The 217,770-nt window shown below is 59.4% G+C and carries 213 protein-coding genes and 1 pseudogene (1 of these 214 only partly in view); 96 read left to right on the forward strand and 118 right to left on the reverse strand.

Annotation, left to right across the window (positions count from 1 at the left end; genetic code table 11):
- Window positions 1-4: the 5' end (the start) of an invasion associated locus B family protein gene (locus I9182_RS11955; RefSeq protein WP_209505046.1), read on the reverse strand. 533 nt of this gene lie to the left of the window's left edge; the window shows 4 of its 537 coding nt (coding positions 1-4); its start codon is at window positions 2-4; the stop codon falls past the left edge of the window.
- Window positions 5-183: 179 nt separating this feature from the next.
- Between I9182_RS11955 and I9182_RS11960 the strand changes: the two genes are divergently transcribed.
- On the forward strand, window positions 184-1,182 hold the full coding sequence (locus I9182_RS11960; RefSeq protein ID WP_209505047.1) for an asparaginase: 999 nt from the start codon (window positions 184-186) through the stop codon (window positions 1,180-1,182).
- 5 nt (window positions 1,183-1,187) lie between these two features.
- Here the strand turns inward: I9182_RS11960 and I9182_RS11965 are convergent, their stop codons facing one another.
- The 11 genes from I9182_RS11965 to I9182_RS12015 form a co-directional block, all read right to left on the reverse strand.
- Entirely contained in the window at window positions 1,188-1,508 is a 321-nt protein-coding gene (locus I9182_RS11965) for a YciI family protein (RefSeq protein ID WP_209505048.1), read from the reverse strand.
- A 22-nt stretch (window positions 1,509-1,530) separates the two neighbouring features.
- A complete protein-coding gene (locus I9182_RS11970; RefSeq protein WP_209598392.1) occupies window positions 1,531-1,959 on the reverse strand; it encodes an SRPBCC domain-containing protein in 429 nt (142 codons plus the stop codon).
- Window positions 1,947-2,276 carry a metalloregulator ArsR/SmtB family transcription factor gene (locus tag I9182_RS11975; protein WP_209505050.1) on the reverse strand — a complete coding sequence of 110 codons (330 nt, stop codon included), beginning with the start codon at window positions 2,274-2,276 and terminating at the stop codon, window positions 1,947-1,949. Before I9182_RS11975 ends, I9182_RS11970 begins: the two co-directional genes overlap by 13 nt.
- Window positions 2,277-2,317: 41 nt before the next feature.
- A complete protein-coding gene (gene serB / locus I9182_RS11980; protein ID WP_209505051.1) occupies window positions 2,318-3,196 on the reverse strand; it encodes a phosphoserine phosphatase SerB in 879 nt (292 codons plus the stop codon).
- 35 nt (window positions 3,197-3,231) lie between these two features.
- Window positions 3,232-3,960 (reverse strand): metallophosphoesterase family protein, encoded by a 729-nt coding sequence (locus I9182_RS11985; protein ID WP_209598393.1) that lies wholly within the window; start codon window positions 3,958-3,960, stop codon window positions 3,232-3,234.
- Between the two features lie 121 nt (window positions 3,961-4,081).
- On the reverse strand, window positions 4,082-5,677 hold the full coding sequence (serA, locus tag I9182_RS11990; RefSeq protein ID WP_209598394.1) for a phosphoglycerate dehydrogenase: 1,596 nt from the start codon (window positions 5,675-5,677) through the stop codon (window positions 4,082-4,084).
- Window positions 5,678-5,773: 96 nt separating this feature from the next.
- Window positions 5,774-6,928: a phosphoserine transaminase gene (locus I9182_RS11995; RefSeq protein ID WP_209598395.1), complete on the reverse strand. Its 1,155-nt coding sequence runs from the start codon at window positions 6,926-6,928 to the stop codon at window positions 5,774-5,776.
- A gap of 196 nt (window positions 6,929-7,124) precedes the next feature.
- Window positions 7,125-9,980 carry an aminomethyl-transferring glycine dehydrogenase gene (gcvP, locus tag I9182_RS12000; protein ID WP_209598396.1) on the reverse strand — a complete coding sequence of 952 codons (2,856 nt, stop codon included), beginning with the start codon at window positions 9,978-9,980 and terminating at the stop codon, window positions 7,125-7,127.
- A gap of 114 nt (window positions 9,981-10,094) precedes the next feature.
- A complete protein-coding gene (gene gcvH, locus I9182_RS12005; protein WP_209505056.1) occupies window positions 10,095-10,460 on the reverse strand; it encodes a glycine cleavage system protein GcvH in 366 nt (121 codons plus the stop codon).
- A gap of 17 nt (window positions 10,461-10,477) precedes the next feature.
- Entirely contained in the window at window positions 10,478-11,572 is a 1,095-nt protein-coding gene (gcvT, locus tag I9182_RS12010; RefSeq protein WP_209598397.1) for a glycine cleavage system aminomethyltransferase GcvT, read from the reverse strand.
- 288 nt (window positions 11,573-11,860) lie between these two features.
- Window positions 11,861-13,057: a Zn-dependent hydrolase gene (locus I9182_RS12015; protein WP_209598398.1), complete on the reverse strand. Its 1,197-nt coding sequence runs from the start codon at window positions 13,055-13,057 to the stop codon at window positions 11,861-11,863.
- 139 nt (window positions 13,058-13,196) lie between these two features.
- On the opposite strand from I9182_RS12015, the gene I9182_RS12020 reads away from it, so the two are divergent.
- The 4 genes from I9182_RS12020 to I9182_RS12035 are packed head-to-tail and all read left to right on the forward strand — an operon-like array spanning window position 13,197 to window position 16,699.
- Window positions 13,197-13,847, forward strand: a complete 651-nt coding sequence (locus I9182_RS12020; protein ID WP_209598399.1) for a histidine phosphatase family protein — start codon at window positions 13,197-13,199, stop codon at window positions 13,845-13,847.
- A 21-nt stretch (window positions 13,848-13,868) separates the two neighbouring features.
- Complete coding sequence (locus I9182_RS12025; RefSeq protein ID WP_209598400.1) at window positions 13,869-14,483, forward strand: glutathione S-transferase family protein; 615 nt, start codon at window positions 13,869-13,871, stop codon at window positions 14,481-14,483.
- A 14-nt stretch (window positions 14,484-14,497) separates the two neighbouring features.
- Complete coding sequence (locus I9182_RS12030; RefSeq protein WP_209598533.1) at window positions 14,498-15,553, forward strand: saccharopine dehydrogenase; 1,056 nt, start codon at window positions 14,498-14,500, stop codon at window positions 15,551-15,553.
- Window positions 15,554-15,556: 3 nt separating this feature from the next.
- A complete protein-coding gene (locus I9182_RS12035) occupies window positions 15,557-16,699 on the forward strand; it encodes a saccharopine dehydrogenase family protein (protein WP_209598401.1) in 1,143 nt (380 codons plus the stop codon).
- 94 nt (window positions 16,700-16,793) lie between these two features.
- Here I9182_RS12035 and I9182_RS12040 read toward each other — a convergent pair whose 3' ends face one another.
- From I9182_RS12040 to I9182_RS12055, 4 genes are all read right to left on the reverse strand, one after another.
- Window positions 16,794-16,997 carry a DUF1127 domain-containing protein gene (locus tag I9182_RS12040; protein ID WP_209505063.1) on the reverse strand — a complete coding sequence of 68 codons (204 nt, stop codon included), beginning with the start codon at window positions 16,995-16,997 and terminating at the stop codon, window positions 16,794-16,796.
- Window positions 16,998-17,034: 37 nt separating this feature from the next.
- The gene (locus I9182_RS12045; protein ID WP_209598402.1) at window positions 17,035-17,262 is read right to left on the reverse strand and encodes a DUF1127 domain-containing protein; all 228 of its coding nucleotides are present in this window, start codon (window positions 17,260-17,262) and stop codon (window positions 17,035-17,037) included.
- Between the two features lie 246 nt (window positions 17,263-17,508).
- Window positions 17,509-17,826: a DUF3775 domain-containing protein gene (locus I9182_RS12050; protein WP_209505065.1), complete on the reverse strand. Its 318-nt coding sequence runs from the start codon at window positions 17,824-17,826 to the stop codon at window positions 17,509-17,511.
- 86 nt (window positions 17,827-17,912) lie between these two features.
- Window positions 17,913-18,686, reverse strand: coding sequence for a DUF1365 domain-containing protein (locus tag I9182_RS12055; protein ID WP_209505066.1), 774 nt, complete (start codon window positions 18,684-18,686; stop codon window positions 17,913-17,915).
- 146 nt (window positions 18,687-18,832) lie between these two features.
- Here I9182_RS12055 and I9182_RS12060 point away from each other — a divergent pair, with 146 nt between their 5' ends.
- Together I9182_RS12060 and I9182_RS12065 are read left to right on the forward strand one after the other, a co-directional pair.
- Window positions 18,833-19,489 carry a sigma-70 family RNA polymerase sigma factor gene (locus I9182_RS12060; RefSeq protein WP_209598534.1) on the forward strand — a complete coding sequence of 219 codons (657 nt, stop codon included), beginning with the start codon at window positions 18,833-18,835 and terminating at the stop codon, window positions 19,487-19,489.
- A 10-nt stretch (window positions 19,490-19,499) separates the two neighbouring features.
- Window positions 19,500-20,150: a ChrR family anti-sigma-E factor gene (locus tag I9182_RS12065; protein ID WP_209598403.1), complete on the forward strand. Its 651-nt coding sequence runs from the start codon at window positions 19,500-19,502 to the stop codon at window positions 20,148-20,150.
- Window positions 20,151-20,213: 63 nt separating this feature from the next.
- Here I9182_RS12065 and rmuC read toward each other — a convergent pair whose 3' ends face one another.
- The 6 genes from rmuC to I9182_RS12095 all read right to left on the reverse strand — a co-directional run bounded on the left by rmuC (window position 20,214) and on the right by I9182_RS12095 (window position 27,515).
- Window positions 20,214-21,443 carry a DNA recombination protein RmuC gene (gene rmuC / locus I9182_RS12070; RefSeq protein WP_209505068.1) on the reverse strand — a complete coding sequence of 410 codons (1,230 nt, stop codon included), beginning with the start codon at window positions 21,441-21,443 and terminating at the stop codon, window positions 20,214-20,216.
- A 52-nt stretch (window positions 21,444-21,495) separates the two neighbouring features.
- Window positions 21,496-23,358 carry a DNA mismatch repair endonuclease MutL gene (mutL, locus tag I9182_RS12075; protein WP_209598404.1) on the reverse strand — a complete coding sequence of 621 codons (1,863 nt, stop codon included), beginning with the start codon at window positions 23,356-23,358 and terminating at the stop codon, window positions 21,496-21,498.
- A 261-nt stretch (window positions 23,359-23,619) separates the two neighbouring features.
- Window positions 23,620-24,549, reverse strand: coding sequence for a metal ABC transporter permease (locus I9182_RS12080; protein ID WP_209598405.1), 930 nt, complete (start codon window positions 24,547-24,549; stop codon window positions 23,620-23,622).
- Window positions 24,546-25,751 carry a metal ABC transporter permease gene (locus tag I9182_RS12085; protein ID WP_209505071.1) on the reverse strand — a complete coding sequence of 402 codons (1,206 nt, stop codon included), beginning with the start codon at window positions 25,749-25,751 and terminating at the stop codon, window positions 24,546-24,548. The genes I9182_RS12080 and I9182_RS12085 overlap by 4 nt, the downstream gene beginning before the upstream one ends.
- 3 nt (window positions 25,752-25,754) lie before the next feature.
- On the reverse strand, window positions 25,755-26,558 hold the full coding sequence (locus I9182_RS12090) for a metal ABC transporter ATP-binding protein (RefSeq protein WP_209505072.1): 804 nt from the start codon (window positions 26,556-26,558) through the stop codon (window positions 25,755-25,757).
- A 3-nt stretch (window positions 26,559-26,561) separates the two neighbouring features.
- Window positions 26,562-27,515, reverse strand: a complete 954-nt coding sequence (locus I9182_RS12095) for a zinc ABC transporter substrate-binding protein (RefSeq protein ID WP_209598406.1) — start codon at window positions 27,513-27,515, stop codon at window positions 26,562-26,564.
- A 198-nt stretch (window positions 27,516-27,713) separates the two neighbouring features.
- On the opposite strand from I9182_RS12095, the gene deoC reads away from it, so the two are divergent.
- From deoC to I9182_RS12110, 3 genes are all read left to right on the forward strand, one after another.
- A complete protein-coding gene (gene deoC / locus I9182_RS12100) occupies window positions 27,714-28,712 on the forward strand; it encodes a deoxyribose-phosphate aldolase (RefSeq protein WP_209598407.1) in 999 nt (332 codons plus the stop codon).
- A 47-nt stretch (window positions 28,713-28,759) separates the two neighbouring features.
- On the forward strand, window positions 28,760-31,093 hold the full coding sequence (locus tag I9182_RS12105; protein ID WP_209598408.1) for an aldehyde dehydrogenase family protein: 2,334 nt from the start codon (window positions 28,760-28,762) through the stop codon (window positions 31,091-31,093).
- A gap of 225 nt (window positions 31,094-31,318) precedes the next feature.
- The gene (locus I9182_RS12110) at window positions 31,319-32,128 is read left to right on the forward strand and encodes an SDR family oxidoreductase (protein ID WP_209598409.1); all 810 of its coding nucleotides are present in this window, start codon (window positions 31,319-31,321) and stop codon (window positions 32,126-32,128) included.
- Window positions 32,129-32,150: 22 nt separating this feature from the next.
- Here the strand turns inward: I9182_RS12110 and I9182_RS12115 are convergent, their stop codons facing one another.
- From I9182_RS12115 to I9182_RS12145, 7 genes are all read right to left on the reverse strand, one after another.
- Window positions 32,151-33,461: a pitrilysin family protein gene (locus tag I9182_RS12115; RefSeq protein WP_209598410.1), complete on the reverse strand. Its 1,311-nt coding sequence runs from the start codon at window positions 33,459-33,461 to the stop codon at window positions 32,151-32,153.
- The gene (locus I9182_RS12120; protein ID WP_209505078.1) at window positions 33,458-34,798 is read right to left on the reverse strand and encodes a pitrilysin family protein; all 1,341 of its coding nucleotides are present in this window, start codon (window positions 34,796-34,798) and stop codon (window positions 33,458-33,460) included. The genes I9182_RS12115 and I9182_RS12120 overlap by 4 nt, the downstream gene beginning before the upstream one ends.
- A gap of 81 nt (window positions 34,799-34,879) precedes the next feature.
- Complete coding sequence (locus I9182_RS12125; protein ID WP_209598411.1) at window positions 34,880-35,395, reverse strand: DUF3035 domain-containing protein; 516 nt, start codon at window positions 35,393-35,395, stop codon at window positions 34,880-34,882.
- 50 nt (window positions 35,396-35,445) lie between these two features.
- Window positions 35,446-35,922, reverse strand: a complete 477-nt coding sequence (lspA, locus tag I9182_RS12130; protein ID WP_209505080.1) for a signal peptidase II — start codon at window positions 35,920-35,922, stop codon at window positions 35,446-35,448.
- Window positions 35,922-37,511, reverse strand: a complete 1,590-nt coding sequence (gene purH, locus I9182_RS12135; protein WP_209598412.1) for a bifunctional phosphoribosylaminoimidazolecarboxamide formyltransferase/IMP cyclohydrolase — start codon at window positions 37,509-37,511, stop codon at window positions 35,922-35,924. Before purH ends, lspA begins: the two co-directional genes overlap by 1 nt.
- 22 nt (window positions 37,512-37,533) lie before the next feature.
- Window positions 37,534-39,273 carry a heparinase II/III family protein gene (locus I9182_RS12140; RefSeq protein WP_209598413.1) on the reverse strand — a complete coding sequence of 580 codons (1,740 nt, stop codon included), beginning with the start codon at window positions 39,271-39,273 and terminating at the stop codon, window positions 37,534-37,536.
- An 89-nt stretch (window positions 39,274-39,362) separates the two neighbouring features.
- A complete protein-coding gene (locus I9182_RS12145) occupies window positions 39,363-40,622 on the reverse strand; it encodes a transcription antitermination factor NusB (RefSeq protein WP_209598414.1) in 1,260 nt (419 codons plus the stop codon).
- An 88-nt stretch (window positions 40,623-40,710) separates the two neighbouring features.
- Between I9182_RS12145 and I9182_RS12150 the strand changes: the two genes are divergently transcribed.
- Complete coding sequence (locus tag I9182_RS12150) at window positions 40,711-40,893, forward strand: DUF1674 domain-containing protein (protein WP_209505084.1); 183 nt, start codon at window positions 40,711-40,713, stop codon at window positions 40,891-40,893.
- 4 nt (window positions 40,894-40,897) lie between these two features.
- Here the strand turns inward: I9182_RS12150 and I9182_RS12155 are convergent, their stop codons facing one another.
- Window positions 40,898-41,752, reverse strand: coding sequence for a LysR family transcriptional regulator (locus I9182_RS12155; RefSeq protein WP_209505085.1), 855 nt, complete (start codon window positions 41,750-41,752; stop codon window positions 40,898-40,900).
- Between the two features lie 99 nt (window positions 41,753-41,851).
- Between I9182_RS12155 and I9182_RS12160 the strand changes: the two genes are divergently transcribed.
- Genes I9182_RS12160 through I9182_RS12170 form a run of 3 tightly spaced genes read left to right on the forward strand, consistent with a single transcriptional unit; the run spans window position 41,852 to window position 44,240 of the window.
- A complete protein-coding gene (locus tag I9182_RS12160; RefSeq protein WP_209598415.1) occupies window positions 41,852-42,988 on the forward strand; it encodes a TauD/TfdA family dioxygenase in 1,137 nt (378 codons plus the stop codon).
- Window positions 42,985-43,575 (forward strand): HD domain-containing protein, encoded by a 591-nt coding sequence (locus I9182_RS12165; protein ID WP_209505087.1) that lies wholly within the window; start codon window positions 42,985-42,987, stop codon window positions 43,573-43,575. Before I9182_RS12160 ends, I9182_RS12165 begins: the two co-directional genes overlap by 4 nt.
- Window positions 43,572-44,240: an ureidoglycolate lyase gene (locus I9182_RS12170; RefSeq protein ID WP_209505088.1), complete on the forward strand. Its 669-nt coding sequence runs from the start codon at window positions 43,572-43,574 to the stop codon at window positions 44,238-44,240. Before I9182_RS12165 ends, I9182_RS12170 begins: the two co-directional genes overlap by 4 nt.
- A gap of 560 nt (window positions 44,241-44,800) precedes the next feature.
- Here I9182_RS12170 and dapB read toward each other — a convergent pair.
- The gene (gene dapB / locus I9182_RS12175) at window positions 44,801-45,610 is read right to left on the reverse strand and encodes a 4-hydroxy-tetrahydrodipicolinate reductase (RefSeq protein WP_209505089.1); all 810 of its coding nucleotides are present in this window, start codon (window positions 45,608-45,610) and stop codon (window positions 44,801-44,803) included.
- 92 nt (window positions 45,611-45,702) lie between these two features.
- Here dapB and rbfA point away from each other — a divergent pair, with 92 nt between their 5' ends.
- From rbfA to I9182_RS12210, 7 genes are all read left to right on the forward strand, one after another.
- Window positions 45,703-46,098 (forward strand): 30S ribosome-binding factor RbfA, encoded by a 396-nt coding sequence (gene rbfA, locus I9182_RS12180; RefSeq protein WP_209505090.1) that lies wholly within the window; start codon window positions 45,703-45,705, stop codon window positions 46,096-46,098.
- Window positions 46,095-46,838, forward strand: coding sequence for a phosphodiester glycosidase family protein (locus I9182_RS12185; RefSeq protein ID WP_209598416.1), 744 nt, complete (start codon window positions 46,095-46,097; stop codon window positions 46,836-46,838). Before rbfA ends, I9182_RS12185 begins: the two co-directional genes overlap by 4 nt.
- A 54-nt stretch (window positions 46,839-46,892) precedes the next feature.
- Window positions 46,893-47,798, forward strand: a complete 906-nt coding sequence (gene truB, locus I9182_RS12190) for a tRNA pseudouridine(55) synthase TruB (RefSeq protein WP_209598535.1) — start codon at window positions 46,893-46,895, stop codon at window positions 47,796-47,798.
- Between the two features lie 21 nt (window positions 47,799-47,819).
- A complete protein-coding gene (locus tag I9182_RS12195) occupies window positions 47,820-48,323 on the forward strand; it encodes a DUF1643 domain-containing protein (RefSeq protein ID WP_209598417.1) in 504 nt (167 codons plus the stop codon).
- A 95-nt stretch (window positions 48,324-48,418) separates the two neighbouring features.
- Window positions 48,419-49,453 (forward strand): calcium-binding protein, encoded by a 1,035-nt coding sequence (locus I9182_RS20550; protein ID WP_209598418.1) that lies wholly within the window; start codon window positions 48,419-48,421, stop codon window positions 49,451-49,453.
- Window positions 49,454-49,597: 144 nt separating this feature from the next.
- Complete coding sequence (gene rpsO / locus I9182_RS12205) at window positions 49,598-49,867, forward strand: 30S ribosomal protein S15 (RefSeq protein WP_170329634.1); 270 nt, start codon at window positions 49,598-49,600, stop codon at window positions 49,865-49,867.
- A 198-nt stretch (window positions 49,868-50,065) separates the two neighbouring features.
- Window positions 50,066-51,241, forward strand: coding sequence for a peptidase S41 (locus tag I9182_RS12210; protein WP_209598419.1), 1,176 nt, complete (start codon window positions 50,066-50,068; stop codon window positions 51,239-51,241).
- Between the two features lie 70 nt (window positions 51,242-51,311).
- Here I9182_RS12210 and I9182_RS12215 read toward each other — a convergent pair whose 3' ends face one another.
- Window positions 51,312-52,211 carry a hypothetical protein gene (locus I9182_RS12215; RefSeq protein ID WP_209598420.1) on the reverse strand — a complete coding sequence of 300 codons (900 nt, stop codon included), beginning with the start codon at window positions 52,209-52,211 and terminating at the stop codon, window positions 51,312-51,314.
- A gap of 161 nt (window positions 52,212-52,372) precedes the next feature.
- Entirely contained in the window at window positions 52,373-54,085 is a 1,713-nt protein-coding gene (locus I9182_RS12220) for an adenylate/guanylate cyclase domain-containing protein (RefSeq protein WP_209598421.1), read from the reverse strand.
- Between the two features lie 331 nt (window positions 54,086-54,416).
- On the opposite strand from I9182_RS12220, the gene pnp reads away from it, so the two are divergent.
- A complete protein-coding gene (gene pnp / locus I9182_RS12225; RefSeq protein WP_209598422.1) occupies window positions 54,417-56,567 on the forward strand; it encodes a polyribonucleotide nucleotidyltransferase in 2,151 nt (716 codons plus the stop codon).
- 177 nt (window positions 56,568-56,744) lie between these two features.
- Window positions 56,745-57,749: a Hint domain-containing protein gene (locus I9182_RS20615; protein WP_209598423.1), complete on the forward strand. Its 1,005-nt coding sequence runs from the start codon at window positions 56,745-56,747 to the stop codon at window positions 57,747-57,749.
- 12 nt (window positions 57,750-57,761) lie between these two features.
- Here the strand turns inward: I9182_RS20615 and I9182_RS12235 are convergent, their stop codons facing one another.
- Window positions 57,762-58,397, reverse strand: a complete 636-nt coding sequence (locus I9182_RS12235; protein WP_209598424.1) for a DUF1326 domain-containing protein — start codon at window positions 58,395-58,397, stop codon at window positions 57,762-57,764.
- A gap of 267 nt (window positions 58,398-58,664) precedes the next feature.
- Between I9182_RS12235 and I9182_RS12240 the strand changes: the two genes are divergently transcribed.
- Window positions 58,665-59,354 carry an outer membrane beta-barrel protein gene (locus tag I9182_RS12240; RefSeq protein ID WP_209598425.1) on the forward strand — a complete coding sequence of 230 codons (690 nt, stop codon included), beginning with the start codon at window positions 58,665-58,667 and terminating at the stop codon, window positions 59,352-59,354.
- 130 nt (window positions 59,355-59,484) lie between these two features.
- On the opposite strand, the gene I9182_RS12245 is transcribed toward I9182_RS12240, so the two are convergent.
- Window positions 59,485-60,135 carry a peroxiredoxin gene (locus I9182_RS12245; protein WP_209598426.1) on the reverse strand — a complete coding sequence of 217 codons (651 nt, stop codon included), beginning with the start codon at window positions 60,133-60,135 and terminating at the stop codon, window positions 59,485-59,487.
- A gap of 214 nt (window positions 60,136-60,349) precedes the next feature.
- On the opposite strand from I9182_RS12245, the gene I9182_RS12250 reads away from it, so the two are divergent.
- On the forward strand, window positions 60,350-61,789 hold the full coding sequence (locus I9182_RS12250) for an aldehyde dehydrogenase family protein (protein WP_209505102.1): 1,440 nt from the start codon (window positions 60,350-60,352) through the stop codon (window positions 61,787-61,789).
- A gap of 61 nt (window positions 61,790-61,850) precedes the next feature.
- On the opposite strand, the gene I9182_RS12255 is transcribed toward I9182_RS12250, so the two are convergent.
- Together I9182_RS12255 and I9182_RS12260 are read right to left on the reverse strand one after the other, a co-directional pair.
- The gene (locus tag I9182_RS12255; protein ID WP_209598427.1) at window positions 61,851-62,285 is read right to left on the reverse strand and encodes a glyoxalase superfamily protein; all 435 of its coding nucleotides are present in this window, start codon (window positions 62,283-62,285) and stop codon (window positions 61,851-61,853) included.
- A 178-nt stretch (window positions 62,286-62,463) separates the two neighbouring features.
- Window positions 62,464-63,315: a bifunctional helix-turn-helix domain-containing protein/methylated-DNA--[protein]-cysteine S-methyltransferase gene (locus I9182_RS12260; RefSeq protein WP_209598428.1), complete on the reverse strand. Its 852-nt coding sequence runs from the start codon at window positions 63,313-63,315 to the stop codon at window positions 62,464-62,466.
- A 117-nt stretch (window positions 63,316-63,432) separates the two neighbouring features.
- Between I9182_RS12260 and nth the strand changes: the two genes are divergently transcribed.
- On the forward strand, window positions 63,433-64,077 hold the full coding sequence (gene nth, locus I9182_RS12265) for an endonuclease III (protein WP_209598429.1): 645 nt from the start codon (window positions 63,433-63,435) through the stop codon (window positions 64,075-64,077).
- Window positions 64,074-65,063, forward strand: coding sequence for an adenosine kinase (locus I9182_RS12270; RefSeq protein WP_209505106.1), 990 nt, complete (start codon window positions 64,074-64,076; stop codon window positions 65,061-65,063). Before nth ends, I9182_RS12270 begins: the two co-directional genes overlap by 4 nt.
- 535 nt (window positions 65,064-65,598) lie before the next feature.
- Here the strand turns inward: I9182_RS12270 and I9182_RS12275 are convergent.
- Window positions 65,599-66,090 (reverse strand): RNA pyrophosphohydrolase, encoded by a 492-nt coding sequence (locus I9182_RS12275; protein WP_209598430.1) that lies wholly within the window; start codon window positions 66,088-66,090, stop codon window positions 65,599-65,601.
- A gap of 137 nt (window positions 66,091-66,227) precedes the next feature.
- Here I9182_RS12275 and I9182_RS12280 point away from each other — a divergent pair, with 137 nt between their 5' ends.
- Window positions 66,228-68,255 (forward strand): NADPH-dependent 2,4-dienoyl-CoA reductase, encoded by a 2,028-nt coding sequence (locus I9182_RS12280; protein ID WP_209598431.1) that lies wholly within the window; start codon window positions 66,228-66,230, stop codon window positions 68,253-68,255.
- A gap of 20 nt (window positions 68,256-68,275) precedes the next feature.
- Here the strand turns inward: I9182_RS12280 and I9182_RS12285 are convergent, their stop codons facing one another.
- Entirely contained in the window at window positions 68,276-68,884 is a 609-nt protein-coding gene (locus I9182_RS12285; RefSeq protein WP_209598432.1) for a LysE family translocator, read from the reverse strand.
- A gap of 423 nt (window positions 68,885-69,307) precedes the next feature.
- Between I9182_RS12285 and I9182_RS12290 the strand changes: the two genes are divergently transcribed.
- On the forward strand, window positions 69,308-70,213 hold the full coding sequence (locus I9182_RS12290; protein WP_209505110.1) for a LysR family transcriptional regulator: 906 nt from the start codon (window positions 69,308-69,310) through the stop codon (window positions 70,211-70,213).
- A 52-nt stretch (window positions 70,214-70,265) separates the two neighbouring features.
- Here the strand turns inward: I9182_RS12290 and I9182_RS12295 are convergent, their stop codons facing one another.
- Window positions 70,266-71,183: a hydrogen peroxide-inducible genes activator gene (locus I9182_RS12295; RefSeq protein WP_209598433.1), complete on the reverse strand. Its 918-nt coding sequence runs from the start codon at window positions 71,181-71,183 to the stop codon at window positions 70,266-70,268.
- A gap of 98 nt (window positions 71,184-71,281) precedes the next feature.
- On the opposite strand from I9182_RS12295, the gene I9182_RS12300 reads away from it, so the two are divergent.
- A complete protein-coding gene (locus I9182_RS12300) occupies window positions 71,282-72,244 on the forward strand; it encodes a sodium-dependent bicarbonate transport family permease (RefSeq protein WP_209598434.1) in 963 nt (320 codons plus the stop codon).
- Here the strand turns inward: I9182_RS12300 and I9182_RS12305 are convergent.
- Genes I9182_RS12305 through I9182_RS12320 form a run of 4 tightly spaced genes read right to left on the reverse strand, consistent with a single transcriptional unit; the run spans window position 72,237 to window position 75,153 of the window.
- Complete coding sequence (locus tag I9182_RS12305; protein WP_209505113.1) at window positions 72,237-73,139, reverse strand: OmpA family protein; 903 nt, start codon at window positions 73,137-73,139, stop codon at window positions 72,237-72,239. The genes I9182_RS12300 and I9182_RS12305 overlap by 8 nt on opposite strands.
- Window positions 73,136-73,708: a peroxidase-related enzyme gene (locus I9182_RS12310; RefSeq protein WP_209598435.1), complete on the reverse strand. Its 573-nt coding sequence runs from the start codon at window positions 73,706-73,708 to the stop codon at window positions 73,136-73,138. The genes I9182_RS12305 and I9182_RS12310 overlap by 4 nt, the downstream gene beginning before the upstream one ends.
- Window positions 73,709-73,723: 15 nt before the next feature.
- The gene (locus tag I9182_RS12315; RefSeq protein ID WP_209598436.1) at window positions 73,724-74,434 is read right to left on the reverse strand and encodes a GNAT family N-acetyltransferase; all 711 of its coding nucleotides are present in this window, start codon (window positions 74,432-74,434) and stop codon (window positions 73,724-73,726) included.
- Window positions 74,431-75,153 (reverse strand): molybdopterin-binding protein, encoded by a 723-nt coding sequence (locus I9182_RS12320; protein ID WP_209598437.1) that lies wholly within the window; start codon window positions 75,151-75,153, stop codon window positions 74,431-74,433. The genes I9182_RS12315 and I9182_RS12320 overlap by 4 nt, the downstream gene beginning before the upstream one ends.
- A gap of 50 nt (window positions 75,154-75,203) precedes the next feature.
- On the opposite strand from I9182_RS12320, the gene sfsA reads away from it, so the two are divergent.
- Window positions 75,204-75,935 (forward strand): DNA/RNA nuclease SfsA, encoded by a 732-nt coding sequence (sfsA, locus tag I9182_RS12325; RefSeq protein ID WP_209598438.1) that lies wholly within the window; start codon window positions 75,204-75,206, stop codon window positions 75,933-75,935.
- Window positions 75,936-75,990: 55 nt separating this feature from the next.
- On the opposite strand, the gene I9182_RS12330 is transcribed toward sfsA, so the two are convergent.
- The gene (locus I9182_RS12330) at window positions 75,991-76,908 is read right to left on the reverse strand and encodes a homocysteine S-methyltransferase family protein (RefSeq protein ID WP_209598439.1); all 918 of its coding nucleotides are present in this window, start codon (window positions 76,906-76,908) and stop codon (window positions 75,991-75,993) included.
- A 275-nt stretch (window positions 76,909-77,183) separates the two neighbouring features.
- Here I9182_RS12330 and map point away from each other — a divergent pair, with 275 nt between their 5' ends.
- The gene (gene map / locus I9182_RS12335; protein WP_209598440.1) at window positions 77,184-77,996 is read left to right on the forward strand and encodes a type I methionyl aminopeptidase; all 813 of its coding nucleotides are present in this window, start codon (window positions 77,184-77,186) and stop codon (window positions 77,994-77,996) included.
- On the opposite strand, the gene I9182_RS12340 is transcribed toward map, so the two are convergent.
- The 4 genes from I9182_RS12340 to I9182_RS12355 are packed head-to-tail and all read right to left on the reverse strand — an operon-like array spanning window position 77,984 to window position 80,585.
- Complete coding sequence (locus I9182_RS12340; RefSeq protein WP_209505120.1) at window positions 77,984-78,163, reverse strand: hypothetical protein; 180 nt, start codon at window positions 78,161-78,163, stop codon at window positions 77,984-77,986. The two genes, map and I9182_RS12340, sit on opposite strands and share 13 nt — an antisense overlap.
- Before the next feature lie 25 nt (window positions 78,164-78,188).
- Entirely contained in the window at window positions 78,189-78,824 is a 636-nt protein-coding gene (locus I9182_RS12345) for an HAD family phosphatase (RefSeq protein WP_209598441.1), read from the reverse strand.
- A complete protein-coding gene (rsmD, locus tag I9182_RS12350) occupies window positions 78,817-79,377 on the reverse strand; it encodes a 16S rRNA (guanine(966)-N(2))-methyltransferase RsmD (RefSeq protein ID WP_209505122.1) in 561 nt (186 codons plus the stop codon). Before rsmD ends, I9182_RS12345 begins: the two co-directional genes overlap by 8 nt.
- Window positions 79,374-80,585: an FAD-dependent oxidoreductase gene (locus tag I9182_RS12355; RefSeq protein ID WP_209598442.1), complete on the reverse strand. Its 1,212-nt coding sequence runs from the start codon at window positions 80,583-80,585 to the stop codon at window positions 79,374-79,376. The genes rsmD and I9182_RS12355 overlap by 4 nt, the downstream gene beginning before the upstream one ends.
- A 99-nt stretch (window positions 80,586-80,684) precedes the next feature.
- Between I9182_RS12355 and I9182_RS12360 the strand changes: the two genes are divergently transcribed.
- From I9182_RS12360 to I9182_RS12375, 4 genes are all read left to right on the forward strand, one after another.
- Window positions 80,685-81,170: a peroxiredoxin gene (locus I9182_RS12360; protein ID WP_209598443.1), complete on the forward strand. Its 486-nt coding sequence runs from the start codon at window positions 80,685-80,687 to the stop codon at window positions 81,168-81,170.
- Window positions 81,171-81,273: 103 nt separating this feature from the next.
- Complete coding sequence (locus tag I9182_RS12365; protein WP_209598444.1) at window positions 81,274-81,519, forward strand: glycine zipper 2TM domain-containing protein; 246 nt, start codon at window positions 81,274-81,276, stop codon at window positions 81,517-81,519.
- A gap of 10 nt (window positions 81,520-81,529) precedes the next feature.
- Entirely contained in the window at window positions 81,530-81,877 is a 348-nt protein-coding gene (locus I9182_RS12370) for an EF-hand domain-containing protein (RefSeq protein ID WP_209598445.1), read from the forward strand.
- Window positions 81,878-81,892: 15 nt separating this feature from the next.
- The gene (locus I9182_RS12375) at window positions 81,893-82,204 is read left to right on the forward strand and encodes a hypothetical protein (RefSeq protein ID WP_209598446.1); all 312 of its coding nucleotides are present in this window, start codon (window positions 81,893-81,895) and stop codon (window positions 82,202-82,204) included.
- Here I9182_RS12375 and I9182_RS12380 read toward each other — a convergent pair.
- The 4 genes from I9182_RS12380 to I9182_RS12395 are packed head-to-tail and all read right to left on the reverse strand — an operon-like array spanning window position 82,201 to window position 84,943.
- Window positions 82,201-82,494, reverse strand: a complete 294-nt coding sequence (locus tag I9182_RS12380) for a 4a-hydroxytetrahydrobiopterin dehydratase (RefSeq protein ID WP_209505128.1) — start codon at window positions 82,492-82,494, stop codon at window positions 82,201-82,203. The two genes, I9182_RS12375 and I9182_RS12380, sit on opposite strands and share 4 nt — an antisense overlap.
- Complete coding sequence (locus tag I9182_RS12385) at window positions 82,491-83,678, reverse strand: GNAT family N-acetyltransferase (RefSeq protein WP_209598447.1); 1,188 nt, start codon at window positions 83,676-83,678, stop codon at window positions 82,491-82,493. The genes I9182_RS12380 and I9182_RS12385 overlap by 4 nt, the downstream gene beginning before the upstream one ends.
- Window positions 83,679-83,723: 45 nt before the next feature.
- Complete coding sequence (locus tag I9182_RS12390) at window positions 83,724-84,491, reverse strand: glycerophosphodiester phosphodiesterase family protein (RefSeq protein ID WP_209598448.1); 768 nt, start codon at window positions 84,489-84,491, stop codon at window positions 83,724-83,726.
- Window positions 84,488-84,943: a RidA family protein gene (locus tag I9182_RS12395; RefSeq protein ID WP_209505131.1), complete on the reverse strand. Its 456-nt coding sequence runs from the start codon at window positions 84,941-84,943 to the stop codon at window positions 84,488-84,490. The genes I9182_RS12390 and I9182_RS12395 overlap by 4 nt, the downstream gene beginning before the upstream one ends.
- A gap of 350 nt (window positions 84,944-85,293) precedes the next feature.
- Here I9182_RS12395 and I9182_RS12400 point away from each other — a divergent pair, with 350 nt between their 5' ends.
- On the forward strand, window positions 85,294-86,064 hold the full coding sequence (locus I9182_RS12400) for a VacJ family lipoprotein (protein ID WP_245222636.1): 771 nt from the start codon (window positions 85,294-85,296) through the stop codon (window positions 86,062-86,064).
- On the forward strand, window positions 86,054-86,653 hold the full coding sequence (locus I9182_RS12405; protein WP_209598450.1) for an ABC transporter substrate-binding protein: 600 nt from the start codon (window positions 86,054-86,056) through the stop codon (window positions 86,651-86,653). Before I9182_RS12400 ends, I9182_RS12405 begins: the two co-directional genes overlap by 11 nt.
- Window positions 86,654-86,755: 102 nt before the next feature.
- Here the strand turns inward: I9182_RS12405 and fliP are convergent, their stop codons facing one another.
- The 4 genes from fliP to fliF are packed head-to-tail and all read right to left on the reverse strand — an operon-like array spanning window position 86,756 to window position 89,946.
- Window positions 86,756-87,487, reverse strand: coding sequence for a flagellar type III secretion system pore protein FliP (gene fliP / locus I9182_RS12410; protein ID WP_209598451.1), 732 nt, complete (start codon window positions 87,485-87,487; stop codon window positions 86,756-86,758).
- On the reverse strand, window positions 87,487-87,774 hold the full coding sequence (locus I9182_RS12415; RefSeq protein ID WP_209598452.1) for a FliM/FliN family flagellar motor C-terminal domain-containing protein: 288 nt from the start codon (window positions 87,772-87,774) through the stop codon (window positions 87,487-87,489). Before I9182_RS12415 ends, fliP begins: the two co-directional genes overlap by 1 nt.
- Complete coding sequence (locus I9182_RS12420) at window positions 87,767-88,363, reverse strand: ABC transporter ATP-binding protein (RefSeq protein WP_209598453.1); 597 nt, start codon at window positions 88,361-88,363, stop codon at window positions 87,767-87,769. The genes I9182_RS12415 and I9182_RS12420 overlap by 8 nt, the downstream gene beginning before the upstream one ends.
- Window positions 88,363-89,946, reverse strand: coding sequence for a flagellar basal-body MS-ring/collar protein FliF (gene fliF / locus I9182_RS12425; protein WP_209598454.1), 1,584 nt, complete (start codon window positions 89,944-89,946; stop codon window positions 88,363-88,365). Before fliF ends, I9182_RS12420 begins: the two co-directional genes overlap by 1 nt.
- A 118-nt stretch (window positions 89,947-90,064) precedes the next feature.
- On the opposite strand from fliF, the gene I9182_RS12430 reads away from it, so the two are divergent.
- Genes I9182_RS12430 through I9182_RS12450 form a run of 5 tightly spaced genes read left to right on the forward strand, consistent with a single transcriptional unit; the run spans window position 90,065 to window position 94,696 of the window.
- The gene (locus tag I9182_RS12430; RefSeq protein WP_209598455.1) at window positions 90,065-90,562 is read left to right on the forward strand and encodes a flagellar basal body-associated FliL family protein; all 498 of its coding nucleotides are present in this window, start codon (window positions 90,065-90,067) and stop codon (window positions 90,560-90,562) included.
- 9 nt (window positions 90,563-90,571) lie between these two features.
- Entirely contained in the window at window positions 90,572-91,054 is a 483-nt protein-coding gene (locus I9182_RS12435; protein ID WP_209598456.1) for a DUF6468 domain-containing protein, read from the forward strand.
- Window positions 91,051-91,635, forward strand: a complete 585-nt coding sequence (locus I9182_RS12440; RefSeq protein WP_209598457.1) for a hypothetical protein — start codon at window positions 91,051-91,053, stop codon at window positions 91,633-91,635. Before I9182_RS12435 ends, I9182_RS12440 begins: the two co-directional genes overlap by 4 nt.
- Before the next feature lie 47 nt (window positions 91,636-91,682).
- The gene (gene motA / locus I9182_RS12445) at window positions 91,683-92,552 is read left to right on the forward strand and encodes a flagellar motor stator protein MotA (RefSeq protein ID WP_209505140.1); all 870 of its coding nucleotides are present in this window, start codon (window positions 91,683-91,685) and stop codon (window positions 92,550-92,552) included.
- Complete coding sequence (locus I9182_RS12450; RefSeq protein ID WP_209598458.1) at window positions 92,549-94,696, forward strand: hypothetical protein; 2,148 nt, start codon at window positions 92,549-92,551, stop codon at window positions 94,694-94,696. Before motA ends, I9182_RS12450 begins: the two co-directional genes overlap by 4 nt.
- 58 nt (window positions 94,697-94,754) lie before the next feature.
- On the opposite strand, the gene I9182_RS12455 is transcribed toward I9182_RS12450, so the two are convergent.
- Both I9182_RS12455 and betB read right to left on the reverse strand, forming a co-directional pair.
- Window positions 94,755-96,122 (reverse strand): MmgE/PrpD family protein, encoded by a 1,368-nt coding sequence (locus I9182_RS12455; RefSeq protein ID WP_209598459.1) that lies wholly within the window; start codon window positions 96,120-96,122, stop codon window positions 94,755-94,757.
- A gap of 119 nt (window positions 96,123-96,241) precedes the next feature.
- Window positions 96,242-97,696 (reverse strand): betaine-aldehyde dehydrogenase, encoded by a 1,455-nt coding sequence (betB, locus tag I9182_RS12460; RefSeq protein WP_209598460.1) that lies wholly within the window; start codon window positions 97,694-97,696, stop codon window positions 96,242-96,244.
- 187 nt (window positions 97,697-97,883) lie between these two features.
- Here betB and I9182_RS12465 point away from each other — a divergent pair, with 187 nt between their 5' ends.
- Window positions 97,884-98,213, forward strand: coding sequence for a hypothetical protein (locus I9182_RS12465; protein ID WP_209505144.1), 330 nt, complete (start codon window positions 97,884-97,886; stop codon window positions 98,211-98,213).
- 3 nt (window positions 98,214-98,216) lie between these two features.
- Here the strand turns inward: I9182_RS12465 and I9182_RS12470 are convergent, their stop codons facing one another.
- Both I9182_RS12470 and I9182_RS12475 read right to left on the reverse strand, forming a co-directional pair.
- Entirely contained in the window at window positions 98,217-98,729 is a 513-nt protein-coding gene (locus I9182_RS12470) for a potassium channel family protein (RefSeq protein WP_209598461.1), read from the reverse strand.
- A 65-nt stretch (window positions 98,730-98,794) separates the two neighbouring features.
- Window positions 98,795-99,700 carry a rhodanese-related sulfurtransferase gene (locus tag I9182_RS12475; protein ID WP_209598462.1) on the reverse strand — a complete coding sequence of 302 codons (906 nt, stop codon included), beginning with the start codon at window positions 99,698-99,700 and terminating at the stop codon, window positions 98,795-98,797.
- Window positions 99,701-99,797: 97 nt separating this feature from the next.
- Here I9182_RS12475 and pncA point away from each other — a divergent pair, with 97 nt between their 5' ends.
- Window positions 99,798-100,391, forward strand: a complete 594-nt coding sequence (pncA, locus tag I9182_RS12480; RefSeq protein ID WP_209598463.1) for a bifunctional nicotinamidase/pyrazinamidase — start codon at window positions 99,798-99,800, stop codon at window positions 100,389-100,391.
- Here the strand turns inward: pncA and I9182_RS12485 are convergent.
- Window positions 100,388-100,921, reverse strand: a complete 534-nt coding sequence (locus I9182_RS12485) for a hypothetical protein (protein ID WP_209598464.1) — start codon at window positions 100,919-100,921, stop codon at window positions 100,388-100,390. The genes pncA and I9182_RS12485 overlap by 4 nt on opposite strands.
- A 164-nt stretch (window positions 100,922-101,085) precedes the next feature.
- On the opposite strand from I9182_RS12485, the gene pncB reads away from it, so the two are divergent.
- Complete coding sequence (pncB, locus tag I9182_RS12490) at window positions 101,086-102,378, forward strand: nicotinate phosphoribosyltransferase (protein ID WP_209598465.1); 1,293 nt, start codon at window positions 101,086-101,088, stop codon at window positions 102,376-102,378.
- 87 nt (window positions 102,379-102,465) lie between these two features.
- On the forward strand, window positions 102,466-103,626 hold the full coding sequence (locus I9182_RS12495; RefSeq protein WP_209598466.1) for a hypothetical protein: 1,161 nt from the start codon (window positions 102,466-102,468) through the stop codon (window positions 103,624-103,626).
- Window positions 103,627-103,642: 16 nt separating this feature from the next.
- On the opposite strand, the gene I9182_RS12500 is transcribed toward I9182_RS12495, so the two are convergent.
- Genes I9182_RS12500 through I9182_RS12515 form a run of 4 tightly spaced genes read right to left on the reverse strand, consistent with a single transcriptional unit; the run spans window position 103,643 to window position 108,481 of the window.
- The gene (locus I9182_RS12500; protein ID WP_209598467.1) at window positions 103,643-105,094 is read right to left on the reverse strand and encodes an aldehyde dehydrogenase family protein; all 1,452 of its coding nucleotides are present in this window, start codon (window positions 105,092-105,094) and stop codon (window positions 103,643-103,645) included.
- A 32-nt stretch (window positions 105,095-105,126) separates the two neighbouring features.
- Entirely contained in the window at window positions 105,127-106,725 is a 1,599-nt protein-coding gene (locus tag I9182_RS12505; RefSeq protein WP_209505152.1) for a dipeptide ABC transporter ATP-binding protein, read from the reverse strand.
- Entirely contained in the window at window positions 106,722-107,537 is an 816-nt protein-coding gene (locus I9182_RS12510; protein ID WP_209505153.1) for an ABC transporter permease, read from the reverse strand. The genes I9182_RS12505 and I9182_RS12510 overlap by 4 nt, the downstream gene beginning before the upstream one ends.
- Entirely contained in the window at window positions 107,534-108,481 is a 948-nt protein-coding gene (locus tag I9182_RS12515; RefSeq protein WP_209598468.1) for an ABC transporter permease, read from the reverse strand. Before I9182_RS12515 ends, I9182_RS12510 begins: the two co-directional genes overlap by 4 nt.
- A 250-nt stretch (window positions 108,482-108,731) precedes the next feature.
- Here I9182_RS12515 and I9182_RS12520 point away from each other — a divergent pair, with 250 nt between their 5' ends.
- Window positions 108,732-109,736: a helix-turn-helix domain-containing protein gene (locus I9182_RS12520; RefSeq protein WP_209505155.1), complete on the forward strand. Its 1,005-nt coding sequence runs from the start codon at window positions 108,732-108,734 to the stop codon at window positions 109,734-109,736.
- An 8-nt stretch (window positions 109,737-109,744) separates the two neighbouring features.
- Here I9182_RS12520 and I9182_RS12525 read toward each other — a convergent pair whose 3' ends face one another.
- The 6 genes from I9182_RS12525 to I9182_RS12550 form a co-directional block, all read right to left on the reverse strand.
- Window positions 109,745-110,305 carry a sarcosine oxidase subunit gamma gene (locus I9182_RS12525; RefSeq protein WP_209598469.1) on the reverse strand — a complete coding sequence of 187 codons (561 nt, stop codon included), beginning with the start codon at window positions 110,303-110,305 and terminating at the stop codon, window positions 109,745-109,747.
- On the reverse strand, window positions 110,298-113,243 hold the full coding sequence (locus tag I9182_RS12530) for a sarcosine oxidase subunit alpha family protein (RefSeq protein ID WP_209598470.1): 2,946 nt from the start codon (window positions 113,241-113,243) through the stop codon (window positions 110,298-110,300). The genes I9182_RS12525 and I9182_RS12530 overlap by 8 nt, the downstream gene beginning before the upstream one ends.
- The gene (locus I9182_RS12535) at window positions 113,240-113,527 is read right to left on the reverse strand and encodes a sarcosine oxidase subunit delta (protein WP_209505158.1); all 288 of its coding nucleotides are present in this window, start codon (window positions 113,525-113,527) and stop codon (window positions 113,240-113,242) included. The genes I9182_RS12530 and I9182_RS12535 overlap by 4 nt, the downstream gene beginning before the upstream one ends.
- 13 nt (window positions 113,528-113,540) lie before the next feature.
- Window positions 113,541-114,791 carry a sarcosine oxidase subunit beta family protein gene (locus I9182_RS12540; RefSeq protein WP_209598471.1) on the reverse strand — a complete coding sequence of 417 codons (1,251 nt, stop codon included), beginning with the start codon at window positions 114,789-114,791 and terminating at the stop codon, window positions 113,541-113,543.
- Between the two features lie 246 nt (window positions 114,792-115,037).
- Entirely contained in the window at window positions 115,038-116,099 is a 1,062-nt protein-coding gene (locus I9182_RS12545) for a hypothetical protein (RefSeq protein WP_209598472.1), read from the reverse strand.
- Between the two features lie 65 nt (window positions 116,100-116,164).
- A complete protein-coding gene (locus I9182_RS12550) occupies window positions 116,165-117,652 on the reverse strand; it encodes an ABC transporter substrate-binding protein (RefSeq protein ID WP_209598473.1) in 1,488 nt (495 codons plus the stop codon).
- Between the two features lie 167 nt (window positions 117,653-117,819).
- Between I9182_RS12550 and panB the strand changes: the two genes are divergently transcribed.
- The 3 genes from panB (at window position 117,820) to glpK (ending at window position 121,054) form a co-directional block, all read left to right on the forward strand.
- The gene (gene panB / locus I9182_RS12555) at window positions 117,820-118,659 is read left to right on the forward strand and encodes a 3-methyl-2-oxobutanoate hydroxymethyltransferase (RefSeq protein ID WP_209598474.1); all 840 of its coding nucleotides are present in this window, start codon (window positions 117,820-117,822) and stop codon (window positions 118,657-118,659) included.
- A complete protein-coding gene (gene panC / locus I9182_RS12560; protein WP_209598475.1) occupies window positions 118,656-119,507 on the forward strand; it encodes a pantoate--beta-alanine ligase in 852 nt (283 codons plus the stop codon). The genes panB and panC overlap by 4 nt, the downstream gene beginning before the upstream one ends.
- 68 nt (window positions 119,508-119,575) lie before the next feature.
- Window positions 119,576-121,054, forward strand: coding sequence for a glycerol kinase GlpK (gene glpK / locus I9182_RS12565; RefSeq protein ID WP_209505164.1), 1,479 nt, complete (start codon window positions 119,576-119,578; stop codon window positions 121,052-121,054).
- On the opposite strand, the gene smpB is transcribed toward glpK, so the two are convergent.
- The 6 genes from smpB to arfB all read right to left on the reverse strand — a co-directional run bounded on the left by smpB (window position 121,051) and on the right by arfB (window position 125,181).
- Complete coding sequence (smpB, locus tag I9182_RS12570; protein ID WP_209505165.1) at window positions 121,051-121,527, reverse strand: SsrA-binding protein SmpB; 477 nt, start codon at window positions 121,525-121,527, stop codon at window positions 121,051-121,053. The two genes, glpK and smpB, sit on opposite strands and share 4 nt — an antisense overlap.
- A 58-nt stretch (window positions 121,528-121,585) precedes the next feature.
- On the reverse strand, window positions 121,586-122,128 hold the full coding sequence (gene idi, locus I9182_RS12575; protein ID WP_209505166.1) for an isopentenyl-diphosphate Delta-isomerase: 543 nt from the start codon (window positions 122,126-122,128) through the stop codon (window positions 121,586-121,588).
- A gap of 200 nt (window positions 122,129-122,328) precedes the next feature.
- Complete coding sequence (locus tag I9182_RS12580; protein ID WP_209598476.1) at window positions 122,329-122,742, reverse strand: c-type cytochrome; 414 nt, start codon at window positions 122,740-122,742, stop codon at window positions 122,329-122,331.
- 113 nt (window positions 122,743-122,855) lie between these two features.
- On the reverse strand, window positions 122,856-123,872 hold the full coding sequence (locus I9182_RS12585) for a P1 family peptidase (protein ID WP_209598536.1): 1,017 nt from the start codon (window positions 123,870-123,872) through the stop codon (window positions 122,856-122,858).
- Window positions 123,873-123,954: 82 nt separating this feature from the next.
- A complete protein-coding gene (locus tag I9182_RS12590; protein ID WP_209505169.1) occupies window positions 123,955-124,701 on the reverse strand; it encodes an SDR family oxidoreductase in 747 nt (248 codons plus the stop codon).
- 60 nt (window positions 124,702-124,761) lie between these two features.
- A complete protein-coding gene (gene arfB, locus I9182_RS12595; protein ID WP_209505170.1) occupies window positions 124,762-125,181 on the reverse strand; it encodes an alternative ribosome rescue aminoacyl-tRNA hydrolase ArfB in 420 nt (139 codons plus the stop codon).
- Window positions 125,182-125,556: 375 nt separating this feature from the next.
- Here arfB and I9182_RS12600 point away from each other — a divergent pair, with 375 nt between their 5' ends.
- Entirely contained in the window at window positions 125,557-125,928 is a 372-nt protein-coding gene (locus tag I9182_RS12600; protein WP_209505171.1) for a DUF4440 domain-containing protein, read from the forward strand.
- A 40-nt stretch (window positions 125,929-125,968) separates the two neighbouring features.
- Here I9182_RS12600 and I9182_RS12605 read toward each other — a convergent pair whose 3' ends face one another.
- Window positions 125,969-126,418: a CBS domain-containing protein gene (locus I9182_RS12605; protein WP_209505172.1), complete on the reverse strand. Its 450-nt coding sequence runs from the start codon at window positions 126,416-126,418 to the stop codon at window positions 125,969-125,971.
- A gap of 56 nt (window positions 126,419-126,474) precedes the next feature.
- Entirely contained in the window at window positions 126,475-127,839 is a 1,365-nt protein-coding gene (gene mgtE, locus I9182_RS12610) for a magnesium transporter (protein WP_209505173.1), read from the reverse strand.
- Between the two features lie 96 nt (window positions 127,840-127,935).
- On the opposite strand from mgtE, the gene I9182_RS12615 reads away from it, so the two are divergent.
- The 4 genes from I9182_RS12615 to I9182_RS12630 are packed head-to-tail and all read left to right on the forward strand — an operon-like array spanning window position 127,936 to window position 130,662.
- Window positions 127,936-128,214, forward strand: coding sequence for a hypothetical protein (locus I9182_RS12615; protein ID WP_209598477.1), 279 nt, complete (start codon window positions 127,936-127,938; stop codon window positions 128,212-128,214).
- Between the two features lie 5 nt (window positions 128,215-128,219).
- Entirely contained in the window at window positions 128,220-128,717 is a 498-nt protein-coding gene (locus tag I9182_RS12620) for a RimK/LysX family protein (protein ID WP_209505175.1), read from the forward strand.
- Window positions 128,717-129,622 (forward strand): 30S ribosomal protein S6--L-glutamate ligase, encoded by a 906-nt coding sequence (gene rimK / locus I9182_RS12625; RefSeq protein WP_209505176.1) that lies wholly within the window; start codon window positions 128,717-128,719, stop codon window positions 129,620-129,622. Before I9182_RS12620 ends, rimK begins: the two co-directional genes overlap by 1 nt.
- Before the next feature lie 5 nt (window positions 129,623-129,627).
- Entirely contained in the window at window positions 129,628-130,662 is a 1,035-nt protein-coding gene (locus tag I9182_RS12630) for a succinylglutamate desuccinylase/aspartoacylase family protein (RefSeq protein ID WP_209505177.1), read from the forward strand.
- Between the two features lie 48 nt (window positions 130,663-130,710).
- Here I9182_RS12630 and I9182_RS12635 read toward each other — a convergent pair whose 3' ends face one another.
- Together I9182_RS12635 and I9182_RS12640 are read right to left on the reverse strand one after the other, a co-directional pair.
- The gene (locus I9182_RS12635; protein WP_209598478.1) at window positions 130,711-131,076 is read right to left on the reverse strand and encodes an SPW repeat protein; all 366 of its coding nucleotides are present in this window, start codon (window positions 131,074-131,076) and stop codon (window positions 130,711-130,713) included.
- Between the two features lie 18 nt (window positions 131,077-131,094).
- Window positions 131,095-131,343 (reverse strand): hypothetical protein, encoded by a 249-nt coding sequence (locus I9182_RS12640; protein ID WP_209598479.1) that lies wholly within the window; start codon window positions 131,341-131,343, stop codon window positions 131,095-131,097.
- A 256-nt stretch (window positions 131,344-131,599) separates the two neighbouring features.
- Between I9182_RS12640 and I9182_RS12645 the strand changes: the two genes are divergently transcribed.
- Window positions 131,600-132,466, forward strand: a complete 867-nt coding sequence (locus I9182_RS12645) for a LysR family transcriptional regulator (protein ID WP_209505180.1) — start codon at window positions 131,600-131,602, stop codon at window positions 132,464-132,466.
- A 337-nt stretch (window positions 132,467-132,803) separates the two neighbouring features.
- Here the strand turns inward: I9182_RS12645 and I9182_RS12650 are convergent, their stop codons facing one another.
- The 4 genes from I9182_RS12650 to I9182_RS12665 form a co-directional block, all read right to left on the reverse strand.
- Window positions 132,804-133,448: a queuosine precursor transporter gene (locus tag I9182_RS12650; protein ID WP_209598480.1), complete on the reverse strand. Its 645-nt coding sequence runs from the start codon at window positions 133,446-133,448 to the stop codon at window positions 132,804-132,806.
- A 91-nt stretch (window positions 133,449-133,539) separates the two neighbouring features.
- A complete protein-coding gene (locus tag I9182_RS12655; RefSeq protein ID WP_209598481.1) occupies window positions 133,540-134,424 on the reverse strand; it encodes an esterase-like activity of phytase family protein in 885 nt (294 codons plus the stop codon).
- Window positions 134,397-135,260 carry a penicillin-insensitive murein endopeptidase gene (gene mepA, locus I9182_RS12660; protein WP_209598482.1) on the reverse strand — a complete coding sequence of 288 codons (864 nt, stop codon included), beginning with the start codon at window positions 135,258-135,260 and terminating at the stop codon, window positions 134,397-134,399. The genes I9182_RS12655 and mepA overlap by 28 nt, the downstream gene beginning before the upstream one ends.
- On the reverse strand, window positions 135,257-136,624 hold the full coding sequence (locus I9182_RS12665) for an MFS transporter (protein ID WP_209598483.1): 1,368 nt from the start codon (window positions 136,622-136,624) through the stop codon (window positions 135,257-135,259). Before I9182_RS12665 ends, mepA begins: the two co-directional genes overlap by 4 nt.
- A 129-nt stretch (window positions 136,625-136,753) precedes the next feature.
- Between I9182_RS12665 and I9182_RS12670 the strand changes: the two genes are divergently transcribed.
- From I9182_RS12670 to yaaA, 3 genes are all read left to right on the forward strand, one after another.
- A complete protein-coding gene (locus I9182_RS12670) occupies window positions 136,754-137,041 on the forward strand; it encodes a YggT family protein (protein ID WP_170382138.1) in 288 nt (95 codons plus the stop codon).
- 78 nt (window positions 137,042-137,119) lie between these two features.
- Entirely contained in the window at window positions 137,120-139,159 is a 2,040-nt protein-coding gene (recQ, locus tag I9182_RS12675) for a DNA helicase RecQ (RefSeq protein WP_209598484.1), read from the forward strand.
- A gap of 33 nt (window positions 139,160-139,192) precedes the next feature.
- Window positions 139,193-139,963 carry a peroxide stress protein YaaA gene (gene yaaA, locus I9182_RS12680; protein ID WP_209598485.1) on the forward strand — a complete coding sequence of 257 codons (771 nt, stop codon included), beginning with the start codon at window positions 139,193-139,195 and terminating at the stop codon, window positions 139,961-139,963.
- Window positions 139,964-140,010: 47 nt separating this feature from the next.
- Here the strand turns inward: yaaA and I9182_RS12685 are convergent.
- Window positions 140,011-142,269 (reverse strand): annotated as a pseudogene (locus I9182_RS12685) (response regulator).
- Window positions 142,270-142,384: 115 nt separating this feature from the next.
- Between I9182_RS12685 and I9182_RS12690 the strand changes: the two are divergent.
- Together I9182_RS12690 and pbpC are read left to right on the forward strand one after the other, a co-directional pair.
- Entirely contained in the window at window positions 142,385-147,811 is a 5,427-nt protein-coding gene (locus I9182_RS12690; RefSeq protein WP_209598486.1) for an alpha-2-macroglobulin family protein, read from the forward strand.
- Window positions 147,812-147,847: 36 nt separating this feature from the next.
- The gene (gene pbpC, locus I9182_RS12695) at window positions 147,848-149,905 is read left to right on the forward strand and encodes a penicillin-binding protein 1C (RefSeq protein WP_209598487.1); all 2,058 of its coding nucleotides are present in this window, start codon (window positions 147,848-147,850) and stop codon (window positions 149,903-149,905) included.
- A gap of 20 nt (window positions 149,906-149,925) precedes the next feature.
- Here pbpC and I9182_RS12700 read toward each other — a convergent pair whose 3' ends face one another.
- From I9182_RS12700 to I9182_RS12715, 4 genes are read right to left on the reverse strand one after another with little or no spacing between them, the layout of a single operon-like run.
- Window positions 149,926-151,968: a hypothetical protein gene (locus I9182_RS12700; RefSeq protein WP_209598488.1), complete on the reverse strand. Its 2,043-nt coding sequence runs from the start codon at window positions 151,966-151,968 to the stop codon at window positions 149,926-149,928.
- On the reverse strand, window positions 151,965-154,727 hold the full coding sequence (locus I9182_RS12705; protein WP_209598489.1) for a DUF4159 domain-containing protein: 2,763 nt from the start codon (window positions 154,725-154,727) through the stop codon (window positions 151,965-151,967). Before I9182_RS12705 ends, I9182_RS12700 begins: the two co-directional genes overlap by 4 nt.
- A complete protein-coding gene (locus I9182_RS12710) occupies window positions 154,724-155,599 on the reverse strand; it encodes a DUF58 domain-containing protein (protein WP_209598490.1) in 876 nt (291 codons plus the stop codon). The genes I9182_RS12705 and I9182_RS12710 overlap by 4 nt, the downstream gene beginning before the upstream one ends.
- Window positions 155,596-156,603, reverse strand: a complete 1,008-nt coding sequence (locus I9182_RS12715) for a MoxR family ATPase (RefSeq protein ID WP_209598491.1) — start codon at window positions 156,601-156,603, stop codon at window positions 155,596-155,598. Before I9182_RS12715 ends, I9182_RS12710 begins: the two co-directional genes overlap by 4 nt.
- Window positions 156,604-156,655: 52 nt before the next feature.
- Between I9182_RS12715 and I9182_RS12720 the strand changes: the two genes are divergently transcribed.
- Window positions 156,656-157,243, forward strand: coding sequence for a DUF1285 domain-containing protein (locus I9182_RS12720; RefSeq protein ID WP_245222618.1), 588 nt, complete (start codon window positions 156,656-156,658; stop codon window positions 157,241-157,243).
- Here the strand turns inward: I9182_RS12720 and I9182_RS12725 are convergent.
- Window positions 157,226-158,080, reverse strand: a complete 855-nt coding sequence (locus tag I9182_RS12725; protein ID WP_245222620.1) for a DMT family transporter — start codon at window positions 158,078-158,080, stop codon at window positions 157,226-157,228. The two genes, I9182_RS12720 and I9182_RS12725, sit on opposite strands and share 18 nt — an antisense overlap.
- A 268-nt stretch (window positions 158,081-158,348) precedes the next feature.
- Here I9182_RS12725 and I9182_RS12730 point away from each other — a divergent pair, with 268 nt between their 5' ends.
- Together I9182_RS12730 and I9182_RS12735 are read left to right on the forward strand one after the other, a co-directional pair.
- A complete protein-coding gene (locus I9182_RS12730; protein ID WP_209598493.1) occupies window positions 158,349-159,113 on the forward strand; it encodes a TIM barrel protein in 765 nt (254 codons plus the stop codon).
- Between the two features lie 53 nt (window positions 159,114-159,166).
- Window positions 159,167-159,397: a DUF2798 domain-containing protein gene (locus tag I9182_RS12735; protein ID WP_209505197.1), complete on the forward strand. Its 231-nt coding sequence runs from the start codon at window positions 159,167-159,169 to the stop codon at window positions 159,395-159,397.
- Window positions 159,398-159,440: 43 nt separating this feature from the next.
- On the opposite strand, the gene polA is transcribed toward I9182_RS12735, so the two are convergent.
- From polA to I9182_RS12750, 3 genes are all read right to left on the reverse strand, one after another.
- Window positions 159,441-162,233 carry a DNA polymerase I gene (gene polA / locus I9182_RS12740; protein WP_209598494.1) on the reverse strand — a complete coding sequence of 931 codons (2,793 nt, stop codon included), beginning with the start codon at window positions 162,231-162,233 and terminating at the stop codon, window positions 159,441-159,443.
- A 70-nt stretch (window positions 162,234-162,303) separates the two neighbouring features.
- Window positions 162,304-162,774, reverse strand: coding sequence for a hypothetical protein (locus I9182_RS12745; RefSeq protein ID WP_209598495.1), 471 nt, complete (start codon window positions 162,772-162,774; stop codon window positions 162,304-162,306).
- 83 nt (window positions 162,775-162,857) lie between these two features.
- A complete protein-coding gene (locus I9182_RS12750; RefSeq protein WP_209598538.1) occupies window positions 162,858-163,034 on the reverse strand; it encodes a zinc-finger domain-containing protein in 177 nt (58 codons plus the stop codon).
- Between the two features lie 87 nt (window positions 163,035-163,121).
- Here I9182_RS12750 and I9182_RS12755 point away from each other — a divergent pair, with 87 nt between their 5' ends.
- Window positions 163,122-164,114 carry an ABC transporter ATP-binding protein gene (locus I9182_RS12755; RefSeq protein WP_209598539.1) on the forward strand — a complete coding sequence of 331 codons (993 nt, stop codon included), beginning with the start codon at window positions 163,122-163,124 and terminating at the stop codon, window positions 164,112-164,114.
- Here I9182_RS12755 and I9182_RS12760 read toward each other — a convergent pair.
- Window positions 164,111-164,575 (reverse strand): DUF1203 domain-containing protein, encoded by a 465-nt coding sequence (locus I9182_RS12760; RefSeq protein WP_209598496.1) that lies wholly within the window; start codon window positions 164,573-164,575, stop codon window positions 164,111-164,113. The genes I9182_RS12755 and I9182_RS12760 overlap by 4 nt on opposite strands.
- Window positions 164,576-164,685: 110 nt before the next feature.
- Between I9182_RS12760 and I9182_RS12765 the strand changes: the two genes are divergently transcribed.
- From I9182_RS12765 to I9182_RS12775, 3 genes are all read left to right on the forward strand, one after another.
- Entirely contained in the window at window positions 164,686-167,604 is a 2,919-nt protein-coding gene (locus I9182_RS12765; protein WP_209598497.1) for an error-prone DNA polymerase, read from the forward strand.
- Window positions 167,605-167,652: 48 nt separating this feature from the next.
- Window positions 167,653-168,066 (forward strand): group III truncated hemoglobin, encoded by a 414-nt coding sequence (locus I9182_RS12770; RefSeq protein WP_209505202.1) that lies wholly within the window; start codon window positions 167,653-167,655, stop codon window positions 168,064-168,066.
- A gap of 152 nt (window positions 168,067-168,218) precedes the next feature.
- The gene (locus tag I9182_RS12775; protein ID WP_209505203.1) at window positions 168,219-169,157 is read left to right on the forward strand and encodes a DMT family transporter; all 939 of its coding nucleotides are present in this window, start codon (window positions 168,219-168,221) and stop codon (window positions 169,155-169,157) included.
- 57 nt (window positions 169,158-169,214) lie between these two features.
- Here the strand turns inward: I9182_RS12775 and I9182_RS12780 are convergent, their stop codons facing one another.
- A complete protein-coding gene (locus I9182_RS12780) occupies window positions 169,215-170,327 on the reverse strand; it encodes an S-(hydroxymethyl)glutathione dehydrogenase/class III alcohol dehydrogenase (RefSeq protein ID WP_209505204.1) in 1,113 nt (370 codons plus the stop codon).
- 130 nt (window positions 170,328-170,457) lie between these two features.
- Between I9182_RS12780 and I9182_RS12785 the strand changes: the two genes are divergently transcribed.
- Window positions 170,458-170,748: an I78 family peptidase inhibitor gene (locus tag I9182_RS12785; RefSeq protein ID WP_209505205.1), complete on the forward strand. Its 291-nt coding sequence runs from the start codon at window positions 170,458-170,460 to the stop codon at window positions 170,746-170,748.
- A 66-nt stretch (window positions 170,749-170,814) separates the two neighbouring features.
- Window positions 170,815-172,467 (forward strand): DUF6504 family protein, encoded by a 1,653-nt coding sequence (locus I9182_RS12790; protein WP_209505206.1) that lies wholly within the window; start codon window positions 170,815-170,817, stop codon window positions 172,465-172,467.
- A 3-nt stretch (window positions 172,468-172,470) separates the two neighbouring features.
- Here I9182_RS12790 and I9182_RS12795 read toward each other — a convergent pair whose 3' ends face one another.
- A complete protein-coding gene (locus I9182_RS12795) occupies window positions 172,471-173,196 on the reverse strand; it encodes an SDR family NAD(P)-dependent oxidoreductase (protein WP_209598498.1) in 726 nt (241 codons plus the stop codon).
- Between the two features lie 152 nt (window positions 173,197-173,348).
- Here I9182_RS12795 and I9182_RS12800 point away from each other — a divergent pair, with 152 nt between their 5' ends.
- From I9182_RS12800 to I9182_RS12820, 5 genes are read left to right on the forward strand one after another with little or no spacing between them, the layout of a single operon-like run.
- Window positions 173,349-174,680 (forward strand): FAD-dependent oxidoreductase, encoded by a 1,332-nt coding sequence (locus I9182_RS12800; protein WP_209598499.1) that lies wholly within the window; start codon window positions 173,349-173,351, stop codon window positions 174,678-174,680.
- A 4-nt stretch (window positions 174,681-174,684) separates the two neighbouring features.
- Window positions 174,685-175,179 carry a hypothetical protein gene (locus tag I9182_RS12805; protein ID WP_245220513.1) on the forward strand — a complete coding sequence of 165 codons (495 nt, stop codon included), beginning with the start codon at window positions 174,685-174,687 and terminating at the stop codon, window positions 175,177-175,179.
- Window positions 175,179-176,402 carry an MFS transporter gene (locus I9182_RS12810; protein ID WP_209598500.1) on the forward strand — a complete coding sequence of 408 codons (1,224 nt, stop codon included), beginning with the start codon at window positions 175,179-175,181 and terminating at the stop codon, window positions 176,400-176,402. The genes I9182_RS12805 and I9182_RS12810 overlap by 1 nt, the downstream gene beginning before the upstream one ends.
- Window positions 176,399-177,016: a DUF3833 domain-containing protein gene (locus I9182_RS12815; protein ID WP_209598501.1), complete on the forward strand. Its 618-nt coding sequence runs from the start codon at window positions 176,399-176,401 to the stop codon at window positions 177,014-177,016. The genes I9182_RS12810 and I9182_RS12815 overlap by 4 nt, the downstream gene beginning before the upstream one ends.
- Window positions 177,013-177,555, forward strand: coding sequence for a DUF3833 domain-containing protein (locus I9182_RS12820; RefSeq protein ID WP_209598502.1), 543 nt, complete (start codon window positions 177,013-177,015; stop codon window positions 177,553-177,555). Before I9182_RS12815 ends, I9182_RS12820 begins: the two co-directional genes overlap by 4 nt.
- A gap of 30 nt (window positions 177,556-177,585) precedes the next feature.
- Here the strand turns inward: I9182_RS12820 and I9182_RS12825 are convergent, their stop codons facing one another.
- The 12 genes from I9182_RS12825 to I9182_RS12880 all read right to left on the reverse strand — a co-directional run bounded on the left by I9182_RS12825 (window position 177,586) and on the right by I9182_RS12880 (window position 190,169).
- Entirely contained in the window at window positions 177,586-177,810 is a 225-nt protein-coding gene (locus I9182_RS12825) for a hypothetical protein (protein ID WP_209505213.1), read from the reverse strand.
- 262 nt (window positions 177,811-178,072) lie between these two features.
- Window positions 178,073-178,525 carry a carbon monoxide dehydrogenase subunit G gene (locus I9182_RS12830; protein WP_209505214.1) on the reverse strand — a complete coding sequence of 151 codons (453 nt, stop codon included), beginning with the start codon at window positions 178,523-178,525 and terminating at the stop codon, window positions 178,073-178,075.
- Between the two features lie 99 nt (window positions 178,526-178,624).
- Window positions 178,625-179,437, reverse strand: a complete 813-nt coding sequence (locus tag I9182_RS12835) for an XdhC family protein (RefSeq protein WP_209505215.1) — start codon at window positions 179,435-179,437, stop codon at window positions 178,625-178,627.
- Between the two features lie 13 nt (window positions 179,438-179,450).
- On the reverse strand, window positions 179,451-180,593 hold the full coding sequence (locus I9182_RS12840; RefSeq protein WP_245222623.1) for a VWA domain-containing protein: 1,143 nt from the start codon (window positions 180,591-180,593) through the stop codon (window positions 179,451-179,453).
- Window positions 180,594-180,640: 47 nt separating this feature from the next.
- Entirely contained in the window at window positions 180,641-181,507 is an 867-nt protein-coding gene (locus I9182_RS12845) for a MoxR family ATPase (RefSeq protein WP_245222625.1), read from the reverse strand.
- Window positions 181,508-181,612: 105 nt separating this feature from the next.
- Window positions 181,613-184,030, reverse strand: a complete 2,418-nt coding sequence (locus I9182_RS12850) for an aerobic carbon-monoxide dehydrogenase large subunit (RefSeq protein ID WP_209598505.1) — start codon at window positions 184,028-184,030, stop codon at window positions 181,613-181,615.
- Window positions 184,027-184,521 (reverse strand): (2Fe-2S)-binding protein, encoded by a 495-nt coding sequence (locus I9182_RS12855; protein ID WP_209598506.1) that lies wholly within the window; start codon window positions 184,519-184,521, stop codon window positions 184,027-184,029. The genes I9182_RS12850 and I9182_RS12855 overlap by 4 nt, the downstream gene beginning before the upstream one ends.
- A gap of 14 nt (window positions 184,522-184,535) precedes the next feature.
- Window positions 184,536-185,369, reverse strand: a complete 834-nt coding sequence (locus tag I9182_RS12860; RefSeq protein ID WP_209505219.1) for a xanthine dehydrogenase family protein subunit M — start codon at window positions 185,367-185,369, stop codon at window positions 184,536-184,538.
- 139 nt (window positions 185,370-185,508) lie between these two features.
- Window positions 185,509-186,597 (reverse strand): MHYT domain-containing protein, encoded by a 1,089-nt coding sequence (locus I9182_RS12865; protein WP_209598507.1) that lies wholly within the window; start codon window positions 186,595-186,597, stop codon window positions 185,509-185,511.
- A gap of 85 nt (window positions 186,598-186,682) precedes the next feature.
- Window positions 186,683-188,176, reverse strand: coding sequence for a heme biosynthesis HemY N-terminal domain-containing protein (locus I9182_RS12870; RefSeq protein ID WP_209505221.1), 1,494 nt, complete (start codon window positions 188,174-188,176; stop codon window positions 186,683-186,685).
- Window positions 188,177-188,186: 10 nt separating this feature from the next.
- On the reverse strand, window positions 188,187-189,401 hold the full coding sequence (locus I9182_RS12875) for a hypothetical protein (RefSeq protein ID WP_209598508.1): 1,215 nt from the start codon (window positions 189,399-189,401) through the stop codon (window positions 188,187-188,189).
- A 54-nt stretch (window positions 189,402-189,455) separates the two neighbouring features.
- Window positions 189,456-190,169: a uroporphyrinogen-III synthase gene (locus tag I9182_RS12880; RefSeq protein WP_209598509.1), complete on the reverse strand. Its 714-nt coding sequence runs from the start codon at window positions 190,167-190,169 to the stop codon at window positions 189,456-189,458.
- 98 nt (window positions 190,170-190,267) lie between these two features.
- On the opposite strand from I9182_RS12880, the gene tsaD reads away from it, so the two are divergent.
- The 5 genes from tsaD to I9182_RS12905 all read left to right on the forward strand — a co-directional run bounded on the left by tsaD (window position 190,268) and on the right by I9182_RS12905 (window position 194,473).
- The gene (gene tsaD / locus I9182_RS12885; RefSeq protein WP_209598540.1) at window positions 190,268-191,365 is read left to right on the forward strand and encodes a tRNA (adenosine(37)-N6)-threonylcarbamoyltransferase complex transferase subunit TsaD; all 1,098 of its coding nucleotides are present in this window, start codon (window positions 190,268-190,270) and stop codon (window positions 191,363-191,365) included.
- A complete protein-coding gene (locus I9182_RS12890; protein ID WP_209598510.1) occupies window positions 191,362-192,324 on the forward strand; it encodes an NAD(P)H-dependent glycerol-3-phosphate dehydrogenase in 963 nt (320 codons plus the stop codon). The genes tsaD and I9182_RS12890 overlap by 4 nt, the downstream gene beginning before the upstream one ends.
- Window position 192,325: 1 nt before the next feature.
- Window positions 192,326-192,595, forward strand: a complete 270-nt coding sequence (locus tag I9182_RS12895) for a YciI family protein (protein WP_209598511.1) — start codon at window positions 192,326-192,328, stop codon at window positions 192,593-192,595.
- Complete coding sequence (locus I9182_RS12900; RefSeq protein WP_209598512.1) at window positions 192,595-193,017, forward strand: EVE domain-containing protein; 423 nt, start codon at window positions 192,595-192,597, stop codon at window positions 193,015-193,017. The genes I9182_RS12895 and I9182_RS12900 overlap by 1 nt, the downstream gene beginning before the upstream one ends.
- 160 nt (window positions 193,018-193,177) lie before the next feature.
- On the forward strand, window positions 193,178-194,473 hold the full coding sequence (locus I9182_RS12905) for a hypothetical protein (RefSeq protein ID WP_209598513.1): 1,296 nt from the start codon (window positions 193,178-193,180) through the stop codon (window positions 194,471-194,473).
- A 219-nt stretch (window positions 194,474-194,692) separates the two neighbouring features.
- On the opposite strand, the gene I9182_RS12910 is transcribed toward I9182_RS12905, so the two are convergent.
- The 4 genes from I9182_RS12910 to I9182_RS12925 form a co-directional block, all read right to left on the reverse strand.
- The gene (locus tag I9182_RS12910) at window positions 194,693-195,034 is read right to left on the reverse strand and encodes a DUF2853 family protein (protein ID WP_209505229.1); all 342 of its coding nucleotides are present in this window, start codon (window positions 195,032-195,034) and stop codon (window positions 194,693-194,695) included.
- A 137-nt stretch (window positions 195,035-195,171) separates the two neighbouring features.
- Window positions 195,172-195,921 (reverse strand): extensin family protein, encoded by a 750-nt coding sequence (locus I9182_RS12915; RefSeq protein ID WP_209598514.1) that lies wholly within the window; start codon window positions 195,919-195,921, stop codon window positions 195,172-195,174.
- Between the two features lie 13 nt (window positions 195,922-195,934).
- The gene (gene ahcY, locus I9182_RS12920; protein WP_209505231.1) at window positions 195,935-197,323 is read right to left on the reverse strand and encodes an adenosylhomocysteinase; all 1,389 of its coding nucleotides are present in this window, start codon (window positions 197,321-197,323) and stop codon (window positions 195,935-195,937) included.
- Window positions 197,324-197,425: 102 nt separating this feature from the next.
- Window positions 197,426-197,740, reverse strand: a complete 315-nt coding sequence (locus tag I9182_RS12925; protein WP_209598515.1) for a hypothetical protein — start codon at window positions 197,738-197,740, stop codon at window positions 197,426-197,428.
- Between the two features lie 206 nt (window positions 197,741-197,946).
- Between I9182_RS12925 and I9182_RS12930 the strand changes: the two genes are divergently transcribed.
- The 3 genes from I9182_RS12930 (at window position 197,947) to I9182_RS12940 (ending at window position 199,526) form a co-directional block, all read left to right on the forward strand.
- Window positions 197,947-198,540 carry an HD family hydrolase gene (locus I9182_RS12930; RefSeq protein WP_209505233.1) on the forward strand — a complete coding sequence of 198 codons (594 nt, stop codon included), beginning with the start codon at window positions 197,947-197,949 and terminating at the stop codon, window positions 198,538-198,540.
- A 125-nt stretch (window positions 198,541-198,665) separates the two neighbouring features.
- Complete coding sequence (locus I9182_RS12935; RefSeq protein WP_209505234.1) at window positions 198,666-199,256, forward strand: Crp/Fnr family transcriptional regulator; 591 nt, start codon at window positions 198,666-198,668, stop codon at window positions 199,254-199,256.
- A gap of 75 nt (window positions 199,257-199,331) precedes the next feature.
- The gene (locus I9182_RS12940; protein WP_209505286.1) at window positions 199,332-199,526 is read left to right on the forward strand and encodes a DUF2892 domain-containing protein; all 195 of its coding nucleotides are present in this window, start codon (window positions 199,332-199,334) and stop codon (window positions 199,524-199,526) included.
- 212 nt (window positions 199,527-199,738) lie between these two features.
- Here I9182_RS12940 and I9182_RS12945 read toward each other — a convergent pair whose 3' ends face one another.
- Window positions 199,739-200,293 (reverse strand): ActR/PrrA/RegA family redox response regulator transcription factor, encoded by a 555-nt coding sequence (locus tag I9182_RS12945; RefSeq protein ID WP_050604676.1) that lies wholly within the window; start codon window positions 200,291-200,293, stop codon window positions 199,739-199,741.
- Window positions 200,294-200,374: 81 nt separating this feature from the next.
- The gene (locus I9182_RS12950) at window positions 200,375-201,001 is read right to left on the reverse strand and encodes an SCO family protein (RefSeq protein WP_209598516.1); all 627 of its coding nucleotides are present in this window, start codon (window positions 200,999-201,001) and stop codon (window positions 200,375-200,377) included.
- A gap of 90 nt (window positions 201,002-201,091) precedes the next feature.
- On the opposite strand from I9182_RS12950, the gene I9182_RS12955 reads away from it, so the two are divergent.
- From I9182_RS12955 to I9182_RS13000, 10 genes are all read left to right on the forward strand, one after another.
- Complete coding sequence (locus tag I9182_RS12955) at window positions 201,092-202,489, forward strand: sensor histidine kinase RegB (RefSeq protein WP_209505236.1); 1,398 nt, start codon at window positions 201,092-201,094, stop codon at window positions 202,487-202,489.
- A gap of 66 nt (window positions 202,490-202,555) precedes the next feature.
- Window positions 202,556-204,061, forward strand: a complete 1,506-nt coding sequence (locus I9182_RS12960; protein WP_209598517.1) for a PAS-domain containing protein — start codon at window positions 202,556-202,558, stop codon at window positions 204,059-204,061.
- Window positions 204,062-204,103: 42 nt separating this feature from the next.
- A complete protein-coding gene (gene tsaE / locus I9182_RS12965; RefSeq protein ID WP_209598518.1) occupies window positions 204,104-204,577 on the forward strand; it encodes a tRNA (adenosine(37)-N6)-threonylcarbamoyltransferase complex ATPase subunit type 1 TsaE in 474 nt (157 codons plus the stop codon).
- Complete coding sequence (locus I9182_RS12970; RefSeq protein WP_209505243.1) at window positions 204,574-205,578, forward strand: phosphotransferase; 1,005 nt, start codon at window positions 204,574-204,576, stop codon at window positions 205,576-205,578. Before tsaE ends, I9182_RS12970 begins: the two co-directional genes overlap by 4 nt.
- Window positions 205,575-206,261, forward strand: a complete 687-nt coding sequence (locus tag I9182_RS12975) for a nucleotidyltransferase family protein (protein ID WP_209505244.1) — start codon at window positions 205,575-205,577, stop codon at window positions 206,259-206,261. The genes I9182_RS12970 and I9182_RS12975 overlap by 4 nt, the downstream gene beginning before the upstream one ends.
- On the forward strand, window positions 206,254-209,178 hold the full coding sequence (addB, locus tag I9182_RS12980) for a double-strand break repair protein AddB (protein ID WP_209598519.1): 2,925 nt from the start codon (window positions 206,254-206,256) through the stop codon (window positions 209,176-209,178). The genes I9182_RS12975 and addB overlap by 8 nt, the downstream gene beginning before the upstream one ends.
- Complete coding sequence (gene addA / locus I9182_RS12985) at window positions 209,175-212,534, forward strand: double-strand break repair helicase AddA (protein WP_209598520.1); 3,360 nt, start codon at window positions 209,175-209,177, stop codon at window positions 212,532-212,534. The genes addB and addA overlap by 4 nt, the downstream gene beginning before the upstream one ends.
- Before the next feature lie 60 nt (window positions 212,535-212,594).
- Entirely contained in the window at window positions 212,595-212,915 is a 321-nt protein-coding gene (gene trxA / locus I9182_RS12990) for a thioredoxin (protein WP_209505247.1), read from the forward strand.
- 73 nt (window positions 212,916-212,988) lie between these two features.
- Window positions 212,989-213,339, forward strand: a complete 351-nt coding sequence (locus tag I9182_RS12995; protein ID WP_209598521.1) for a Lin0512 family protein — start codon at window positions 212,989-212,991, stop codon at window positions 213,337-213,339.
- The gene (locus tag I9182_RS13000; protein WP_209598522.1) at window positions 213,336-213,698 is read left to right on the forward strand and encodes a Lin0512 family protein; all 363 of its coding nucleotides are present in this window, start codon (window positions 213,336-213,338) and stop codon (window positions 213,696-213,698) included. The genes I9182_RS12995 and I9182_RS13000 overlap by 4 nt, the downstream gene beginning before the upstream one ends.
- Window positions 213,699-213,760: 62 nt before the next feature.
- Here I9182_RS13000 and I9182_RS13005 read toward each other — a convergent pair whose 3' ends face one another.
- The gene (locus tag I9182_RS13005; RefSeq protein ID WP_209598523.1) at window positions 213,761-213,955 is read right to left on the reverse strand and encodes a DUF1127 domain-containing protein; all 195 of its coding nucleotides are present in this window, start codon (window positions 213,953-213,955) and stop codon (window positions 213,761-213,763) included.
- 197 nt (window positions 213,956-214,152) lie between these two features.
- Here I9182_RS13005 and hslV point away from each other — a divergent pair, with 197 nt between their 5' ends.
- The gene (gene hslV / locus I9182_RS13010) at window positions 214,153-214,710 is read left to right on the forward strand and encodes an ATP-dependent protease subunit HslV (protein ID WP_209598524.1); all 558 of its coding nucleotides are present in this window, start codon (window positions 214,153-214,155) and stop codon (window positions 214,708-214,710) included.
- Here hslV and I9182_RS13015 read toward each other — a convergent pair.
- The gene (locus tag I9182_RS13015; RefSeq protein WP_209598525.1) at window positions 214,702-215,943 is read right to left on the reverse strand and encodes an MFS transporter; all 1,242 of its coding nucleotides are present in this window, start codon (window positions 215,941-215,943) and stop codon (window positions 214,702-214,704) included. The genes hslV and I9182_RS13015 overlap by 9 nt on opposite strands.
- Window positions 215,944-216,134: 191 nt before the next feature.
- Between I9182_RS13015 and hslU the strand changes: the two genes are divergently transcribed.
- Entirely contained in the window at window positions 216,135-217,442 is a 1,308-nt protein-coding gene (gene hslU / locus I9182_RS13020; RefSeq protein ID WP_209598526.1) for an ATP-dependent protease ATPase subunit HslU, read from the forward strand.
- The last annotated feature ends 328 nt before the right edge of the window (window positions 217,443-217,770 follow it).

Below are 217,770 nucleotides of genomic sequence, written 5' to 3' on the forward strand. Positions count from 1 at the left end.
CCATTTGTCCAGCCTCCTAGCTCGACCGATACCTCAAATCCATCGGACATGGCTGCGAACCCTTCCGGCCCGTCTATTCCGTTGCGCATTCCGATGATTGCCGACATACACACACTAACGCAGGTTTCGCCACAGGCGAAAGGGCGATTGGCAGATTTTTGCGCATAAATTTCGGAGGTCCTAATGACGCAGCCCGTAGCAATGACAGAACTGTGGCGCGGCAACTTGCTGGAAAGCCTGCATCTGGGCCACGCGGTCATCTGCGACGACACCGGCCAGATCGTGCGCAGCTGGGGCGACCCGCAGGCGGTTATCTATCCGCGCTCATCCGCCAAGATGATTCAGGCGCTTCCGCTGGTCACGTCGGGAGCCGCGGCAAAATACGGATTGAACAGCGAACATCTTGCGCTGGCCTGCGCGTCACACAACGGGGCCGCGATCCATACCGACCGCGTGACGGCGTGGCTTGATCATCTGGGGTTGAGCGAGCACGACTTGCGCTGCGGGCCACAGGAGCCCGCAGACACCGCAGCGCGGGATCGGCTGATCCTGGCGGATGACACCCCGTGCCAGATCCACAACAATTGTTCCGGCAAGCATTGTGGTTTCCTGACACTGGGTCAGCATATGGGCGCAGGGCCGGAATATCTGGAAATCGATCACCCGGTGCAGCAGGCCTGCCTGTCTGCCATCGAAGAAACGTCAGGCGAAACCAGCCCCGGTTATGGTATTGACGGCTGTTCCGCCCCGAATTTCGCCGTATCCCTGTCCGGGCTGGCCCGGTCGATGGCGTGGTTCGCCAGCGCCTCGGATCGGTCCGACCGTTCCAGCGAGGCAGCGGTTCAGTTGGTGGCGGCCATGGTGAAACACCCGGAACTGGTCGCCGGTGAGACCCGTGCCTGCACCGAACTGATGCGCGCCATGAACGGACGCGCCGCCATCAAGACCGGGGCCGAGGCGGTGTTTGTAGCCATCATCCCGGAAAAACGCATGGGCGTTGCGCTCAAGATCACCGATGGCACCACACGGGCCAGCGAATGCGCCATCGCCGCTATTCTGGTGAGCCTTGGTGTGCTGGAGGCCGATCACCCGGCCACCCGCAAATTCATGAACGCCACGCAATACAGCCGCCGGGGGCTGGAATGCGGCGTGATCAAACCTGCGCCGGGTTTCCCCGGCTAAGGCCCCTACATCTCGATCTCGTGCACCTCGGCCACTTCAACCGAGCCCGAGCCGTTGACAACCATCGGACAGCCCTTGGCCATCTCGGTCGCGGCGTCGATGCTGTCGGCCTTGATAACGGTAAAGCCCGAGGCCGGGTTTGCACCACCATTGTCGACAACCCCGCTGCTGCTGACCGTATAGGATTGTCCGACCGGGTTGCCGGGGATCTCTAACGCTTCGGCCATACCCTGAAACCATGCGCCCCAAGCGGCCATGGTCGCCTCGATCTCGGCGGGGTCGGTCGGGGTGTGTCCCCCGTGATAGACAAACAAATATTGGGGCATATCGCTCCTCCCTGATGAAACCTTATTTGCACTTCGCTTCGAGTTTGCGCAACGAAGACGTCCAGCCCTGATTGTGGTTCGCGGCTGCTTCGGCATCGGCCAGTTCGCGGTGGTCCAAAACCAGACGTGACCCTGTGCCTGTCGCTTTGACTGTGAAGGTGACGTGGCTTTCGGCCCCGCGCTGATCCTGATCGTCATGCCAGCCCCAGGTAAACCCCACCGAGTTTGGCGGGTCGACATGCGTGACGTGGCCCGAGACCTTGTATTGCTGGCCCTCGCTGTTTTCCATGACCGAATACCACGGGCCGGTGCGCGAGAAATCCAGATTGTGATCAGGCACGTGCATCCCTTCGGGCCCCCACCATTGCAACAACCGGCTGCCGTCGCTGATCCATGCGAACAGGTCTTGTGGGCTGACGGGGAAGTCCCGTTCCAGTTTCAGGTCGGCCATGAATTCTCCCTTTCGATGATATCACTGAGGCGATCGAGGCTGCTCTCCCAGAATTGCCGTTTGGAGATGGTCCAGTCGGCAATCATCCGCAGCCCGTCGGACCGGATGGAGTACATCCGTTGTGTGCCCCGCACACGCTGCTGAACCAACCCTGCCTCGCGCAGCACCTTGAGGTGTCGCGAGATCGCAGCGCCGGATATTCCACGCCCTTCGATCAGGTCACCAGCGGGCAGTTCGCCCTGCTCCATCAACTGCTCGACAATCGAGAACCGGGTGGCATCAGACAAAGCGGAAAAGGTGGTCAGAAGCGTGCTCATGACCTCTATTTAACACAAATGTTAAATAATGGAAAGCCCTGTCAGGATTCGGCAAAATCCGCGCGACTGTACCCTTGCAGGTAAAGCAGTGCCGTCAGGTCGCCGTGATTCACCCGCACGTCGCATTTTGCGGCCACCGACGGCTTGGCATGAAGCGCAACCCCGGTTCCGGCCCGCCCCAGCATGCCCAGATCATTGGCCCCGTCGCCCACGGCGATCACGTCACTTTCGGACAGGCCAAGGCGTGTCGAGATCTGTTCAAGCGCTTCGATCTTGGCCTGACGTCCCAGAATAGGACGCGCCACATCGCCCGTCAGTTTGCCATCTGAGGCCAGCAGAGTGTTGGCGCGGTTTTCATCGAACCCCAGCAGTTCTGCCACCCGCGCGGTGAAGGCGGTAAAGCCACCGGACACCAGTGCAGCATAGGCACCGTTGGCCCGCATCGTTGCCAGCAACACCTGTCCGCCGGGCATCAGGGTGATCCGTTCGCGCAGGACTTTGCCAATGACGCTTTCATCCAGATCCTTCAGCAGACCAACCCGTTCGATCAGAGCACCCTCGAAATCCAGCTCTCCGTTCATGGCGCGGGCTGTGATGTCCTTGACCCTTTCGCCGACGCCAGCCTCATCCGCCAGTTCGTCAATGCATTCCTGCTGGATCATGGTGCTGTCCATATCGGCCAGCAGCATCTTTTTGCGCCGCCCAGCCGCAGGCTGTACAATCAGGTCCACGCCCATGCCTTGCAAGTCTGCCCAAACGTCCCAGCGATTGGCGGGCATGTCGCGCAGGTCAAACTCGACCGCCTCGTCCGGGCTGAGCCACAGGACATCCCCACCGCCCCACGCGTTGCGCAGCGATTCTGGCAAGGCGCGGTCCAGTGAGGGTGCAGCCGGGTTGGTCAGCAAAGTGGCGACGTACATATTCCAATCTCCAGTGTCATACCCATGCGGAACGGTCAGGGCGTCAATGGTGTTCGACCTTGTTCGGTCAGTTCCCAGCAATTCTGTCCCTCGAATACGGCGACGCCCGTCGGGCGTCCGTACCCGGCCCCCGTGTCCAGATTGATCCGGTTGCCATAATGCGTCGCCTGATCCACAGGCGTGTGTCCATGAACGATCAGTTTGGGATACGGGCCTTGGTAGTCGTGGAAGTCCTGTCTGATCCAGATCAGATCACTTGCCTGCTGTTCATTCAGCGGCACACCCGGACGGATACCCGCATGAACAAAGGCAATCTCGGGCGTCTGATGCATCGCCACCAGATCGCGCAGAAAGGTCAGGTGCGATTTCGGCACGGCTGCCTGTGCCATCCGGTGCAGGTTTTCAAGGCGTATCTGACCTTCGAATTCCACCCCATAGCTGCGCAGGGTTTCGACCCCGCCCAACCTGTCATGCAGCCAGTGGTATCCCACCAACAAATGCGGATCGTGGCGCGGCGTGTCCTCCATGAACCAGGCAAACATGCGATCGTGATTGCCCAGCAGAGTGATCCAGTTCCGACCCGCATCACGCCCGGCAATCAGGCGTTCGATCAGCCCGCGACTGTCAGGGCCGCGGTCAACGTAGTCACCCAGAAACACGATCTGAGCATCGGGGCCGCCGTCGCTTTGGATCAGGGACAGCGCGCGCTCCAGCTCAGCCACCTGCCCGTGCAGATCACCAATAACATAGATTGGCTGCGTCATAGACGGCCTCCGGCGGTAAAGTTCAGCTTGCTTGTGCCTCAGATCATGGTTTGAGAGAACAAAGGACCCGGATATTCGCATAACCGGGTCCTGAACTGTTCCTCAAACTCAACAGCCCCGATCAGGCGACGTCGAATTCCAGTGGCTTGATCTGTGTGAACAGGCCTGTTTCGGCAAGCTTCGCCCGCGCTTCGGCCGGGACCGGTTCGTCGACATAGAGCAATGCAATCGCTTCGCCTCCGGCCTCAGCGCGGCCGAGGGTAAAGTTGGCGATATTGACGTTGCTCTCACCCATGGTCTGACCCAGCGTGCCGATGATGCCTGGCACGTCTTCGTTGGTGGTGTACAGCATATGAGCGCCGACCTCGGCATCGATGTTGATGCCCTTGATCTGGATAAAGCGCGGCTTGCCATCGCTGAACACGGTGCCGGCGATCGACCGTTCACGCTTGTCCGTTACGACTGTGACCTTGATATAGCCATCAAAAACACCCGACTTGTCCTGATTGGTGGTCGAGATTTTGATCCCGCGTTCTTTCGCGACCACAGGGGCCGAGACCATGTTCACCTCGGGGTTGAACTTTTTCATGATCCCCGCGACCACGGCACAATTCAGCGCAGCCAGATTCATTTCAGCGGCCACACCGTCATAGAGAATGTTGATCGCCTTGACCGGCTCGTCCGTCATCTGGCCGATGAAGCTGCCCAGATGACCTGCCAGCTTGATCCACGGCCCCATCAGCTTGGCTTCTTCCGCAGTCACGCTGGGCATGTTCAGCGCGTTCTCGACCGCGCCTGTCAGCAGGTAGTTCGAAATCTGTTCAGCCACCTGCAAGGCTACGTTCTCCTGCGCCTCGGTCGTCGCCGCACCCAGATGGGGCGTGCAGACCACGTTGGGCAGGTTGAACAATGCGTTGTCCTTGGCGGGTTCCTCGCTGAACACGTCAAAGGCCGCTCCGGCAACATGGCCGGATTGCAGCATCTCGGCCAGAGCCACTTCATCCACCAAACCGCCACGGGCACAGTTGATGATCCGTACACCCTTTTTGGTTTTGGCCAGATTTTCGCGGCTCAGGATGTTGCGGGTTTGATCCGTCAGCGGCACATGCAGGGTGATGAAATCGGCGCGTGCCAGCAGTTCGTCCAGTTCGACCTTTTCGACACCCATCTTGGAGGCTTTCTCTTCGCCCAGATAAGGATCATAAGCGATGACTTTCATCTTCAGGCCCAAAGCACGTTCGCACACGATGCCACCAATGTTACCGGCACCGATCACGCCCAGTGTCTTGTTGGTCAGCTCGATCCCCATGAACTTGGACTTTTCCCACTTGCCCGCATGGGTCGAGGTGCTGGCCTCGGGGATCTGCCGCGCCACGGCGAACATCATCGCGATGGCGTGTTCGGCGGTGGTGATCATGTTGCCGAAGGGCGTGTTCATCACGATCACACCTTTTTTCGAGGCCGCCTCTTTGTCGACATTGTCGGTGCCGATCCCGGCGCGGCCGATGACCTTCAGCCTGTCGGCTTTTTCCAGCAGGGTCGGTGTGACCTTGGTGGCCGAACGGATGGCAAGACCATCATATTGACCGATCACCTCGGCCAGCTTGTCTTTGTCCTTGCCCAGATCGGGCATGAAATCCACGTCGATGCCACGGTCGCGGAAAATTTGCACTGCGGTTTCGCTGAGCTTGTCGGATACCAGTACTTTGGGAGCCATTTTGCTTGGTCCTTTGAATTCTTCAGGGGGTGGCGGGCTGACGCCCGCCCTATATCGGTGATGGGGTAGGCCGGGCTTCAGCCCGGCACATAAAACTCAGGCAGCCTGCGCCTGCGCTTTGATCTCGGTCGCAAAGGCCCAGGCCAGCCAGGGCAGCATCGCCTCGATGTCCGAGGTTTCAACCGTACCGCCGCACCAGATGCGCAGACCTGCTGGCGCGTCGCGATAGGCGCCGATATCCAGCGCGATATTCTCGATCTCAAGCCGCTTGGCGACTGCCTTGGCAAAGGCTGCACCGTCCTGAATACGGGCATCGGTGAACTTCAGGCAGACGGATGTGTTCGAACGCGTCGCCTCATCCTCGGCCAGATTGGCAATCCAGCCATTCTGGTCGCAGAACGCGTGTACCGCACCCGCATTGGCATCCGCCCGCGCAATCAGCCCCTGCAATCCGCCCACCGAGCGCGCCCAGTCCAGCGCAAACAGATAATCCTCAACCGCCAGCATTGACGGTGTGTTGATCGTTGCCCCGGTAAAGATGCCTTCGATCAGCTTGCCGCCCTTGGTCAGGCGGAAAATCTTGGGCAGCGGCCATGCGGGGATATAGCTTTCCAGCCGTTCAACAGCACGCGGGCTGAGGATCAGCATCCCGTGGGCTGCTTCGCCGCCCAGCACTTTCTGCCAGCTGAAGGTCGTTACATCCAGCTTGTCCCAGGGCAGATCCATCGCAAAGGCCGCCGAGGTTGCATCACAGATCGTCAGGCCCTGGCGATCATCCGCAATCCAGTCGCCATTGGGCACCCGAACACCCGAGGTGGTGCCGTTCCACGTAAAGACCACGTCATTTGCGAAATCGACCGAGGCCAGATCAACGATCTGCCCGTAATCCGCGGTTTTCACCTCGGCGTCGATTTTCAACTGCTTGACCACATCGGTCACCCAGCCGGACCCAAAGCTTTCCCAGGCCAGCATCTCGACCTTGCGCGCACCCAGCAAAGACCACAGCGCCATTTCAACCGCGCCAGTGTCCGAGGCGGGAACGATGCCAACGCGGTAATCCGCCGGAATGCCCAGAATCTCGCGCGTGCCTTCGATGGCCGCCTTCAGCTTGTCCTTGCCGACAGCGGCGCGGTGCGACCGGCCCAATGCGGCATCGGCCAGTTTTGTCAGGTCAAATGTGGGGGGTTTGGCACAGGGGCCCGAAGAAAAGCGCGGATTGGCCGGCCGCGTCGCCGGTTGTTCGATCGTCATGTGTATTACCCTTCCAGATACACGCCCCTCGTTGGGGAGGGGTGTCCCACGGACAGACCTAGGGGGCCTTCGCACCTGCAGCAAGCGGAAAAGACGCTTTACCGGGTAAAAACGACATCTGAAACGGGCACAAATCAGAACACGCGTTTCCGATTGGCGAAAAACCCCGCCGATGTTTCGGCGGGGTTTGTCTGTGTTACTCTGCGGCGTCTTCGTATGCGTCCATTGGTGGGCATGTGCAGACGAGGTTTCGGTCGCCGTATGCGTTGTCGACGCGGTTGACGGGGGACCAGTATTTGTCGACGCCCATGGATCCCGGCGGGAAGCAGGCCTGTTCGCGGGTGTAGGGGCGGTCCCAGTCGCCGACCAGATCGCGCACTGTGTGGGGGGCGTTTTTCAGCGGGTTGTTTTCCGCGTCGATCTTGCCGTCGATGATGTCCTGCGCTTCCGAGCGGATCGAGAGCATGGCGTCGCAGAAGCGGTCGAGCTCGTCCTTGGGTTCGGATTCGGTGGGCTCGACCATCAGGGTTCCGGCCACCGGCCAGCTCATCGTGGGGGCGTGGAAGCCTGAATCGACCAGGCGCTTGGCCACATCGTCGACGGTGACATGCGCCGCCTCGTCCAGCGGCCTTGTGTCGAGGATGCATTCATGTGCCACCCGACCCGTTTCCGAGGTGTAGAGGATCGGATAGGCGTCCTTCAGCCGCGCCGCGATGTAGTTGGCGTTCAGGATCGCCACTTTCGTGGCCTGCGTCAGCCCCGCGCCGCCCATCAGCAGCACATAGGCCCATGAGACGGGAAGGATCGAGGGCGAGCCGAAGGGCGCCGCCGAGACCGGGCCCACGGCGGTGCCGTATTCCGGGTGGCCCGGCAGATGCTCGGCCAGATGCGCCTTGACGCCGATCGGACCCATGCCGGGGCCGCCACCGCCATGCGGGATGCAGAAGGTCTTGTGCAGGTTCAGGTGGCTGACATCGCCGCCAATGTCACCCGGACGTGCCAGCCCGACCATGGCGTTCATGTTGGCGCCGTCGATATAGACCTGACCGCCGTGATCATGGGTGATCTGGCAGACCTCCTGCACGGTGGTCTCGAACACGCCATGGGTCGAGGGGTAGGTGATCATGCAGGCGGCCAGATGGTCCGAATGCTTTTCCGCCTTTTCGCGGAAATCATTCAGATCGATATTGCCCTTGTCATCCGATTTCACCGGCACAACCTGCCAGCCCACCATCTGCGCCGAGGCCGGGTTGGTACCATGGGCCGAGGTCGGGATCAGGCAGACATTGCGCTGCCCTTCGCCGCGGGCGAAGTGATAGTTGCGGATGGTCAGAAGACCCGCATATTCGCCCTGCGCGCCCGAGTTGGGCTGCTGGGAGATCGCGTCATAGCCGGTGATCTGGCACAGCTTGTCGTTCAGATCCGCAATCATCTCGTGATAGCCCCGCGCCTGATCTTCGGGCACGAAGGGATGCAGGTTGCCGAACTCGGGCCAGGTGACCGGGATCATCTCGATCGTGGCGTTCAGCTTCATGGTGCACGAGCCCAGAGGGATCATCGCCCGGTCCAGCGCCAGGTCGCGGTCGGCCAGACGGCGCATATAGCGGGTGATCTCGGCCTCGGCCCGGTTCTTGTGGAAGATCGGGTGGGTCAGGTAAGCGCTTTCGCGCAGCGCGTAATCCGGCAGGCGGTATTGCTTGTTCGAGCTGTCATCCTTGCGGTCAATGCCAAAGGCACCCCAGACCGCCTCGATGGTCTCGGGGCGGGTCTGTTCGTCCAGGCTGATGCCCACGCGGGTCTCGCCGACCTTGCGCAGGTTGACGCCGCGGGCCACGGCGGCCTCCATCACCACGTTCTGCAGGTGGCCGACCTCGACCGTGATGGTGTCGAAGAACACTTCGGGTTCAACCGCAAAGCCCGCCTCTTCCAGACCGGCGGCCAGACGCGAGGTCTTGCGGTGCACCGATTGCGCGATTGCCTTGATGCCGTCGGGACCGTGATAGACCGCATACATCGAGGCAATGACGGCCAGCAGCGCCTGCGCGGTGCAGACGTTCGAGTTCGCCTTTTCACGGCGGATGTGCTGCTCGCGGGTTTGCAGCGCCAGGCGGTAGGCCTTGTTGCCGCGGCTGTCGATGCTGACCCCGATGATCCGGCCCGGCATCGAGCGCTTCAGCTTGTCGGTGGTCGCCATATACGCGGCGTGCGGGCCGCCATAGCCCATCGGCACGCCAAAGCGCTGGGTCGAGCCGATGGCGATATCCGCGCCCATCTCGCCGGGGGATTTCAGCAGCGCCAGCGACAGGATGTCGGCGGCGACCACAGCGATGGCGTTATGTTCATGCAGCGCCGCGATCTCGTTCGTGAAGTCGCGTACATGGCCATGGGTGCCCGGATACTGGAAGATCGCGCCAAAGACGGCACCTGCATCCAGCTGATCGGGATCGCCCACCTGCACGTCGATGCCCAAGGGTTCGGCGCGGGTTTTGATGACCGCGATGGTCTGCGGATGACAGTTGCGATCCACAAAGAAGGCCGCGTTATTGGCTTTGGACCGGCCGCCGCGCTTGGCCATTGCCATGGCTTCTGCCGCAGCCGTGGCTTCGTCCAGCAGGGACGCGTTGGCCACATCGAGCCCGGTCAGGTCGCTGACCATGGTCTGGAAGTTCAGCAGCGCCTCGAGCCGGCCCTGGCTGATCTCGGGCTGATAGGGTGTGTAGGCCGTGTACCAGGCCGGGTTTTCCAGGATGTTGCGCAGGATCGGCGCCGGGGTGGTGGTGCCGTAATAGCCCTGACCGATCAGCGAGGTCAGAACCTTGTTCTTGCCCGCCACCTGTTTCATGTGGAAAAGCGCATCGCGTTCCGTCATCGCCGGGCCCCAGTCCAGCGGTTCCTTCTGCCGGATCGCGGGCGGGACGGTAGCGTCGATCAGCTGGTCCAGCGTCTTGAAGCCGATCACCTGCAGCATGTCGCGCATCTCGGTCGGGCTGGGCCCGATGTGGCGGCGATTGGCGAAGTCATAGGCTTCGTAGTCGGTCAGTTTGAAGGCCATTGCAGCGCTCCTCAAGGATAGGTCAGGTCCGGCGGAGACGGCAGGAGCCTCCGGCGGGAGTATTTGGAAAAAGATGAAGCGGGGAGCCCCGGTCTCTGGGGCTCCGGGCCGGATTTATCCGATAAAGGCCTTGTAGCCGGCTTCGTCCATCAGATCTTCCAGCTGCGCGGCGTCGGCGATCTTGATCTTGTAGATCCAGGCCTCGCCCTCGGGGTCGTCGTTCAGCGCACCGGGGTTGTCGGCCAGCGCCTCGTTCACTTCCGTAATCTCGCCATCGACCGGTGCATAAAGCTCGGAGGCCGCCTTGACGGATTCGATCACGCCGATCTCGCCATCCTTCTCGAACTCGTCGCCCACCTCCTGCTGCTCGACAAAGACCACCTCACCCAGCTGCTCGGCCGCGTGTTTGGTGATGCCCAGCGTGGCCGTGTCGCCGTCGACCGCCAGCCATTCATGCTCTTCGGAATAATAGGTTGCCATGTCTCTCTCTCCTGACTTCAACGCTTGTAATTCTGTGTGACGAAGGGCAGCGCCACGATCTGTGCCGGTTGCGCCTTGCCCCGGATGATCAGGTTGACCTTCTCGCCCGGCTCGCCATGGCCCGCGGACACATAGCCCATCGCAACCGGGCCGCCGACCGTGGGGCCAAAGCTGCCCGAGGTGATCTGACCGATGGTATTGCCCTCAAGGCATTGCACCTCGACCCCCTGACGCGCGGGGGCGCGGCCGTCGGGCTTGATGCCCACCAGCTTGCGCGCAGGCCCCTCGGCCAGTTCGCGCTGCACACGTTCCGCTCCCGGGAACCCACCTTCTTCCTTGCGACGCTTCTGGATCGCCCAGCCGAGGCTGGCCTCGACCGGCGAGGTGCTCTGGTCGATGTCATTGCCGTACAGGCACAGCCCGGCTTCAAGCCGCAGGCTGTCGCGCGCGCCCAGACCCGCCGGTTCGCAATCCTCATGCGCAAGGAACGCCCGGGTGATCTCGATCGCCTTGTCTTCGGGGATCGAGATCTCGTACCCGTCCTCGCCCGTGTAGCCCAGCCGCGAGATGCGGCATTCGACACCCAGGATGTCGGCAATCGTGGTTTCCATGAACTTGAGGTCGCGCGCCGCGGGGCAGAGCGCGCCCACCACGTCCTCGGCCTTGGGGCCTTGCACCGCAACCAGCGCGCGGTCGAAGATCTCGGTCACCTCAACCCCGTCCAGATTGTCGCGCATATGCGGAATGTCCTGATGGCGCAGCGCCGCGTTCACCACCACAAAGTAATGATCCCCCGCGTTCGACACGATCAGGTCATCCATGATCCCGCCTTCGGCATTGGTGAAGAACCCGTACCGCGCCTTGCCTTCCTTCAGCGTCGCATAAGCCTGCGGACACAGTGCTTCCAGCTTCTCGCCCACATTCTCGCCCCGCAATATCACCTGACCCATATGCGACACATCAAACAACGCCGCCTTCTCGCGGCACTGCTTATGCTCGCCCATGATCCCCAGCGGATACTGAACTGGCATCTCCCACCCGGCAAAATCAACCATCTTGCCGCCCAACTCAACGTGAAGCCCATACAACGGCGTGCGTCTAATCTCGGTCATCTTGGATACCTTTTCGTATCTATCGGTTTCGAACGCATTCCCGTCAGTCTGCCCCACGCTATCAATTTTGCAACGATTCCGGTCAACTTGCGAACCAGAGTACCGTCTGTTGGACAAGCCTGTATACGGGTGCATGCATCCTTTGCGTTCCTATAGGAAACTTTTTTCCCTTAGGCAACATTCGTCTTTTGGCTTTTGCAAAGGTTTGCCGATCACAGTTTCGAGCGCGACGATAACACCAGACCAACCAACCGCAATGGCCTGTAAAAACAGTATTTTGCCCGCACCTTATCGCGCCTGCCCGTCAAGTGACTGCACTGCGAGATCCAGCACCCTCAGCCCGGCCACAAGATCGCTTTCGGTGGTATCTTCGGCAAAATCGTGGCTGACACCGTTGATCGAGGGCACAAACAGCATCGCAACAGGCATAAGGCGCGACACGTTTGTGGCATCGTGCAGAGCGCCCGACGGCATCCTGCGCCATCTGCCGGGTGCCACCTGTTCGGCCCCATGTTCCAGCGCCGCGCGCAGGGACTGATCCATCGTGACGGGTTCCAACCCAAGCAAAGGGCCGTAGGTCAGTACCATGCCCTGTTCGCTGGCTATTTCCTGCGCCGTTGTACGGATGATCTCCTCCATCCGCGACAGCCGATCCGGATCGCCATCGCGCCACTGCATCGAGAACCGCGCCCGACCCGGCACGATGGACGACGCATTGGGGTGAAGATCAACCCGCCCGATGGTCCAGACGGTTTGCGGTGTCACCACGTTGCGAAACCGTTCGTTGAGGCGCGTATTGAACAGTGACAACGCCTGAAACGCATCGCGGCGCAAATGCATCGGCGTGGTGCCCGCGTGATTCTGCTGCCCTTCGAAAGTGACCGACATGTCCCGGATGCCGACGATATCGGTGACGACACCGATCTGCTCGTTCGCAGCGTCCAGAGAAGGGCCCTGTTCGATATGCATCTCGACAAAGCCGCTGAACCGCGCGGGATCGACAAAACCCTGCGACAGGTCCGCCATGGAAGATCGGGCCTCGCCAAAGCTGACGCCAGAACCGTCGGTCAACACGTCGGCCTTGTCCAGCGGCAGACCGCCGGACCAGACCGCCGAGCCCGTGGTCACACCGAACCGGCCTTCTTCGTCCTGAAAACTGACGACCGAGATCGGCTGGTCGCTGGACCGCGCGATTTCCAGCGCGGCAATCACGCCGAGCGCACCGTCCAGCCAGCCGCCTTCGGGCTGGCTGTCAGAATGCGACCCCATGAGCAGAGAGCGGCCAGGCGCCAGCCCGAACAGGTTGCCGACCGGGTCGAAATGCGGTGTCAGACCCGCATCGGCCATACGGTCCGCCAGCCATTGGCGCGCCGCAATATCCGCTTTTGAATAGGCCGGGCGGAAAACTCCTTTGCCCACACCCGAGGCACCGAATTCACGCAGCTTGTGCAGATCCTCCAGAAAACGCGTGTGATCGACGGCCATGAATCCCTCCGGGCGCAGTTGGTCAGGGCGACCATAGCCAGAAACCGGACAGCTGCGAATGTTTTTCCGGCGAGATCAAGAAACCCCTCTGGTCCCGGCAAGGAACCTGCCCTAAGACTTCGGCGCAAGAGGGAGCGACATGTCACATATCACATTGGTGCGCCACGGGCAGGCAAACACGACAGCGCGCGACGAAGCAAGCTATGACAAGCTGAGCGATCTGGGCCATCAACAGGCCCGCTGGCTGGGCGCGCATCTGCGTGACACCCGCAGCCACTATACACGCGTCTATTGTGGCACCCTGACCCGCCACACCGAGACGGTCGCCAGCATGGGATTGACCGATTCTGTCTGCGACGCACGGCTGAACGAGATTGAGTATTTCACCCTTGCACAGTTGTTCGAAGAACAGCACGGCGTCGAAATCCCGACCGACCGCGAGGGATTTGTCGAACACTTGCCCAAAACCTTCGCGGCCTGGGCCAGTGGAAAGATCGAGAACGCTCCGGAAACCTTCGAGGCGTTTGAAGCCCGCGTCCGCGATGCGCTGCACGAGATCGGGACCGAGGGCGGACCGGCCATCGTCGTGACCTCGGGCGGGTTGATCTCGATGGTGGTGCGGCAGGCGATGGGGTTGGACATCCCGTCGATGGCGCGGGTGGCCCTTGCCATCATGAACACGTCGATGCATCGTCTGCACCCGATTGGCGCGCAGCTGAGCCCGGTCCTGTTCAATGCGGTGCCGCATCTGGAAGCACCTGACCGGCAGTTTGCGCAGACCCACCTGTAGGAAGCAGATTGGAGATCCCAGATGCAGCTTTATTATGCACCCCGAACCATCTCGGTCGCTGTTGTGATTGCTCTGGAAGAGGCCGAGCTGGACTATGAAGCGATCAAGCTGGACTTTGCCGATGGGGAACAGACAAAACCGGCCTACAAGCAGATCAATCCCAAGGGGCGCGTTCCGGCGCTGGTGGTCGATGGCGGCATCCTGACCGAGACCGGCGCGTTGCTGGAATATATTGCGGCCAAGGCACCCGAGGCCGAATTGGTGCCAGCTGATCCGGTCATGGCCGCCCGCATGCGTGAGGTGATGTTCTATCTGGCCTCGACCATGCATGTGAACCACGCCCACAAGCTGCGCGGGCATCGCTGGGCCGACAAGAAATCCAGCTGGAAAGACATGACGGACAAGGTCGCGCAGACGATGACCGCATCTTGCGACTATATCTCGTCAAACGGGTTGCGCGGGCCGTTTGTTCTGGGGGACACGTTCTCTCTGGCCGATGCCTATCTTTATGTGGTTTGCAGCTGGCTTGAAGGTGACGGCGTCGATGTCTCGGCCTTCCCCAAAATTCTCGCCTTCCGCAAGGCGATGGAGGCACGGCCTTCGGTGCAGGCGGTGCGCGCTGCCGGGATGCTCTGACAAAAGGAATTATGATGACACATCTCTGGGTCAGGGCGGAACAGCGCCCGAACGAAGAACGGGTTGGGCTGACACCGGAAGGGGCCGCGGTGCTGATCGCGGCCGGCATCCGCGTGACGGTTGAGGAAAGCCATGTCCGCGCCATTTCGATTGATGGCTACAAGGACGCCGGCTGCGCAATCGCGGCTGAGAATTCGTGGCCCGAAGCCCCGCTGGATGCGATCATCTTTGGCCTCAAGGAACTGCCCGAAGATGGCACCCCCCTGCCCCATCGCCACATCATGTTCGGCCACGCCTATAAGGGCCAGCATTCGGGTCGCGCGCTGCTGGAGCGGTTCAAGGCCGGGGGCGGTACGCTTTATGATCTGGAATACCTGGTGGGTGAGGATGGCCGCCGGGTTGCCGCCTTTGGCTATTGGGCTGGGTATGCAGGCGCTGCTGTAACGCTCAAGACATGGGCGGCGCAACAACGGGGCGAGGAATGCCCGCCGGTAGGGGTGTATGCAGGCAAAGACGTTCTGAACGCAGAATTGCTGGCCGAGTTGGACGCCACCGGAGCCCCACGCCCCCGCGCCATCGTCATCGGCGCTTTGGGCCGCGTGGGTACGGGGGCCGCAGACCTGTGCGACGCGATGGGCGTCGACGTCACCAAATGGGACATGGCGGAAACCGCCAGCGGCGGGCCGTTTCCCGAAATTCTGGACCACGACCTGTTCCTGAACTGCATTTTCGCGCGCCCCGGAACCCCGGTCTTTGTTCCGCGCGAGGCGTTGACTGCCCCGCGCAACCTGACCGCCATCGGCGATGTCGCCTGCGACCCGGACAGTGATTACAACCCGGTGCCGGTCTATGACCGTGCAACCACATGGGACGCGCCTGCTTTGCGCGTGGCAACCGATCCGGTGATGGACGTGATGGCCATCGATAACCTGCCGTCGATGCTGCCGGTCGAAAGTTCGGAAGATTATGCGGCACAGCTTCTGCCGTCGCTTCTGACCCTGACCGATCTGGACAACGGCGTCTGGGGTCGGGCAGAAGCGACTTACAAAACACATATCGAAGGGATCTGAGCGATGACGATTCACTGGTGTGGCACCGGCCTGTCGGCCATCCCCGGCCTGCGCCGTCTGATCGAAGGTGGCCACAAGGTCACCGTCTGGAACCGGACGATCGAAAAAGCCAAGGCCGAGGTTGGGGACCTGACCGACGATATTCGCGCCTTCGACATCGACGCACTGGGTGATGTGCTTGAGAAGGGCGACGTGATCGTGTCCATGCTGCCGGGCGACTGGCACGTACCACTGGCGGAACTGGCGATCTCGAAACAGGCCAATTTCGTGTCGTCGTCTTACATTGCGCCCGAAATGCGCGCACTGGACGACAAGGCGCGCGAAGCCGGTGTAGCACTGGTCAACGAAGTTGGTCTGGACCCGGGCATCGACCACCTGATGGCGCATGCGCTGGTCGATGACTATCGCGCCTCGGACGCGTTCGATCCGCAAAACCACCTGAGTTTCATTTCCTATTGCGGTGGCATACCCAAAATCCCGAATCCGTTCCGCTATAAGTTCAGCTGGTCGCCGTTGGGTGTGCTCAAGGCGCTTCGGTCGCCATCGAAGTCGATCCGCGACTATGCCCCGCTGGACGTTGCCCGCCCGTGGGATGCGATCAGCAGCTATATCGCGCCACTGTCAACGCCGGAAAGTTTCGAAGTCTATCCCAACCGCGACTCGATCCCGTTCAAGGCGCAGTACCAGTTCGAGGATCACTGGCCCGTCAGGGAATTCGTCCGTGGCACCCTGCGCCTGAACGGTTGGGCGGATGCGTGGTCGGACGTGTTCCGTGAAATCGAAACCCTGTCGGGCCCGGAAGGGGATGCGCGTCTGAAAGAGATGTCCGACCAGTTCTGGGACGAAAACGCCTATGACGAGGGTGAGCCCGACCGCGTGGTGCTGTGTGTTGGACTGAAGGCCGAGAAAGTCGGCGTCGAAGTCTGGCACAAGACCTATGTCATGGACGCCTGGGGCGACGAGCGCGGCACAGCAATGGCGCGTCTGGTATCGATCCCGGTTTCACTTGCCGTCGAGGCCATTATGAACCGCGCCATCCCGGCAGGCGTTCACGCAGCCCCAAGCGACCCAAAACTGGTACAAGGCTGGATGGCCGAGATCGACCGGCTGGCCCAGCACTTGCAGATCGTGGATCATACGGCCTGATCGCACCAAAAAAGCCACTCCAGAGTTTCTGGAATGGCTTTTATTGTTCTTCTTCAGGCATGATAAACTCGTCTGGAATTCCCTGAAGAGAACTTCAGATATAACGTTCGATGGTGTCTTCGACATCGCTGCGGTTGATGCCAAGCTCGGCCAGTTGATGGTCTGTCAGACCGTTCAGATGCTGGGCGGCGCGCACGATATCCGGGCTGATGGCACGAAGGCGCATGGCGCGGTCAAACAGCAACAAGGCGCTGGCGGCCGGGGCCGGTTGATTGGTCGAGGGGATAAAGTCAAACATACTGATTACCTCACGCTAGGATTTCGAAACTTTCGGGTCACTGCTGATACGGTGCGTTGTGATACACGCTGTGATAAGCGCGCCGACGGATCTGCTCGCGGGGAATGCCGATATCCGTCAGCTGAATATCGTTGAGTTTTTCCAGCTGCCGTACAGTTTTTGAGAAGATTTGACGTCGGAAATGTTCGACTTTTGCCTCGGCATATTTGGCAAACAGGCCCTCCAAGAGGCCCTTATGAGTGTCAATTGTTTGTGCATCAGTCATTGCTGGTTCCTCCGAAATTTGAATTGCTTGGGTGTGATAGCTTCAAATAAGGGAGGCCACCGTTAAGGTCGCCAGTCGGAAACATTAAGGTTTCTTGAGGTTGCGCGCGCAGGTGTTCACGGCCGGTCTGCCCCGCCTGTTCCCCATTTTTTGGGGTGTCCCCATAGTGGAAAGCGAATTGGCCTCGGTATCCGACGCTGGCGACCAACGCACAGGTCTGTTTTTGGGGTGAGGCCGTCGAGCGGCCTACATCAGATCGTTTTCCACGTCTTCCGCAGATATTCCCAATGCGTCCAAACCATTCTCAAGGTGGTCAGACATGTGCGGTGTTCCGATCAGGTAGTCTGCACATGGGGTCGATGCCTCGGACTTGGCGGTGGCGATGGCCTCGGCCAGATCTTCCGCAAAAAAGCTCTCGCGCCCGATCCACATGATGGCAACCAGTTCGGCCTGCTCGTCTTCGCTCATGCGGTCGATGAACGCCCGCAATTCGCCCTCGGCCCGGTTCAGCTCGCGGCCCATCATGGCGACCTGGGCGACTTTTCTTGCCGAGATTTCCAACATCTCTTCGACTCCTCGTGTTCGCGGTTGTTACGCCATCACAACCACTGGCAGGCGCCTGCGTCTTTGATCTTGAACAAACAGGCTGGTCACTGCCCCACACGCGATACTGGATGATCAGGCACAGGTTCCTTGCGAAACGGACGGAAGGCAGCTTTTTTCAGCCACAACCTGAAGGCCTGCCATAAGATCAGCGCAAAAGTGCGCCGCGAACCGAATGGGCGACGCAGAAAAGACCAAAGGATCACCCGGCTGGTCAATGGCTGGCGCGGTCCGGTCAGTGTCGCGATCAACCCGCCACCCGCGCGCGTGTAGTCGATCCACACACCAACCCGATCCGGGCTGTAGTCGAAGCGGAACGTATAGCTGCCTTCAATCTTCTGGAAGGGCGAGACATGCATCACCTTTTCGGCCGCCAATCGGTCGGTTGGTTCGATGGTTGAAAAATCCGGCTTATGGCACAGATAACTGTGGCGCGTTCCAAAGGTGTTCGTCACCTCGGCCACCACGGCGTAAAGCTGATCATCGCGGTCAAAGCAAAACCAAAAACTGACGGGATTAAAAACGTGGCCCAGCACCCTTGGCTGGGTCAGCAGCATGACCTGCGCGGGTTGCGGAATGTCCATCTCGGCAAATCGCGCGCGCAGCCAGGCGGCACCATGGCCTTGACCTGGCTCTCCTCCGTGATCGCGGGTTCGCCAGTTGGTGACATTTGTCCGGTCCATTGAAAACAGAAAAGGCGTGGTTAACCGGGCTTCGGGATCAAACAGGATGTAATCGACAGAATACCGGAAGGCGTTGTCGATTGCCCCCTTGCGGCCGTGATAGGTGTGGCCTGCAACATGATCTATCGTTTTTGCCATCCGATGCCTTCTGGTCCTTGCATAACCGCCAGAGCAGTCGCGATTTCTTTTTTGCCGCTGGTGTTCATATTACGAGACTTGGCCGGGAGCGGATCAAAATGTTCCGATAAAGTGATCCGGCTTGGGACATGCGCCGTAATATGGTTATGTTTACCGAGACCAATACAGCGACCTTGGACGGACCAGCGGTTGAAACACCCGCCCCTCAACCTTGGCGCGTCCACAAACGCATCAAGGGTAGGCGGGTGAACGAAATCAACAGCAAGCGCGAGACCAGGGCCGAATGGGTGGACCACGTCAGACGCATCCGGGATGCGCAGGATCAGGCGGCATTTGCCGAGCTGTTCCAGCACTTCGCGCCACGTATCAAGGCGTTCCTGATGAAGTCAGGGGCTGATGCCACCATGGCAGAAGAATGCGCGCAAGAAGTGATGGCGACCTTGTGGCACAAGGCCCACCTGTTCGACCCGACGCGTGCCACCGTAGCCACATGGGTGTTCACCATCGCTCGAAACAAGCGCATTGACGTGCTGCGCAAGCAACGCCGCCCTGAACCCGAAGATCTGGGTTGGGGTCCCGAGGCTGAGCCCGATCAGGATGACGTCATCGCGCTGCAACAGGAAACCGCGCAACTGCGCACCGCCTTGAAGGCGTTGCCGGATGCACAGCGGGACCTGATCGAGAAGGCATATTTCGGCGACCTGAGTCACCGGGAAATCGCATCGCAGACCGGGTTGCCGCTGGGAACGATCAAATCACGCATACGGCTGGCGCTGGACCGCTTGCGCCACGCGATGAACTGAGATGAGTAAGATGAGCAAGTTGATCAAACATCACCTGACGGATGACCTGCTGATGGCCTATGCCGCAGGCGGTCTGCCCGAAGCCTTCGATCTGATGGTCGCCACGCATCTGTCCTTGTGCGACCACTGCCGCGCGCGCGCTGAAAGTTATGACGCCGTTGGCGGACAAGTTCTGGACGAGCAGAGTGAGGGTGCCAGCATGAGTGAAACTTCCCTGGCGGCCACGATGGCTTTGATCACCCAAGGTGCTCCGGCGCCCAAGCCCGTTCGCCCGGGATGTGCAGTTCTGCCAGCCCCGTTGCAGGATTACGTGGGCGGGACAGTCAAGGACATCCGCTGGCGGTCGATTGGCATGGGTGTCAAACAGGCGATCCTGCCGACCACCAAAGACGCCACCGCCCGCTTGCTGTTCATTCCGGCCGGTGCTGCCGTGCCGGATCACGGCCACAACGGCATGGAGCTGACAATGGTTCTGCAAGGGGCTTTCTCGGACGAGGTTGACCATTTTGCCCGTGGCGATGTTGAAATCGCCGACGAGGATCTGGAACACACACCTGTCGCGGATATCTCGGAAGACTGCATATGCCTGGCGGTTACGGATGCGCCGCTGAAGTTCAACAAGCTGATGCCGCGCCTGTTTCAACCCTTCCTGCGTATCTAAACGCTTGCTGGCGCAGGCCCATCAGAACCGGCCCGGCGCCGGTTCACTTTTTCAACAGGATGTTCAGCCTTCGTGACGTGCCAGTGGCACAACCTCTGTTTCAGTATCGGGCGCGATTTCTTCGAAGTCGAAATTATCCAGCCGCTGCGCCCGGCGGCCGGCCTTTTCGGCACTGATCTTGATTTCCGAGATATCCTTGGCCGCCTGCCCGAAGTGACGGTCGAGGTTTGAAACACGGTCGCCCAGACGGTCCACGTCCTTGTGCAGCAATCCCAGTTCTTTGCGGATCGCACCGGCCTGTTCACGCATGCGCGCATCTTTCAGGATCGCCCGCATCGTGTTCAGCGTGGCCATACAGGTGGTGGGCGAGACGATCCAGACCCTTGCGGCAAACCCTTCGCGCACCACATCGGGCAGGCGGGCGTGTAGCTCGGCATAGATCGCTTCGGACGGGACGAACATCAGGGCACCGTCAGCGGTTTCCCCGTCGAGGATGTATTTCTCGGAAATCGCCTTGATATGCACTTTCACGGCAGCACCAAAAGCCCGCAGGCATCTTTCAACATCCGCCTTGGTCTGCGCGGCGGCAAGTGCCTCGAAATCCTCAAGCGGGAATTTCGCGTCAATCACGATCGGGCCGGGCGGGTTCGGCAGATGCACCAGGCAATCCGCGCGCCTGCCGTTCGACAAGGTGGCTTGCAGTGAATAGCTGTCCGCGGGCAGCGCCTTGGACACGATATCGTTCAGCTGAATCTCACCAAACATCCCGCGCCGCTGCTTGTTCGACAGGATATCCTGAAGGCTGAGAACATCGCCCGACAGTTTCGTGATATTGTCCTGCGCCTTGTCGATGGCGGCCAGACGTTCCTGCAGCTGCGTCAGTGATGTCGCCGTCTGTTTTGACGAACCGTGCAGGGTTTCCTTCATCCGTTCCTGCATCTCGGCCAGCGCGCGGGCCGATTTCATCGCGTTATCCGCCAGCCGGTCATTCATCTGCTGCTGAACCGAGGACAAGCGTGCCTCGACCGTCTGGATTACCTGCACCTGCGCGTTGGCCTGCGTGTCCGAGACATGCTGCAAGCCGCCGCGCAACTGTTCCTGCCCCTGCCCCAGCTGCTGCACATGCTGACCCAGAAGCGCCATCTGCCGCGCCAGCGGTTCCGCCATCCGGGCCGAGCGATTGGCGGCGCGCAACGACAGGAACAGCAGCAGCAGGATCAGCGCAACTGTTCCGCCCACGATAAGAACAACCGGGTCATCCAATGCATATTCTGTTCCTGCAATCTTGATCATGTCGCCTCGGATGTTCTTGTTTTATTCTTACTAACCTGCAGTGGCCAATGGATCAACTGCGCCCGAACAGGCGTTCGATGTCGCTTAGCTTCAGTTCCACATATGTGGGTCGCCCGTGATTGCACTGGCCGGAATGCGGCGTCGCCTCCATCTCGCGCAGTAGGGCGTTCATTTCCTCGGCCCGCATCCGACGACCGGACCGGACCGAGCCGTGGCAGGCAACCCGACTGAGGATCGCCTCGATCCTTGCCTGCACCATCTGGCTTTCGCCCTGATCGGCCAGTTCGTCGAGGATATCAAGGATCATCGCGCGCGCATCGACCTCGCCCAGAATGGCCGGGGTTTCGCGCACGGCAATGGCGCCTCCGCCAAAGGGTTCGATGGTCAGCCCCAAACGGGACAGATCATCACAGACAGCCATCAGGCGGGCGCAGTCACCTTCGGACAACTCAACAATCTCGGGGATCAAAAGCGCCTGTGCCGCGACTCCCGTCTCGGCCATTTGTGTTTTCAGCTTCTCATAGACCAGCCGTTCATGCGCGGCGTGCTGATCAACGATCACCATTCCATCGGCAGTCTGGGCGATGATGTAGTTTTCATGCACCTGCCCGCGCGCAGCACCCAGCGGAAGATTCTGCGCATCGGGCTCCTGACCCTGCGAAGCGGGTGCAACCGGGATCGGATCGACAATGCTGCCGCTGTAATCACGCGCAAGTTCCGCAAAACCCGGAGCCTGCGCGCGGTACGCGGCCTGGCGCGCTGCGGGCGACGGGCGATCCATCTGATAGACCCGCGCTGGTGCGGACTGCGCGGGTTCCGGTCGCATCGCACCCAGGGTCGCATTGGCCACGGTCGAGGACGCGCGATGCCCGGCCTCGGCCAATGCGTGGCGCAGGCTGGACACGATAAGCCCGCGCGCAACGCCCGGATCGCGGAACCGGACCTCGGACTTGGCAGGGTGAACGTTCACGTCAACCAATGTCGGGTCGCAGTCGATGAACAATGCCGCCGCCGGGTGACGGTCCCGGCTGAGGAAATCGAAATAGGCCGCCCGTAAAGCGCCGGTCAGCATCTTGTCGCGCACGGGACGCCCGTTGACAAAAAGGTACTGCGCCACCGCTGCGCCACGGGAATAGGTCGGCAGGGCCGCGTAACCAAAAAGCCTGAGGCCGTCGCGCGTGGCATCGATCCGCAGCGCATTCTCGGCAAACTCGCGCCCGATCACACGGGCAAGACGGGCGTGCAGGGCGTCAAACAGGTCGCCATTCTCGCGATCCGCGCGGAAGATCACGCGGCCTTCGCCACCGCCCGAGACATCGCGCAGGGTAAATGTGATGGATGGTTCGGCCATCGCCAGCCGTTTCACCATGTCCGTGATCGCCTGCGCCTCGGCCCGGTCGGTGCGCATGAATTTCAGCCGGGCGGGGGTGGCGAAGAACAGATCGCGCAGCTCGACCACCGTGCCCGCGCGCAGGGCTGCAGGCTTGACCGAACCCGTCTTGCCACCTGCAACATGGATCTGCGCCGCGTCCGCACCGGGCACGCGACTGGTTATGGTCAGGCGTCCGACAGCCCCCAACGAGGGCAAGGCTTCGCCTCGAAACCCGAAGGTGTGGATATTCAGCAGGTCCGATCCGTCGATCTTTGATGTGGCGTGGCGCGACAGGGCAAGCGGCAAATCTTGGGCCGGGATACCGCAGCCATCGTCGGTCACGCGGATCAGTGTCTTTCCCCCGTCGGCGATTTCGACGGCTACACGCGCGGCCCCGGCATCAAGTGCATTCTCGACCAGTTCCTTGACCGCCGAGGCCGGGCGTTCCACCACTTCACCCGCCGCAATACGGTTGATGGCAGCATCGTCAAGCTGTCTGATCACGGGGCGATTTTCGCTGATATTGGGGTTTGTTTGCGCCATACCCCTAGACCTAGCACAACCGCGCACGATTCTGCCACCGGTTTGAGCATGTCTTCTGATCGGAAAGGGGCGCCCGGATGGCCGTGAATGAATCCCCATTCCGTACCATCCGGGCCTACCAGAGTGAGTGGTGTGTTCAGCTAATCAATGGGCAGCCTCTAGCACGAGACTTCCCAAAAATCTGCTTAAGATTAACCTTAACGGCATCTGGGCAGAGTTTGGCCGATGACGCATGGGCATCTGCGGCAGGAAAATGCCGTCTCAGGCTGATGTCTGAACACCAACTCGTGTGCGGCATGGGCCAAACATGGCCGCCAGTGCCAGGATCAGCCCGGACATCGTTGCGATCATCCCCGCCGCACTGACCGCATCCGCTGCACCCAGCCACAGGGGTCCGTAGCCTGCCAGCACATACCCTGTCACGGCAGAGGTTATAGCGATCACGACACTCCAGCCAATCTGCGCCTCAAGCCGGTTGGTCAGCATCCGCGCGGCTGCCGGAGGGCAGATAAACATCGCGATCACGATGATCGAGCCTACCGCGTCAAAAGCGGCAACCGCCGCGATGGCCGCAGTGATGACGAGCGCCATACCCAGAAGTCCCGTGCGAATACCAATCGTGCGGGCGAAACCTTCGTCAAAGGTGGATATTTTCAGCGGCCGCCAGAACAGCCATGTAAACAGCGTCACTCCCACCAGTGTCAGCGCTATACGGGGCAGTTCCGGGGGCAATCCGGCAAGGGCCTGAGCGTCCAGCAACGAGGACCACCCGGTCGCGTCCAGCCAGATCAGGCTTTCGAGATTGCCGTAAAGCGCGTGTTCCACATCCAGATGCACGGTTGACGTATCCGTCTGCTCAAGCAGCAGAACGCCTGCCGCGAACATGGTGGTAAAGACCACGCCCATGGCGGCCCCGGGTTCGATCTGCCCCAGCCGGCGAATGGCCTCGATCAGGACAACAGCCAGAACCGCGGCCCCTGCCGCACCCAACATCATCGGCCAGGTGGATATGGCACCTGTCAGCAGAAACGCAACAACGATACCCGGCAGCACCACATGGCTGATCGCATCGCCGATCAGCGCCTGTTTTCGCAACACAAGAAAGTTGCCGGGCAAGGCACAGGCGATGGCCGCACATGTTCCGATCAGCAGCGGCGTCAGAGACAGCGGGACGAATTCTTCACCACTCATGCCGGTATCCCCTGCGGCCCGCCAATCTGGCGGTCGATCTCATCAATCTGGTCCCGTGTCAGAACGGTCTCGATATCACGCAACCCGTCATAGAGCGCAGCCGTCGCCTCGTGCGCCTGATCGGCGCGCACGATTTCCCATCGCTTTTCATCCCGCAGGGCCTTGGCCGCGCGGGCCTTACCGGTGTCCGTCGCGACGCCATCCGCCCGGACCAGCCCGGCACGCCGCAGCAAACGCAGGGTCAGGGGTTCATAGATCTTCTGCCCTTGTGCCAGCGCCAGAAGCCCCTGACGAATATGCACCCGGCGCTGAAACCGCAGATGCCGCAGCACCGCCGCCAGAACGCCGCGCATCGGGGCGAAGAAGAGGGAGGCGAGGAAAAAGGCAAAGCTGACCAGCACGATAATCGGGCCGGTTGGAAGATTGGGCGCAGATGCGGATATGGCAGCGCCGATATATCCGGCCAGACCACCGGCCAACCCGGCCAACAGAACAACGCGTTCCGAGCGGTCAGACCAAAACCGGGCGGTCACTGCCGGAATGATCAGCAAAGCCACGATCAGGATCAGGCCGACGATTTTCAGGCCGACCACGGTCACGGCCATGACCAGCCCCATCATGGCCAGGTCGATACGATGCACTGGCAACCCGCGCGCCGCTGCGTATTCGGGGTCGAATGCGACAAGGGTCATCGGACGGCGGATGATCAGCACCAGAGCCAAGGTCAAGGCGCCACCAAGTGCGATGATTACCGCATCGGCCCACAGCATTCCGGCGGTCGAACCCAACAGGAAACCTTCCAGCCCGGCCTGACGGCCAACCCCCATGGTTTGGATGACCGTCAGCAGCACGATCCCAAAACCGAAGAACACGGACAGGACCGCACCGATCGCGGCGTCCTCGGCCAGTCGGGTGCGCCGTGTCAGCCAGTTCATGCACAACAGACCAACCCAGGCTGAAATGGCGGACCCCACCAACAGGCCCGGCAGGTTGCGCCCGTCCCCACCCAGCGCGACCAGCACCATGAAAGCGATACAGACGCCCGGCAGGGTTGCATGGCTGATTGCGTCGCTGACAAGGGCGCGCTTGCGCAGAAACAGGAAGGTCCCTGTCACGCCCGCCGACACGCCCAGCAATGTCGCACCGATGGCAACCAGCGTGGCGTTATAGCCAAGCTGAAGGGTCAGAGCATCCCAAAGCATGAACTATCCCAGCGCGCGTGAAATCTGATCGATCTGGGCCGTTGCCAACCTGCCACCATAGGCCGATTGCAGCGTTTCCGCCGTGAAGGCCTCGGCCACCGGCCCCTCGGCCACCTTGCGGGTATTGATCAGGAAAACGTGGTCGAAATAGTCGGTCACGGTGGCCAGATCGTGATGCACGACAACAACTGTCTTACCGGCCTCTTTCAGGGATTTCAGCACCGCGATGATGGCTTTTTCGGTAGCAGCGTCGACACCGGCAAACGGCTCGTCCAGCAGGTACAGATCAGCATCCTGAGCCAGAGCACGCGCCAGAAACACACGCTGTTGCTGGCCACCGGACAGCTGGCCAATCTGGCGATCCGCGAAATCGCGCATTCCCACACGGTTCAGGCAATCCATCGCACGGGCCTTGTGGCGCGCGCGCAAGCGGCCCAACAGGCCCAGTTCACGCGACAGACCCATCAGAACCACGTCGATCACCCGTGTCGGGAAATCCCAGTCCACACTGGCACGCTGGGGAACATAGGCGACACGCGCGCGCTGCGAATTCAGCGGCTGACCAAATACGGTCACCTGCCCCGACAATGGCGTAACGATGCCCAGCGCCGCCTTGAGCAGCGTTGATTTTCCAGCACCGTTCGGCCCGATAATGGCGGTCATCGCGCCGGGCGTTACTGTCATATCAACCGAAAAGACCGCTGGCTTCTGCCCGTAGGAAACCGTCAGGCCCCGCACAGCCAGAGGGCTGTCATCCAGATTATGTTCCTGGACCGTCACACCTTCGTTGCTGATCAGCCCCAGCATCACTCAGAACCCCGCTGACAGTTTGCCGTCCATGCCGCGATCGGGAACTTCTCCGCCCAATGCGCCTGCGATGACGGTGATATTGTGATCCAGCATCCCGATGTAAGTGCCTTCGTAGGTGCCATCCTCGCCCATGGCGTCCGAGAACAACTCGCCCCCGACCTTCACCTCGTGCCCTTTGGCGGCGGCCCCTTCGATCAGCGCGCGGATCGACCGGTCAGAAACCGAGCTTTCGACGAAGACCGCCGTGATCCGGCGATCAACCAACAGGTCAACCAGCTCTCCGATCCGGTTCAGGCCCGCCTCGGATTGGGTCGAGATGCCCTGAATGCCCAGAACCTCGAACCCGAAACTTTTACCGAAATAGCCAAAGGCGTCGTGGGCGGTGACCAGAACCTTGTTGTGATCCGGTACTGAAGACAAGCTTTCCTCGGCATAGGCCGTCAGACGGTCTATGTCCGCCAGATGGGCTTGTGCATTGGCGGCAAAAACCTCGGCTGCTTCGGGGCGGGCTTCGGTCAGGGCGCGCTGCACTTCAACAACAACCTCGCGCCACAGCGCGGGTGTCATCCAGACATGCGGATCATACTTGTCGACATAATCATCATGCGCACGCAGCATGGACTTATCTACGCCCTCTGCAACCGCAATGACGGACCGTTTCCGCTCGAGATCATGAAAGAAGTCTTCCATTTGCGCTTCGAGATACAGGCCGTGCCACAGAACCAGATCTGCCCGAGTCATCGCCACGATATCGCTGCGCGTCTGGCGATAGGCATGGGGATCAACGCCGGGGCCCATAAGCCCTCTGACCTCAACCAGATCACCGCCGACCTGACGCGCCGCATCTGCAATCATGCCCGTCGTGGCGACCACTTTCAGCGGTGCCCCGGCAAAAGCCATAGCTGGCACCGAAAGGGCCAGAGCCAATAGTGCAAGGCAATGCCGACGAATCATTTCCAACCTCGATTTGGATACGTGTTGGATTAAATATGAGAACCATTCGCAACTAAGTCAACGCTAATGAGAATTATTCGCAAGAAAGCCTCAATTATTTGTCCAAATGGTCAAAAATATTCGGTCATTGCGCCGGAACACCTTCCATTCCCGGGCCACCCGTGCGATTTTGTCGCAAACCTCCCAAAGGACGTAACCATGGATACGCAGAGCTCAGAAAGCCCCGTGCGCACCGCGCATCTGCCGCAAGTGACCGAACCCCGGAACCCCGGAATGGAACTGGATCTGAACTGGGTGCGCGCCATTCAGGCCAATACTTCCGCGATTGAACGGCGTGCGGCCACATTGCCGGGCCGCCGTTCGGTCAAGAAGGAATATCAGGCTGCGTGGCTGCTGAAAGCCATCACGATGATCGACCTGACCACGCTGTCGGGCGACGATACTGTGGGCCGTGTGCGCCGCCTGTGTGCAAAGGCCCGTCAGCCGGTTGCACCTTCGGTCCTTCAGGCGCTGGACATGCCACCGATCACGACCGGGGCGGTTTGCGTCTACCACGATATGATCGAAACCGCCGTGGACGCCCTGAAAGGCACTGGCATTCCAGTCGCTGCCGTGTCCACCGGCTTTCCCGCCGGACTGTCCCCGTTCCATCTGCGCGTGGCCGAGATCGAGGAAAGCGTGAAGGCCGGGGCCGAGGAAATCGACATCGTAATCTCGCGCCGTCACGTGCTGTCGGGGGACTGGCAGGCCCTTTATGATGAGATGAAGGCGTTCCGCGTGGCTTGTGGCGATGCCCATGTCAAAGCCATTCTTGCGACCGGAGAATTGGGTAGCCTGCGCAATGTCGCGCGCGCCTCGCTGGTGTGCATGATGGCCGGGGCGGATTTCATCAAGACCTCGACCGGCAAGGAAAGCGTCAACGCCACCCTGCCCGTGTCGCTGGTGATGATCCGCGCGATCCGCGATTACTATGACCGCACCGGATATCGGGTCGGCTACAAGCCTGCAGGTGGTATTTCGAAAGCCAAGGACGCGCTGGTTTATCTGTCGCTGATCAAGGACGAGCTGGGCGACCGCTGGCTGGAACCCGATCTGTTCCGCTTTGGTGCGTCGTCGTTGCTGGGCGATATCGAGCGGCAGTTGGAACACTATGTCACCGGGGCTTACTCGGCTGGTTACAGACACTCGATGGGCTGAGCCCGCGGATATGTCTGGACAGTGAGTATTTGGGAAAAGATGAAGTCATGACAGTCAAAGAGATTTTTGAGACCATGGAATATGGCCCCGCCCCCGAAAGCGCCGCCGAGGCACTGGCCTGGCTGGTCGATCAGGGCGACAAGTTCGGACACTATATCGATGGTGCTTTCACCAAGCCGGGCAAAGGGTTTGACAGCCGCAACCCTGCGACCGGGGAGGTTCTGGCCAAGCTGACGCAGGCCAAGCAGGCCGACGTGGACGCCGCGGTTGCCGCCGCGCGCAAGGCTCAGCCGAAATGGGGGAAACTGGGCGGCACGGGCCGTGCGCGGTATCTCTATTCGATTGCGCGCCTGCTGCAAAAGCATTCGCGTTTGTTTGCGGTGCTGGAAAGCCTCGACAACGGCAAACCGATCCGGGAATCGCGTGACATCGATATTCCGCTGGCGCAGCGGCATTTCTATTATCACGCCGGCATGGCGCAACTGATGGGAAGCGAGCTGCCCGACACCGAAGCGCTGGGTGTGTGCGGCCAGATCATCCCGTGGAACTTCCCCCTGCTGATGTTGGCGTGGAAGATCGCGCCTGCGCTGGCAATGGGAAATACGGTGGTTCTGAAACCCGCTGAATATACCTCGCTGACGGCGCTGTTATTTGCCGATATCTGCACACAGGCCGGTCTGCCGAAAGGTGTCGTCAACATCGTCACCGGAGACGGTGCCGTGGGCGAGATGATCGTGGCCTCGGACGTGGACAAGATTGCCTTTACCGGCTCGACTGTTGTGGGCCGCCGCATCCGTGAGGCCACTGCCGGATCTGGCAAGGAACTGACATTGGAGTTGGGCGGCAAATCCGCGTACATCGTGTTTGATGACGCCGATATCGACTCGGCCATCGAAGGGCTGGTGGATGCGATCTGGTTCAATCAGGGTCAGGTCTGCTGTGCAGGCTCGCGCCTTCTGGTGCAGGAAGGCATCGCCGACCGTTTCCATGACAAGCTGCGCGCCCGGATGGACATGCTGCGTGTCGGCAATCCGCTGGACAAATGTATCGACGTGGGCGCAGTTGTGGACCCGGTTCAGTTGCAGACCATCAAAGGAATGGTCGAAAGCAACACAGCGGGCCATGTGCACCAAGCCGCCTGTGATCTTCCCGCAAACGGCTGCTACTACCCGCCGACACTGATCTCGGGGCTCGAGACCTCGGACCCGTTGATGCAGGAGGAAATCTTCGGCCCGGTGCTGGTGTCTTCGACCTTCCGCACACCGGAAGAGGCCGTCGAGCTGGCGAACAACACCAGGTATGGTCTGGCGGCAACCGTCTGGACCGAGAATGTGAACCTTGCGCTGGATATCGCGCCCAAGCTGGTTGCGGGCGTGGTCTGGGTGAATGCCACCAATCTGTTTGACGCCGCTGCCGGGTTCGGTGGGGTCCGCGAAAGCGGCTTTGGCCGCGAAGGCGGCTGGGAAGGGCTGACCGCCTATACCAGACCCAAGGGTAAGGCCAAGCCGCTGGCAAAGGTCGAGGCAGCCATGGGCGAAGGGGGCCCGGTCGACCCGATTGACCGCACCGCCAAGATGTATGTCGGCGGCAAGCAGGCGCGGCCCGATGGTGGTTATTCGAAACCGGTCTGGGGCAAGTCCGGCCTGCTGGGCCATGTAGGTCTTGCCAACCGCAAGGACGTGCGCAACGCGGTCGAGGCTGCGGCAGGTGCAAAAGGCTGGTCCAGGACCACCGGCCATCTGCGAGCTCAGATCCTGTATTACATCGGCGAAAACCTATCGGCCCGCGCCGGTGAATTCGCGGCGCGGATCGACGCCATGACCGGCAGGAAAGACGGCGCGAAAGAAGTTGAGGCCTCGATTCAGCGCCTGTTCACTGCCGCCGCCTGGGCCGACAAGTATGACGGTCAGGTCCATGGTGTTCCGATCCGGGGCGTTGCCATCGCCATGAAGGAACCCGTTGGCGTGATTGGCGCGCTTTGCGCGGATGAGGCACCGCTGCTGGGTCTGGTGTCGGCCATGGCACCTGCGATTGCGATGGGCAATCGGACGGTTCTGGTGGCTTCCGAGCCCTACCCGCTGGCGGCGACGGATTTCTACCAGATCCTTGAGACTTCGGACGTGCCCGCTGGCGTGGTCAACATCCTGACGGGCAGCCATGCGGAACTGGCCAAACCCCTGGCCTCGCATCTGAACGTCGACGCGGTCTGGTCGTTTTCGTCCACCGACCTGTCGAAAGAGATCGAGGTCGTTTCAGCCGGGAACCTGAAACGGACCTGGGTCAATAACGCGACGGCATTTGACTGGAGCATGGACCATTCCCGCCGCTTCCTTCAGGCTGCAACAGAAGTGAAAAACATCTGGGTGCCCTACGGCGAGTAGGGCTCCCTGCCAAGGGAGCGTTTACTTTGGTACTACCGACTGAGAAAACCAATCGGACTTCTATCGCTCGTTTGGTGATTTTTTCTTTGGTCGGCGCATTTGCGTGCTTGGTATTCTTACTCGCAAATCGCGAAACTCTTGTGCTTCCGATGATTGAGGAGATGCGCAACGAACTCAGTCAAGAGAATGGCGCTCACCCAGTAGATCAAAGATAAAGGGCGTTACATGGATTTTTCAGGACAAACCGTCATCGTGATTGGCGGAACCAGCGGTATCAATCGCGGCATTGCCGAGGCTTTTGCAGCCTCGGGTGCCAAACTGGCCGTGGCCAGCCGGTCGCAGGAAAAGGTCGATGACACCATCGCCGCGCTGAAGGCCGCAGGCGCACAGGATGCGATTGGGGCTGCGTTTGATGTGCGCGATGCAGACGCCGTGGCGGCGGGACTGAAGCAGTTCCATGACGCCTTCGGGGATTTCGATGTGCTGGTTTCGGGTGCGGCGGGCAACTTCCCGGCGCTGGCGTCCGAAATGTCGGTCAACGCCTTCAAGACCGTGATCGATATCGACCTGATGGGCACGATCCACGTGGTGAAGGGGGCGTATCCGTTCCTCAAACGCCCCGGTGCCAGCATCATCAATATCTCGGCCCCGCAATCTTATCTGCCTTATGAGGGTCAAGCCCATGTCTGCGCCGCCAAGGCGGGGGTGGATCAGATCACCCGCACGCTGTCGATGGAATGGGGCGTCGAAGGGATCAGGGTGAACTCGGTTGTGCCGGGGTTCATCGAAGGCACCGAGGGTGCGAAACGCCTTGCGCCCACCAAAAACGCCCACGAAGAACTGCGCCGCGACGTGCCGTTGGGCCGCTGGGGCCAGCCGCAGGACGTGGCCAATGCCTGCCTGTTCCTCAGCTCGGATCTGGCCAGTTATATCAGCGGCACGGTTCTGGCCGTGGACGGGGCACTCTATCAGCGCGGATCGGGCAAGTTCGGGCAGATGATGGGCGACATGCTGCGTGGCATGAAAAAGGGGTGAGCCGCAACTCACCCCTTGCAGTTCAGTTGGTTGTTTCCAGACCAACCGGCTTTCCAACAACAGTGAAATGCAGGCCGTCCGGATCCAACAGTTCGGATGCAACGCGGTTCACGTCTTCCAGTGTGACCGCGTTTACCTTGTCATTGCGGGTGGCGATATAGTCGATGGGCAATCCTTCCATCTGCATCCCCACCATGATCCCGGCAATCTGCCCGTTGCCGTCAAAGCGCAACGGATAAGCGCCGGTCAGGTAGGTCTTGGCATCGTCCAGTTCCTTCTGCGTCACCCCTTCGGCGGCGGCGCGCGCCCATTCGTTGCGAATAACCTCTATCGCCTCGGCAATGCGGTCATTGGCCGATGACACCGACCCCAGGTAAACCGAGGCCAGATCCTTGGGCACAAGATAGGTTCCAACCCCATAGGTCAGGCCCCGCTTTTCGCGCACCTCTTGCATCAGACGGCTTTCGAACCCGCCACCGCCCAGGATGTGGTTCAGGATATAGGCGGCAAAGAAATCAGGATCGTCCCGATCTATTCCGGCATGGCCAAACAGCGCGACGGATTGCGGGGTGTCAAACTCGACAACACTGATCCCGCCGGGGATGGTCACGTTGGCCTTGCCCGGGATGGGCTTGCCCGTTTCCGGCAGGTCGGCGAGCAATTTGTCAAGCAATGCGCCCAGTTCCTCGGCCGTGATATCGCCGACAGCCCCCACATAAAGACGATCCTTGGCAAAAACGCTTTCATACGCCGTTACCACGTCATCCCGTGTCAAGGCCGAGACGCTTTCGATCGTGCCCTTGCCTTCGGAACCATAAGGGTGATCGCCATAGGCCATCTGGGCAAAGTTGCGGCCTGCAATCTCGTTCGGGTCGGTCTGATCTGATCGCAGCCCGGACAGGATTTGCGCGCGCACACGGTCAACCGCGTCCTGATCAAAGCGTGGTTCGTGAATCGTCTCACGCAGCAGGTCGGCAACCTCATCCCGGTTTTCGGTCAAAAATCGTGCGGAAATCGAAACCGTGTCGTCACCGGCGTTATAGCGGAACGATGCGGCCAGAGCCTCAAGCTCGCGCGCATAGGTTCGCGCGTCCATTTCACCGGAACCTTCCTCGATCAGCCCACTCATCAGATAGACCGCGCCGCGCCTGTCCGGGTCGTCCAGCGACGTACCGCCACGGAAGCGCAGCTCAAGCGCGGTGAAAGGGATCGAGTGATCCTCGACCAGCCATGCGGTGATCCCGCCGGGCGAGGTCACTTCTTCAATCTCGATCTCGGCCAAAGCGGGCAGAGCAACCAGACAGGCAATCAGCGTTGCGAGAAACCGTTTCATTGCGTCACCTCATCATCGCGCATCAGCCAGCCGGTGACCGACGCCTCGGGTTGCAGAACGTCACGGGCGGCGGCGATGATTTCGTCGCCGGTCACAGCCTGAAGAATATCAGGCCATGCCTGCACGTCCTGTATTGTCAGGCCGCTGGTCAGGGCGCGCCCATAGCGGTTGCCAATCCCGTCCACATTGTCGCGCGCATAGGTCTGCGCGGCCCGCAACTGCATCTTGATGCGGTTCAGATTGTCCTCGTCGACACCTTCGGCAATGAAATCGGCCACGGCCTGATCCATGGCATCTTCGGCCTCTTGCAGGGAAACCCCTTCGGCGGGAACCACCAACAGGTCGAATGTTGTATCATCCAGTGACACGTCACGATAGAACGCCCCGGTATAAACAGCCATTTTCTGATCGAATTGCAGCTTTTCGTTCAGATACGAGGTCGTGCTGCCCCCCAGAAGCTCCGCCAACAGAAATAGGGCTGCCGCCTTTTCCTGATCGCCCGGATCGCGTTCCGGCGCCAGATAACTGCGCTGAACATAGGGTTGCGCCACGCGAGGGTCCTTGAATGTCAGACGGCGTTCGGAGTTTTGCGGGGGTTCTTGCGACCGGATCCGTTCCGGCAATTCCGCATTGGCCGGAATCACACCGTAATACTGATCGGCCAGAGTGCGGACCTCGGCAGGATCAACGTCTCCGGTGACAACCAGAATGGCGTTATTGGGCGCATAGTGGGTCTGGTAGAAAGACAGTGCGTCTTCCAGTTCCAGTTCTTCCATCTCGTGCTTCCAGCCGATGATCGGCACGCCATAACGGTGATTGAGGTATTGTGCCGCGCTCATCTGTTCGCCGAACAGGGCCCGCGGGTTGTTCTCGGTGCGCTGGTTGCGTTCCTCAAGGATCACATCGCGCTCGGTCACGATGTCCTCTTCGCTCAGGCGAATGTTCCGCATCCTGTCCGATTCCATACGCATCATCAGCTCAAGCCGGTCGGCGGCGACGCGCTGGAAATAGGCAGTGTAATCATACGAAGTGAATGCGTTGTCGTTACCACCATTGGCCGCAACGGTGGCCGAGAATTCACCCGGCGCCAAAGTATCTGTGCCCTTGAACAGCAGGTGTTCCAGAAAATGCGCGACACCCGACGATCCGATCGGCTCATCCGCAGATCCGGCGCGGTACCAGACCATGTGCTGCACGACAGGCGCGCGGTGATCTTCGACCACGACGACATCCATGCCGTTGTCCAAAGTAAATGTGGTGACCGCTTCTTTCCCACCCTCGGCAAAAGCCGGTGTGGTGGCGATCAGGGCAGCCGACAAGGCAAGGGCCCGAACCATGGGGCATCCTCCGTTTCGTTTCTGTCATTCAAACTACGGTGGTGCGGCCCGGGTTCAAGCCCGATGACGGAAAGTTAAGAATTATTCATTCGGGGGCGAGGTCGGGGTCTCGACCCCGGCCCGGCGGGCGGCTTCGGTTTCCGAATACGGATCGATCGACTGGCGTTCGTAGACCTGATTATAGCGGTCGACAGGGAACAGGCGCAGACCGGTCCAGCGGCCCCGGCGTTTGCGGAATGCGGCATCCTCGGTTTCGACCACCTGCCGCGTATCGGGTGACACGCCATAACGGCTGGACGCCGTCACAAGCGCCGCATCCGACGACGGCACACCAGCGTTGGGGTTCAGGGCGGCGGCATTACCACCCAGCGCGACCACCAAATCGGCTTTGGGGGTCGGGTCTGTCAGATTCGTACCACCCGGCGTGGGTGCCGGCAGAAACGCGTAATCCTGAGGCTGGGTCAGCGGCTTGACCGGCAATACCGAAAATTCATCCGGACCCTGTCCCGGAGGCGCCAGATCCCGCAGTCCGGGATTCGAACATGCCGCGACCGCAGCGGCAACTGTCAGAACAAATATGGCGCGCGGCATCCGCATTGGTGTCTCCAGCCTGTTTCTGGCGCTTTTATCGCATATCATTCCGCGCGTCACGAGGGCTTTTTGCCGTCAAACAAAACCAGCCCCAGCGCTCCGGCGAATATGAACACATCCGCCAAGTTGAACACAAACGGGTTGTTGATGCCACAGCAGGACATGTTCAGGAAATCCAGAACAAACCCATAAAGGAGCCGGTCGACCACATTCGCAAGCGCTCCGCCGATCAGCAGACCGCCACAGAGCAACATGAATTTCGAACGCATCGAACGACCAAGCCAAACAAGAACGCCGATGCAGATCGCCACGGACACACCGATCAAAAACCAGCGCGCGGCCTCAGAGTCGCCCTGAAACAGGCCGAAATTGATGCCCCGATTCTCGCCGTATTTGAACACCAGCAGCGGCGGCAGAACATCGATACCGTCGGGCCGTTCAGCCACGCGCAGGACGTGAACGACCAGATACTTGCTAATCTGGTCGATCGCGAAGGCGGCCAAGGCCGCCCAGAGAAGCAGGCGTGACCGCATCAGTGACGGAAATGACGCATACCGGTGAAGACCATCGCCAGACCGGCCTCATCGGCTGCGGCGATCACTTCATCGTCGCGCATGGACCCGCCCGGCTGAATGACGCAGGTCGCGCCCGCTTCGGCGGCTTCCATCAACCCGTCGGGGAAGGGGAAAAACGCATCCGATGCCACGGCAGAACCGATGGTCAGCGGCTGCGGCAAGCCCAGTGCTTCAGCCATACGTTCGGCTTTCTTGGCCGCGATCAGAGCCGAATCCACACGGCTCATCTGCCCCGCGCCAACACCCACGGTTGCGCCATCCTTGACGTAGACGATGGCGTTGGATTTGACGTGCTTGGCCACTTTCCACGCGAACAACAGGTCATGCATCTGCGCGTCGGTCGGGGCTTTCTTGGTCACGACCTTGAGGTCGTCCATGCCGACAAAGCCGTTATCCTTGTCCTGCACCAACAGCCCGCCGGCCACCTGACGGACGGTTTTGCCACCTTCGGTTACATCCGGCAGCGCCTCGGTCGTAAGCAGGCGCAGGTTTTTCTTGGCGGCAAAAATCGCCTTGGCCTCGTCCGAGGCACCGGGGGCGATTACAACCTCGGTGAAGATGCCCGTAATCTCTTGCGCTGTTTCTTCATCCAGCGGCTGGTTCAGCGCAACAATGCCACCAAAAGCCGAGGTGCGGTCGCAGTCAAATGCCGCCTTGTACGCCTCAAGAAGGGTTGAACCTGTGGCTACACCGCAAGGGTTGGCGTGTTTGATGATGGCGCAAGCCGCGCCTTTCGCCGGATCAAACTCGGCCACCAGCTCAAAGGCCGCGTCCGTGTCGTTGATGTTGTTATAGCTCAGTTCCTTGCCCTGATGCTGTACGGCGGTGGCGACGCCGGGGCGGTTGGTGCCGTCCGTGTAGAACGCTGCCTGCTGGTGGCTGTTTTCACCATACCGCAGGGTCTGCTTCAACTCGCCAGCAAATGCGCGGCGCGTTGGGGCGTCCAGTTGCAGCGCATCGGCCATCCAGTTCGACACGGCGGCGTCATAGGCCGCTGTTCGGGCATAGGCCTTTTGCGCCAGCCACTGGCGGAAGCCATAGGATGTCTTGCCATAGTTTTCTTCCAGCTGATCCAGCAAGGAGGAATAATCCTCGACATCCACCACCACGTTCACAAAGGTATGGTTTTTTGAGGCCGCGCGGATCATCGCCGGGCCGCCGATGTCGATATTCTCGATACATTCGTCATAGCGCGCGCCCTTGGCGACGGTTGCCTCGAAGGGGTAGAGGTTTACGACCAGCAGGTCGATGGCGCCGATGCCATGTTCCTCCATCGCCGCAACATGGGTGTCATTGTCACGCAGCGCCAGCAACCCGCCATGCACCATCGGGTGCAGCGTTTTGACCCGGCCATCCATCATCTCGGGGAAGCCGGTGATTTCGCTGACATCGCGAACCTCAAGCCCTGCATCGCGCAGCGCCTTGGCTGTGCCGCCGGTCGACAACAGTTCGATCCCGCGCTCGGACAGCGCCTTGCCCAGCTCGATCAGCCCGGTCTTGTCGGAAACGGAAAGCAACGCGCGGCGCACGGGGTGAAGGTCAGTCATGGGTCCAAAGGTCCTTTTGGCGTCAGTCAAACTTGGGCTCGTCCCGGTGCGTATCGCGCACGGCATAGGCTGTATCCTGCGCCTTGCTCAGCGTCCACCGGATGCGCGTCGCATACTCCATTGCGCGGCCAGATAGAACGATCTGTTTTGTCGCGCGTGGCTTTAAACGGCCTTTTTCAAGATAAACACTTGGTTCAACAGATAATTTTCCCACGCCGTCATGGCGGAAAACCCAGATCTCGCCGCTTTTGAGCGCCATCGACACTGCCGCACCGCCCAGATCCAGCGCCGCGTCAACGTCAGGATGCAGATGAAAACGGATGTCATAGCCAACGCCCTTGAGGCCCGAGGCGTCCATCGCCCTGTCGAACTGACGCTTGGCCTTGTCGGTTGCGGTCAGCAGAATATCCTCGACCGTCAGCTCACGCCCGTCAAAGCGCAATTCGAATGTGCGCGCGTGGGTCAGCCCGAAGACTTTGACATATCCGTCATGCCCAGCCATGAAACGGATGCCTTCGAACGCATCTTCAAAATCGACCGGAACGTCCCGCGGCGCATCGACCAGCGCCTGACTTTCGCGGCCCGGCAACGGGTTGGCCAACCGCGCGCTCGAGAACCCGTCCAGACAGAGGGTTGAGTGAGATGGGGTCGCACGCCCGGCACTGCGCCAATCCAGCCCGAAACTGGCCCCTGATCCACAATTCACGATCAAAGGGCGACGCCCCGAGGTCAGCTCGAACGCCAGCGTGGATGCGTGCGCGTTGAATGAGGCCGCTCCGGACGGCGGCGCGCTGGCATCCACGATCACCGTGGTGCGTGCTGCGGACAGGCGGGCATAGCCCATTGGCAGTTCGGTCGCCGCCTTGTGCTTGACGCCGCTTTGCGCAAGCGCCTGTTCCAGCCGCCCTTCGACCCCGCGCCCACCGCCGTGAAACCGCGCCAGCGCGCCATCCGCATGGCGCAGACTGCGCAAGGTCGGTGCGATCCGCTTGATCGCCTTGGCCTGCGCGACAGGTGTACCGCGTCCAAGATCGCTGAGCGCCGCCGACGTCCAGCTGAGCAGCATGAACACTTCAAGCAGCTCTTCCGGGTTGCGTGTCGGAATGCCGCCCTGCGCATCCACCTGCCGGTCACATTCACCAGCCAAAGCCCGCAGGGCCGGATCGGCCATCTGCTCCAACCCCTCCAGCGCCAACCCGGCTTGCACAAGACCGGCCAGCGCCTCGAAACGCGGCAACCCGGGTGTCGCGGCCTGCCAGCGCTTGGACAGGAACCATGTTTGCTGCGCCAAAGACCGAAAGAACAGTTTGCTTTGCTTCTCATCTGCCCCGCGCAGCAGAAAGAGTGCATGGTTGATCCAGCGCATCACCCGCCGCCCGGTCAGGTCAGGCGCCCAGCCCGGGCCCTGCCCGCGGCCATGCGCCTCGATCCAGCCCCAGACCCAGCGCTGCGCTTTTTCCCGTGCGCGCATATCACCGACAGCGGCCAGATCATCCAGCCATGCAAAACCATGGCGTTCCTCATCAAAGCCGGCGCTGGGGGCAACAACATCCCACAACGCGGTATCGTCTGCCTCGACCAGATACCCGGCGAACAAGAGATTCCCCGCAACCAGCTGCCGCCCGCGCGCAAACGAACCAACGGTGCGCGGCTGAGGCTGCGCAACAAACCCCGTGGCGGCCTTTTGCCGTTGACTGAGACGCGCGTAGAAACGGTTTTGAAACCGCATCCACCGACTGGCCATGGTGTCCGAATTTGACATGCGCGTGTTACTCTGCCCCTTGCGCTCTGCTGGCGCTTGAGACCCAACGATAGACCGCGCCGATCGTCAAGTCATCGAAAAGCGTGCGCTCAGGCGGATTTGTTCAGGCAGGCGATATAGAACCCGTCCATACCTCCGCGATCGGGCCAGTAGTCGGGCCGCAGACGCAGACCGCCTTCCTCGGTGATCCAGTTGTCTTCGATGCCGGAGAGCTTCAGTGCCTCGCGATCCGTGCTCATGTCCTGATACATGCCCAGCGCGTCTTCGATCTGAACCTCGCCCTCATCCGGCAAGAGCGAACAGGTGCAATAGACCAGCCGCCCGCCGGGTTTCAGCAGCGTCCACGCATGGGCCAACATCTGCGCCTGCAATTCGATCAATCCGCCAAATTCCGAGCCATCCTTGGCAAACGGCAAGTCAGGATGCCTGCGGATCGTACCCGTGGCCGAGCAGGGCGCGTCCAGCAAAATTGCGTCGTACTGACCCTGATGGTCCAGCGCGTCACCCACGATGACCTCTGCCAGCAACCCGGTCCGGGCGAGGTTTTCGCGCACGCGTTCGGTGCGCGCCGCGGATACATCCAGCGCCGTCACATCGGCCCCTGCCGCAGCAAGTTGCATGGTTTTACCGCCCGGAGCCGCGCAAAGGTCCAACACCTTCTCGCCCGCCTTCGGTGCCAGAACACGCACCGGCAGCGCGGCTGCCGCGTCCTGCACCCACCAACCCCCATCCTTGTATCCCGGCAAGGCCGAGACCTGACCCGCATCCTGAATGCGCACAGACCCGGTGGGCAGTTTTTCGCCCGGAGGGCCTTCTGCCCCCGGCTTCAGGGTAAGGTCCAGTGGTGCGCCCGCGAAATGCGCCTGTTCCATTCCGGCAACCGCTTCGGCACCCCACGCCGCGATCAGGGGGTCCCGCAGCCACTCCGGCAGGCGCGGGACACGCATTTTCGGCCATGCCTCGGGACCCTCGGACGCCACCTTGCGCAAAACGGCATTCACCAGCCCTTTCAGACGCCCGTGCTTGCGCGAGCGGCTGATGATTTCAACCATGGAGTTCACCACCCCATGCGCAGCTTCCCCGTTGCACAGCTCGACCGCGCCCAACCTCAGCGCGTTGTGTACGGTCAGGGCGGGCGTTCGGTTCAGGTGGTTGTCCAGCAGACGGTCGGCCCGTTCCAGCCCACGCAGGGTTTCGGATGCCAACCGCTGGGCACGCGCGCGATCCTCTGGACCCAACCGATCCAAAGCACCCGCGGCCAGGCATTCAGACAACAGGCGGCCTTCGCCCAGAACCTGATCCAATAGATAGATTGCGCTGCGCCGTGCTGCTGTCGCGCTGTTTGTCATGGTACTGCCTTCATGTGACCTGTGCCCGCATTGCCATTGGCGGACGCGGGCGTATATCAAGGCTATGCACGGAAAGGAACCCGATGTCATGAGTGACGACCGCAAAGACCTGCCCCCCGCCGCCCAACGCGCGCTGGCCGAAGCGGAAGAACGCCGCCAAAAAGCCCAGGCCGAGGCCAGGGAAATGCCCAAGGAACTGGGAGGGCGCGATGGGCTGGACCCCGCCCGTTACGGCGATTGGGAAAAGAAAGGCATCGCCATCGATTTCTAGGCCCTCAGCCGCGCAGGGCCTTCAGAAAATCATCGATCAGGGCGCGCTGTTTTCTGGACTGCACCCGATCTTCGGGCCATGTCAGCCAATAACCGTCCTTGGTTTGCAGCTCTGGCAGCTCTAACCTGCGCAACCGGCCATCCCTTAGATCACCGGACGCCAGCGGAACCGAGCCCAGCACGATCCCCATCCCGCGCCTTGCCGCCGAAACGGCATGTTCCATCGAATCGAAACTGACATGTGATAGCGCGACGTCGCCATGCCCGCATTTCCGGACCCACTCGCGCCAGCCCGGACGCTCGCCGCGCAGATCGATCAGGGGGGCACCCCATTCAACGCCCGGTGCGGCCATCGGCACCAGCACCTCGCGCGCGATCAATGCCGCGTCGCGCCCGGCCCACACGCCGCGACCATAGCGGATTTGCAGCCAGGTGCGTTCCTCGTCCAGCGACGACCGGCGCGCAACCGAGTCGGTCATCACCCGCACCTCGGGGCGCAGGTCCCTGAACACAGGCAGGGCTGGTACAACGAGGGCGTGAATGTTTGACGACAACCCGGCGACCCTGAGTTCGCGTGGTGATTTTCCAAACAGATCTTCGGTGTTGCGTTCCAACGCCAGCAGGCTGTCCTGCACAAGCGGCAGATAGCTTTCTCCTTCGACCGTCAGCGACACGCCGCGCGCCTCGCGCACAAACAGGGACCGGCCCAGCCACGCCTCAAGATTGCCGATCCTTTGGCTGACAGCGGCCTGCGTCAACCCGAACTCTTTCGCAGCGGCCGAGAACCCGCCCAGACGCCCGGCGGCTTCGAACACGCGCAACCAATCCAACGGCGGTAATCCGGTCTTGTTTTTAGCCATTAGTTTTTCCAAGCCTCAGACGAAATAAGGATTAATTGTCGTAATGCCACGAACGGCGTATCAGCTCAACCAAAGCTCGCGCCGAACAGGAGACCCCCAATGCTGCGCACCGCCACCCACGACACCTCGATTGTTACAGTCGCGTTTGACACCGGGGCCAAGGCCCGTTTCCACGCCATCTGGCTGCGCGACAACGCGCTGGACGCTGATACCCGCGCGCCAGGCAATGGTCAGCGCCTGATCACCATCGGCGATATTCCCACCGACATCTCGGTCAGTTCAGCCGAGGTGGTCGCAGGTGACCTGCAAGTCACGTTCCAGCCTGAGAGCAAAATCGTTACCTTCCCGGCGGACTGGTTGGCCGAAAACAGCTACGACCGCGACCATGACATTGCCCTGGGTCGCATCGCCCCCGGCATCACGACCTGGGAGAGTGGTATCGGCGCGCCCAGCGGGGATTGGAACGAGGTCCATGCCAGCCCAGCGGTCAAGCGCAATTGGCTGGCCGCTGTGGCCGAGTTCGGCTTTGCCAAGCTGACCGGCGGCCCGACCGAGCCTGAATCGCTGCTGAAGGTCGCTGACCTGTTCGGCTATGTCCGCGAAACCAATTACGGCCCCTATTTCGAGGTGCGGACCGAGGTGAACCCGACAAACCTTGCCTATACCGGGCTTGGCCTTCAGGCGCATACCGACAACCCCTATCGCGACCCGGTGCCGACCTTGCAAATCCTCTATTGTCTGGAAAACTCGGCTGAAGGCGGGGAGTCCATCGTTGTTGACGGCTTCCGCGCCATCGAAAAACTGCGTGACGCAAACCCCGAAGGCTTTGCCCTGCTGGCCGGATATCCGGCGCGGTTCGAGTACAAGGGCTCGGACGGGGTCTGCCTGCGGTCGCGCCGCCCGATGATCGAGTTGTCGCCGGATGGTGAGTTGATCGGCATCCGCTTCAACAACCGCTCTTCCGCCCCCTTTGTGGATGTGCCGTTTGACAAGATGGAGGCTTATTACGCCGCCTATCGACAATTGGGGGATATCATCGACGATCCGGCGATGGGCGTTTCCTTCAAACTGGAACCGGGGGAAAGCTTTATCGTCGACAACACCCGCGTCCTGCACGCGCGGCTTGGCTATTCCGGGGCCGGGTCGCGCTGGTTGCAGGGATGTTACGCCGACAAGGACGGGTTGCTGTCCACACTGGCGGCGATGGAGATGGCGCAGCCGGAGGCGGCAGAATGAAACCTGATTTCTCGACCCTGAACCGGGACAATATCGTTGCTTTCATCGGGAGCATTTTCGAACGCCGCGGCGGTGAAGAGTATCTGGGTGAGCCTGTCACCATGGCCCAGCACATGCTGCAAGGCGCAACCATTGCCGAGCAGAACGGGATGCCCGAGGAAATCATCGTGGGCGCCTTGCTGCACGACATCGGCCATTTCACATCCGAGTTCGGCACCTACCACCCGGATGACACCGAAGACCGTCATCATGAGGACGCGGGCGCCGAGGTACTGGAGCAGTTCTTCCCCTCGGTCATCACCGATTGCTGCCGCTATCACGTGGCAGCCAAGCGGTATCTGTGTGCTACCAAACCCGAGTATTTCAATCGCCTGTCCGCGGCGTCGGTTCACACGTTGGAACTGCAAGGTGGTCCGATGAGCGCCGAAGAAGTTGCCGCGTTCGAAGCCAACCCGAACCTGAAGGAGATCATTCAGGTCCGCTATCTGGATGAGGCCGGCAAACGCGCGGATATGGAAACCCCGGATTTTGCACATTTTGCGCCGATGGTGCAGCGTATGGTCGACAAACACATGGAGGCCGCATGAACGCCCCGGAATACATCTTTGAAGCTAGCACCAAACCCTCGTTGCCCTGGCACGAGGTTCCCCTGATCCGCGCAACGGACGCCTCGGTCAAAGGTTACGGGTGTCTGGTCGATGATCCCGAAGGGTTCGAGATCGAGATCACCCGCTGGCCACAGCAGGGCTGGCGGCCGATTGACGAAGGCACCGGCGATGAAGGCGGCTGGGTCGAAGGCACCTTTCGCGGTGAGTGGAAGGGTGACGTGCTTTATGGCGAGAACGAAGCGGTCAATGGCCACTATGTCCTCGGCTGGTCCACCGATCCGCAGCAGGCACAGACAAGCCGCCAAACAGCGCCCCGCGATCAGGTGCTGCTGTGGCACATGAACTATCACCCGGATGGCGGGCAGATGTTCTGGCCGCTCGACAGCAAACCCTTCATCATTCCTGCCGCGTTGCCCGGCGACAACCTGACACCAGAAAAGGTGGTGGCGTTCTGGTGCGACGGTTCGCGCGGGCTGTATATCCATCCCGGTATCTGGCACGAGGGGATATTTCCGATAGAAGACAACCAGCGGTTCCTCGACCGGCAGGGTGCAGTGCACGCACGGGTCAGCGCTGATATCGGTCAGGAATTTGGCGTCTACCTCGCCTGCCCGCTGCGCGCCGACAAGATCAGGGACCTCTGAAGACCTTTTTCAGGTTTTCCTAACCTTTGCGCTAAACTTCTGCGATACTCTCCCTATAGTTGCATGGAGTCTATCGCAGATGGCATTGAACAGGTGAAAACAGGTGCAGTTGAGAACCGCCCGGACAGGCTGCGTTTCGTTGACCCACGATAATTTCTATAGGAACCGGATTAGAGACAGATTTGTTGACAGTTTTATTTTTCACTCTCGGTTTCTTCGTCATTGCGAACTTTTCGGTCCTCGCCGCGATGATATTCCTTACGTCGGTATTCCCGGTCTTCAACTTCAAAGATGAATTTGTTGAATTCTGGATAAGGACAAGAGGCACCCCTCCATCACGAAGAAGACTGCTGCTGAATGCCTATGGGGCGGGAAACTACTTTTTTATGACTGAAAAATGCTACGATCTAAATGTTCCCAATGGGATACGGATCGTTCCGAATGCCAACTTTTTTCTTACATATATACTAGGTTTCGCATCGATTATTACGGCGGTGCTTTTCTGGGTTTGGGCGTTCTTCGTATATGCGCTGGTGCGCGCTTACTTCTAATCGCAGCGTTTACAACCCCAACACATCCACCATGTCATACTGACCCGGTGCCTTGCCCTGCCCCCAAAGGGCCGCTTTCAGCGCGCCGCGGGCAAAGATGGCGCGGTCCGTGGCCAGATGGCGCAGGACGATGCGTTCTCCGGGGGCGGCGAACAGGACATCATGTTCCCCCACGATGTCGCCGCCGCGAATGGCGTGGAAGCCAATGTCACCACGCTTGCGCGCGCCAGTGATGCCATCGCGGCCCCGGTCGGACACGTCCGACAACTCAACGCCGCGCCCTTCGGCTGCGGCCTCGCCCAGCATCAGCGCCGTGCCCGAAGGTGCATCGACCTTGTGATGGTGGTGACCTTCGATGATCTCGATATCGAAATCCTCATCCAATGCGGCTGCGACCTTTTTGGTCAATTGCACCAGAAGGTTGACGCCAAGGCTCATGTTTCCGGCCCGTACGATCACCGCATGGCGGGACGCGGGTTCCAGTGCCGCGATCTGTTCGTCGGACATGCCGGTGGTGCCGATCACATGCACACAGCGCGCCTGCGCCGCCAGCGCAGCGAATTCCAGTGTCGCCTCGGGCGCGGTGAAGTCGATCACTGCCTGCGCCTGCGCAAAGGCCTCCAGCGGATCGTCGGTGACGGTGACGCCCAGTGCCTGCCCGCCCATGGCCTCGCCCACATCCTGACCGATCCAGTCATGGTCCTTGCGTTCGACCACGCCGACCAGACGGGCCTGATCGCTGTCCGTCACGGTCTTGATCAGCATCTGCCCCATACGGCCCGAAGCCCCTGTGATGACGATCCCCGGAATATGGGTCATTGCGCTGGTCCTTTTCGTTAAGTCGGCTCAAAGCCTCCTACCCGGTTCGCGCCCGCTTGGCAAAGCCCTGCTTTGCGCTTAGATCGGGGTTTATGGCAAAGAACAAATTCCACGATGGCCCCGGCCCGTCCCAACGGCAGCTGCGTGTCGGCGAACTGATCCGCCGCACCCTGTCCGAAGTTCTGGCGCGCGGAGATGTCCACGACCCCGACCTGAATCGCATGTCGATCACCGTGGGTGAGGTGCGCACCTCGCCCGATCTGAAGATCGCCACTGCCTATGTGCTGCCCCTCGGCGGCAGAGGGCAGGAGGACGTGATCGAGCTGCTGGCCCGCAACAAGGGTGAGCTGCGGCGTATGGTCGGCAAGAAAGTCGGCCTGAAGTTCGCGCCCGATCTGCGCTTTCGGCTGGATGACACATTTGACCGTCTGGACGATACCCGCCGCATGTTCGAACAGGACGCGGTGCGCCGCGATCTGGACGAGTGATCCGCACGCTTGTCACATTGGCGACGCTTCTTTGGGCCGCGCAGGCAGGCGCGGTCACTTGTGAAAAGCTGACCCACGAGGACAAACGTTATACGGTTTGCAACGTTAATGCCGCCAATGAAGATCTGCGGCTGTTTCTGAACAGCGAAGACGGTCAGGTATTGGGGCATTTTTCGTCGGTCAACGAAGTGCTGGCCCCGGAAGGCGAACGGCTGGCCTTTGCGATGAACGCGGGCATGTATCACGACGACCGTTCACCCGTTGGCCATTATGTCGAGGACGGCCAGGAGCAGATGCGTGTGATCACCAACCCCGGCCCCGGCAACTTCGGTTTGCTGCCCAATGGCGTGTTCTGCATTCGCAAGGGCCGGGCGGATGTGTTTGAAACGCTTGATTACGTGGATCAGGCGCCCACCTGCCGCTTTGCCACCCAATCCGGTCCCATGCTGGTGATCGACGGAGAACTGCACCCGCGCTTCCTGCCTGATTCGACCTCGCTTTATGTTCGAAATGGGGTCGGCACCAGTTCCGATGGTACACGGGCGGTGTTTGCGATCTCGGAAGATTACGTCACCTTCCACGAGTTTGGACGTTTGTTCCGCGATGTGCTTGGCACGCCAAACGCGCTGTTTTTCGACGGCAATATCTCGCGGATGTATGAGCGTGCCAGCAACCGCTCGGATTTGGGATTCTCGCTGGGGCCGATTGTCGGTGTGGTCGAAGAAACGCCCGCAAATTGACAGCGGCAGAGTGATCCGCTAACTCGCGCGCCTCAGCAAGATTCAAGGTGCATGATGGGACGCAAACGCAAGGGCCGCGACATTTCCGGTTGGCTGGTGGTGGACAAGCCTGCGGGCATGACCTCGACCGCCGTGGTCAACAAGGTGCGTTGGGCTATGGATGCCAAAAAGGCGGGCCATGCGGGCACGCTGGATCCCGAGGCGACCGGCGTTCTGGCAATTGCCTTGGGCGAGGCAACCAAGACCGTTCCCTATATCACCGATGCCTTGAAAGCCTATACCTTTACCGTGCGACTGGGGCAGGCCACCAACACGGACGATGCCGAGGGCGAAGTGATCGCGCAAAGCGATGCGCGCGCCTCGGATGACGATATCAAACAGGCGCTGACCCCGTTTCTGGGCGATATAATGCAGGTGCCGCCCAAATTCTCGGCGGTGAAGATCGACGGCCAACGCGCCTATAAACTGGCCCGTGATGGGGAGGATGTGGAGCTGAACGCTCGCCCCCTCTGGGTCGAGGAACTGATCCTTGTCGACCGCCCCGACGAAGATCACGTGGTGCTGGAGATGACCTGCGGCAAAGGCGGCTATGTGCGGTCTATCGCCCGCGATCTGGGCGAGGCGCTGGGGTGCCACGGCCACGTCAAGGAACTGCGCCGCATCTGGTCCGGCCCGTTCGAGGCCGAGGACGGGTTGAGCATCGAGCAGATTGACGAGATGGCGAAAACAACCGCCCTGGACGAGTATCTGCACCCGCTGGAAACCGGCCTGTCCGACCTACCCGAACTGAAATGCACACCCGAAGGCGCCACCCGCCTTCGCAATGGCAATCCGGGCATGGTGCTGGCTGGGGACGTGGAATACGGCGACGAGGCCTGGGCATCGTTCGACGGCAAGGCCGTGGCCGTAGGCATCTATAAATCTGGTGAATTGCACCCCAGCCGGGTGTTCGTCGACTGAGAGTCGTGTTAGGCGAAGGGCATGATCACCCGTTCCCACACCAAGGGCGACGCGCCCTCGACCGCCATATATTCCGATTGCGAGAAATACCGCTATAGCCTGACCCGCATCTGGGACCCTGAAGGGCGCAAGGCATTATTTGTGATGCTGAACCCGTCAACCGCGACCGAGGTGCAGAACGATCCGACGGTGGAACGCTGTGAACGGCGCGCACGCGCGTTGGGGTTCGGGGCGTTTCAGGTCACGAACATCTTTGCGTGGCGCGACACCGACCCGCGCAAGATGCGGGCTGCCGCCGATCCGGTCGGGCCCGAGAATGACGCGGCCATTCTGGACGGCGTGCAATGGGCCGATCAGGTCATCGCGGCCTGGGGCACGCATGGCGCGCATCTGGAGCGTGGCCCTGCGGTGGAAACCCTGTTGCGCGGCACCGGCCAATCGCTGTTCCATCTGGGCCTGACCAAGGACGGCCACCCCAAACATCCGCTTTATATCGCCTATACTCAGCAGCCAGAACTCTGGTGACAAAGGATTAACCATTTCAAAGGTTTACCTTTGACCCGGTGACGGCCGACATGGGATATTCCACCCTCGGAACATCATGCTTTCGGAGGGGTTCCATGTTTCTGGCCGGATTGCTTGGACTGGCCGCCATCGGCGGCGCTGCTTACGCGATGAGCGATTTTCTGATCGAAGAGGACGACACGCCGGATGAAAACCCGGAAGGTGAACCTTCGGCCGAGGTTGGTACCGGTGAATTTCTGGTCATCGGCGAGGGTGTCGAAGACCCGGAAAACGCTAACACCGAACCCTCGCCGGACAGTAGCGAGGCGCCCTTCACCGGAACTGTGATCTCGGAATTTGAAGGCGATCTCGTGATTGCCGGTGGCGATGGTTCGGACGTGATTACCGGGCAGGACGGTGTCGATCAGATCAACGGCTACGGCGGGGACGACACGATAAACGGTGCCAAGGGCAACGACGTTCTGCACGGGGGCGACGGCGCAGATCAGATATCGGGCGGGCAGGGAAATGACATCCTGCACGGTGAGGCGGATGACGACCTCTTGTTCGGAGATGACGGGGATGATGCCCTTTACGGTCACTTTGGGGACGACACACTGGATGGCGGTGCGGGTGAGGACGAACTGTTTGGCGGTCAGGGCGACGACAGGCTGGACGGCGGCGCAGGGGATGATGCGTTGCAGGGCGGGTTCGGGGATGATGTTCTGAACGGGGGCGAAGGTGAGGATACCGTTTTTGGCGGGGATGGAGACGACTTTGTTTTCGGGATCGAAGAGGGTGCCGCCGAAAGGGATTTCCTGAACGGCGGTGCGGGTGACGATACCATTCTGGCAGGCGGCAAAGACGTGGTGACGGGCGGAGACGGGGCCGATGACATCGTGCTGAACCCAGGTGATGATCAGGTGACCGTAATGGGATTTCAACCCGGCGAAGACAAGCTGCTGGTGACGTGGGAGGATGAGACCGACCCGGCAATCGAGGTTGAGGCCGACGCCGAAAACGCCAACCTGACAAGGGTTTTCATAGATGGCCAGGAAGTTGCGCAGGTATATGGTGCCGAAGGAATGACAGCGGCTGACATTCAGCTGATCACCGAAGCGCAGTTGGCACAATACGGGCAGATGGTCTGAGCCCGCAGAAACCCTTTGCCATTTGGGTCAAATGCGCTTATACGCGCCCATCCGCATCGGAATCGGTGCGGTTTTCTCCATGGGCCTGTGCTGGACGACATCCCGGCCTGCGCCATCAACTCTAACCTTTCAAAGGAGACCCCGATGTCGATCACTGCCGCTGAAAAAGCACGCGTCATGCAAGAATTCGCAACCAAAGAAGGCGACACCGGTTCGCCAGAAGTCCAGGTTGCTATCCTGACCTCGCGCATCAACACCCTGACCGAGCACTTCAAGACCCACAAGAAAGACAACCACGGTCGTCGTGGTCTGCTGAAAATGGTTGCTCAGCGCCGTAAGCTGCTGGACTACCTGAAGGGCAAGGAAGAGGCGCGTTACCAGGACCTGATCAAAAAGCTGGGCATCCGCCGCTAAACGTATTTGTTACGTTTTGTACCGGTTCTGAACCCCGGATTGTAAGATTTGTACGCTCGCCCAATTGGCGGGCGTTTTTCTTATGTGGACGAATGTCAAGTATACCGACCGACCAACGCTGCGGGTGCTAAACTCATTCTCTGTTGGCAGGGTGCGCCCAATCTGGACATTGACGAACGGCCATGCGCATCGTGAGACATGTCGCTCACGGAAGGCCTAAACCAAATTTTAGAAACTGTCTTGCCGACCGATCCCAGCTTTCAGCAGATCGAATATGCGGTGATAGACAATTGCATTAGTGAAACCCGGCGATACGCCTTGGAGGGCTCCACCGAAGCCTTCCTGATGTCCGCGATGCGTCTATTGGCACTTCCCGACAATGGGCACACACGGCTGATCCCGAACGATGCGATCACCGTGCTTCCGCTGAGGTTCGTGAGCGTAGGGCGTTCTGTGCAACTCGTCGGCGCGTTTCCAGAGATAACTGCACCGCGAGGAGAACTGATTGCGGTCAACGGCACAGCTTTGAGCCAGATTGAAGCCAAGGCGGAACAGTTTCTTGCGGGAACGTGCCAAAGGAAGCGAGTCATCGGACCTATTCTTTTGGCTTGGCCGTACGCCTTGGCACGTTTGGGTATTTCGTCAAACGGCGGAACGACCGAGTATCGTGTTCAGGACGAAAATGGGCAGATAACCAATCTGAAAGTGGCGATTGGAAACACCGTTCCTGGATCCATGCTCTACCCGAGAAACGAGCACGGCAAGGATGATCCAACTTGGGTGCCCAAGACTTTTGTGGAGATAAAGGATTGGCAAGATCTTGGGCTATCAATAGCGTTACCGAGCTTTTTTGCTCCGAACGAAACAACGCTGCACAAAGCCGTCTCAGCCGCAGTGGAACACGTGCGCGCCTGTCCGAACAGAACGCTTTTGATTGACGTTCGCGGAAACACCGGCGGCGATTTTCTTCTGACGATGCCTTTGATAGACGCGATCTCGCAAAGCGCAAGTAAGCAGGTTGTTGTACTTGTCGATAAATTCACGTTTTCAGCGGCGATAGTGTTTGTGGCCATCCTCAAACATCGTTTGGGAAACAGGCTCAAACTCATCGGGGAAGAAATGGGTGACGGGTTGATGTTCTTTGCCGAGGGCGGGTTGCTCGAGTTGCCGACCAGCGGAGCGGTTGTTCGATACTCATCAGCTTTTCACGATTGGAAGAATGGAACGACTGACAAAACCACGCCGCCTGAAATCGCGCGGAAGATCGTTCCCGTAGGGGCACTGAAATTGGATTTGGAATGGGTCGCAAATTGTGCAGATGAGGATGCGGACGGCACGTTCTATCAACGAATTCTCAGCAGCGTGAGCACTTAGACAAACGGCCGAGACGGCATCGCGGCTCCCATCCGCGACGCCGCTCGGCATGGCTTTTGCTGTCTTCGGGTCAGATCGCCTGCCACTTTTTGTAGGTATCGACCGCCAAGGCGGTGTCGATCACGAACATCGCAACTGCGGTTACCATCGCCAGCATCGACACCCAGAACGACCCGCTTGCCGAGGCGACGGCCAATGTCATGCCGCCGACGCAGGTGGCAATCGCGGCGGCTTTTTCAAGGCCGCTCATGTCGGTCAGAACGATGCCGGCAAGTTTGGTGAACCCGACGGACGCCTTGGCGACGCCCAGCATGGCCTTCATCATGGCCAAATCGCTGCCCGCCGTTCCGGCCTTGGCGATTGCACCGGCATGGCGGCTGATCGGGCCGCTGCATTTGACGGCAATCCCGGCCCCGGCCCGCGTGACCGTCTTGGTTCCGAGCGCCTGATAAACCCCCAGCGCGGCCATGGCCATCGTGATGATATCGGCAAACGCTTTGGCGGCGGCCCCGATAAAGGTGTTCAGCGCGGCTTTCTTGCGCTTTTTCCTGCTGGTGCCCAGCGGTGCCCCCAAAAGCGGCGTGTCCCCCTGCATCAGGATCAGGCTGTCCGCGGTTTCCTGCACCGAGAACGGCGCGGCATCGACGGGAACCGTAGCGGCTTCGGCCTCGGGTATCGGGTCGGGGGACAGGAACCGCGCCTTGATCTGCGCCTGTTGGTCGGCCGGAAGCGCGCGGATATCGGCCCCTTCGTCTGAGGCATAAAGCTCTTCCCATGCGCTTTCCATGATCGCGGCCACGTCCGCCGCGCTTAGTTCGGTGGCCGGGGCTGTCATCAGTGGCATCTTGGGGCCTGCATCAAGGTCGATGTCCTCGACCGCGTCCTCGGGGAGCTTGTCAAGCATCTCGATAAATGACTCGTCGAACACATCAGGGTTGAATGAAATGCCAGAGGCGGAATGGAGCTTCATGGGTAAACCTACTTTCATTAACTTTGACACAATAAGCCTGCACAATAGACGAGTTTTGAAATCTCTCTGTGGTGAACATCACACTTGAACAACCGGTCGCCGCCAACCGGGGGGCGCGGCGTTTCGTGGCCGCAGCAGAACGCGTGTCTGTAGATCAGCCGTTATTCGGGAAGACCGGCCTTTTTCCACCCTTCGCGCCAGCTTTCGGAACAGGTGGGAACGGTAAAGATTGGCAAACTGGTCTGATCCGAGGAAGCGGTGATATCGGGGCGCAACGCTTGCAGGTCGCTTATCGCCGCCTGCGCCGCTGCGGCATCAGACATCTGACCCAAGGCGGCAATAAGCATCAGGTGGCTCATGACAAATCCTGACCGAACGGCCAGAGCGTCACGCGCTGCGGCGGCGGCCTCGTCATACCGGCGCAGTTGAAAAAGCGCACTTGCCCGGGCGATATGCGCCGCATGGCGCATCGGGTCTTTCGGGCTGAGTTCAATGGCATGTGTTGCGTGTTCCAATGCCTCGTCCGACCGGTTCAGCATGCACAGGTTGATGGAGGCGAGCATGTGAACACTTGCAGCATTGGGGTTTTCGGCCAGTGCCTGTTTGAACGCCGCCCGCGCGCGCGGCAGATCGCGGGCCAGCATCGAGATTGAATGCGCCGCATAAGCCATGGCAATACCGTCGGCGCGGTCGCTCATGAGAACGCGTTCTGCGGCGCTGATGGCGGCCCTGGGCCCTTCGCCGATGGGATCGAGCCCCTGCACAAGCCGCTGAATGTGCAGCCAGGCCAGCAACCCTGCGGCAGCGGCGTAATCCGGGTCGCGGTCCAGCGCCAGCGTTGTCAGCCGGATGGCTTCGCGATTGGCGTCATCTGTCAGCAGATGAAAATGCGACTGCGCCTGAAGATAGAGTTCATAGGCTTCGAGGTTTTCGGTCGGCTTGGCGCGGGACCGGTTCGTTTCGGCGTGGCGCAGCGAAGGCTCGATCGCCGTGACGACCTCTTGCGTGACCTTGTCCTGAAGCTCGAAGATATCGTCCAGCACCCCGTCAAAGCGATCGGCCCACAGGTGGCTGCCATTTTCCGCATCGATCAACTGCCCGGTGATCCGGACACGCTGTCCCGCGCGGCGGACGGATCCTTCCAGCACATACCGAACCCCGAGCGTCAGGCCGACCTGGCGGATATCCGTCGTTTTTCCCTTGAAGATGAAAGACGAGTTTCGGGCCACGACCATCAGCCAGCGAAAGCGCGACAGTTCCGTGATGATGTCCTCGGTTATACCGTCGGCAAAGAACTCTTGCTCGGGGTCGCCGGACATGTTGTCGAAGGGCAGGACGGCGATCCCCGGGCGTGTGTCGGCGGGTGTTGCAAGATTGGCGGTTGAGCCCTTTGGCCAACACCAGACACCAACGCGGCGCGTGATGTTCTTTAGCTCGGCCTGCCCGCCGCCGCCGAACAGGCCCGCATCGCCCCGGTCAAGGCTGTGATGTGCCGTGTCCGAGATCAGGATCTGGTCGGGTTTGGCCAAAGCCTCGAGCCGGGCAGCGACATTGATGCCATCACCGAAGATGTCTTCGCCTTCCGCAATGACCTCGCCCGTGTGAATACCGATGCGCAGCCGCAGCCCTTCGGGCTTGTCGCTGGATTGCAGGGCAATCGCAAAATCCGACGCGTCGGACGTTGACTGGAATTCGGCGATCCAGCCATCCCCCATGCTTTTGATCAATATGCCATTGTGGGATTCCAGCAGGGCAGTGAGCGTGTCGTCACGGAACGATTTCAGCGCTGCAAGTGTACCCTGCCGGTCCTGATCCATAAGCGCCGAGTACCCGACAACGTCAGCCGCCAGAACCGTCGTAAGCCGTCTTTTCATTTGCACCCCCCGATGAAAGTGAGGTTAGCGCAGTGATCCGGTTCTGTCAGGCCATTTCCCGGACGGGGGCAATGGCACGCAGCACGCCATCATGCGGCCCCTGTGCCTTGCGACGCGCTGCGAGAGGTCAGAGCCTGCCTCAGCATGATCCGGCCAGCTTTTTCGGTTTCGCTTTCCTTCCAACGCATTCTCATGTATGCGCGCGGTATCTGAGACGTTGTGCCCTGACCCCGGCACTCGAACGGAAGATAAATGGGGTCGGCGGCAATGGGGCCGCCATGCAAAACCGGAGACCCGCAGGGGCGGGAGTGCTCCGTTCTAGGATACGCATATGTTTGATGTAACGAAGAAATCGATGCAGTGGGGCGAGGAAACGCTGACACTGGAAACCGGCAAGGTTGCCCGTCAGGCCGACGGCACCGTGATTGCCACGCTGGGCGAAACCAGCGTCATGGCCAACGTGACCTTTGCCAAGCAACAAAAGCCCGGTCAGGACTTTTTCCCGCTGACCGTACATTACCAAGAGAAATATTATGCTGCCGGTAAGGTTCCGGGTGGCTTCTTCAAGCGCGAGGCGCGCCCGACCGAGAAAGAGACACTGACCGCGCGTCTGATCGACCGTCCGATCCGCCCGCTGTTCGTTGACGGTTTCAAAAATGAAGTTCTGGTGATGTGCACCGTGCTGAGCCACGATCTGGTCAATGATCCCGACATCGTTGCAATGATCGCCGCCTCGGCTGCGCTGACCATTTCCGGCGCGCCGTTCATGGGCCCGATCGCCGGTGCCCGCGTTGGTTTCGTGGATGGCGAATACGTCCTGAACCCGACCGTGGATGACATGCAGGACCTGCGCCTGAACCCTGAACAGCGTCTGGATCTGGTTGTTGCCGGTACCAAAGACGCCGTGATGATGGTGGAATCGGAAGCCTACGAGCTGTCCGAGGCCGAAATGCTGGGTGCCGTGACCTTTGCGCATGAGCAGATCCAGCCGGTCATCGACCTGATCATTTCGCTGGCCGAAGACGCCGCGAAAGAGCCGTTCGAATTCGTCGCACCCGATTACTCGGAGCTTTACGCCGCCGTTTCGGCTGCCGGTGAAGAGCAGATGCGCGCCGCTTTCGCGATCACCGACAAGCAGGAGCGCACTGCCGCTGTTGCCGCTGCCCGTGAAGCGATCAAGGAAGCGCTGACCGAGGAACAGCTGGAAGACGCCAACCTTGGCTCGGCGATGAAAAAGCTGGAAGCCGGTATTCTGCGCGGTGACGTCGTCAAGGGCGGCAAGCGCATCGACGGTCGTTCGACCACCGATGTGCGTGCTATCGAAGCCGAAACCTCGTTGCTGCCGCGCACACACGGCTCTGCCCTGTTCACCCGCGGTGAAACTCAGGCGCTGGCCGTGACCACGCTGGGCACCGGCGACGATGAGCAGTTCATCGATGCGCTGCACGGCAACTTCAAATCGAACTTCCTGCTGCATTACAACTTCCCTCCGTACTCGGTGGGTGAAGTGGGCCGCGTGGGTTCGCCCGGCCGTCGCGAAATCGGTCACGGTAAGCTGGCATGGCGCGCACTTCAGGCGGTTCTGCCTGCGCCGACCGACTTCCCCTATACTATCCGCGTGGTGTCCGAGATCACCGAATCCAACGGCTCCAGCTCGATGGCGTCTGTCTGCGGCGGTTCGCTTTCGATGATGGATGCGGGTGTTCCGCTGAAAGCCCCGGTTGCCGGTGTGGCCATGGGTCTGATCCTGGAAGATGACGGGTCTTACGCAGTTCTGACCGACATTCTGGGTGACGAAGACCACCTGGGCGATATGGACTTCAAGGTTGCGGGTACTGCAAACGGCATCACCTCGCTTCAGATGGACATCAAGGTCGCGGGCATCACGCCTCAGATCATGGAAACCGCCCTGGCACAGGCCAAGGACGGCCGGATGCACATCCTGGGCGAGATGGGCAAAGCCCTGTCCGAGACCAACGAGTTCTCGGTCCACGCGCCGCGCATCGAGACCATGAACATCCCGACCGACAAGATCCGTGAAGTGATCGGTTCGGGCGGCAAGGTCATCCGCGAGATCGTCGAGGTTTCGGGTGCCAAGGTCGACATCAACGACGATGGCGTCATCAAGATCGCATCGCCCGATGGGGAATCGATCAAGAAGGCCTATGACATGATCTGGTCGATCGTGGCCGAGCCGGAAGAAGGTCAGGTCTATACCGGCAAGGTGGTCAAGATTGTCGATTTCGGTGCCTTCGTGAACTTCTTTGGCAAGCGCGACGGTCTGGTCCACGTGTCCCAGATCGAAAACCGCCGCCTGAACCATCCGTCGGATGTTCTGAAGGAAGGTCAGGAAGTGAAGGTCAAGCTGCTGGGCTTTGACGATCGCGGCAAGGTTCGCCTGTCGATGAAAGTGGTCGATCAGGAAACCGGCGAAGAGATCGTTCCCGAGAAGAAAGAAAAGAAAGAGGAAAGCGCAGAGTAATCTGCCCACCCTCTGATTGAATGTGAAAGGCCCCGGTTTCGACCGGGGCCTTTTTTTGTCGGCGCGGTCAGGAGTGTCGGGCGTCCGGTGGCTTGGTAAATCAATTATTAACACTTCATGCGTGTATTTACTCAACCATAAGGATGATCATGTTGCATTCAGGGATGCTTTTCGACCGTGGCCTCGATAACCGTTTTCGAAATCAGCGCAGACCCCTACAGCAATATCAGCGTCGATATCACTGCCGCTTATTCCGTTGATATCACCGACAATGACGCCCTGTTGCAGGATCCCGACCCTGACAGCGCGCAGCTTGACCTGTCGGCCCTGCCCGGTTTTTCCGGGACAAGCCAGAATTTCAGCACCTTCGAAAGCTATTCGGGAACGGTAAACGGGGCGCCTGTCACCTTCATTCTGGTACAGTTCTCGAACCCGCGCTACATCATCGTTACCTCGGGTCAGGCGCAGCTGAACGATACGATCACGGGGACCAGCTTTGGCGGGACGGCAGCGCCAAGCACCTATCAGACTTTGCCGTCTTTCGTGTGTTTTACCACCGGGTCCCTGATCCGGACGCCCACCGGGCTGCGCCGGGTCGAAACCCTGAACCCCGGCGACCCGGTTCTTACAGCCAAGGGCCATATCCGCCCGGTGCGCTGGATCGGCAGGCGTCGCTTGTCAGCGCAGGAGTTGCAACAGGACCCTCATCTTTGCCCTGTCCGGATCATGGCGGGGTGTTTCGGGCCGAACAGCCCAAACCGTGATCTGGTCGTCTCACCACAGCACCGGATCGCCGTCACCTCGGCGATGATGGAGCTGATGCATTGCGAGACCGCGATGCTGGCCCCGGCCAAGGGGTTGATCAACGGGCGGACAATCGTTCAGGAGCTGCCCGCGCAAGGGGTCGAGTATGTCCATATCCTCTTTGACCGGCATGAACTGGTAAACGTCGAAGGCATCTGGTCCGAATCCTTCTATCCCGGTGACACGACACTGGGCGCGATGGCACCTGCCACACGGCGCGAGCTGTTCACCCTGTTCCCGGATCTGGCCTGCGGTGCCGATGGCTATGGATCAACCGCGTTGCCGGTGCTGAAACCCTTCGAGGTTCGGGTGCTGAGGGCGGATCTGACGTTGCCCTGCTGGACGCCCGTCCTGAACGCACCTGCGCGCGCCGCCTGACAGGGGGGCCGATCAGTGGGCAACACCACCGGGCCCGTGTTTCAGAAAGTGCCACTGGCCATAGCTGTCCTTCAGGTCCAGCTTGATCGCGGCGTCAGAGCGGGTCGAGGCGCTGCCAATCTCGGCAATGGAAAACTCGATCCCGCCGGGAATATCGATGCGCACCCGATGCGCGCCGCCGCCATGCGGGGCCTGAATCGGCTGTCCGGTGGATTTCAGAACATCACCAACGGTAACGCTGGCCGTGCGCTCTTCTAGGTCCATCTCGAATTCGATCGGCAGGTAGAGCGTGTCATGAACCGTCTCGCACATTGCCCTGAACACGTACCAATGCGTCGCCATCTCTTCGGTTTCTTCACCGTGAAAGACCTTTTCCAGCGCATCACGCTGTGCCGGGGTTGCTGCGGGATCGACGATCACCTGCATCTCGCCGCCGCCTTCAAAGATCGGCCCCGGCCAGGCATAGATCAGCGCGGCTTTGGTCCCGCTGAGGTCGGTGTCACCGAAATGCCCTTTGGTCACCTCCAGCACTTCGAACCCCCGGCAATCGCCATGGGTCGGCAACTCTTCGAACTGGCAGGGGCAAGAATAGCCGCAGTTGCAGTTCCCGAAACTCTCTCCTTCAACATACCAATCTGTAAAAGCCATAGTCTTCTCCCGCCAAGTACAGTCCGAAAGCCCGAGGTGATTGGTCGTATGCCTGAGTTTGCCCCCCCGCGCACCCTATCACAAATTGCCCGGAACCAGAACCTGAGGGCCATGAGACGGCAGATGAACGGTCCTGCCCAGCCCCGGATCTATTCATTCACGCGCGTCCAAAAACCTGTGAAACGAAGTGATAGCCCCGCGCCTTTCCTTTCCGTCAAGCCCGCCCACATCGAGGCCAAGCAGAGTTTTGGAGCAACGGAGACAATCATGTTCAAGCGCATTTTACTTACCTCAACGGCCCTCGCCGCCAGCGCGACGGCGCTTGCCGCGCAAAGCCTGGGCGACGGCACCTATGTTCAGGGCTTTGTCGGGTACAGCCAGTTGCAGGACAGCGATTTCGCAGGCACGATCGGCGGCGCGCCGCAGTCGGTCGACACGGAGTTCGACGCAGGGTTCGGTCTGGGCGTGGCCATCGGCAAGGAGATCCCGCAATGGTCCAATGACAGGTTCGGAACACGGGTTGAGCTGGAGCTGTCTTACCGCGACAGCGACGTGGATGGTGTGAACTTCTCGGGCAACGGGCCGGGGGCCGAGGGCAATATCTCGGGCGATGTCACGCAGACCTCATTGTTTGCCAATGTGCTGTTCGATTTCAAACAGGCGGGTGCGCTGACGCCCTATGCCGGGTTTGGTCTGGGGGCCACCTATTCGGATCTGGATTTTGCCTATGGGCCCGGTGTGGCGCTGGATGACAGCGACACCGCCTTTGCCGCGCAGCTGATCGCCGGTGTGGCTTACGAGATCAACCCGTCAACCGCCTTTACCGTCGATGCCCGCTATGCCCGCGCCTTTGACGTCTCGTCGCGGCGGCTGGCCCCGAACGGCGCGTTGACCGGCATCGTCGAAGACGATCTGGATACGTTCAGTGTCAATTTCGGGCTTCGGTACAAGTTCTGAGGTCTAGGGGCAGGTTTCCCGCCGGTCACCCTGCCCCCGCCTGCTTCATCTGGCCCCAAATATCCTCGGGGGGGGATCGTGCCGGCAGGCGCGATGGGGGGCAGACAGCCCCCCTGACCCGGTAACCGCCTTAGGACGGCGCTTTGGTCTTGCGCAGATAGGGAAAGATCGTCTCGAACGCGCCGAATTTGGCCTTGGCGTCTTCGTTCGACACTGAGGGCGGGATGATCACGTCTTCACCCGGCACCCAGTTGGCAGGTGTTGCGACACCTTTTGACGACATCTGCAACCCGTCCAGCGCGCGCAGGATTTCGGCAAAGTTGCGGCCCACGGTCATCGGGTAGGTCATCGACAGTTTCAGCTGCTTGTCCGGGCCGATGATAAAGACCGACCGCACGGTGGCGCTGTCAGCCGGGGTGCGACCATCAGGCAGGTAGGCTTCGGCAGGCAGCATGTCGAAGGCTTTCGACACCGCCAGACCCTCATCAGCGATGATCGGGAACCCGGGATTGGCCTTACCGTATTCCTCGATATCCTTCTTCCACTTCTTGTGGTCTTCGACACCGTCAACCGAAACGCCGATCACCTTGGTGTTGCGCGCGGCCCATTCGTCGTTCAGCTGCGCAACGGCCGAGAATTCGGTGGTGCAGACAGGTGTGAAATCCTTGGGGTGCGAGAACAGAATGGCCCAGCTGTCGCCAATCCAGTCGTGAAACTGAACGGTGCCCTGATCTGTTTCTGCGGTGAAGTTCGGGACCGTATCGTTGATGCGCAAACCCATGGCTACTTCCTTTCCTGTTGAAAATCCGAGTCGATTGCCTGAAACCTAATCACTTTGTGCAAAGGTTAAACCTTTCATCGTGGTCGCGGCCAAGGAATTCGCCGGTTTCACCGGAAAAATAATTTGATCAAATCACCTATTGCCCCCTGTTCGCTTGGGTGACAGAGTGTCGGCGAACAGCCGGATTCTAGCTGGACCGACAGGAGGGCTCAGGATGATCGAAAAGCGGAATTTCTATATCAATGGTCAATGGGTCGCGCCGTCGCAACCCAATGATTTCGAGGTCATCAACCCCTCGACCGAGGAGCCGTGCGCGGTGATCTCACTGGGTGGGCAGGCCGACACGGATGCGGCAGTTGCCGCCGCCAAGGCCGCCCTGCCGGGCTGGATGGCAACGCCGGTAGAGGCCCGCATCGCGCTGGTCGAGAAGCTGATCGACATCTACCAGACCCGCGCGGAAGATCTGGCGCAGGCCATGTCGCTGGAAATGGGCGCGCCGATTGACATGTCGCGCAGCCAGCAGGTTGGTGCAGGCACATGGCATTTGCAGAACTTCATCCGCGCGGCCAAGGCGTTTCAGTTTGAACGCCCTCTGGGGGATCACGCCCCGAATGACCGGATCATCTATGAGGCGGTTGGCGTGGCCGCATTGATCACGCCCTGGAACTGGCCGATGAACCAGGTCACGCTCAAGGTCGGTGCAGCGGCGATTGCGGGCTGCACGATGGTTCTGAAACCCTCCGAGCAAAGCCCGCTGAACGCGATGATCTTTGCCGAGATGATGGACGAGGCAGGGTTCCCGCCCGGTGTCTTCAATCTGGTAAACGGCGATGGCGCGGGCGTCGGCTCGCAGCTGTCGGGTCATCCCGACGTGGATATGGTCAGCTTTACCGGCTCGACCCGTGCGGGTACGGCGATTTCGAAGAACGCGGCGGAAACGCTCAAGAAAGTGCATCTGGAACTGGGCGGCAAAGGCGCCAATGTGGTCTTTGCCGATGCCGATGAAAAGGCTGTCAAACGCGGCGTGCTGCATATGATGAACAACACCGGCCAGAGCTGTAACGCGCCGAGCCGGATGCTGGTGCAGCGCCCGATCTATGATCAGGCCGTTGAGATCGCCGCCGAGGTCGCCAGCAAGGTCACAGTGGGCAGCGCCGCAGAAGAGGGCCGTCATATCGGACCCGTCGTGAATGAGGTTCAGTGGACCAAGATTCAGGACCTGATCCAGAAAGGTATCGACGAAGGGGCACGTCTGGTCGCGGGCGGCACCGGACGCCCCGAGGGGCTGAACAAGGGCTATTATGTCCGCCCCACGGTCTTTGCCGATGCCAACAACCAGATGACCATCGCGCGCGAGGAAATCTTTGGCCCCGTCCTGACCATGATCCCCTTCGACACCGAGGAAGAGGCTGTCGAGATCGCCAATGATACGCCGTATGGTCTGACCAATTATGTGCAGACGCAGGACAAGGCGCGCGCCAACCGCATGGCGCGGGTTCTGCGGTCGGGCATGGTCGAGATGAACGGCCAGTCGCGCAGCGCGGGCTCTCCGTTTGGTGGGATGAAGCAATCCGGCAACGGGCGCGAAGGTGGCGTTTGGGGGCTGGAGGACTTTCTGGAAGTCAAATCCGTCGGCGGCTGGGCGGCTGAATAATACACCCGGCGCAATGCGAGATGAGAGGGCGGGGCAACACGGTTGCCTCGCCCATGTTATGTCAGACAGGCCGCACCACTAGCTGGGGTTCCCCGTCGGACGTATGGCGACGGGAACGACCGTCCCAACCAATCTCTCCGGTCACGCGTTGGCGATAGGCCGAGAAACTGTCGAACCGGACCACATCGACGGGCGTGTCGAACTGCAGGGTCACCCGGCGGTGCGCACCGTCCCCCAGCATGGTCAGACCACGAATTTCCGCCGTGAACGGCTGGCCCAGGTAGCGACCTTCGACCCGGTCCCCCACACGCAAACGCATCCGGTTGCCCGCCACCGCGTGCAATGTGTTCCAGTCGCGCATCCCATGTTGATGCGCCACCAGTTCCAGGGCCTGACCGTGCGACAGCTGAACGCCGGTGTCGCGCAGTTTTCGTCGCAGGCGTTTGGCCTGCTCTTTCAGCTCCTCCAGCGGAGCGATGTCTTGTGACAGTGTCATGTTTTGCCTCGTTTCCTTGAACGGGCGCGAGTTTAGGACGGGGTTCGCATTACCATCCGCGCGCCGGGAAAGGGCAACAGATGTTTTTTTCAACCGGGTTTCACCAAAGCCAATGGCCGCGAACGGCAGGGGACCCGAACCTGCCGTGCTTTTTGGCAGCGGTCGGGCCTGCTGTCAATCAGGCGTCGGCCTGTGCCGCCTCATAGGCCAGCATGGCCCGTTTGACCGGCAGACCCCAGTGATAGCCGCCCAACCCCCCGGATTTGCGCAGGGCGCGGTGACACGGGATCAGCCAGCTGACCGGGTTGCGCCCGACCGCCGTGCCCACGGCGCGCACGGCCTGTGGCGAACCCACGCGCAGCGCGATTTCGGAATAGGTCGTCACCTGCCCCGACGGGATGTGCATTAGTGCTTCCCACACTTTGATCTGCAAGGGCGAGCCGATCAGGTAGAGCGGTGTCGGCTCTGACCGGTCGCTGGCCGTGCCGAATGCGCTGAGAACCCAGGGTCGCATGCGCATCGGATCTTCGACATAATCCGCGTTGGGCCAGCGCGAGACCATATCCTCCATCGCCGCCTTCTCTCCGGTTTCAGCCCCGAAGGCGATACCGCAGATGCCCTTGTCGGTGCCCATGACCAGCGCGGGGCCAAAGGGGCATTCGAACCAGCCCCAGTAGATCGTCAGATCCGCGCCCCTGCGGGCATATTCGCCGGGGCTCATGGACTCCCATTTCAGGAACAGATCATGCAGGCGGCCACTGCCGGACAGGCCTACGTTATGGGCGGTTTCAAGCGTGGTGAACCGTTCGCGCAGCAGCGCCTTGGCATGGCCCAGCGTCAGGTATTGCTGATACCGTTTTGGCGACACTCCGGTCCACCGCGAGAACAGGCGCTGGAAATGGGCCGGGCTCATATCCATCTGGCGGGCCAACTCATCAAGGCTCAGGCCCTCGCCGCCCTGATCGATCAGCTCGATTGCCCGGCGCATGACGTTGTAGTGGTATCCGCTTTCGGGGGTCTGGACGTTCATGGTTGCACCTCGTTGTCTGGCACAAACCATAGCGCGCGCGACACGCTGCCGCGACCCGGAACTTGCGCATTGGCTTTGGGCTTGTGTCGCGGCCCCTCGGGCGGCATTAAGGCCCGGATGGCAAAGCAACTCGACTATCATACGATCCGCGAGATCTTTACGCGCTTTCAGGAAGCCGACCCCGAACCCAAGGGTGAGCTTGAGCATGTGAATGTCTACACGCTGGTCGTGGCCGTGGCGCTGTCGGCGCAGGCAACCGATGCGGGGGTCAACAAGGCCACGCGCGACTTGTTCAAGATCGCGGATACGCCGCAAAAGATGCTGGATCTGGGCGAAGAGGGCCTGATCGAGCATATCAAGACCATCGGCCTGTTCCGCCAGAAGGCCAAGAACGTCATCAAGCTGAGCCGTATTCTGGTCGAAGACTATGGCGGTGAAGTTCCCAATTCCCGTGCAGCGCTGCAATCGCTGCCGGGTGTCGGGCGCAAGACCGCCAACGTTGTGCTGAACATGTGGTGGCGGCAGCCGGCGCAGGCTGTGGACACGCATATCTTTCGCGTCGGCAACCGCACCGGCATCTGCCCCGGCAAGGACGTGGACGCGGTCGAGCGCGCCATCGAAGACAATATCCCCGCCGATTTCCAACTCCATGCGCATCACTGGCTGATCCTGCATGGCCGGTACCATTGCAAGGCGCGCAAGCCGCAATGCCCGACCTGCATCATCCGTGATCTCTGTCAATTCGAGGACAAGACATTATGAAAACCTACCAGCTGACCGGTATCGGAAACGCCGTTGTGGACGTGATCTCGCAGGCCGATGACAGTTTCCTGGAACTGATGGGCATTGAAAAAGGTATCATGCAACTGATCGAGCAGGAGCGCGGCGAGCTTCTGTATGCCTCGATGGAGCGCCGGGTGCAGACGCCGGGCGGGTCCGTTGCCAACACGATTGCGGGCGCAGGTGCGCTGGGGTTGGATGCCGCCTTTATCGGGCGGGTGCATGACGACGCGCTGGGCCGGTTCTATGCGGATGCGATGAACGAAGATGGCGTCGATTTCGTGAACCCGCCGGTTCCGGGCGGGGAATTGCCGACCTCGCGCTCGATGATCTTTGTCTCGCCCGATGGCGAGCGGTCGATGAACACCTATCTGGGCATCTCTTCGGAACTGTCGTCGCATGACGTGCCCGATGAGGTCGCCGGAAGCAGCCAGATCATGTTCCTTGAGGGCTATCTGTTTGACAAGGAAAAGGGAAAGGCCGCGTTTCTTGAGGCCGCGCGCGCCTGCCACAAGGGCGGCGGCAAGACCGGGATCGCCATTTCCGACCCGTTCTGCGTGGAACGGCACCGGGTCGATTTCCTGCTGCTGATCGAGAATGAGCTGGAATTCGTCATCGGCAACGAGGCCGAGATCAAATCGCTGTTTGAAACCGACGATCTGGAAGAGGCGCTGATCAAGACCGCCGAGATTTGCCCGCTGGTGGTTTGCACGCGCTCGGGTGATGGCGTGACCGTCCTGAACGGAGGCGCGCGCATCGACGTGCCGGTCAAGAAGATCGTCCCCGTAGACGCAACCGGCGCAGGCGACCAGTTCGCCGCGGGATTCCTGTACGGAATGGCCACCGGGCGCGATTACGAGACCTGCGCCAGGATCGGCAACGTCTGCGCCCGCGAGGTCATCAGCCATATCGGCCCAAGACCCGAGGCGGATATGATCGAACTTCTGAGGAACGAAGGGCTGGTTTGAGTCCGAAGTTACCGGAGAAAATTCTGCACCCTCCGTTCGCTTGACATGCGTCCGTCATCTGGCAAGTTAAATAGTATTATTGTGGAGGGTAATTCTTTGAGAAAACTTCTTGCAGGAATAGCAACAGCAATCTTGACTACAGTGACCCCGACCTTCGCTCAGGATATTACAGCTGGTTCCCGAATTACTGTGACTTCAGACTGGCACTCACAGAACGGTGGGCCATACAGTCCAAATATCGTGTCTTGCAAATCGAACAGCGGCTTGTGCCTTCGAGACACCAATACTTCTCCTGCAAACAATCCTATGACAAAAACTAAGAGTGGCTTGCAGGTCGTCTTCAAGGATTTTGGGGTTGTCTATTTGTTCAGACCAGGTGGAAAGGGCACTTTTCACGATATGTCCGGCAAGCAGACTGGAAAATTCAAGTGGACACAGTGACGACTTGACTACTGGATGGTTCGCTCCATTGCGCAACTTTGATGAATGCCAGCTGAGTCCGCCTAGCGGATCAATCTGAAAAACATCCACGCGATCAGAATTCGCTTAGATAATCGGAAAAAGCCTCAACCACGTGCTGATACACATCGCGCTTGAAGGGTACGATTTCGGCGACCAGCCGGTCGGGCTTCTGCCATTTCCAGCGGGTGAACTCCGGGTGGTCGGTTTCGATGTTGATCTGATCGTCGGCGCCTGTGAAGCGCAGCAGGAACCATTTCTGTTCCTGCCCACGATAGCGGCCTTTCCAGATGTGGGGCACGATGTCATGGGGCAGGTCATAGGGCAGCCAGCCCTCGGTTTCGGCGATGACTTCGACCAGATCAGCCGTGACCCCGGTTTCTTCCCACAGCTCGCGCAGGGCTGCGTCGCGGGGATCTTCGCCCTTGTCCACACCGCCCTGCGGCATTTGCCAGGCGTCCGCGTGGCGGTCGTTGCGCTGGCCCACGAAGATCTTGCCCTCGGCATTCATCAGCATCAGCCCGACGCAGGGGCGATAGGGCAGTTTGGCGATTTCTTCGGGGGTCATGCGCGGCCTCATCGGGTTGTTCCGCCCACCTCTAGCAATCACCGGCGCCACAGCAAAGAGGGTGACGTGGGGTTTCGCGTGACAAAGTTGACGCGAACGTCAATCTAGCGGGCAAATTCAGGAGGGAGAGTTCCGCCATGACTGCGTACCCGAATATGCTGGCCCCGCTGGATCTGGGCTTTACCACGTTGAAAAACCGCGTGTTGATGGGCTCGATGCATACGGGCCTTGAGGAGACCAGCGACTGGAACCGGGTGGCCGAGTTCTATGCCGACCGGGCGCGGGGCGGCGTGGCGCTGATGGTGACGGGCGGGATTGGTCCGAACCTTGAAGGCTCGGTCCTGCCGGGGGCTTCGATGATGGTGAGCGACAAGGACGTGGCGCACCATTCCATCGTGACGCAGCGCGTACATGAAGCGGGCGGCAAGATCGCAATGCAGATCCTGCATGCGGGGCGCTATGCCTATGGGCCGAAATGCGTGGCCCCCAGCCCGGTGAAATCGCCGATCTCTCCGTTCCCGCCCACTGAGCTGGATGAAGAGGGCATCGAGAAGCAGATCAGCGATATCGTCAACGCCGCCGTACTGGCGCAAAAGGCTGGCTATGACGGGGTCGAGATTATGGGGTCGGAGGGGTACTTCCTGAACCAGTTCCTTGTGACCCATACCAACAAGCGCACCGACCGCTGGGGCGGGTCTTATGAGAACCGGATGCGTCTGCCGATCGAAGTTGTACGCCGCACGCGCGAGGCGGTGGGCACCGATTTCATCATCATCTACCGGCTGTCGATGATCGATCTGGTACCCAACGGATCGACCCATGACGAGGTGGTGCAACTGGCGCAGGAGATCGAAAAGGCCGGGGCCACGATCATCAATACCGGGATCGGCTGGCACGAGGCGCGGATTCCCACGATTGCCACCAGCGTGCCGCGCGCGGCCTTTGCCTGGGTGACCAAGAAGCTGATGGGCAAGGTGGGGATACCGGTGATCACCTCGAACCGGATCAACACGCCCGAGGTGGCCGAAGAGGTTCTGTCGACCGGTTGCGCCGACATGGTCTCGCTGGCCCGTCCGATGCTGGCGGATGCGGATTTCGTGGCCAAGGCGATTGCGGGTGAGGCCGCAAAGATCGCACCTTGCATTGCCTGCAATCAGGCCTGTCTGGATCACACGTTCAGCGGCAAGCTGACCTCGTGCCTCGTGAACCCGCGCGCCTGTCATGAGACGGAGCTGGTGATTGAACCGGCTAAAACGCGCAAATCCATTGCCATTGTGGGGGCAGGCCCTGCCGGACTGTCGACCGCAATGATCGCGGCCCAGCGCGGCCACGATGTTACCCTGTTCGACCGCGCTGATGAGGTCGGCGGGCAGCTGAACATGGCCAAGCAGGTGCCGGGGAAAGAAGAATTCTGGGGACTGGTCGACTGGTACCGCACCATGATGGATGATCTGGGCGTGAAAGTGGAACTGAACCGCGAGGTAGGCGCAGATGACCTGACCGGCTTTGACGAGGTGGTCATCGCCACCGGTGTCAGCCCGCGTGATCCGCAGATACCGGGGCAGGATCGGGACAACGTGCTGAGTTACATCGACGTGCTGCGCGGCAAGGCCGAGGTTGGCAAGTCTGCTGCCGTGATCGGGGCCGGTGGCATCGGCTTTGATGTGTCCGAGTTCCTGCTGGAAGAGGGTCACAGCCCCACGACCGACCTGCCGCTGTGGATGAAGGAATGGGGCGTGACGGACCCGGCTGAACACCGTGCAGGGTTGGCGCCCGAGGGGCCGCAACCCAGCGCCCCCGCACGTCAGGTCACCCTGTTGCAGCGCAAGAAACAGGCGCATGGCAAGGGTTTGGGCAAAACCACTGGCTGGATTCACCGGGCAACGCTGAAGATGAAGAACGTCAATTTCGTGGGCGGCGTGAATTATGAGCGCATCGACGATGACGGTCTGCATGTCAGCTTTGGCGAGGAGCGCGCGGACCCGACGGTGATCGCGGCCGACACTATCGTGCTGTGTGCCGGTCAGGTGTCCGAACGGTCACTGGCAGACGCGCTGATCGAGCGGGGCATCACCCCCCATGTGATCGGGGGTGCGGATGTCGCCGCCGAGCTGGATGCCAAGCGCGCGATCAATCAGGGCACGCGGCTGGCGGCGAAGTTCTGATCGCCCCGGTTTAGCGTTTCCTAGTCGGACAGCGCGAGTTTTGCACCCAGTGCGCCAAAGGCCGTTGCAAAACTCCGCCTGATCCACGTCATCACCGTTGGACGGCGGATCATATAGTCGCGGGCCAGTGCGGCGCAGCCCCCGTATCCGACGAAGACAACAAAGGTCATGGCCATAAAGGCCAGGGCCAGCTGGATCAGCGCACCCCCTGCGTTCGCCGTGTCGGCTGGCAGGAACTGCGGCAGAAACGCCAGAAAGAACAGCGACAACTTGGGGTTCAGCACGTTGATGAGCGTTCCGGTGATGGCAATCTTAAAACTGCTTTTCGCGGTCTTGTCGGCGGTGACATCCAAGGCGCCGCCACTCCTGAGGATGCCCCACGCCATGTAGAAAAGGTAAATGACACCAAGGCATTTCACGAGCTGAAACGCCACGGCACTGGTGTGCAGCAATGCGGCAAGCCCGACGATACTGGCCACGGCAGCGGGAACGATTCCCACTGTGCATCCGACCGCGGCGGCAACGCTGGCCCGGAAACCGCGGCCCAGGCCAACGGCCAGTGTGTAGATGACACCGGTGCCTGGCAGCAGCACGACGATCATGGATGTGATGAAGAATTCCAGTGACATTCAAACCCCCTGCCAATGCCCGCAGGGTCGCGAACATCCGCGAAGATGTAAATAGCGATCGGTCCGGGAACACGGATGCGGCCCGGTGTCGCCGCTGGGCGGGGTAGTGAAACTTGGCTTTGAAAAGGGTTTTCGGGGTACCGTGCCCCCGGCCAAAACACCGGGACAGGCCGACGACGATGAAAACGGATTTCCTGACCCCCTCTGCCGTCACAAAAATGCCATTCTAAGATGAACAGAAACGTATGATTGCGTGGAAAACGCAGTATCGCAGGCGTCGGGGCCGGTTTGGAAACCACTGTTTCTGCGTTTCTCATACGCAAACGATCCGATTCAAATCCCTGATATTATCCCATGTATGCCCCGATTCCGCCCAGATTCAGAGCGATAGTCGGGTTGGAAATCAAGATCTGGGGAACGAGAATGGACCGACTGACCGAAATGGAAGCCTTCGCCAATGTGGTGGACCAGGGTGGCTTCACCGATGCGGCCAAGAAGATGGGCATCTCCAAATCGGCCGTGTCCAAACACGTCTCGAGCCTCGAAGCGCGTCTGGGAGCCCGGCTGCTGAACCGCACCACGCGCCGGGTGTCGCCGACGGAAATAGGCCTGGCCTATTATGACCGCGCGCGTCGCGTTCTGAATGATGCGGGTGAAGCGGATTCGCTGGTCACATCGATGCAATCGGCCCCGTCCGGACTGCTGCGCATCAGTGTTGCCACGGATTTCGGCGTCAATCACCTGTCGCCTGTCCTGTCCGATTTCCTGGCCGTCTACCCCGACATCACCGTGAACATGGTTCTGAACAACCGCTATGTCGAACTGATTTCCGAAGGATTTGATGTGGCCGTGCGCATCGGTGAGCTGGAAGACAGCACGTTGCGCGCCCGCAAGCTGACCGAAACGGTCAAACGCATGGTCGCCGCGCCCAGCTATATCGAACGGTTCGGGCGCCCGCAGAAGATCGACGATCTGAACGAACACAAGTTGCTGCACTATTCCAGCCAGTCGTCAGGCAATGTCTGGAAACTGACCGCACCGTCTGGCGAGAAGCGTCAGGTGCGCACCGCGGGTTGGCTGAGCGTGAATGACGGCCAGTCGCTGCTGAACGCGGCCATCTCGGGGCTGGGGATCGCGTATCTGCCCAGCTACCTTTATGCCGAAGCGTTGAAATCGGGGCGGGTTGTCGATGCCATGCCGTCCCTGCCGGACGAGGTACAGGGCATTTACGCCGTTTATCCGCCCGGCCGCTTCACACAACCCAAAGTACGGGCCTTCATCGATTTTCTGGTCGATGCATTCGAAGACAAAAGCCCGATGGATTGGTAGTTTCTCCCTGAAGACCAACCTCTGGCCCGCATGTCAAAGTGCGGGCCTTTTTTTATGAACCGATCACCGTCAGGCCGATGGATCGCGCGGAAGAGCGTAGGCTTTCCATCAATACGTTCTGGCCCGGCGGCGGCGTTTCGGCATTGCGCGCCAGCAATGCGATATCGCGATTGGCATTGGGAATGGACAGCGGGCGCAGCCGTACTTCGTCGCGGTAAATGCCCTGTCTGCGGGCAAACAGATCCGGCAGTACCGCAACCCCAACCCCCGAGGCCGCCATCAGGACAATGGAATCAAGCGTTGTGCCTTCATATTCATCCGAAACCACGCCACCGCATTCGGCTGCCAGCGCATAGACGATGCGCGACAGGCGGTGGCTTTGGTCAAGGGTCAGGAACAGCCGGTTCTGCAAGTCGGCCGCTCTGACGCCCTGTGGGTCTTGTGCCAGAACGTCGTCAACGGCCACCGCAACCCAGAGGGGTTCGTTGAACAAGCGGTGCTGAACGGTATTGGGGTGATCCTCGGGCGTTGACAGGATCAGGTCAAACCGACCGGATTTCAGGCCCTGTTCCAGATCGCGGGTGTTTTCCTCGCGCACGACAATGCGTAATCCGGGGCGCAGGCGGTGCACCTCTTTGATGGCTTGCGGCAACAGGTACGGCCCGATCGAAGGCAAAACGCCCAGTCGCAACCTACCGCCAACCGGCATATCGTTGGTCATGGCGTGGCGCAGGTCCTTGACCTCGGCAAGGATCTTTTGCGCGCGCGAGATGAACTCTTCCCCCTTTGTGGTCACCTGAATTCCACCGCGGTTGCGGTCAAAGATCCGAATGCCAAGCTCTTGTTCTACGGTTGCAATTTGCGCCGACAGGCTGGGTTGGCTGACATTCAGCACCTCGGCGGCCAAACTGAACCGCCCGAGGCGGCTGACCGTGACGATGTATTCCAATTGGCGCAGGGTTGGACGCATTTCATAGCCTAAAACTATATTAAACTTATAAAGATAGTATTTGGCGAAATCAATTTTGCAAGGCACCTAGCCCTGAAACGAGGGATCAGGAGACAAGTATGCCCGGAGTGATCGAGACGCTGTCCAGCAACCTGCTGGTGCCCACCATATTGTTTTTTGCCCTAGGGCTTCTGGCCGCTTTTGTACGCAGCGATTTGTCTATCCCGGCGGGCGCGGCCAAGTTCATGTCGCTTTACCTGCTGCTGGCCATCGGGTTCAAAGGCGGTGCCAGCCTTGCCGCGCATGGCATCCACCTGCAACTGTTCCTGACCCTGCTGGGCGGCGTGGCCCTGTCCTTTACCATCCCCTTCGTGGCCTTCGCCCTGCTGAGGGTTATGACACGGCTGGATGCGTTGAACGCAGCTGCGGTCGCAGGGCATTACGGCTCGATTTCGATTGTCACCTTTGTCACCGCCACCAGCCTGCTGGATCTGGTGGGATTGACCCATGACGGGTTCATGGTGGCGGTTGCGGCAGCGATGGAGGTGCCGGCCATTCTGTCGGCGCTGTGGCTGGCGCACAAGACCGGCGGCAATGGCGTCAGGGATGACAAGCTGTGGCGTGATCTGCTGGCCAATGGATCGATTGTGCTGCTGACCGGGGCGTTCCTGATCGGGGCCATTACCGGGGGTGAAGGCATGCAGATGATCGCGCCTTTCATCGTCACGCCTTTCACAGGAATCCTGTGTCTGTTTCTGCTGGATATGGGGCTTTCGGCTGGGCGCAGCCTGATCAGCAATCGCGACAAACTGTCGGTTGGCCTGTTCGCCTTTGGCGTATTGATGCCCCTGATCGGCGCGCTGATGGCCTGGGCCGTCGGTGCGGTGATCGGATTGCCGCAAGGCAGCCTGTTCCTGTTCATGGTGCTGTCAGCCTCGGCGTCTTATATCGCGGTTCCGGCCGCCATGAAAATTGCACTGCCGAAGGCCGAGGCCGGGATTTATCTGACCCTGTCGCTGGGTGTGTCGTTTCCGTTCAACATCACGGTCGGATTGCCGCTGTACCTGTGGTGGGTCAGTTGACGAGCAAGACCGCCTCGACCCGGCGGTTCAGCTCGCGCCCTTCGGGAGTTGCGTTCGAGGTGAGCGGGGACAGATAGCCGACGCCCTGCGCCTCGATCCGGTCGGCAGCCACACCATGCGCATCAATCAGACGGGTGCGGACCGACTCGGCCCGGCTTTTGCTGACCGCGATATTGGCCTGCAACGCGCCGGTGTCATCGGTATGCCCCACCAGCGCCAGGCGCATCTTGGGGTTTTCGGCCAGATACCCGGCCAGCAGGGTCAGAGAGGCGTATGTCCCCTCGTCCAACGCAACCTCACCGGTTGGAAAATGCAGATCGTCCAGTATCACGTGACCCGATGTTGCCAGCGCCTCAAGCAGCCCGCCCGACCCTTCGACTGCCTGTTCGATTACGACCGGAACAGGGTCCGGTGCATTCTGGGGTGTGACGCGGATCATCTGGACATACCCGTCCGGGGGGTTGCGACTGACCAACAGGCTGAGGGCAACAGGCCCCTTGGTGGCCGACAGGAACCGGTAATCCTGAATGGCGACATACATGTCCGGGGTCGGCACGACCTCGGTGCCAAAGCGGAAATCGAACCCGCCACAGGCGCGGGCATCACATTCGAACAGAATCTTGTAGCCCTGCGCCTCGATCTGGTCGCGCAGCGGGGTCAAAAGCTGGAGGGTTGTGCTTGAGCCCGCCTGAAGCCGCCACGTGTAGCGTTCAACCCGGCCTTCGAGGGTGTCAGCAGGCACCGCACCATTCGCGAAAGGCCCCGTTGGCAGGTCATAGCTGTCCAGCGGCGAGGTGCGGTCGCTGATTTGGCGGGCGCTGGCTGGAAGGGTCAGGTCCTGCGCCAGAACCGGCCCAGCCAGCAGCGTGGCAATGAGGGCGGCTGATCGGATCATCGAAACTGCGCGTGATACTCGGGGTTGGGCACCATTGCCGTGGCACTGGCTACCCGGTTGGACATGTTGAAGAACCCGGCGACATTGGCAATGTCCCAGATATCGCGGTCGGTAAAGCCTGCATCGCGCAGCTTCTGGCGGTCGGGTTCTTCGATCTCGGCGCTGGCGGTGGTCATTTTGGCGGCAAAGTCCAGCATCACGCGCTGCCGGGGCTCGATCGGGGCAACGCGGTAGTTCATCACCAGCATCTCACCCAGTTGCGGGTTGCCCGAAAGCTGCCGGACCGCCGCACCATGCGCGACCAGACAGTAGAAGCACTTGTTGATCGACGACACGACTACGGCAATCATCTCGCGCTCCAGCTTGGACAGGCCGCTGTTGGCCAGCATCAGATCATTATACATCGCCGTGAACGTGTTCAGCTTGTCGATATCGAAGGCGTTTGCCTTAAGCACATTCGGCACCATGCCCAGCTTTTCGACACAGATATCAAAATACTTCTGCGTTTCCGGCGGCAGCGGATCGACCATGGGCAGGTTCAGCGCGGTGGGCATGTCTTTCTGTGTCATGGCGACCCCTTTTGTTCAGACAAGGTGACGGTAATGGTATTCACTGGCGATCTCCATCCCGAGGGCGCGATAGAGACCATTGGCACCTTCATTGGCCTTGGTGCAGATCACACTGAAGGTTTGAGCGCCGTTGTCACCTGCCCAAATCGCCGCGGCGCGCATGGTCCACTGACCCAGCCCCTGACGGCGGTGCGCGGGCAGGATTTCAAGCGCATGCAGCATCGCGACATCGCCATGCATCGCCACGAAGGCTGCGCCGCTGGGTTGGTCGTTGTGGCGCAGCAGCAGACCGGTTTTGGGACCCTTCGCGCGCTCCATCACCGCCAGACGTTCGGGCCCGATCCCACCAGCCGCCCAGATTTCGCGCATGATTTCAAGCGGCTCCCAGACCGAAAACACCATGACCGGAGGGATCGGCTGATCGGTGAGGTGAGAGACGGGGCACGTATAGATGTTGACCGGATCAAGGATGTCATATCCCCGTTGCGCCAGCTTTGCATCCAGCGCTTCATCCCCCGGGCGCAGGCAGAAGATGGATTTCTGCCCCATGGCCTGCATCGCGGCCTCGGCCGCGTCGATATCGGCATCGCTGGCCGGGGCCAGTGCATTGGCCGCAGAAACACGCGAGCCACCTCCCTGCCCTTCGCGCAGTTGAAACGGCCCCAGCCTGCGATACCGCGCGGCAGGCCATGTGCCGTCGACGATGTCCGCCCAATCGCCGCTCAAAGCGCAAGCTCTTTCGCCAGACGGGTCATGGCCGCGTCAATCCGGCTGCCATCGGTGCCGCGCACCACCACGTTGGCCCCAAAGGCCCCATTGATCTGAAACGGATAGCAGCCGATGGACAGATCGCTGAAATCCTCGGCCAGCGCAGACAGGTTGGCGGCGATATCGCCTTCGCCCCGGTCCACGCGCAGGGTTTGCGACAGCAGGGGGCTGCCACCGGTCAGTGTGGGCAGGACGCTGGCGACCATGGCCTGAAACACCAGCGGCACCCCGGCCATCACATGCACGTTCTTCAGGGTGAAACCCGGCGCGGTCGAGACCGGATTGTCGATCAACGTCGCGCCATCCGGGATACGTGCCATGCGCAGGCGGGCGGCGTTCAGTTCCAGCCCGGATTTGTCGTAATGCGCCTGCAACAGCGCGCGCGCGTCGTCGCGAATGTCAATCGGGGTATCGAAGGCGCGCGCAATGCAATCGGCGGTGATATCGTCATGAGTCGGGCCGATGCCGCCGCTGGTAAAGACGGTGTCGTGGCTGTCAGACAGCGCTTTGACCGCCGCTTCTATGGCGGGGGCGTCATCGCTGACGATGCGAACCTCTTTCAGATCGATGCCGTGTTTTGCCAGCTCCTGCGCCAGATAATGCATGTTTGCATCGCGGGTGCGGCCCGACAGGATTTCATCCCCGATCACCAGCATTGCTGCGGTTGGATTGGCCATGGCGCGGACTCCTCTTGATCGTCTTCAGGGGCAGGTATAGGCCGTGAGACATGCGTTTTGAAACCCCTCTTGTCCCCGCCCGCCTGATCCGTCGCTACAAACGCTTTCTGGCCGATTGCCGTTTGGAAGACGGGCACGAGGTGACCGCCCATTGCGCCAATCCGGGGTCGATGATGGGGCTGGCCGAACCGGGTCAGATGATCTGGCTGGAGCCCAATGACGACCCAAAGAAAAAGCTGAAATTCGGCTGGCGGCTGGTGGATCACGAAAACGGGCATTTCACCGGGGTTGACACATCCGTCCCGAACCGGGCATTGCGGGCGGCGCTTGCGGCGCGCGAGATCCCCGAGCTGGCCGCCTATGACACTGTCCGGCCCGAGGTGAAATACGGGCAAAACAGCCGTATCGATTTCCTGCTGAGCGGCCCCGGCCTGCCAGATGCCTATATCGAGGTCAAAAGCGTGACGCTGTCCCGCCAGCCCGGTCTGGCCGAGTTCCCCGACAGCGTCACCGCGCGCGGCACCAAACATCTGGGCGAGCTGGCACAGATGGCGGCGCAGGGGCACCGGGCGATCATGCTGTACCTGGTGCAACGCACCGATTGCGACCGGTTCGCGCTGGCCGCGGATATCGACCCGGCCTATGCGGCGGCGTTTGAGGTCGCGCAGGCGCAAGGGGTAGAGCGGATGATTTGCGGGACGCGGATTGCGCCGGATGGGGTTTGGATTGACGTCAGTACCTTTCCAGTAATCAACCAGCATGACCCTGGCCTGCTGACGTAGCCCAAAATGCGCGCGATTGACTAAGGAGCACTGATTGAGACTGTTTGGCGCGCGTCTAAGACGCAGCAACCGCTTGTGCCATGAGTTTCAAATGCCTCATATCTGTACCGCAGCACCCTCCTATCACTGAAATTGACGGGTTGTTATGCACGACGTCCGCAATCTCTTGCCCAAGCACATGGGGGTCACCTTCGTCTAATTCCTCGGCCTCATCCAGTTCCGCATGAGAGCAACTTGATGCGTTTGCGACAACGCCTCTTAGTCTTGGATGGCGATTTAGCGCATCGGAAAAGTGGGTCGGATGGGCACAATTGACCATGAAGAACTGCGCAGCCGCATCCGTGGCGACATCGATTTGATCCAGCGCGTCTACAAGCTTTGTTCCATCAGCCAGACACCCGTCGGTTTCAACAACCAATGACATCACTATCGGTAGTCCAAAATCCTGCGCAGCCAGAATGCAGCCCGCTGCTTCGCTAGGTCTGTTGAACGTATAAGCTGTCACCAAGTCGACGCTGGTTTGTTTCAAAACGGCAAGCTGCGCACTGTGATACTGATGGGCATCATCGATCGACATGGCCGGAACGTCCGCATAGGGATCGTGGCGTGGGCCGACGCAAGCAGAAACCAAAACGTCATCTCGACCAGCGCTCTGACGCACGTCTTCCATTAACGCGACAGCATCCCGGTTTATTTCATCCAGTTGTTCGGCATCGTAACCCAGAGGAGCAGCCCGATCAGCATTGGCCATCCAAGTCGGTGCATCAAGTATACAACCCACTTCCATCTCGCCCGCCAACTGAACAAGCGCGTGCATCTGACCTGCCAGGACAGAACGGGTTTCTGGGTTCTCTAGCAATGGAAATGAGGCAAATCCCGGCAAATCTATGCCGTGGTTAAAGATCAGATCCGTGCCAGTTCCGGCAAAAACCAAATACTTTTTGTCTGTCTCGTGCGGGAGCTGTCGTGGCACTTCAGTGCGCTCCTTTAATTGTTGGAGTTCATCGCGACAATAACAGGGCAGAGGCTGTCTGTGAAATTTGCTGTGTAAACTGAACAAACACCAAACCGTTATGCGTCAACGCAATGGTCGATGGGTCAAACCGGATTTGAAACCTAACTGCAGTTCAAGTTCTTGAACTCTCGTGGTTCTGCCCCATGTGCCGCCTGATACACTGCGCCCTCTGGTACTTTCTGCACAAGCAGCGTAAAAGAAGTGCCGCGCGTAACAATTGGAGCTTTGCGTCGATGAAAGAGCATCGTGGCCGCCTGACCAAGGACGGTATCCGCATCTATGAACAGGGTGATTTTGCCGGGATGCACGCGGCGGGCGCTCTGGCGGCGCGGATCCTGGATGATATCGCCGCGCATGTCTTTCCCGGTCAGACCACGGGTGCGCTTGACGGGCTGATCACGCAGATGGTCGAGGATGCGGGCGCGACCTCGGCCACGATCGGCTATAAGGGGTATGAGCACGCCAGCTGCATCAGTGTGAACCATGTGGTCTGCCACGGTATTCCCGGTGACAAGAAGCTGAAGGATGGCGATATCCTGAACATCGATGTGACCGTCATCGTGGATGGCTGGTTCGGTGACACCTCGCGCATGTACGTGGCGGGCAAGCTGCCGCGCAAGGCCGAGCGTCTGATCCAGGTAACCCATGACGCGCTGTTCAAGGGCATCGAGATGGTCAAACCGGGCAACACGTTCGGCGATATCGGTCATGCCATTCAGGCCTATGTCGAAGCGCATCGGATGAGTGTTGTTCGCGACTTTTGCGGGCACGGTCTGGGCCGCGTGTTCCACGCGCCGCCGAATGTACTGCACTATGGCCGCCCCGGCACAGGCGCGGTTCTTGAGGAAGGCATGTTCTTTACCATTGAACCGATGGTCAATCTGGGCCGTCCCGAAACCAAGACACTGGCCGATGACTGGACCGCTGTGACCCGCGACAAGTCGCTGTCGGCACAGTTCGAGCATTCGGTGGGCGTAACGGCGAATGGGGTCGATATCTTTACCCTGTCACCGGGCGGCAAGTTTCACCCGACCTATTCGTCCTGATCGGCGGCCTGTTCGCGCAGGAGCTTCAGCAGCATCGTCTCAGCCCCCCAAGGGGTAACCGCATCGTGGATGAACACCGGCGCGCGCAGGGGTTTGGGGTCAGGTTTCGTCGTGACCTCGGCGTCGCGGGAGACTGTCCAGACAAAGGGTGTCAGAGCATGGTCCATGGCTGCACCCTAGCACAGTTGGGGGTCAGAGTCCCAACAGCGGGTGCGCCTGTGACATATCCGTGATCACCTCGGCCCCAAGATCGGCCAGCCTGTCACCACCGCCATGCGGCGCGTAGGCCAGACAGCGCATATTGGCCCGGATTGCGGCCGTAACGCCATTGTGGCTGTCCTCGATAACCACAGGGGCCTGTGCGCCGAAATTCTCGGCCGCCAGTTGGAACATCTTTGGATCAGGCTTGCCGGTGCCAAGCACATGGGCCGAGAACATCACATCTTTGAACCGGTCCCAAAGCCCGTTCTGGCCCAGCGTGATCTGCATCTTGTCCGGACTGCCGTTTGAGGCCACGCAATAGGGGATGCCCCGCTGATCCAGCGCCGCAAGCAGGTCCGCGACACCAGATACCAAAGGCACACCGGCGCGCAGGCGGTCGTAGGTTTCGGCATAGACCTGATCAATCCAGTCTTCGGGCAGATCAGCGCCCATTCCACGCGCCTTGTCGCGCACCCCGACCATTGTTCCGCCCACAAACAGGGACATGCATTCGGGCAAGGTCAGGTGCAGGCCATAGCCCGCTAGATTGTCCGCCAGCACCTGGTTCGAGATCACCTCGCTGTCGACCAGAACGCCATCGCAATCGAAAATGACCAGATCATGCACTTTGATCACCGTTCCGCATCAATGAGATATACGTGTCGCCATATTTGCGGCTGTCGTGCACCGTGAACCCGGCCGGAGCCTGCATCCGTGAGTTTTCTTCCCAAACCAGCAGCGCATCATCCGCGATCCAGCCATTGGCCAGCGCGTCAATGGCTTTCTGTCCCATGGCCTTGCCATAGGGCGGATCCAGAAAGATCAGATCGTAGGGCGCGCCCGGGTTTTCGCCCAACCGGGTTGCATCGCGGCGGATCAGGTCGGTGCGCCCGGCACTGCGGGTCAGGTCGATATTCTTGCGGATCAAACCCTGCGCCACGCGCCCGTCATCGACGAAGGTGACATGCGCCGCGCCGCGTGACAGCGCTTCGAGCCCGAGTGCCCCGGTGCCAGCAAACAGGTCCAGCACGCGCAGGCCGTCGAAATCGATCTGATGGGCCAGCACGTTGAACAGGCTTTCGCGCACCCGGTCGGTGGTCGGGCGCAGATGTGCGCCCGCATCGCCCTTGCCGACGGGGGTCAGGGCGCGACCGCGGAACTCTCCGGCGATGATCCTCATGCCTTGAGCAGCGGTTTAAGGTCTGCGTCCGGGTCAGCCACGACAGCCGGGTCGGCCGTTTTTCCCATCTCGATCAGGCGTTTGCCGACCATATAGGCGCGCGGATCGTTCATCGCGTCGACCGCAATCAGCTTGTCGCCGTTGTAATACCAGAAGGATACGGTCTGCCCTTCGCCCTGCCGCGTCACCACGCGGTCATAGCCGGTGTTCAGGCCCGCGATCTGAAGCTTGACGTCATATTGATCCGACCAGAACCACGGGGTTGCCACATAGTCCTTGGCCGCGCCCAGCATGTTCTGGGCCACGATCTCGGCCTGATCAATGGCGTTGGGGACGCTTTCCAGACGGATACGCCCTTCGCCATGCGGAAAAGAGGCGCAATCGCCAGCCGCCCAGATCGACGGGTCGGACGTGCGGCCATGGGCGTCGGTCCTGATGCCGTTGTCCAGGTCCAGTCCCGCCATCTCGGCCAGTTGGGTTGCGGGTGCAATGCCGACGCCTACCACAACAAAATCAACGTCCAGCTTTGTGCCGTCGGTCAGAACCGCGCCGGTGACCTTGCCGTTTTCGCCGATCAAATGATCCAGTCCCACGCCTTCGCGGATGTCAGCACCGTATGCACTGTGCAACGCGCGGAAATAATCGCTGGTCTCGGGCGCTGCGACCCGTTGCAGGATACGGTCGGCCATTTCGACCAGAGTGACCTTGACACCGCGCTTGGCGCAGACGGCAGCAGCTTCGAGACCGATATACCCGCCGCCCACGATCAGCGCGCGAGCGCCTTCGGTCACTTTGGGCTCCATCTCGTCGATATGGGCCAGATCACGCACCACATGCACACCGTCCAGATCGCCACCAATCGCGGCAGGCAGGCGGCGCGGGTCCGATCCGGTGGTCAGCGCCAGTTCGTCGTAAGAGATAACCTCATCCCCCAGCGTGACCGTTTTGGCCTTGGGGTCGATACCGGTGACGCGCTGACCCAGACGCAGGGTGATGTTGTTTTCCGTATAAAAACTTTCAGGCCGCAGGAACAGACGCTCAAGCTCCATCTCGCCCAGCAGATAGGCTTTGGACAGGGGCGGGCGCTGATAAGGCAGATGCGGCTCGGCCCCGATCAGAGTGATTTCACCCGCAAACCCGTCCTTGCGCAGACGGGCCACCAAAGACGCGCCTGCCTGCCCCGCGCCGATCACGACAATATGGCTCATGCTTTGCCTACCCCGCAGTTTTCAAGTGGTCACCGTGTTCAGACCACCTATATTGCGGCTAAGCCCAATTCTGCAAATCCAAACGACAGGAGCTGAATAATGATTTCAACAGGAGATACCCTGCCCGAAGCAACGCTGATCCAGATGGGTGCGAACGGGCCGGAAGAGGTGCGGATTTCAGACAAGACCAAAGGCCGCAAGGTGGTGATCTTTGCCGTGCCGGGGGCCTATACCGGCACCTGCACGACCGCCCATGTGCCCAGTTTCATCCGCACAAAGAAACAGTTTGACGCCAAGGGCGTGGACGAGATCCTGTGCCTTTCGGTCAATGATCCGTTTGTGATGCAGGCGTGGGGGCAATCCACGGGCGCGACCGAGGCGGGACTGACCATGGTATCGGACGCGGCGGCAGAGTTCACCAAGGCCATCGGCATGGATTTCGATGCGCCGCCAGTGGGGCTTTTCGCGCGGTCCAAGCGATATGCAATGCTGGTCGAGGATGGCAAGGTCACGGTGCTGAATATGGAAGAAAACCCCGGTGCCTGCGAAATTTCCGCCGGAGAAGGCCTGCTGGATGTGATCTGATTTTGATCGGCCCCGGTCCGACCGGGGCCTTTCGCCGCCAATTTAACTTGAAGCACCGCCCCAGAGCGCGAATACTTGGCCTATTCATACGGGGAGTTTTTTCATGAAACTTAACGCGTTCTACCTATTACTGTCCGGCGCAGCCCTTTTGGCGGCCTGTGGACCGGCCCCAACCCCGCAACAGCAAGCTGCACGCCAGCACGAAATTGCCTGTCTGGGCGGAACGTTGGGCGGGGCGCTGATCGGGGGCGCAATCGGCAACCAGTTTGGTGGCGGATCGGGCAAGACGATCCTGACCGCAGCGGGCGCTGCCGCTGGCGGCATCGAAGGTCAGAGATTCGCGTGCTGAGGAGGTCGATATGAAACAGTTAAGCCTGGTGGTATTCATGGTGGCTTTGGCCGGTTCGGGTCACGCCGAAAGCGTGGCTGAACTGCACGAAAACGAGTTGAAGGCCATCGACGCCAACAATGACGGGTTCCTGTCCAAAGACGAGTTCGATGCTTTCTCGGATTATGCCTTTCAGGCAATGGACGAAGACAGGAACGGTACTCTGGGTCAGGCCGAGGCCAAGCCGTTCATGGACATCAAACTGTTCCGCAACGCTGACCGAAACGGCGACAACGTAATCTCAAGACCTGAATTTGACACTCAGATGGGCGCGGATTTCCAGTCCGCCGATCAGGATGGGAATGGTCAGCTTGATTAATGGCAGGAGCATGAGATGAACAAATGGCTTGGGGTGACAGCGCTGGGGCTGGTTGCGGCCTGTGACGTGCCGCAGGCCCCGTTGGTGACAGGCCCGGACGGGCAGGCCCGCATTCAGATCAACCTGTCTGGCCTGACCTGTTATGAAAACAAGTGTCTGGATATCAACCCGGCCGCGCGCAGCGTGCGCCAGATCGGAAACAAGACCACGGGCATTCCAAGGGCGATTGACGTCAGCGACGGCACTGTCACGCCTGCCGAGTTCCGGCAGATGGGCACTGCCGCATCGCTGGCAGGCGGTGAAGGGTCAGGCCGCAACGATCGCTAGCACAGACTGTCCATCTTGCGGGCCAGCTTGGCATCCAGCGACGACAGGCCGCCCACGTCATGGGTGGACAAGACAACCTCGACCGTGCGGTAGACATTGAACCATTCGGGGTGATGGTTCCACTTCTCGGCCCAGATTGCCACCTGTGTCATCCAGCCGAAGGCATGGACAAAATTGTCGAAAATGAAGGTCTTGGTGATCGCATCGCGGCCTTCAACCATGGTCCAACCGTTTTTGAACAGCGGATCCAGCAGCGGGCCACGGGTTTCGGTCGACAAGAGTTCGGTCATTGCTGTTCCTCCGGGTTCGATTTCCTGAACGGGCCGTAATCCGTCAGAATCTCGATCTCTTCTTCCACTGCGTGGCCTTCGGCGTCCAGATATTTCTTGACCGCATCAGCAAAACCCGGATCGCCGACCCAATGCAAGCTATGCGTGCGTGTTGGCAGGTACCCTCGCGCCAGCTTGTGTTCGCCCTGTGCGCCTGCCTCGACCCGGGCCAGACCTTGGGCAATGGCAAAGTCGATTGCCCTATAATAGCACAGTTCGAAATGCAGGCAGGGATGATGTTCGATGCAGCCCCAATAGCGCCCAAAAAGGGTTTCTCGGCCGATGAAGTTCAACGCACCCGCAATGGGAAAGCCATTCCGTTCGGCCAGCACAAGGGCCATGTCTTCTGCCATCGTGTCCTGTGCAATATCAAAGAACTGCCGCGTCAGATAGGGTGAGCCCCATTTGCGCGATCCGGTGTCCTGGTAGAACCGCCAGAACGCGTCCCAGTGTTCGGGGCGCAGCTGGTCACCGGTCAGAGTGCGGATCTCACCGCCAAAACCACAGGCCTGCGCGCGTTCTTTCCGGATAGTCTTGCGCTTGCGCGACGACAGCGCGCTCAGGAAGTCGTCGAAATCTGAATAGTTATCGTTCAGCCAGTGAAACTGCTGCGATCGGCGCAGCATCAGGCCCATTTGCTCACCGGCCAGGGCTTCGTCTTCGGTACAGAAGGTCACGTGAAGGGACGAGACCCGGTTGTCAGCCGCAAGCTGCACCGCCCCCTGAACCAGCGCCGACATGCCGATCTGTTCATAGCCCGGACGCACCAGAAACCGCCGCCCGGTTGCCGGGGTGAACGGCACCGCGATTTGCAGTTTGGGGTAATACCGCCCGCCCGCGCTTTCATAGGCATGGGCCCAGCTGTGATCAAAGATGTATTCGCCCTGGCTGTGCGATTTGGCGTACATCGGGGCCACCGCGATCAGCATCCCGTCAAGATAGGCGGTCAGGTATTGCGGCTGCCAGCCGGTGCCACGCCCGACCGAGCCGCTGTCCTCCAGCGCCAGCAAAAAGCGATGTGTGGTAAAGGGATCAAGCGGCCGCCCGCCATCGGCAGCTTCGGGGCAGGCGCAGGCATCCCACTCTGCCGCTGAAATCTGCGACAGAGCGCCCAGTACCTGAACCTCGATCTGTGCTTGATCCATATGTCCTCCGCGCCTGTCCTTTATCTGTGACCGCACGGAGGGGGTTCAAGTCGAATGCGCGGCCAAATAGCCTTCGAAGGTCACATTGTCGGCAACCTTGCGGGCTTGTGCCTCTTGTTCGGGCGACCGGATTGTCCAGCACAGGATCGGCACGCCCCGCGCCTTGAGTTCCGCCACGCGGGGGCGCGACAGGTCCGCGGCTTCGTGGCTGATGAAACTGGCGCCGACACGGTCGAAATCCGGGATATCGCGCAGGTGATCGCAGACGCTTTGCGGCAAAAGCTCGACACTGGGTTCATAGGCGCAGGTCGTGATCCCGCGCGGCAGATGCGGGGCGAGCCGTGCCAGTTCAGCGACCGAGTTGGGATTAAAGGACATCAGAGCCACCGGGCCTTTGTAACCCTGCAACGCACGCACGGTGTCGCGTTCAAGCGCGCCCACATTCGTGCCCATCGCCCCGTCCTGATCCTTTAATTCGATCAGCAACGGCACCCGGCCCGCGACAATGTCCAGCACATCATCCAGTGTCGGAATGCCGTCATCCCCATGCAGAAGCGGCGTGCCAGAGGCGGCAAGTGCCGTGACCTGCTGAATGGGTCCCGACTGCCCGGTCAGGCGGGTCATGTCGTAATCGTGAAAGACCATTGCCTGGTCATCCGATGTCAGCTGAAGATCGATCTCGATCCCGTAGCCAGCCTCAATCGCGGCACGAATGGCCGCCCGGCTGTTTTCCGGGCGGTTCTTGGTAATGTCATGCAGCGCCCGATGCGCAATCGGGGCCTGCAAAAACACATCTGGTAAGGGCGGCGTCATTCGATTTCGAAAATGCCTTCGATCTCGACCGCGACACCCAGCGGAAGCGACGCCGCGCTGACGGCGGAACGCGAGTGGCGACCGGCATCGCCCAGCGCCTCGACCAGAAAATCTGACGCGCCGTTGATTACCTGGGGCTGTGCCGTGAAATCAGCGGTCGAGTTCACGAATCCGGTCAGTTTGATCACGCGGACCAGCTTTTCGATATCTCCGCCGCAGGCCGCCTTGACCTGTGCCAGCAGGTTGATCGCGCAGACACGCGCCGCCGCAGCCCCGGCTTCGACGTCCAAGTCATCGCCCAGTTTACCGGTGATCAGCTTATCAGTCTTCGAGATCTGGCCGGATACATACAGGATATTGCCGACACGCACGAAAGGCACATAGTTAGCCGCAGGCGCGGGTGCTTCTTCCAGCGTTACACCGAGGCTTTCCAGTTTGGCAGCGATGCTCATTGCGAGGGTCCTTCCCTAAATTCAACTCTGCGGGACGCTAACCGGGAAGCACGGATTGGGAAAGACGGAAACCGGCAAATTTCGGCCTTCCTGCGATCTGAGCGTATCTTTACTGAAAATTCACTGTTGATCGACGGTCACTTTACCCCACCGTGATGAACAGGTTACACGCAAGGTGTTTCATTTAAGACCTGAAACGACTATGTGACTGCAACTTGTGCCGCTCCGGCACGTGGATTTTGGTGGATTATTGATTGAATGTCCGGCAGGCGCATATGCCGGGCCATTTAGGAGAGACAAAGATCGTGTCGAGCAGATTTCGCCTGAAACACCTTGTTTTACTGTCGGTCATGACCCTTGTGTCCGCCTGTGCAACCACGCCACCCGAGGGTGCCTCGCGCAGTGACGTGTTTGATCCGTATGAAAATGCGAACCGGGGAATTCACAAGTTCAATCTGGGTGTTGACCGGTTTCTGTTCCGGCCGGCCTCGAAAGGCTATGTCAAAATCGTTCCTGACCCGATGGTCACCAGTTTCAGCACTTTTGCCGAAAACATCTCGCTGCCCGGTCAGGCTGTTGACTACCTGCTTCAGGGCAACCCGAAACAGATGGGCAACGCCCTGCTGCGCTTTGTGATCAATATGACCGTCGGTGGCTTTGGCCTGTCTTCGCCCGCTGATGAGCTGAACCTGCCACCGGTGGACACGGATTTCGGTGAGACCCTGCATGTCTGGGGGGTTGGCGAAGGCGCTTATATCGAGCTGCCATTCTATGGCCCGTCAACCCAAAGGGATGCGATTGGGGTTGTGGTCAACCTGTTCTCGAACCCGATCAATTTCAGCCCGACCCGCCCCGCCGACAACCTTGGCGTCTACGCCGAGATCGTACGGCGCATGGGGGATCGGGGCCGGTTCTCGGATACTGTCGATTCCATTCTTTACGAAAGTGCCGACAGCTATGCGCAGGCTCGCCTGATCTATCTGCAAAACCGCCGCTTCGAACTGGCAAGAGATGACGAAGACGCCTATCTGGACTTGTATTCTGACCCCTATGCCGAAACCGGAACGGACCCGGTGAGGGACCCCTATCTTGACCCCTATGAGGACCCCTATGCTGAATAACGCGTTGAACCGTCGTCATTTTATCGCAGCCGGGCTAGCGCTGGCAGTGCTGCCCGCACCGGCCTTTGCCCAGACCGAGGCCGCCGCCAAGGCGCTTGTGACCAGCGTGGTTTCCGACATCAACCGGGTGATCGAGTCGGGTAAATCCGAAAAAGCGATGCTGCGCGATTTCGAAAAGATCTTCGCGCAGTATGCCGACGTGCCGATCATGGCGCGCTATGCGCTGGGTGCGGACGCCCGCACAGCCAGCCCGGCCCAGCTGAAACAGTTCACCGCTGCCTTTCAGGGCTATATCTCGCGCAAATACGGCCGCCGCTTTCGCGAATTCATCGGCGGTGAAGTCGATGTGCGCAATGCCCGCAAGATCAAGGCCGGGTTCGAGGTTCGCACAATGGTCAAGCTGCGCGGATCAGCCCCATTCGATGTGACGTTCCTTGTTTCCGACAAATCCGGCCGCGACAAGTTCTACAACATGTTCATCGAAGGCGTGAATCTGTTGCTGACCGAACGCACCGAGATTGGCGCTATGCTCGATGCCCGCAAAGGCAACCTGAATCAGCTGATCACGGACCTGAAAAAGACGGGTTAAGCCGGTTCCGGCGCAAGTGAGCGCCGGAAAACGCGTTTTCTGTGCAATTCTGAAGGGCCAGGCTTGTCTGGCCCTTTTTCGTGAGGGTCCCCTTGGGCAAATCTAGGGCATGTAGCTGCGCACCAGCGCGCCTGCGACCAAAGCCCACCCGTCAGCGATCACGAAAAACGCCAGCTTGAACGGCAGAGACACGATGGCAGGTGGCACCATCATCATGCCCATCGACATCAATACCGCCGCAACAACAAGATCGATGATCAGAAAGGGCAGGAAGATCAGGAACCCGATCTGAAAGGCACGCGCGATCTCGGACAGCATGAAAGAGGGCATCAACACCGATAAGGGGGCCTGGGCAGACAGTTCGATCGCGTCACCGCCGGGGCGCAGGGCCGCCATTGCGTAAAACGTATCGGAATCCAGCCGGTTGGCCATGAAGACGCGAAACGGCTCTAACGCGCGTTCCAGCGCGGGCTCAACCGCCATGGTTTCTTCCATCATCGGGCGTATGCCCGCGGTCCAGGCCTCGGTGAACACCGGGTCCATGATGAAATAGGTCAGAAACAGCGCAAGACTGACCAAAAGCATATTCGGCGGTGATTGCTGCAGGCCAACGCCCTGCCGCAGGATCGACAGCACGGTGATCAGAAACGGGAAACAGGTGATCATGATCGCCAGACCCGAAGCAACGCTGAGCACCGTGATCAACAGGATCAACTGGATGGTGCGGGCCGAGATCGAACCGCCTTCGCCCAGCGACAGGGTCACATCCTGAGCTGCCGCCATTGACGGCAAGGTCACCACCACAGCCAGACCCAGCCAGATCACATAGCGCATCAGCCGATTCCGTTTTGCAGATCTGCAATCTCGGTCAGGCGCACGGCCAGTTGCCCCGCCTGATCGCCATCCATCTCCTCAAGCACCCCGCGTGCCACCAGCTGATCCCCGACATACAGGTCGACCGGGTCCTCGATCCGCTTGTCCAGGGTCAGCACCGCGTTCTCACCCATGTTCAGCAAATCCCGGATCAACGGGCGGGCGCGGCCAACCGAAACGGTCACTTCAATCGGAACCGTTTCGAAAGGATTGGGTTTTTCGGTTTTCGGGAACTGGGTGTCATTCATTGGACAAAGCCTTTCTTGCCTCAAAGACGTATGCGTCAAATGCCTGTGCAATGGTGGACAGCAGGGCCGCGCAATCAATCTCGCGCCGGCTTGTGCCGACCTGCAATCGCGCCTGTCCAGGCGCCAGGCCAGGGTCTTCGATGACTCGCGGTGCGGAGTGCAGGGTCTGCGGCAGCAGGGATTGCACGGCTTGCGCGCACCCTTCCGGCACCATAATTTGCATCGGTTGTTCGATTTCGACGCGCGCCATCTCGCAAAGTTGTTCGACGATCCGGGCGGCCAGCCCGCGTTCGACCATGTCAGGCAATACGGTCTGAACCAGGCTTTCGAACATCGGTTCCAGAGACAATGTCATCCGGGTAAGCGCCTCGTGACAGGTGAAGGACATATCCTCGAGCGATCCCGCCAGTTCGGCCGAAACACGGTCGCGGTTCTGTTCCTGCGCCTGCGCGGCATCCTCCCAACCGGCATCGTACCCGCTTTCGAACGCGGCAAGGCGTTGTTCTTCCAGCGTTTCCTCGTCCAGATACAGAACGGCTCCGGCGTTGGTCCGGGTGGTGAAATCCTCAAGCAGATGAGCGATGGACATCACACGCGCTCCTCACCTTCTTCAAGCCAGCTGCGAAGGATCTCGACCGTTTCTTCCTGCTTGTCGCCAATCATTGCGCGCAACCGATCAACCGGATCCCCGGTGGCACTGACCCCAAGCGCGGGAACGGTCCCTTGTTGGGGCAGCGGCGTGAACTCTGCCGATCCATCCGCTGCAATTTCACCGGTCAGGGCCGACGGGGCTGGTGCCCCTCCCTCCGCGGCTGGCAAAAGCGCCGGGACCATTGCGGGTTTCATCAGGATTGGACGGATCACGAACAACGCCAGCACCAGCGACACCAGCGCCAGCGCTGCCATCTGGATCAGTGACATGGCGTCCAGATGGATGTTTTGCCAAATCGAAGAGGAAACCAGCGTGCCTTGCGGCGCGACCGTCGGTAAATCCAGTGATTTCAGCGTGATGACGTCCCCACGCGCGGCGTCAAATCCCACAGCCGAGGCCACCAGCTCCTCAAGTGCGTCGAGTTCCGTCTGTGGCAGCGGCGTGAAGGATTCAGCGCCCGCGGCATCCACCGCCCGCGTTCCGTTAACCAGAACGGCAACCGTCAGGCGTTTGATCGCACCGGGGGCGGTGTGCACCTCCAGCTCGGTTTCGGAAACCTCGTAATTCACCCGCTCGCGTGTCTGGGTCCCGGTCGAATTCGATTCCTCCCCCCCCGCGCCATCGCCGTCGGGCAGGTTTGAGGCCACCGTGACATCAGCTGACTGATTGCGCACGCTGTCGGAGCGTTCCTCGACATCTGTGCTGATCGCCACTCTGCTTTTGGGGTCAAAGCGCCGCTGACGCAGGGATTCTGTCCTGGTTTCGGTATCGACGCTGACCTCGACAACCGCATTCCCCGTACCGACACGCGCTTCGACCAGACGCAGAACCCGTTCCCGCAGCTGCCGCGCCTTGTCATCTGCCGTGTCAGCGGCCACGGCGGTGTCCTGCCCGCCAATCACGGACCCGTTCGAATCGATCACAGTCACGCTTTCAGGCGACAGACCACTAACGGCCGAGGCGACAAGAAACCGGATGGCCTTGGCCTGATCACCGGTGATATCGCCCCCCGAGGGCACCAGATAAACCGAAGCCGTCGGTGCGACGCTGCGCTGAAACGGATTGGCAGAGCCATTGGCGATATGAACGCGGGCCTGGCTGACATGCGGGCTGCCCACGATCGTGCGCGCCAGTTCCCCCTCTTTCGCGCGCCAGTAGGCGGCATCAAACATCTGGGATGTGGTGCCGAAGCCGTTCAGCGAATCCAGTAATTCATAGCCCTTGTTGCCATTGGCCGGCAGACCTTCGCTGGCCAAAGTCATCCGCAACTCGTCCCGCTGTGCGCCAGAGACGTAAATTGATCCGCCCCGAATCTCGTAGGTCACGCCACGCTGATCCAGCGCGCGCACGATATCCCCGGCGGCACCGCTTTCCAGACCCGCGTAAAGCAAGGTCATCGACGGCGCTGTCGCAAGGCGCGACATCCCGAGGATCCCCAGAAACACCAGCACAACCGCACCGGCAACGACGATTTGTTTACGCCTGTCCAAACTTGCCCAGACAGTTCCGATCTGCTGCACGCTCACCTCCGACTCGCCGACATTCTGCCCGGCGCGTCCTCTGTTTGGACGATTGCCCTTAACAATCGGTTAGTCCCTGCAAGGTTATGACAGGGCAGATCACAGGAATGAGGACGTCATGACCGACGCAACGGCTGAACAGGCGGAAACCCCGGAAAAGAAGGGGAAAAAAGGAATGATCGTCGGTGTGATTCTAGCCATCGCCGGTGCCGCCGGTGGGTATTTCCTGACCTCGTCCGGGCTGCTGCCGCTGGGAAACAAGGCCGAGACAGCGGAAAGCCATGACGTGGACAAGGATGAACCGGCCAAGGCATTGGCGGATGTTGCCTTTATCGATTTGCCGCCGGTGATCGTTTCGGTGAATTCCGGCGGCGCGCGGCATCTGAAGTTTCACGCACAGCTTGAGGTTAACGCCCCGTACATGACTGACGTGGAAAAAATGCGACCGCGAATCATGGATGTCCTGAACGGGTATCTGCGGGCCGTCGAATTGAAGGATCTTGAGGATTCACTGGCGTTGATGCGCATCCGGGGCCACCTGCTGCGCCGCATCGAGATTGTCGTTGGCGAAGGTCGCGTGAGCGACGTGCTGGTGATGGAATTTGTTCTGAACTAGGAGGCGAAATTGGAGCTGATTGCGGATATTTTGCTGGTCGCCGGCGCTATGGGTGCGGGTCTGTATTGTTTTGTGCTGTCGCGCCGTCTCAGACGTTTTGCCGATCTTGAAAAGGGCGTAGGCGGCGCGGTGGCGGTGCTGTCGACCCAGGCGGAAGAGCTGCGGAGATCACTAGATGATGCGCGCAATGCCTCTGATCAGTCGGGCGATCAGCTTAGGGCGCTGACGGGGCGTGCCGAAACGGTGGCACAGCGGCTGGAACTCATGATGGCGTCAATGCATGACGTTGTGCCTGAAAAAGACACTGATCCCCAACCCGAGGCAGAGGTTTCCGCGACAAACACCACCGCCGAAGTGCCGGAGGACGAGAAGCACGAAGACAAACCAAAGCCGCAGGCCAACGAAGCTGCTGCGCCCGAAGAACAGACACGCGTACCTGAGGGGCTGATGTTCTTCCGGCATGACCGCAAGCAAGGCGAGGCGCAGGCATGAGCCGTCCGCGGATCAACACTCCCAACGCACGGCCCCGCGGAGGTGTACTTGCCGTGATCTCATTGCTGATGATCGGCTCGGCTGCCATCCGCATCGGGCTGGAAGCCGGACCCGCCTTTGCCAAACCTGCGAAACCTGAAGCGGAACACGATGAACCCGCCCCGTCCGACACCCGTGACATGCAGGTTCTGCTGACCGAGCTTCTGCGCCGGGAAGAACGTGTCAAACAAAAGGAAGACATGCTGCGCGAGCGGGAAAACGCTCTGAAAATCGCGGGTCAGGCTATCGAGATGCGCATGGCCGCGCTTGAGGAGGCCGAGGAGTCGTTGCGCACCACTCTGGCGCTGGCGGACAGGGCGGCGGAACACGACCTGACGCGCCTGACCGATGTCTATCAGAACATGAAGCCGAAGGATGCGGCCGCGCTGTTCGAAACCATGGACCCAACCTTTGCCGCCGGGTTTCTGTCACGCATGTCACCGGATGCGGCAGCCGGGGTTCTGGCGGGGCTCAGCCCCGAAGCGGCCTATACGATCAGCGTTGTCATGGCGGGCCGAAACGCCTCGGCCCCGCAGGAATAGCCGCCAGTTTTTGCCGCGGTTGCAACACACATAGCCGGAGATCTCAGATGATTGGAATTGTTGGAATTGTCGTCATTTTCGTGATGGTCTTCGGCGGCTATCTGGCCGCTGGCGGCAAGATGACCATCATTCTGAAATCGCTTCCGTTTGAAATGATGATGATCGGTGGTGCCGCGGTTGGTGCCTTTTTGATCAGCAACGACATCGGTGGCGTGAAACACACGATCAAGGACATGGGGAAGGTCTTTAAAGGCCCGAAATGGAAGCCCGAGGATTACCGCGACCTGTTGTGTCTGCTGTTTTCCCTCATCCGCATTGCCCGCGCCAATCCGGTAGAGGTGGAACAGCATATCGAAGACCCCGGCAGTTCTGACCTGTTTTCGTCCTACCCCAGAATTCAAGCCGACAAGGAAGCGGTTGATCTGATTTGCGACACGATGCGATCGGCAGCAATGAATTACGACGATCCGCATCAGGTCGAAGAGGTTCTGGAAAAGCGGATGGAGGCGAATTTCCACCACGCCCTGCATTCGAGCCACGCCTTGCAAACCGTGGCCGATGGCCTGCCCGCGCTTGGAATTGTCGCCGCCGTTCTGGGGGTAATCAAGACAATGGGGTCCATTGATCAGCCACCGGAAGTTCTGGGCAAACTGATCGGCGGTGCCCTTGTGGGTACTTTTCTGGGTGTCTTTCTGGCCTACGGTCTGGTTGGTCCCTTTGCGGCCAAGCTGAAATCCGTGGTCGAGGAAGACAACCACTTCTATCAGCTGATCAAGGAAGTTCTGGTTGCAAACCTGCACAATCACAATGCCGCCATGTGCATTGAGGTCGGACGCCAGAACACACCAACGCATAACCGCCCCGGTTTCTCCGAGCTTGAGGATGCGTTGAAAGAGCTTAAACGGGCCGCAGCATGAGGCAAATCGGGATACTGGTTGCAGCATTGATCACGCTTGCAACGGCCGCAACCTCTGAAGAGGTGACTGTGCGGTCCGGTGAACATGAGGGCTACACCCGGCTGGTTTTCTCCGTTCCACCGGATACGGGCTGGGTTCTGAGCCAACGCAAGAACGGCGCCAAGCTGGCAATTGACCTGAAGGGTGTCACATTTCGGACGGGTTCGGTGTTCGGGCGGTTGACATCAGATCGGCTGGCCGCGCTGTCGCAGACGCAACCCGGTGGTGCACTTGAGCTGGAATTCGGGTGCGACTGCACGGCGTCGGCGTTCCTGTTTCGAAGCTCGATGATCGTTCTGGACATTGCGCCAGCAATAGCCCTGCCGCCCTTGCTTGCGGAAATCCCTCCGCCGACCCGAAAAAATCCGGCAGCGCCGAAACCTGCCCCCCCGGAACACAAGCTTCTTTCCCAGCTGGACCTTCCGCTTTTGACCGGGAAGACACAAGGGATCAGGGATCAGTTGTCGACCCGTCTGGTGCAAGGGGCGGATCGTGAGCTGCTGGACCTGAATCTTGCACCTGTCGGACCGCGCCGTTCTGCCTCGTCCGAGGCCGTGACGCTGTTACCCGGATTGACGTCGAACATCCGCGTGACCTCGGTTCTGGATGATCTGCAGGACATTCTGAACTCTGGTTTGCAGCAGATCGACAACAACCCGGTTTGTATCTCGACGGCTGAACTGGGGTTCACGACATGGCCCGGGACGCGCCCGTTTCCAGAGCAGGTGTCCGCCTTGCGCACCGCCCTGTACAAAGAGTTCGACCGTCTTGACGCGGAAAGTGCGCTGAAACTGGCAAAGCTCTATGCCTATCACGGCTTTGGGGCCGAGGCGCTGAAGGTTTTGCAGTTATTGAACACCCCACCGGATGAGATTGGCCGTGTTGAAGGGATTGCACGGCTGGTGGATGAGCGGCCAGCACAGGAGCCAAATCCGTTCAGGGGTCAGCAACGGTGCAACAGCGACGTCGCACTTTGGGCCGTGCTGTCCGAAGGTCAACTGGCACCTGACGCACCTCTTGAAGCCATCGAACACAGCTTTGCAAAGCTGCCTGAGCATCTTCGCCGCCACCTTGGCGCGCGGCTTTCGGACATCCTGACAAACGCGCAGGAACTGGAGGCCGCGCGCAGGATCATGCGTTCGGTCGACCGGGTTGAACAGAATCCGTCCCCGAACGCCACGCTGGCCCGGGCTGGCGTCGCCGAAGCTGAAGGCGACAGCGCCCTTGAAGAGGCGCTGCTGACCAAGGTTACGACCTCGGCCGGGGCCAAGAGTGAAGCGCCGGTGGCTTTGGCGCGGCTGGTGGAAAAGCGGTGGTTCGACCGCAAGACCGTGTCCTCCAAGGAACTTGAACTGGCCGCGTCTTACGCGATCGAATTCCGGCGATCCGATCTGGGCCCGATGATGAACCGCACCTATGCGATTGCTCTGGGTCTGAGCCAGGATTTCGACAGCGCAATCGATGTGATCCAATCTTTGCCAGACGGCCCGGACAGCAACAGCGCCATCAATCGCCACCTGCAATTGCTGGCGGAGCGATCAGACGACCTTACCTTTTTGCGTCAGGTTACGCTGGTGCAGCAGTCGGGTCACATGGCGGCGCTATCCACGGATACCGCGATTGCACTGGCCGAACGCCTGTCCGTGCTTGGCTTTGCCGACCGGGCCGTTGCGCTGACAAACAGGCCTGAAGATCAGGCCCGGCGGTCAGAGCGTGCCCGTCTGCGCGCCCGCGCGGCGTTGCTGTCGGACCGCCCGCAACAGGCCATGCTTGAGCTGGCCAATGATACCTCGGACGAGGCGCTCGTCCTGCGGGCGCAGGCGTTGGACAAGGTGCAGAACTATGCTGCGGTGGCCGAACTCACGCAGAGCCGCGGGCAACAGGACGAGGCGAACCGATACTTATGGCTAGCCGGGTTGCCGGGGGAAAGATCTGGGCCCTCTGACGGAAAATACGCAATCCTCAACCAAACTGCGGAGGCCCTTTTGGCCCCGCCGGTTCGCGTGTCAGGCAAGCCGCTGGCGGATGCGGGAAGCCTGCTGGAGGACAGTCAGGCAACGCGTCAGAGGATCGTCGAAATGCTGAACACGGTCAGGGGGGAGTAAGGTTTCCCAGCCGACCAGACCAGTTGCACGGATCGATGCAGGCGGGACGGGGCGCGGTTCACGGTTCTGGCGGATCAAAAATCAGCGGTGTCAGGTCTGCATACCGCGCGCTTTTGTCCGGCCAGCCAAGTATCACTTGACGGATGCGGTCGGCACGATCCTGTCCAAGCACGGGGGCCGCAAACTGCGTATACTTGGCGATGACATCGTCCCGCGTCATGGGGGCCTCGGGGCCGCCACGGGCATGTATGTCCCCGGATTTCAGAACGCGGCCATCCGTTGTCCTGATCGTGACGTCTGCCCAGCGCCCTTCGGGAAACCGGACGCTGTGGTGTTCGCTTTCCGCGACCGTGATACGGGACATCAGATTGGCGACCGCAGGATCAGACAGGCCAGACCCTGAGATATGTTCAACGCCGATGCGCCCGTAAACAGCCTGAACTGCCACGGCAAATGGCAGGGAATACTGCGCTTGCGAGGTTGTTTCGGGCAGCCCCGCAAAAAGGCAGGCCGCCTGATGAAAGCTGTTGATATGCAACGCTTCGATCTGCGCGCTTGTCAGGTCATGCGCGATCATGACAGCGCGCACACCATCAATCGCGGCATGGGCCCAGCGACAGATCGGATAGGGTTTCACGTATTGATGTTCGACCTGCCAAAAGGTGCCCAGATCATTCCAGTAGGGTGTGACCTCTTCCGCCTCGATGGTGATGGCGGGCGCACCGGTAAAGCCGCGTTCGGCCAGAACAGCGGCGGAAAGCCCTACCATCGCGCCCCAGCCCGACCCGTCATGCAGCATTGTCGGGTTGGCAATCTCGCGCATCATCTGACTGCGTGGACCGTGATATTCGGCGATCCCCATCGCCTGCCGCATCTGGTCGGCAGATAATCCGCGCAGGCGCGCCGCCATCGCAACCACGCCCAGCGCGTTCCAAGCACCGGAAGTGTGGTAGTCGCTGACACTTGCGTGCAGCGACAGGCCCGCGCGCCCGGCCACCTCGTACCCGGCAACGACCGCCGCCAAAGCCTCGGGTCCGGTCAGATTCGGGCAATGTTCGGCCAGTGCGGCCAGCGCTGGCAACACGACCACCCCGATATGGCCCTTGGTGGGGTTATATCCGTCGTGACCGTCCAGATTGTCGGTTTGCGTGGCGGCAGCGTAAGCGGCACCCGCCATGCTGACGGTGCGGCCATCGAACAACATCCGTGCGCCATATGAAGGATCGGTACTGGCATAAAGCAACGCCGCCGTGTCCCGCGCGATCACGCCTGCCTGCATCGGGCCGGATGCGATCAGGACCCCCATCGTGTCGAGCATCATCAGCGCCGCAGCCTCTAGTGCGCTTTCAGGCATGTCCGAGGCCGCGCGGGTCAGCGTGAAATCGGCAACCCTGGAAAATGTATTTGTCTGCGGGTTATGCGCCATGAGAGCTCTCCTGTCGGGCGGGGCCGGTACAGGAAAGTCAGCCACAGGTAAGGGCGGGCTTGTACTCTGTTCCCGACGCCAAATGTCGGGAACAGAGGAAAACGAACGAAGAAGCGACCCTAGTAAGGGGCTTCGACGTCATTCATGGAAACGTAGACCGTTTTCATTTCCGAAAAATGGTTGATCGCCAGCTTCGAATTCTCGCGTCCGACACCCGACATTTTCGATCCGCCGAACGGGGCTTCGACCGGGGCAAGGTTATAGGTGTTGATATAACAGGTTCCCGCCTCGAATCCGGCCACAACACGGTGCGCGCGGGTCAGGTCATTGGTGAAGACGCCTGCGGCCAGACCAAATTCGGTGTCATTGGCACGGGCCATGACCTCGGATTCCGTGTCGAAATCCAGCACCGACATGACGGGGCCAAAGATTTCCTCGCGCGCGATGGTCATGTCATCGGTCACATCAGCAAAAACGGTTGGCTGCATGTAGAAACCGCCGCCTTCGATCCGGTTGCCGCCAAAGACCAGCCTTGCGCCCTCGGCCCTGGCTTTGTCGACGTAGCTCAGCGCGATGTTCAACTGGTTTTCGCTGACCATCGGACCAAAGCTGACGTCCTCGTCCATCGGATCGCCGATTTTGGCGTTGGCCAGACGTTCGGACAGGCGTTTCAGGAAGGCATCCTTGATCCCTTTTTGCACAAAGACGCGGGTACCGTTGGAACAGACCTGGCCCGATGAATAGAAGTTGCCAAGGATCGCGCCGGACACCGCGTTTTCGATGTCGGCATCGTCAAAGACGATCATCGGAGATTTGCCGCCCAGTTCCATGGTCACGTGCTTCATACCGTCAGCTGCCGCGGCATAAACCTTGCGGCCTGTCGGCACCGATCCGGTCAGCGAGACCTTGGCCACACGCGGATCAGTGACCAGCGCGGCCCCTACGTCGCCATAGCCCTGAATCACGTTGTAGACACCTTTGGGTGCGCCGGCCTCGGCCAGAATCTCGGCCACTTTCAAAGCCGAAAGGGGCGTCGTTTCCGAGGGCTTGAAAACCATCGTGTTGCCGCAGGCCAGCGCCGGGGCACCTTTCCAGCAGGCAATCTGCGTGGGATAGTTCCACGCCCCGATGCCGACGCAAACGCCCAGCGCCTGACGGATGGTGTAGACGAAATCGCCACCGCCCAGCGGAATATGCTCGCCGGTCAGAGAGGCGGCCAACCCGCCGAAATACTCCAGCGCGTCCGCACCCGATGTGGCGTCTGCCACCGTAGTTTCCTGAATCGGTTTGCCGGTGTCATGGGTTTCCAGAACCGACAGGTCATAATTGCGGTCGCGCATGATGTCGGCCGCGCGGCGCAGAATGCGGCCGCGTTCCGTTCCAGTCAGTGCGGCCCAGGCTGCCTGAGCCGTTTTCGCGCTGTTCAGAGCCTTTTCCACAATCGCCGGTGTCGCCGAATGCAGGCGGGCAATCACCTCGCCGGTAGCGGGGTAGATCACGTCAATGGCCGCGCCATCGGTATCCTCGACATAGGCGCCGTCGATGAAATGGCTGGCCTTGGGCTGAAACTTCATACCGTGTCCTTTTCGCTCGACCCCGTCCGGACGGGACATATGGTCGTTTGGAATCGGCCCTAAAGGTTATTGACTGGCCAGTCAATAAAATCATCCGAGCGGCAAGATAACGCCTGCCATCGCTCACAGACCTTGAAATTTTTGGTTAATGTTCTATGTATGTTCCACATAGTCAGAGGACAAACCGATGACCCAGCACATGCGCCACGTGGCACTGAACGGGCCAAACAACGACTACCATCTGCTTCCGGTAACAGACCGGCAGATGCGATATGCACGCGCCATTGCCGAGAAATCAGCGCTTGAGATTCCGGTCGAGGCGCAGCGCGACAGGCGGTTATTGTCCGACTGGATTTCCGCCCACGAACCGCGCGACACCTCGCAGTTCGACAATTACCCGACGGGCAAGCAGGTGGCGTTCGCCGAACGGATCTCACGCAGCAAGCGCCGCCCGATCCCGTCCGAGTGTTTTCGGGACAAGAAAATGATGTCCCGCTGGATCGATCACAACAGATAACCCTTATTTAGGGTCTTCTGGTGCGTGATTGCGGGTATAAAGCGCAACCGCAGCCGCAACAAACATACCCAGCAGAATGTAACCGGTCACAGCCTCGGACACGGCAAGCCCGCGGCACAGGCCGGTCGGGGACATGTCGCCATATCCGACTGTGGTGAAGGTGACATATGAAAAATACAGGACATCCCCCGGACCCTGCGCCCCGACCACACAATTATCGTTGTACCCAAAAGCTCCGTAAACGGCGGCAAACAGGAACGGGACGACCTGGATGAATGACACGCCCATCAGGAACAAAAGCCGTCGCGGCGATTTCACCTGCGTCATGTAGTACCAGGATTGCGACACCAGCCAGATCAGCAGGCCAATCGACGCGAATGTTCCGATCATGTCACCCGCAGCGGTTTCGTTAAGACGCGATAGCCCGAACCAGGCAAGAAAACTTGTCAGAACCAGCCCCAATGCAGCAATCAGGGTCGATTTCCATTCTTCCAGAGTTTTGGGTTTGCGGTGCATGAACGCCCTCTCAGCCTAGTCTGACGGTGATCATCCGACCTAAAGCAAGGGCCTGCAACCCGCTTTCAGTCCTGCCGCAAATGCGACTCGCCCCGCTTGCGCGCAAGCACTATTTGCTTTTGCCGTTCACGAAAGCGCATCTTGTCGGCCTCGGATGTCTCGTCGATGCATTGGTGACAGGACACGCCATGTTCATATTCGGGGCGTTTCATATCTTCGGGCAGGATCGGGCGACGGCAGCCATGGCACAGCTTGTGCGGTCCTTCAACAAGGCCGTGCCCTACCGAGACACGATTGTCGAACACAAAGCAGTCACCCTGCCACGAGCTGTCTTCGGATGGCATCTCTTCAAGATAGCGCAGGATGCCGCCTTTGAGGTGATAGACATCCTCGACCCCCTGTCCTAGCAGGTAATTGGTGGACTTCTCGCACCGGATACCGCCGGTGCAGAACATGGCAACGCGTTTGTTGTGAAAGCGGTCCTTGTTCGCCTCCCACCAGGCCGGAAATTCGCGGAAACTGGCTGTTTCAGGGTCTATTGCGCCTTCAAACGTGCCGATCGCCACTTCGTAGTCATTGCGGGTGTCGATCACCACGACATCATCCGAACGGATCAGATCGTTCCAGTCCTGCGGATCGACATAGTTGCCGACACGGGCGCGCGGATCGACATCGGGCTGACCCATGGTCACGATCTCTTTCTTCAGCCGTACTTTCATCTTGCCGAAAGGCGGATGGTCTGAGGACGCCTCTTTCCACTCCAGGTCCGAGCAACCGGGCAGAGCCCGGATATGCGCAAGAACCGCATCGATCCCGGCGCGTGGGCCTGCGATGGTGCCATTGATGCCTTCCTGCGCCAGCAACAGCGTTCCCGTGACGGACTGCGCGCGACACAGATCAAGCAACGGTTCGCGCAGCGCGACGGGGTCCGGGAATCGGGTAAAGTGATAGAGGGCAGCGATCATGTACATATGCGCGATCTACCCCCGCAAACCCGGAGTCGCAAGGGATTGCATTGACGCCCCGCCCCCGGCCCCCTACCGATAAGGCAGTTATACGGAGGCCGCCATGACCCATGCCCTGCTTGTCATCGATGTCCAGAACGACTTTTGCCCCGGCGGTGCCTTGGCAGTGGCCGGAGGAGATGAAATCGTCGCGCCGATCAATGCCATGATGGAGGAGTTTGACGCCGTGATCCTGACGCAGGACTGGCATCCGGCGGGGCATTCTTCCTTTGCCAGCTCGCACAATGGCAAAAGCCCGTTCGAGTTGATCGACATGCCTTATGGCCCGCAGGTGCTGTGGCCGGACCATTGCGTTCAGGACTCAAAGGGTGCTGCGTTTCACCCAGAACTGCGCACCGATGGTGATTTGATCCTGCGCAAGGGGTTCCGCAGTGGCATCGACAGTTACTCTGCGTTTTTCGAAAATGACCATCAGACGCCAACAGGCCTGAAAGGCTATCTTGAGACCCGAGGTATCACCCGTTTGACACTGGTTGGATTGGCGACCGATTTCTGCGTTCACTATTCGGCTGTAGACGCTGCCCGGTTGGGATTCGATGTCACAGTCCGTATGGATGCCTGCCGCGCGATTGACATGGACGGATCACTGGCTGCCGCCGAGCAGGCCATGCGCGATGCCGGTGTTACGCTGGCCTAAGGTGTCGCCCCGGCAGCAGCCAGCAGTTTGATCGTCACAAACAAAACAACGGCCAGCCCAAACGCCAACCCGATACGCCCCGAAATAGAACGCCGACGTGCCGAAACGGGCTGCTGTGGCGGTGGCGGCGGTTTGCGCACCTGACGCGTACGCACGATCCCGGCCATGGGCTGCGCCATCCGTATGTAATGCAGAAAGTCCCACAGGTTGAACTCACCGCAATACTCCCCCTGAACGCCGCGCGATTTTATGTTCTCAAACAGAGAACGCAGAATCCTGACCCGGTCCACCTGATCTTCGGCCGGAAACACACCGGGCACGATGCCGCTGTTCCGCGACTCGAGGCTGAACCCCGCATCCAGGAAAATCTTGCGGATTTTCGGCGATGTTCCCCGTAGCGCATCGGCTGTTCTGATGTCGCGAAACACCGCACACACCTGGCGTTCCACATCAGAGTCTGACCCCAGCTTTTCCGGGTCAATTTCGTTCAGTGCTACATTAACAATATCAAAATCGTACTCGAGACCCATTCACAAACTCAGTTTCGTCTTTCCATCCCCTTCTCTCACTAACCGGCGAAAACAATGCACAATATGCCCGTATTGTGACGTCATGCTGGCATTGTCACCAAATCAGCGACTCTTGCCATTCCCGTTGTCGATTGATCTAACTACGGAAATCGCAGGAGTTCCCCATGGTCGACATCGCGACCCGTGTCTACAATCACAAATGGAAGATTGACCCGATTGTCCGGTCTTTAATCGACACAGACTTCTACAAACTGCTGATGTGCCAGTCAGTGTTTCGAAACAAGCCCCAAACAAACGTGGTGTTTTCCCTGATCAACCGGTCGAATCACGTGCCTTTGGCCCGTTTGATCGACGAAGGCGAGCTGCGGGAACAGCTGGATCATATCCGCACGCTTAGTCTCAGCCGAGGGGAAAGCACCTGGCTGCGGGGCAACATGTTCTATGGAAAACGCCAGATGTTCCGTTCCGATTTCATGGAATGGTTCGAGAATATGCGCCTGCCGCCCTACCACCTTGAACGCAAAGGCGATCAGTATGAGCTGACCTTTGAAGGCAAATGGCACGAGGTCATGTTGTGGGAAATTCCGGCGCTGGCGGTGCTGATGGAACTGCGCTCGCGTGCGGTGCTGAACGACATGCGCCGGTTTGCGCTACAGGTGCTATATGCCCGCGCGATGACCCGCGTGTGGGAAAAGATCGAAAAGCTGAGCACGATCAACGGTCTGGGGATCGCTGATTTCGGCACACGACGACGGCATTCCTTCCTGTGGCAGGACTGGTGTGTGCAGGCGATGATCGAAGGGCTGGGCCCCGCGTTTACCGGAACCTCGAACTGTCTGATCGCGATGCGGCGTGAGGTTGAGGCCATCGGCACCAACGCGCATGAGCTGCCGATGGTCTATTCCGCGTTGGCGGATACAGATGAAGCGCTGGCGCAGGCCCCATATGACGTTCTCAGCGACTGGCATGACGAACATGACGGCAACCTGCGCATCATCTTGCCCGATACTTACGGTACCAAGGGGTTTCTGGACAACGCACCCGACTGGCTAGCGGGCTGGACCGGTATTCGCATCGACAGCGGTGATCCGGCTGCTGCGGCCGAGGTGGCCATCGACTGGTGGAACGCACGCGGTGAAGACCCGACCCAGAAACGGATCATTTTCTCGGACGGGTTGGACGTGGACAAAATCCAGGAATTGCATGCGCAGTTTGCTGACCGCACCAAAGTATCCTTTGGCTGGGGTACCTTGCTGACCAACGATTTCCGCGGTCTGGTTCCAAATGACGCGCTGGCGCCGTTCTCATTGGTCTGCAAAGCCGTATCCGCCAATGGACGCCCGACGGTAAAGCTGTCGGACAACCCGGAAAAGGCGATGGGCCCGAAGGACCAGATCGAACGCTACAAGCGGGTGTTTGATGTCGGAACGCAAAAGGCGATCGAAGTGATCGTCTGAACCACGGCGGCGCATTCATCATTTGTCAGCAACTCACCTGATGTTAGTTTGGGTAGCATTCCCATTGAGCATTAAGGTTGAGATGCAATGATTTTTGAACCAAAGAACTTCTACGATACCGGCGGATCCCGGGATGAGCTTTCACTTTTTTCCTACGCTGCATACCTGATATCCCGCGCGCAGTTTCTGCGAGCCGAAGGCGATGACAGCGACCTTTTCCTGTTGGGCCGCGGTTTGGAAGAAACCGACGATGCTGTTTTGTCCAAACAGCTTGTCATGCTCGGATTCCGACCAATTGACGACCGCCAAATGTCCGCCCGCGAATACATGCGTTTCTTTGATGACCCCGGAGACCTACGGCCCGTTGACCTGCTTACTTCGCCAGAGCCTGAGGGGTATTACCAACATTTGTTCGAGGCGATCCGAGCAGCAGAAGAACAGCCGAACGCCGAACACATCGGCGCTGCTTTGAAGATTGGACTGGCGGCCCCTGATTCAATTGTTGCTCTTGCTGCGCTGAGTTCGTGCCTCAAACTGTATTCGCCAGAATCCTTTTCACCACGCCTTTGGCTTGGTGTGTTTACGGCACGTTGGGCGCAATTGGATCCGCTCTCGCAAGATTTGCTTGCTGTATTGTCGTCCGCTCTGATTTCCGACCCGTCGATTTCGAGTGTTCCACCGGTGCCGGCGCAACAAACAACCGGTGTCCCGGGGTTGCTTCTTGTTCATGGCACTCACTTCGAAGTCAATCCTGACCCCACATGGTACTATCCCCATGTCGGAGATCTGCACAATTACATCAAGCCGCATCGTAACGACATCTATTCAGGGCAGAACTACTATGAATGGGAGGGCAGATGGTCTGATCGCGGTCGCCATATTGCTGCCAAACACTTGAAAAACTGGATAGATCTCGAGGTTTATCACGGCTGTGATGTGGTTGCCCACAGCCACGGCTGCAATGTCGTCATGAAAGCGGCCGAGATGGGGGCACATTTCAACAAAGTTGTTTTCTTAAGCTGCCCGGTACACTGGCATAAGTACAACCTGAATTCTGGCCGGATCAATGTGCCGTATTCTGTTCGGGTCTGGTTTGACTTCGTGATCCTGGCAGACGGCGGGAAACAAAAGTTCCCCGCCAGTGCCAACGTTGCCGACGAGGTGGTCGGAGGTTGGTTCAGTGGGCATTCTGCCACGCGAACATCGCAGATTTGGGGCAATCACGCGTTGGAAACAAAGCTGATCTGACTTGCCTGGGTAAGTGCTATCCGTGAAACGCGGCAACTGTCTTCAACTGTGAAAAGCCGTACAAAGCTTCGAACCCTTTTTCGCGGCCGTGGCCGGATTTTCCTACCCCACCAAACGGCAGTTCAACACCGCCGCCTGCACCGTAGTTATTGATGAAAACCTGACCTGAGTGCAGCGTTTTCGCCAACCGCATCTGCCGCGCACCGTCGCGTGTCCAGACACTGGCGACCAGGCCATAGTCGGTGCTATTGGCTATAGTTAGAGCCTGTTCTTCGGTGTCGAACGGGATCAGAACCTGAACGGGACCGAAGATTTCATCGCGGGCGAGCGGGTGATCCGGTGGCACGTCCGCGAACAAGGTGGGCCGGACATAAGCCCCGGTTTCCGGCGCATCCTTTGCGATCGTCCCTTCCGCCGCAATGATCAGATCGGCGCCTTTGTCCAGAAAGCTGTTTACGATCTGCTTTTGCCGGTCCGAGATCAGCGGTCCGACGCGAAGATCCTGCATCGCGGGTCCAACGCTGAGCTGTTCATAGGCCTCGGCCATGCGGGATTTGACCTGATCATAGACACCGCGCTGTACCAGAATGCGGGAGGAGGCCGAGCAGGTCTGCCCCGCGTTCTGAATGCCCGCATTCACCAGAAACGGCAGGGCGGCATCCAGATCGGCATCGTCAAACACCAACTGCGGGGATTTTCCGCCCAGTTCCAGCGTCACCGGCACAACGTTTCGCCCTGCGGCCTGCTGAACCAATGCACCCGTGGCCACCGAACCAGTGAACGAAATATGGTTGACCCCCGGATGCCCTGACAGAGCCGCACCCGCCTCGGCCCCCAGACCGGGCACAACATTCAGTGCACCTGCCGGCAGCCCGGCCTGTTGCGCAAGATGGGCAAAGGCCAGCGCGGTCAGACAGGCCTCTTCCGCCGGTTTCAGAACGCAGGCGTTGCGCATGGCCAGCGCGGCCCCGACCGAGCGCCCGATAATCTGCATCGGATAATTCCACGGCACGATGTGGCCTGTCACCCCATGCGGTTCGCGCAGTGTATAGACGGTGTAGCCATCGAGATAGGGAATGGTCTCACCCATCACCTTGTCCGCTGCACCCCCGTAGAACTCACAATAGCGCGCCAGCGCGATGGCATCGGCGCGGGCCTGTGTCAGCGGTTTGCCGACATCCATCGCCTCAAGCCGCGCCAGATCGTCCACGCGCTCCAGCACCAGCTGGCCCAGCCGGGTCAGGATGCGCCCACGCTCCAAGGCCGTCTTGCGCCCCCAGTCGCCCTTTAACGCAGTTCTGGCGGCGGCGACCGCCGCGTCAATATCCGCGCCCGAGCCGCGCGGGATCCGGCAAATCTCGGTTCCGTCTGACGGGTTGGTCAAAGGCAATGAGTCGCCCGATGCCGCAGGCGTCCAGTTTCCACCGATCAGGCACAGGGTGGGATCAAACCAGAGTGGTTGGGTCATTTTGGCCTCCATTCAGGCTCTAATAAGTAGTTTTACGCCGATAGCTTCCCGATTTCAGGCAGTTGGGGCGCGGCGGCGATCAGGGTTTGCGTGTAGGAATGCTGCGGGTCCGAGAATACCTGTTCAGTCCTGCCTTGTTCGACAATTCGCCCAGACTGCATCACCAGAACATGATCGGTGATGGTGCGAACCACACTCAGGTCGTGGCTGATGAACAGGTAAGTCAGATCATAAGCCTCGCAGAGTTCGGCAAGCAGATCGAGGATTTGGGCGCGCACCGATACGTCGAGGGCTGAGACCGCCTCATCAAACAGGATCAGTTCCGGCTGAATGATCAGAGCGCGGGCAATGGCAATCCGCTGGCGTTGCCCGCCCGAAAACTCGTGAATGTATTTGCCCGCATCATCAGGGCCGAGGCCCACTGCCGTCAGCATCTCTGCGATCCGGTCCTGGCGTTCGGAACCCTTTGGTGGCGTTTCCAACAGGTGAAAAGGTTCAGTGATCAGGCGCGCGACACGGTGGCGGGGATTGAAGCTGCCATAGGGATCCTGAAACACGACCTGCATCTTGCGACGCACCGCAAGGTTGGGCCTGTGGCCGGTGAAAACCGGCTGACCATCCAGCATAATCTGACCGGATTGGATATCTTCCAACCCTAGAATAGCCCGTGTTAGGGTCGATTTTCCACAACCTGACTCGCCCACCAGCCCCAAACGCTCCCCTCGGTTGAGGGTAAAGCTGACACCATCTACCGCGCGGTGGTGGCCCGGCGCGTCCAGCAGACCTTTGCGGGGAAGGCGGTAATCCCGGACGACCTGCGAAACCTCCAGAAGCGGGCGTTGCTGTGTAGGTTCAGGCAGAGTGACCTGATGACCCGAAGCTTCGAACAACATGCGGGTATAAGGGTGCTGCATATCTCGAAACAGGTTTCGCGTCGCGCCACTTTCGACGACCTCGCCGTGACGCATGACGACAATCTGATCGGCCATGTCCGAGACCACAGCCAGATCATGGGTGATCATCAGCAGGCCCATATCATATTCGCGAACCAGCCCTTTCAGCAGATCAAGGATCTGCGCCTGCGTGGTGACATCCAGCGCCGTGGTCGGCTCATCCGCGATCAAAAGCCTGGGACGCAATGCGATGGCCATTGCGATGACGACACGCTGACGCTGCCCGCCCGACAGCTCATGCGGATAGCGCGACAGAGGAAACCTGTCGGGCGGCAGTCCAACCCGCGTCAGCACCTCGGCAGCGCGGGTCCGGGCCTGAGCAGGAGGCATCGCCTTGTGGATCAGGATGGTCTCCATCACCTGATCGCCGATGGTTTTCACCGGGTTGAGCGCCGTCATCGGTTCCTGAAATACCATCCCGATGGACGCGCCACGCAAGGCGCACATCTCGGCCTCGGATTGGGTCAGCAGGTTTGCGCCGTCCAGTCGGATTGCGCCTTCTGCCGTTGCCCCGTTTGGCAGAAGCTGCATCACAGCCAGCGCCGTCATGGACTTGCCCGACCCGCTTTCACCTGTCACCGCCACGATTTGGCCCGGGTCGATGGACAGGTTCACCCGTTTCAGGATCGGCACCCCGTGGATCGACAGGGACAGGTTTCCGACTTGCAGCAACATCATGCCCGCGCCACCCTGATCCTTGGGTCCAGCCAGTCGCGCAGACCGTCACCAAGCAGGTTCAAACCCAGCACGGTGACAATGATGGCAAGGCCCGGAATCAGAGCCAAATGCGGGGCAAAACTGACCATTGTCTGCGCGTCTGCCAGCATCCGGCCCCAACTGGGCGTCGGCGGCTGTGCGCCCAGACCGACATAGGACAGGCCCGCCTCGGCCAGAATACCCAGTGAAAACTGGATGGTGCCCTGAACGATCAGCAGGTTGGCGACATTGGGCAGGATGTGTTCGGCTGATATCCGTGCGGCACCTTTGCCCGACACACGTGCGGCAAGGATGAACTCGCGCTCCCACAGCGACAATGCGGCCCCGCGGGTGATGCGGGCAAAGACGGGGATGTTGAAAATACCGATCGCAATGATCGCGTTGATGGCCCCGGCACCAAACACTGCCGTGATCAGAATGGCGATGACCAGTGAGGGAAAGGCAAAGACCAGATCGTTGCCACGCATGATCACCTCATCCAGCCACGACCCTTTGCGTGCAGCGGCTGTCAGGCCAAGGGGTACGCCCAGCGCCATGCCGATCCCCACGGCCACCAGCGCGACCGCAATCGAAGTGCGCGCTCCGACCATGATCATCGAGAACATGTCCCGACCGAAGTGATCCGTCCCGAACCAGTGCAGTGCATCGGGCGCCTGAAGCTTGTTGGGGATATCCAGCGCGGCATTGTCGTAGGGTGTCCAGACAAACGAGATCAGCGCCGCCAGCACCACCAGCGACGACAGCGCGGCGCCAAGGATCAGGTTGCGGCTCATGACCTGCTCCTTAGCCTTGGGTCAACGGCTGCGTAGGCCAGATCCACCAGAAAATTCACGGTAATGACGGCAAAGACCAGCAGCATCACCACCGATTCAACCACTATCAGATCGCGGGCCGAAATGGCCTGAAACACCAACCGCCCGAGGCCGGGCAGGTAAAACACCTGTTCGATGATGATCGACCCGGCCAGCAGGAAGGAAAACTGCAAGCCGATGATCGTCAGCACCGGGATCAGCGCGTTCCGCACCCCGTGCCGCCACAGGGCCTGACGACGTGACAATCCCTTGGCCCGCGCGGTGCGCATGAAATCCTCACCCAGAATGTCCAGCAGCGCGGATCGCATGACGCGGGCCAGGATCGCGGCCTGAGGAAGGGCCAGCGCAACGGCGGGCAAGGTCAGCGAGCGCAGCCCTGCCCAAAGACCCTCACCCCAGCCAACAAACCCACCGGCATTGAACCAGCGCAGGTTAATGGCGAAGATCAGCACCAGCATCATCGCGAACCAGAAATTCGGCACCGCGATACCAAGCTGTGTCGCCCCCATCACCGCCAGATCCCCGGGCTTGCCCCGGCGCGCAGCGGCATAGATCCCGGCGGGGAAGGCAATCAGCGTGGACAGCGTGAGCGCATACAAAGCCAAGGGCAGCGATACCCACAGCCGGTCTGCAATCATCTGCGACACCGGTGTGCGATAGGTGTAAGAGGTTCCAAAATCCCCGGCAACCATCCCCCCGACCCAATTGAAATACCGCTGTATCCTTGACCCATCCAAACCCAGTTCAGCCCGCAGCGCGGCCAGCGTATCTTCCTGCGCGTTGACACCCAACATGAACGATGCCGGGTCCCCCGGCGCGACCTCGATCACGGCGAAGATAACCATCGAGGCGACGGCAAGGCTGACAAGCAATGAGATCAGTCGTTTAAGGGTATAGCGAAGCATTGAGGCCACGTTAGGGTCTCAGCCGTCACGGGTCCAGCATCTACGTCACCGGCAGACCTGCAAAACCTTTTTCCCTTTCAGCCTTTCAATCCGAATGCGGGCCCTGACCCCGATTTACACCAAGTTTGTTGCGCGTTTTTCGATTTCGCGCGTTCCGTGTTTTGCTACACTTGTTCGAACCGGTTCCGCAGGCCAGAGCGGCCAAGGACCAATCCGGGCCGAACCAGGATTTACTGATAGTGTAGCGCTCATGCTGACAGAAAATAGAATTGAGATCGGGTTTCTGCTGTTCGATGGCTTTCCGATGGCTTGCCTGACCTCGGTCATCGAACCGCTGCGCGCCGCAAATGAGATCGCCGGGCAAGAGGCATTTCGCTGGTCTCTTGTGGCGGAAAACGGGGGAAAAGTTCGCTCCAGCGCTCAAGTGCGTTTCGAGGCTGAACGCAACCTCGCTGACTGCCAGCCGATTGATATTCTGTTCCTGCTCAGCAGTCCGACCTCGGGCTTCAGAAACCCGGCCCAGGGGAATGGTGCGTTGCGGGCTTTGTCACGGCACGGGACTATTCTGGGCGGTATCAGCGGCGGCGTTTTCCCGCTCGTGCGGTCGGGAGTCATGACCGGCCATCCGGTATCGGTGCACTGGTGTTACGAAGCCGCGTTTCTGGCCGAGTTTCCACAGATCGATGCAAGGCGCGAAGTGATCGTGTCGGATGCCACGCGGTATACAGCGGCCGGGGCGGCGGCCGCGTTTGATCTGGCCCTGCATCTGATTCAGGACCGGTTGGGCGGCGAAGTCGCGCATGAGGTGGCCTGCTGGTTCCAGCATCCGATGATGCGAGGGGAAGGTGTTCAGCAACAGGTGCCCAGTGCAAGCAAACCTGCCACGGGTGAAAAGCTGCCGCCGCTTGTGGCGCGATGTGTCGACCTGTTCGCAAGCCGTATCGGCAATCCGATCTCGATCGCGGACATAGCGGATCAAACGGGCGTCACACCCCGCCAGGTCGAGCGCGCCTTCAAACAGGCCACGGGGCAAAGCCCCAGCCATTATTTCCGCTCCATGCGGATGAAGGCGGCCCGTCAGATGGTTGTCTATACCAAAGACCCTATTGCCGACATTGCTGCGGCCATCGGATACAGCTCGGTCACGCCGTTGGTGACACACTACCGGTCCGCCTTTGGTTTAAGCCCCAGCGAAGACCGGCGACGGATCAACCGGTTTCGGGTCGAGGACAACGCCCCGCTGCCCTCAAGCTGATCTTGCCTTCAAAGCGCCGATTTCATTGCGGCCACAATCGCATGATGCAGTGACCCGGCGGACGATCTTGGCCCGTAGACGCTGAACGAACCAGAAGCACGGCACAGGACGAAACACCCCAGGTGATGGATAGACGTGCGGGATGCGGCACCGGCCGCCATTTTTCGGCAATCCAGACTGCTTAGCAATTCCAGCACTGCCAACACGCCCTCTCCGTCCAGATCAAACCTGACCCATGCGTCTGTCTGTTCGGAAACCGATGCGGTGTCCCCAGTGTTTTCTTTCACCAGATGCGCCAGATCTTCATGCGTTTCAAAAGGCGCTTCGATCATCCATTGATCAGGCCCGGTCCAGAAGGCAATGATCGGCCCGCCGGTAAATTGCCCGACGGCGGGCGTTTCAGCGCCGATCAATTGGGATACGGCGCTCCGGGTTTTGTCTTCCCGACGCTGCCGAGCGGCGACCGAGGCCAGCGCCACACCCGGAGTTTCGGTACAGGTCACGCTTCCGACCCTGTCGATCTTGGGTTCGGTTCCACCCAGCGCGGTTATTGCTACAAGATCATGCACGGAGCCGTTCTCCCTCGGGGTCGACGAAATGGGCCGAGACGATTTCAACCTCGACCGTCAGATCGGTCACTGGCGACACAAGGCGCATCTTTTCGCCCTGACGTGTGCCGCCGTTTTTCAAAAAGCCAAGGCCGATATGGCTGTCCAGCGACGGCGAAAATGCCGCCGATGTGACATAGCCCTGATCATGGGCAGCATCCACGGGACCCGTGGCATCCATCAGATGCCCTCCGGCGGTTACCTTGTCGCCAGCGTTCACAGGCTTGATGCCAACCATCATCAAAGCGCCTGGTTCGTTCAGCCCTTCACGCTCGGACAGGATTGAGCCGATGCTGTCTTTATTCTTGGATACCATCCGACCCATTCCAAGGTTCAGGGCGGTGGTGGTTCCGTTCAACTCGTTGCCTGCGGCGTGACCCTTTTCGATCCGCATGACGCCCAGCGCTTCGGTGCCGTAGGGTACGACGTCGAACTCGCCGCCTTCCTGCATCAACCGCCGCATCAGCGCGTCGCCGTATCGCGATGGAACCGCGATTTCAAATGCCAATTCGCCCGAGAAGGAAATCCGGAACAACCGCGCCCGCAACCCGCCGCATACGGTGATGTTGCCGCAAGCCATGAACGGGAAGCCTTCGTTCGAGATGTCGAAATCGGGGTCCACGATCTTTTGCAGCAGTTTGCGCGAATTGGGTCCGGCTACCGCGTATTGTGCCCAGGCTTCGGTGGTCGAGATCAGCTGTACATCCATGTCCGGGAACAGGCATTGCCGGACAAATTCCATATGCTGGTAGACCTTGACCGCATTGGCGGTCGTGGTGGTGACCACGAAATGATCCTCGGCCAGACGCGCGGCGGTACCGTCATCCATCGCAATTCCGTCTTCGCGCAACATCAGCCCATAGCGGGTTTTGCCGACGGCCAGTTTGGCAAATCCGTTGCAATAGACCCTGTTCAGGAAATCCGCCGCATCCGCACCCTGAACATCAATCTTTCCAAGCGTGGTGCAGTCGCACACCCCGACCGAGGCGCGGGTCTGGCGCACTTCACGGTCCACGGATTCCCGCCAATGGGTTTCACCGGGCAGCGGGAACCACTGCGCGCGCAGCCAATTGCCGACCTCGACAAACACCGCGCCGCGTTCCTTGGCCCAGTAATGTGACGGGGTAAGGCGAGTGGGATGAAACTCCTTGCCTTTCATCCGGCCAGCAAAGGTTGCAATCGGAACGGGCGTATAGGGCGGGCGGAAGATCGTGGTGCCGGTTTCCGGAATGGACTTACCCGCAAGCTCGGCCATGATCGCAAGCCCGCCCATGTTCGATGTCTTGCCCTGATCGGTGGCCATGCCCAAGGTGGTGTAGCGTTTCAAATGCTCGACCGAGCGGAACCCTTCCTGATGGCTGAGCTTCACATCTTTGACGGTCACGTCATTCTGCTGATCCAGCCACGCGCGGCTGCAACCCTGAACATACCAGAACGGTGTCTGCGAGATCGGGGTATCCTCGGCCTTAGGCAGATCGGGCAGCGGGCCTTTCAGGCCCAGCGCCTGCGCCGCGCCTTCTGCCCCGGATTGCAGGGCGCCATGGGTGGACATAACACCATTTGCCGCCCCCGCGACGGACAGCCCAGGCGGCAAGTCCGCTCCGGGGACAAAGGCCGCCAGATCGTCGTTCCACGCGGGACGCCCTCGTTGATGGCAGGTCAGATGCACGTTGGGGTTCCAGCCACCCGAGACGCCAAGCGCCCCGCAGTCCAGCGTGCGCGACGACCCTTCTGCCAGCTCAACCTCGACAAAGGTCAGCCCCAGTCGGCCTTTGGTGTCCCTGACCTGCGCGCCCTGCAGAACCTCATAGTCATGGCTGGTCGGAGCGTCGTCACGAACATCGACGACGGCAGCAATCCTGATACCTTTTGCATGCAAATCCGCAGCGGTGCGGTGGCCATCATCGTTGTTCGTAAAGATAGCGACACGTTGCGCCGCCGTGGTTGCAAACCGATTTGCATAGGTGCGCAACGCGCTGGCCAGCATGATGCCGGGCCTGTCGTTGTTTTCAAACGCGATGGGCCGCTCGGTCGCGCCAGCACATAACAGGGCGTGTTTGGCGTAGATGCGCCAGAGGATCTGCCGCGGTTTACCGGAAGGCAAAGAAGCAAGATGATCGCCCGTCCGCTCAACTGCGCCATAAATGCCGTGATCAAATGCACCGATCACGGTCGTGCGCGACATCATGCGAACGTTGGGCAATGCAGACAATTCAGCGACGCTCTGCTTAACCCATTCGGTCGCATCGCCGTCGTTCAGCGAAAAGGTTTCGCTGTTGAGTCGCCCGCCAAGCGCGAAATCCTCATCCGCAAGAATGACCTCGGAGCCAGCCCGGCCTGCCGTCAATGCCGCCATCAATCCGGCTGGACCCGCGCCGATAATCAGCAGATCGCAATGCCGAAACCCCTTGTCATACTCATCGGGGTCTTCCTGCATCGACAACGACCCAAGTCCCGCAGCGCGGCGGATCATCGGCTCGTACAGCTTTTCCCAGAACGCGGCAGGCCACATGAAGGTTTTGTAGTAGAACCCCGCCGTCAGAAAGGTCGAGAATCTGTCGTTGATCGCCAGAGCATCGAATTTCAGGCTGGGCCAGCGGTTTTGGGAATGGGCTTCAAGCCCTTCGAACATCTCAACGGTCGTGGCACGGGTGTTGGGTTCCTGACGGTTGCCGGTGCGCAGTTCGACAAGGGCGTTGGGTTCTTCCGAACCGGCAGTCAGCACGCCACGCGGGCGATGGTATTTGAACGACCGGCCCATCAAGCGCACGCCATTGGCCAGAAGGGCCGAGGCCAGCGTATCGCCCGGATGCGCAGAGTAACTGCGATTGTCGAAATTGAAGTTCAGGGTTTTGGTGCGGTCGATCTGACCGCCGCTCAGCCTGTTGTCTTGAGTCATTTGGAGCGCCCCTGTGCCCGGGCCACGTCACGGGCCAGTTCCACTTTGGAAATCTCATGTGTCGCGGTATTGCGGGTCACGACCAGCCAGGATCGGTCGCCCCCCTCATGGAACCACAACTCGCGGTGTTCGCCGGCTGGATTGTCGCGCAGATAGGCGTAGTCATAAAACGCTTCGGTCGCGTCTTCGGCCTGCCAGTCGGGCCTGTTGATCAACGAGGCGTCTCCCAGATAGACGAATTCGGAACTGTCACGCGGGCCCAGCAAGGGATGATGGATGATCATGGTGCTGCTCCCCTCAGTGCAGGTTGGGCTGGTTGCCCATGCCTTTTTCGTCGATCATGCGGCCAGTGCGGAACCGGTCGAACCGGTAGGCGGTTGCGGTCGGGTGCGGTTCATCCTTTGCCAGCAGATGCGCAAAGCAAAACCCCGACGCCGGAGTTGCCTTGAACCCGCCGTAGCACCAGCCGCCATTGAAATAGAGGCCATCTATGCCGGTCCGGTCGATGATGGGCGATCCATCCATGGACATGTCCATGATCCCGCCCCACATCCGCAGCAGGCGCGCGCGACCAATCATCGGCATCAGGGCCATGCCGCCCTCGCAGACATCTTCGACCACGGGCAGGTTGCCGCGTTGTGCGTACGAATTGTACCCGTCGATATCGCCGCCAAAGACCAGCCCGCCCTTGTCGGACTGGCTGACATAGAAATGCCCCGCGCCAAAGGTGATCACGCCGGGCAGAACCGGCTTCAGACCTTCTGAAACGAAGGCTTGCAGGACATGGCTTTCGATTGGCAACCGCATACCCGCCATGCCCATGACACGCCCTGAATTTCCGGCCACGGCACAGCCAACCTTGCCTGCGCCAATGAACCCTTTCGAGGTTTCAACGCCCAGACATTTTCCGTTTTCGATACGGAAACCGGTCACTTCGCAGTTTTGGATGATATCGACACCGTGGCTGTCCGCCGACCGGGCATATCCCCAGGCCACCGCGTCGTGCCGAACTGTGCCGCCGCGCCGCTGCGCCAGCCCGCCCTTGATCGGGAACCGGGCATCGTTGAAGTTCAGGAACGGGCATTCCTTGCGCACCTGTTCGGCATCCAGCAGCTCGGCATCCGCGCCGTTCAGGATCATGGCGTTGCCACGTCGCGTAAAGGCGTCGCGTTGGGCGTCTGTGTGGATCAGGTTGATGATCCCGCGCTGGCTGACCATCGCGTTGTAGTTTACGTCCTGCTCAAGACCTTCCCACAGTTTCAGCGAGAACTCGTAGAAAGGTTCGTTGCCGTCCAGCAAATAATTCGAGCGGATGATGGTTGTATTGCGCCCAACATTGCCGCCACCGATCCAACCTTTTTCAATCACCGCCACATTGCGGAGGCCAAATACCTTGGACAGGTAATGCGCCGTTGAAAGGCCATGACCGCCACCGCCGATGATGACGATGTCGTAATGTGGCTTGGGCTCTGGCTCGCGCCAGGCCGGTGTCCACCCTTTGTGCCCGGTAAGAGCCTCTTTGATGACCTTGAAGCCAGAGTATCGCATGAATCGGACCTTTTTTTTCAGAATCCCCTAAAAAACGGGTATTGGATACTCTTGAATCCGACACCTGTTGTGTTGAATCAGACACCACGGCAATCAGCAGGGCGTGTCAAATCTTGCGATTTTCCTGTCGCTGGCAGCGCGCGGTGTGCGCCACCCTGTCCCGCAACGCTGACTAGGGTCAGAAAAGCCGGTAGACCATGGCTATCCACACGATTTCAGAAATACATAGAATGTGGGGTTCAGCCCCTAAGACGTCATCAGAAAGGCAAACACAGCATAGCCGATGATGGCGGCATATCCCAACGGGTAAATCCATTTGATCGCGTAATTGTCGAGCTTTCTGGCCGTCTCTTCCCGACCGGACGTTTTCAATTTGCGCAGCATCACGCTGAAGACGATAATCGTTCCTGTCATCAGGAACATGCATTGCAGAATGAAATCCAGAAACGTCAAATAGCCAAGCTTGGGCAAGTCAGCGGAAATGGCCCAGTTGAAGGCCACAAAGACCAACAGATTGCCGCCTGCGATCTCGATCCGTTTCCGGTATTCATCCAGAAAGAACAGCGCCCATCCCACTGTGATCAGCACCAGCATCGGCAGGAAAATGCGGATGGTGTAATATGTCAGGTGCCGGTTGCCTTCGAAGACAAGCTCGACCCGGTCGCTTTCGTTGCCCGACAAACCGGTCGTCGTTGACGTCAGAGCCCTGGCATTGCCAAGTATCCATTCCTCTTCGCCCAGCATATCACCCAGGCCGGAGTATTCATCAAGCGAGTGATAGTGAACGAATTGCGAAGGAAACACCGATACGACCTCGAAGTGAAATTCCTGCGTATCGAACGGGTATTTGCGAAAGTTGAAATGCGGAGCCTGCAAGGTCAGCGAGGATTTTTCGACAAAGGTCACATGACCGTCATGACGCACGGCAACTGCGGATTCATGAATCCATCGATTGGACTGTTGGTTATGGATAACAAAAGCCGGGGTTACCACATCCAGCTCAGCGGCGTATTTCACGAAAGCGGGCGGTTCAAAAACCCGAAAATCACGACCAAGGCTTTCCGCATCAAACGCCAGTTCCGGGTCTGTCCATTCGAACCGCAGTACAACCACGGCACCATAGTTTTCGGATTGCTGATCGACACCGGTAATCTGGTCGATCTTGATACCAACCCCGACTTTCAGCGGGTTGTCCGGGGTTCCCACCAGCGTATCCTGCTGCCCTTGGAACAAGCCCTGCGCAAAAACAGCGCCTGGAAGGACAGACGCGAAAAGCAAAAGAACGAAACCTGCAAACAAGCTTTTCATGATCGTTAGAAACGCATTTCGCAATGGTGAAACTGGGCCCGTTAAGCAGGCCCAGCAAACTGATGTCATTCAGACCAGGAAATGGCGGTCAGGTCGATTGCCGCAGTCGGTGCGTTCTCCCACAGGCCCTGAACACCGGCCTTGGCGACGCCTAGCTTGGCCAGCTGGAACAGGTACCCATTGACATAATCGTTCGAGATGAGGCGCTGTGCCTCACCCAGAAGACGGGTCCGTTCCTCGGGGTCGGTGGTGGTGTTTAGCGTCTCCATCAGCGTCTGAAAGTCGATGCTGTCATACTGGAAGTAATAGTCGGGCCGCGCATAGATGCCGATATCCATCGGTTCGGTATGGCTGACGATGGTCAGACCAAATTCCTTGCCCTTGAACACCGATTCCAGCCACTGGGCCCATTCGACGTTGATGATCTCGGCCGTGATGCCAACCTCGGCCAGCTGTGCGGCGATGATTTCACCGCCCCGGCGCGCATAAGATGGCGGTGGCAAGTGCAGAGTTGTGTCGAACCCGTTTTCAAATCCCGCCTCTGCCAGCAAAGCCCTGGCCTTTTCGGGATCATACGCGGACTGGCCCGTCAGATCGACATAAGCGGGGTTGTGTGGCGCAAAATGCGTGCCGATAGGGGTGCCGTACCCGAACATGGCGCCGTCGATGATGGCCTGCCGGTCAATCGCATGGGCCAACGCCTGCCGGACCCGAATATCATCGAATGGCGGTTGTTTGTTGTTGGTGGACAGGATCGTTTCCCCCTCGGTCGATCCAACCAGAACCTGAAACCGCGGGTCAGCCTCGAACTGGGGCAGGTTTTCCGGTGCCGGGAAGTTGTCGAACACGTCCACATCTTCGGCCATCATGGCCGCGAAAGCGGCGGTCGGGTCTGAAATGAATTTGAACGTCGCAGTCTCTAAAGCGGGTTGATCGCCCCAATAATTGGGGTTGCGATTCAGTGTTATGCTGTCGCCCTGAACCCAGTCGCCAAAGGTAAATGCACCTGTGCCAACCGGGTTTGTCTTTATGTTCTCGATGCTTTCAGGCGCGACGATCACCGCGTCACCCCAGGCAAGATTGAACAGGAAGTTGCCGTTCGGATCGGCCAGGGTGATCCTGACTGTCAGCGGATCCACGGCCTCGACGCTTTCGATCCCTGCAAACAGGGCCTTCTGCGCGTTGGCGCTGTCTTCGGCTGTGGCCCGGTCAAGGCTGAACTTGACATCCTCGGCATCCATGGTCGTGCCGTCATGGAAGGTCACGCCGTCGCGCAATTTGAAGGTATAAGTTTTGCCGTCTTCGGAAATCTCCCAGCTTTCGGCAAGACCGGGCACGACCGAGCCGTCGCCCATGAAACGGGTCAGGCCTTCGAAGATGTTGGTGTAGACAACCGAATCGATGGCCTGAGCTGCTGCGCTGGTCGGATCCAGATGCGGGGGTTCCAGCTGCATGGCGATGGTGATGTCGGATTTGGCCAAAACCTGCGTCGCCAACAGGCTGGCGCCGATCGCCACGGTCGACGCGAATGTCCGAAGCACGTGTTTTGTCATGTGAACTCTCCCAACTAAAATCTGCGCCCATGTTTTCCGGGCCGTTTTATCGGCAGTGTTCCTTTAAACCTGAGGTCAATCAAGGGAATGTTCGCGCAACCGGGGTTTCTTTGGCCCCGGCCGATCTGCTATGCCGCACTGCAACATAAGCCCTGCAGGAGCCAACCATGAGCGCCACCGCCCGCAAAAAGGCCCCGAACGCCGAAGATATTCGCGCCCGAAAAGGCGGCGTGCCTCTGGTCTCGCTGACCGCATACACAACGCCTATGGCGCGCCTGATGGACACGTATTGTGACTTTGTTCTTGTGGGGGACAGCGTCGGAATGGTTTTGCACGGGCTGGAATCCACCCTTGGTGTCACGATGGAGATGATGATCCTGCACGGTCAGGCCGTCGCACGCGGGTTGAGCACGGCGATGATGGTCATCGACATGCCGTTTGGCAGCTATGAGGAAAACCCGGCACAGGCGTTTCGCAACGCGGCGCGGCTGATGGCCGAAACCGGTGCAGGGGCAGTCAAGCTGGAAGGCGGTGTCGAGATGGCCGAAACCATCCGCTTTCTGGTCAAGCGCGGCATTCCGGTGATGGCGCATATCGGTCTGACCCCGCAATCGATCAACACGCTGGGCGGTTACAAGGTGCAGGGCCGTGACGAACAGGCCGAGACTGTGATGGCAGATGCCTGCGCCGTGGCCGAGGCTGGCGCGTTTTCCGTTGTGCTTGAGAAAGTGCCGCAAGGTCTGGCCGACAGGATCACCGAACAGGTTGCCATCCCCACCATCGGAATCGGAGCGTCAGCTGGTTGCGACGGGCAGATTCTGGTCGTCGATGACATGGTCGGCTTTTTCACCGCCTTCAAACCCAAATTCGTCAAACGCTATGCCGAGCTCGGCCCATTGGCCGAAGCCGCCATCGCAGATTATGCGGCCGAAGTGCGTGCGCGGACATTTCCGGCGGACGAACATGTCTTTGCTGATCAGGCTCCGGCGAAAGGACCAAAGACGTGACCGCGCCGATCCTGCGCTCGCTGGCGGAACTGCGAACCAAGACGACAGAATGGCACCGTGCAGGTGACGTAATCGGCGTTGTTCCAACCATGGGCGCACTGCACGAAGGGCATTTGTCGCTGGCGCAGGCCGCCAACGATAGCTGTGACCGGGTGATCGTGACGATCTTTGTGAACCCCAAGCAGTTCAACAACCCCGAAGACCTGGCGAACTATCCCCGCACGGAACATGAAGACGCCCAAAAGCTGGCCCCTTATGGCGTGGATGCGATCTATGTGCCGGACCCTCAGGAAATCTATCCCGACGGCTTTTCCACCACGGTATCCGTGACCGGTTTGACCGACATGATGGAAGGCCCGTTTCGCCCCGGCCATTTCGAAGGCGTGGCAACTGTAGTGGCCAAGCTGTTCCTGCAAACGCAGGCGGATCGAGCCTATTTCGGGGAAAAAGACTACCAGCAGTTGCTGGTGGTGCGCCGCATGGCCCGCGATCTGGACATTCCCATCAAGGTTGTCGGCTGCCCAACCGTGCGCGAGCCTTCAGGGCTGGCGATGTCGTCGCGCAATCTGCTGTTGTCGCCCGAGGGCGTAAAGGTCGCGTCCCGCATGAACGAGATCATGCGGCGAGTGGCGGAAAAACTTGCCGCGGGCAAGGATTTCGAGGGGCTGGCGCAAGACGCAAAATCCGCATTGCTGGACACCGGTTTTACCGAAGTGGAATATATCGATCTGCGCTGCGCCGAGACGCTGGAAAGCCTGCCCAATGCCAGCAAACCCGCGCGCTTGTTCGTCACGGCATGGGCCGATGGCGTCCGCCTGATCGACAATATTCCCGTCGATCCGGTCTGATTTCTGCTCTGGCCCCGGCGCTGTTGTTTGCGCTAAAGTCGCGCAAAATGATACCGGGGAGAGCGGACATGACCTTTATTCTGGCAATTGATCAGGGCACTACGTCCTCGCGCGCGATCCTGTTCGACGGGCAGATGAACCGTGTTGGCACCGCTCAGCAGGAGTTTCCCCAGCATTTCCCGCAAGAAGGTTGGGTTGAACACGACCCCGAGGATATCTGGTCCAGCGTTCTGCATGTGTGTCGCGAGGTGATGGAAAGCGCCGGTGTTTCGGCTGACCAGATCACCGGCATCGGCATCACCAACCAGCGTGAAACCACCGTGGTCTGGGACAAGAACACCGGCAAGGCCATCCATAACGCAATTGTCTGGCAGGACCGCCGCACCGCCGAAATCTGCGCCCGCTACAAGCAAGCCGGCTGTGAAGATGACGTCACCGCCCAGACCGGCCTGCTGCTGGACCCTTATTTCTCGGGCACCAAGGTCAAATGGCTGCTGGACACCGTTTCAGGCGCACGCGCGCGGGCTGAGGCCGGAGAGTTGCTGTTCGGCACCATCGACAGTTTCCTGATCTGGCGGCTGACCGAAGGTCGTGTCCATGCCACTGACGCCACCAACGCCGCCCGCACCCTGCTGTTCGACATTCACAAAGGCGCCTGGAGCGCTGAGATTTGCGAGTTGCTGGATGTACCCATTCAAATGTTGCCGAATGTGCAGGATTGCGCCTCGGATTTCGGCGCAACCACCTTGCTTGGTGGGAACATCCCCATTCTGGGCGTGGCAGGCGATCAGCAGGCGGCCACCATCGGTCAGGCCTGTTTCCAGCCCGGTATGATGAAATCAACCTATGGCACGGGCTGTTTCGCGCTGCTGAACACGGGTGCGCAGCCAGTTGAATCGAAAAACCGCCTGCTGACGACAATCGCTTACCAATTGGATGGTCAGCGCACCTATGCGCTGGAAGGGTCGATCTTTATCGCCGGGGCCGCCGTGCAATGGCTGCGCGACGCGTTGCAGATCATCGATTCGGCCCCGCAAAGCGGTGATCTGGCTGCGCAGGCCGACCCGAACCAGCATGTGATTCTGGTGCCGGCGTTCACGGGCCTTGGGGCGCCTTACTGGAAGCCAGATTGCCGCGGTGCGATGTTCGGGCTGACACGCAATTCCGGCCGGGCCGAGATTGCCCGCGCCACGCTGGAAAGCATCGCCTTTCAGACCCGCGACCTGTGGCACGCCATGCAGGGCGACTGGGGGGCCGAGGCGGATGTCATCCTGCGCGTCGACGGCGGGATGAGTGCATCTGACTGGACCATGCAGGGTCTTTCAAATTGTCTGGGTGCCCCGGTGGATCGCCCGGTTATGCAGGAAACAACCGCCCTTGGCGCCGCATGGCTGGCAGGTATGAAAGCCGGGATTTACCCGGATCAGGCCGGTTTTGCCGAAACATGGGCGCTGGACCGGCGGTTCGAGCCAACGCAAGAGCAAACCGAACGCGACGCGGCCTATGATCGCTGGCAACGCGCGGTACAGGCGGCGATGGCGTTCTAGCTGTGATCTTTCAACAAGCGCTGCTTTTGCCGTGACCAGTCGCGCTTGGCCTGGGTTTCGCGCTTGTCGTGGGTTTTCTTACCCTTGGCGATGCCGATTTTGATCTTGGCCAATCCTCTGTGGTTGAAATACAAAACCAGCGGCACCAGCGTCATGCCCTTGCGCTGCGTCGCGTTCCACAGGTTCGACATTTGCTTGCGGGACACCAGCAGTTTGCGGCGGCGGCGCTCTTCGTGCTTGAACATCTTGGCCTGCTCATACGGCGCGATATAGCTGTTGACCAGCCACAGCTCTCCGTCATCGACCGTGGCATAGCTTTCGGCGATGTTCGAGCCGCCCGCGCGCAGGGATTTGACCTCGGACCCTTGTAGAATGATGCCACATTCAATGTCCTCTTCGATCGCGTAATCGAAGCGGGCGCGCCGGTTTTCGGCGATTACCTTGTAATTCGGGTCTGTCTTCTGCTTGGCCATGACGCGTTGATTTAGGCGGCTTGAGCCGCCCTTGCAAGGCAGGGATTTTCGGAGAGCGTCAGGATTTGGCTGAAATGATCAGGTCCGGGCCGAAAATCGTGTCCGCATGGTTGTGCAAGTAGATCTTGAGCCACGGTGTAAACCGGTCCGGGTGGCGGGCCACTTCGGCCAGCAGGTCATGGTAGTCGATCCAGCGGATATCCATGACTTCGTCCGGATCAGGCGCGATTTTCAGCGGTCCGCGCACATGGGCCAGAAAAACGTCGACCACTTCGTTTTCCACCATGCCGTTCCCAACATCGGCGTGGTATTCCAAACGGTGACGGTATTCAGGGTAAAGACCTGTGATCCCTAGTTCTTCGTTCAAACGGCGCACGGCGCAGGTTGAGGAGCTTTCGTCCCAGTCGGGGTGCGTGCAGCAAGTGTTCGCCCACAGGCCGGGCGTGTGGTATTTGCCCAGAGCCCGACGCTGCAACAAAATCTCGGTGCCCCTAACGACAAACACCGACACGGCCTTGTGCTTGAGGCCCTTTTCGTGAGCTTCAAGTTTGTCTACCGGGGTCAATTCACCATTGACCCAAGCCGGGATCATAATGCCCATCTGTCCTCTCCTGTTGCCAATCCGCCTGACGGGCGCTGATGTTGGGTTTAGCTGTTGCCGGGTCGGCTTGGCGTTGCGGCACACTCTGCGGTTTGCCGTCAGATACCAAAGTGGCGCTGTTCTACACTGGTATCAATCGCACCAAAGGCCGCAGGGGCTGCGGCCTTTGGTCCTTGTGCGTGGGTGCACAATTTTAGCGTTTATTCACCTGATACACTGACGATATAGGCAAAGACGTCTTCGCTGCCACTTTTCAACTTGAAGGTCATTTTCGACTTGGCAGCGGTGTCGTCCAGATAAGATTTCAGGAAGCCCTTAGGATCCTGCGTGTATTCCACAAAGGACGCCTCATCCCAGACCAAACCCTTCTCACCGGCTGCGACGATGCTGTCGCCATATTTGAAGTCTTCGTAGGTTCCGGCAGTGCGGCCAGCGACACCATAGAGGTTGGGACCGGTTTTGCCCCCTTTGACGATGACTTCTCCGGCCGGGTCAGCGATCATGTGGCAGGATTTGCATTTGTTGAAAGCTTTCTCACCGGCTTCGGCATCGCCTTCGGCGTAGGCGGGCAACGCCAGCAGGCCGGCGATTGCGGTAGCGAGGATACGATTCATAGCTTGTGCTCCGATACAAATTGGCTGCACCGAATGGACCCCCGGCGCAACAAAGTGTCAACGCGCAGATTGCCGCGCGCGCCTACTGTGCCACTGCGACAAATGGCCTGTCCTTAACTTAAGTCATGTGCAGCACCCCAGCAGGGCAACAGGTCACCTTTTGCCGAAGTCGCCAGAAAAATCGCCCGCGCGATGGCGCGGGACAGGCACAGCGAAGCCACATGCCCGATGATGCCCAGCTCGGCCTCGGATGCGATGGGGCGGGCGCCGGTACTGATGCCAAAAACCAGATCACCGTCTCCGGGTGTGTGTGCGGGAAGGATGGCACGGGCAATTCCGTCGTGGGCGGCCACGGCCAGCCTTTTGCATTGTGGCTTGGTCAATGCGGCATCGGTGGCAACGATGGCGATAGTCGTGTTTGTCTGTTCGGGTTGCGTTGGACTCATGGCCATCGCCTTGCGGCTGGGGCGGATCCGGCTTTGATCCGGCGACATATCGGGGCCCAGCCCGCCAAATTCATCGCCAGCTTCGAAGGGTGCTGCCCAGAAATGCCGGTCACCCGGTGTTGTGACACTGCCCAGCGGGTTCGCCGCAACGAGGGCCCCGACCGTGACCCCGCCAGGCAGAATGGACGAAGCAGAGCCAAGCCCGCCCTTCTGCATTGCGGCCAACGCCCCGGTGCCCGCCCCAACGGACCCCAAATCAAAATCTTTTGAAGCGGCCAGATAAGCGGCTCGCCCCAGCGCACGATAGGGGTTTTCCGCCCAATCCTTTGCACCGCCATTGAGCAGATCAAACAGGATCGCGCCGGGAATGATCGGAACCTTCGCGGACCCGACGGGAAACCCGCGCCCTTCGGCCCGCATCGCATCTGAAACACCCGAGCAGGCGTCCAGTCCAAAGGCCGATCCGCCGGACAGAACCAGCGCGTCCACCCCTGTGACGGTTTTATCAGGCGCAAGCAGATCGGTTTCGCGCGTACCCGGTGCCCCACCCATCACATGGACCGACGCTACAAACGGTTTATCTGCCGTGAGAACCGTGGTCCCGGACTTCAGCGCATCGTCCTGTGCGTTTCCAACTTTCAGGCCGGGGACATCGGTAATCAGGTTTCTTGGTCCGGGGATCATCTTGAACTCGGGATTGGTGCGGGGAAGCGCGCGGGCGCGCGCTGCCTCCGGCGGGGATATTTTTGGCCAGATGAAGAGCGGATCAGATACATCGGCCGCCATCAACCTCGAGCGCGGTGCCGGTGATCATGCTGGCCTCGTCCGAACACAGGAAACAGGCGGCGTTGGCCATGTCTTCGGGTGTTGAAAACCGTCCCAATGGGATGGTCGCCAGGAACTTGGCGCGAATCTCGGGCGTGTCTTCGCCCATGAAAGATTTCAACAGCGGTGTTTCACCCGCGACTGGACAGATCGCGTTCACGCGAATGCCGGTTGGGGCCAGTTCGACCGCCATGGTTTTGGTTGCCGTGATCATCCACCCTTTGGACGCGTTGTACCAGTTCAGATTCGGGCGCGGTGACAGGCCCGCTGTCGAGGCCACGTTCAGAATTGCGCCCGCGCCGCGCGCCTTCATATGGGGAACAAATGCCCGGGCGGTCAGATAGACGGACTTCATGTTCACGTTGAAGACCCGGTCGAAATCGTCCTCGGTGACGTTTTCCAGAGGGGTTGGCAAATGGGTAACACCTGCGTTGTTCACCAGAATATCGAGCGCCCCAAAGGCGGTGAGTGCCGTGTCCGCCATCCTTTGAACCGAAGCCCCGTCGCCGACGTCGACCTGATGCGCCAATGCCCCGGCCCCAAGTTGCGCCGCCATCTCAGCGGCTGCGTCACCGTTGATATCCGCGATCATGACGCGTGCGCCTTCGGCCTGGAATTTCTGCACGATCCCCGCACCGAACCCCGATGCGCCACCGGTGACGATTGCGGTTTTTCCCTCCAGCCTCATGACGTTGCCCTTTTGCAGCCTTTGCGGGCCAGACTATCAACGCCCCGGCAAGATGCCAGATTAATCTTCAGACACCTTGCCCCGCAGCGCCTTGACGTCGCCACGCGCCTTTTTCGCGGCAAGTCGACGCTTGACCGAACCATAGGTCGGTTTCGTTGCGATCCGCCGTTTAGGTTTGACCAGCGCGCGGGAGATCAGTTCTGCCAGCCTTGCACGCGCGATTTCACGGTTGCGGGCCTGCGAGCGTGTTTCCTCACATTGAATGATGATTGCGCCGTCTTTGGTCCAGCGTCGCCCGGCCAGTCGCTTTAACCGGGCTTTGACCGGATCGGGCAAGGACGGCGAGCGCGCGGCTTCGAAGCGCAGCTCGACTGCGGTCGACACCTTGTTGACATTCTGCCCTCCGGGACCGGACGACCGCACAAAGCTTTCGGTCATTTCCCAATCTTGCAGCGCGATATCATCGGTGATGTGCAGCATGGTAGTGTCAGCTTGGAGACTTGGGCGAATGAAAAGGAAGGGTCGCGATCCCGACCCGAGCCGTCGGGTGCCCGCGAGATGCGGGTGGGCACAACCCATTGCGGCATAGCATTTCGTCAAGTCTCCTCATCCTCGGTGCCTAACGCAGCGCATATTTGCGATCAAGCCTGCTTAGCAGTTCGCACGGTGCTGAACCCTGGCAGTGACCGGGAAGTCTGTTCACGTCAGCTTCGTTCGCCTTCAGGTATTCCAAAGCCAGCTGGTTGAATGCCGGGTACCGCCGTTGCTGTGGCCATATTGCTTTATTTATGCAGAATCGAACGCGCGAAGGGCTGCAACGATCTTTCGTGAATGTTGGTTGTGAAAGGGATCGTCATGGATATGAAGCGCATGCTCGAAGACTTTGATGAAGCGTACAATCAGGCATTTAACCAAGGCGATGCTGCTGGCTGCGCTGCGTTCTTTACCGAAGACGTCATGCTGTTGGCACCCGGAGAACCCCTGCTGCGCGGGCGAGAGGCATTCATCGAAGCCTATCAGGAACGAATGAAGGAAAACACTGGCGGAACGCATACAAATGAGTTGATCGATTTCGGTGTCGATGGCGATACCGCCTATCAGGTCGGATCCTTTGCAATTGCTGACTCTGATCCGCCGGAAAAAGGGAAGTTTGTGAACGTCCTGAAACGCCAGAAGGATGGCACCTGGAAAGTCAGCATTTCCATCTTCAACAGTGACCTTCCATAGCGGCCCTGAGTTGAGAGCGAGCAGACATGGAACCGAGGTGTCAGGCGATTGACTGGCCCTGAGCACCGCGGGCGATATCACGCAACACCTTCAGCTCCAGCTCGTCTTCCTCATGCACCCGTGCCAGGATTTCTTTGCTGCTCACGACGGCAATTGCTTTTCCATTCTGAGTTACGACAAGATTTCGGATTTTGTGCTTGGCCATCAGATTAAGGCTATTGGACAGCTTCGAACCCAGCGCGCAGGTGACAGGTTTTTCCGTCATCCAGTCACCCACTGTCTGCTTGTAGAAAGCCGAGCCGGAATCCGCCAGGCACAGCAACACGTCATGATCCGTGATAATCCCGACCAGCTTCCCATCGCTGAGAACCGCCAACGCATTCACATCCAGCAACGCAATGGTGACGGCCGCATCGAACACCGTTGTGTCAGTGTCGCAAAATGGCGGCTTTTTCAGGTTCTGCGTTTTGACAATGCTTGAGATCGTCATGTCTTCCTCGTGGTTGAGCGCCCGACCCCTGTGTTGATCAGGGCGCATGAAAAACACTAATTCAGGAGCGGCATCATCGCCGTTGCAAGGCTCAGGACCAGGAAAAACCCTGCCATGTCAGTGATCGTCGTCAGCAAAGGGCCACTGGCGACCGCCGGGTCCTGACCGATGCGCTTTAACAACAACGGCAGAACGCCACCGATCGATACCGCGATGATCGTGTTCAGGCCCAGTGCGCCGCCAATCACCAAACCCAGAAACGGGTTTCCTTTCCACATCCAGGCAACGAGTCCGATCAGCAGGCCAAGGACACAGCCGTTGATGATGCCGACCGAAACCTCTTTTATCCAGACCCGCACAGCATCAATGGGCCGGACCAGACCAAGCGACAGCTCACGCATACTGACCGCAACGGCCTGATTTCCGGAACAACCGCTCATATCAGAGACCATCGGCAGGAACACAGCCAGAGCGATCACGGCAGAAAGGGTCTGTTCATAGGCGGAAATCACACTGGCCGCGATCACGTTGAGCACGATGTTGGCCGACAACCATTGAAGCCGTCGCCGCGCCCTGAGCGGCAAAGGCATCGATCGCAGTTCGTCACCAAAGACACCCTGACGTTTCAAGCTTGCCGATTCCGCGCGCTTCAGCAGGGCCTCATCCACGGCAGAGCGGGAAACGACACCCACAAGAGTCCCGTCCGTTTCGACAACCGGCAACCCAAGAAAAGGGTGCTCATCGAAAAGGTCCTCCAGTTCTTCCAGCGGCATGCTGGCCGGAACCGTGATGGGGGGTACCATGATATCGGTGAGTTTGATGCTTCGCGGTGTAGACAGCAGGCTACGCAAGGACAGCACCCCGACAGGCACGCCATCGGAATTCAAAACGTAAGGGTGCTGGCCACGGTATCGTTCAAGGTCGTACTCTTCATGAGCGAAACGCCGCAGAACCTTTCCGACTGTATCACCATCGGAAAAGGTAAAGGCTTCGGCCACCATCAGACCACCGGCGACATCGTCGTCATATTCGACCAGCCGCCGGACATCCGCCGCATCTTCCGGATCCATCCGGGCAAGGATCGCTTCTGCATCAGCGTCTTCAAGTTCCCCGATGACATCCGCCTGAATGTCGGAATCCAGCTCAAGGATAATTTCGGCGGCCTGATCGGACACCATGTGTTCGACAAGATCGACCGCCAGTGCGTTTGGCGCTTCTTCGACCAGTTCTGCAGCACGTTCCGGTGGCAGCAACGAGAGTGCGGCGCTTCGCTGGTCAACGGAAAGGTTGAGCAATTCCCGCAGCGCATCGCTTAACGAAAGCGGATCGAGCAGGTCTGCCAGCGCAGCCCCGTCGCGGTTTTCCAACGCCAGCTGAAGCTGCGTTCCTGTTTCCATTGGTAAGGATTCCGTATCGCTCATCCGCCGACCTATGGGGGTATAAGATTCTTGGTCTTGCTCATATAGCAGATATATTTTGCCTATAGACAAAAAATTTTCTACTTAATAAGAAAGTGCATGCAGGAAAATGACTGGATATCCGCCGCAGCCGAACATCTGGCCGCCTTGTACGATCAGGAGTTTGGCGGCAAGGTTAGCGGACGGTATCGCATCCCGGAGAAGCTGGTGCGTCGGATCGCCGGGCGCAGGCGTTTGTATGAAGCAGATATCCGCGCCCTGTCGATCGCACTTTTTGAACTTGGGTACGTGTTAATCGATATGGATAGTTTTTACGTGGTGATGAGCGCGAATTCGTTTGTGAATTACCGGCGCGCCAATGATGACTGCGTGGCTTAGTCGCCATGGCTAAGAAAACAGGATACCCCGAAGTCATAGGATGGCGCGAACGGATCAGCCTGCCCGAGTTCGGGATTGAGCATATTCCCGCAAAGATAGACACGGGCGCCAGAACCGCAGCACTGCATGCCGTGGACCAGACCGTATTCGAGGTTGATGGTGAACGATGGGTCGAGTTCATGATCCCGGTCCATAACCGCCGTTCATCGGGCCGGGTGCGCACCCGAGTTGTAGACGAGCGGGAAATCAAGAACACAGGCGGCATTCCGGAACGGCGGTTGATTGTCAGAACACAGCTTTTGCTTGGGCGACATCGCTGGCTGATCGACGTTTCGCTGGCCAACCGTGCGAAGATGGAGTTTGATCTGATCCTTGGCCGTACGGCCATTCGAAGGCGTGGGATTCTTGTCGATCCCGGCCACTCATATCTTCTCGATGCACGAAAAGACCCGAAAAAGGTGAAGAGCAAGACAAGATCCAAGGACGCAGAGGGACGACGCTAATGAAATTTGTCATGCTTGCCCGGAACCCAAACCTGTATTCCCACCAGCGTCTGAAAGAGGCTGCTGAACAACGCGGGCACCAGTTGGATATTGTGAACACGCTGCGCTGTTACATGAATATCGCGTCGCGTCGACCCGAGGTTTATTACGACGGCAAAAAGCTTGGGCGCTATGACGCGGTGATCCCGCGGATTGGCGCTTCGGTCACATTCTATGGGCTGGCCGTGTTGCGGCAGTTCGAGATCATGGGTGTCTTTCCGCTCAACGAGTCGGTTGCGATTGGCAGATCCCGCGACAAGTTGCGATCCATGCAGCTGATGGCGCGGGACGGGATCGGATTGCCGGTCACCACCTTCGCGCATGACCCGAAACAGACCGACGAAGTCCTCAAACTGGCCGGGGACGCTCCGCTGGTGGTCAAGCTGCTGGAGGGCACGCAAGGCATCGGCGTGGTGCTTGCGGATTCAAACCGGTCGGCAAAATCCGTGGTCGAGGCGTTTCGCGGCGCCAAGGTCAACATCATGGTACAGGAATTCATCAAGGAAGCAGGCGGCACGGATATTCGTGCGCTTGTGGTCGGTGGAAGGGTGATCGCGGCAATGCAGCGAAAAGGGGCCGAGGGCGAGTTCAGATCAAACCTGCATCGCGGTGGCAGCGCCAAGCCTATCAAAATCTCGCCCGAGGAACGCTCGACAGCCGTGCGTGCGGCCAAGGCCATGGGTCTCAATGTGTGCGGTGTCGATATGCTGCGCGCCAATCACGGCGCCGTGGTGATGGAAGTAAACTCTTCGCCCGGGCTTGAAGGTGTTGAAAAGGCTACCGGCATTGATGTCGCGGGCAAAATCATCGAGTTTCTCGAAAAGAATGCAGCCAAAGGCAACACGAAGACTCGAGGCCGTGGGTAGAGCTGATGCGCGGTCCCTTTGAAATCGGAGGTTTTCGCGTACCGCCCGGCACACGAACCACTCTGGATTTGCCGGTTAGCGTACTGTCGGATCACACACCGGTAAGCATGTCAGTACACGTGGTTCACGGTCGCCGCCCCGGACCGGTCCTGTTTGTCAGTGCCGCCGTTCACGGCGATGAGGTGATCGGCGTGGAGATCGCACGGCGGCTGCTTCGGGCGCCACAGCTTGACAAGCTTGCGGGTACCTTGCTGGTTATCCCGATCGTGAATGCCTTTGGTTTCATGACCCATTCCCGATACCTTCCCGACCGGCGCGACCTGAACCGATCCTTCCCCGGCAGCGAGGGAGGGTCGCTGGCCGGTCGGCTGGCGCATCTTTTCATGACCGAGATCGTCGAGCGGTCGGATCTGGGGATTGATCTTCATTCTGCCGCGATTCACCGCACCAATCTGCCGCAGATCCGCGTCTCGCCGGCTTCGGATGTTACCCTTGAATACGCGGATGCCTTCGGTGCGCCCGTGGTGATGATCTCAAAGCTGCGCGACGGGTCGCTGCGTAAGGCCGCGCAAGAGCGTGGTGTGGATATCCTGCTGTTCGAGGGTGGTGAAGGTCTGCGTTTCGACGAACTGTCTGCGCGGGCGGGGGTTGCAGGCATCCTTCGTGTGATGAACGCAAAGGGCATGGTTGCCAAGCGCGGTATCGCCGCTGTGCGCGAAAAGCCTGTCCACGTCCGGTCAAGCTCGTGGATGCGCGCGCCCGCCGGTGGCTTGTTGCGGACTTTCAAAGCGACCGGAGAATATGTGGCTTCCGGTGACCTGCTTGGACGCATTTCCGACCCGTTCGGCGAACTCAGGACCGATATCATCTGCGAAACCACGGGTATCATCGTAGGGCGCACAAATCTGCCTGTCGTTCATGAGGGCGACGCCCTGTTTCATATTGCGGAAACGACCGGCTCGGATGTCGAAATGCGGGTCGATACGATTGCCAGCCAGCTTGACGGCGATCCGATGTTTGATGAAGACGAGATCATTTAGACGCTGGAGCCAAAAGAAACGCGGGGCAGTTGCCTACCCCGCGCCAGCCTACAGGATCGCACGCAATCTATTGCCCGCCAGCGCCTCCCAAGCGGCGAGCGAGATCAGCGCAGATCCCGTGAGCCAAGCATTTGCCACTGCCACACCGTGACCGGTAAAATGCAGCACCTCGGGCGCGACGATCAGCAATGCCCCGACCGCCAATACCGGAGCCACCCGTGCGAGAAGGTGGCCCCGGCCGCTAGCACCTGACATGACCAACACACCAATACCGATCGTCATGAAGGCGAGCGACTCACGGTCAGACGAACCGTGAGCTAGGGTTTTCTGGCTGAACAGTACAAATGGGGACAGCACTAACCAGATACCCATCCCGGCAAGCATCCACCTGTAGGGTGGAGTGGGATTTCTCATGTTCACGGCAACCCTGGCTTATTCATCACCCTTGGGATCAGGAAGCAACTCGGCCTCGACCGCGGCGACCATTTCTTCGTCATTGAGGAAACCATCGGCATCCGTGTCAATTTTAGCAAAGCTCTCACTGGTAATATCGGGATACTTTGTCTGTAGCTCGGTCAGCGAAGCCAGACCATCACCGTCCGTGTCCAGTCCCACCGGCAAGGCAGCGGCCGGAAGTGCAAGGAATGACGCGAGCAGAGCAACAACAGAAACTCGACTCATTTTGTTCTCCATCAGGGAATGGGCGGTTTACCCATTGAGGGGTTGGTGCAGCGCTTGGGTGTCGGAGGCTTATCTACGGCAGACAGATTGCACCTGTTCCGCAGATCGGGTTGTCCACTATACGATGAAAACTGTTGATTGGCGGTCCGATCCGGTGGGGGCACTTTCGCGCTACGCGGCATGTATCGCACATTCGCATAGCGTTGAATAACGAATTTATATCGCCCATAATATCGAAGATTCAAATAGGTGAACGATGGACATTGAACTCGCCCGAACCTTCCTTGCGGTCGTTGAAACCGGCACTTTTCTTGACGCAGCGGACAAGGTCCATGTTACGCAATCGACCGTCAGTATGCGGATCCGAACGCTAGAACAACAGCTTGGACAGCCCGTTTTTGAACGCAGCAAGTCCGGTGCGACCCTGACCATTGCCGGGAGGCATTTCCTCAAACATGCGCAGGTTCTGGTGCGAACGTGGACCCAGGCCAAGCTGGATGCCGGTCTGCCGGCTTCGATGGCGGCTGCTTTGGAAATCGGCGCAACACCAAGCCTTTGGGACGGCTATCTGATCAACGCCCTGCCCGAGTTGATGGCGGCACTACCTGACGTCGCCATCCGGGCGACAGCGGCCCCGTCGGAAACACTCACGCGCGAGATCGAGGAAGGCAGCCTGGATCTTGCCATCATGTACCGGCCGCGAAACGCACCGGGCTTGACCGCGCTCCAGCTTTTCGAGGACGAGTTTGTCCTTGTCAGCAGCGGCCCGGAAGCCCTGCCCGCTGATCTGGGCAACGCTTATATCCTGATAGACTGGGGCCCGGAGTTTCGCGCCGATCATATGCTGAACTTTCCGGAACTTGATGCGCCGCGCCTTCAGCTGGGCATTGGCACCCTCGGCCTGCAATATCTTCGGTCGGTTCCCTCGGCCGGATATTTCCCACGGCGTGTTGTCAAACCGGAACTTCGCAAAGGCTGGCTCAAGTTGATCGAAACGGCACCCAGATTCGCTTATGCCGCCTATGTCGTGTTCGATGAAAGCGAGGAAGAAGGATATCCGGGTCAGGCCGCGCGGCAGCTTTGCCAGACATCAAGTGCACGCGGCCAGACACCGAAGCTTTGACGATATGTATTCACGCCGTTGCCGCGACCAAGCTTTATGCTGCGTCGAACGCAGCCAGCCTCCGCGCATGGTAAGTTTTGACCACCCCCAGTGGGTGACGGCAACAAAAAGGGCCACCCCAGCGGGACGGCCCTTCGAAAGTTCAGGAGGTCGGGTCGGTTAGATCAATCGACCAGCCGGAGCGAGCGCTCCGCCAAGGGCTGCCCTAACGGGCGATCCCCCCGGTTGTTCCGACACCTCTCTCCAATCTCTTTCTCGACACTGGATCACCTCCTTTTCTATCTGTTGCGGTTGAAAAGAAGCGTGCCACAAGTTGTGCCATTCTCAAAGCGTTTTTTTACACAGGCTGTACAGTCAGCCGCGCAACGATCACCTTGAATGGAATCAGGGCGATCAGCGCCAGCGAAAGCTTCACCAACCAGTCCGCAAAAGCCAGCGTCACCCAAAGCGGAGCCACCGGGCCGGACAACATGAAGGGTACCGGCTCCCACGCCCAATTAATTGCGGCGTCAGCATTGGCACCGAAGAAGGCGACCGAGGCCGAAAAAGCGAGGGTGAAGAAGATCGCAGTATCCAGTGCAGACCCCACCAGCGTCGACACCAGCGGTGCACGCCACCAGCGACCTCCGCGCAGGGAATTGAACACGGTGACATCGGTCAGCTGCGCGATCAGGAACGCGGTGCCCGAGGCCACGGCGATGCGCAGCGGCACGGCGGCATAGGTAAACCCGTCGCCCTGAAGCATGATCTGGGTGCCGATCAGCGAGCAGATCACCCCGGTGACGAAGCCCACGAACACGACCTTGCGGGCCGGGCCCACACCGTAAACGCGGTTCATGACATCAGTGACCAGAAAGGCCAGCGGATAGGTGAAGGCGCCCCAGGTCAACAGGCCATCAAAGATCAGGAACTGGACCAGGATGTTCGAGGCCACGACGATGGCGGCCATGGCAAGAATGCCGGGAATAAAGTTGCGTTGCATATTTTGATGCCCGTTTTGACAAGGTAGCGGCGACTTGGCCAAGGGACCGTCCCAAGGCAGGCTGTGCGTTTAGACCTTCATCTGCCGCGTGTCAATCGGGCAGCAGATACTCGACCAACTCGGTCCGTTGCAGCGCCAGAAAGTTGTCATCCGAGATCATCGTGGCCCGCAAACGCCCCTGATCATCCCGCCAGATCGACAAGCCTTCGAGGTTGTCATGCGCGCCGGTTCCGGTTTCGAACAGGGTTTCCTCGGCGTTTGGCACGTCGCCTGTCAGATCCCATCGCCGCAGGCGCGAGCGAAATCCGATTGCCGTTAGGCTTCGCTCTAACACGTAGAGCCGCCCATCAGGACCGAAATCAGCGGCAACCGGTTTGAACCAACCGCGCTGGGGCAGAACAAAAGGGGTCGACCAGGTTTGGCCGTTCCAGCGATAGACGGGAATATCTCCGTCCGAGGTGCGGTTCGTTTCCGGTAGCGTATACAGACGCCCGCGCCTGTCGATGGCCAGACCTTCAAAGGACCCGTTGTCGGCGAGATGCCGAAATGCCTGCGGGCGTGGCAATACACGCGCCTTCGTGCCCGGTGCGGGGTAATGGGCGACGCGGTGCACCCCTTCGAATGAGATATAGAACCCACCGCCAGGAGCCGCCGCAATCCCTTCGGAATCGCCAACGCCGCCTGACATGAGATGCCCATTGCTGGACAGAACCGGCCATTGCCCCAGAATGCGAATGCCGGTGATCTCGCCATTAAGGCGCTCAATGCGCGCCGTCACCAACCGTGCCCGGTCGCTCAGCGCCATCATCTGCTGCCCATTGTTGGAAATGTGCAGCGCCGAGAATCCACCGAACCAATCCGCCTTCTGACGCCATGCAAAACTGCTTTGATGTGTGGCGGTTTTTACATCCACTCCAGGGGCCGCCGTGGCCAGAAACAGTGCCGCACCTACTTGGATTGCAAGACTGAGGCGCATTGTTTCGGCAAATCGGCCAGCACATATTCCCGGCGTTTCTTGGGCGCCGGTGCGTTCGGGTCGGGCGGCGGTGGGTTCAGAATGTTACGCACCCATTGTTGCGCCTCGGCGCAACCATCGCCCTTGGGGGGTGCGTCCTGGTTGACACAACCCTTTGACCCTCTCGGACATTTCAGGCGCACATGGAAGTGATAGTGATGCCCCCACCAGGGCCTGATCTTGCGCAGGTAGGCCCGGTTGCCTTTTTCGTCGTTGCACATCTGAACCTTCGCCCCGGGGAACACGAAGATACGTGCCACGCGCTTGTCCTTGGCGGCTTCGCGCAGCACCGCGTGGTGCTGTTTGGTCCAGTTGCTGTTGACATAGGCACCGTTCGAGCGGCGCAGCGATATGGACGAGATATTCTCGCGCGCCTTGCGCGACAGGCGCATGTTTTCACCCGGAAGCATCCAGATATCGATATCCAGCCCCAGCTGGTGCGAGCGGTGGCCCGAAGTCATCGGCCCACCCCGCGGCTGGCTGATATCCCCTATATAGAGACCGTTCCATCCCGGTTGACTGGCTGCAAACCTGCTGAGGTCCTGCACGTAGTCAATCGTCTGCGGATGCCCCCAGTTGCGATTACGCGACAGGCGCATCGCCTGCCAAGTAGGCCCCGTTTCAGGCAGTTGAACTGCCCCCGCAGCACATCCGCGCGAATAACTGCCGAAAGCGGCCGGTTTTTGCTGTGAACCTTGTTTCTGCGCCCCGAACAACTGCTTTGCCAGCGGTTCTGCCGTCGCAGTGCCTGCAAAAGCAAGCGCCGCCAAAATTACCAAAAAACGTTTTATTATCATCTGCTCTGATCCCCTTCCGGTCTCACCCAGCGCATCAGGAATAGACCCAGAATAAACAACAGAACGATGGGTGACACCCCCAGACGAGCACTTCCTGTCACCGTGGTGGCGATCCCGATCAGAAGTGGCGCAGCAAAGGCGGTGGCACGACCCGACAGACCATAAAGGCCAAAGCTTTCGACGGGGGTTGCCGGGTCCGTATGCCGGACCATCATCGACCGGCTACAGGATTGCAGAATACCGCCCATGCCTCCGATCAGGATACCGCAACCAAAGAAAACCATATCCGGCAAGCCCGACCCTTCGGACATGGCGATACCGAATATCTGGGACCGGTCCATTGAAACGATGGTGATGCAGACAAGGATCAACACCCAGATCGCAACGATAATCACGGGCTTGGGACCATATTTCTTGTCCAGCTTGCCGCCCACCCAGGAAAATGCCGCTGCAGCCAGAACGCTGACGATGCCGAAAACACCGATCTTGATCAGGTCCCATTCCAACACTAGCCGGGCATAGACGCCGCCAAAACTGTAAAGCCCGTTCAGCGCATCCCGATAGAACATGGATGAGCCCAGGTAACTGGCCAAACTGGTGCGATGGCGCAGGTTAGACACTGATTTTGCCAACAGCCGCAGCGCCTCGGCAACGCTGCCCTTTTTGTTTGTCGTTTCGTCGTCATGGACCCAAAGGAAGTAGGGCACCATGAACAAGATGAACCACCCGGCAGTAAACGGCCCAACAAAGCGCGTGCCCTGCTGTTGCGACGCATCCAGCCCAAACAAGGGGTCCATTCCGATCAGCGTTTTACCGTTTGCCTGCTCCACAAACAGCGCAAGCATGATCGCCAGCGAGATCAGGCCGCCGAAATAGCCAAAAGCAAAGCCCGAGCCGGAGATTTCGCCCACTTCGCTGTCATCGCCCAGATCGGGCAGTTGGGAATTGATGAAAATCAGGGCGTATTCCGCACCGATGAAACCCAGACCGAAGGCAGACAGCATCAACCACATGTTCGAGCCATCGGGCATCGTGTACCAAAGCGCGCCGGAACCTACGGCGTACATCACGGAAAAGGCGAATATCCAGGGGATGCGCCGACCCGACACATCAGCCATCGCCCCCATCAGCGGTGCACCGAAGGCAATAATCAAACCGACTATGGTCATGCAGTTGGCCCAGACCACCTGTGCCTGTGCGTCTGCAGACCCTGCGTCCAGGCCGGATGCCAGATAATATTCCGCAGCGACGCCCGCGAAATAAGGGCCGAACACGAACGTGACCAAAAGGGTGTGATAGGGCTGACTGGCCCAATCGAAGAACCACCAACCCCAGATACGCCTGCGCTTGGATATTTCTGCCATTTCTGCCCCTGTTTTCTTGTTACGGTCATAAGACGGGGCTTTGGCGCAATTCGCAAGCGCAGAGTTCAGCCTACTTGCTCTTTGCTGAAAGGGTGCTTAGGTCTCGACCAACTAGAAAACGGAGTGCCCATGCTGTCGCTGATCCAAATCCTGCTGCTGATCCTGGACATTGTCTGGTTCATCATTCTGGCCCATGTGATCATGAGCTGGCTGATCAACTTTCAGGTGCTCAACCTGCACCAACAACTGGTTGCACAAATCTGGTACGGATTAAATCGGATATTAGAGCCTATTTACGGGCCGATCCGCCGCGTTCTACCCAATATGGGTGGGTTGGATTTGACCCCGCTGGTGGTGCTGATCGGCGTCTATGCTTTGCGGATCATCCTTATCAACAACGCGCCCTATTTCTACTGACCACTTGTTCACTGAATCTTAGTATGTGATTGTCCTGTCTTAAGAGCAGATAAACCTTAAAACAGGGCACCCCCGCATATGTTCGACGCCGCACCCTTGCTGCGAGATGTCTTTGGATTCGACGCCTTCCGCCCCGGGCAGGCAGAGATTGTCGACGCCGTGACGGCAGGTGAAAACGTGCTGGCGATCATGCCTACAGGTGGCGGCAAATCCTTATGTTTTCAACTCCCCGCCCTGCTCCGCGATGGGGTGACGGTGGTTATATCTCCGCTCATTGCCCTGATGCGCGATCAGGTGCGCGGCTTGCAAGAGGCCGGGGTCGAGGCCGGTGCGCTGACATCCGGCAACACGCCCGAGGAAACCGAGGCCGTCTGGGACGCGCTGGAGGACGGGCGGCTAAAGCTGCTTTACATGGCGCCCGAACGTCTGGCTGCCGGGTCTGCGCTTGGGATGCTCCGTCGGATCAACGTCAGCCTGATCGCCGTGGACGAAGCCCATTGTGTCAGTCAATGGGGGCATGACTTTCGCCCTGATTACCTGCGGATCGGAGAGTTGCGGCGCGCCCTGAAAGTTCCGCTGGCCGCGTTTACCGCCACCGCGGACGCAGAAACCCAGGATGAGATTGTCGAAAAACTGTTCGATGGCATTGAGCCACGCAAATTTCTGCGCGGATTTGACCGGCCCAACATTCATCTGGCCTTTGCCGCAAAGGACGGGCCGCGCAAGCAGATCCTTGATTTCGCAGATGCCCGCAAAGGCCAGCCCGGCATCGTTTACTGTGGCACCAGAAACAAAACCGAGGTGATTGCTCAGGCCCTGCGCGCCGAGGGGCACTCGGCTTGCCACTATCACGGCGGGATGGAGGCCGAGGACCGCCGCATTGTCGAAACCCGTTTCGCACGCGAGGACGGGTTGATCGTCGTCGCAACCGTGGCTTTTGGCATGGGCATCGACAAACCCGATATCCGTTGGGTCGCCCATGCAGACCTGCCCAAATCGATCGAAGCCTATTATCAGGAAATCGGACGCGCCGGGCGCGATGGCGGCCCGGCCGAAACGCTGACCCTGTTCGGCCCCGATGACATTCGCCTGCGGCGATCACAGATTGACGAGGGTCTAGCGCCGCCCGAGCGCCGCATGGCCGATCATGCGCGTCTGAATGCCTTGCTGGGTCTGGCCGAGGCATTAGAATGCCGCCGCCAGACATTGTTGGGTTACTTTGGCGAGACCACAGGACCCTGCGGCAAATGCGATCTGTGCGACAGCCCGCCCGAAGTTTTCGACGGCACAACTCCGGTACGTATGGCCCTGTCCGCGATCCTGCGGACCGAGGAATGGTTCGGGACAGGCCATTTGATCGATATCCTGCTGGGAAATGAGACCGACAAAATCCGCGCCCGCCGCCACGAGGATTTGTCCACTTTTGGCATCGGAAAGGATTGGACGCGCCCGCAATGGCAGGCCATTTTCCGCCAGATGATGGGACACGACCTGGTCCGCCCCGACCCTGAACGTCACGGTGCATTGCGCATGACCGAGGCGGCCAAACCAATTCTGAAAGGCGAGACGCAAATCACCCTGCGCAAGGATACGCTGCGCAATGCGGTCCGTCGGCCTGCGGTCAAGGCAATGGTGTCCGAAGAAGACGCCCCGCTGCTATCCGCGCTCAAGGCCAAACGCCGTGCCGTGTCCGAAGCTGCACGTGTTCCGGCCTATGTCATCTTTCCGGACCGTACGCTTATCGAGATGGCGGAAAAGCGCCCTGTAACGCTGGACGATATGGCCCGGATCGGCGGTGTTGGTGCCAAAAAGCTGGAACGCTACGGCAACACGTTCCTTGAAGTGATCGCGGGCGAAGCAAGAAGCGTTCATCCGGCGCGCCGAAAACTGGCTGGACGCGATCAGGCTGAGATTTACGACCGATTGATGGAAGTTCAGTCCTTGCTGTCGCGCGGTCCGGACGGGATCGACAAGCCCCTTACCTGCTCGGCCTCGCAATTGGCAAAGGTCGCGCAACTGCGCCCCGACGATCCCCGTGGGATTGCGCAGGTGCTGGGTGATCGGCGTCACGAAAGGTTTGGCGCTGCTTTTCTGGACGTGCTGCGTGAGGCGGGCTAGATAACCCCAAAGCAGGCAAGAAAGAGGGCGGATATGCTGATCGTGATTTCCCCGGCTAAACGGCTGGACTGGGCCGAGCGGAATGTAGGGGTAACGCAGCCCGACTTTCAGGATGATGCGATCCGGCTGTCCAAAACCGCCCGCAACCTGACACTGGGTGATCTGAAAAAGCTGATGGACCTGAGCGACGATCTGGCACGCCTGAACCGCGACCGGTATCGCGCTTTTTCGGATGCACCTGACGCAAAGGCCACACGCCCGGCTGCGCTTGCTTTTGCTGGCGACACATATCAAGGGCTTGAAGCTGCTTCGCTGGACGAAGACGAGCTGTCATGGGCGCAAGACCACTTGCGCATCCTTTCCGGCCTTTATGGTGTGTTGCGGCCACTCGACGCAATCCAGCCCTACCGGCTTGAGATGGGCAGCAAGCTGAAAACCCGAAGAGGGAAGAACCTTTACGAATACTGGCGCGATCAGCTCAGCAAAGCTCTGAACGCGCAGGGTGCCGAGATTAACAGCAACATTCTGGTGAATTGTGCCAGTCAGGAGTATTTTGGTGCGGTGGATTTGAATGCCCTGAACCTGCGCGTCATCACACCGGTCTTCATGGAAGATAAGGGCGGCACCCCAAAGATTGTGAGCTTTTTTGCCAAAAAGGCGCGTGGTGCCATGGCGCGGTATATCATCCAGCACCGCTTGATTGACCCTAAGGGACTGCTGGATTTCGACAGTGGCGGCTATGAATACCGCCCTGATCTGTCGGAAGCGGATAAACCCGTTTTCGTCAGACCATATTCGGCCTGAAACCCAGATCACTTGAACTTGCAACCCGGTGGTAATCGCCTGAAGAGTCAGCCCGGCGAGGTCGGATCCGGGATTTCGTCCCGCTCACGCCGGATTTTGACGCTGGGTATGGTGTCTGTGACCGCGCAGACGCAATCGGGCTGGTGTTGCAGGATCATCTGGTGAATGCGGTTCTTGTGTAGCGGTTTGGTCAGGTAGTGATCCAAGCCCGCTGACAGAATTCCCTGATCATCCCCGGCCATGGCATGAGCCGTCAGGGCAACGATGGGGACGTGGCGACCGGTTGCAACCTCGAGCCTGCGAATTTCCGCTGTTGCCTGTTTGCCGTCCATCTTCGGCATTGAAATATCCATGAAGATCAGATCTGGCTCGAACGCCTGATAGATTTCAACCGCTTCAATCCCATTCGAGGCAAAGCGAAGATCGATATTCAGATCCTTGACCATCTTCTTCAGGATCAATTGGTTGGTGCGGTTGTCCTCGGCGGCAAGGACCCTCATACGTCTGGTGAGCGCAGATTCAGAACCTCGCCTTTTAGAGACTGTTTTTTCCGCATCCAAAGGACACCTTTCCAACGATGGGCTATCGAGCGCCATCAGCCTGCCATACAACTCGGACCGCGGGATGGGTTTCTGCAAGACACCGTCGATCAGGTCACGGGCAGGATGCGCGTGAATCAATCCGGGGTTTGCGGACATCACAACCACCGGAATATCACCCCACCCGCGATCCCTGAGTGAAACCGCAAGGTCCAGCCCATCCATGTCCGGCAGATCGTGGTCGCAAAGAACCAGATCAATCTGATCATTCATCTGTGACAGTGCGTCGGTCCCCGACGTGCAAACCGTCACTTCGGCCCCCAGTCGTCCAAGCTGCTTGGCAAGAATGGCCCGGTTCACGGCAAGATCTTCGACCAGCAGGACATGTTTCAAACAATCCGCCAAGTTCGGAGGTTCGGGTTGCAGGCCTTCTACCGTGGGCAGTGTCACGCGAAAACCGAATCAGGATCCCTGGTCCGGCTCGCTTTCGACCCAGACTGTGCCGCCCATCAAGGTGATCAGCCGCTTGGTGATGGCAAGACCAAGCCCGGTGCCTTCAAACTGGCGGTTACGCTCGTCTTCGACCTGATTGAACTCGCCAAATATGTGGTCGATTTTCTTTGCGTCGATGCCAATTCCAGTATCTTCAATGGCAATATGGATGTCGCAGATCTGCGCATCCGGGTTGGGCACCCCGGTCACCCGGACCAGCACATACCCTTCAGAAGTGAACTTGACGGCGTTGCCGACCAGATTGGTCAGAACCTGCCGTATCCGACCAGGATCGCCCACAAAAAGGGTTGGCAAGAACAAGTCGTAATCAACCAGCAATGTCAGCCCCTTATCGCGCACGCTGGGCTGTAGCAGCATCGCAACCTCAAGAATGCAGCGTTCAAGATCAAACTGTTCGGGGTGCAGAGCCAGCTTGTCCGCCTCAATCTTGGAATAATCCAGAACGTCGTTGATGATGACCAGCAGCGCCTCACCCGAATTGCGGATCGTGTTGACGTATAGCCGTTGCTCTTCGTCCAACGGTGTCTCGTCCAGTAACTCGGACATGCCAACGATGCCGTTCATCGGTGTACGGATTTCATGGCTCATGTTGGCCAGAAAGGCCGACTTGGCCCGGTTTGCTGCTTCGGCCCTCTCGCGCGCCGCCTTAAGCTCGATTTCATGCCGGACCGACGCTGTGATGTTGAGAGCAAGGCTCACCATATCACCGCCACTGCCGCGCTGGTCGATCAGACGGATATAGTGACCGTTCCAAAGCTGCATAACGATTGGTGGCGGGTTGGCGCGGCTCCAGCGGGCCAGCATTCTGGCCTGCCAGTCTTCCGCGGATTCATCCCCGATATCGACAATACCTTCTGACGTCAGCAAATGCAGAATACGGGGGTATGATATCCCCGGCACGACTTCGTCCAGACCTTCAAAAACGCTCAGATACGCGGTGTTTGCACCGATCAGCCGGTTGTCGCCGTCAAAAAAGGCAAATCCGTCCTGTATTGTCTGAATCGAGTGCCACAAGCGGCGTTCGGCAACCTCGATCTTGGCGTTGGCCACGCAGAGGTCGGATTTGACCTTTTCGTTTTCATCCCGAACGGTTTCAACCTCAGCCTGCGTTTCGCCAATTCGTTTGGTCAATGCCATGGCATGTTGACCCAGTTTGCGATTGGCTGCCGAAAGCTCGGCCTGCTTCAGGGCCAGCATCCGTTCAGCTGCCAAGCGCGCGCGCCGTTCCTGTGCCAATTTATGTGCAAGACTCATTTGATTGATTCCAGAACGTTCTGCACCCAGCATCCCGACAGAGGATGAAAAACTGTTTAAGCCGTTGCACAACAGGCGCACGCCATGCAACGCTGTGCCCAAAGAGGAGGGCACCATGCGCCGCTTTGTTTTTATTTCAATAGCTTACGTCATTTCGCTTTTGGTCCTGCCCAGCGCCACCCAGGCGCAAGATGCAGTGCCTGAATTCCGTTACATCACGACGCGGGACGCAGATTTTTATGGCTCGGATCTGGACGCCCTTTTCGATACCGATCTGAAGTCCTGCATTCAGGCCTGTTCCGCCAATACGCTTTGCACCGCGTTCACCTACAACACCCGATCCAATGCCTGTTTTCCAAAAAGCGGTGTAAACCGGCAAGAGGCCTATCAAGGGGCTGTGTCCGCGCAGAAGGTGTCTACCCCAGATCAGACCCAAACATTGGCCAAAACGCGTGCAAACGCGTTAAGCGCACTTGGCGCCGCCGACCTGAAGCAGGCCGCAGATCAGGCACGCGATCTGGGCTTTGTTCATATGGCGCAAGGCAACGACCTGCAGGACGTTCTGGACGCGGCGCGCAGCGCGAGCAGCCCGCGGCAGGCGATGAATTGGACTGGTGTGGCCGTATCGCTCAGTGACGCGCCCGATCTATGGGTGGAATACGCGCGCCTGTTGTTGCAGACAAACTCTCCGGACTGGAGTGAAAGGCGCGATCTGCGCAACCGTGCGCTGAATGCCGCAACCAATGGCTACTTGCGCGCCGATACTCCCGGCACGCAGATTGCCGCTCTGATGACATTGGCCCGCGCCTTGGAAGAGGTCGAGCGCGGGCGCGATATGATCCCTGTGCTGCGGCTGGCCCAGGAAATCCAACCGCGCGAGGATGTACTGGCCGCGCTGAATGATGCCATCGGGAAACACGGTTTTCGCGTGGTCGACAGTTCTGTGGAAAGCGACGCCGTTGCACCGCGGATCTGCGTCGAGTTTTCAGAACCGCTGGTCAAGGCGGGGGTTGACTATGACCCGTTTGTCCAGCGCTTCGATGACGGGTTGGTGGTACAGGCTGAGGGCAGGCAGCTTTGCGTTGACGGTGTCGCCCATGGTCAGCGCTATCGCCTGACGCTACGCGAAGGCCTACCCTCCGCCTCGGGCGAGGCGCTGAACCGCAATGTTGAGCTTACCCATTACGTGCGAGACCGGGCGCCTTCGGTCCGGTTTCCCGGGCGCAGCTACGTGCTGCCGAAATCCGCTGATGCTGCTTTGCCCGTTGAAACGGTCAACGTCACCGAACTGGACTTGATCCTGCGGAGGGTCAGCGACCGGAACCTGTTGCGCGCGGTTCAGCAGGATTTCTTCGGTCGCCCGCTCAGTGAATGGCAGGAAGCAGAATTTTCCGAAGAGATTGCCGAGGATATCTGGACTGGTACCGCCGAAGTGACCAACGAACTGAACCAGACCATGACTGCGCGCCTGCCTATTGGAGAGGCGATCGCGGATCAGCCCGCTGGCATTTATGCGCTGACCGCCCGTGTTCCGGGGGCTGATCCCTATGACGACCCGGGCGCGACGCAATGGTTTGTTCTGTCCGATCTTGGGATCAGCAGCGTGCTTGGCACCGATGGATTGCACGTCACGGTGCGCGGGTTGAGCGACGCGGCACCCCGTGAAGGTGTCGAGGTTTCACTGGTCACAAGCGCAAATGCGGTCATCGCCCAAGCGCGGACGGATGAATCGGGTTATGTCAGGTTCGATCCCGGTCTGACGCGCGGCAAGGGGGCCAGCGCGCCCGCACTGGTGATGGCGTCAACTGGAGACAGCGATTTCAGCTTTCTATCCCTGACCGATCCTGCCTTTGACCTGTCAGATCGTGGTGTTGAAGGGCGTGCACCTGCGGGGCCGGTTGATGTTTTTCTAGCCACGGATCGCGGCGCATATCGGGCCGGAGAGGTGATCCACCTCACCGCCTTGTCGCGCGATGGTGAGGCGCAGGCTATCGAGGGCCTACCCCTGATTGCGATCCTGTATCGCCCGGACGGCGTGGAATACCGCCGAACCGTCTCGGATGGTGGCGTCGCCGGGGGGCATGTCTTTCGTCTGCCTGTTGCGTCAGATGCACCACGCGGCGCTTGGCGGATCGAAATCAAGTCTGATCCCAAAGGCGATGCGCTGGCGCGACAAACAGTGCTGGTAGAAGATTTCCTGCCGGAACGTATCGATTTTGAGATGACCCTGCCGGACGCACCTCTGCGTCCCGGCGACAGCCCACCGCTTTCGATCGACGCGCGCTATCTGTTTGGTGCTCCAGGGTCCGACCTGAGCATCGACGGTCAGGTTATTGCACGCCCGGCGGACACAGTGCCGGGCTACGACGGGTATCGCTTTGGCCGCTATGACGCCGAGACATCGATCAAAAGCACCTATTTCGGTGACACGCGCACAGACGCAAACGGCAAAGCATCCATAGCCGTTGAAATCCCTTTGTTAGAGACAGAAGGAAAGCCAATTGAAGCCGAAGTTATTGCGCGACTGGCCGATGGTTCGGGCCGACCTGTTGAGCGTCGCCTGAGCGTTCCTGTCCTGCCGCCGCAACCTGTGATCGGTGTCAAACCCCTGTTCGAGGACGTAATCCCTGAAGGTACCGAGGCAGCGTTTCAGATCATCGGCCTTGCACCCGACCTGAGCCCCAGCCCGATGCGCCTGCGCTGGACGCTGAACAAGATCGAAACGCGGTATCAATGGTATCAGCTTTACGGAAACTGGAATTGGGAACCGACAACCAGACGCACTCGCGTTGCCACCGGAGAGATAGACGTCGCCACTGATCCTTTGACGTTGTCCCAGCCCGTGGACTGGGGCCGTTATGAACTGGTGGTCCAACGTATTGATGGCACCTTTACGGAAACCGCTGTCGATTTCCACGCAGGCTGGTATCAGGCCGCAGATGCTTCGACCACGCCTGACCGGCTTGAGATGTCTCTGGATCGCGACAGCTATCGCGCCGGGGAGACCGCACAGCTGCGCATCGTTCCGCGCATGGCAGGTATCGCTCAGGTCGAGGTGATGTCGAACCGTCTGATCCATCGCCAGATGGTTGCCGTAACGGAAGGCGAGACAGTTATCCCGATAGAGGTGACAGAAGATTGGGGGGCAGGTGCCTATGTCACGGCCACAGTTGTCCGACCGATGAATGTTTCGGGTGGTCAGAACCCGGCACGCGCCATGGGCGTCGCCTATGCCGCCGTTGATCCCGCGGATCGCACGCTGTCAGTTGCCATTGAGGTGCCTGAGGTTACCTCGCCCCGTCAAACACAGAAGGCCATTGTTAGGGTCGAAAATTTTATAAGCGATGATCCAGTGTGGCTGACCCTTGCCGCTGTGGATGTGGGCATCCTCAACCTGACGGGGTTCGAAAGCCCAAACCCGCAAGAGTACTATTTCGGGCAACGTCGGCTGGGTGTGGACCTGCGTGATGTTTACGGGCGGCTGATCGACGGCATGAACGGAGCGATGGGTACGGTTCGCTCTGGCGGCGACAATGACAACGGGATGCGCCGCCAATCCCCGCCACCGACGCAAGATCTGATGGCGGTGTTCAGCGGCCCTGTTCAGGTCGGTGCAGATGGAAAGGTTGAGGTCGACATCCCTCTGCCCGCCTTCAATGGTACAGTTCGCCTGATGGCCATCGCGTGGTCCCAAAAAGCCGTCGGTCAGGCCGAGGCTGACATGATCGTCCGCGATCCGGTGGTGGTTACCGCCAGCCTGCCGCGGTTTCTGGCCCCCGGCGATCAAAGCCGGATGCGTCTTGAGATTGTCCATGCGGATGGCGCATCCGGAGACATGGCGCTTGGCCTGACCACCACTGGTGGGCTGGAACTGGGCCCGGTACCGGCAAGCTTTCTGCTGGAGGATGGTGGCAAAGCGGTGTTCGACATCCCTGTAACGGCCCATGTTATTGGCGATCCAGAGATCAGCGTTTCCATCACCACGCCAGATGGGCGCGATCTGTCGCAAACCCTGCGGATGCCGGTGCGGGCCAACGATCCCGTAATTGCCCGGACGCGGCGCTTTGCGCTGGGTGCGGGGGACAGCTTTCTGTTTTCGCAGGATGTTTTTGATGGGTTTCAACCTGGCTCGGCCAAGGCCATTCTGTCAGCCGGAGCGTTGGCCAAATTTGACACGCCCGGTCTGCTGGATCAGCTGAACCATTACCCCTATGGCTGCACCGAACAGATCACCAGCAAGGCACTGCCGCTGCTTTACCTGTCATCCGTCGCGCAGGCCTCGGGGCTGGGGAATGGCCCGGAGGTGGATCAGCGCATCACGGATTCGATCCAAAGCATTCTGACTCGTCAGGCTGCAAACGGTGCCTTTGGCCTGTGGCGCGCAGGCAGCGGTGATTTCTGGCTGGACGCCTATGTGACCGATTTCCTGTCGCGCGCCCGTGCGCAGGGGAACCCGGTGCCGGATCGGGCTTTTGCGCAGGCCATGGATAACCTGCGCAATCGGGTCAATTACGCGCCGGACTTCGACGAAGGCGGTCAGGATATTGCCTATGCCCTGATGGTTCTGACGCGGGAAGGCGCGGCGGCGATGGGCGATCTGCGCTATTATGCGGATGTCAAAGGGGATGCTTTCGACACACCGTTGGCCGCCGCACAACTGGGCGCTGCGCTGGCGTCGTACGGGGATCAGACCCGCGCAGACGCGATGTTCGCCCGTGCGGCGCGGATGCTGCAACAGGAGCCGAACGATCAGGAAAACCACTGGCGCGCGGATTACGGCACCCGCCTGCGGGATGCGGCGGGCCTGTTGACTCTGGCGGTAGATGCGGGCAGCGAGGCGATTGACCGCAACGCATTGATCCAACGGGTAAGCACGGGCCGAACGCCCCTGTCCACACAAGAGGCCGCGTGGTCCCTGTTAGCAGCGCACGCGCTGGTGTCAGACCCTTCAGGGTCCGGCTTGACGGTCAACGGCGCGTCAGTTTCCGGCCCCTTTGTTCAGGTTCTGCAATCCGGGCAGGCGGAAGAGGTCAACATCACTGCGACCGAAGGTCAGGCCACCGATATCACCCTGACGGTGACCGGAATCCCCGAAAATCCGCCTGAGGCCGGTGGCACCGGCTATTCTATCGAACGGCAGTATTATTCGATGGACGGTGATCTGATTGACGCAAGCCGCTTTGCCGTGGGGGACCGGTTTGTAACGGTTCTGACGGTCACGCCGTTTGAAAGCGGTGGGGCGCGTCTGATGGTAGACGATCCTCTTGCCGCCGGGATCGAGATCGACAACCCGAACCTGCTGCGATCGGGCGATGTACGGTCGCTGGACTGGTTGAATCTGTCTGATGCCACGCATACCGAGTTCCGCTCTGACAGGTTCCTGGCTGCGGTTGACCTGTCTGGACGCCAGACCGTGACGCTGGCTTATGTCGCCCGTGCCGTCACACCGGGCGTGTTCCACCATCCGGCGGCCTCGGTCGAAGATATGTACCGCCCCCAGAACCGCGCGCGAACGGCGACGGGACGGGTCGAGGTGCGATGACCGGACATCGTTCAAATCCCTGTTTGGGCGGCTCTCATGCCTAGGGTGCCGCGCCTGTTATTTGCGTTGGCCGGTGCTCTCTATCTGGCGGCGTTGGCGCGGGATGGTGCTGACCGCTGGGTCGACGCCACGGTGCTGCCGCCCGTTCTGACTGAAACTTCGGTCGAGATGCGGGATCGTAACGGTGACCTCCTGCGCGTGTTTCCGGTTGCAGATGGCATCTGGAGGCTGCAACCCGGCGCGGTCGATCCCAATTACACCGCTATGCTGATCCGGTACGAAGATAAACGTTTCTGGACCCACTCGGGCGTGGACCCTGTCGCGTTGCTGCGCGCAGCCGGGCAAAGCCTTTGGAGCGGGCGCGCTGTTTCAGGCGGGTCAACCCTGACCATGCAGGTCGCGCGGCTGATCGAAGATGGATCGACCGGACGCTGGAGTGGCAAATTTCGCCAGATTAGGGTCGCATTGGCGCTGGAGCGGCAGCTGAGCAAGACACAGATCCTGAACCTCTACCTGACCCATGCTCCCTATGGCGGCAATCTGGAAGGTATCCGTGCCGGTGCCCGCGCCTGGTTCGGCAAGGAAGCAACCCGGTTGACCGCCGCACAGGCGGCCCTGCTGGTCGCTTTGCCGCAATCCCCGGAGGCACGACGCCCGGATCGCAGTCCCGAGGCAGCCCAAATTGCCCGAGATCGGATTTTGCGCAGGTTAGAGCGCCACGGCGTATTGACCAAGCCTGAAATGCACGCTGCCCTGACGGAAACCATTCCTGATCGAATGATCCCGTTTCCGCGCCTTGCACCCCATCTGACCGACCGCGTGAAAGGCCAAACCCGTGCAACCGGTGTATTTGATCTGACCCTGGATGCAGGGGTGCAAGCCCGGTTGGAAACTTTGGTCGCTCGGGCCGCGGCGCGCGTAGGGCCGCGCGTGTCCGGGGCCCTGATCTTGGCAGATCATCGCGACGGCAAGATTTTGGCCTCGGTCGGGTCAGCCGGGTATCGGGATGCGCGACAAGGGTTCGTGGATATGACGCAAGCCGTGCGGTCGCCCGGATCGACGCTGAAACCTTTGGTTTACGGGCTGGCATTCGATCAGGGTCTGGCCCATCCGGAAACCCTGATCAGCGACAGCCCGGTGATGTTCGGGCGTTACGCCCCGCGTAACTTTGATGGCGTTTTCCGGGGCGATGTAAGGGTTCGGGACGCGCTGCAATTGTCGCTGAATATCCCTGTCGTGCGCCTGACGCACGAGCTGAGCCCTGCGCGCGTGATGGCAGCACTGCGGACAGCAGGATCAGAACCGCGCCTGAGCAGTGGTACACCCGGATTGGCAATATCCTTGGGTGGCGTCGGTCTGAGCTTGCATGATCTTGTACAGATCTACGTGACGCTGGCCGCTGGTGGGCAAGGCCCGATCCTGCGCCATGACACCCTGGCTGATGCACGGCTCACCTCTCGTGTTTTGTCCGAAACCTCAGCATGGCAGATTGCGGATATCTTGTCCGGGATCACAGCACCCACGGGCAGCACTTCAGGGACGCTGGCCTTTAAAACAGGAACCTCTTATGGGCACCGCGATGCCTGGGCCATTGGCTTTGACGGGCAGCATGTCATCGGGGTCTGGCTGGGACGTGCGGATGGCACACCTGTTCCCGGCGCATTCGGAGGGGACGTTGCCGCGCCGCTTTTGACCGAGGCTTTTGGCCTGTTGAAACCCGAACTCACGCCCTTGCGCCCACCGCCGCCATCAACACTGTTGGTTGGCGCGGCGCAATTGCCGCAACCGTTGCAACGTTTCCGGCCCCGCGCGGCGGCTTTCGAAACGGACCAAACCGCACCTGATCTGTTGTTTCCACCAGAAAACGCTGTGTTAGAGACCTTCGGGAGCCCTCTGACAGTGAAACTACGCGGTGGTGTCGGGCCGTTTTCCGTTCTGACCAACGGCGTGCCCATTTTGACCGGGCAACGGCAGCGAGAATTCGAAATTCCCAATCCCGGACCCGGATTTACCTCACTTGTGGTGGTGGATGCACAGGGCCAATCCGACCGGGCCTCGTTCCGGATCGACCAGAGCGCGCCCGGTTCCCGTTAAAGAACAGCAACGGGCCAGCGTTAACGCCGCCCTTCCCGTAGCCAACCGCCCAGCAGAAAGCCCCCAGCCAGCAGCAAGACAAGCCAGGGCGGCAGCAACCCGGCCTGCGTGACATCCCGCGTCTCATACGCGTTGCGTGGGGTCAAACCGATCCAGCCCCGACCGGCGGCAGGGCGTCCGGCGCGCATGGTGCGGATCGACGGCAGCCCATCTTCCAGTTGGATCACACCGCCCCGCAACCCGGCCAGCACCGGTTCAAGGACATCACCTGTCGCGATGGTACGCTCGAACTCCTTCGGTGCAGCAGGTCCAAGGCCGATCACTGCCATGTGGTCGCCTTCCTGCAAACGATAAAGGCCAATCTCGGGGCCGTAAAACTGCGCCTCGAACCGGCCCGGAGAAACCTCTTTGAAAGTAATCTCCAACGTCTCGCCATTCGGCAAGGTGACAGTTACCGGGCCAACTTCTGTCCCGAGCGTCTGACGAATGATGCGCATGGACTGACCGTTGGCCTCGGCCCACAACGCTTCTTCTTCCAGTTCCGGTTCTTTCATCATCCAATGGGCCAGCCTGCGCAACAGCTCCAGCTGCGGGCCCCCACCTTCGAAGCCACGGCTCCAAAGCCAGGCATGGTCAGACGCAAGCATCGCAACGCGCCCTTCGCCGACACGGTTCAAAACAAGCAGCGGACGATCCTCGACCCCGGTCATCAGCACGTCACCCGAGCGATGTTTCACATCGATCTGACGCAACCACGCCCCCCAATCCTCGGACTCTCCAAGGTTGGTCGTGACCGGGTGGCGATGCCCCAGATCACTGACCATTGGCATATATCGTTCCTCGATCACCCGTGCGGTTGGCTGAGCAGGCAGAATTGGTGCCAAAGGCGAGCGGAAGATGCTGTCGGCGCCGGCAAAATCGGGCCCGGCAGCAATCAGAACCGCGCCGCCTTCGTTGATGTAGCTTGTGACATTGTCCAGATAGATTGCTGGCAGAATCCCGCGCCGCTTGTAGCGGTCAAAGATGATCAGGTCGAAATCGTTGATCTTTTCCAGAAACAACTCACGAGTCGGGAAGGCGATCAGCGACAGCTCGTCCACCGGAACACCATCCTGTTTCTCGGGCGGGCGCAGAATGGTGAAATGCACCAGATCAACAGAACTGTCGGATTTCAACAGGTTGCGCCACGTGCGACCACCCGGATGCGGCTCGCCCGAGACCAGCAGCACGCGCAGGCGGTCCCTTACGCCGTTCATCTGGATCAGGGCCGTGTTGTTACGATCGGTCAACTCGCCCTCGGCCTGAGGGACGGAAAACTGGATCACGTTGCGCCCGCCATGGGGCAATGTGACGGGCAGTTCGACATCGCGACCGATTGGAATGCTGAACTGCTCGGGCTCGCCCCCATCCACCGAAATTTCCAGCGGCGCAGATGTTGCACCCGCGGGGGCAGCTCCGCTGTCTTCGACGCGCAGGGTCAAGGTCACCGATTCACCAATGATGGCGAAAGCCGGGGCGTTTCGGACAATAAGCCTGCGATCCCAGTCGCTTTCCCGCCCGGTTTGCAGCAGGTGCATCGGCGCGGGCAGATCCGGGGCCTGATCGACATCATGCACGATCCCATCTGACACCACGAGGATACCGGCGATACGCGCGCGCGGCTCTTCCGCCAGAGCTTCGTTCAGGGCTGCCATGATCTGCGTGCCCTCATCACCTTCACCATCGCCAACCCGGATACGGCGCAGTTCTGTATTGTCGCGTGCCTCAATCTCGGCGGCCAGATCTTCTGCGGCCATTGCTGTTTGTTCCGCCCGATCTGAAAGCGTCTGGCTGGCGCTTTCATCCTCGAACATCAGAACGATATCTGTCAGCGGTGCACGATCTTCAATCTGATAGACCGGGCCGGACAGCGCAGCGATGATCACCAGCGCCGCCAACCCACGCAAGGCCCATCCCGACAATCCACGCCACAAAGCCAGAACGACTCCGGCCACGGCAATCATACCCACGACAAGCAGCATCGCCCACGGGATCAGCGGATCGAAGATGACGGTTCCTGTCATTGTCCCAACCTGTCCAGAAGGGCGGGCACGTGAACCTGATCGGATTTGTAGTTCCCCGTCAGCACATGCATCACCAGATTGACACCAAAACGATTGGCCAACTCGCGTTGCCGTTCCCCGGCATAACCGCGCCCGACGGGCAACAGGGCCTGCCCGTTGCGATCCACCGCCCAGGCACCGGCCCAGTCATTGCCGCCGATGACCACCGGCGTCACATTGTCGTTCAGATTGCGGAAAGGCATCCCGTCGATCTGTTCTGCATCCAGCGGCGCGGCTTCAACCCAAACCTCGGTGCCTGAATATCGGCCCGGAAAATCCTGTAACAGGTAGAACGTGCGTGTCAGAACATGATCGCGCGGAATCGGCTCTAATGCAGGTATATTCAGCGGTCCGGCCAGTTGTTGCAGTTTGCGGCCATTTGGGCTGGAGGCACCGAAACCGGCAATATCCGCGTCACGCGTGTCAAACAGGATCATCCCCCCGGACCGCAGATAGGCGTTTAGCTTGACATAAGCCTCGGCCGAAGGTTGCGACTGGCTTGCTGAGATCGGCCAATAAAGCAGCGGAAAGAAAGCCAGTTCATCCCGTTCCAGATCAACACCAATGGGGTCTGCCGGTTCAACCGATGTGCGATAGAATAGGGTTTGAACAAGTCCCCGCAACCCGGCTTGTGCAATATCATCTACCTGAGCGTCGCCAGTCAGGACATGCGCCAATACCAGTTCGTGGGTCGCAGCCAATGCAAACTCGGTGTCCTCAGGCGTTTGCGCGTGACCTTCGGGTACCAGCAGAAAGGCAGCCAGCGCGGCGGCCGTCGTCCGGGCCAGACCCAACCTGCCCGACAAAGCAAGCGATGCAATAACATCGACTGTCAGCAAAATCAGCGCAAGGCTGAGCAACAGGCCACCGAGCGGCGTTTCCGTACTGACCTCCTGCCCTTTGATCGGCATATTCGCGGGCCAGACAACGGGACGCAGCTGGGTTTCTTCCGAGACGACGTTCAACGCCAGCTTCTGCTTGCCGCTTTCATAAAGCCCCGGACGCAGTTCCGGCCCGATCTGGCCCGATATCAGTTCAACCCCGTCGACACCGGCCAGGGTTCCGGCATCTGACAAGGTGCCAAACCCGTCCATGATTTGTACCGGCTCCCATATTGTTCCCAGCAACTGGGCCTCTTGCCGGGACTTAGCAGCCGAGGCCACGGCCAGACGATCCAGCATTTCGACAAACAGGCCCGACAGCGGCAGACTGGACCATTCCGCATCTGCGGTTACGTGGAACAGCACCACCTGCCCCAACCCCAAAGCCTTACGTGTTACCAAAGGCGTGCCGTCAGACAGCGAGGCAATCACACGATCCGCCAAGTTAGGGTCAGGTTGTGCCATGACCTGAGTGGAAACAACCACGTCATCGGGGATGTCCAATCCATAAAAAGGCGAGGTTTCGGGGAATGGTGCCAAGGTCTTGGCCTCACCCCAGCTCATCGCGCCGCCGACAGATCGCCCACCGCTGCGCAGCCGTGCAGGCAGCAGGGTGTCTTCGGTGTCACGCCCAAGATCGCTGGCCGCCATACGCGGGCCGGCAAAGCGCAACAGCAAACCGCCCTGTTCGACCCATTCAATCAGGTCCGCCTTTTCAGGTTCCGACATCTGGGCCACATCCGACAGAACAATGACATCCGGATTGGCGGGCAGAACCTCAGTCAGGCCACCATCGACGAAATCCGCCGTAGGGCTCAGGACCTGCGTCAGATAATGCAGCGGGGACAGCAGCTCCAGACCTTCGCGGTTCAAACTCCCGGCAATCAGCGCGACCTCGCGCCGACGCAGGCTGTCGTCGGTCAGGGTCACGGCCCCGGCAGACCTTTGGCCCTGGATTTCGAACCGCGTGATCCGCGCGCGGAGTTCGGATGGCAGCGCCAGATCGGCCTGCGCCGAGGCGTTCCCGGCTTCTAGGGCCAGTTCCACAGAATGCAGCACTCGGGCGGTTCCTGCCGGGTCGCGCCCTTGTGCCAACACTGTCACACGTTCCTCGGGTCCGGGGCCCGCGCGCTGAACTGTCAACTGGATCAGCCCGTCCTGATAAGCTGCTGGCAGGATCGCCATGGGCCGGGACGCCGCCTGATACACCACGACATCGCCACGAGCCTGCAAGCTGGAGACCAGCGCCGCATGATCTGCATAATCCAGCCGGTCACTGAACCAATGGGTATCAAACCCGCCATCAATCGAATTTAGCGCCGCAATCGCCTGTGCGATCTGAGGTTCGGTTGGCTGCCATGGGTTGGGCGTCAGTCCCGGCAAATGTCCCCGCCATGCCTCGGCCGCCTGAAAAACGGGTGTTTCCGGTTCGGTCAGGCGCAGGATAGCCACTGTGCGCCCCGCGCGACCAGCCTCGGTCAGTTGCGCATCGATCTGATCCAGCGTGGCGGGCCATCGGGTCGCGCCTGCCCAACTGGCGTCCAGCACCATCAGCAGCGGCCCGGACCCGATCTCATCCCGCGACGGGTTCAGAACCGGACCGGCCAGACCTATGATCACCGCCGCAGCTGCCAGCATCCGCAGCAGCAACAGCCACCACGGCGTGCGGTCCGAAACGCTTTCATCATCCTTTAGGCCCAGCAGCAGCGTCACCGCCGGGAACATCCGGCGGATCGGCGCTGGCGGCACCGCGCGCAGGATCAGCCAAAGGATCGGCAGGGTCAGAAGACCCAGCAGAACCCATGGAGCGGTAAAGCCGATGCCCGCCAGAACCGTCATCGCGTTCCCCCGTCCAAGGCCCGATAAAGCCATAACAGAGCCGCTTGTGCGCTATCGCCCGTGTGATGCAGGCCCATTTGCCAGCCAGTCGCCCGGCAAAGCTGCGTCAGCGCATCCTTGCGGTGGGCGAGGCGTTGCAGATAGCGGTCCCGCAGCTCTGCCGCCTTGAGCGTTTCGTGCCGGACGGACCCTCCAACGCTTTCGAAAATCGTACGCCCACGATAAGGAAATGTCTCTTCTCCCGGGTCCAGCACCTGAAGGATTACGCCGCGAACACCACGGTCGGCCGCTTTGGTCAGGGCCAGTTCAACTTCATCCATTGGACCAAGAAAATCCGAAATGAATACGGCACGGGCATGCGGGATCATGGCGCGATGTTCGGGTGGCGCGTAATCCGTTTGATCATCCTCGGACCAGGCTTGCGCCAGCCGGATGATCTGCGCATTGCCGCGCCGGGGCGGCAAGGTCGTGCCGGTCAGGCCAACGCGTTCACCGCCGCGGACCAGCAGGATTGACGTTGCCAGCCCCAAAAGCCGGGCTCGGTCCGCTTTGGTCGGCAGTGTCTTGTCGGACGCAAACCGCATCGACGCGCCCTGATCGACCCATAGCATCACGGATTGCGCGATCTGCCATTCGCGTTCCCGCACATATTGCTGATCTCCACGCGCCGAACGGCGGTGGTCGATCATCCGGCGGCTGTCCCCGATCTGCGCGGGGCGGTATTGCCAGAAATCATCCCCCATGCCAGAGCGTCGCCGACCATGGTCTCCCAGCAGAACGGTGCCTGCCAGATGCTCGGCCCGCGCCAAAAGGGGCGGCAGCCGCGATGCTTCGGCCTCGGATCTTTCGCGAAGGGTCAGCGCGGCATTCACGCTGCCGCCTCGGTCCGGATCAACCCGACAGCGGTCGAGTCGATCAGGTCAGCCAGACTGTCGCCGCGTGCCCGTGCCGCAAAGTTGAGCGCCATCCGGTGGCTGAGCACCGGGCGCGCCATATCCAGCACATCCTCGGCATTGGGTGCCAGACGTCCCTGCAACATCGCACGTGCCCGAACCGTCATCATCAGCGCCTGTGCAGCGCGTGGCCCAGGACCCCACGCGACGGTTTCAGCAACCCGTTCGGATACACCCGCTTCTTCTGGGCGGAAGGCCCGAACCAGATCAAGGATCAGCTCGACAACCGAGTCCCCGACCGGCATCCGACGTAGCAGGACCTGCGCAGCCAGCAGTTCTTCCTTGCTGAAAATCTGATGTGCTTCGTCTTCCTCAACGCCGGTCGTGGCCAGCAGAATATCCCGCTCGGTCTGGCGGTCGGGGTATTCTACATCGATCTGTACAAGAAACCGGTCCAGCTGCGCTTCGGGCAGCGGATAGGTGCCTTCCTGTTCGATCGGGTTTTGCGTGGCCAGAACATGGAATGACACACCTAGGGAACGGTCCTCACCGGCCACTGTTACCGTGCGTTCCTGCATCGCCTGCAGCAGCGCAGATTGCGTTCGCGGGCTTGCCCTGTTGATTTCATCCGCCATCAGCAGCTGACAGAAGATCGGGCCTGGAATGAAACGGAAATGGCGGCTGCCATCGTCAGCCGTATCCAACACCTCAGACCCGAGAATATCGGCGGGCATCAGGTCGGGCGTAAACTGAATGCGATTGCCATGCAGGCCCATCACGGTCGACAACGTCTCGACCAACCGTGTCTTACCCAAGCCCGGCAGACCGATCAGAAGGGCATGACCACCGCACAAAAGCGCGGTCAGGGTCAGGTCCACGACCCTTTCCTGCCCGATGAAGCGGCGGGTGATCGAGGCCTTGGCCTCTTGCAGCTTGTTTTCCAGCGCTTCGATCTCGGCTACGAGGTCGGCAGGTTCGTTCATGACTTTCCCTTCCGTGGACGAATATGATTGAAGTGTATCGCGCTGAGAGGAAATGGCAAAAGCAATGAGCGGACAAAAACCTGTGAAACCCTCGCCCGACGGTTTGGCCGCATCGGTAAAAGCCGCCAAAACCCGAGGTTTACCGCCCGTTCACCTGTGGAATCCCCCGTTTTGTGGCGATCTGGACATTCGTGTCGCAAAAGATGGTACATGGAGTTATTTAGGCTCGCCCATCAATCGGTTCGAGCTTGTGAAGCTTTTTTCCTCAATTCTTAAGAAAGAAGACGGGAAATATTATCTGGTTACTCCGGTTGAAAAGGTGGGAATCACTGTCGAGGACGCGCCGTTCATCGCCGTGGATTTCGAGCAAGCCGGCGAAGGTCAGACGCAGAACCTGACCTTTCGCACACAAGTGGACGGCATCGCTGTTGCAGGGCCCGCTCATCCGATCCGGGTTGTTATTGATCCCGCAACAGAAGAACCGTCACCCTACATATTGATCCGCGCCAACCTCGAAGCCCGCATAGACCGCAAAAGTTTTTACCGCCTCGTCGAGATTGGCAGCCACCATGAGGGCTGGTTTGGTGTCTGGTCAGGTGGACAGTTCTTCCCGCTCATCCCTTCAGCAGATCTTGGCTGACCGAGATGCGCGATCCTGGGCCAGTACTACGGCCAAAGCAACCACGCCCGCGCCCAGCGCACGGGTCCAATTCCAGTCTTCCCCCAACATCAGCATGATCAGCATCACGTAAAACGGGGCGATATTGATGTGAAACGAAGCCAGCGCCACGCCCAGCTTGCCCACGGCCGAGATGAACAGCACCTGGCTGAGCCCCAGTGATATCAAGGCATAGATCCCAAGCATCCCCCATTGCTGCCCATCAATGGCAGCGGTTGGCAACACATCCATGCCCAGCTGGGCCGCCCCAAAACTCAACACCGCGGCCATGAGCAACCCACCAACGAAGGTAATCGTACAGCGCCCGATCTGACTAAGCTCGGGGAAGTCGCGCGCGGTGGCCATGCTACCCCAACAAAACAGGCCCGTTGCAAGGATCGCCAGAACCGCGCCCAGCCCCAGCTGTTCGGGCGCGGCGGCGCTGGTTGCAATCAGCCCACCCAGAACCGACACCAGAACACCCAACGCAAAGGTCCATTTCAGCCGTCGGGTTCCTGCCATCAGCTCCAGTACCGTTGCAAGCAAGGGCGCGCAGGATGCAATGATCGCGACTGTCACCGGGTCCGTCATTTTCTGCGCAACGATCAGCAGAAACATGGCAAAGCCAAAACCAAAGCCGCCGACAACCATCGCCCGGCCCCATCTGGCGCGCAACACTCTGCTTGGACCGTCCAGCAGAATCCAGACCGGTATCAGAACGGCAATCGCCAGCACCAGGCGCGCTGTCAGCAATGCAACAGGGGGCCAGGTTTGCAGCAACACTTCTGCCGCGGGGAAACCCGCTGCCCAGGTGATCATGGAGGCAACGGCCAACCCATTCCCTGACAGCGCTGGGTTTTGGCCACCAGACAAAACGGTAGTTGCCCCGCGTACGGGTTCCGGGCTCATCGCCATTGGATTCGGACCTTTTGTTAATGCGGCACCCGTAATGACGCGCCGCGCTGAGCGGACCTTTGCTGATTCGGTGCAGGCGATCTGGTCGATTTTCGACAATCTGTCGTTTTCGATCCCTTCCCCGAAAATCATCCCTTGCGTATGATCGGATCACCACAACCACTGACCGCTCATGCCCAGATTTGCTGCCAACCTTTCGCTTCTGTTTACGGAAATGCCTTACCTGGATCGGTTTCAGGCGGCGGCAGATGCCGGGTTTACCGCGGTCGAGGTTTTGTTTCCTTACGACATCGCCGCGACGGAAACCCGCCGCGCCTTGATTGCCAACGGGTTGGAGCTTGTGTTGATCAACGCGCCACCACCCAACTACACCGGGGGTGCGCCGGGTTACGCAGCGATCCCCGATGGTCAATCACGGTTCCAGTCGGACATTCGCCGTGTCCTGCGATATGCAGGGGTGCTTCGCCCCGGCCTGATCCACATCATGTCCGGATATGCCACCGGGCCAGATGCATTGAATTGTTTTATGCAAAACCTGCAATGGGCTGCCGATTTCGCCCCACAGCAGCAGTTCACCATCGAACCGCTCAACCCGGTTTCACAGCCCGGGTATTTTTTGAACGATTATGATCTGGCAGCAGACGTGCTCAACCAGGTGGATCGCCCGAATGTCGGCCTGCAATATGACAGCTTTCACGCCCATATGATCCATGGCGACGCGCTGGATGTCTGGGATCGCTTTCATCCGCAGGTGGTCCATGCCCAAATCGGCGCAGCCCCGGATCGCATGGAACCGGGTCGTGGCCCAACGGATTTCAAAGGCTTATTCTCGGCCATGGACGCGGCAGGTTATGGCGGCTGGGTTAGCGCGGAATACACACCCTCAACTCAACGCACCTGCGACACACTTGACTGGATGCGGGACTTGCACTGGTAATTTTCATTTAAATACCGCACATCAGGGGCATTGCGACCATTAGGATGCCTGCCATGATACCAGCCCGCTATGCCCGTGCCGTTTTCAGCCTGATCATGTCCGGCCTCATGTCCTTGATTGTAACGGGGATCGCGACGGTCAAAGCAATTGGGTTTAACCCCGGCACAGTTGGCGACTGGATGGCGTCCTGGGCTTTTTGCTGGCCCATCGCCTTCACCGTGATCCTGCTGTTTGGCCCATCTGTGCAACGAATGGTGAACCGCATGGTCGGGCCGCAGGGCTGACCCGCTGATAGGACAGACCGCCGAGAACTGAAGAACAACGCCGTTAGTGCGCCTCGGCCCAGTTCGCCCCCTTCCCGGCATCCACGACCAGCTTCACATCCAGCTTGACCGCAGGATCCGAGGCGCCCTCCATCACGTCACGGGCCACGTCAACCACCTGATCCACCGCGTCTTCGGCCACTTCGAACAGCAACTCGTCGTGAACCTGCAACAGCATCCTGGCTGGTAATCCGGCGATCGCGTCCGGCATTCGCACCATAGCGCGCCGGATCACATCCGCCGCCGTACCTTGAATTGGCGCATTGATCGCCGCGCGGCGCGAGAACCCTGCATGTGGCCCTTTGGCATTGATTTCGGGCGTGTGAATCTTGCGCCCGAACAGGGTTTGCACATAGCCGTGCTCTTTCGCGAATTCGACTGTGTCGTCCATATAGCGGCGAATGCCTGGGAACCGTTCGAAATAACGATCAATAAAGCTCTGTGCCTCGGCCCGTGGAATACGCAGGTTCCGGGCCAGACCAAAGCCCGAGATGCCGTAGATCACGCCGAAGTTGATTGCCTTTGCCTGACGGCGGATATCAGGTGTCATCTCATCCAACGGCACGTCGAACATCTCGGACGCGGTCATGGCGTGAATATCCAAACCATCAGAAAACGCCTGTTTCAGAGCCGAAATATTAGCAATATGGGCCAGAATGCGCAACTCAATCTGGCTGTAGTCGAGACTTACCAAGACATTGCCCGGCTCGGCGATGAAAGCCTCACGAATACGGCGCCCTTCTTCTGTCCGCACCGGAATGTTCTGCAGGTTGGGATCGGTCGAAGCCAGACGCCCCGTGTTCGCTCCGGTGATCGAATATGACGTATGTACCCGGCCTGTGTCGGGGTTGATATGGGTCTGTAGCGCGTCGGTATAGGTCGATTTCAGCTTGCTCAGCTGCCGCCAGTCCAGCACACGGCGCGGCAGTTCATGCTCGGTTGCGAGGTCTTCCAGAATATCAGCCCCGGTTGAGTATTTGCCGGTCTTGCCTTTCTTGCCACCTTCCAGACCCATCTTGTCGAACAGGATTTCGCCCAGCTGAGCGGGCGATCCGACATTAAAGCTTCCCCCGGCCAACTCGTGAATTTCAGCCTCTAAACCGGCCATTTTCTGGGCAAATGCATTGGACATCCGGCTCAGGACATCGCGGTCGACCTTGATTCCATGCATCTCCATCCCGGCCAGTACCGGGACCAGCGGCCGTTCCAGCGTCTCATAGACCGTGGTCACCTGTGCCCGGTGCAATTGCGGTTTGAACAGCTGCCACAAACGCAAGGTGATGTCCGCATCTTCGGCGGCATAGGCCGTGGCCTCGTCAATCGCGACCTTGTCGAAGGTGATTGCCGATTTTCCCGACCCCAGCAGTGGTTTGATCGGGATAGGTGTGTGGCTCAGATAACGCTCGGACAGGGTGTCCATCCCATGCCCATGTTCACCGCCATGCATGGCGTAGGACATCAACATCGTATCGTCGATGGGTGCCACGTCGATGCCGTGTCGCCTGAAGATCTTGGCATCATATTTCATGTTCTGCCCGATCTTGAGGACCGACGGATCCTCGAGCATCGGTTTCAAAAGCATCAGGGCTTCATCCAATTGCATCTGCCCATCGGCCAAAGCATCCGATCCAAACAGATCGTCCGCTGATCCATCGCGGTGGGTCAACGGGATGTAACAGGCTTCTCCGGCCTCGACGCACAGCGAAATACCCACCAGACCGGCAATCATCTCGTTCAGGCCCGTGGTCTCTGTGTCTACAGCCACCCAACCACGCTCATAGGCCTGGTCAATCCACTTTTGCAGGGCCGCTGCATCACGTACGCATTCGTATTTCGAACTGTCAAACGGGATCACCTCGACCTCTGCCGCCGCTGGCGCAGGCGCGTCGGCGATCACCGGAGCCTCAACCCCCAGCTTGTCAGCGATGCGCTTGGTGAGGGTACGGAACTCCATCTCGGCCAGAAACGCCAACAGCGTGTCTGCATCGGGGTCCCTCACCTCAAGGTCGTCCAAGGTGAAATCCAGCGGAGTATTCTCGTCCAGTTGAACCAGTTTCTTCGAAAGCTCGATCTGGTCTCGCATTTCGATCAGGGTCTGGCGGCGTTTGGGCTGCTTGATCTCATCTGCCCGGTCCAGCAGGGTCTCCAGGTCGCCGAATTCGTTGATCAGCAAAGCCGCCGTCTTGACCCCGATCCCCGGCGCGCCAGGAACATTGTCGACGCTATCACCAGCCAACGCCTGAACATCGACCACACGTTCCGGTCCAACCCCGAACTTCTCGACCACGCCATCCCGGTCAATGCGTTTGTTCTTCATCGCATCCAGCATTTCGACGCCGTCCCCGACCAACTGCATCAAGTCCTTGTCGGAACTCACGATGGTCACACGGCCACCCGCATCTCGCGCCTGAACAGCGAGGGTCGCGATAATGTCGTCAGCCTCATAGCCCTCCATCTCCTTGCAGGCGATGTTGAACGCTTTTGTCGCCTCGCGGGTCAGCGGCATCTGTGGGCGCAGATCCTCGGGCATCGCTTCACGGTTGGCTTTATAGAGGTCATAAAGGTCATTGCGGAAGGTATGCGAGCCTTTATCAAAGATCACCGCCACATGGGTCGGCGCATCTGGCCCGGTGTTTCCCTCGACATATTTCTGCAGCATGTTGCAAAAGCCCGAAACAGCCCCAATTGGCAGACCATCCGACTTGCGGGTCAACGGTGGCAACGCGTGATAGGCCCTGAAAATAAAGGCCGATCCGTCGATCAGATGCAGGTGACACCCTTTTCCGAAAATGCTCATGCGCGCGCTCCCTATCGGTCAGGGATGGTTCTGCCACAGGGTCGCGCGGGTGACCAGTCTTGAACTTGGACTAACCGCCGAAGAGGCCGCTGAAAACGTCCGAGAAACTGTTCAGTAGCGCCATAATGATCAACACACCGAGGAAGGCAAAAAACGCGAAGGCAAAGAACTGGAACAGAATTGCGCCGATGCCAACAGCAATCCCGGCAATGGCAGGGCGCCGCCTTTCGTGACGCAGGATGCCAACAACCGACAGAATAACCGCCAGCCCACCTAGCATGGCAACACCGATCTGCAGGAAATCATCCAGATCGCGCGCGCGGGCAACGGGCTCGGGCTGCTCCATCCCTGCGGCCGCGCGCAGAGTAGATTTGCCGATTTCAGCTGCCAGTTCACCCAGCGACACGCCCGAGGACTGGTTTGGGGCAAATGGACCAGCCCAGAAGACAAACAAGGCAGCAAACAATGCCAAAGACGCTATGCAAAAGCCAACCCAACCAAAAATCGGGTTGGCGGAACCACTGGATGTAATATCGCTCATCACGCTCGCCTACGTTGCTTGCCACGTGCATTACCATAAAAAAAACACGGCGAGATTTGGGCGAAACCCAACTAGGCCAGCAATCAGCTTTGCTCTGTGCCTTTAAGAACATATTTGCAGTCGCAATAGGGGCATTCGACCCAGCCTGCGTCTTCGGGGATCTGCAGCCACACGCGCGGATGACCTAACGCACCTTCGCCGCCGTCACAGGCAACACGGGCGGTTTCGACGATCTTTGTTTCCGGCGCTTCGATGGTCACGGCTGGCGATCCTTCTTCGGTTGTCGGCCACGCGGGCATGTATTAGGTGCGTTTATGGGCGATGATCAAACCGGGGGCAAGTGCCACATGTGCGACGCGGCAATCAGGATCGAAGGGCTGCGCAAAACCTATCGCGGTGGCAAGGGTCAGCCCGAAAAGCATGCGCTGAAAGGCATTGACCTGACCGTCCCGCGCGGCTCGGTTTTTGGTCTGCTGGGTCCGAACGGTGCCGGAAAATCGACCCTGATCAATATCCTGGCTGGTCTGGTGGTGAAGTCGGCGGGTCGCGTGGCGATCTGGGGCTTCGATCAGGATCAGAATCCACGCCAGTCGCGATCGGCCATTGGTGTGATGCCACAAGAGCTCAACCTCGACCCGTTTTTCACCCCGCGCGGCGCGCTTGAGGTTCAGGCCGGTCTCTATGGCGTTCCGAAGTCCGAACGGCGCAGTGATCAGATTCTTGAACTGGTCGGTCTCAGTGACAAGGCCGAGGCCTATGCCCGCACTCTTTCGGGTGGGATGCGGCGGCGGTTGCTGCTGGCCAAGGCACTGGTGCATCACCCGAAAATCCTTGTGCTTGATGAGCCCACAGCAGGTGTGGATATCGAACTGCGCCAGATGCTCTGGGCCAATGTGCGCAAGCTGAACGAACGGGGCATGACCATCATCCTGACCACCCACTACTTGGAAGAAGCGCAGGAGATGTGCGACGAGATCGCCATTATCAACCACGGTGAAAAGGTCGCGCAGGACAGCACGGCCAACTTGCTGGGCCGCATGGACAGCCGCACCATGGTGATTGTGCCCGACAGCCCGATCATTGATCTGCCTGTGTCAGAAGGCGTCGAGGCAGCTCTCCGCGATGATGGCAGCCTTGTCCTGCAATACCGAAACATTCAGACCAGTGCAGAGCAGGTTCTGGAATCGGTACGCGCCGCGAATATCCGCATCCGTGACGTTCGCACCGAAGAGGCCGATCTTGAGGATGTATTCCTTGCCCTGACCTCGTCCCGCACCGAGGATCACCCAGCGGATGATCAGGATCAGCCACGCCGGGGCATCCACCGGGTCAAGCTTTAGGCGCGGTCTATTCGTGCCTGATAGCAGTTATTCCGCGCAGACCGCACGTGAATATAGGCGACGTCGGATCGGGAAAGGATTTCCCTGACTTTTGCGCCGATCCTGTCCGTCGGTGTGACCGCCCCGGTGCCATAGACGATCCTGTCATCCGCACCGTAGCCCTTGATCAGATAGTCGGGCGAGGTGGTCAGAATTTCGGGCAGCGCGTCTTCCTCGTATCGCTCGCATGGTGTTGCACACAGAAAGATCGGGCCGGTTTCTGCATAGGGATGTGTCTCTGAAAAAGGCCGATGTGCCAATATCAGCATCTCATCGCCCTCGGGGATATGTCGCAGGCAGTGGCGGCACGGGTTACCTGCACCCGTCGACACAGCGCATTCCGGCGTTGAACCATATGCATCCGGGCCACCCGCCTGTAGGGCGCGTACATCGTTGGTGGGCAAAGCGGTGATTTTGAACATCTCGGATCTCCTTTTTTGCTGACCATGCCCGTGCGACCGGACCCAATCGACCCGTTTCCTGCGCAAAGGACTCGAAAAAGAACAAAACGTGAATATAATGTGGAATCGCCATGTATGCCGAGCTGTCGATCACGTCGAATTTTACCTTCCTCACCGGGGCCTCGCACCCCGAGGAGTATATGGAGCGTGCCGTCACCCTGGGCTTGCCCGCCATTGCGATTGCTGATGACAACTCGGTCGCCGGGATCGTCCGCGCCCACACTCAGGCGTGCGAGATCGCCCGCAAGGTCCGCGAACGGCTGGCGTGGGAGGAGCAGAATACCTCAATCGGGCCACCCTGCCCCGATCATATCTCCAAGCCGCCCTCCTATCCCATCCACGCGGTTCCCCGCCTGATCCCGGCGGCGCGGCTGATCTTCACTGATGCGCCCATGGTCACCGCCCTGCCCCTGAACCGGCAGGGCTGGGCCAACCTGTGCCGCATCCTCTCCAAAGGCCGTCTGCGCGCCGAGAAGGGCGACTGCATCCTGCACCTGTCTGACCTGCTCGAATTTTCCGATGACCTCCACCTGCTGCTGTGGCCACAGGCGGCGGGCTCTTCGGGCGGCGCGTGCGCGTGGCGGACACAGGCGCAGCAGCTGACGCGCCGTTTTGCCGGGCGGATGTATCTGTTGATGCACCCCCGGTATGATGGCGCCGATAGCGCGTTTTTCTCTTTATTAGAGACTGAGGCAAAACAGCTTGGCATCCTCACGCTCGCCAGTGCGACACCGATGATGCACCACGGCACCCGCCGCAAACTGGGCGATGTGCTGACCGCCATCCGCCTGCGCCGCAAGGTGGACGCATTGGGCCGGGACGCTTTGGCCAATGGTGAACAGCGCCTGCGCTCCGAGGCCGAGATGCTACGCATCTTCAAAGGTCATGAGGGGGCCGTTTCCCGCGCCCATGAACTCAGTGAACAACTCACATTCTCGCTGGACGAGCTGCGCTATGAATACCCCAGCGAGGGCAGCGCGCAAGAAACCCCGACCCAGCGCCTGCACCGTCTGGCGCATGAGGGGTTGAAATGGCGCTATCCCGCCGGGGCGTCCGAGAAAGCCAAAAAGATGCTGGCGCATGAGCTGACGCTGATCGGCAAGCTGAAATACGAACCCTACTTCCTGACCGTCCGCGATATCGTCCATTTTGCCCGTTCGCGCAGCATCCTCTGCCAGGGGCGCGGCTCGGCTGCCAACTCGGTCGTCTGTTTCTGTCTCGGCATCACCGAGGTCAGCCCCGAGATGGGCACCATGGTGTTTGAACGCTTCGTCTCCGAGGCGCGCGATGAACCGCCAGACATAGATGTCGATTTCGAACATGAACGCCGCGAGGAGGTGATCCAGCACATCTATGACCGCTATGGCCGCGAACGCGCGGGCCTCTGCGCCACGGTGGTCCATTACCGCGGCAAACGCGCCATCCGCGAGGTTGGACGCGCCATGGGCCTGACCGAAGATACGATCTCGGCGCTTTCCTCACAGCTTTGGGGTTTTTTCTCGGCCTCGGGGCTTGAGGCGCAACGGATGCGCGAAATTGGCCTCGACCCCGAAGATCGACGCCTGAAACAGACTCTAATGCTGGTTTATGAGATCGACGGCTTTCCCCGCCACCTCTCGCAGCATGTGGGAGGATTTATCATCACCGAGGGTCGGCTGGATGAGCTTGTCCCCATCGAAAACGCCACAATGGAGGGCCGCACGGTCATCTGCTGGGACAAAGACGACATCGACAGCCTTGGCATCCTCAAGGTCGATGTCCTCAGCCTCGGGATGCTCACCTGCATCCGCAAGGCGTTTGACCTGATCGGCCAGCATCATCAGACCAGCTACACCCTTGCCACCCTGCCGCCCGAGGATCCGGTGGTCTATGACATGCTCTGCAAGGCGGACAGCATCGGCGTGTTTCAGGTGGAATCACGTGCACAGATGAACTTCCTGCCGCGGATGCGGCCGCGTAATTTCTATGATCTGGTGATCGAGGTTGCCATCATCCGCCCCGGCCCCATTCAGGGCGACATGGTCCACCCCTATATCCGCCGCCGGAACGGAGAGGAGGAGGTCAGCTTCCCCTCGGACGCGCTGGGTGAGGTATTGGGCAAAACGCTAGGCGTACCGCTGTTTCAGGAACAGGCAATGCAGATCGCCATTGTCGGCGCGGGGTTCACCCCGGAACAGGCCGATCGGCTGCGCCGCTCGCTGGCAACCTTCAAGAAACATGGCAATGTCAGCGAATTCCGCGCGCTCTTTTTGCGCGGGATGAAACGCAACGGGTATGAGGATGACTTCGCCGAGCGCTGTTTTTCGCAGATCGAAGGGTTCGGGTCTTATGGCTTCCCCGAAAGCCACGCGGCCAGTTTTGCGCTGCTGGTCTATGCCTCGGCCTGGATCAAATGCCACCATCCGGGCATCTTCGCCTGCGCCCTGCTGAACTCGCAGCCGATGGGGTTCTACGCGCCAGCGCAAATCGTGCGGGATGCGCGCGAACATGGCGTTCAGGTGCGCCCGGTCTGCATCAATGCCAGCTTCTGGGACAACGTGATGGAGCCCGACGGCCATGGCGGGCTGGCGCTGCGGCTGGGCTTTCGCCAGATCAAGGGGCTTAGCGAAGAGGACGCCAGTTGGCTGACCGCCGCACGCGGCAACGGCTACACCCAGGTCGACGATGTCTGGCGCCGCGCAGGCCTTGGGCCATCGGTGATCGAACGGCTGGCCGAGGCTGATGCCTTCGCCGCTTGCGATCTGACCCGGCGCGAGGCGCTGTGGCAAGCCAAGGCAATTGCCACCGCCAAACCTCTGCCACTGTTCTCGCAGGACTTGGAGGGCGAGGCGCTGGATGAACCCAAGGCTTACCTGCCACAGATGGCGCTGGGCGAGCAGGTGGTCGAAGATTACGTCGCCACCCGCCTCAGCCTGCGGGCGCACCCGGTGGCCCTGCTGCGGCATCTGCTGACACCGGATGGGCGCGACAAAACCACCTCTGTTCCGTAACGCCGGAACACCCTATCTGCCAAAAACAGAGTCGAAATTCAGGCCGTCATGACCAGACCCATCCTTCCCCCGCGCTTTCCCGCGACGCCCGAGCAGATCAACGCGCAAGTTCGCGCCTTTTATGCCCGTATCCGGCAAGACGCGGTTCTTGGGCCCGTATTCGCAAACCACGTCACCGACTGGCCCGCGCATGAGGACAAGATCGCCGCCTTCTGGCGCAATGCCATCCTGTATGAGCGCTGCTATGACGGCAATCCGCAACGGGTCCATATCGAACGGCCCGATGTGAAACCGGAATTTTTTGCCCATTGGCTGGATCTGTTCGAAGAGGTTGCCACCCGAACGCTGCCCGCTGAAACGGCCACCCCGTGGGTCGCCTTGGCCCGCCGCATCGGTGTCGGCATGAAGGCAGGTGTCCAATCCGCGCGACAGCCCAAAGACGCGCCGCCGCTCCTGCGATGATCCCAGATCATGGCGGCCATGCGATGTTAGCGGTAAAATAAGGACTATTCGCGCCCTCAGAATAGGGTTAAGCAGCACAAGGACAGCCGGGAACCCTGCCTGCGCTGCTATGATGTATCGTCACCATACCAACATAGGCCGAGGCCGGATCGATGAGCGCACAAAACAACACCCTGCGGGGGCTTGGCTATGCATTTCTTGGCTTTGCCGTCTTTGCCAGCCACGACGCGCTGATCAAGGTGCTGGGCGGCACCTATTCAGTGATGCAGATCATCTTTTTCGCCACGCTGTTTTCGTTCGTTCCAATGGCCGTCACGATCCTGGCCGACCGCACGACGGGAAACTTTCTGCCGCATCATCCATGGCTGGTTTTGCTGCGCTCGGGCCTGATGGTAACGGCTATGTCCTGCGCGTTTTACGCGTTTTCGGTTCTGCCACTGGCCGAGGTCTATTCCCTGCTGTTCTCATTCCCGCTGATCGTCACGGTGCTGTCGATCCCGATACTGGGTGAAGTGGTCCGCGTTCAGCGCTGGGCTGCGGTTGGTGTCGGCCTGATCGGTGTCCTGATCGTTCTGCGCCCCGGTGCAACGGATATCACACTGGGCCACATGGCCGCCCTGATGGCCGCCTTCTGCAGCGCCTTTGCCTCGGTCCTGGTGCGCAAGATCGGGAATGAGGAGCGCTCGGCCGTGCTGATCCTCTATCCGATGTTGCTGGCTATCGTTGTGATGAGCCTTGCCCAACCGGCTGTATATCAGCCGCCGTCCCTGCTGCATCTGGCGATGATGGCACTGGTTGGGGTGTTTTCCGTCATCGCCCAACACCTGATCATTCTGGCCTACCGCGCCGCGCCCGCCGGTGTCGTCGCCCCCAGCCAGTACAGCCAGATCATCTGGGCGACGCTGTTTGGCATGATCTTCTTCGACGAGCGCCCTGACATCTGGGTCGCCGTCGGTGCCAGTATCATCATCGCATCCGGTGTCTATGTTGTTTGGCGAGAAAGCCGGGCCAACACCACCTCGGTCAACACCCCGGTTCTGCGGGTTCGTTCACCCCGGGCAGACACAGGGGCAACACGGCCTGGAAAGTAGGTCTAAAAAACGGCGCGCCGATCAGCGCGCCGTTTTCGACAACTTTGGTGTTTACTCTTAGTAAATCACCACCGAACGGATACTTTCGCCCTTATGCATCAGGTCAAAGCCGTGGTTGATGTCGTCCAGACCCATGGTGTGGGTGATCATCGGGTCGATCTCGATTTTGCCTTCCATGTACCAGTCGACGATCTTGGGCACATCCGTGCGCCCACGCGCGCCGCCGAACGCGGTACCGCGCCATGAACGACCGGTAACCAGCTGGAATGGCCGGGTCGAGATTTCGGCCCCAGCAGGTGCCACGCCGATGATGATGGATTCGCCCCAGCCCTTATGCGCTGATTCAAGTGCTGCGCGCATCACGCCGACATTGCCTGTGGCGTCAAACGTATAATCCGCACCGCCCCTGGTCAGGTTGACGAGATACGGCACCAGATCGCCTTCAACCTCGGACGGGTTCACGAAGTCGGTCATGCCGAACCTGGTGGCCATTTCCACCTTGGAGGGGTTCAGGTCGACGCCGACGATCTGGTCTGCTCCAGCCAGACGCAGGCCCTGAATGACGTTCAGGCCGATACCGCCCAGACCAAAAACGATTGCGCGGCTGCCGATTTCCACCTTGGCGGTGTTGATGACCGCGCCGATACCGGTCGTGACACCACAGCCGATATAGCAGATCTTGTCGAACGGCGCGTCCTCGCGCACCTTGGCCAGCGCGATTTCAGGCAGAACCGTGTGGTTCGAGAAGGTCGAGCAGCCCATGTAATGCAGGATCGGATCGCCATCCAAGGTCGAGAAACGAGAGGTGCCATCGGGCATCAGACCCTTGCCCTGGGTTTCCCGGATCGCCTGACACAGGTTGGTCTTGGGGTGCAGACAGTATTCACACTCGCGGCATTCGGGGGTGTAAAGTGGGATCACATGATCGCCCGGTTTCAGGCTGGTTACACCCGGACCCACTTCGACCACGACGCCTGCGCCTTCATGGCCCAGAATGGCCGGGAACAGGCCTTCGGGGTCGGCACCCGACAGGGTGAATTCGTCGGTATGACAGATACCGGTGGCCTTGATCTCGACCAGAACCTCGCCCGCCTTGGGGCCTTCGAGGTTCACATCCATCACTTCCAAAGGTTTGCCTGCCTGAATGGCGACGGCGGCACGGGTACGCATGCTACTTTTCTCCCTGTCACTTTTGCCCCGACCCTGCGTCAATTACAGGGTGTTTTCAACCGTGCTTTCATGGCAGGTTGGCTAATTAATTGATATTGCAGAAACGACATTGCCAGAATGAGGAACGCCAATGCACCGATTTTTCCCGATCCTGATCTTTCTGGCGGCCTGCGCTGAGACTCCACCCGCGCCCGAAGACGCTTTGCTGCCGCCGGAACCTGCCCCGGTCGATCTGGCCTTTTGTCAGGGAGAGGATTTTTCCGATACCGTTGGCCAGCCGGTTTCGAACATTCAGGCAAACCTGCCGGCGCGGTCGCGCGTGCTGGGCCCGGATGGAATCGCCACACAGGATTACCGCATCGACCGGTTGAACGTGTACGTGAATGGCGACGGGATCATCCAGCGGCTGACCTGCGGATAAGGGCGGACTCGACTCAGGCATCGATTCTCACTTAAGAACAAAGTAAGAACATTGTGATGCCTGCAAATGCCCAAACGCCGAATACTTTCGCTATGGTTCCCCCGTCTGGGGGCTGAACGGCTGATCCGCGCTGCGCGGGGGCTGCATACCGGGCCTTTGGCCATCGTGGCCGAGCAGTCGAACATGCAGGTTATTACCTCAGTGAATGTCGATGCGCAGGCTGCCGGGCTGCGTGTAGGCCAGCCGGTGCGGGATGCTCATGCCATGTGTGCCAACCTGATCACACGCCACCGTAACGCCCCGGCCGAAGCCGCGTTCCTGGCCGCGCTGCGCCGCTGGGCGGGGAAGTTCAGCCCATGGGTGGCCGAAGAGGCCCCGGACGGGCTGATCGTCGATCTGTCAGGTTGCGCCCATCTGTTTGGCGGAGAGGAGGCGTTGCTGAACATTCTTGAAACCGACTGCGCGGATATGGGCCTCAGCGTACAGATGGGCATCGCCGACACGCTGGGCGCAGCCTGGGCTTTGGCGCGCTATGCGGGGCAAGCAGCCACATCCGACCGCAATGGCGACGCCATCAATCAGGAGGCCCGTGCCACCCGCGCCCGGGCGGGCAAACGGCGGCACTGGACCAAGGGCGGCACCGCGCCACAAGTGAGGGCCCTGGGCGGAGGCGCGCGGATCGCACCGCCGGGTCAATCTTATGGCGCACTCAGCCCCCTGCCTATCGCCGCGCTGCGATTGGAAGATCAGGTTGTCGTGCAGCTGAACCGTCTGGGCCTGCGCCGCATCGGCGATCTGCTGGGCCAACCCCGCGCCAGCCTTGCGCGGAGGTTTGGGCGCGGGTTGGTTCTGCGGTTGGATCAGGCCATGGGCAGCGCGCCCGAGCCTGTCTCGCCCGCCCGTCCGTCGCATCACTTCGCGGTGCGGATGACCCTGCCCAACCCGATTGGTCTGGTTGAGGATGTCATGGCTGCGGTTGATCGGGTTCTGCCAACGCTTTGCACCAAGCTGGAAGAAAAGGGGCGCGGTGCCCGCACCCTGCGGCTGGAGGCGCACCGCGCCGATCAGGCAGCTGAGATTATCGAGGTCGGTCTGGCCCGCCCAACTTACGATAAATACCGCATTCGCCCTTTGTTAGAGATGAAAATCGACAAGATCGACGCAGGCTACGGCATCGACATGCTGCGGCTTGAGGCGGTTCAGACAGAACCCATCCACGCGCGCACCGTGGCCGGCCATGCCGAAGCCCGCCGTGTGGCCCGCAACCGGCTGGCGGGCAATACCGCCGTGGATGACCTGATCGGCAAGCTGGGCGCGCGGGTGGGGCTTGAGGCGATCACCCGGCGCCATCCCGCGGCCTCGCACATCCCTGAGAAAACGGCGCAAACGCTGGCGGCGGCATGGTCGGAACCTGCCCGCAACTGGCCTGCGCCGCCACGCCCCCGCCCCCTGCTGATGTGGCCGCCAGAGCCGGTGATGGCACCGGAAACCCCTGACGTGCCCAGCGCCTTTCGCTGGCGCGGGCGTAACTGGCAGCTGGCGCAGGCCACCGGCCCGGAACGGATCGCACCGGAATGGTGGCTGGATGACCCGAACTGGCGCAGCGGCGTGCGGGACTACTGGGTTGTAGTGACACAGCAGGGCGAGCGGTTGTGGCTGTTTTATGGCCATGGCGGAACCATGTCTGCAGGCTGGTTCTGTCACGGGCAATTTGGTTAGGGTCTATTTCCCTCGGTACACCAACAGATCCGGCAGATAGTCAATCAGACGGATAAACCACGAGAATGGTGCAGGGAAATCCGTACGGAAACGGCGCCGCGACATCGCCTTGACCACACGACCCGCGGCATCCTCGGGGCTCATCAGCATGGGCATCCTGAAGCTGTTTTTCTCAGTCAGACGGGTCTTGATGAAGCCGGGATTAATGATCCGCACGGTCACGCCGGTGCCCGCCAGATCATGGCGCATCGTTTCCGCCAGGGAAATCAATGCCGCCTTGCTGGCCCCATATCCGATGGCCGCTGGCAACCCGTGATAGCCCGCGAGCGACCCGATCAGCGTAATATCCCCCCGACCTGCCTTAACAAGGTCCGGGACGGTTTCACCCAACACACGCAAAGCACCCAGATAGTTTACATCACCCATCCTGAGCGACGCCTCTGTATCCCAATCCGCCGAGCGCACGGGGTCATACGCGCCGGCATTGTAAACCAGCCCATCGACCAGACCCGCTTCGGCCACAGCCCGGCGAACAGAGTCTAAATCAGTGACATCGCACCGGATCGCACGGGCATTGTGAAGCTCGGAGCAGATGTCAGCCAAACGTTCAGAACTACGTGCCGACAAGATCAAATGCGCGCCCCTGTCGTTTAGCGCCTTAGCCAAAGCACGACCCAAACCTTCGCTTGCGCCGATGATCCAATAGGTTTTTCCGTCAAAGCTGCTCATGCGCGGGCCGATTCAGTCATGTTTCATATTCTACGGGCCCGTGACGTAGTTGGATCAAATGCGATCGCGCTTCTGACAAAACTTCCAACCGGATTGATCCAGCTGCACCTACCCCGCGTATTCCATTCTAAGAACCACTTAACGAGGCTGGAATGTTCGACGAAACCCAGGGCGTACGGAAGAAAATCGCAGTTGTTGGTGCAGGTATTTCAGGCCTTTCAGCCGCCTACTACCTTTCAGAAAACAATGACGTGACCCTCTATGAGGCGGAACCGCGGTTAGGTGGCCATGCCCGCACAGTCATGGCCGGGAAGAACGGCGATCAACCGGTGGATACTGGTTTCATCGTCTTCAACTACGCAACCTATCCTTTTCTGACCCGACTTTTTGATGAGCTCAATGTTCCCGTGATCGAAAGCGAAATGAGTTTTGGCGCGACAATCGACAATGGTCGTATCGAATATGGTTTGAACAATCTGCGCACCCTGACCGCGCAGAGGCGCAATCTTGCGCGCCCCGCCTATTACAAGATGATTGCCGACATTCTGCGCTTTGGCAAAAAGGCTCCGGAGGCTGCAAGAGACGACGACACCACGATTGGTGAGCTGGTGGATCAGCTTCGGCTAGGACACTGGTTCCGCCACAACTATCTGATGCCCATGTGTGGGGCGATCTGGTCAACTCCGGTTGAGCTGGTGGATCAGTTCCCTGCACGCTCATTGGTACAGTTCTTTCGAAATCACGCCCTTCTGGCCAGTGGCCGCGCAAATCAACACCAGTGGTACACAGTTAAAGGTGGCAGTATCGAATATGTCCGCAGGATCGATGCCGCCCTACGGGCACGAGGGGCGGCAATCCGTTTGGCCAGTCCGGTTCAGAACATTTCCCGGAGTGAGACAGGTGTTACGGTCCGCAGTCAGGGTGCGGTGGATCAGTTTGATGAGATCATCCTGGCTACCCACTCTGACCAATCGCTTGCCATTTTGGGCGGGAATGCCACCCCGGCGGAAACCGCTGCACTGGGCGCAATTCGGTACCAACCCAACACCGCCACCCTGCATTGTGATCCTGGCCAGATGCCAAAGCGGCGTGCATGCTGGTCCAGCTGGACCTATCGATCACAGGCCGGAGACGTAGGCGTTACATATTGGATGAATCGACTACAGAACATACCGGACAACGACCCGCTTTTTGTGACGCTGAACGCCTCGACAGAGATTCCAGCGGATAAAATCTATGATCAGGTCGAATTTGCCCACCCGGTATTCGACAAAGCCGCCCTGAAAGCACAGGGGCATATTCGCGAGATACAAGGACAGAACCGAACCTGGTTCGCCGGTGCGTATAACCGGCACGGATTTCACGAAGACGGGATCGCCAGCGCGATGCATGTTGTTGAGCGGATAAATGGTGCCCCGCAAACAATCGGAGCTGAATATGCCATTCTTGGACAAGATCCGGCCATCTCTGTTGCCGCCGAATAGCGGGATGTTGCGCGCGAGCCTTCTAAGCCTTTCCTTGCTGGCCCCCACTGGGTTGATCGCGTCGCCTGTGACGGAAGAGTTGGATGGTGCACAACTTCGCGGAACTGCAACCTTCCGCTATCTCGGGTTTCCGATTTACGACGCCAAGCTTTACACACCCAAAGGTGCTTCGTTCAGTTGGAGTGAAGATTTCGGGCTTCAGCTGACATACCGTAAAAGCATCAAGAAGAATGCGCTGGTCAACTCGACGCTCGGCGAGATGAAACGCGTCGGCCACCCTGCCCCGGTCGGCGACCAACTGGACGTGTGTTTTAGGGGTGTCACCAAGGGTGACAGCTATCTGGCGGTGTCCGACGGGCCAGACAAGGTCAGTTTCTGGCTGAACGGTCGAAAGACCTGCACAATGGCATATCCGGGCATCAAACGCAGTTTCATGTCGGTTTTCCTCGGCGAAAACACACGGTCAGCGTCCTTCACCCAAATGCTTCAGGGAAAGTGATGCTTTACCCTCGGGTCAGCTTATACGCGCTGATGCTCGCTGCGGCGGGTATCCCGCTATACATTCATCTGCCGCGTTTTGCGGCGGTGAATCTGGGCATTGGACTGGGGGTGATCGGTACCGTCTTGCTGGTGATCCGTTTGGTCGATCTGGTACAGGACCCACTGATCGGTTGGGCGATAGACAGATGGCCCAGTGGCCAGCTTGTCTTTGCGTCCATGGCAGCTCTCGGCCTTGCCATTGGATTTCCGGCACTGTTCAGCCTGCAACAAGGCGCAGATGTACTGACATTGATTGTTCTTCTGATACTGTTGTTTTCGGCTTTTAGCCTGGGGACTATCCTGCTCTACGGGCGTAGTGCGACGCTAGCAAAACGCGCTGATGCGAAGGAGTTGATGACCCTCGCCGCTTATCGGGAAGGCGGACAACTGACAGGCGTTATCATCGCGGCAAGTGCCCCTGCCCTTTTTGTTGCCGCCGGAGCCCACGCGCAAGGCTATCCCGCATTTGGTCTGTTTCTGGGTCTGCTATCGGTCGCAACCCTTTTGTTGACTGTTCCGATCTGGCGGCGGCCCCCAATCACCGGATCCGGTCTGTCTTTCGCAAGCCTGGGCAAGGCCGGGGGTTTGCGCCTTCTGGTGCTGGCTTTGATCAACAGCCTGCCTGTGGCCATCACATCGACCCTGTTTCTCTTTTTCGTAGAGGACCGTTTGCAACTGCCCGGCAAAGCCGGACCGTTGCTGATCCTGTTTTTCCTCAGCGCGGGCGCAAGCGTGCCGCTTTGGGCAAAGCTCAGCAACAAAATTGGCTCGAAACAGACACTGATGATTGCGATGCCGCTTTCCATCGCGGGGTTTATCGGTGCCGCCACACTGAGCGCTGGGAACCTCACCGGTTTTGCGTTGATTTGCCTCGCCTCGGGTGCCGCTCTGGGCGCGGATATGGTCGTGCTGCCCGCCATGTTTTCGGTCACTTTGACCCGAGCCGGTCTTAACGCGTCCACAGCGTTTGGTATCTGGTCCTTTGCTGGCAAGCTGGGCCTGGCTCTGGCAGCCTTTATTACCCTGCCATTGCTGGAGCGCAGTGGCTTCACCCCCGGTCAAACCAATTCCGCCCAAGCGCTTGATTCACTCAATCTCGCCTACGCGGTGCTGCCCTGCATCCTGAAACTTGGGGCCTTTGGAATGGTCCTGACCCTGCCAACCGAGGTTACAAGCAAATGAATGCTTTCGCCATCATCCTGCTGGCTCTGCTGATTGCAATGTTTTTCCGCGCCCGACTGCTGAGCTTTCGTGCGCAGACCCCGTCAGACTATGCCGGTACTGGGCCCATCTTTTCGCTGAAAAGGCATCTGAACGGTGAAATCCTGTCCGAGGGTCTGATCTATGGCCCCAATGGCAGGATGTCGAACAGCTTTGTGGCCCGCATGGTCGGTGAGTGGAATGGGAACACCGGCACACTTTCCGAGTTCTTCACGTACTCAAATGGCAAAAAGATGAACCGTAAATGGTATCTGACGCTTGGCACCAGAAATACGTTCACGGCAACGGCAGAGGATATCGTTGGCGAAGGTCACGGCACGATATCCGGCGCAACGATCAAGCTGAACTACAGGATCATTCTGCCCAAAGACGCAGGAGGACACACGCTGGATGTTACAGACTGGATGTATCTGACAGAACATGGCGTCATCATGAATCGTTCCGAGATGCGTAAGTTCGGCATCAAGGTTGCTGAACTCGTTGCAACAATGCGCCCGAACCCCAAATCACATCCGATCCACGTAAGTGGCGCAAATGAGTACAGCATCACTTCAGAAAGGCAGCTGGTGCAATGATCACAGGTCGCTCTCTGATTACATGTGTTGCCGTCGCAAGCCTTGCTCTTCTGGCTGCCTGCTCCGGCAAACCGAAGGTTCCGACAACCTTTCTGTCTGAACGGCAACTGAACCTCGAGGAATTCTTCGACGGAAAGACCGTGGCTTACGGGCAGTTTCAGGATGTGTTGGGGAATGTTTCACGCAGGTTTGAAGTCGATATCGACGGCACATGGGACGGGAAAACCCTGACACTGGTCGAGGATTTTATCTACGACGACGGCGCAACTGAACAGCGCATCTGGACGTTGACAAAGACTGGTGATGACACGTGGGCTGGTACTGCACCCGGTGTGCTGGGAACCGCCAGCGGGACCGAAAGGGGCGACACCTTCAACTGGAAATACAAAATTGACCTGCCTGTCAAAGATGGCACGATGCGCGTCGGTTTTGACGACTGGATGTGGCTGCTGACCGAGGACCGTCTGTTGAACCGCGCTTACGTCTCACGCTTTGGCGTACGCCTCGGCGAAGTTATCCTGATCTTTGAAAAAGAATAGATCCCGCTATTCCCATCCAGACGTTGCCCATCAATAAAATATGAACTCGTCCACCGGCACCTGTACCAGTCGCCTTGCTGCGCCAGCCATGTTTGCACTTGGCCCATCCGGCGTTGCAGCATCCTGGCGGGCTCCGACTTCAGTTTTCAAACGGGCACGCTCAATCTCGCCCCACAAGAAAAAAAGACCGTCCCGTTTGCCGACAAGACCGGCAGGTATCGTGGTCCGCAAAACACGAGTTTTTGCCTGTGACATCTGCTCTCTTACTGCCTCCGGTGTTTTCCACCTTTTGCAGAAAACCTACCGGTTATTTCGGGAAAAGCCAATTTTTTATGGGCAGAACCCGATTTTCAACCCCCCGTTGACAGGGGTGTTCGCTGCTCTCGCTGAAGAGCGTTGTCTTGACTGAGTATTTGCAGGCACCGCCGATTGCCACACATTCTGTTTAGAGCGGGTTTTCCCGCCATGTCGACACTGGTTCCTTCTTTGACAACCTCTCTGCTATGGATGCCCCGGATCATGCCGCCGACTGCTCTGACACAATCTCTCCGAACCGCGTAAAGAACTTTGCCGACAACTTCTTGGCGGTTCCTGCAATCAACCGACTGCCGAGTTGCGCGATCTTGCCGCCAACATCAACTTTCGCCGTGTATTTCAGTACGGTTTCGTCTCCTTCTTCGGTCAACGACACGTCTGCGCCGCCCTTGGCAAATCCAGCCGCCCCGCCCTTGCCTTCACCCATCAGAGAGAACCCATTTGGTGCATTGGCTGTGTCCAACGTGACCTCACCTGCAAAGCGCGCTTTGACCGGGCCTATTTTCAGAACAACTTTCGCCTCAAGCTCGTTTGGTGATTTCTGCGTCAGTTCCTCACATCCCGGGATGCATTCCATCAAAATGTCGGGATCGTTGAGCGCACGGTAAACGACGTCCCGTGGCGATGCGATACGGATTTCATCAGTCAGTTCCATTCAGGTCTTTCCTTTGTTCAACAAGATCTTGGAAATAGGCGCGTTGCAGCCGTTTCTATCCTTTGAGCCAGCCACGCAGGCCACATGTGGCAAAGGTGTTCAAGCAAGCTTTTCATCATGCGACCCCTTTGCCGCCTTTTCACCGTTCCGCCACATCACGATTTCGGCCAAAATCGACAGGGCGATCTCATGCGGGTCTATGGCATGTATGTCCAAGCCAGCAGGGGATTTCAGGCGCGCGACCTTCAAAGGGTCCAATCCCTGGGCGATAAGCTTTGCAGTCAGTGTAGCTGCCTTGCGGCGACTGGCCACCATCGACACGCGTGCCGCATCGGTTTCCAAGGCCGCCTTCAAAGCGGACGCATCGCTGCGCCCCTGCGCAGCCACCACGACATAGTCCCGCGGCTCCACGCCCAGCGCATCGACCTGAGCCAAGGCGAACCGCACATGGTTTCCAGCAATATCAAGCCCATCCTCGACAGCCGTGCGAAATCCGGCCAGCGATCCATGTGCCGCCAGCGCTTTGGCAATCAACCCCTCGCCGAAAATCACCAGCCGGGGCGCGTGTTGATAGGGCTCGACCAAAAGATCAACAGTGCCACCGGACGGGCACCCACTTTTGAACGTTTGCACACCATCGGGATCGGTCATTTTCACCACCTTTTCCGAAGGTTTGACACGGATAATCTGCGGCGCCCCGGACGCCCAAGCCTGTTGCGCTGCGGCCCGGACCGCGCGTTGCACACAAGCCCCGCCTAAATGCCCCAGGATTTCACCCGCCTGGGTAATCGCCGCCTTCCCCCCAGCTTTGGCCGAGGTCGCATCCGCCGTGCGCAAAACTGTCGCCACGCAAAAGGCCTCTCCGGTTCCGCGCAGCTGATCGATGGTGTCAAAAATGTCGAAATTCGCCAATGTCAGACTCCTTTCACAGCTTTTGGAACTGCGGCTCAAGCGCCGCCAATGCATCCAGCGTATTGGCCGGCAAATGCGCATCCAGATAGGGTTCAGCTGCCTGCATCGCTGCCGCAATCGGCTGATAATCCTTCCAGCCCTTCAAAGGGTTCAGCCAGACGATCCGGCGTGCCTTGCGCCTGATATGGGCCAGCACATCCCCCAGTTCCTGCGGATCAGAACTGCAATATCCGTCCGACAGAATCAGGACGACAGTACGCCCGTTCAGTGCCCGCGCACCGTATCCCGACAGAAATCGCTCCAGACTACCGGAAATATCCGTACCGCCGCCAAAGCCTTCGGCCATCAGCGACAACCGACCCGCAGCCCGGAGGGTGTCATGGTCGCGCAACGCATCTGTGACCCGCATCAATCGCGTGTGAAACAAATACGCATCTGCCTCGATCCCGCTGCCGATCAATCCTTTCAGAAAAGCCAGAAACACACGTGAGTACACGGTCATCGAACCACTCACGTCGCACAATGCCACAATCCGCATCGGGCGCGGCGGCCGCGCTCGGCGATACAGGTCCAGCGGCTCACCGCCTCGCGCCAGACTGGCGCGCTGTATTCGGCGCATGTCCAGAGCAGCCCCGCGCAACGCCTGTTTCCGGCGGCGCGATCGCCTGTCCCGAAATGCCCGCGCCAAGGCCAGCGCGGCTGTTTCAGCCTGTTTTAGGGTCTCTTCATCCATCAACTCTCGCAAATCCCGGCGTGACAGGTTGGGCGTTCGCGTGGCGATCAACTTACCGTCCACTCCTTCACCTTCCCCTTCACCGCAGTCAGGCGTAGTGGTCACTTGCTCCGACCCGGATCGTGGTTTGTCCTCAGCCTGAGTGCTGCTCTGCCAGATCATTGGCTTGGCGGACTGCACCCGCGCATGCTTGTTTTTCGCTGTTCCCGAACGCTGCGCACCAGCGTTGAACCAATAAGCATCGAACAGTTCATCAAACCGGCGCCAATCTTCCGCATCTCCGGTCAAGACCGCGCACATGGCTTGTCGGGCCTGATTGGCATCCGTTGCATCCACTTCGGACAGGGCGGCAAGCGCGCCCCCTGCATCCAGCGCGCCCATTTTCATGCCATTCAAGCGCAGATGCGCTATGAAGCCCGACATGCGGTCGGCAAGGCCTAAAGCCCGGGCGGGAAAGCGCGTAACCTGCATCACGCGACCTTTCCGATCAGGCGATCCATCACCTCGGGCGGTGCCGCATTGTAGTCTGCGGCAGTTTTCAGCAAACACACCAGCGTCGCTTGCACGTCTTCGCGGGATTTGGCCAGATCATTGACACCCAACCCGGATAGGGCCGCCGCCCAATCCAGCATTTCGGCGATGCCCGGTTTCTTCTCAAGATCTTCCTGACGCAGCGCCTGTACAACCCCGATGATCTGACGCGCCAGAATCCCCTCGATTTCAGGCAGTCGCGCCCGCAGGATTGCCTGTTCGGTCTCTCTCGAAGGATAGTCAAGAAAGCTGTACAAACACCTTCTGCGCAGCGCATCCGACAAATCCCGCGTCCCGTTGGCCGTCAGAATGACGACAGGCCGCACACGTGCCTGCACAGTTCCCAACTCGGGTATTGTGATCTGAAAGTCTGACAGGATTTCCAGAAGGTAGGCTTCGAACTCCTCATCCGCCCGGTCAATCTCATCAATCAACAGAACCGGTGGTTTCGTTTCCGAGATCGCCTCTAACAAAGGTCTTTTCAGCAAATACTCATCCGAAAACAGCTGCGCCTCCGCGACGCCGCCTTGCGCTTCGCTCGCCCTTATCGCCAATAGCTGTCTTTGATAATTCCATTCATAGATGGCATGACTGGCGTCCAGACCTTCGTAGCATTGCAGACGTATCAATCGTGTATCGCGCCACGCTGCCACCGCTTTGGCCACATCGGTTTTCCCTACGCCCGCCGGCCCCTCCAGCAACAAAGGGCGCCCAAGTTGCTGCGCCAGATGCAGCGCCATGGCCAACCGATCATCGGCAACATAGCCCTGCGCGGCCAACCCGTTCTGCACATCTTTAAAGGTCAAAACCAGGATCCTATCTTCATCTGGCCACAAATATCCCGGGGGAGGTTCGGAGGGGGCAGAGCCCCCTCCGTCCGGTCGGACCGGCAACAGCCGGTCCGACCCCATTCACCCATGCATCCCCAGACCATTGGCAATCTTCCAGATCCGCCAGTGGTCGTGCGGCATATGGCTCTGCACCAAGCCAAAATGCCGGAACGCGTCATGCACTGCGTTCGAGAACGCAGGCACACCGCCGACATTCGGGCTTTCCCCCACACCCTTTGCCCCAATCGGATGGTGCGGGGACGGGGTCACCGTATGGCCGGTGGTATAGTTCGGCGTCTCCCACGCGGTTGGCAGGAAGAAGTCCATCAGTGTACCGGTCTTCACATTGCCCATATCATCATAGGCAATCTCTTGCCCCATCGCGATAGCCAGTGCCTCGGTCACCCCGCCATGGACCTGACCCTCGATGATCATCGGATTAATCCGCGTGCCGCAGTCATCCAGAGCATAAAACTGCCGGACCTCCCATTCACCGGTATCTACGTCAATCTCCATGACACAGATATAGGCCCCGAACGGATAAGTCATATTCGGCGGGTCGTAATAGCTGACGGCCTCCAGACCCGGCTCCAGTCCAGGAATGGCCTGATTATAGGCGGCGAATGCGATTTCCTTCATGGTCTTGAACCGCTCAGGCGCGCCTTTGACAGCAAAGCGATCCACGTCCCATTCGACGTCATTGTCATGCACCTCCAGCAGATAGGCCGCGATCATCTGGGCTTTTGCCCGAATTTTGCGGGCCGCCATCGCCGTGGCCGCACCAGCGACCGGAGTAGACCGGGACCCATAAGTCCCAAGCCCGTAAGGTGCGGTATCCGTGTCACCCTCTTCCAGCGTGATGTCATCGGCGGGCAGGCCGATTTCGCTGGCGATGATCTGGGCGAAGGTTGTGGCATGGCCCTGCCCTTGACTGATCGTCCCCAGCCGCGCAATCGCTGATCCGGTCGGATGAATGCGAATCTCGCAGCTGTCGAACATCCCCAGTCCAAGGATATCGCAGTTCTTCACTGGCCCGGCCCCGACGATTTCCGTGAAATGCGTCAGGCCAATGCCCAGCAGCTTGCGCGTTTTTCCAGCCTTGAAATCCGCGATCCGCTGCGCCTGTTCCGCCCGCAGACCCTCATAGTTCACGGCCTTCAGCGCCTTGTCCCAGGCGGTGTGATAATCGCCCGAGTCATATTCCCAGCCCAGCGCCGACTGATACGGGAACTGATCTTTGCGGATGAAGTTGATCCGGCGCAGCTCGGCCGCGTCCATGTTCAGCTTGATGGCCAGAACCTCGATCATGCGTTCGATGAAATAGGCGGCTTCGGTTACGCGGAAAGAACAGCGATAGGCCACACCGCCCGGCGCCTTGTTGGTATAGACACCATCCACCGCCAGATAGGCAGCCGCGATGTCATAAGACCCGGTGCAGATATTCATGAACCCGGCAGGGAATTTGGTGGGGTCAGCACATGCGTCGAAACCACCATGATCCGCCGTGGTGTGACACCACAATCCGGTGATCTTGCCATCCTTGGTGGCGGCAATCTTCCCCTGCATCCAGTAGTCGCGGGCAAAGGCAGTGGACATCAGGTTTTCCATCCGGTCCTCGACCCACTTCACCGGCTTGCCGGTAACAATCGAGGCCACCACCGAACACACATAGCCTGCGTAGGCCCCCACCTTGTTGCCAAACCCACCACCGATATCGGGGCTGATCACGCGGATATTATGCTCGGCCAGCCCCGAAATCAGAGACACAACTGTCCGGATTGCATGAGGGGCCTGGAACGTCCCGTAGAGCGTCAGCTTGCCGGTCACCTTGTCCATCGATGCCACGCAACCGCAGGTCTCAAGCGGGCACGGGTGGGTGCGGTGGTAATAGATCATCTCTTCGGCGACCACGTCCGCCTCTGCCAGCACAGATTCGGTCGCGTCCTTGTCGCCCTGTTCCCACGTAAAGATGTGGTTGTGATGTTGGCGCGGACCATGCGCGCCTTCGGTCTGACCTTCCAGATCTTCGCGGAGCACCACGTCCGACTTCAACGATTCGAACGGGTCCGTGATGACTGGAAGCTCTTCGTATTCGACCTCGACCAGTTCAACGGCATCTGCCGCGACATAGCGATCTTCGGCCACGACATAGGCAACTTCCTGGCCCTGAAACAACACCTTGCCATCGGCCAGCACCATCTGCTTGTCACCGGCCAGTGTCGGCATCCAGTGCAATCCCAAAGGCGACAGGTCTTCGGCGGTCAAAACGGCGATCACGCCGGGCAGTGCCAAGGCCGCCTCTTTGTTCACGCTGACGACGCGGGCATGTGCGTAGGGGGAGCGCACAAAATCGCCAAACAGCATCCCGTCCAGCTTGATGTCATCAACGTAATTACCCTTGCCTTGAGTGAAACGCACGTCCTCGACGCGCTTTCGGGCGCAGCCCAAACCTTTAAGGTTGGCAGCGCGTTCTTCGGGGGTCAGGGTCTGGTCGGTCATTCCGCGGCCTCCTTCTGTGCATTGAGCAAATCAGCCGAGGCCGAGATCGCTTTGACGATATTCTGGTATCCCGTGCAGCGGCACAGGTTTCCGGCCATGCCGAAACGGATTTCCTCCTCGGTCGGGTTCGGGTTTTCCTGCAGCAGACGATGCGCCCGGGTGATCATGCCCGGCGTGCAGAACCCACATTGCAGCCCGTGATGTTCGCGGAACATTTCCTGCAACACTCCAAGGCTGCCATCATCATTGGTCAGCCCCTCAACGGTTGTGATCTCAGAACCGTTTACCTGCGCTACAAAGGCGGTGCAGGATTTGACCGACTTGCCGTCGATATCCACCGTGCAGGCACCGCAATGGCTGGTTTCACACCCGATATGCGGGCCGGTGATTTTCAGGTCTTCCCGCAGGAAGTGGATCAGCAGCGTGCGCGGCTCGGCCAGACCGTCAACCTGCTTGCCGTTTACGGTCAGTTTGACATGCATTTTCGACATTGGTTCCCTCCCCCTCAGCCCGCGCGGCTTTGCGCACGGTCGATGGCGCGGCGCAGCACCACGGCTGCCACGTGTTTCTTGAATTCGACGGGGCCGCGGTTATCAGCGACCGGATCGATTGCGTCTAGCATTGCGGCAACGCACCCTTCGACATCACCCCCGGCCAGCGCGGTGCTGGCCTCATCCGACCAGATGGGCGTGTCGGCCAGATTGGTCATCGCAACCGAGGCCTGACCGTTGCCAACCATCACAGCCGCGGCGGCGGTCGCATAATCCCCTATCTTGCGCTTTTGCTTTTGATAGGCCTGCCCCACGCCTGCACCCGGCACAGGGATCGAAATCCGGATCAGGATTTCTTCGTCTTCGCGGGCGGTGAAATACGCGGCCTCATAAAAATCACGCGCGGCAACTGTCCGGTTCCCGTCCGGGCCGGACAATTCAAACGAGGCGTTCAAGCATTGCATCAGACCCGGCATGTCATTGCCCGGGTCACCATTGGCTACATTACCACCGACAGTGCCCATGTACCGCACTTGCGGATCCGCAATCTGAAGCGCCGCCTCGCGGATCAACGGAATGGCTTCGGCCAGACCGCTGTGGGTGATCAGCTCGTGCTGCGTGACCATCGCACCCAAAGTAACGGTGTCTGGCCCGACCTCTATTCCCTTAAGCTCTTCAATGGCCTGAAGATCGACCAGATGACCCATCTCGGCCATCCGAAGCTTCATCATCGGGATCAGGCTGTGCCCGCCCGCGATCACGCGCGCCTCGTCCCCGTATTCCTGTAGAATGCCGATGGCCGAGGCAATGTCGCCTGGCCGGTGATACTCAAAGCCGGCTGGTATCATGTTTTTCCTCCCTGGGTCCGGGCAATATGCCTTGGCGGACCTGAGGTAAGGAAAGAACGGCGGATTTAACTGATCCAGTTAAGGAAAACGGAGCGCGCGACTTGTTTCACGAAATGCGAAAGAACTGCACGAGTTGCGCCTACACCCCCAGTGCTTCGCGAATACCAGTCAGGCGGGACCGGCTGACCGGCACCTTGCTCAGCGCGTCAACACCATCGAAATAACAGGTGCCGTTGTCCTTGTGACGTTCAAAGCGCGAGACGTGTTTCGGGTTCACCAGATAACTGCGATGCGCCCGCAGGAACCCTTCGGGCAAAAGCCGCGTTTCCGCATCGGTGATCGACCAGGGGCAGAAAAGTTTCTCTGCGTCCATATAGAGTACCGTGTAATGCCCTTCGGCCCGAATTGCGGCGATCCGGGCGGGATGAGCAAATAAGGTCTGGCCTTCGCGCTCATACGGAACACCAGCGCGCATTGGGGCGGGTTCCAACACAGGTCCCGAGGCAGGTGCAGTCACGGGCTTTGGCTCTATGAACGTGATACCGGTCAACAGGAAAGCACCACAGATCAGAAAGACGGATACCGTCACCCCCATCGCCAAAACCTGATTATCCAGCGCAGGACCCGCACCACCCAGGCTGTCGCTCGCGACGAAATCCGTAAGGCCCGTGGCAACAAAATGCATGGTGAACACCGCCAGCCCGAAACAAACCGTGCCGAGCAGGATGTTTCGTTGAGTCCGGTTGCCATAAGCCACCCAAAAAGCGGCGACAGACAAGATCACTGATGCCAGCGCTGACAGAACAACATCGAAAATGTCATAGACGGGGCGGCAAAGCTGCATACCAGCCATCCCGACATAGTGCATCGCGACGATGCCCAGTCCGACAATCACACCAGATCCGATCATCGTCTGAACCGAACGAGGCCGGAAATGCAGCAGCAGCAACGCCAGCCCTACCATCAGGATCGCGACCAGTGCCGACATCAGGGTGATCAGGGCATCATAGTAGAACAGGATTGGCAGTTGCAGCCCCAGCATCGCCACGAAATGCATCGACCAGATGCCGCCGCCCAGAATGACAGCGGCCAATGCCACCACGAACTTGCGCCGCTGGCTATCCAGCCTGGACGCGCCATGCGTCAGGTACAGACCCGTGAACCCGGCCATGAGCGCCACGGCAAGCGAAGCCACCACCAACCAAGTGTTGTGAGAGTAGTCCAGCATTTGGATTTGAACGCCCTCCCCGACGCGAGGATGACGTTAGCAAACCTAATTGATTGCGACAATTCACAGTTAACAACAGCAGGGCTCAGACCTGTTTCTGAGCCTCTGCATCGTCCGCGACCTCTACGGCATCAACTGTGACTTCAACCACATCGTCGTCTTCCGCAGTCTCGACTGTTTCGGGTTCTTCAGTCTGGCTCTCAAGTGCACCGACGATCAAAGGCAACATGTGAACCCCGGTTGCAGTTGCAATCTCTGGAGTCTGTGGCGTCTGCCAGCTGAGCGTATCGAAGCTGTGGCAGTTCTGACAGACAGGTCCCCATTCGGGTTGAATGTCATGACAGTTGTCGCACACCCATTGCGGGCCGCGCGGCGCGTTCAGTGCCTTGGCAAGCCAACCTTGCACAACAGCGTCCGTGGCACCCTCGCCGCGCTCAACGGCAGCCATCAATGTATAGGCCCGCGCATCACCTCGTTTTTCGACAACATCACCCAAGGCACGGCGGGCTTCGGGAAAGTCTTCGGCCACAATGTTCAGCTCGGCTAGGATCAAACGGGTTTCCATGTTTTCAGGATGAATGCGCGTCAGTGCCGTGAAACGCCTGACCCTTTGTTCCGGGGTTTCATCCGGCTCGATCTCGGCAAAGGCATGGGCCAGATCCGGATGCGGACGAACCTCCCACGCTTTTTTCAGGATCTTGGTCGCTGCCCGGGACTTCCCCTTGGCGATATACGCGCGGGCCGCCATTGCGGCAGCAGGCACCAGATCGGGCGACAGGCGATTGGCTTCGATCGCGCGCTCCTGTTGCTCGACAGTTGCGCCTTCATCCAGGATTCCTTTGGCTTCAGACAGCGCCAGAACCGCATCGCGGCGTTTGAATACGTCGCGCGGCAGATACCCGGCTTTCAATTTGGACGTCAGCGTCGACCGGGCACCGGCCCAATCCTGCGCCTTGGTCTGTAAATTCAGCAGAACATCCTGTGTCTCTTCGTGGCGGGGTTTTATGGCCAGTGCCTTTTCGGCCAGCTTGCGGGCGGTTTCATCATCCCCTTCGGCCAGCTTCTGTTTCATGATACCGCGCACACCGACAAACCGGGTCGCACTGTTTGTCACCAGTTTCTTGTAAGTGTCCGAAGCTTTCTTGGTGTCACCCGTCATCTCGGCAGCCTGGGCCACCAGAAGATCCGTCAATTCCGGCTTGTTCAACAGCTTTTCGGCCTTACTGGCCTTGGTCATGGCTATGCGCCCTTCGCCTGAGGCCAACGCCATCAACCCATCGGCCAGCGCCTGATAGCCGCGCTGTTCTCGACTGCGATCGAAATACCGCGACAGAGCGGTTTCGTCGCCGTTGAGGAATTTGAGCGTCGCAACCAACAGGCTGAGCAGTTTGAAGAACAGCCAGACCGCAAGCACCAGAACACCCAACGCAATCACCGACTGAAGCGGCCCAAGGGTGAATTCCGTGCCGGCGACGGTGATCTGCACCCCACCGCTGGTTTGCATCAGGAAGTGACCGCCCAGCGCCAGCAGGCCGATAATCGCAACAAAAACGAGGATCTTAAACAATGACCACAGCATGGCAGGTCCTTCAGTTCGAGTTCGGGCTGGAAGCCAGCGTATTCACGGCGTCAACGGCGGCGGCTCGTGTCCCGGCCGCCTGCTCCCAATCGGCCATCGCAGCCTGCGCCACTTCGGGAAGTGATTTCAGTTCGTTCAACGCTTTGGTCAGGTCGCCATCTGCCAGTGCAGCCTGCGCGCGCGACAGAACAGCGTCTGGACTATCACCTTCCTGAGGCGTGACGGAACGGGCACCCGTTTGACGTTGCAGGAAGGCGACCAAACCCGTTCCTTTGTCAGACTCGCGCGCCTCGGCCAATGCATTTCGCGCAGCAGGCTCGAACGACGCCCGAAGCGCGGTCAGAGTTTCCACGCCTTTTTCCGACGGGCCGGACAGGGCGTCCGGCACACTCACGCCGCCTGCCTTCAATTCAGCAACCAATTCCGAAAAAGGCTGGCCGGTGTCCAGCTGCCCACGCAGACGCGCCAGAATGGCAGCATTCGTTGCGGCTTGTGCTTCTGCCGAGGCTTTCGCTTCAAGAGCCTGCGCGTCCGAAACCATTTTTTCGACTTCAACCCGTTGAGCTGCCAGCGAGTCCTGAAGTTTCTTCAGTTCCGCCTCAAACGCGGCAGTTGCCTCGGGTGAAGCCGTGGAGGCAATCGGGGCTTTTTCCAGCGCGGCGATCCGGTCCGTCAATGGCGCGACCTCACCGGACAGCGCATCAACCGAGGATTTTACCGTGCTCAGGTCGCCTTCAACCGGTGTCAGCTTGTCCGACAATGCTTTGATCTGATCTGCCAGTCCAGACACATCAGGGCCGTTTGCAAGCGCCTGTGACAGCTTGGCGATCTGGTCCGATTGTTCTGTCAGCTTTGCTTCCAGCGCCGCCAGCGCCCCCGAGTTGTCCGGGCCGGTTGGCAACAGCCCTCCATTGCCCAGCGCGAAACCTGCAACGGCAGCTAGCGCCCCACCCAACAGGGCCGGAACGAAACCGCCGCGTTTTTCGACTACGCGTTCGACGGTCTTTTCATCGACCGGGGCTTCGGCTTCGGCTTCGGCTTCGGCTTCGGCTTCGGCTTCGGCTTCGGCTTCGGCTTCGGCTTCGGCTTCGGCTTCGGACAGGTCTTCTTCTACAGGTTCAGCCGGGTCAACAGGCGTATCTTCCTGCCGCAGATCAGTTTCAACTGCATCATCCGCTACGAGGGGTTCCACCGGCTTTTGATCGGATTTCTTCTTACCAGCCACCGCAATATTCCCCTTATCGAATCCAAATTCAGATGAATAACAGCCCAGGTTAAGTTAATCGGGGACCTCGCCACCCTCAACCCGCAACACATGTTTCACAAGCTTTTTAACAGCTTTACGCATTTTCTTGGGTGTCGGATGTTTTGCGATCTTCAGGTGCTCATAGCCCAAGGAATAAAGGGGATCAGCCGTAGCCTGGCTGATCGCAACCAGCCAAAGGGGGGCCGATCCGGCCCAGATATCGGCAAAATGTCGCGCCGTGCGCGGCGAGAAAAGCGGAGCAATTATCGGCAGATTTCCTCTGGCGGCCTCGGTTGCCTCGGGTGTTAGCGGCAACAACCGCTGCTGATAGACCGGCTGTTCCCGAACGGTCAGACCAGATTCGGTCAGGCGGCCAGCGACATTGCCCCGTGTATGCTCACCCCGCAGGTGCAAAAGGGGGCTTTTGGGCCGATGCTTGAGCAGATGCCCGGCCAATTCTTCCGCCGTGGTTCCGACCATCTTGGCCTGCCACCCATACCCTTTCGCGGTACCGGTTGTTGCGGGTCCCACGCAATAGGCCGGCAGAGTTCGGTCAACACCTTTCGAGACCGCAGCATTCACCGCATTGGCCGATGTAAAGATCAATCCTTTTACACCTTTGGTATCCACTGCAACTGGCAGAGGCCGGATTTCCATGATCGGCGAATAGAGGACCTGAACCCGGGACCTGATGCGGGTTGGCAGCTGCTCGACAAACCTTTCCGAGGCGGAGCGAGGGCGGGTCATCAACAAAAACAACGTGTGGCGCCTTGACCCTTCAGGATTGTTTGCATCCGCGCAGGGTGATACCCCGCCGTATATACATGATGCAACGGATCAGGGTGATGGTGCAAACACTTACCGTATTGGGTTTGGAAAGCAGCTGTGACGACACAGCCGCAGCCGTCGTGCGCCAGACCAAGGGTGCCAAAGCCGAAATCCTGTCTTCTGTGGTGCACGGTCAAACCGATCTGCACAGCGCCTTTGGCGGCGTCGTGCCCGAGATTGCAGCCCGTGCGCATGCCGAAAAGCTGGATGTCTGCGTTGTGCAGGCGCTGGACGCTGCTGGTCTGTCGCTGCGCGACATGGACGCTATTGCCGTCACCGCCGGGCCCGGTCTGATCGGAGGGGTCATGTCCGGTGTCATGTGCGCCAAGGGGCTGAGTGCGGCTACGGGCCTGCCGTTGATTGGCGTCAATCATCTTGCAGGTCACGCCCTGACGCCCCGCCTGACGGACGACATCGCCTTCCCTTACCTCATGCTTCTGGTGTCGGGCGGCCATTGCCAATACCTGATCGCCCATGGCCCCGAGCAGTTTACCCGCCTGGGCGGCACCATCGACGATGCGCCAGGGGAAGCTTTTGACAAGACCGCTCGCCTGCTGGGCCTGCCGCAACCCGGCGGCCCGTCTGTCGAGGTTGAAGCCCGTGATGGCAACGCCCAGCGGTTCCGCTTTCCCAGGCCACTGCTGGACCGGCCCGGCAGTGACTTGTCTTTCTCGGGGCTGAAAACAGCGCTGATGCGGATGCGCGACCAGATCGTGGCCGTCAAGGGTGGACTGACCCGTCAGGACCGTGCTGATCTGTGCGCAGGATTCCAGCAGGCCATAGTGGACACATTGGCCGAGAAAACCCGCCGCGCGATTGATCTGTACCTTGATCACAACCCTGTTGATCCCGTTGTCGCGGTCGCCGGTGGGGTAGCAGCGAATTCGGCTATTCGGACGGCGTTAGAGTCTGTTTGCGCCCAGAAAGGCGCCCGATTCACGGCACCTCCGCTGGCTTTGTGCACGGACAATGCCGCGATGATTGCCTATGCGGGCCTCGAACGCTTTCGCGCCGGCGCGCGCGACGGTCTGGACCTGACTGCCCGCCCCCGCTGGCCGCTGGATCAACACAGCCCGGCAATGCTGGGCAGCGGTAAGAAAGGGGCCAAGGCATGAACGTCTCTGTCCTGGGATCCGGAGCGTTTGGGACCGCTTTGGCGATCTCGCTGTCAGGCAGCGGGCCGGTAACACTGTGGTCCAGAAACGCCGATCAGGCGCGGCAGATGCATGAGACGCGCGAAAACTCCATCAGGCTGCCTGGTGTTAGCTTACCCATGGACATCACTGTAACCGCAAATATCGCTGAGGCGTCGAAAGCTGACATTCTGCTTTTGGCCGTTCCCATGCAGCAATTGCGTAGCGCCTTGCAAGATCACGCCCCGGTGCTGCACGGCAAGACACTGGTCGCTTGCTGTAAGGGGATAGAGTTGGATTCTGGCCTCGGGCCCGTTGCGGTCATCAGGGATGTTGTCCCCGATGCCCCGATCGCTTTACTGACAGGACCCAGTTTTGCTGATGACATAGCGCGAGGCTTGCCCACTGCGTTAACGCTGGCTTGCGGTGATACGAATCTTAGCAAAGCTTTGCAGACCGAGCTGGCCACTGCGAATCTGCGCCTCTATCGGACCACTGACACCATAGGCGCTGAACTTGGCGGGGCGCTGAAGAACATCATGGCTATCGGTTGCGGCGCAGCAATCGGTGCGGGGCTGGGGGACAGCGCCCGTGCCGCGTTGATGACTCGCGGTTTTGCGGAAATGCAGCGCTTTGCCGCCCTGCGTGGCGCGCGCCCTGACACCCTGATGGGCTTGTCCGGGCTTGGAGATCTGGTGTTGACCTGTTCCTCAGAGCTGTCCCGAAACTACCGTTTTGGCCTTAGTTTGGGTCTGAACCAACCATTTGACCAACATACTACCGTCGAAGGCGTTGCCACCGCGCGCGCTATGTCAGAGATTGCCGTCAAAGAAGGGCTGGACATGCCCATCAGTACAACTGTGGCGGATCTGAGCCATGGTGCCTACAGTGTGACCGAGGCCATCCAAAACCTGCTCAATCGCCCACTCAAGGAGGAATAACATGCTGATCGCACTCATCGCCCGTGACAATGCCGGGGCGCTGCAAACCCGGCTGGACAATCGCGCGGCCCATCTTGCCTATATCGAAGAAACGGGTGTTGTATCGCAGGCAGGGCCGCTGCTGGATGGCGACGCCATGATCGGTTCGCTGGTTGTACTCGACGTCGAAGATCTGGCTGCCGCGCAAAACTGGGCAGATAATGACCCCTATGCGAAGGCGGGATTGTTCCAGTCGGTTGAGCTGATTCCCTGGAAAAAGGTGATCGGCTGATGGCATATTGGCTTTTCAAGTCCGAACCTTCGACCTGGAGCTGGGAACAGCAAATGGCCAAGGGGGATAAGGGCGAGGAATGGGACGGTGTGCGCAACTATCAGGCGCGCAATTTCATGCGTCAGATGGCCATTGGGGATTGGGGGTTCTTCTACCACTCTCAAAAGGACAAATCGGTTGTGGGTATTGTCGAGGTATGCGCCGAGGCACATCCCGACAGTTCCACCGATGATGAGCGCTGGGAATGCGTGGATATCAAGGCCGTCCGGTCCTTTTCCAAGCCAGTGACACTGGACCAGATAAAGGCCGACGAACGGCTTGCCGACATGGTGCTGGTGAAAAACTCTCGTTTGTCGGTGCAGCCGGTAACTGACGATCAATGGAAGGCGATCTGCGCCTTGGGTGAAGCGCAGCCGGATTGACTTGCCGACCCGTATCAGGTGCAAAACTTCTCAAACGTCCGGCAAGGTGTTATGTTTCCAAGGGTTACGCCGGGTGGGGACCTGAACGTTATGATTGCTCTGGTCGTAACCGCTTGGTGTTGTTCGGATAAATTCGATATGTTTTGAAAGTTTGAACCCCGTGTCTGACACTGAAAACGGCAACGGGACGCTCGATAACACCGTTGCTGCGAAAAGCGCGAAAACCTGGGAAGCGCGCCTGAAAGAAGCGCGGGAAAAACGCGCGTCAGTGCTTGCGAAGGCGCAAGAAGAGACGTCGGAAGAACCTGTTTCGACATCTGTCCAGACAGACGAACCACCCCCGCCGGATGATACAGATACAGAGCAGATCGTTTCCGAGCGGGTCCGCTCGCTAAATCTGGACAAACCGCGCGTCAGAAAAAAAAGGAAAACTCGGGTCGCGTTAGTACTGGTTGCCCTTTTGTGTGGGGCCGCCTTGCAATGGGTCATTGCAAATCTTTTAGATGAGTGGCCGCCCGCAGATGCAGAAGACCAGGCCGTTCTGAATGCGCTTTCTGAAACCTTTCTGGTCCCCGAAGAACAGCCTGAGGCTGCAACCACCAGCATGCCGGACGCAAAAGACGCCCCTACGCCAGAGGATCTGTTGGTTTCGGGGCCTCCTGAGCCCGAGCCTCATTCAATCCCCGCCGACGTCAGCGAACCCTTGGACGAGCCAAATAGCCGGTCAGTCGATCCGGTAACTTTGGATCAATCCGATGTAACCCCTTCCCAGGAGACGGAAAGCGCTGTCATGCCGGAAAGCGAGTTTACAACCGGCCCGAATCCTGAAGCGGCAACGGAGAAGCCGGAGATTTCCTTAACACCGCCCAGGATTTTCATTCCGGCCCAGTTGGAACCCACGTTGGCCGTCACAACTGCTTCAGACATTCATGCCGCGATTCCGGCCTGGTATGATTCGCGACTTCGCAATCCCAATCCGCTGAACAAGGGCGGGTTATCGCAAGTGTCGCAGATAGCCCATGATCCTATTCCGCCAGAGATCGATACACCGGCCAATCGGCCCTACACCGAGGTGAAACCGCTGCCTGTGACTCCGGTCATTGATCTTGAGGTCTCGCTTTTTGTACCGTCGAGAGTTTCGCAAGAGACCAGCAACCGGGCGTTGGAACTGCTTGCCCGAAGTCAGGCAACAGTGGTGGCAACAGCTCGGGTGGGATACCGGGTCCGAGAAACCCAGGTCCGGTTTTACCATCCCGATGACGCCGAAAACGCTGCCATGGCCGCCGATGCACTTGGGGGTATCGCACGGGATTTCACAAGCTCGGGCAGCAAGACGCGCCCCGGGCGGATCGAGGTTTATCTGGAAGGCAGCGGCGGAAATGTGGACGACAATTCTACGGTTCAACCTGACAACGCAGAAAGCCTCATCGCGCGTATTTTGAGAGAGTTCAGATGATAAATGAGGGAAGGTTCTGACGATACAGAACCTTCCCTACCCCCGCGTGCTCCCTACTCACCACACGCATATGGAAATGTCTGGTTCTGACCGTCCTGGTCACGGTTTGACCTTAACCCAACCGCACCCGGCGTTTCAAACGCCAAGTCCTTAAAAAACAACTCAAATACAAAACGCCTGCCGGGTAGACGACAAGCGTTTAAGGAATGCGCGGTAAGATCAGCCGTAAACGGCTTCTTTTCCGAAATGCTTGGTCAGCATGTAATAAACCACGGCGCGGTATTTGTTGCGCTCAGACATGCCATAGGTTTCCATAGCTTTGTTGATCGCTGCCATCAGCTCTGGGCCATCTGACAGGCCCAGTTTCTTGATCAGGAAGTTATTCTTGACGGTTTCCAATTCGGACTCCTGGCTGGCTGCAACAGTTGCCGCATCTGCGTCATAGATCGCCGGGCCGCAACCGATTGTGACCTTGGTCAACAGGTTCATATCGGGGTTCATCCCACATTTGTTCTTCAGATCTTCAGCGTATTTGGCGATCAACTCGTCGCGCTTGCCCATGTCCCAATCTCCTTTATCCGTTAATCCGGCACCAATCACCGATAGCCGAGACTAGACGTGTCACAGGTCAGCCCAAAAGGATAAAATATCGCGTTTCCTCCCCCTTAACCGGGGCTGGAATGCACAGGATGCAAGACCTATCTGCAATACCCCCAGCCCGAACCTTGCAGGTGAAAATGGTCCGCGTGCAAGCGATTGAAGTCCGGGCCCAGAACCACACGAAACCAGTCGCACGCGCCCCGCCAGATTTTCCGCAGAAATGCAGGTTCGGGTCCGGTGCCCTGCCAGTTATTTAACAGGGTCAGCACGCGGCCATCGGTCGTCACCACACCGATGATATCGATCGAGTCCGCACGGGCATGGCTGCTCCATCCATTGTTTTCACCCTGCAGGGTGCGCATGCGCCTGCAATTGTAACTTCCGACATGGCGCAATCGGGCAATACCGGTTCCAAGCAGTTCGTGCGCGGCCGGCTGCACGACATGGTGTTCCCACATCGCCAGCCGCAATGTTGTGGCGCAACTGGTTTCGATGGCTTCGATATGCGAGGTAGCCAGTCGGGTCAGAAGGCCGCGTGCGGCAATGCCACAGCTCTGATCAACGACCAGACCCTCCATCGCCTCGAAATGAACGCCCGCTTCGGCCAACGTAGCCCGACACTGGGTTTCATCCGCCACGGTGCGGTTCAGTTGATATCGGGTGACCGGCGTCACCGGTGCGCTGACCTTCAGGTCGCGCAACGGGTTCCAGTGCGATGGCACAGGTGTCTTTGGATGCGCCAACAGCACCCAGCCGCCGCCGCCCAGCACGATCACCACAACCAAAATCCTGAAAACGAAGAACGCCGCCAAGTAAAGAAACCGGCGGCGTCCGTTATTCTGTGTCATCGTCAGACGACAATCAGTAGCGATAGTGTTCCGGCTTGTACGGACCTTCTGGCTTGACGCCAATATAAGCGGCCTGATCCGCATCCATCTGCGTCAGCTTCACTCCGATGCGATCCAGATGCAGGCGGGCTACTTTTTCGTCCAGATGCTTGGGCAGGATGTAGACCTTGTTCTCGTACTGGTCACCTTTGGTGAACAGCTCGATCTGTGCCAGAACCTGGTTAGTGAACGAGGCCGACATCACGAAAGACGGGTGACCTGTGGCGTTACCAAGATTCAGCAGACGGCCTTCTGACAGCAGGATCAGACGGTTGCCCGAAGGCATCTCGATCATGTCCACCTGCTCCTTGATGTTCGTCCACTTGTGGTTCTTCAGGCTGGCCACCTGAATCTCGTTGTCGAAGTGACCGATATTGCCGACGATGGCCATGTCCTTCATCTCGCGCATATGCTCAATGCGGATCACGTCCTTGTTGCCGGTGGTGGTGATGAAGATATCCGCGCTGTCAACTTCGTCTTCCAGCAAGGTCACTTCGAACCCGTCCATCGCAGCCTGCAGCGCGCAGATCGGGTCAACTTCGGTCACCTTCACGCGCGCACCTGCACCGCGCAAGCTGGCGGCCGAGCCCTTGCCCACGTCGCCATAGCCGCAAACCACAGCAACCTTACCGGCCATCATGGTGTCGGTGGCGCGGCGGATACCATCGACTAGCGATTCCTTGCAGCCGTATTTGTTGTCGAATTTCGACTTTGTGACCGAGTCATTCACGTTGATCGCCGGGAACGGCAGGTGGCCGTCTTTCACCAGCTGATACAGACGGTTCACGCCGGTGGTGGTTTCCTCGGACACACCCTGAATCTGATCACGCATCTTGGTGAACCAACCGGGGCTGGCCGCCATGCGCTTGGCGATCTGCTTCTTGATCACCTCTTCCTCTTCCGAACCCGGAACTGGGATGATGTCTTCGCCCGCTTCGGCACGTGCGCCCAGCAGGATGTACAGGGTCGCGTCGCCACCATCGTCAAGGATCATGTTCGGGCCGTCTTCGAACAGGAAGGATTTATCCAGGTAATCCCAATGCTCTTCCAGTGTTTGACCCTTGATGGCGAAGACAGGAATGCCCGCCTCGGCAATCGCGGCGGCGGCATGGTCCTGCGTCGAGAAGATGTTGCACGACGCCCAGCGCACATCCGCACCCAACGCCACCAACGTTTCGATCAGAACACCGGTCTGGATGGTCATGTGCAGCGATCCAACGATACGCGCACCTGTCAGAGGCTTGCTTTCCCCATATTCCGCACGCAGGGACATCAGTCCCGGCATCTCGGTTTCGGCAATATCCAATTCCTTGCGGCCGAACCCGGCCAGCGAAATGTCTTTAACGATATAGTCCACGGCCATCAGGCGCTCCATTTTCGGTAAGTCACAGTCCCGGCTGCCCCTAACATTCCTTGGGGCAGGTGGCAACTTTGAAGACAATTACCGGAAGCCTGGTGGCCGCTTTCAGCTTGGCGTGCCTTCGACTTTTATCTTTGGTATCGCTTCAAAAAAATCGGTGCCAACGGCAACAATACAACTGATCCCGTCCGCATTGGTTACCAAAACGGTATAACTGCCCGTTTCCTTCGAGGCCCAGACTTCCATCACCGACTGTGCGCTGCGTGTCTTTTGCAAACCACCAAAGGCCAATTCTTCGGCGTAGTTTTCCTGCAATTTGGTGACAATGTCGTCGCGTTCCGCGCAACTCCGGGCAAAAGCTGGCGGGGCGGTCGCGGCCATTCCAAAGGTCAGGGCAATGGCGAATAAACGCTTGAACATGACAAACTCCTATCGTTTCGCGTTTCACAGTCGAGAGGAGCACACCGGGAGAAGCATGTGCCCCCCTCGGTTTTGATGTCGGGATCATGGCGCGCCGTTTCAAAGCACAAATGCTCAAGAAACTGTTGGCAGCAAGTGATCCAGACAGGTACATCATAACACAAAAATATGGCGCAATCGCGTCCGGTCAGGCGAGGCATAGCAAAATGGCAACACAACCCAGAGCATGGCAGCGCATGTTATCGGGGCGTCGGCTGGACTTGCTGGACCCGACCCCGGTGGATATCGAGATCGAAGATATCGCGCATGGGCTTGCTTTTGTGGCGCGTTGGAACGGGCAGACACGCGGCGATTTCGCCTATTCCGTCGCCGAGCACTCCCTGTTGGTTGAGGAGCTCTTCGGCAGAATTGCCCCCAAGACACCCGTCAAATGGCGGTTGGCAGCCCTGTTACATGACGCGCCGGAATACGTGATTGGTGACATGATTTCCCCGGTCAAATCCGCTGTGGGCCCCGGTTACGGCGCCTTGGACGACCGGCTGGCGGCGGCGATCCACATTCGGTTCGGCCTGCCCGCTGAGGTGCCAAAAGCGGTGAAACGGCAGATCAAGAAGGCCGACAAGATCAGTGCCTGGATGGAGGCCACCCAGATCGCGGGCTTTTCCGAGGCAGAGGCAACGAAATTCTTTGGTCGCCCGGATAAAGCGGTGATGGAGGGATTGGAGATCACGCTGAGACCACCAGTTAAGGTGCGGCGGGCATTCTCTGATCGGTATAAAGCGTTGTTAGCTCGGCTCTAGGATGCACTATGGGAACTGTGTCGGCTTCGAATCCAACCGGCACACGAGAAGAATCTAAGGCGATCCGGCTTGAATTGATCAATCCACAAGTTTCTAATCTTCGGGTATCTGGGAGATTTGCGAGAATGAGTGTCCTCCGCAGTTTTGCCGCGCCACGGGGCGCAACAATCTTTCAACCAGGTCAACCATGTCCAGGCTTCATCATTCTGTCAGAAGGATCAATTCGTGTAACACTTACAGGCCCCAGCGGACGGGAAGTGGTCCTATATCGTGTCACACCGGGCGACGTATGCCTCCAGACTTTGTCATGCCTGATAAAGGACGAGGCCTACGGTGCCGAAGGTGTTGCAGAGACCGACCTGACCGGGCAAATCGTGCTGGCTCACGAGTTTCGAAAGAAGCTCGCCGAGGACGCTGAGTTCCGAGATATGATTATGTTGTCCGTTTCCTCGCGGTTTTCGGAGTACCAGCAGTTGATTGAAGATGTGGCGCTCACAAGCTTCGATGCGCGGCTCGCCAAGGCGTTGATAAGGCTTGCGTCTTCAGACAGTAGGGTGAAGGCAACCCACTCCGAACTGGCAAGCGAAACAGCCTCAGGCCGCGCCTACGTGTCTCGCAGATTGGCGGAGTTCGCGAAGAAAGGCTGGGTAAAGCAGCATGAGGACGGCATCGCTATACTCGATCGCAAGGAACTGGAACATGTTGCCGCAGGTTAGCGGTGACTCTGTCACCGTCTCTCGGCGACGCAACAGGTTAGAGTTGCGCGACAATCAACCAAGGAGGATTTAATGATGTCCAGAAATGAGGGAACACTTGATCGCACACTGCGTATCATTCTTGGCCTTGTGCTGCTGTCTTTGATCTTTGTCGGCCCTCAGACGATGTGGGGGCTTATCGGCATCATCCCACTCATCACAGGTCTGGTTGGCGTTTGCCCGATCTATTCCGCTTTAGGGATCAAGACGTGCAGCGTGAAAACGAACTAATGGAAGCTGCATATCTCGGTATTGGGGGCGACGCCACGCCCTCATAGATGCTCAAGCTGAAGCCAGTTCACATTGGCGTCGGCGTGCCAAATGGACCGAGGGCGATCTCAGAATCTTGCGGACCTCGTAGGTCCGCTTCGTCCCGAAAAGCAGACCCGACTGGCATCGTCTGAACAAAACCCTGTTTCAGATTGAACCAAAATCGTTTGTGCTTACCGCGGGCTGCGCTTCGCCAGTATCCGCTGCAAGGTCCGGCGGTGCATGTTCAACCGCCGTGCGGTTTCGCTGACATTCCGGTCGCACAGCTCATAAACCCGCTGGATGTGCTCCCAACGCACGCGGTCCGCGCTCATCGGGTTTTCCGGCGGCGGGGGCAATTCGTCACCCTTGGCCAGCAGCGCATTGGTGATGTCGGTGGCGTCGGCGGGTTTCGACAGATAATCGGTTGCGCCGATTTTTACCGCAGCGACTGCGGTCGCAATCGCCCCGTACCCGGTCAGAACCACAACCCGGCTGTCAGGGCGCTTTTCGCGCAGAACCTCAACCACATCCAGACCGTTGCCATCCTCCAGTCGCAAGTCAACAACTGCGTAAGCCGGTGGGCGGGCGGTGGAAATTGCGCGACCTGCGGCGACGGATCCTGCGGTTTCAACCTCGAACCCACGCTTTTCCATGGCCTTGGCCAAACGTCTCAGGAACGGCTCGTCATCATCCACCAAAAGCAAGGATTTGTCAGGGCCGATATCAAGCTGAGAACTGTCTGCCATATGTTAGGTCTTTCCGCTATTTCATGCCTTTGGCTTAAACATGAGTAATAGCAGCGCAGAAACAAAGGTCAAACAACCTTGTTAAGGCGCGGCCTGGTCCAGAAAGCACCCGACCTTGTCCGCCATCTGTTCGGCGGTGTCATCGCGCTTGAAGAATTCAAGGAAACCATGTTCGGGCGTCACCAGATAGGTGAAGGTGGAATGGTCAACAAGGTAGAATTCGTCGCTTTTATCCTGTGCCTTGTAATAGGTCTTGTAAGCCTTGCTCGCCGCCCTGACCTGTTCGGGCGAACCGGTCAACGCAATCGTCTTGCCGCCAAGATTGAAGGCATAATCATCCACAACCTCGGGCGTGTCCCGTTCGGGATCGATCGAGATGAACAGCGCCGTTGCCGACTGCCCGCGCTGGTTCAGGATATCCACGGCCTCAACATTGCGGGACATGTCAAACGGGCAGACATCGGGGCAGAATGTATAGCCGAAATAGACAAGTGTGGGTTCGGTTATCACGTCTTTGTCGGTCACCGTCTCACCCTTGCCATTCACCAGTTCAAACGGCCCGCCGATAGCAGCGGTCCCCCCGGCGATCTGCCCGGATCGGCACTGTGCAAACTGGTCGCCGGAACCGCCCCCACGCGTCAAAAGCCACATCGCACCAAGACCGATGGCCAGAACGAGAGTTGCAAGAATTGCGTATAGGCGGGTCATTTCGGTTTTCCGGTCGCAAGGAGTTGTTGATCGTTCCGGCCGGGACACCTAACAAGATGACCAGCCTTTGCAACAGGACATAAGCGACCGATGGCAGATTCCAATCAGACTTTTTGGCGCGGCCAGGAACGCAGCAGCTGGATCCGCCTGCGCACCCTGATCCTGTTGCGATGGGTTGCTATTTTTGGTCAGATCACCGCCATCACCGTGGCCCAGCAATACTATCACGTGCAGCTGGAACTGGGCCTGTGTTATCTGGCCATCGGGATCTCGGTGATGGGTAACCTGACTGCCATTCTGTTGTTTCCACAGAACAAGCGGATGTCCGAGTTCGAAAACTTCCTGATGGTTTTGTTCGACCTGCTGCAACTGTCGATCTTGCTGTATCTGACGGGCGGGCTGAATAACCCCTTTGCGCTTCTGCTTTTGGGGCCGGTCACAATTTCCGCCAATGTGATGAGCACACGGTCGACCTTGATTGTCGGGGCTGTTGCGATTGTTCTGACCACCCTGCTGGCGGAATTCCACCTGCCGCTGCGGACCAACGTCGGGGTGGTTTTGGACATTCCGGAAATCCTGCTGTTTGGCAACTGGGCTGCTATCATTATCGCCATCGTCTTTATCGGTGCTTATTCTCACCGCGTCAGTTCCGAGGTTCAGTCCATGTCCGAAGCGCTGGCTGCCACCCATATGGCACTGGCGCGCGAGCAAAAGCTGACCGATCTTGGCGGCGTGGTCGCCGCCGCCGCGCACGAGCTGGGCACCCCTTTGGCCACGATCAAACTGACGAGTGCGGAACTGATCGAAGAGCTGGATGACCGTCCCGACCTCAAGGAAGACGCCGCCTTGATCCGCGAACAGGCTGATCGGTGCCGCGACATTCTGCGCGATATGGGTCGTGCCGGAAAAGATGACCTGCATTTGCGGCAGGCTCCGCTTTCAACGGTGGTGAACGAAGCCGCCGAGCCACATGTTGACCGGGGCAAGGTCGTTCATTTTTCGGAAGGCCCGGTGCAGGACGGAGACGTGCTGCAACCCTCGATCCTGCGAAAGCCCGAGATTATTCACGGGCTTCGCAACCTGATCCAGAATGCCGTGGACTTTGCCCGCGCGAATGTCTGGGTCGAAGCCGAATGGACAGACAGCAGGATCACCGTCAGCATCATGGATGACGGGCGAGGCTACCCGTCGCACATGATTGGACGCATCGGTGACCCCTTCATGCGCCGCAGACGGGCCGAAGCCGACCTGCGAACCCGCCCGGAATACGAAGGCATGGGGTTGGGACTGTTCATCGCAAAAACGTTGCTGGAACGCAGCGGCGCCGAACTGAAATTCGCAAATGGCACGGATCCGTATCAGCGTCTGACCGATCAAAAAGACAGGACAGGTGCTATCGTCAAGGTCTCGTGGCCGCGCAATCTGATTGACGCGCAAAAGGGCGACACGCCGGTTCCATCCGGTTCCAACAAACGCATTCAGGTATGAGTTAAGGAGCCGTTAACTAATCCTGCCCATAGTCAGCCTGGGTTTGGTTCCACCTTGGGGATATTCATGGCCGACTGGATCATTCTGGCCGCGATCAGCCTGGTATCGGGATGCTTTGCCGTGCAGTGGTTATTGCCACGCCAGACGCGACGCGACGATGTCTTTGGTTTGTTTTCGACAACATCCCTGTTCGATGCGGTATTCCTGTTTGATGGTGATCACCTGATCAGCCACTCCGACATCGCGCTTGCCGGGTTCGAACATGTTGGAAGCTGGCAGGACTTGCGCCGCCTGCTGCAAAGGGATTTCCCCACCTTCCCCGAAACACCCGAAAAGGTTCGTGATCAAAATGTACTGGTAATCTCGGCCATTGATTGCACGGTGGAACGCGAAGTGGTGTGTGAATGGATCGACGGGATTGTCCGCGTGCGTCTGCACGAACCGGCCAGAATCGCTCCGACCGGGTCAAGCGCGCTGAGCGAACCGAGCCGTCTGGCCATGGAACAGGCCCCCTATCCGGTATGGTTGCTGGATCACAACAGCCAGGTGCAATGGTGCAATGCAGCTTATGTCACGCTTGTTCGCCGGGCCCGTGGTCAGGATGCCGATCTGACTGCCCCGCTTTTTCCGGACGCCTCTGATGCGCCGTCGCTCGGAAAATCAAGGGTGGCGGTGGATGTGACAGGAACCAACAGCAAGTTGTGGTTCGACCTGACGCAGATCGGGCAGGACGACGGGCGGTTATGTTACGCCACAGACATCAACGCCATTGTCGAAGCTGAAACTGCGCAACGCAAGTTCGTGCAGACCATGACCAAGACCTTTGCTCAACTTTCGATTGGCCTGGCCATTTTTGACCGCAACCGGCAACTGGCGCTGTTCAACCCAGCCCTGATCGATCTGACAACGCTGCCGCCGGATTTCCTCAGCTGCCGCCCGAATATCAGCAGTTTCTTCGATCGGCTTCGGGATCAGCACATGATGCCAGAACCCAAGAACTACCGCACCTGGCGGCGTCAGATGAACGACCTGCTGGAAGCGGCCGAGGGCGGAAACTATCACGAAACATGGTCGCTTCCCTCTGGCTCGGTTTATTCTGTAAGCGGCAGGCCGCATCCCGATGGGGCCGTTGCGTTTCTGTTCGAAGATATTACTGCCGAAATCACGTTAACGCGCCGCTTCCGGTCCGAGATGGATCTGATGCAATCCATTTTGGACAAGCTGGCCGATGCAATCGCTGTATTTGCCGATGATGGAACCCTGGCCCTTACCAACTACGCCTACGAAAAGCTTTGGGGCAGCGCACAGGAAATCGGCTTTCAGACCGACACCATCACCGATGTCACGCGGCATTGGCAGGACCATTGTGTCGCTACGCCGATCCTTGGAGAGATCCGGAATTTTGTCGAAATGCGGGATAATCGGGCGGAATGGACGGCTGAATTCCGGATGCGGTCAGGTATCACTTTGGACTGCACGGTTTCACCGGTTCATAATGGTGCGACGATCGTGCGGTTTGCACCCGTGGATATTCTGACAAAAACAGCTCCGATGAAACAGATCAGCGCCTGAACCGGGGTTGCAGCCGATTAGGCAGAACGTCATTGTGACGCCATGACGACGACCCCCCAAACCCTGACGTTTATATCGCCCGATGAAACCGCAGATTTCGCGGCCCGTATCGGGTCTTCGCTTGATGCCGGGGATGTCCTGTTGCTTAGTGGTGCAATCGGCAGCGGCAAGACGCATTTCGCACGCAGCCTCATTCAATCACTCATGCCTGAACCGGAAGACGTGCCGTCACCCACATTCACTTTGGTTCAGACCTATGACACCCCGGCGGGTGAGATCTGGCACTGCGATCTTTATCGGCTGAACGCGCTGGAGGAAGTGGATGAACTGGGTTTGGTCGATGCCTTTGACACAGCAATCTGCCTTGTGGAATGGCCGGAAAAGCTGGGCGCACTAGCCCCTGCCGCTGCGTTAAAGCTGGCCTTCGAAACAGACCCTGACACAGAAGAAACCCGCCACGTGTCCTTGTCATGGACCGATCCGAAATGGGTAGAAAAGCTGGAGAGTGCAGGATGACAAACAGGACAATCCTGGCAGAGGCCCTTATTGCGCAAACTCCTTGGGCCGGTGCAACGCGTGCACCACTGGCCGGCGACGCATCGAACCGCAGGTACGAACGCGTGACCGATCCGGTCAGTGGGCGAACGGCTGTCCTGATGGATGCACCACCTGACAAGGGCGAAAGCGTCGAATCGTTTGTGCGTGTTGCCGAGTATCTGCGTTCGATTGGCCTGAGTGCGCCCGAGATTTACGCAGAAGACGCTGAATATGGATTTCTGCTGCTGGAAGATCTGGGTGATGATCTGTTTGCACGCGTCCTGAAAAAAGACCCGTCCAAAGAACGCCTTTTGTACGAGGCCGCGACAGACGTGCTGCTGCACCTGCATCAGGCCCCAATATTGTCGCTACCGTCCTACGACCCGGCCCTGATGACGGACCTGGCGGCGCTGGCGCTTACGAAATATGCCGCGGGCATTCAGGGCAATGTTGATCAGGACGTTCTGGACCGGTTCGAACTTCGGTTTGCTGATATTTTGCACCGTGAAACCTCTGGGGACAAAGTTGTCATTCAAAGGGACTATCACGCGGAAAACCTTCTGTGGCTGCCTGAGCGCGACGGCATAAGGCGCGTCGGATTGCTGGATTTCCAATTGGCCATGCTGGGGCACCCCGCCTATGATCTGGTGTCCTTGCTTCAGGACATTCGCCGCGATGTTTCGGTCGGGACAGAAATGCAGATGATCAACCGCTATATTGCAGGATCAGGTATGGACGATCACGAGTTTCGGACCGCGTACAGCGTATTGGGTGCGCAGCGAAATCTTCGCATCCTTGGCGGTTTTTCGCGGCTGGCAACCGATTACGGCAAGCCGCAATATCTGGACATGATCCCGGCGGTCTGGTCGCACCTCATGCGGGATCTGGAACACCCTGCCCTTGTATCGGTGGCCTCGCTGTTGCACGACGCTCTGCCCCGACCAACACCTCAGAATTTGGCCAGGCTGAGGCCGCAATGACCGGATCGCCCTTTGCCGTAATGTTGTTTGCCGCCGGGTTTGGCACCCGCATGGGCGCGTTGACCAAGGACCGACCCAAACCGCTGATCGAAGTGTCCGGGCGCCCCCTGATCGACCATGCGCTGGACCTTGTCGACAACCTTGGCCCTGTTCGCACAGTGGCAAACGTGCATTACCACGCCGATCAGCTCGACGCGCATCTCGGGCCTAAAGGCATTCTGATATCGCGGGAGGAGCCGGAGATCCTGGAAACCGGCGGCGGGTTGCGCGCAGCCCTGCCATTGCTGGGCACCGACCCTGTGTTCACCCTGAATACCGATGCAATCTGGTCCGGCCCAAATCCATTGAAACTGCTGCAAAACGCATGGGACCCGTCCCGCATGGATGCGCTTTTGATGTGTGTTCCGACTGCGCAGGCCATTGGTCACAACGGGCCGGGTGATTTTACCGCTGATCGGTTGGGGCGGATCACGCGTGGACCCGGATTGGTTTACGGGGGTGCACAGATTCTCAAGACACAAGGGTTGCACGCCTTCTCGCAGCCAGCGTTTTCGTTGAACCTGCTTTGGAACCAGATGCAGGATCAGGGGCGTTTGTTCGGCATCGAGTATCCCGGTCGCTGGTGTGATGTGGGTCACCCCGATGGGATCGCTCTGGCCGAGGATTTGCTGGCAGATGTTTGACCCCGGACCCCTGCCCCGCGTCTTCGCCGTCCCACCCGGTACGGATTTCCCCAAGGCGTTGGTCGACGGCCTGAGGCGGCGTTGTTCAGGCCCGCCCGAAGCTATGGCGCGGGTGGAACTGGTGTTGAACACGCGGCGTATGGAACGGCGCGTACGTGATCTGTTCAATCAGGGGCCACCTTGCCTGCTGCCCCGCATCTCTCTGGTTACCGATCTGGGGGACAGTGCTGATCTGGCGCATATTCCACCTGCCATTCCGCCCCTTCGGCGGCGTCTGGAGTTGACACAGCTGGTCGCCAAATTGTTGGAACAACAACCGGATTTGGCGGCGCGGTCGTCGGTTTTTGACCTGTCCGACAGTCTGGCGGCGCTGATTGACGAAATGCAGGGTGAAGGTGTGTCGCCGGACACAATCCGGGGGCTGGATGTCAGCGACATGTCCGGCCATTGGGCGCGGGCTCAGACCTTTATCGGTATCGCAGATCATTTCATTGACACGGGCTCGCAGGTGATGGACGCGCAGGCCCGCCAACGCCGCGTGGTCGAAAACCTGATCGCCCGCTGGCAAACCGATCCCCCCCTGCATCCGGTTATACTGGCCGGGTCGACCGGTTCGCGCGGCACCACGCTGATGCTGATGGACGCCGTCGCGCGCTTGCCGCAAGGGGCGCTGGTACTGCCCGGATACGATTTCGACCAGCCGGATCGCGTTTGGGAAGGGTTGGATGATGCGTTGACTTCGGAAGATCATCCGCAATACCGGTTTCGCAAGCTGATGCACGGGCTGGGCCTGTCACCCGGCCAGATCACCCCCTGGACAGACCTGAACGCCCCCTCGCCTGCTCGTAACCGTCTGGTTTCCCTGGCTTTGCGCCCGGCCCCGATCACCGATGCCTGGATGAGCGAAGGCCCGAAACTGGCTGATCTACTCGGCGCAACCAAAGACCTGACACTGGTCGAGGCGCAATCACCGCGGGACGAGGCTTTGGCCATTGCCCTGCGCCTGCGAAAGGCTGCAGAAACCGGTCAGACCGCCGCCCTGATCACGCCCGATCGCATGTTGACCCGTCAGGTCAGCGCCGCGCTGGATCGGTGGAACATTCTGGCGGATGACAGCGCCGGTTTGCCGCTGCAACTCTCGCCTCCGGGCCGGTTTCTGCGACATGTGGCTGGTCTGTTCACGCGCCGTCTGGAGGGCGAGGCGCTGCTTACCTTGCTAAAACACCCGTTGTGCCATGACGGCAGTGAACGCGGTAACCATTTGCTGCACACGCGTGATCTGGAACTGGACCTGCGCCGCAATGGCCCGCCATTTCCGGATGGCACCAGCCTCACCGCATTTGCAGTACGCAAAGAAACCCCCGAGGTCTGGGTCCAATGGGTTGTTCACCACTTCTGCGATCAACAGATCAAAGGCGAGTTGGCGCTTTCCGACTGGGTAGATCGGCTCACAACACTGGCCGAGGCGATCTCGGCCGGCAGTGCAGGCGAAACCGGCACGTTGTGGGACAAGAACGCGGGTCAAAAGGCGCTGGCAGTGCTGAATTCCCTCAGGGAAGAGGCGCAACATAGCGGGCCGATGACGGCCCATGATTTTGCCGATCTTCTGGGCGCGTTGCTAGCAGGGGAAGAGGTCCGCGACCGCGACGCGCCACATCCGCATATTATGATCTGGGGCACACTCGAAGCGCGGGTACAGGGTGCAGACCTGTTGATCCTTGGCGGATTGAACGAAGGCAGTTGGCCAGAAGCCCCGGCACCTGACCCCTGGCTGAACCGGCAGATGCGGGACAGGGCGGGCCTATTGTTGCCCGAACGGCGGATCGGCCTGTCGGCGCATGATTTTCAACAGGCCATCGGCGCGCCCGAGGTCTGGCTAACCCGCGCAACCCGCTCGGATGATGCGGAAACGGTGCCGTCCCGTTGGGTGAACCGGCTGACAAACCTCTTGCAAGGCCTGCCTGAGCAGGGTGGCCCGCAAGCGCTGGCCGGAATGCGCTCCCGTGGCCAAAACTGGCTGAACTGGTCCGAGGCTCTGGAAGACGCGCCGCGCATTGACCCCGCGCCACGCCCATCCCCGCGCCCGCCAGTTGCCGCGCGTCCACGTCACCTGTCAGTAACGGAAATCAAGCGGCTGATCCGTGATCCTTATGCCATCTATGCCAAGCATGTGCTGCGGTTGAAACCTCTCGATCCGCTTGTCCAGGCACCCGACGCGTTGCTGCGGGGGATCGTGATCCACGAAATCCTCGAGCATTTCGTCAAGGATAGTGTGCTCGACAACGCCTTGCTGACGCGTGAGAATTTTCTGAAACGCGCGCACACATTGCTGGAGCAGCATGTTGCCTGGCCCACGGCGCGGCATCTGTGGCTGGCGCGGCTGGAACGGATCGCAGACGACTTTATCAGCGCCGAACTTTCGCGCCGGGGTGACGGTGGGCCAGTGGCCTTTGAAGCAGCGATGAAGCTGGTGCTGAACCCGCTGGATTTCACCCTCACGGGGCGCGCTGACCGGATCGATCACAACAGCCGTGGGGCCTTGCGGATCATCGACTATAAAACTGGTGCGCCTCCGACAGAAAGCCAGCAGTCCAAATTCGACAAGCAATTGCTGATCGAGGCTGCAATGGCCGAACAGGGCGGTATCGAAGGTCTTGACCCGATGGCGGTGGCAGAGGCGATCTTCATCGGGATGGGTGGTGCCTATAAAGAGGTGCCCGCGCCGCTGCTGAAAGAACCCGCCGAGAAGGTTCTAGCCGAATTGAAAGAGCTGATTTCAGCCTATTTAGAGCCTGATCAGGGATATTCATCCCGCCGAATGCTGCACAAGGATACGGATATTGGTGACTATGATCATCTGGCCCGGTTCGGCGAGTGGGACCGGACAGCCAAAACGCGCCCCGAGGACCTGATATGAGCGCGCGCAACGAAGCCACCGAACGACAGGTGCAAGCCGCGCGACCCGATGCCTCGACCTGGCTGGCCGCCAATGCGGGGTCAGGAAAGACACGGGTTCTGACCGATCGGGTGGCGCGCCTGCTGCTGGGTGGCGTCCAACCGCAGCACATACTTTGCCTGACCTATACCAAAGCTGCTGCCAGCGAGATGCAGAACCGGTTGTTTGACCGTCTTGGCAAATGGGCAATGCTGGAAGATGCCAGGCTGCAAAAGGACCTGGCCGAACTGGGCGTGACCGGCGTTATCGATTCAGACCGGTTGGCACAAGCGCGCACCCTGTTTGCCCGCGCCATCGAGACGCCGGGCGGCTTGAAGATTCAGACAATTCACTCGTTCTGCGCCTCGTTGCTGCGTCGTTTCCCGCTCGAGGCCGGGGTCAGCCCGCAGTTTTCGGAAATGGAAGACCGTGCGGCAGCTTTGCTGAGGGAAGAAATTGTTGAAGATTTCGCAGAAGGCCCGCAGGCCAAGCTGATCGAAGACGTGGCCCGGTTTATCACCGATACAGGCTTTGACAAGCTGACTGCGGCGATCGCCCAAAAGCGCAACCAGTTCGCGCAGCAACTGGATTGGCCTGATCTGTTGCAACGCTTCGAACTGCCCTCGCATTTCGACGATAATGCGTTGTTCCAAAGCGTTTTCCTGGGTGGTGAGGTTGAGCTGATCCAGTCAATTTTGCCCCTGTTGCTCGAAAGTGGCGGCAATAATGCCAAGGCAGCGGCAAAGCTGGCAGGGTTCACCGAAGCACGATTGGCTCACTTGCCCATGCTGGAAGACGTGCTGCTGACAGGAAAAGGCGCAAAAGAACCGTTCACCGCCAAGATCAACGGCTTTCCTACCAAACTCCTTCGCGAAGGTGCGCTGGCGGACCGGATGCCTCAACTCGAAGCTCTCATGCTGCGGCTTGAAGCTGCACGCGAACGCCGGCTGGCGCTGGTTGCAGCCCAGAAAACCGCTGTATTGCACCGCTTTGCCGCTGCATTCCTACCGGAATATGAACGCCGCAAGCAGTTGCGGGGGTGGCTGGATTTCGACGATCTGATCCTGCGCGCACGTCAGGTTCTGAATGACCCGGCAGTGGCCGAATGGGTGCTATACCGTCTGGATGGGGGTATCGACCACATTCTTGTCGACGAAGCGCAAGACACCAGCCCCGATCAATGGGATGTGGTCGAAAAACTGGCTCAGGAGTTCACCAGTGGGGAAGGGGCCCGATCAGGGGTCGAGCGCACGATTTTTGTGGTCGGCGACAAAAAACAATCGATCTATTCCTTTCAGGGCGCCGACCCGCAGGCTTTTGACCGGATGCAGGAAGAGTTTGACCGAAAACTCACTGAATCAGGCTCTAAACTGTGGGGTTCGACGCTGGAATATTCCTTCCGATCCTCCAGCGCGATCTTGTCTCTGGTCGACACGCTTTTTGATAACCGAACCGATGCAGGATTTCAGAAGGAAAGCCAGCACCGCGCCTTCAAATCCGATTTGCCCGGTCGGGTTGATCTTTGGCCCGTTGTCGAAAAAGTCGAAGACGCGGAGGAGGGGGACTGGACTGATCCGGTGGACCGACCCGGATCACGGCATCATACCGTTATTCTGGCCGAACGGGTGGCTGCGTCGATCAAAAAAATGATCGATGGCGGCGAAACGATCCCTGAAGACGGGGACACACAGGGCCAGTTTGTTCGACGCAAAGTGCAACCCGGTGATTTTCTGATCCTTGTGCAACGCCGGTCCGACCTGTTTGCCGAAATCATTCGCGCCTGCAAGGTTGCCGGGCTACCCATCGCCGGGGCGGACCGGCTTAAGGTGGGGGCCGAACTAGCGGTCAAGGATCTGGCTGCGCTGCTTGGCTTTCTGGCGACGCCCGAAGACAGCCTGTCGCTGGCGACAGTTCTGAAATCCCCGCTGTTCGGATGGTCCGAGCAGCAGCTTTTCGATCTGGCCCATCGGCGGGAGGAGCAATTCCTGTGGGCTGCTTTGCGCAAACGCGCTGACGAATTCCCCGAAACCCTGGGCGTGCTGAACGATCTGCGCAGTCAGATCGACTTTCTGCGCCCCTATGACCTGATCGAACGCATTCTGACCCGACATAACGGGCGGCGAAACCTGTTGGGCCGACTGGGACCCGAGGCTGAAGACGGTATCAATGCCCTGCTGTCGCAGGCGTTGGCCTACGAGCGGACGGATATCCCCAGCCTGACGGGATTTCTGGTCTGGATGCAGACCGACGATCTGGAAATCAAACGACAGATGAGCGGGGTCGGCAATATGATCCGGGTGATGACGGTGCACGGCTCGAAAGGGCTGGAGGCTCCGATCGTCATTCTACCGGATACCGGCAAACGGCAGCCGCCGCGCGACGCTGAAATCATGGTGGCAGACGGGACACCGCTGTGGAAGGTTTCGGCAGATCAATCGCCGAACCTGATCACTCACGCCCGGGCAGAAGCGCGCGCCCGCGAGGAAAACGAACGGCTTCGCTTGCTGTATGTGGCTCTAACACGGGCCGAAAAGTGGCTGATCGTGGCGGCGGCGGGTGATTTGGGTAATGATGGCAACAGCTGGTACCAGATGGTCGAAGCGGCGATGGAAAAGGCCGGGGCAACGCAACTGCCTGGTTCAGATAAACGTCGGCTGTCCCATGGCGACTGGGATGGGTTGCCATTGGTTGAGCAGTCACACGCATCGGCCAAACATGTAGAACTGCCCGACATGTTCCTGCACCCCGCAGCTGAATCAGTTGTACCTGCGGCCACCATCAGCCCTTCGGATCTGGGTGGTGCCAAGGCGTTGCCGGGTGACGCTGGTCTGGATGAAGACGCTGCCAAACTGCGCGGAACCCGTGTGCACCTGCTGCTTGAGCATCTGCCCAAAGTCACGCAGAACCACTGGCCAGAGCTTTGCGCCCGCCTGCTGCCCGACATGGGGCACGAGGATCAGAACGCATTGCTGACCGAAGTCACAGGCGTGCTGACATCCGAAAGCCTGCGACACATGTTCACGCCGGACACATTGGCCGAAATACCTGTTACTGCCGACCTGAACGGGCAGCGAATGTACGGGATTGTCGACCGCCTGATCGTGACGAACAGCGAAGTTCATGTGATTGATTTCAAATCAAATGCCACCGTTCCGAACCGGGTCGAAGATTGCCCCGAAGGGTTGCTTCGACAAATGGGCGCGTATGCGCAGGCCCTGTCGCAGATCTATCCAAACCATAAGATACGCACCGCAATCCTTTGGACAAGAACGGCAAATCTTATGTGGCTGCCACACGATCTTGTGACGGATGCCCTGGCCTGCACCCAGATATCTTGACCTTGCCTACTGCCGCCCCTACCTTCACAGCCCAAGCGCATTTCATTCAGGAGACATAATATGTCGACCGTAGCCGTCACCGACGAAACCTTTGACGCCGAAGTCAAGAACTCGGACGTTCCAGTTGTAGTGGATTTCTGGGCCGAATGGTGCGGACCCTGTAAGCAGATCGGTCCGGCACTGGAAGAGCTGGCCGCCGAATATGGCGGCAAGGTCAAGATCGCCAAGGTGGACGTGGACAACAACCCGAACTCTGCCGCCGCCATGGGCGTGCGCGGCATTCCGGCGCTGTTCATCTTCAAGGACGGTCAGGTTGTATCGAACCGCGCAGGCGCTGCCCCCAAAGCCGCGCTGCAAAGCTGGATCGACGAATCCATCTAATCTGGCGATAACGAATTGTTCGAAAGGCGCCTCTGATCGGGGCGCCTTTTTTGTTGAATCGGCGGGGAAACCAATGGCGAAAACGCGCGTTCTTGTAGAATTCGGGATGGGCACATCCCTGCGCCGAATGGACTATACCGAAGCGTCGCTGCGGGCGATCAGGGACGCACTGTGGCACAACTCGGTCAATATGGCCGAACTGTTTGGTTTCCCGAAAGAGGCGATGATCATCGATGCCGAAATCGGCGTGCAGCAGCCGGATCAAGTGGATACCGACGCCCTCAAAGCCGTTTTCCCTTATGGCCAGCCCAACATTACCGTCACAAAGGGTGGGCTGGACATCGAAAAACCGCATGGCGACGGCCACACGGTCATCGCCAATGCTGCACTGATCGTTTCTTTCGACATGGAACCGACGCAATGAGTGAAAAGCGGATCATCCTGGAAATGGGCACTGGCAATGACCTTTATGGTCAGGATTATACCAAAGCAGCCCGCCGCGCGGTTCAGGACGCGCTGCATCATTCATCCATCACGCTGTTTTCAAAACTGGGGATCGATCACAACGAAATGCGCGTGCGCGTGACAATAGGCGTTCAGAATCCGGAACAGGTGAATTGCGAGTTGGTTGCTGTCGACTTGCCGCGAGGCCGGGCCGAGGTTCGCGCGGTTAAAGGTGGTCTGGATGTCGCCGATGAAGAAGCTGGCACTCTGCACGTCATTGCAACTGCCGCGGTCGAGGCCTTTTTACCCGACCTTGCCGGGCAATACGTCCAGGGCTGAGCAACGAAAAAGCCGCTCGGAAATCCGGGCGGCTGGTTCGGTTTGACGATCTGTCGGTTGGATCAGAGTTTAGCGATATCCGCGCGGCTCAGACCGATATCGTCCAGCTGCGTGTCGCTGAGTTCCGACAGAAGGTTCCGTGTTTTACGGGCTTCATTCCATGCGACAACACTGTCGAATGCATTGATGAAAACGTCCGCCACGTGCAGGATGGTAGCTGCTCCGAGCGGCGCATGAATATTAGCTGTAGTTGCCATGTGCGCAGTCCTTATTGAAGAAACAGCCGACCCGTCGTCGGTTGTGAGCCTCATCTAGTACCGCTTGGCCGGACTCACAATTGCTGGTCCGGTAACCCCGATTTGCATTTTTTGCATATCTTTTGGGCAGTTTGGCAATGGGTTGCGCCAACAACCGGTCCGGCCCATATATACCGCCAGCAAAAGCGGAGACGATCATGGCAGATAGCGACTTTCCCGGTTGGCACGGCACAACGATTATTGGCGTCAAGAAGGACGGTCATGTCGTCATTGCCGGCGACGGTCAGGTGAGTCTGGGTCAGACGGTGATCAAGGGCACTGCGCGCAAGGTGCGCCGCCTGTCTCCCGGAGGGTTCGAGATCGTGGCAGGTTTTGCCGGATCGACGGCGGATGCCTTCACGTTGCTGGAACGGCTGGAAGCCAAGCTTGAGGCAACGCCCGGCCAACTGGCCCGCGCGTCAGTTGAGCTGGCCAAGGACTGGCGCACCGACAAGTATCTGCAAAAGCTTGAGGCGATGCTGATCGTGACAGACGGCAGGGATCTGCTGGTCATCACCGGGGCAGGGGACGTTCTAGAGCCCGAACACAATGTGGCGGCCATCGGTTCGGGAGGCAATTTCGCTCTGGCCGCCGCGCGTGCCATGATGGACAGCGACAAATCCGCAGAAGACATCGCCCGGCAATCCATGGCCATCGCAGCAGATATCTGCGTCTACACCAATGGCAACCTGACGGTTGAGACGATCTCAGGCTAAAAGCGCCTTGATCTCTTTGCCTTTCCATCGGCGGTGCATGCCGACCAGCCCCAGGATCGCTGCAACGATCACGATGTAATAGGGCACGCGGATATCGATGCTCATCAACCCGCCACCGATCAGTGACATGATCCCGCCCGCAAGGCAGAACACCGCGGTGGCCACGCCCATGGCCCAGCCCTGATCCGCCTCGCTGACGCTTGAGGAGAACAGGCCCAACAGTGTTGGATAGGCGATGCCGAACAGGAAATAGAAGAAAAACACCGGGACATAGCTGAATACACCGCTTGGGCTGAAGGCAAACGCAAACCCGCAAATGACCATCACCACAAGCGACGTGTATATGATCGCGTGTTTGCTGAACCTTTCCTGGGCAGGCTTCACCAGGAACGTGCTGGAAAAGGCCAGCGCCACTCCGATGACCACCATCGCCACGCTGCCCCCGATGACCCCATACCCGAATGCGCTGGTCAGGAAATTGTCGACAAACACGTAGAATGTGACATTGGCGATCATGAAAAACGAATAAACCGGCAGGATTTTCAGAACCAGCGGGTGTTCGCCAACTGCGATCAGGCTGTCGGTAATATCACGGGGGCGAAACACAAAAGGCTCGCGCTTGGTTCGGGTGTCCTTGAAAAATAGAAGCACTAGAAAAATCGCGATCAACACCAACACGAACGCGCCATAGAACGGGGTTTTCAGCGTGGCAAAGCCGCCAAATAACGCCGAATCCGACAAAACCGCGCCGATGATCGGCCCGCCGACAAGGCCAAAGCTGACACCTGTCACGATGTAGCCCATGTTTCGGTCCCGGTCAGACGCGTCAGTGCTGCCATCGATCATCGCTGCCTGCGCGATAGGCTGATTGCCCGCAGTGAACCCGGTAATCGAACGGCCGACGATCAGCAGAAGCAGGCTATTGAGATAAAGCGCCACAATGGTCAGCGCATATCCGGCCAACGCCCCCCCAAGGCAGACCAGCAACGCATTCTTTCGCCCGATCGAGTCAGACACTTTCGAGACATAAACAACACCCAGAAACCACGACAGGAAAAAGCATCCGATCACCAGACCATAGTAAAAATGCCTGCGGCCCACTGGCGTACTTTCCGGCAGGAAACCCGAGTTCGTTTCCATGATCAGCGAATTGATGATGGGAAAGACCAGGCCTTGCCCGATCAGGTCCACAAACACCACAAACAACAGGGTAATCTTGGCAATCTTCGTCATTCCATATGCTCCTGACGCTCGTAACCCTGACGCAACCGTAACAGAGGGTTCGTGTTTTCCCCAAGCAAAGGATTTGCAAACCGCATGAGGCATTGTTAACCAACGCGGCCAAGACCTGCGGTTTGCTTGTTTTCGTCAAAGCCATGATTACTTAGACCGCATCACGCAAATACGACCGAGAGGATTGCCCTTTGACCGACCTGACCCCGCGCGAGATTGTCTCGGAACTGGATCGTTTCATCATCGGGCAAAAGGATGCCAAGCGCGCTGTGGCCGTTGCCCTACGCAACCGCTGGCGTCGCAAGCAGTTGCCGGACGATATTCGCGAAGAGGTGTATCCAAAGAACATCCTTATGATCGGCCCGACCGGTGTCGGCAAGACCGAGATCAGCCGCCGTCTGGCCAAGCTGGCGCGCGCACCCTTTATCAAAGTCGAAGCCACGAAGTTCACAGAGGTTGGCTATGTCGGTCGCGACGTGGAACAAATCATCCGCGATCTGGCCGATGCCGCCATTCTGCAAACACGGGAATTCATGCGAGAAGACGTCAAGGCCAAAGCCTATCAAGCCGCCGAAGACCGCGTGATTGACGCCATCGCTGGTACGGATGCCCGTGAAGGCACACGAGAGATGTTCCGCAAAAAGCTCAAGGCGGGTGAACTGGATGAGACGGTCATCGAACTGGACGTCGCGGACAGTTCAAACCCGATGCCGATGTTCGATATTCCGGGCCAGCCTGGCAGTCAGATGGGGATGATGAATCTGGGTGATATCTTCGGTAAGGCGTTTGCCGGGCGTACTGTCAGGAAACGCCTGACTGTCGCCGAAAGCTATGACGTGCTGATTGGGGAAGAGGCCGACAAGCTGCTGGACGATGAGTCGGTCACCCGCACCGCATTGGAATCGGTGGAACAGAATGGCATCGTTTTTCTGGACGAGATTGACAAGGTCTGCGCCCGCACAGAAGCGCGTGGTGGTGATGTAAGTCGCGAAGGTGTGCAGCGCGACCTGCTGCCCCTGATCGAAGGCACAACCGTCTCGACAAAACACGGTCCGGTGAAAACCGACCACATCCTGTTCATCGCATCCGGTGCGTTCCATATCGCCAAACCGTCAGACCTCCTGCCCGAGTTGCAGGGCCGTCTGCCCATCCGGGTAGAGCTGCGCGCGCTGACCGAAGAAGATTTCGTGCGCATCCTGACCGAAACCGACAACGCACTGACCCGTCAATATACGGCCCTTATGGCCACCGAAGAGGTCACTGTTGGGTTTACCGAAGACGGTATTGCCGCCTTGGCACGGATCGCAGCCGAGGTGAACCAGAGCATTGAAAACATTGGTGCGCGGCGACTTTATACCGTCATGGAGCGGGTCTTCGAAGAGCTGTCATTCACTGCACCAGACCGGGCCGGAACAGAAATAACTGTCGACGCACAATTCGTGGACGAAAATCTGGGTGAATTGACTAAATCAGCGGACCTGAGCCGGTACGTCTTGTAGCAATTCGGATCCGATACTGCCGCTTTTCTGCGTTTCTTTCATCCGCTCTTTCGTTCCAAGCAAAGCGGTTTACTATTTGTGTGATTATATTTATGGCCACCGGCAAGGACTGGACAACCAGAAATTCAGCAAAGAGCCCCGTCAAAAAAGTCGCCGAAACCATCAGACGCATAACTCGACAAAAGAGCTTGCCCATTCAATTTGTTCGCGCAGTCAGTTAACTACGCTCTGAAATTTTCGAATCGAAGTCACATTTCATACACGTGTGGCAAAGCCAAAATACAGGCAACAGGTTGTTGAGGTTGGGTGATATGGAGATTGAGCAGAC

It is taken from the genome of Ruegeria sp. HKCCSP351 (assembly GCF_017872535.1).
GTDB lineage: Bacteria > Pseudomonadota > Alphaproteobacteria > Rhodobacterales > Rhodobacteraceae > Ruegeria.

What these genes read in the sequence shown, in the direction of transcription:
- I9182_RS12900 (WP_209598512.1), top strand. Translation starts at nt 192,595, where the DNA reads ATGGCATATTGGCTTTTCAAGTCCGAACCTTCGACCTGGAGCTGGGAA.
- I9182_RS12925 (WP_209598515.1), bottom strand. Translation starts at nt 197,740, where the DNA reads ATGTTCAAGCGTTTATTCGCCATTGCCCTGACCTTTGGAATGGCCGCG.
- I9182_RS12260 (WP_209598428.1), bottom strand. Translation starts at nt 63,315, where the DNA reads ATGAACGTCCAGACCCCCGAAAGCGGATACCACTACAACGTCATGCGC.
- I9182_RS12635 (WP_209598478.1), bottom strand. Translation starts at nt 131,076, where the DNA reads ATGAGAAATCCCACTCCACCCTACAGGTGGATGCTTGCCGGGATGGGT.
- I9182_RS12300 (WP_209598434.1), top strand. Translation starts at nt 71,282, where the DNA reads ATGCCCGGAGTGATCGAGACGCTGTCCAGCAACCTGCTGGTGCCCACC.
- I9182_RS12285 (WP_209598432.1), bottom strand. Translation starts at nt 68,884, where the DNA reads ATGTCACTGGAATTCTTCATCACATCCATGATCGTCGTGCTGCTGCCA.
- fliP (WP_209598451.1), bottom strand. Translation starts at nt 87,487, where the DNA reads ATGCGCTATGTGATCTGGCTGGGTCTGGCTGTGGTGGTGACCTTGCCG.
- I9182_RS12290 (WP_209505110.1), top strand. Translation starts at nt 69,308, where the DNA reads ATGGACCGACTGACCGAAATGGAAGCCTTCGCCAATGTGGTGGACCAG.
- I9182_RS12915 (WP_209598514.1), bottom strand. Translation starts at nt 195,921, where the DNA reads ATGACACAGAATAACGGACGCCGCCGGTTTCTTTACTTGGCGGCGTTC.
- deoC (WP_209598407.1), top strand. Translation starts at nt 27,714, where the DNA reads ATGGATACGCAGAGCTCAGAAAGCCCCGTGCGCACCGCGCATCTGCCG.
- I9182_RS12015 (WP_209598398.1), bottom strand. Translation starts at nt 13,057, where the DNA reads ATGGCCGTCGATCACACGCGTTTTCTGGAGGATCTGCACAAGCTGCGT.
- I9182_RS12105 (WP_209598408.1), top strand. Translation starts at nt 28,760, where the DNA reads ATGACAGTCAAAGAGATTTTTGAGACCATGGAATATGGCCCCGCCCCC.
- I9182_RS12950 (WP_209598516.1), bottom strand. Translation starts at nt 201,001, where the DNA reads ATGACCCGCCTATACGCAATTCTTGCAACTCTCGTTCTGGCCATCGGT.
- I9182_RS12725 (WP_245222620.1), bottom strand. Translation starts at nt 158,080, where the DNA reads ATGATCACCTGGGCAGCGGGTTTCCCCGCGGCAGAAGTGTTGCTGCAA.
- I9182_RS12730 (WP_209598493.1), top strand. Translation starts at nt 158,349, where the DNA reads ATGCCCAGATTTGCTGCCAACCTTTCGCTTCTGTTTACGGAAATGCCT.
- I9182_RS12935 (WP_209505234.1), top strand. Translation starts at nt 198,666, where the DNA reads ATGAGTGTCCTCCGCAGTTTTGCCGCGCCACGGGGCGCAACAATCTTT.
- serA (WP_209598394.1), bottom strand. Translation starts at nt 5,677, where the DNA reads ATGGCTCCCAAAGTACTGGTATCCGACAAGCTCAGCGAAACCGCAGTG.
- I9182_RS12080 (WP_209598405.1), bottom strand. Translation starts at nt 24,549, where the DNA reads ATGAGTGGTGAAGAATTCGTCCCGCTGTCTCTGACGCCGCTGCTGATC.
- I9182_RS12395 (WP_209505131.1), bottom strand. Translation starts at nt 84,943, where the DNA reads ATGAGCATCGCTGCCAAACTGGAAAGCCTCGGTGTAACGCTGGAAGAA.
- yaaA (WP_209598485.1), top strand. Translation starts at nt 139,193, where the DNA reads ATGCTGATCGTGATTTCCCCGGCTAAACGGCTGGACTGGGCCGAGCGG.
- I9182_RS12735 (WP_209505197.1), top strand. Translation starts at nt 159,167, where the DNA reads ATGATACCAGCCCGCTATGCCCGTGCCGTTTTCAGCCTGATCATGTCC.
- I9182_RS12810 (WP_209598500.1), top strand. Translation starts at nt 175,179, where the DNA reads ATGCTTTACCCTCGGGTCAGCTTATACGCGCTGATGCTCGCTGCGGCG.
- pbpC (WP_209598487.1), top strand. Translation starts at nt 147,848, where the DNA reads ATGCCTAGGGTGCCGCGCCTGTTATTTGCGTTGGCCGGTGCTCTCTAT.
- I9182_RS20550 (WP_209598418.1), top strand. Translation starts at nt 48,419, where the DNA reads ATGTTTCTGGCCGGATTGCTTGGACTGGCCGCCATCGGCGGCGCTGCT.
- idi (WP_209505166.1), bottom strand. Translation starts at nt 122,128, where the DNA reads ATGGGCATTATGATCCCGGCTTGGGTCAATGGTGAATTGACCCCGGTA.
- I9182_RS12860 (WP_209505219.1), bottom strand. Translation starts at nt 185,369, where the DNA reads ATGATACCAGCCGGCTTTGAGTATCACCGGCCAGGCGACATTGCCTCG.
- I9182_RS12485 (WP_209598464.1), bottom strand. Translation starts at nt 100,921, where the DNA reads ATGGGTCTCGAGTACGATTTTGATATTGTTAATGTAGCACTGAACGAA.
- I9182_RS12310 (WP_209598435.1), bottom strand. Translation starts at nt 73,708, where the DNA reads ATGACACAGAAAGACATGCCCACCGCGCTGAACCTGCCCATGGTCGAT.
- I9182_RS12830 (WP_209505214.1), bottom strand. Translation starts at nt 178,525, where the DNA reads ATGGAACTGACTGATGAAATCCGTATCGCATCGCCACGGGACGTCGTT.
- sfsA (WP_209598438.1), top strand. Translation starts at nt 75,204, where the DNA reads ATGCGTTTTGAAACCCCTCTTGTCCCCGCCCGCCTGATCCGTCGCTAC.
- nth (WP_209598429.1), top strand. Translation starts at nt 63,433, where the DNA reads ATGGCAAAGCAACTCGACTATCATACGATCCGCGAGATCTTTACGCGC.
- I9182_RS12095 (WP_209598406.1), bottom strand. Translation starts at nt 27,515, where the DNA reads ATGATTCGTCGGCATTGCCTTGCACTATTGGCTCTGGCCCTTTCGGTG.
- I9182_RS12690 (WP_209598486.1), top strand. Translation starts at nt 142,385, where the DNA reads ATGCGCCGCTTTGTTTTTATTTCAATAGCTTACGTCATTTCGCTTTTG.
- I9182_RS12385 (WP_209598447.1), bottom strand. Translation starts at nt 83,678, where the DNA reads ATGGATCAAGCACAGATCGAGGTTCAGGTACTGGGCGCTCTGTCGCAG.
- I9182_RS12765 (WP_209598497.1), top strand. Translation starts at nt 164,686, where the DNA reads ATGTATGCCGAGCTGTCGATCACGTCGAATTTTACCTTCCTCACCGGG.
- I9182_RS12505 (WP_209505152.1), bottom strand. Translation starts at nt 106,725, where the DNA reads ATGATGTTGCTGCAAGTCGGAAACCTGTCCCTGTCGATCCACGGGGTG.
- rmuC (WP_209505068.1), bottom strand. Translation starts at nt 21,443, where the DNA reads ATGATCAAGATTGCAGGAACAGAATATGCATTGGATGACCCGGTTGTT.
- I9182_RS12025 (WP_209598400.1), top strand. Translation starts at nt 13,869, where the DNA reads ATGCAGCTTTATTATGCACCCCGAACCATCTCGGTCGCTGTTGTGATT.
- I9182_RS12375 (WP_209598446.1), top strand. Translation starts at nt 81,893, where the DNA reads ATGAACAAATGGCTTGGGGTGACAGCGCTGGGGCTGGTTGCGGCCTGT.
- I9182_RS12910 (WP_209505229.1), bottom strand. Translation starts at nt 195,034, where the DNA reads ATGGGCAAGCGCGACGAGTTGATCGCCAAATACGCTGAAGATCTGAAG.
- polA (WP_209598494.1), bottom strand. Translation starts at nt 162,233, where the DNA reads ATGAGCATTTTCGGAAAAGGGTGTCACCTGCATCTGATCGACGGATCG.
- I9182_RS12040 (WP_209505063.1), bottom strand. Translation starts at nt 16,997, where the DNA reads ATGTTTGACTTTATCCCCTCGACCAATCAACCGGCCCCGGCCGCCAGC.
- tsaE (WP_209598518.1), top strand. Translation starts at nt 204,104, where the DNA reads ATGACGACGACCCCCCAAACCCTGACGTTTATATCGCCCGATGAAACC.
- I9182_RS12255 (WP_209598427.1), bottom strand. Translation starts at nt 62,285, where the DNA reads ATGACACTGTCACAAGACATCGCTCCGCTGGAGGAGCTGAAAGAGCAG.
- I9182_RS12720 (WP_245222618.1), top strand. Translation starts at nt 156,656, where the DNA reads ATGGCAAAAGCAATGAGCGGACAAAAACCTGTGAAACCCTCGCCCGAC.
- I9182_RS12155 (WP_209505085.1), bottom strand. Translation starts at nt 41,752, where the DNA reads ATGGCTAAAAACAAGACCGGATTACCGCCGTTGGATTGGTTGCGCGTG.
- trxA (WP_209505247.1), top strand. Translation starts at nt 212,595, where the DNA reads ATGTCGACCGTAGCCGTCACCGACGAAACCTTTGACGCCGAAGTCAAG.
- I9182_RS11985 (WP_209598393.1), bottom strand. Translation starts at nt 3,960, where the DNA reads ATGACGCAGCCAATCTATGTTATTGGTGATCTGCACGGGCAGGTGGCT.
- I9182_RS12540 (WP_209598471.1), bottom strand. Translation starts at nt 114,791, where the DNA reads ATGCGATACTCTGGCTTCAAGGTCATCAAAGAGGCTCTTACCGGGCAC.
- I9182_RS12640 (WP_209598479.1), bottom strand. Translation starts at nt 131,343, where the DNA reads ATGAGTCGAGTTTCTGTTGTTGCTCTGCTCGCGTCATTCCTTGCACTT.
- I9182_RS12365 (WP_209598444.1), top strand. Translation starts at nt 81,274, where the DNA reads ATGAAACTTAACGCGTTCTACCTATTACTGTCCGGCGCAGCCCTTTTG.
- I9182_RS12160 (WP_209598415.1), top strand. Translation starts at nt 41,852, where the DNA reads ATGCTGCGCACCGCCACCCACGACACCTCGATTGTTACAGTCGCGTTT.
- I9182_RS12665 (WP_209598483.1), bottom strand. Translation starts at nt 136,624, where the DNA reads ATGGCAGAAATATCCAAGCGCAGGCGTATCTGGGGTTGGTGGTTCTTC.
- I9182_RS12045 (WP_209598402.1), bottom strand. Translation starts at nt 17,262, where the DNA reads ATGACTGATGCACAAACAATTGACACTCATAAGGGCCTCTTGGAGGGC.
- I9182_RS12855 (WP_209598506.1), bottom strand. Translation starts at nt 184,521, where the DNA reads ATGTCGAAAATGCATGTCAAACTGACCGTAAACGGCAAGCAGGTTGAC.
- I9182_RS12615 (WP_209598477.1), top strand. Translation starts at nt 127,936, where the DNA reads ATGCAGGAAAATGACTGGATATCCGCCGCAGCCGAACATCTGGCCGCC.
- I9182_RS12655 (WP_209598481.1), bottom strand. Translation starts at nt 134,424, where the DNA reads ATGCGCCTCAGTCTTGCAATCCAAGTAGGTGCGGCACTGTTTCTGGCC.
- I9182_RS12165 (WP_209505087.1), top strand. Translation starts at nt 42,985, where the DNA reads ATGAAACCTGATTTCTCGACCCTGAACCGGGACAATATCGTTGCTTTC.
- I9182_RS12215 (WP_209598420.1), bottom strand. Translation starts at nt 52,211, where the DNA reads ATGAAGCTCCATTCCGCCTCTGGCATTTCATTCAACCCTGATGTGTTC.
- I9182_RS12210 (WP_209598419.1), top strand. Translation starts at nt 50,066, where the DNA reads ATGTCGCTCACGGAAGGCCTAAACCAAATTTTAGAAACTGTCTTGCCG.
- map (WP_209598440.1), top strand. Translation starts at nt 77,184, where the DNA reads ATGAAAGAGCATCGTGGCCGCCTGACCAAGGACGGTATCCGCATCTAT.
- I9182_RS13015 (WP_209598525.1), bottom strand. Translation starts at nt 215,943, where the DNA reads ATGACGAAGATTGCCAAGATTACCCTGTTGTTTGTGGTGTTTGTGGAC.
- I9182_RS12975 (WP_209505244.1), top strand. Translation starts at nt 205,575, where the DNA reads ATGACCGGATCGCCCTTTGCCGTAATGTTGTTTGCCGCCGGGTTTGGC.
- I9182_RS12865 (WP_209598507.1), bottom strand. Translation starts at nt 186,597, where the DNA reads ATGCTGGACTACTCTCACAACACTTGGTTGGTGGTGGCTTCGCTTGCC.
- I9182_RS12085 (WP_209505071.1), bottom strand. Translation starts at nt 25,751, where the DNA reads ATGCTTTGGGATGCTCTGACCCTTCAGCTTGGCTATAACGCCACGCTG.
- panB (WP_209598474.1), top strand. Translation starts at nt 117,820, where the DNA reads ATGAGCGCCACCGCCCGCAAAAAGGCCCCGAACGCCGAAGATATTCGC.
- I9182_RS12390 (WP_209598448.1), bottom strand. Translation starts at nt 84,491, where the DNA reads ATGACGCCGCCCTTACCAGATGTGTTTTTGCAGGCCCCGATTGCGCAT.
- I9182_RS12870 (WP_209505221.1), bottom strand. Translation starts at nt 188,176, where the DNA reads ATGCTGTGGTCATTGTTTAAGATCCTCGTTTTTGTTGCGATTATCGGC.
- I9182_RS12880 (WP_209598509.1), bottom strand. Translation starts at nt 190,169, where the DNA reads ATGACCCGCCCTCGCTCCGCCTCGGAAAGGTTTGTCGAGCAGCTGCCA.
- I9182_RS12500 (WP_209598467.1), bottom strand. Translation starts at nt 105,094, where the DNA reads ATGACCCAACCACTCTGGTTTGATCCCACCCTGTGCCTGATCGGTGGA.
- gcvH (WP_209505056.1), bottom strand. Translation starts at nt 10,460, where the DNA reads ATGGCAACCTATTATTCCGAAGAGCATGAATGGCTGGCGGTCGACGGC.
- tsaD (WP_209598540.1), top strand. Translation starts at nt 190,268, where the DNA reads ATGGTGCAAACACTTACCGTATTGGGTTTGGAAAGCAGCTGTGACGAC.
- purH (WP_209598412.1), bottom strand. Translation starts at nt 37,511, where the DNA reads ATGACTGACCTTCACCCCGTGCGCCGCGCGTTGCTTTCCGTTTCCGAC.
- lspA (WP_209505080.1), bottom strand. Translation starts at nt 35,922, where the DNA reads ATGCGGTCACGCCTGCTTCTCTGGGCGGCCTTGGCCGCCTTCGCGATC.
- I9182_RS12455 (WP_209598459.1), bottom strand. Translation starts at nt 96,122, where the DNA reads ATGGCGCATAACCCGCAGACAAATACATTTTCCAGGGTTGCCGATTTC.
- I9182_RS12245 (WP_209598426.1), bottom strand. Translation starts at nt 60,135, where the DNA reads ATGGGTTTGCGCATCAACGATACGGTCCCGAACTTCACCGCAGAAACA.
- hslV (WP_209598524.1), top strand. Translation starts at nt 214,153, where the DNA reads ATGGCAGATAGCGACTTTCCCGGTTGGCACGGCACAACGATTATTGGC.
- recQ (WP_209598484.1), top strand. Translation starts at nt 137,120, where the DNA reads ATGTTCGACGCCGCACCCTTGCTGCGAGATGTCTTTGGATTCGACGCC.
- I9182_RS12440 (WP_209598457.1), top strand. Translation starts at nt 91,051, where the DNA reads ATGAGCCGTCCGCGGATCAACACTCCCAACGCACGGCCCCGCGGAGGT.
- I9182_RS12360 (WP_209598443.1), top strand. Translation starts at nt 80,685, where the DNA reads ATGATTTCAACAGGAGATACCCTGCCCGAAGCAACGCTGATCCAGATG.
- I9182_RS12140 (WP_209598413.1), bottom strand. Translation starts at nt 39,273, where the DNA reads ATGTCAAATTCGGACACCATGGCCAGTCGGTGGATGCGGTTTCAAAAC.
- I9182_RS12995 (WP_209598521.1), top strand. Translation starts at nt 212,989, where the DNA reads ATGGCGAAAACGCGCGTTCTTGTAGAATTCGGGATGGGCACATCCCTG.
- I9182_RS12380 (WP_209505128.1), bottom strand. Translation starts at nt 82,494, where the DNA reads ATGACCGAACTCTTGTCGACCGAAACCCGTGGCCCGCTGCTGGATCCG.
- I9182_RS12495 (WP_209598466.1), top strand. Translation starts at nt 102,466, where the DNA reads ATGATTTTTGAACCAAAGAACTTCTACGATACCGGCGGATCCCGGGAT.
- I9182_RS12340 (WP_209505120.1), bottom strand. Translation starts at nt 78,163, where the DNA reads ATGGACCATGCTCTGACACCCTTTGTCTGGACAGTCTCCCGCGACGCC.
- I9182_RS12125 (WP_209598411.1), bottom strand. Translation starts at nt 35,395, where the DNA reads ATGCGGATGCCGCGCGCCATATTTGTTCTGACAGTTGCCGCTGCGGTC.
- I9182_RS12035 (WP_209598401.1), top strand. Translation starts at nt 15,557, where the DNA reads ATGACGATTCACTGGTGTGGCACCGGCCTGTCGGCCATCCCCGGCCTG.
- I9182_RS12940 (WP_209505286.1), top strand. Translation starts at nt 199,332, where the DNA reads ATGTCCAGAAATGAGGGAACACTTGATCGCACACTGCGTATCATTCTT.
- I9182_RS12775 (WP_209505203.1), top strand. Translation starts at nt 168,219, where the DNA reads ATGAGCGCACAAAACAACACCCTGCGGGGGCTTGGCTATGCATTTCTT.
- I9182_RS12705 (WP_209598489.1), bottom strand. Translation starts at nt 154,727, where the DNA reads ATGACGGTTCTGGCGGGCATCGGCTTTACCGCTCCATGGGTTCTGCTG.
- I9182_RS12320 (WP_209598437.1), bottom strand. Translation starts at nt 75,153, where the DNA reads ATGGCCAATCCAACCGCAGCAATGCTGGTGATCGGGGATGAAATCCTG.
- mgtE (WP_209505173.1), bottom strand. Translation starts at nt 127,839, where the DNA reads ATGAGCGATACGGAATCCTTACCAATGGAAACAGGAACGCAGCTTCAG.
- arfB (WP_209505170.1), bottom strand. Translation starts at nt 125,181, where the DNA reads ATGCTGCACATCACCGATGATATCGCGCTGCAAGATTGGGAAATGACC.
- I9182_RS12815 (WP_209598501.1), top strand. Translation starts at nt 176,399, where the DNA reads ATGAATGCTTTCGCCATCATCCTGCTGGCTCTGCTGATTGCAATGTTT.
- I9182_RS12790 (WP_209505206.1), top strand. Translation starts at nt 170,815, where the DNA reads ATGCCCAAACGCCGAATACTTTCGCTATGGTTCCCCCGTCTGGGGGCT.
- rsmD (WP_209505122.1), bottom strand. Translation starts at nt 79,377, where the DNA reads ATGAGGATCATCGCCGGAGAGTTCCGCGGTCGCGCCCTGACCCCCGTC.
- I9182_RS12400 (WP_245222636.1), top strand. Translation starts at nt 85,294, where the DNA reads ATGACCCTTGTGTCCGCCTGTGCAACCACGCCACCCGAGGGTGCCTCG.
- I9182_RS12590 (WP_209505169.1), bottom strand. Translation starts at nt 124,701, where the DNA reads ATGAGGCTGGAGGGAAAAACCGCAATCGTCACCGGTGGCGCATCGGGG.
- I9182_RS12800 (WP_209598499.1), top strand. Translation starts at nt 173,349, where the DNA reads ATGTTCGACGAAACCCAGGGCGTACGGAAGAAAATCGCAGTTGTTGGT.
- rimK (WP_209505176.1), top strand. Translation starts at nt 128,717, where the DNA reads ATGAAATTTGTCATGCTTGCCCGGAACCCAAACCTGTATTCCCACCAG.
- I9182_RS12050 (WP_209505065.1), bottom strand. Translation starts at nt 17,826, where the DNA reads ATGTTGGAAATCTCGGCAAGAAAAGTCGCCCAGGTCGCCATGATGGGC.
- I9182_RS12170 (WP_209505088.1), top strand. Translation starts at nt 43,572, where the DNA reads ATGAACGCCCCGGAATACATCTTTGAAGCTAGCACCAAACCCTCGTTG.
- I9182_RS12970 (WP_209505243.1), top strand. Translation starts at nt 204,574, where the DNA reads ATGACAAACAGGACAATCCTGGCAGAGGCCCTTATTGCGCAAACTCCT.
- I9182_RS12535 (WP_209505158.1), bottom strand. Translation starts at nt 113,527, where the DNA reads ATGATCATCCATCATCCCTTGCTGGGCCCGCGTGACAGTTCCGAATTC.
- motA (WP_209505140.1), top strand. Translation starts at nt 91,683, where the DNA reads ATGATTGGAATTGTTGGAATTGTCGTCATTTTCGTGATGGTCTTCGGC.
- pnp (WP_209598422.1), top strand. Translation starts at nt 54,417, where the DNA reads ATGTTTGATGTAACGAAGAAATCGATGCAGTGGGGCGAGGAAACGCTG.
- gcvP (WP_209598396.1), bottom strand. Translation starts at nt 9,980, where the DNA reads ATGGCCTTCAAACTGACCGACTACGAAGCCTATGACTTCGCCAATCGC.
- I9182_RS12250 (WP_209505102.1), top strand. Translation starts at nt 60,350, where the DNA reads ATGATCGAAAAGCGGAATTTCTATATCAATGGTCAATGGGTCGCGCCG.
- I9182_RS12580 (WP_209598476.1), bottom strand. Translation starts at nt 122,742, where the DNA reads ATGAATCGTATCCTCGCTACCGCAATCGCCGGCCTGCTGGCGTTGCCC.
- I9182_RS12515 (WP_209598468.1), bottom strand. Translation starts at nt 108,481, where the DNA reads ATGCTTCGCTATACCCTTAAACGACTGATCTCATTGCTTGTCAGCCTT.
- addA (WP_209598520.1), top strand. Translation starts at nt 209,175, where the DNA reads ATGAGCGCGCGCAACGAAGCCACCGAACGACAGGTGCAAGCCGCGCGA.
- I9182_RS12470 (WP_209598461.1), bottom strand. Translation starts at nt 98,729, where the DNA reads ATGCACCGCAAACCCAAAACTCTGGAAGAATGGAAATCGACCCTGATT.
- smpB (WP_209505165.1), bottom strand. Translation starts at nt 121,527, where the DNA reads ATGGCCAAGCAGAAGACAGACCCGAATTACAAGGTAATCGCCGAAAAC.
- I9182_RS12060 (WP_209598534.1), top strand. Translation starts at nt 18,833, where the DNA reads ATGTTTACCGAGACCAATACAGCGACCTTGGACGGACCAGCGGTTGAA.
- I9182_RS12605 (WP_209505172.1), bottom strand. Translation starts at nt 126,418, where the DNA reads ATGACGATCTCAAGCATTGTCAAAACGCAGAACCTGAAAAAGCCGCCA.
- I9182_RS12745 (WP_209598495.1), bottom strand. Translation starts at nt 162,774, where the DNA reads ATGAGCGATATTACATCCAGTGGTTCCGCCAACCCGATTTTTGGTTGG.
- I9182_RS12760 (WP_209598496.1), bottom strand. Translation starts at nt 164,575, where the DNA reads ATGTTCAAAATCACCGCTTTGCCCACCAACGATGTACGCGCCCTACAG.
- truB (WP_209598535.1), top strand. Translation starts at nt 46,893, where the DNA reads ATGGGACGCAAACGCAAGGGCCGCGACATTTCCGGTTGGCTGGTGGTG.
- I9182_RS12795 (WP_209598498.1), bottom strand. Translation starts at nt 173,196, where the DNA reads ATGAGCAGCTTTGACGGAAAAACCTATTGGATCATCGGCGCAAGCGAA.
- I9182_RS12780 (WP_209505204.1), bottom strand. Translation starts at nt 170,327, where the DNA reads ATGCGTACCCGTGCCGCCGTCGCCATTCAGGCAGGCAAACCTTTGGAA.
- ahcY (WP_209505231.1), bottom strand. Translation starts at nt 197,323, where the DNA reads ATGGCCGTGGACTATATCGTTAAAGACATTTCGCTGGCCGGGTTCGGC.
- I9182_RS12055 (WP_209505066.1), bottom strand. Translation starts at nt 18,686, where the DNA reads ATGGCAAAAACGATAGATCATGTTGCAGGCCACACCTATCACGGCCGC.
- I9182_RS11995 (WP_209598395.1), bottom strand. Translation starts at nt 6,928, where the DNA reads ATGACGATCGAACAACCGGCGACGCGGCCGGCCAATCCGCGCTTTTCT.
- I9182_RS11960 (WP_209505047.1), top strand. Translation starts at nt 184, where the DNA reads ATGACGCAGCCCGTAGCAATGACAGAACTGTGGCGCGGCAACTTGCTG.
- I9182_RS11970 (WP_209598392.1), bottom strand. Translation starts at nt 1,959, where the DNA reads ATGGCCGACCTGAAACTGGAACGGGACTTCCCCGTCAGCCCACAAGAC.
- I9182_RS12510 (WP_209505153.1), bottom strand. Translation starts at nt 107,537, where the DNA reads ATGAGCCGCAACCTGATCCTTGGCGCCGCGCTGTCGTCGCTGGTGGTG.
- dapB (WP_209505089.1), bottom strand. Translation starts at nt 45,610, where the DNA reads ATGACCCATATTCCGGGGATCGTCATCACAGGGGCTTCGGGCCGTATG.
- I9182_RS12450 (WP_209598458.1), top strand. Translation starts at nt 92,549, where the DNA reads ATGAGGCAAATCGGGATACTGGTTGCAGCATTGATCACGCTTGCAACG.
- I9182_RS12115 (WP_209598410.1), bottom strand. Translation starts at nt 33,461, where the DNA reads ATGAAACGGTTTCTCGCAACGCTGATTGCCTGTCTGGTTGCTCTGCCC.
- I9182_RS12405 (WP_209598450.1), top strand. Translation starts at nt 86,054, where the DNA reads ATGCTGAATAACGCGTTGAACCGTCGTCATTTTATCGCAGCCGGGCTA.
- I9182_RS12270 (WP_209505106.1), top strand. Translation starts at nt 64,074, where the DNA reads ATGAAAACCTACCAGCTGACCGGTATCGGAAACGCCGTTGTGGACGTG.
- I9182_RS12840 (WP_245222623.1), bottom strand. Translation starts at nt 180,593, where the DNA reads ATGTCGGGCTTCATAGCGCATCTGCGCTTGAATGGCATGAAAATGGGC.
- I9182_RS12415 (WP_209598452.1), bottom strand. Translation starts at nt 87,774, where the DNA reads ATGAATGACACCCAGTTCCCGAAAACCGAAAAACCCAATCCTTTCGAA.
- I9182_RS12305 (WP_209505113.1), bottom strand. Translation starts at nt 73,139, where the DNA reads ATGATCCGATCAGCCGCCCTCATTGCCACGCTGCTGGCTGGGCCGGTT.
- rbfA (WP_209505090.1), top strand. Translation starts at nt 45,703, where the DNA reads ATGGCAAAGAACAAATTCCACGATGGCCCCGGCCCGTCCCAACGGCAG.
- I9182_RS12120 (WP_209505078.1), bottom strand. Translation starts at nt 34,798, where the DNA reads ATGGTTCGGGCCCTTGCCTTGTCGGCTGCCCTGATCGCCACCACACCG.
- rpsO (WP_170329634.1), top strand. Translation starts at nt 49,598, where the DNA reads ATGTCGATCACTGCCGCTGAAAAAGCACGCGTCATGCAAGAATTCGCA.
- I9182_RS12930 (WP_209505233.1), top strand. Translation starts at nt 197,947, where the DNA reads ATGGCAACACAACCCAGAGCATGGCAGCGCATGTTATCGGGGCGTCGG.
- I9182_RS12280 (WP_209598431.1), top strand. Translation starts at nt 66,228, where the DNA reads ATGACTGCGTACCCGAATATGCTGGCCCCGCTGGATCTGGGCTTTACC.
- I9182_RS13000 (WP_209598522.1), top strand. Translation starts at nt 213,336, where the DNA reads ATGAGTGAAAAGCGGATCATCCTGGAAATGGGCACTGGCAATGACCTT.
- mutL (WP_209598404.1), bottom strand. Translation starts at nt 23,358, where the DNA reads ATGGCGCAAACAAACCCCAATATCAGCGAAAATCGCCCCGTGATCAGA.
- I9182_RS12650 (WP_209598480.1), bottom strand. Translation starts at nt 133,448, where the DNA reads ATGCAACGCAACTTTATTCCCGGCATTCTTGCCATGGCCGCCATCGTC.
- I9182_RS12670 (WP_170382138.1), top strand. Translation starts at nt 136,754, where the DNA reads ATGCTGTCGCTGATCCAAATCCTGCTGCTGATCCTGGACATTGTCTGG.
- I9182_RS12630 (WP_209505177.1), top strand. Translation starts at nt 129,628, where the DNA reads ATGCGCGGTCCCTTTGAAATCGGAGGTTTTCGCGTACCGCCCGGCACA.
- I9182_RS12770 (WP_209505202.1), top strand. Translation starts at nt 167,653, where the DNA reads ATGACCAGACCCATCCTTCCCCCGCGCTTTCCCGCGACGCCCGAGCAG.
- I9182_RS12620 (WP_209505175.1), top strand. Translation starts at nt 128,220, where the DNA reads ATGGCTAAGAAAACAGGATACCCCGAAGTCATAGGATGGCGCGAACGG.
- I9182_RS12550 (WP_209598473.1), bottom strand. Translation starts at nt 117,652, where the DNA reads ATGACAAAACACGTGCTTCGGACATTCGCGTCGACCGTGGCGATCGGC.
- addB (WP_209598519.1), top strand. Translation starts at nt 206,254, where the DNA reads ATGTTTGACCCCGGACCCCTGCCCCGCGTCTTCGCCGTCCCACCCGGT.
- I9182_RS12545 (WP_209598472.1), bottom strand. Translation starts at nt 116,099, where the DNA reads ATGAAAAGCTTGTTTGCAGGTTTCGTTCTTTTGCTTTTCGCGTCTGTC.
- I9182_RS12520 (WP_209505155.1), top strand. Translation starts at nt 108,732, where the DNA reads ATGCTGACAGAAAATAGAATTGAGATCGGGTTTCTGCTGTTCGATGGC.
- I9182_RS12755 (WP_209598539.1), top strand. Translation starts at nt 163,122, where the DNA reads ATGTGCGACGCGGCAATCAGGATCGAAGGGCTGCGCAAAACCTATCGC.
- gcvT (WP_209598397.1), bottom strand. Translation starts at nt 11,572, where the DNA reads ATGACCGAGATTAGACGCACGCCGTTGTATGGGCTTCACGTTGAGTTG.
- pncB (WP_209598465.1), top strand. Translation starts at nt 101,086, where the DNA reads ATGGTCGACATCGCGACCCGTGTCTACAATCACAAATGGAAGATTGAC.
- I9182_RS12090 (WP_209505072.1), bottom strand. Translation starts at nt 26,558, where the DNA reads ATGCTGGGGCTGATCAGCAACGAAGGTGTGACGGTCCAGGAACATAAT.
- I9182_RS12235 (WP_209598424.1), bottom strand. Translation starts at nt 58,397, where the DNA reads ATGGCTTTTACAGATTGGTATGTTGAAGGAGAGAGTTTCGGGAACTGC.
- I9182_RS12420 (WP_209598453.1), bottom strand. Translation starts at nt 88,363, where the DNA reads ATGTCCATCGCTCATCTGCTTGAGGATTTCACCACCCGGACCAACGCC.
- I9182_RS12475 (WP_209598462.1), bottom strand. Translation starts at nt 99,700, where the DNA reads ATGTACATGATCGCTGCCCTCTATCACTTTACCCGATTCCCGGACCCC.
- pncA (WP_209598463.1), top strand. Translation starts at nt 99,798, where the DNA reads ATGACCCATGCCCTGCTTGTCATCGATGTCCAGAACGACTTTTGCCCC.
- I9182_RS12145 (WP_209598414.1), bottom strand. Translation starts at nt 40,622, where the DNA reads ATGACAAACAGCGCGACAGCAGCACGGCGCAGCGCAATCTATCTATTG.
- I9182_RS12945 (WP_050604676.1), bottom strand. Translation starts at nt 200,293, where the DNA reads ATGGCAGACAGTTCTCAGCTTGATATCGGCCCTGACAAATCCTTGCTT.
- I9182_RS12355 (WP_209598442.1), bottom strand. Translation starts at nt 80,585, where the DNA reads ATGAGCCATATTGTCGTGATCGGCGCGGGGCAGGCAGGCGCGTCTTTG.
- I9182_RS12065 (WP_209598403.1), top strand. Translation starts at nt 19,500, where the DNA reads ATGAGCAAGTTGATCAAACATCACCTGACGGATGACCTGCTGATGGCC.
- I9182_RS12430 (WP_209598455.1), top strand. Translation starts at nt 90,065, where the DNA reads ATGACCGACGCAACGGCTGAACAGGCGGAAACCCCGGAAAAGAAGGGG.
- I9182_RS11975 (WP_209505050.1), bottom strand. Translation starts at nt 2,276, where the DNA reads ATGAGCACGCTTCTGACCACCTTTTCCGCTTTGTCTGATGCCACCCGG.
- I9182_RS12895 (WP_209598511.1), top strand. Translation starts at nt 192,326, where the DNA reads ATGCTGATCGCACTCATCGCCCGTGACAATGCCGGGGCGCTGCAAACC.
- I9182_RS12805 (WP_245220513.1), top strand. Translation starts at nt 174,685, where the DNA reads ATGTTGCGCGCGAGCCTTCTAAGCCTTTCCTTGCTGGCCCCCACTGGG.
- I9182_RS12785 (WP_209505205.1), top strand. Translation starts at nt 170,458, where the DNA reads ATGCACCGATTTTTCCCGATCCTGATCTTTCTGGCGGCCTGCGCTGAG.
- I9182_RS12370 (WP_209598445.1), top strand. Translation starts at nt 81,530, where the DNA reads ATGAAACAGTTAAGCCTGGTGGTATTCATGGTGGCTTTGGCCGGTTCG.
- I9182_RS12850 (WP_209598505.1), bottom strand. Translation starts at nt 184,030, where the DNA reads ATGACCGACCAGACCCTGACCCCCGAAGAACGCGCTGCCAACCTTAAA.
- I9182_RS13005 (WP_209598523.1), bottom strand. Translation starts at nt 213,955, where the DNA reads ATGGCAACTACAGCTAATATTCATGCGCCGCTCGGAGCAGCTACCATC.
- I9182_RS12645 (WP_209505180.1), top strand. Translation starts at nt 131,600, where the DNA reads ATGGACATTGAACTCGCCCGAACCTTCCTTGCGGTCGTTGAAACCGGC.
- I9182_RS12715 (WP_209598491.1), bottom strand. Translation starts at nt 156,603, where the DNA reads ATGAACGAACCTGCCGACCTCGTAGCCGAGATCGAAGCGCTGGAAAAC.
- I9182_RS12275 (WP_209598430.1), bottom strand. Translation starts at nt 66,090, where the DNA reads ATGACCCCCGAAGAAATCGCCAAACTGCCCTATCGCCCCTGCGTCGGG.
- I9182_RS12585 (WP_209598536.1), bottom strand. Translation starts at nt 123,872, where the DNA reads ATGATCCCCGGACCAAGAAACCTGATTACCGATGTCCCCGGCCTGAAA.
- I9182_RS12700 (WP_209598488.1), bottom strand. Translation starts at nt 151,968, where the DNA reads ATGACAGGAACCGTCATCTTCGATCCGCTGATCCCGTGGGCGATGCTG.
- I9182_RS12240 (WP_209598425.1), top strand. Translation starts at nt 58,665, where the DNA reads ATGTTCAAGCGCATTTTACTTACCTCAACGGCCCTCGCCGCCAGCGCG.
- mepA (WP_209598482.1), bottom strand. Translation starts at nt 135,260, where the DNA reads ATGATAATAAAACGTTTTTTGGTAATTTTGGCGGCGCTTGCTTTTGCA.
- I9182_RS12295 (WP_209598433.1), bottom strand. Translation starts at nt 71,183, where the DNA reads ATGCGTCCAACCCTGCGCCAATTGGAATACATCGTCACGGTCAGCCGC.
- serB (WP_209505051.1), bottom strand. Translation starts at nt 3,196, where the DNA reads ATGTACGTCGCCACTTTGCTGACCAACCCGGCTGCACCCTCACTGGAC.
- I9182_RS12220 (WP_209598421.1), bottom strand. Translation starts at nt 54,085, where the DNA reads ATGAAAAGACGGCTTACGACGGTTCTGGCGGCTGACGTTGTCGGGTAC.
- I9182_RS12960 (WP_209598517.1), top strand. Translation starts at nt 202,556, where the DNA reads ATGGCCGACTGGATCATTCTGGCCGCGATCAGCCTGGTATCGGGATGC.
- I9182_RS12020 (WP_209598399.1), top strand. Translation starts at nt 13,197, where the DNA reads ATGTCACATATCACATTGGTGCGCCACGGGCAGGCAAACACGACAGCG.
- I9182_RS12820 (WP_209598502.1), top strand. Translation starts at nt 177,013, where the DNA reads ATGATCACAGGTCGCTCTCTGATTACATGTGTTGCCGTCGCAAGCCTT.
- I9182_RS12600 (WP_209505171.1), top strand. Translation starts at nt 125,557, where the DNA reads ATGGATATGAAGCGCATGCTCGAAGACTTTGATGAAGCGTACAATCAG.
- I9182_RS12030 (WP_209598533.1), top strand. Translation starts at nt 14,498, where the DNA reads ATGACACATCTCTGGGTCAGGGCGGAACAGCGCCCGAACGAAGAACGG.
- I9182_RS12150 (WP_209505084.1), top strand. Translation starts at nt 40,711, where the DNA reads ATGAGTGACGACCGCAAAGACCTGCCCCCCGCCGCCCAACGCGCGCTG.
- glpK (WP_209505164.1), top strand. Translation starts at nt 119,576, where the DNA reads ATGACCTTTATTCTGGCAATTGATCAGGGCACTACGTCCTCGCGCGCG.
- I9182_RS12110 (WP_209598409.1), top strand. Translation starts at nt 31,319, where the DNA reads ATGGATTTTTCAGGACAAACCGTCATCGTGATTGGCGGAACCAGCGGT.
- I9182_RS12465 (WP_209505144.1), top strand. Translation starts at nt 97,884, where the DNA reads ATGACCCAGCACATGCGCCACGTGGCACTGAACGGGCCAAACAACGAC.
- I9182_RS12825 (WP_209505213.1), bottom strand. Translation starts at nt 177,810, where the DNA reads ATGTCACAGGCAAAAACTCGTGTTTTGCGGACCACGATACCTGCCGGT.
- I9182_RS12195 (WP_209598417.1), top strand. Translation starts at nt 47,820, where the DNA reads ATGATCACCCGTTCCCACACCAAGGGCGACGCGCCCTCGACCGCCATA.
- I9182_RS12955 (WP_209505236.1), top strand. Translation starts at nt 201,092, where the DNA reads ATGGCAGATTCCAATCAGACTTTTTGGCGCGGCCAGGAACGCAGCAGC.
- betB (WP_209598460.1), bottom strand. Translation starts at nt 97,696, where the DNA reads ATGAAGTTTCAGCCCAAGGCCAGCCATTTCATCGACGGCGCCTATGTC.
- I9182_RS11965 (WP_209505048.1), bottom strand. Translation starts at nt 1,508, where the DNA reads ATGCCCCAATATTTGTTTGTCTATCACGGGGGACACACCCCGACCGAC.
- I9182_RS12890 (WP_209598510.1), top strand. Translation starts at nt 191,362, where the DNA reads ATGAACGTCTCTGTCCTGGGATCCGGAGCGTTTGGGACCGCTTTGGCG.
- I9182_RS12530 (WP_209598470.1), bottom strand. Translation starts at nt 113,243, where the DNA reads ATGACTCAAGACAACAGGCTGAGCGGCGGTCAGATCGACCGCACCAAA.